Annotated in this window: 148 protein-coding genes and 1 tRNA gene (1 of these 149 cut by a window edge); 72 read left to right on the top strand and 77 right to left on the bottom strand. The window is 68.2% G+C overall.

Going from position 1 to position 163,209, the window contains the following annotated elements:
• Nucleotides 1-1,252 precede the first annotated feature (1,252 nt).
• Nucleotides 1,253-2,626, top strand: coding sequence for a M23 family metallopeptidase (locus WI697_RS15425; protein WP_231889514.1), 1,374 nt, complete (start codon nucleotides 1,253-1,255; stop codon nucleotides 2,624-2,626).
• A gap of 128 nt (nucleotides 2,627-2,754) precedes the next feature.
• On the opposite strand, the gene clpB is transcribed toward WI697_RS15425, so the two are convergent.
• On the bottom strand, nucleotides 2,755-5,352 hold the full coding sequence (clpB, locus tag WI697_RS15420) for an ATP-dependent chaperone ClpB (protein ID WP_345959055.1): 2,598 nt from the start codon (nucleotides 5,350-5,352) through the stop codon (nucleotides 2,755-2,757).
• 240 nt (nucleotides 5,353-5,592) lie between these two features.
• On the opposite strand from clpB, the gene WI697_RS15415 reads away from it, so the two are divergent.
• Nucleotides 5,593-6,363, top strand: coding sequence for an MOSC domain-containing protein (locus tag WI697_RS15415; protein ID WP_345959054.1), 771 nt, complete (start codon nucleotides 5,593-5,595; stop codon nucleotides 6,361-6,363).
• 101 nt (nucleotides 6,364-6,464) lie between these two features.
• Here the strand turns inward: WI697_RS15415 and WI697_RS15410 are convergent, their stop codons facing one another.
• From WI697_RS15410 to WI697_RS15375, 8 genes are all read right to left on the bottom strand, one after another.
• Nucleotides 6,465-7,688 (bottom strand): DUF4167 domain-containing protein, encoded by a 1,224-nt coding sequence (locus WI697_RS15410; RefSeq protein ID WP_345959053.1) that lies wholly within the window; start codon nucleotides 7,686-7,688, stop codon nucleotides 6,465-6,467.
• A 196-nt stretch (nucleotides 7,689-7,884) separates the two neighbouring features.
• On the bottom strand, nucleotides 7,885-8,781 hold the full coding sequence (gene prmC / locus WI697_RS15405; protein ID WP_345959052.1) for a peptide chain release factor N(5)-glutamine methyltransferase: 897 nt from the start codon (nucleotides 8,779-8,781) through the stop codon (nucleotides 7,885-7,887).
• Nucleotides 8,778-9,866, bottom strand: a complete 1,089-nt coding sequence (gene prfA, locus WI697_RS15400; RefSeq protein ID WP_014743899.1) for a peptide chain release factor 1 — start codon at nucleotides 9,864-9,866, stop codon at nucleotides 8,778-8,780. The genes prmC and prfA overlap by 4 nt, the downstream gene beginning before the upstream one ends.
• A gap of 10 nt (nucleotides 9,867-9,876) precedes the next feature.
• Entirely contained in the window at nucleotides 9,877-11,121 is a 1,245-nt protein-coding gene (gene hisS / locus WI697_RS15395) for a histidine--tRNA ligase (RefSeq protein ID WP_345959051.1), read from the bottom strand.
• A 65-nt stretch (nucleotides 11,122-11,186) separates the two neighbouring features.
• The gene (gene ispG, locus WI697_RS15390; protein ID WP_062768154.1) at nucleotides 11,187-12,326 is read right to left on the bottom strand and encodes a flavodoxin-dependent (E)-4-hydroxy-3-methylbut-2-enyl-diphosphate synthase; all 1,140 of its coding nucleotides are present in this window, start codon (nucleotides 12,324-12,326) and stop codon (nucleotides 11,187-11,189) included.
• 152 nt (nucleotides 12,327-12,478) lie between these two features.
• Nucleotides 12,479-13,666, bottom strand: coding sequence for a helix-turn-helix domain-containing protein (locus WI697_RS15385; RefSeq protein ID WP_345959050.1), 1,188 nt, complete (start codon nucleotides 13,664-13,666; stop codon nucleotides 12,479-12,481).
• Nucleotides 13,667-13,937: 271 nt separating this feature from the next.
• Nucleotides 13,938-16,208, bottom strand: a complete 2,271-nt coding sequence (ptsP, locus tag WI697_RS15380) for a phosphoenolpyruvate--protein phosphotransferase (RefSeq protein ID WP_345959049.1) — start codon at nucleotides 16,206-16,208, stop codon at nucleotides 13,938-13,940.
• 192 nt (nucleotides 16,209-16,400) lie between these two features.
• On the bottom strand, nucleotides 16,401-17,621 hold the full coding sequence (locus tag WI697_RS15375) for an aspartate kinase (protein WP_014743894.1): 1,221 nt from the start codon (nucleotides 17,619-17,621) through the stop codon (nucleotides 16,401-16,403).
• A gap of 221 nt (nucleotides 17,622-17,842) precedes the next feature.
• On the opposite strand from WI697_RS15375, the gene ubiG reads away from it, so the two are divergent.
• Nucleotides 17,843-18,595 carry a bifunctional 2-polyprenyl-6-hydroxyphenol methylase/3-demethylubiquinol 3-O-methyltransferase UbiG gene (ubiG, locus tag WI697_RS15370; RefSeq protein ID WP_345959048.1) on the top strand — a complete coding sequence of 251 codons (753 nt, stop codon included), beginning with the start codon at nucleotides 17,843-17,845 and terminating at the stop codon, nucleotides 18,593-18,595.
• 20 nt (nucleotides 18,596-18,615) lie between these two features.
• On the opposite strand, the gene WI697_RS15365 is transcribed toward ubiG, so the two are convergent.
• Genes WI697_RS15365 through WI697_RS15355 form a run of 3 tightly spaced genes read right to left on the bottom strand, consistent with a single transcriptional unit; the run spans nucleotide 18,616 to nucleotide 21,786 of the window.
• Nucleotides 18,616-19,704 (bottom strand): ABC transporter substrate-binding protein, encoded by a 1,089-nt coding sequence (locus tag WI697_RS15365; protein WP_345959047.1) that lies wholly within the window; start codon nucleotides 19,702-19,704, stop codon nucleotides 18,616-18,618.
• 8 nt (nucleotides 19,705-19,712) lie between these two features.
• On the bottom strand, nucleotides 19,713-21,101 hold the full coding sequence (locus WI697_RS15360) for a sensor histidine kinase (protein ID WP_345959046.1): 1,389 nt from the start codon (nucleotides 21,099-21,101) through the stop codon (nucleotides 19,713-19,715).
• Between the two features lie 10 nt (nucleotides 21,102-21,111).
• Complete coding sequence (locus WI697_RS15355; RefSeq protein WP_062768139.1) at nucleotides 21,112-21,786, bottom strand: response regulator transcription factor; 675 nt, start codon at nucleotides 21,784-21,786, stop codon at nucleotides 21,112-21,114.
• A gap of 306 nt (nucleotides 21,787-22,092) precedes the next feature.
• On the opposite strand from WI697_RS15355, the gene WI697_RS15350 reads away from it, so the two are divergent.
• The 3 genes from WI697_RS15350 to WI697_RS15340 are packed head-to-tail and all read left to right on the top strand — an operon-like array spanning nucleotide 22,093 to nucleotide 25,117.
• A complete protein-coding gene (locus WI697_RS15350; RefSeq protein WP_345959045.1) occupies nucleotides 22,093-23,094 on the top strand; it encodes a Bug family tripartite tricarboxylate transporter substrate binding protein in 1,002 nt (333 codons plus the stop codon).
• A 4-nt stretch (nucleotides 23,095-23,098) separates the two neighbouring features.
• Nucleotides 23,099-23,566, top strand: a complete 468-nt coding sequence (locus WI697_RS15345) for a tripartite tricarboxylate transporter TctB family protein (protein WP_062768133.1) — start codon at nucleotides 23,099-23,101, stop codon at nucleotides 23,564-23,566.
• 18 nt (nucleotides 23,567-23,584) lie between these two features.
• Entirely contained in the window at nucleotides 23,585-25,117 is a 1,533-nt protein-coding gene (locus tag WI697_RS15340; protein WP_345959044.1) for a tripartite tricarboxylate transporter permease, read from the top strand.
• Between the two features lie 19 nt (nucleotides 25,118-25,136).
• On the opposite strand, the gene WI697_RS15335 is transcribed toward WI697_RS15340, so the two are convergent.
• The 3 genes from WI697_RS15335 to WI697_RS15325 all read right to left on the bottom strand — a co-directional run bounded on the left by WI697_RS15335 (nucleotide 25,137) and on the right by WI697_RS15325 (nucleotide 27,898).
• On the bottom strand, nucleotides 25,137-25,637 hold the full coding sequence (locus WI697_RS15335) for a DUF1178 family protein (RefSeq protein ID WP_345959043.1): 501 nt from the start codon (nucleotides 25,635-25,637) through the stop codon (nucleotides 25,137-25,139).
• A gap of 56 nt (nucleotides 25,638-25,693) precedes the next feature.
• The gene (locus WI697_RS15330; RefSeq protein ID WP_345959057.1) at nucleotides 25,694-26,869 is read right to left on the bottom strand and encodes an MFS transporter; all 1,176 of its coding nucleotides are present in this window, start codon (nucleotides 26,867-26,869) and stop codon (nucleotides 25,694-25,696) included.
• A 144-nt stretch (nucleotides 26,870-27,013) separates the two neighbouring features.
• Nucleotides 27,014-27,898 (bottom strand): LysR family transcriptional regulator, encoded by an 885-nt coding sequence (locus WI697_RS15325; protein WP_298653468.1) that lies wholly within the window; start codon nucleotides 27,896-27,898, stop codon nucleotides 27,014-27,016.
• A gap of 101 nt (nucleotides 27,899-27,999) precedes the next feature.
• On the opposite strand from WI697_RS15325, the gene WI697_RS15320 reads away from it, so the two are divergent.
• Together WI697_RS15320 and WI697_RS15315 are read left to right on the top strand one after the other, a co-directional pair.
• The gene (locus tag WI697_RS15320; protein ID WP_062768117.1) at nucleotides 28,000-28,407 is read left to right on the top strand and encodes a CidA/LrgA family protein; all 408 of its coding nucleotides are present in this window, start codon (nucleotides 28,000-28,002) and stop codon (nucleotides 28,405-28,407) included.
• A complete protein-coding gene (locus WI697_RS15315) occupies nucleotides 28,394-29,095 on the top strand; it encodes an LrgB family protein (protein WP_062768114.1) in 702 nt (233 codons plus the stop codon). The genes WI697_RS15320 and WI697_RS15315 overlap by 14 nt, the downstream gene beginning before the upstream one ends.
• A 24-nt stretch (nucleotides 29,096-29,119) precedes the next feature.
• Here the strand turns inward: WI697_RS15315 and WI697_RS15310 are convergent, their stop codons facing one another.
• The 3 genes from WI697_RS15310 to WI697_RS15300 form a co-directional block, all read right to left on the bottom strand.
• Complete coding sequence (locus tag WI697_RS15310; RefSeq protein WP_345959042.1) at nucleotides 29,120-29,950, bottom strand: carbon-nitrogen hydrolase family protein; 831 nt, start codon at nucleotides 29,948-29,950, stop codon at nucleotides 29,120-29,122.
• Nucleotides 29,947-30,207 carry a glutaredoxin 3 gene (gene grxC / locus WI697_RS15305; RefSeq protein WP_345959041.1) on the bottom strand — a complete coding sequence of 87 codons (261 nt, stop codon included), beginning with the start codon at nucleotides 30,205-30,207 and terminating at the stop codon, nucleotides 29,947-29,949. Before grxC ends, WI697_RS15310 begins: the two co-directional genes overlap by 4 nt.
• 103 nt (nucleotides 30,208-30,310) lie before the next feature.
• Nucleotides 30,311-31,171, bottom strand: coding sequence for a ComF family protein (locus WI697_RS15300; protein WP_345959040.1), 861 nt, complete (start codon nucleotides 31,169-31,171; stop codon nucleotides 30,311-30,313).
• Nucleotides 31,172-31,290: 119 nt separating this feature from the next.
• Between WI697_RS15300 and WI697_RS15295 the strand changes: the two genes are divergently transcribed.
• Nucleotides 31,291-32,202, top strand: coding sequence for a methyltransferase domain-containing protein (locus tag WI697_RS15295; RefSeq protein ID WP_345959039.1), 912 nt, complete (start codon nucleotides 31,291-31,293; stop codon nucleotides 32,200-32,202).
• Nucleotides 32,203-32,206: 4 nt separating this feature from the next.
• Here the strand turns inward: WI697_RS15295 and mutT are convergent, their stop codons facing one another.
• The 3 genes from mutT to WI697_RS15280 all read right to left on the bottom strand — a co-directional run bounded on the left by mutT (nucleotide 32,207) and on the right by WI697_RS15280 (nucleotide 34,939).
• On the bottom strand, nucleotides 32,207-32,686 hold the full coding sequence (mutT, locus tag WI697_RS15290) for an 8-oxo-dGTP diphosphatase MutT (protein WP_296717353.1): 480 nt from the start codon (nucleotides 32,684-32,686) through the stop codon (nucleotides 32,207-32,209).
• Between the two features lie 5 nt (nucleotides 32,687-32,691).
• Nucleotides 32,692-33,930 carry a bifunctional glutamate N-acetyltransferase/amino-acid acetyltransferase ArgJ gene (argJ, locus tag WI697_RS15285; protein WP_062761424.1) on the bottom strand — a complete coding sequence of 413 codons (1,239 nt, stop codon included), beginning with the start codon at nucleotides 33,928-33,930 and terminating at the stop codon, nucleotides 32,692-32,694.
• Between the two features lie 82 nt (nucleotides 33,931-34,012).
• Nucleotides 34,013-34,939 carry a peptidylprolyl isomerase gene (locus WI697_RS15280; RefSeq protein ID WP_345959038.1) on the bottom strand — a complete coding sequence of 309 codons (927 nt, stop codon included), beginning with the start codon at nucleotides 34,937-34,939 and terminating at the stop codon, nucleotides 34,013-34,015.
• A gap of 367 nt (nucleotides 34,940-35,306) precedes the next feature.
• Here WI697_RS15280 and secA point away from each other — a divergent pair, with 367 nt between their 5' ends.
• Entirely contained in the window at nucleotides 35,307-37,985 is a 2,679-nt protein-coding gene (gene secA / locus WI697_RS15275) for a preprotein translocase subunit SecA (protein ID WP_345959037.1), read from the top strand.
• A gap of 248 nt (nucleotides 37,986-38,233) precedes the next feature.
• Here the strand turns inward: secA and WI697_RS15270 are convergent, their stop codons facing one another.
• The 3 genes from WI697_RS15270 to WI697_RS15260 all read right to left on the bottom strand — a co-directional run bounded on the left by WI697_RS15270 (nucleotide 38,234) and on the right by WI697_RS15260 (nucleotide 41,189).
• Entirely contained in the window at nucleotides 38,234-39,070 is an 837-nt protein-coding gene (locus tag WI697_RS15270) for a ChaN family lipoprotein (RefSeq protein WP_345959036.1), read from the bottom strand.
• Nucleotides 39,067-40,020 carry an acetyl-CoA carboxylase carboxyltransferase subunit alpha gene (locus WI697_RS15265; RefSeq protein ID WP_014743870.1) on the bottom strand — a complete coding sequence of 318 codons (954 nt, stop codon included), beginning with the start codon at nucleotides 40,018-40,020 and terminating at the stop codon, nucleotides 39,067-39,069. Before WI697_RS15265 ends, WI697_RS15270 begins: the two co-directional genes overlap by 4 nt.
• A gap of 185 nt (nucleotides 40,021-40,205) precedes the next feature.
• Nucleotides 40,206-41,189: an HpcH/HpaI aldolase/citrate lyase family protein gene (locus WI697_RS15260; RefSeq protein WP_014743869.1), complete on the bottom strand. Its 984-nt coding sequence runs from the start codon at nucleotides 41,187-41,189 to the stop codon at nucleotides 40,206-40,208.
• Between the two features lie 168 nt (nucleotides 41,190-41,357).
• Here WI697_RS15260 and WI697_RS15255 point away from each other — a divergent pair, with 168 nt between their 5' ends.
• The gene (locus tag WI697_RS15255) at nucleotides 41,358-42,131 is read left to right on the top strand and encodes an IclR family transcriptional regulator (RefSeq protein WP_345959035.1); all 774 of its coding nucleotides are present in this window, start codon (nucleotides 41,358-41,360) and stop codon (nucleotides 42,129-42,131) included.
• On the opposite strand, the gene WI697_RS15250 is transcribed toward WI697_RS15255, so the two are convergent.
• From WI697_RS15250 to WI697_RS15240, 3 genes are all read right to left on the bottom strand, one after another.
• Nucleotides 42,128-43,066: a tyrosine recombinase gene (locus tag WI697_RS15250; protein WP_345959034.1), complete on the bottom strand. Its 939-nt coding sequence runs from the start codon at nucleotides 43,064-43,066 to the stop codon at nucleotides 42,128-42,130. The two genes, WI697_RS15255 and WI697_RS15250, sit on opposite strands and share 4 nt — an antisense overlap.
• A gap of 10 nt (nucleotides 43,067-43,076) precedes the next feature.
• A complete protein-coding gene (locus tag WI697_RS15245) occupies nucleotides 43,077-44,597 on the bottom strand; it encodes a hypothetical protein (protein ID WP_345959033.1) in 1,521 nt (506 codons plus the stop codon).
• Nucleotides 44,598-45,039: 442 nt separating this feature from the next.
• On the bottom strand, nucleotides 45,040-45,174 hold the full coding sequence (locus WI697_RS15240; RefSeq protein ID WP_014743865.1) for a hypothetical protein: 135 nt from the start codon (nucleotides 45,172-45,174) through the stop codon (nucleotides 45,040-45,042).
• A 369-nt stretch (nucleotides 45,175-45,543) separates the two neighbouring features.
• Between WI697_RS15240 and WI697_RS15235 the strand changes: the two genes are divergently transcribed.
• From WI697_RS15235 to WI697_RS15215, 5 genes are all read left to right on the top strand, one after another.
• Nucleotides 45,544-46,098 carry a shikimate kinase gene (locus WI697_RS15235; protein WP_062761173.1) on the top strand — a complete coding sequence of 185 codons (555 nt, stop codon included), beginning with the start codon at nucleotides 45,544-45,546 and terminating at the stop codon, nucleotides 46,096-46,098.
• Between the two features lie 70 nt (nucleotides 46,099-46,168).
• Entirely contained in the window at nucleotides 46,169-47,398 is a 1,230-nt protein-coding gene (gene aroB / locus WI697_RS15230) for a 3-dehydroquinate synthase (protein ID WP_345959032.1), read from the top strand.
• Nucleotides 47,399-47,437: 39 nt separating this feature from the next.
• Nucleotides 47,438-48,751 carry an HlyC/CorC family transporter gene (locus tag WI697_RS15225; protein ID WP_062761134.1) on the top strand — a complete coding sequence of 438 codons (1,314 nt, stop codon included), beginning with the start codon at nucleotides 47,438-47,440 and terminating at the stop codon, nucleotides 48,749-48,751.
• Nucleotides 48,748-49,647 carry an AEC family transporter gene (locus WI697_RS15220; RefSeq protein WP_014743861.1) on the top strand — a complete coding sequence of 300 codons (900 nt, stop codon included), beginning with the start codon at nucleotides 48,748-48,750 and terminating at the stop codon, nucleotides 49,645-49,647. The genes WI697_RS15225 and WI697_RS15220 overlap by 4 nt, the downstream gene beginning before the upstream one ends.
• Before the next feature lie 160 nt (nucleotides 49,648-49,807).
• A complete protein-coding gene (locus tag WI697_RS15215; RefSeq protein WP_062761136.1) occupies nucleotides 49,808-50,443 on the top strand; it encodes a DUF2889 domain-containing protein in 636 nt (211 codons plus the stop codon).
• Here WI697_RS15215 and WI697_RS15210 read toward each other — a convergent pair.
• Nucleotides 50,406-50,792 (bottom strand): ribbon-helix-helix domain-containing protein, encoded by a 387-nt coding sequence (locus WI697_RS15210; RefSeq protein ID WP_062761138.1) that lies wholly within the window; start codon nucleotides 50,790-50,792, stop codon nucleotides 50,406-50,408. The genes WI697_RS15215 and WI697_RS15210 overlap by 38 nt on opposite strands.
• A 167-nt stretch (nucleotides 50,793-50,959) precedes the next feature.
• On the bottom strand, nucleotides 50,960-51,238 hold the full coding sequence (locus WI697_RS15205; RefSeq protein WP_062761140.1) for a BolA family protein: 279 nt from the start codon (nucleotides 51,236-51,238) through the stop codon (nucleotides 50,960-50,962).
• Between the two features lie 567 nt (nucleotides 51,239-51,805).
• Here WI697_RS15205 and WI697_RS15200 point away from each other — a divergent pair.
• From WI697_RS15200 to cobT, 4 genes are all read left to right on the top strand, one after another.
• Nucleotides 51,806-52,174, top strand: a complete 369-nt coding sequence (locus tag WI697_RS15200; RefSeq protein WP_014743857.1) for a helix-turn-helix domain-containing protein — start codon at nucleotides 51,806-51,808, stop codon at nucleotides 52,172-52,174.
• A gap of 185 nt (nucleotides 52,175-52,359) precedes the next feature.
• Nucleotides 52,360-52,971, top strand: coding sequence for a J domain-containing protein (locus tag WI697_RS15195; protein ID WP_014743856.1), 612 nt, complete (start codon nucleotides 52,360-52,362; stop codon nucleotides 52,969-52,971).
• A 165-nt stretch (nucleotides 52,972-53,136) separates the two neighbouring features.
• Nucleotides 53,137-54,126 carry a cobaltochelatase subunit CobS gene (cobS, locus tag WI697_RS15190; RefSeq protein ID WP_041605292.1) on the top strand — a complete coding sequence of 330 codons (990 nt, stop codon included), beginning with the start codon at nucleotides 53,137-53,139 and terminating at the stop codon, nucleotides 54,124-54,126.
• A 5-nt stretch (nucleotides 54,127-54,131) separates the two neighbouring features.
• Entirely contained in the window at nucleotides 54,132-56,012 is a 1,881-nt protein-coding gene (cobT, locus tag WI697_RS15185) for a cobaltochelatase subunit CobT (RefSeq protein ID WP_014743854.1), read from the top strand.
• 82 nt (nucleotides 56,013-56,094) lie between these two features.
• Here the strand turns inward: cobT and WI697_RS15180 are convergent, their stop codons facing one another.
• The 11 genes from WI697_RS15180 to WI697_RS15130 all read right to left on the bottom strand — a co-directional run bounded on the left by WI697_RS15180 (nucleotide 56,095) and on the right by WI697_RS15130 (nucleotide 66,647).
• On the bottom strand, nucleotides 56,095-57,354 hold the full coding sequence (locus WI697_RS15180) for a metal-dependent hydrolase family protein (RefSeq protein ID WP_345959031.1): 1,260 nt from the start codon (nucleotides 57,352-57,354) through the stop codon (nucleotides 56,095-56,097).
• Nucleotides 57,355-57,367: 13 nt separating this feature from the next.
• Nucleotides 57,368-58,072: an ABC transporter ATP-binding protein gene (locus tag WI697_RS15175; RefSeq protein WP_345959030.1), complete on the bottom strand. Its 705-nt coding sequence runs from the start codon at nucleotides 58,070-58,072 to the stop codon at nucleotides 57,368-57,370.
• Nucleotides 58,069-58,878, bottom strand: a complete 810-nt coding sequence (locus WI697_RS15170) for an ABC transporter ATP-binding protein (RefSeq protein ID WP_062761148.1) — start codon at nucleotides 58,876-58,878, stop codon at nucleotides 58,069-58,071. Before WI697_RS15170 ends, WI697_RS15175 begins: the two co-directional genes overlap by 4 nt.
• A 4-nt stretch (nucleotides 58,879-58,882) precedes the next feature.
• Nucleotides 58,883-59,788, bottom strand: a complete 906-nt coding sequence (locus tag WI697_RS15165) for a branched-chain amino acid ABC transporter permease (RefSeq protein ID WP_014743847.1) — start codon at nucleotides 59,786-59,788, stop codon at nucleotides 58,883-58,885.
• A gap of 12 nt (nucleotides 59,789-59,800) precedes the next feature.
• Nucleotides 59,801-60,673: a branched-chain amino acid ABC transporter permease gene (locus tag WI697_RS15160; RefSeq protein WP_014743846.1), complete on the bottom strand. Its 873-nt coding sequence runs from the start codon at nucleotides 60,671-60,673 to the stop codon at nucleotides 59,801-59,803.
• 87 nt (nucleotides 60,674-60,760) lie between these two features.
• On the bottom strand, nucleotides 60,761-61,999 hold the full coding sequence (locus WI697_RS15155) for an ABC transporter substrate-binding protein (RefSeq protein ID WP_345959029.1): 1,239 nt from the start codon (nucleotides 61,997-61,999) through the stop codon (nucleotides 60,761-60,763).
• A 95-nt stretch (nucleotides 62,000-62,094) separates the two neighbouring features.
• A complete protein-coding gene (locus tag WI697_RS15150; RefSeq protein WP_062761150.1) occupies nucleotides 62,095-62,742 on the bottom strand; it encodes a TetR/AcrR family transcriptional regulator in 648 nt (215 codons plus the stop codon).
• A gap of 158 nt (nucleotides 62,743-62,900) precedes the next feature.
• The gene (gene cynS, locus WI697_RS15145; protein WP_443323306.1) at nucleotides 62,901-63,368 is read right to left on the bottom strand and encodes a cyanase; all 468 of its coding nucleotides are present in this window, start codon (nucleotides 63,366-63,368) and stop codon (nucleotides 62,901-62,903) included.
• A gap of 95 nt (nucleotides 63,369-63,463) precedes the next feature.
• Nucleotides 63,464-64,369, bottom strand: a complete 906-nt coding sequence (locus WI697_RS15140) for an ABC transporter ATP-binding protein (RefSeq protein WP_345959027.1) — start codon at nucleotides 64,367-64,369, stop codon at nucleotides 63,464-63,466.
• Between the two features lie 20 nt (nucleotides 64,370-64,389).
• Nucleotides 64,390-65,217, bottom strand: coding sequence for a nitrate ABC transporter permease (gene ntrB, locus WI697_RS15135; protein WP_062761179.1), 828 nt, complete (start codon nucleotides 65,215-65,217; stop codon nucleotides 64,390-64,392).
• 26 nt (nucleotides 65,218-65,243) lie between these two features.
• The gene (locus tag WI697_RS15130) at nucleotides 65,244-66,647 is read right to left on the bottom strand and encodes a CmpA/NrtA family ABC transporter substrate-binding protein (protein ID WP_345959026.1); all 1,404 of its coding nucleotides are present in this window, start codon (nucleotides 66,645-66,647) and stop codon (nucleotides 65,244-65,246) included.
• Nucleotides 66,648-66,913: 266 nt separating this feature from the next.
• On the opposite strand from WI697_RS15130, the gene WI697_RS15125 reads away from it, so the two are divergent.
• The gene (locus WI697_RS15125) at nucleotides 66,914-68,857 is read left to right on the top strand and encodes a sigma 54-interacting transcriptional regulator (RefSeq protein ID WP_345959025.1); all 1,944 of its coding nucleotides are present in this window, start codon (nucleotides 66,914-66,916) and stop codon (nucleotides 68,855-68,857) included.
• Here the strand turns inward: WI697_RS15125 and WI697_RS15120 are convergent, their stop codons facing one another.
• The 5 genes from WI697_RS15120 to WI697_RS15100 form a co-directional block, all read right to left on the bottom strand.
• Nucleotides 68,858-69,406 carry a VUT family protein gene (locus WI697_RS15120; RefSeq protein ID WP_345959024.1) on the bottom strand — a complete coding sequence of 183 codons (549 nt, stop codon included), beginning with the start codon at nucleotides 69,404-69,406 and terminating at the stop codon, nucleotides 68,858-68,860. It abuts the gene before it with no gap.
• 198 nt (nucleotides 69,407-69,604) lie between these two features.
• Nucleotides 69,605-69,916 (bottom strand): 50S ribosomal protein L28, encoded by a 312-nt coding sequence (gene rpmB, locus WI697_RS15115; RefSeq protein WP_014743837.1) that lies wholly within the window; start codon nucleotides 69,914-69,916, stop codon nucleotides 69,605-69,607.
• A 279-nt stretch (nucleotides 69,917-70,195) separates the two neighbouring features.
• Entirely contained in the window at nucleotides 70,196-71,005 is an 810-nt protein-coding gene (locus tag WI697_RS15110; RefSeq protein WP_014743836.1) for an ArsR/SmtB family transcription factor, read from the bottom strand.
• Nucleotides 71,006-71,155: 150 nt separating this feature from the next.
• The gene (locus tag WI697_RS15105) at nucleotides 71,156-72,073 is read right to left on the bottom strand and encodes a DMT family transporter (RefSeq protein WP_062761160.1); all 918 of its coding nucleotides are present in this window, start codon (nucleotides 72,071-72,073) and stop codon (nucleotides 71,156-71,158) included.
• A gap of 5 nt (nucleotides 72,074-72,078) precedes the next feature.
• A complete protein-coding gene (locus WI697_RS15100) occupies nucleotides 72,079-72,423 on the bottom strand; it encodes an accessory factor UbiK family protein (protein ID WP_345959023.1) in 345 nt (114 codons plus the stop codon).
• A 367-nt stretch (nucleotides 72,424-72,790) separates the two neighbouring features.
• On the opposite strand from WI697_RS15100, the gene lgt reads away from it, so the two are divergent.
• The 9 genes from lgt to ychF all read left to right on the top strand — a co-directional run bounded on the left by lgt (nucleotide 72,791) and on the right by ychF (nucleotide 82,012).
• Nucleotides 72,791-73,609 (top strand): prolipoprotein diacylglyceryl transferase, encoded by an 819-nt coding sequence (gene lgt, locus WI697_RS15095; RefSeq protein WP_014743833.1) that lies wholly within the window; start codon nucleotides 72,791-72,793, stop codon nucleotides 73,607-73,609.
• Nucleotides 73,606-74,784 carry a class I SAM-dependent methyltransferase gene (locus WI697_RS15090; RefSeq protein WP_345959022.1) on the top strand — a complete coding sequence of 393 codons (1,179 nt, stop codon included), beginning with the start codon at nucleotides 73,606-73,608 and terminating at the stop codon, nucleotides 74,782-74,784. The genes lgt and WI697_RS15090 overlap by 4 nt, the downstream gene beginning before the upstream one ends.
• Nucleotides 74,785-74,807: 23 nt before the next feature.
• On the top strand, nucleotides 74,808-75,632 hold the full coding sequence (pgeF, locus tag WI697_RS15085; RefSeq protein WP_345959021.1) for a peptidoglycan editing factor PgeF: 825 nt from the start codon (nucleotides 74,808-74,810) through the stop codon (nucleotides 75,630-75,632).
• A 141-nt stretch (nucleotides 75,633-75,773) separates the two neighbouring features.
• Nucleotides 75,774-77,528 (top strand): adenine deaminase, encoded by a 1,755-nt coding sequence (gene ade, locus WI697_RS15080; RefSeq protein ID WP_062761183.1) that lies wholly within the window; start codon nucleotides 75,774-75,776, stop codon nucleotides 77,526-77,528.
• A gap of 222 nt (nucleotides 77,529-77,750) precedes the next feature.
• Nucleotides 77,751-78,245, top strand: coding sequence for a DUF2165 family protein (locus tag WI697_RS15075; protein ID WP_296717239.1), 495 nt, complete (start codon nucleotides 77,751-77,753; stop codon nucleotides 78,243-78,245).
• 314 nt (nucleotides 78,246-78,559) lie between these two features.
• The gene (locus WI697_RS15070) at nucleotides 78,560-79,492 is read left to right on the top strand and encodes a ribose-phosphate pyrophosphokinase (protein ID WP_345959020.1); all 933 of its coding nucleotides are present in this window, start codon (nucleotides 78,560-78,562) and stop codon (nucleotides 79,490-79,492) included.
• A gap of 144 nt (nucleotides 79,493-79,636) precedes the next feature.
• On the top strand, nucleotides 79,637-80,251 hold the full coding sequence (locus WI697_RS15065) for a 50S ribosomal protein L25/general stress protein Ctc (protein ID WP_345959019.1): 615 nt from the start codon (nucleotides 79,637-79,639) through the stop codon (nucleotides 80,249-80,251).
• Between the two features lie 5 nt (nucleotides 80,252-80,256).
• Complete coding sequence (pth, locus tag WI697_RS15060) at nucleotides 80,257-80,907, top strand: aminoacyl-tRNA hydrolase (RefSeq protein ID WP_062761164.1); 651 nt, start codon at nucleotides 80,257-80,259, stop codon at nucleotides 80,905-80,907.
• A 4-nt stretch (nucleotides 80,908-80,911) separates the two neighbouring features.
• Nucleotides 80,912-82,012, top strand: coding sequence for a redox-regulated ATPase YchF (gene ychF, locus WI697_RS15055; protein ID WP_345959018.1), 1,101 nt, complete (start codon nucleotides 80,912-80,914; stop codon nucleotides 82,010-82,012).
• Nucleotides 82,013-82,126: 114 nt separating this feature from the next.
• Here ychF and WI697_RS15050 read toward each other — a convergent pair whose 3' ends face one another.
• Nucleotides 82,127-83,845, bottom strand: coding sequence for a DUF1266 domain-containing protein (locus WI697_RS15050; protein WP_345959017.1), 1,719 nt, complete (start codon nucleotides 83,843-83,845; stop codon nucleotides 82,127-82,129).
• A gap of 297 nt (nucleotides 83,846-84,142) precedes the next feature.
• Here WI697_RS15050 and WI697_RS15045 point away from each other — a divergent pair, with 297 nt between their 5' ends.
• Complete coding sequence (locus WI697_RS15045; protein ID WP_345959016.1) at nucleotides 84,143-84,853, top strand: dienelactone hydrolase family protein; 711 nt, start codon at nucleotides 84,143-84,145, stop codon at nucleotides 84,851-84,853.
• A 76-nt stretch (nucleotides 84,854-84,929) separates the two neighbouring features.
• Here the strand turns inward: WI697_RS15045 and WI697_RS15040 are convergent, their stop codons facing one another.
• From WI697_RS15040 to WI697_RS15025, 4 genes are all read right to left on the bottom strand, one after another.
• On the bottom strand, nucleotides 84,930-85,793 hold the full coding sequence (locus WI697_RS15040; RefSeq protein WP_014743821.1) for a VOC family protein: 864 nt from the start codon (nucleotides 85,791-85,793) through the stop codon (nucleotides 84,930-84,932).
• A 180-nt stretch (nucleotides 85,794-85,973) separates the two neighbouring features.
• Nucleotides 85,974-86,816 carry a pyrroline-5-carboxylate reductase gene (gene proC, locus WI697_RS15035; protein ID WP_345959015.1) on the bottom strand — a complete coding sequence of 281 codons (843 nt, stop codon included), beginning with the start codon at nucleotides 86,814-86,816 and terminating at the stop codon, nucleotides 85,974-85,976.
• 6 nt (nucleotides 86,817-86,822) lie between these two features.
• Nucleotides 86,823-87,323 carry a type III secretion system chaperone family protein gene (locus WI697_RS15030; protein WP_345959014.1) on the bottom strand — a complete coding sequence of 167 codons (501 nt, stop codon included), beginning with the start codon at nucleotides 87,321-87,323 and terminating at the stop codon, nucleotides 86,823-86,825.
• A gap of 429 nt (nucleotides 87,324-87,752) precedes the next feature.
• Entirely contained in the window at nucleotides 87,753-88,367 is a 615-nt protein-coding gene (locus WI697_RS15025) for a pyridoxamine 5'-phosphate oxidase family protein (RefSeq protein WP_062761677.1), read from the bottom strand.
• Nucleotides 88,368-88,522: 155 nt separating this feature from the next.
• Here WI697_RS15025 and WI697_RS15020 point away from each other — a divergent pair, with 155 nt between their 5' ends.
• From WI697_RS15020 to WI697_RS14955, 14 genes are all read left to right on the top strand, one after another.
• Nucleotides 88,523-89,503: an NAD(P)-dependent oxidoreductase gene (locus WI697_RS15020; RefSeq protein ID WP_345959013.1), complete on the top strand. Its 981-nt coding sequence runs from the start codon at nucleotides 88,523-88,525 to the stop codon at nucleotides 89,501-89,503.
• A 238-nt stretch (nucleotides 89,504-89,741) separates the two neighbouring features.
• Nucleotides 89,742-90,881, top strand: coding sequence for a P1 family peptidase (locus WI697_RS15015; RefSeq protein ID WP_296717210.1), 1,140 nt, complete (start codon nucleotides 89,742-89,744; stop codon nucleotides 90,879-90,881).
• A 6-nt stretch (nucleotides 90,882-90,887) separates the two neighbouring features.
• On the top strand, nucleotides 90,888-92,378 hold the full coding sequence (locus WI697_RS15010; protein WP_345959012.1) for an ABC transporter substrate-binding protein: 1,491 nt from the start codon (nucleotides 90,888-90,890) through the stop codon (nucleotides 92,376-92,378).
• Between the two features lie 112 nt (nucleotides 92,379-92,490).
• Nucleotides 92,491-93,447, top strand: a complete 957-nt coding sequence (locus WI697_RS15005) for an ABC transporter permease (RefSeq protein WP_062761680.1) — start codon at nucleotides 92,491-92,493, stop codon at nucleotides 93,445-93,447.
• Between the two features lie 16 nt (nucleotides 93,448-93,463).
• Complete coding sequence (locus tag WI697_RS15000; protein WP_296717204.1) at nucleotides 93,464-94,342, top strand: ABC transporter permease; 879 nt, start codon at nucleotides 93,464-93,466, stop codon at nucleotides 94,340-94,342.
• 71 nt (nucleotides 94,343-94,413) lie between these two features.
• Nucleotides 94,414-95,451: an ABC transporter ATP-binding protein gene (locus WI697_RS14995; RefSeq protein WP_296717201.1), complete on the top strand. Its 1,038-nt coding sequence runs from the start codon at nucleotides 94,414-94,416 to the stop codon at nucleotides 95,449-95,451.
• The gene (locus tag WI697_RS14990; RefSeq protein WP_062761683.1) at nucleotides 95,448-96,476 is read left to right on the top strand and encodes an ABC transporter ATP-binding protein; all 1,029 of its coding nucleotides are present in this window, start codon (nucleotides 95,448-95,450) and stop codon (nucleotides 96,474-96,476) included. The genes WI697_RS14995 and WI697_RS14990 overlap by 4 nt, the downstream gene beginning before the upstream one ends.
• A 134-nt stretch (nucleotides 96,477-96,610) precedes the next feature.
• A tRNA-Arg gene (locus tag WI697_RS14985) sits at nucleotides 96,611-96,687 on the top strand.
• 365 nt (nucleotides 96,688-97,052) lie between these two features.
• Nucleotides 97,053-98,393: a glutamine synthetase family protein gene (locus tag WI697_RS14980; RefSeq protein ID WP_062761684.1), complete on the top strand. Its 1,341-nt coding sequence runs from the start codon at nucleotides 97,053-97,055 to the stop codon at nucleotides 98,391-98,393.
• 244 nt (nucleotides 98,394-98,637) lie between these two features.
• Entirely contained in the window at nucleotides 98,638-99,777 is a 1,140-nt protein-coding gene (locus WI697_RS14975; protein WP_345959011.1) for a polyamine ABC transporter substrate-binding protein, read from the top strand.
• Between the two features lie 154 nt (nucleotides 99,778-99,931).
• Nucleotides 99,932-101,089 (top strand): ABC transporter ATP-binding protein, encoded by a 1,158-nt coding sequence (locus tag WI697_RS14970; protein WP_062761777.1) that lies wholly within the window; start codon nucleotides 99,932-99,934, stop codon nucleotides 101,087-101,089.
• Between the two features lie 67 nt (nucleotides 101,090-101,156).
• The gene (locus tag WI697_RS14965; protein WP_082828227.1) at nucleotides 101,157-102,095 is read left to right on the top strand and encodes an ABC transporter permease subunit; all 939 of its coding nucleotides are present in this window, start codon (nucleotides 101,157-101,159) and stop codon (nucleotides 102,093-102,095) included.
• A gap of 15 nt (nucleotides 102,096-102,110) precedes the next feature.
• Complete coding sequence (locus tag WI697_RS14960; RefSeq protein WP_062761686.1) at nucleotides 102,111-102,932, top strand: ABC transporter permease subunit; 822 nt, start codon at nucleotides 102,111-102,113, stop codon at nucleotides 102,930-102,932.
• A 159-nt stretch (nucleotides 102,933-103,091) separates the two neighbouring features.
• Nucleotides 103,092-103,307, top strand: coding sequence for a hypothetical protein (locus tag WI697_RS14955; RefSeq protein ID WP_041604779.1), 216 nt, complete (start codon nucleotides 103,092-103,094; stop codon nucleotides 103,305-103,307).
• Nucleotides 103,308-103,427: 120 nt separating this feature from the next.
• Here WI697_RS14955 and WI697_RS14950 read toward each other — a convergent pair whose 3' ends face one another.
• Nucleotides 103,428-104,276 carry an enoyl-CoA hydratase-related protein gene (locus tag WI697_RS14950; RefSeq protein WP_345959010.1) on the bottom strand — a complete coding sequence of 283 codons (849 nt, stop codon included), beginning with the start codon at nucleotides 104,274-104,276 and terminating at the stop codon, nucleotides 103,428-103,430.
• Nucleotides 104,277-104,523: 247 nt separating this feature from the next.
• On the opposite strand from WI697_RS14950, the gene WI697_RS14945 reads away from it, so the two are divergent.
• From WI697_RS14945 to WI697_RS14920, 6 genes are all read left to right on the top strand, one after another.
• Nucleotides 104,524-105,561: a phosphotransferase family protein gene (locus tag WI697_RS14945; RefSeq protein WP_345959009.1), complete on the top strand. Its 1,038-nt coding sequence runs from the start codon at nucleotides 104,524-104,526 to the stop codon at nucleotides 105,559-105,561.
• An 81-nt stretch (nucleotides 105,562-105,642) separates the two neighbouring features.
• Nucleotides 105,643-106,737 (top strand): TRAP transporter substrate-binding protein, encoded by a 1,095-nt coding sequence (locus WI697_RS14940; RefSeq protein WP_345959008.1) that lies wholly within the window; start codon nucleotides 105,643-105,645, stop codon nucleotides 106,735-106,737.
• A gap of 102 nt (nucleotides 106,738-106,839) precedes the next feature.
• Nucleotides 106,840-108,147 (top strand): TRAP transporter large permease, encoded by a 1,308-nt coding sequence (locus tag WI697_RS14935; RefSeq protein ID WP_345959007.1) that lies wholly within the window; start codon nucleotides 106,840-106,842, stop codon nucleotides 108,145-108,147.
• Between the two features lie 5 nt (nucleotides 108,148-108,152).
• The gene (locus tag WI697_RS14930; RefSeq protein WP_345959006.1) at nucleotides 108,153-108,701 is read left to right on the top strand and encodes a TRAP transporter small permease; all 549 of its coding nucleotides are present in this window, start codon (nucleotides 108,153-108,155) and stop codon (nucleotides 108,699-108,701) included.
• 111 nt (nucleotides 108,702-108,812) lie between these two features.
• On the top strand, nucleotides 108,813-109,541 hold the full coding sequence (locus tag WI697_RS14925) for a FadR/GntR family transcriptional regulator (RefSeq protein WP_014743800.1): 729 nt from the start codon (nucleotides 108,813-108,815) through the stop codon (nucleotides 109,539-109,541).
• Nucleotides 109,542-109,690: 149 nt separating this feature from the next.
• Nucleotides 109,691-109,960: a hypothetical protein gene (locus WI697_RS14920; protein ID WP_014743799.1), complete on the top strand. Its 270-nt coding sequence runs from the start codon at nucleotides 109,691-109,693 to the stop codon at nucleotides 109,958-109,960.
• Here the strand turns inward: WI697_RS14920 and WI697_RS14915 are convergent.
• Entirely contained in the window at nucleotides 109,914-110,876 is a 963-nt protein-coding gene (locus WI697_RS14915) for a LysR family transcriptional regulator (protein WP_345959005.1), read from the bottom strand. The two genes, WI697_RS14920 and WI697_RS14915, sit on opposite strands and share 47 nt — an antisense overlap.
• A gap of 152 nt (nucleotides 110,877-111,028) precedes the next feature.
• Here WI697_RS14915 and WI697_RS14910 point away from each other — a divergent pair, with 152 nt between their 5' ends.
• The 4 genes from WI697_RS14910 to WI697_RS14895 are packed head-to-tail and all read left to right on the top strand — an operon-like array spanning nucleotide 111,029 to nucleotide 115,382.
• Nucleotides 111,029-111,520: a DoxX family protein gene (locus WI697_RS14910; RefSeq protein ID WP_345959004.1), complete on the top strand. Its 492-nt coding sequence runs from the start codon at nucleotides 111,029-111,031 to the stop codon at nucleotides 111,518-111,520.
• A gap of 14 nt (nucleotides 111,521-111,534) precedes the next feature.
• Nucleotides 111,535-112,143 (top strand): (2Fe-2S)-binding protein, encoded by a 609-nt coding sequence (locus WI697_RS14905; protein WP_385998839.1) that lies wholly within the window; start codon nucleotides 111,535-111,537, stop codon nucleotides 112,141-112,143.
• 4 nt (nucleotides 112,144-112,147) lie between these two features.
• Nucleotides 112,148-113,140 carry an FAD binding domain-containing protein gene (locus WI697_RS14900; protein ID WP_345959003.1) on the top strand — a complete coding sequence of 331 codons (993 nt, stop codon included), beginning with the start codon at nucleotides 112,148-112,150 and terminating at the stop codon, nucleotides 113,138-113,140.
• A gap of 4 nt (nucleotides 113,141-113,144) precedes the next feature.
• Entirely contained in the window at nucleotides 113,145-115,382 is a 2,238-nt protein-coding gene (locus WI697_RS14895; protein ID WP_345959001.1) for a xanthine dehydrogenase family protein molybdopterin-binding subunit, read from the top strand.
• Nucleotides 115,383-115,437: 55 nt separating this feature from the next.
• Here WI697_RS14895 and WI697_RS14890 read toward each other — a convergent pair whose 3' ends face one another.
• The 8 genes from WI697_RS14890 to WI697_RS14855 form a co-directional block, all read right to left on the bottom strand.
• Nucleotides 115,438-116,805 carry an aspartate aminotransferase family protein gene (locus tag WI697_RS14890; protein ID WP_062761694.1) on the bottom strand — a complete coding sequence of 456 codons (1,368 nt, stop codon included), beginning with the start codon at nucleotides 116,803-116,805 and terminating at the stop codon, nucleotides 115,438-115,440.
• Between the two features lie 55 nt (nucleotides 116,806-116,860).
• Complete coding sequence (locus tag WI697_RS14885; RefSeq protein ID WP_062761695.1) at nucleotides 116,861-117,889, bottom strand: histone deacetylase family protein; 1,029 nt, start codon at nucleotides 117,887-117,889, stop codon at nucleotides 116,861-116,863.
• Nucleotides 117,890-117,930: 41 nt separating this feature from the next.
• Nucleotides 117,931-118,902, bottom strand: coding sequence for a 2-hydroxyacid dehydrogenase (locus tag WI697_RS14880; RefSeq protein ID WP_345959000.1), 972 nt, complete (start codon nucleotides 118,900-118,902; stop codon nucleotides 117,931-117,933).
• Nucleotides 118,899-120,554 carry an ABC transporter ATP-binding protein gene (locus WI697_RS14875; protein WP_082828229.1) on the bottom strand — a complete coding sequence of 552 codons (1,656 nt, stop codon included), beginning with the start codon at nucleotides 120,552-120,554 and terminating at the stop codon, nucleotides 118,899-118,901. The genes WI697_RS14880 and WI697_RS14875 overlap by 4 nt, the downstream gene beginning before the upstream one ends.
• Nucleotides 120,555-120,565: 11 nt before the next feature.
• Nucleotides 120,566-121,405 carry an ABC transporter permease gene (locus WI697_RS14870; protein WP_014743791.1) on the bottom strand — a complete coding sequence of 280 codons (840 nt, stop codon included), beginning with the start codon at nucleotides 121,403-121,405 and terminating at the stop codon, nucleotides 120,566-120,568.
• Nucleotides 121,402-122,379 (bottom strand): ABC transporter permease, encoded by a 978-nt coding sequence (locus tag WI697_RS14865; protein ID WP_014743790.1) that lies wholly within the window; start codon nucleotides 122,377-122,379, stop codon nucleotides 121,402-121,404. Before WI697_RS14865 ends, WI697_RS14870 begins: the two co-directional genes overlap by 4 nt.
• A 121-nt stretch (nucleotides 122,380-122,500) precedes the next feature.
• Nucleotides 122,501-124,048, bottom strand: coding sequence for an ABC transporter substrate-binding protein (locus WI697_RS14860; RefSeq protein ID WP_062761696.1), 1,548 nt, complete (start codon nucleotides 124,046-124,048; stop codon nucleotides 122,501-122,503).
• A 146-nt stretch (nucleotides 124,049-124,194) separates the two neighbouring features.
• Nucleotides 124,195-124,986 carry a class II aldolase/adducin family protein gene (locus tag WI697_RS14855; RefSeq protein ID WP_062761697.1) on the bottom strand — a complete coding sequence of 264 codons (792 nt, stop codon included), beginning with the start codon at nucleotides 124,984-124,986 and terminating at the stop codon, nucleotides 124,195-124,197.
• A 228-nt stretch (nucleotides 124,987-125,214) separates the two neighbouring features.
• Between WI697_RS14855 and WI697_RS14850 the strand changes: the two genes are divergently transcribed.
• Complete coding sequence (locus WI697_RS14850; protein WP_082828230.1) at nucleotides 125,215-125,931, top strand: GntR family transcriptional regulator; 717 nt, start codon at nucleotides 125,215-125,217, stop codon at nucleotides 125,929-125,931.
• Between the two features lie 31 nt (nucleotides 125,932-125,962).
• On the opposite strand, the gene WI697_RS14845 is transcribed toward WI697_RS14850, so the two are convergent.
• The 5 genes from WI697_RS14845 to WI697_RS14825 all read right to left on the bottom strand — a co-directional run bounded on the left by WI697_RS14845 (nucleotide 125,963) and on the right by WI697_RS14825 (nucleotide 129,955).
• Nucleotides 125,963-126,409: a MarR family winged helix-turn-helix transcriptional regulator gene (locus WI697_RS14845; protein WP_062761698.1), complete on the bottom strand. Its 447-nt coding sequence runs from the start codon at nucleotides 126,407-126,409 to the stop codon at nucleotides 125,963-125,965.
• Nucleotides 126,410-126,661: 252 nt separating this feature from the next.
• Nucleotides 126,662-127,087, bottom strand: coding sequence for a DUF983 domain-containing protein (locus WI697_RS14840; RefSeq protein WP_062761699.1), 426 nt, complete (start codon nucleotides 127,085-127,087; stop codon nucleotides 126,662-126,664).
• 147 nt (nucleotides 127,088-127,234) lie between these two features.
• Nucleotides 127,235-127,690 carry a PAS domain-containing protein gene (locus WI697_RS14835; protein ID WP_345958998.1) on the bottom strand — a complete coding sequence of 152 codons (456 nt, stop codon included), beginning with the start codon at nucleotides 127,688-127,690 and terminating at the stop codon, nucleotides 127,235-127,237.
• 209 nt (nucleotides 127,691-127,899) lie between these two features.
• Nucleotides 127,900-129,423 (bottom strand): proline--tRNA ligase, encoded by a 1,524-nt coding sequence (gene proS / locus WI697_RS14830; RefSeq protein ID WP_345958997.1) that lies wholly within the window; start codon nucleotides 129,421-129,423, stop codon nucleotides 127,900-127,902.
• A 145-nt stretch (nucleotides 129,424-129,568) separates the two neighbouring features.
• The gene (locus tag WI697_RS14825) at nucleotides 129,569-129,955 is read right to left on the bottom strand and encodes a hypothetical protein (RefSeq protein ID WP_062761703.1); all 387 of its coding nucleotides are present in this window, start codon (nucleotides 129,953-129,955) and stop codon (nucleotides 129,569-129,571) included.
• Between the two features lie 133 nt (nucleotides 129,956-130,088).
• On the opposite strand from WI697_RS14825, the gene WI697_RS14820 reads away from it, so the two are divergent.
• The 3 genes from WI697_RS14820 (at nucleotide 130,089) to dmeF (ending at nucleotide 133,062) form a co-directional block, all read left to right on the top strand.
• Complete coding sequence (locus WI697_RS14820) at nucleotides 130,089-131,006, top strand: LysR substrate-binding domain-containing protein (RefSeq protein WP_345958996.1); 918 nt, start codon at nucleotides 130,089-130,091, stop codon at nucleotides 131,004-131,006.
• Nucleotides 131,007-131,121: 115 nt separating this feature from the next.
• The gene (locus WI697_RS14815) at nucleotides 131,122-131,994 is read left to right on the top strand and encodes a class I SAM-dependent methyltransferase (protein WP_345958995.1); all 873 of its coding nucleotides are present in this window, start codon (nucleotides 131,122-131,124) and stop codon (nucleotides 131,992-131,994) included.
• Between the two features lie 48 nt (nucleotides 131,995-132,042).
• Entirely contained in the window at nucleotides 132,043-133,062 is a 1,020-nt protein-coding gene (gene dmeF / locus WI697_RS14810) for a CDF family Co(II)/Ni(II) efflux transporter DmeF (RefSeq protein ID WP_345958994.1), read from the top strand.
• On the opposite strand, the gene WI697_RS14805 is transcribed toward dmeF, so the two are convergent.
• On the bottom strand, nucleotides 133,022-134,008 hold the full coding sequence (locus WI697_RS14805) for a helix-turn-helix transcriptional regulator (RefSeq protein WP_345958993.1): 987 nt from the start codon (nucleotides 134,006-134,008) through the stop codon (nucleotides 133,022-133,024). The genes dmeF and WI697_RS14805 overlap by 41 nt on opposite strands.
• A gap of 193 nt (nucleotides 134,009-134,201) precedes the next feature.
• Between WI697_RS14805 and WI697_RS14800 the strand changes: the two genes are divergently transcribed.
• From WI697_RS14800 to WI697_RS14780, 5 genes are all read left to right on the top strand, one after another.
• Complete coding sequence (locus tag WI697_RS14800; protein WP_345958992.1) at nucleotides 134,202-136,229, top strand: TonB-dependent receptor; 2,028 nt, start codon at nucleotides 134,202-134,204, stop codon at nucleotides 136,227-136,229.
• A gap of 4 nt (nucleotides 136,230-136,233) precedes the next feature.
• Nucleotides 136,234-137,478, top strand: coding sequence for an MFS transporter (locus WI697_RS14795; RefSeq protein ID WP_345958991.1), 1,245 nt, complete (start codon nucleotides 136,234-136,236; stop codon nucleotides 137,476-137,478).
• Entirely contained in the window at nucleotides 137,475-138,653 is a 1,179-nt protein-coding gene (locus tag WI697_RS14790; RefSeq protein WP_345958990.1) for an FAD-dependent monooxygenase, read from the top strand. The genes WI697_RS14795 and WI697_RS14790 overlap by 4 nt, the downstream gene beginning before the upstream one ends.
• A 140-nt stretch (nucleotides 138,654-138,793) precedes the next feature.
• The gene (locus WI697_RS14785) at nucleotides 138,794-140,296 is read left to right on the top strand and encodes a catalase (protein WP_345958989.1); all 1,503 of its coding nucleotides are present in this window, start codon (nucleotides 138,794-138,796) and stop codon (nucleotides 140,294-140,296) included.
• A 209-nt stretch (nucleotides 140,297-140,505) separates the two neighbouring features.
• Nucleotides 140,506-140,934, top strand: a complete 429-nt coding sequence (locus WI697_RS14780) for a YbaN family protein (RefSeq protein ID WP_082828231.1) — start codon at nucleotides 140,506-140,508, stop codon at nucleotides 140,932-140,934.
• On the opposite strand, the gene WI697_RS14775 is transcribed toward WI697_RS14780, so the two are convergent.
• The gene (locus tag WI697_RS14775; protein WP_345958988.1) at nucleotides 140,931-141,602 is read right to left on the bottom strand and encodes a TetR/AcrR family transcriptional regulator; all 672 of its coding nucleotides are present in this window, start codon (nucleotides 141,600-141,602) and stop codon (nucleotides 140,931-140,933) included. The genes WI697_RS14780 and WI697_RS14775 overlap by 4 nt on opposite strands.
• 160 nt (nucleotides 141,603-141,762) lie before the next feature.
• Between WI697_RS14775 and WI697_RS14770 the strand changes: the two genes are divergently transcribed.
• From WI697_RS14770 to WI697_RS14755, 4 genes are read left to right on the top strand one after another with little or no spacing between them, the layout of a single operon-like run.
• Complete coding sequence (locus tag WI697_RS14770; protein ID WP_345958987.1) at nucleotides 141,763-143,280, top strand: flavin-containing monooxygenase; 1,518 nt, start codon at nucleotides 141,763-141,765, stop codon at nucleotides 143,278-143,280.
• Complete coding sequence (locus tag WI697_RS14765; protein ID WP_345958986.1) at nucleotides 143,280-144,230, top strand: alpha/beta fold hydrolase; 951 nt, start codon at nucleotides 143,280-143,282, stop codon at nucleotides 144,228-144,230. Before WI697_RS14770 ends, WI697_RS14765 begins: the two co-directional genes overlap by 1 nt.
• 33 nt (nucleotides 144,231-144,263) lie before the next feature.
• The gene (locus WI697_RS14760; protein WP_345958985.1) at nucleotides 144,264-144,764 is read left to right on the top strand and encodes a MarR family winged helix-turn-helix transcriptional regulator; all 501 of its coding nucleotides are present in this window, start codon (nucleotides 144,264-144,266) and stop codon (nucleotides 144,762-144,764) included.
• Complete coding sequence (locus WI697_RS14755) at nucleotides 144,761-145,510, top strand: DNA alkylation repair protein (RefSeq protein WP_345958984.1); 750 nt, start codon at nucleotides 144,761-144,763, stop codon at nucleotides 145,508-145,510. Before WI697_RS14760 ends, WI697_RS14755 begins: the two co-directional genes overlap by 4 nt.
• Before the next feature lie 6 nt (nucleotides 145,511-145,516).
• On the opposite strand, the gene WI697_RS14750 is transcribed toward WI697_RS14755, so the two are convergent.
• The 3 genes from WI697_RS14750 to gcvA all read right to left on the bottom strand — a co-directional run bounded on the left by WI697_RS14750 (nucleotide 145,517) and on the right by gcvA (nucleotide 148,622).
• Nucleotides 145,517-146,632, bottom strand: coding sequence for a sulfate/molybdate ABC transporter ATP-binding protein (locus WI697_RS14750; protein WP_062761714.1), 1,116 nt, complete (start codon nucleotides 146,630-146,632; stop codon nucleotides 145,517-145,519).
• A 111-nt stretch (nucleotides 146,633-146,743) separates the two neighbouring features.
• Entirely contained in the window at nucleotides 146,744-147,661 is a 918-nt protein-coding gene (locus tag WI697_RS14745) for a hypothetical protein (protein ID WP_345958983.1), read from the bottom strand.
• Nucleotides 147,662-147,695: 34 nt separating this feature from the next.
• Nucleotides 147,696-148,622 carry a transcriptional regulator GcvA gene (gene gcvA, locus WI697_RS14740; protein WP_062761716.1) on the bottom strand — a complete coding sequence of 309 codons (927 nt, stop codon included), beginning with the start codon at nucleotides 148,620-148,622 and terminating at the stop codon, nucleotides 147,696-147,698.
• A gap of 243 nt (nucleotides 148,623-148,865) precedes the next feature.
• Between gcvA and WI697_RS14735 the strand changes: the two genes are divergently transcribed.
• Nucleotides 148,866-149,117: a DUF1127 domain-containing protein gene (locus WI697_RS14735; protein ID WP_014743764.1), complete on the top strand. Its 252-nt coding sequence runs from the start codon at nucleotides 148,866-148,868 to the stop codon at nucleotides 149,115-149,117.
• An 82-nt stretch (nucleotides 149,118-149,199) separates the two neighbouring features.
• On the opposite strand, the gene WI697_RS14730 is transcribed toward WI697_RS14735, so the two are convergent.
• Genes WI697_RS14730 through WI697_RS14720 form a run of 3 tightly spaced genes read right to left on the bottom strand, consistent with a single transcriptional unit; the run spans nucleotide 149,200 to nucleotide 152,086 of the window.
• Complete coding sequence (locus WI697_RS14730) at nucleotides 149,200-150,495, bottom strand: TRAP transporter large permease (RefSeq protein ID WP_014743763.1); 1,296 nt, start codon at nucleotides 150,493-150,495, stop codon at nucleotides 149,200-149,202.
• The gene (locus tag WI697_RS14725; RefSeq protein WP_345958982.1) at nucleotides 150,492-151,064 is read right to left on the bottom strand and encodes a TRAP transporter small permease; all 573 of its coding nucleotides are present in this window, start codon (nucleotides 151,062-151,064) and stop codon (nucleotides 150,492-150,494) included. Before WI697_RS14725 ends, WI697_RS14730 begins: the two co-directional genes overlap by 4 nt.
• A gap of 32 nt (nucleotides 151,065-151,096) precedes the next feature.
• Nucleotides 151,097-152,086, bottom strand: a complete 990-nt coding sequence (locus WI697_RS14720; protein ID WP_296717080.1) for a TRAP transporter substrate-binding protein — start codon at nucleotides 152,084-152,086, stop codon at nucleotides 151,097-151,099.
• Nucleotides 152,087-152,410: 324 nt separating this feature from the next.
• On the opposite strand from WI697_RS14720, the gene WI697_RS14715 reads away from it, so the two are divergent.
• A complete protein-coding gene (locus WI697_RS14715) occupies nucleotides 152,411-152,992 on the top strand; it encodes an LOG family protein (protein WP_014743760.1) in 582 nt (193 codons plus the stop codon).
• Between the two features lie 6 nt (nucleotides 152,993-152,998).
• Here the strand turns inward: WI697_RS14715 and WI697_RS14710 are convergent, their stop codons facing one another.
• Nucleotides 152,999-153,427 (bottom strand): MarR family winged helix-turn-helix transcriptional regulator, encoded by a 429-nt coding sequence (locus WI697_RS14710; protein WP_345958981.1) that lies wholly within the window; start codon nucleotides 153,425-153,427, stop codon nucleotides 152,999-153,001.
• A gap of 100 nt (nucleotides 153,428-153,527) precedes the next feature.
• Here WI697_RS14710 and WI697_RS14705 point away from each other — a divergent pair, with 100 nt between their 5' ends.
• Complete coding sequence (locus WI697_RS14705) at nucleotides 153,528-154,049, top strand: PaaI family thioesterase (RefSeq protein WP_062761721.1); 522 nt, start codon at nucleotides 153,528-153,530, stop codon at nucleotides 154,047-154,049.
• A 39-nt stretch (nucleotides 154,050-154,088) separates the two neighbouring features.
• Here the strand turns inward: WI697_RS14705 and WI697_RS14700 are convergent, their stop codons facing one another.
• A complete protein-coding gene (locus WI697_RS14700; RefSeq protein WP_345958980.1) occupies nucleotides 154,089-160,763 on the bottom strand; it encodes an autotransporter domain-containing protein in 6,675 nt (2,224 codons plus the stop codon).
• A gap of 232 nt (nucleotides 160,764-160,995) precedes the next feature.
• Here WI697_RS14700 and mtgA point away from each other — a divergent pair, with 232 nt between their 5' ends.
• Nucleotides 160,996-161,736, top strand: coding sequence for a monofunctional biosynthetic peptidoglycan transglycosylase (gene mtgA / locus WI697_RS14695; RefSeq protein WP_345958979.1), 741 nt, complete (start codon nucleotides 160,996-160,998; stop codon nucleotides 161,734-161,736).
• Nucleotides 161,737-161,751: 15 nt separating this feature from the next.
• Here mtgA and WI697_RS14690 read toward each other — a convergent pair whose 3' ends face one another.
• Nucleotides 161,752-162,639: a dienelactone hydrolase family protein gene (locus WI697_RS14690; protein ID WP_345958978.1), complete on the bottom strand. Its 888-nt coding sequence runs from the start codon at nucleotides 162,637-162,639 to the stop codon at nucleotides 161,752-161,754.
• 136 nt (nucleotides 162,640-162,775) lie between these two features.
• A protein-coding gene (locus WI697_RS14685; RefSeq protein ID WP_041605220.1) for a class II aldolase/adducin family protein crosses the window boundary here: on the bottom strand, nucleotides 162,776-163,209 show its 3' portion. The gene runs 343 nt beyond the window's last position; only the last 434 of its 777 coding nucleotides appear in the window; the start codon falls outside the window, past its right edge — the gene reads right to left on this strand; it ends in the stop codon at nucleotides 162,776-162,778.

The following is a 163,209-nucleotide window of genomic DNA, read 5'->3' as shown; positions in this document are numbered from 1 at the left end:
TCTAGGCACAAGGTCATATCGAGATGCCAAGGCGCTCATCGGTCAGTCGTTCTTAAAGTCCTAAGATCGACGACCGCCGCCCTCGCATCCCTTCCGATCCGTTTCACAATGTCAAAGATCCAGACGAAGCGTTCCCGCCCCGCGGCACCCTCGGGCGCCTGCCCTTCTTAAGGGCCTGCCTCGTTTAAGAGGCTGTATTCTCTGGCTTTTCAGCCCCGCCCGGCGCCGCGTCGTCCGCGGTGCCCGTCGGTGTGGGGCGGTTTATATGGGGATCCGGCCCCCCTGTCAACACACTTCGATGACGTTTTCGCGACGCCCCTGAGCCTGCCGGACATCCCCTTGAAATCATGAGAGATCATCCATCGCTCTTCCCGCCGGTTTCCCGGCCGCCCGGCAAAGCCTCTGCGATTTTTTTCCGGCACCGGCATTTTTTCGGGGCCGCCTGCGACACATCCGGCGGTCTTCCGCCCCGCGGGGCCCGATCATGCGCGTGACCATCCGGAGACCGGACCACCGGATACGGCACCCGTCGAAGCACGGTTCCGCGGAGACCCCGACGGTCCAATCCATGCTCGTGCACGAGCGCGAGGGCGCCCGCGCGCGTAACCCCTTCATATTCCGCACCGCATCGCGGCATGCAGCACCACATGAAGTGAGGTATCCAAGTGGTTAACGATACATGGCTTTTTTCCTATCTTGCCCTGCATCGCGGCTGCGACGTCCTGCCCCGGCCATCGCGCCCAACATCCCGTTGACACCCCGCCTGCGCTTGGGCACAGTGGCAAAAAATCGAAAACAAAGTCGTGAGCCTTTTGTTCGCTTTCCGCGCTGGCGCCGGTATCGGCAACAGCTTGGAACCGACCTCCGGGTCGTTTCGACAAGTCGGCAGGCATCCGATCGAATCGCTTCACGCCCGGTTCTCCTTCCGGAGACTCGGTCTGACGTCAATTGACTGACCGCATGCAAGATATGTCATCGTTTGATGGATGATCTGTAAGGTCAGTGAACGGATGCCGGGCCCCGGGACGTGGATGATACGGATGCCGGCTGGAAGCGGACACGGGATCACGAAGATCGGCCAGAAAGAGGCAAGTCCAAAGTGATCGGGCGACGCATCTCGACCGGAATGTCGGACAGGCGGTACCGGCAGGTCGGGAGCACGCGACAAGAGCGGGTTCAAACTCAAAGGGGCGACTTCATGCGGTTCACCACCGACGGGCTTGGTGTGCGACAAAACCTGTGGGGCAGGACGATGGCTGCGGCCGTCGCGGCAATCATGGGGGTGACGCTTCTCACCACACCCGGAACTTCCACAGCCGCCGAATATGTCGCCTTCGCCGACCCGCTGGTGAACAGCTTCGATCCCTTCGACATGACGCTCCGCAACCAGGCCCCGGTTGCAGCGCCCGATACCCTGACCCGCCGCCTGCTCGACGAACGCCTTGAACTGCGCACCCTGACGCCCTCGACCAATGCCGCCGAGATGGGCCCCATCATCCGCACGGCGACCGTCGAACGTGGCGACACGATCATCGACCTTCTGGTCCGCAACGGCGTCGCCCAGGAAGACGCCTATGCGCTGGTCGATTCGATGCGCAAGGTGTTCAACCCGCGCAGCCTGAAGGTCGGCCAGGAAGTCACCCTGACCTTCCCGCGCCAGCGGGCGGGTGGCGGCAGCGGCCCGGTGACCAGCTTCCAGATGGCGATCGACGCCGAGCGTCAGATCCGCATCGAACGCAGCGGCCTGCAGACCAGTTTCACCGCCGTCGAGGTGCGCAAGGAGCTGAACCGTCAGCTCGCGCTGGCCTCCGGCGAGATCCGCTCCAGCCTGTACGAAGCAGCTGCCGCGGCAGACCTGCCGGTCTCTATGGTGTCGGAGCTGATCAAGCCCTTCTCCTACGACGTCGACTTCCAGCGCGACATTCAGCCGGGCGATCGGTTCGAGGTGCTCTATGAGCGCATGGTCGACGAACAGGGCCGCGCGATCCGCAATGGCGACGTGCTGGCGGCGACCCTGGTGGTCGGCGGCCGGTCACTGACCCTCTACCGTTTCGATGACGACTGGTTCGATCCGAACGGCAAGAGCGTGCGCAAGGCCCTGCTGCAGACCCCGATCGAGGGCGCCCGTCTGACCTCGGGCTTCGGTGCCCGCCGCCATCCGCTGCTCGGCTACACCAAGATGCACAAGGGCGTGGATTTCGGCGCCCCCACCGGCACCCCGATCATGGCCGCCGGTGACGGCGTGGTCGAAAAGGCCGACTGGTTCAGCAGCTATGGCAAATATGTCCGCATCCGCCACAACGGCACCTACTCCACCGCCTATGCCCATATGAGCCGGATCAACGTCCGGGCGGGCCAGAAGGTGAAGCAGGGTCAGGTGATCGGCGCGGTCGGCACCACCGGCCGCTCCACCGGACCGCATCTGCATTACGAAGTGCTGGTGAACAACAAGCAGGTCAACCCGAAGAGCATCAAGCTGCCGGTCGGCCGCACCCTCGCCGCTGCCGAGCTGAAGAAGTTCCGCCAGACGGTCGCCCAGGTCGAGAAGCAGGTGGCGAGCCTGCGCGGCGCCTCGGCCACCCTGGCCAGCACCACCACGGCGACGCCGGGCCGCTCCACCGAGTGATTTCGCGACCAGCTGGAAGCGCCCGCCCGGACCGCGACCAGCTGGAAGCGCCCGCCCGGACCGCAACGAAAAACCCCCGCCCGATCGCTCGAGCGGGGGTTTCTTTACGTCTGGTCCCGGGATGCCGATCAGGCCGCCGCCGCTTCAGGCGTGCTGGTCTCGAAGACCAGCGCGCCGTCCCGGACATCCGCCCGAACCGTCGAGCCCTCGGGCAGCCGGCCTTCCAGCACCATGCGCGCAAGCGGGTTCTGCACCTCGCGCTGGATGGTCCGCTTCAGCGGCCGCGCACCATAGACCGGGTCATAGCCGGCATCGGCCAGCCAGTCGCGGGCTGCGGGGCTGAGATCGAAGCCGATCTGCCGTTCGGCCAGCCGCTTGACCAGATCGGTGATCTGGATGTCGACGATCCCGCCCATATGCTCGCGGCCGAGCCGGTGGAACAGGATGATCTCGTCCAGCCGGTTGAGGAATTCCGGACGGAAGGCCGCACGGACCACCGCCATCACCTGCGCCCGGACGTCTTCGGCCGGCGCACCCGGTTCCTGGCCCGCCAGAACCTCGGCGCCCAGATTGCTGGTCAGGATGATGACCGTGTTGGTGAAGTCGACCGTCCGTCCCTGACCATCGGTCAGCCGGCCGTCGTCCAGCACCTGCAGCAGAACGTTGAACACGTCCGGATGGGCTTTTTCCACCTCGTCGAACAGGATCACCTGATAGGGACGCCGGCGCACCGCCTCGGTCAGCACACCACCTTCGTCATAGCCGACATAGCCCGGAGGGGCGCCGATCAGCCGCGAGACGGCGTGCTTCTCCATGAACTCCGACATGTCGATGCGCAGCAGCGCCGCGTCGTCGTCGAACAGGAACTGCGCCAGCGCCTTCGACAGCTCGGTCTTGCCGACGCCGGTCGGGCCAAGGAACAGGAAGGAGCCGATCGGCCGGCGGGGATCCTGCAGCCCGGCACGGGCACGCCGGACGGCCTCGGAGACCGCCGCGACCGCCTCTGCCTGGCCGATGACGCGCTCGCCCAGCACCTGCTCCATGCGCAGCAGCTTGGCCCGCTCACCTTCCAGCATCTTGTCCACCGGCACGCCGGTCCAGCGCGAGACGATCGCCGCGATATGGCCATCGGTCACCGCCTCGTCGAGCAGGCGGCTCTTCACCTGCTCTTCGGCTGCCTTCAGCTTCCGCTCCAGTTCGGGGATCCGGCCATAGGCCAGCTCGCCGGCCTTGGCCAGGTCACCGCGCCGCTGGGCGTTGGCAAGCTCCAGCCGCAGCTGGTCCAGCTCCTCCTTCAGCTTCTGCACACCTTCCAGGCGGCCCTTCTCGGCCTTCCAGGATGCGGTCATGTCGGCGGTCTGCTTCTCCAGCCCGGCAATCTCGCCTTCCAGCTTGACCAGCCGGTCCTTCGACGCCTGATCGCTTTCGCGCTTCAGCGCCTCACGCTCGATCTTGAACTGGATGAGCCGGCGGTCGAGCTCGTCGATCGCCTCGGGCTTGCTCTCGATCTCGATGCGCAGCCGGCTCGCCGCCTCGTCGACCAGGTCGATCGCCTTGTCGGGCAGGAAACGGTCGGTGATGTAGCGGTTCGACAGCGTCGCCGCCGCCACCACCGCGGCATCGGTGATCCGCACGCCGTGATGAAGCTCGTAGCGCTCCTTCAGGCCGCGCAGGATCGAGATGGTCTCGGCCACCGTCGGCTCTTCGACCATCACCGGCTGGAAGCGCCGGGCGAGTGCGGCATCCTTCTCGATATGCTTGCGATACTCGTCGAGCGTGGTGGCGCCGATGCAGCGCAGTTCGCCGCGGGCCAGCTTGGGCTTCAGAAGGTTGGAGGCATCCATCGAGCCTTCGGCGGCACCAGCCCCGACGAGCGTGTGCAGTTCGTCGATGAACAGCACCACTTCGCCCGCCGCCGCGTCGATCTCCTGCAGCACGGCGCGCAGCCGCTCTTCGAACTCACCCCGATATTTGGCACCGGCGACCAGCGCCCCCAGATCCAGCGCCAGCACCTTCTTGCTGCGCAGGCTCTCGGGCACGTCGCCATTGATGATGCGCAGCGCAAGCCCCTCGACGATGGCGGTCTTGCCGACGCCGGGCTCGCCGATCAGCACCGGATTGTTCTTGGTGCGGCGGCTGAGCACCTGGATGGTGCGGCGGATCTCTTCGTCGCGGCCGATCACCGGGTCGAGCTTACCGTCCCGCGCCGCCTGGGTGAGGTCGCGGGCATATTTCTTGAGCGCGTCATAGCCCTGCTCCGCCTGCGCACTGTCGACCTTACGGCCCTTGCGCATATCGCGGATCGCGGCCTCCAGCGCCTGCGGCTTCACACCGGCCGATGCCAGCGCCTTCTGCGCCTCGGTCCGGTCGACCAGGGCGAGCGCGAGCAGAAGGGTCTCGGCCGCGACATACTCGTCTTCCAGCCGCTTGGCCAGGGCCTCGGCCTCGGTGAACACGCGGCCGGTATCCGGCGCCAGATAAAGCTGGCCGGCACCGCTGCCTTCGACCTTGGGCAGACGGGTGAGCGCGCGCTCGGTCGCCTCGCGCAGCTTCGCGGGGTCACCGCCCGCGGCCTGCACCAGACCCAGCCCCACGCCCTGCTCGTCATCGACCAGGACCTTCAGAAGATGTTCGGGCGTGAACTGCTGATGCCCCCGGCCCTGCGCCAGCTGCTGGGCGGCCTGGAGGAAACCCTTTGCCCGATCGGTATAGCTCTCGATATTCATGCCGTGGCGTCCCTCGACGATCGTCCGATGGAATGGCGCGCGTCCCTGGCTTGCGTGGCGACGGCACCGACCGACCTGCCCCGGCGATCCTCCGCTGCTGCGGCCGGCCACCGGGCGGACCGGTTGTCCCCGGCCCACATCCCATGTGGTGAACCGGCAACAGTCGTGCAAGATCGCCTCGCACCATCTTCATGCATCGCTATGATGCGGATCTGACCTGCCCTTCCAGGAGACCGAGGGATGGCCGACGGCGCCTTGATCGACATCAACCGCTTCCCCGTGAAGAGCCTGTCCGTGGACCGGCTGACGGAAGCCCGGCTGGAAACCGGCGCCGGCCTGCCCGCCGACCGCCGCTTCGCCTTTGCGAAGATCGGCACGCAGCCCAATCCGTTCCAGCCCGAATGGCGCCCCAAGGCGGCCTTCCACGTGATGGTGACCGAACCGCGCATGGCCGCCATCGCCTGTCGCTACGACACGGAAACCGACCGGCTGGTACTGACCCTGCCCGACGGAGAGGCCATCGCCGGCCAGGGCGACGACCCGGATTTCGGGGTCCGCGCCGGCCAGCTGGTCGCGCGCCATCTGGACCTGCCCCCGGCCAAGGCGCCGATGCTGGTCAAGGCAGGGACGGGTTCGTTCACCGACAAGGAACGCCAGATGCTCTCGATCACCAATCTGGCGAGCGGCCGGGCGCTGGCTCATGCCATGGGGCTTGCGCCCGAGGCGCTGGATCCGCTGCGGTTCCGCAATAATCTGGTTGCCGATTTCGGCGAGCCCTGGATCGAGCGCGACCTGATCGGCCGCACCATCGAGATCGGCGAGGTCGCCGTCGAGGCGGTGGCACCGGTCATTCGCTGTGCCGCCACCCATGTCCGCCCGGGTACCGCCATCCGGGATCTGGAGGTCCTGCCGGCCCTCTCCTCGACCCAGGGCCACAAGGAATTCGGCGTCTTCACCGTCGTGACCCGCCCCGGCACGATCCGCGCCGGCGATCCGATCACCATCCGCTGAACCGCCCCGACCGAGGCCTGCCCCCCGGATACACGAACGCCGCCGTCGGTCATCCCGACAGCGGCGTTCGTTCAGGCAGCAATGGCAGCCGGCCGGGCTCGTCAGCCGGCCTCGCCCTCACCCTCGCTCGCCTTGCGGCGGGTGCGGGTGGTGGTCGCACGCTTGCGGACCGGCTTTTCGGCCGGTGCAGCCCCCTCGGCGGCAGCCGCTTCCGCGGCCGCGGCCATCTCGGCCTTGGTCCGGCGGGTGCGGCGCGGCTTGGGCGCCTCGGCCTCTCCGGCCTCGGCTGCCGCAGCCTCGGCGGCCTTGGCGGTCCGGCGACGCGGAGCAGGTGCCGGCTCGGCCGGCTGTTCGGCCGCCGGTGCCGAAGCGACAGGTGCCGAAGCAACGGGCGCCGGCGTCGCAGGTGCCGGAGCGGCAGGTGCAGGGGCCGGAGCGGCGGGCGCCGGGGCAACCGGTGCCGCGGCAGCAGGCGCAGGCTTTTCAACCGGTGCAGGCTTTTCGGCCACCGGGGCCGGCTGCTCGGCAACCGGCTGCGGTGCCGGGGTCAGATCGCCGGCCGGGCGCCGTTCACGCGGCTGCTCGCCACCGAACAGATCGCTCTCGCCACCGCGCTCGGTGTCACGCTCATCGCGGCCCTCGCCACGATTGCCGCGACGGCCGCGACGACGGCGACCGCCCCGCTCGTCATCGCGATCACCCCGGTCGGTCCGGTCACCACGCTCGGGCCGGTCACCACGCTCGGGCCGGTCACCACGCTCGGAGCGATCACCACGTTCGGGCCGATCACCACGTTCAGACCGGTCACCGCGCTCAGGTCGGTCACCACGTTCGGGCCGATCGCCACGCTCGGCGCGGTCACCCCGATCACGGTCTCCGCGATCGAAACGGCTGCCACGCTCGAAACGCTCGCCACGATCGCCGCGCTCATAGCGGTCGCCACGGCTCGGGCGCTCCGCCGGCTCGGCGGCCTCGTCCTCGCCCTCGGCGTCGCCGGTCTCGGTCTCGTCCTCGTCGGAGTCCGTTTCGGTCCCCGGGCGCGAGAACCGGTCCTGAACGGGGCTCCGGTCGGTGCGGTTCTCGTCCTGGGTGCCGTTCATCAGGCGCAGATAATGCTCGGCATGCTGCAGGCAGCTTTCGGCCAGCACCCGGTCGCCCGAACTCGACGCATCACGGGCCGCAGCCAGATAACGATCGATGACCTGGGACAGGTTGCCCTTGATCTTGCCGGCAGGGCCGTTGCTCTCAAAGATCCGGTTGCGGTTGACCGGCTGCTGCGGCCGGGGGCGACCACCACCGCCGCCACCGCCCTGCTGCCGTCCCATGCGCGTCCGCTTGGAATTCGGGCCGTTCCTCATGTCAGTCCAAGCCGTCCTATCTGTTCTGTGTTACGGCCGAACGGGCCGTCGATGTGCCAGGTGGCAAATACTCGTGTAACCGCTCCGCAAGGGCGGCCGATCGGATCCGGGGCAACACGGTGTCCGCCGGTTGCGGACGACCTGCCCAAGGGATCCGTGTGGCTCAGGGCGCCACCGCTCCGGCATGCCGCGCGGTCACGCAGCGTCCGATACGGCCCAGATCATTCCTTACGGATGTCGTCAATCCCAGGTCGCCGAAGAGGCGCTCCACATCCCGCGCCTGTCCTCGTCCGACTTCCACACATGCGAGCCCTTCGGGGTGCAGCAGGCGTGCAATCACGGGTGCCAGCACCCGATATGCCTCGAGACCATCATCACCGCCATCAAGGGCAAGATGTGGCTCGTGCCGCGCAACCTCCGGATCCAGGGCCCGGATTTCACTGGTAGGTATATAAGGCGGGTTCGACACGATCAAGTCGAATACGTGGCCGGGTGCGGCCGAAAGCGCCGTCGCCCAGTCGCCGACCACCACCACCGCGCGGCCGGGCGCAATTCGCGCCAGATTGCTCCGGGCCACCCGCGCGGCAGCCTCGGAACGGTCGACCGCAACCGCCTGCGCTTCGGGCAGTTCGCTGAGCAGGGCCGCCGGCAGACAGCCCGAACCGGTGCCCAGATCCAGGATCCGCCAGGGCTGGCCGCGGCCTCGGCCATCGGCATCGACGAAATCCAGCACGGCCTCGATCAGGGTCTCGGTATCGGGCCGTGGGGTCAGGACATCGGCGGTGACGTCGAGATCGATGGTCCAGAAGCCGCGGGTGCCGAGGATCTGAGACAGCGGCTCACGCGCAAGCCGCCGGGCAAGCATGGCCTCCGCCGCGGCACGCGCATCGGGCGAAACCGGCTGGTCGCCGCGGGTCAGCAGGCCGGCCGCATCCAGCCCCGTCACCCGCTCCACGATCATCCGCGCTTCCAGCCCGGCATCCGCGCCGGCGACCTCGGCCAGCCGGGCCGTCAGCATCCGACGCAGGGCGTCTGCGTCCCCGCCCCCGGCCGGGCTCATGCGCCGGTCTCGTCCAAAGCCGCCAGCCGGGCGGCCTGATCCTCGGTCACCAGCGCCTCGATCAGCTCACCCAACGCCTCGCCCGCCACCACCTTGTCGAGCTTATAGAGGGTGAGGCCGATGCGGTGATCCGTGACCCGGTTCTGGGGGAAGTTGTAGGTCCGGATCCGCTCGGACCGGTCCCCGGACCCGACCAGGCCGCGCCGCTCTGCCGCGCGCGCCTCGGCCGCCGCATCGCGGGCCTGCTCGAACAGCCGCGCGCGCAGGATCTTGAGCGCCTTCGCCCGGTTCTTGTGCTGGGAGCGCTCGTCCTGCTGCACCACCACGATGCCGGTCGGCAGATGGGTGATGCGAACCGCGCTGTCGGTGGTGTTCACGTGCTGGCCGCCGGCACCGCTTGCCCGGAAGACGTCGATCTTCAGGTCCGCCGGATCGATGGCGATGTCGACCTCTTCCGCCTCGGGCAGGATGGCGACCGTCGCCGCCGAAGTGTGGATGCGGCCCTGGGCCTCGGTCTCGGGCACACGCTGCACCCGGTGGACGCCGCTCTCGAATTTCAGCCGGCCATAGACGCCCGCCCCCTCGATCTCGGCCACGACTTCGCGAAAGCCGCCGAGGTCGCTCTCCGTCGCCTGCAGCAGCGAGACCCGCCAGCCGGCCTCCTGGGCGTAGCGCTGATACATGCGGAAGAGATCGGCTGCGAACAGCGCCGCCTCTTCGCCACCGGTGCCGGCACGGATTTCAAGGATGGCGCTGCGGTCATCGGCCTCGTCGCGCGGCAGCAGCATCACCCGGACGGAGCGGTCCAGCGCCTGGCACTCGGCCTCGAGGCTCCGGCACTCTTCCTCGGCCAGCGCCCGCATCTCGGCATCGGCGGCCGGATCGCCGGCCATCACACGCGCTTCGGCCAGTTCACGCGCCACCTCCCGCTGCCGGCGCACGGCCTGGGCGAGTTCGTCGAGCCCGGCGAATTCGCGGGACAGGCGCACATAATCGCCCGACCCGGCAATCGCCGGGTCGGCGAGCCGTGCCGCCAGTTCTTCGTGGCGACGCAGGACCTGATCGAGCTTGGCCTGAAGCGACATGACCTGAGGGTCAGCCCCGCGCGGCCAGGCGGTCGACGAGATCGGCGAGCGCCACCTCGGTCTGGGCGCCGTCGTCCAGGCTCTTCAGCTGGGCGGCACCGCGGGCAAGCTCGTCATCACCGAAGATCACCGCCTGGGCAGCACCCACACGGTCGGCGCGCTTCATGCGCTTCTTCAGATTACCGCCATAGCCGAGATCGACCACGACACCGGCCTTACGCAGCCGGCGCGCCAGCACCATCGCCTCGGCCTCGGCAGCCGGACCCAGCGGCACCAGCGCCACCGGACGGATGGCGGCAGCCGGCGGCTCGGCCAGCAGCGACAGCCGCTCGACACCGGCCGCCCAGCCGACGCCCGGGGTCTCGGCGCCGCCCATCTGGCCGATCAGCCCGTCATAGCGGCCGCCGGCGAGCACGGTGCCCTGGGCGCCCAGCCGGTCGGTCACGAATTCGAAGGTGGTGTGGCAGTAATAGTCGAGCCCGCGCACCAGATAGACATTGCGGCGGTAGGGGATGCCCAGCCGGTCGAGCCCGGCCAGGACCGTCGCGAAGAAATCGGCGGCATGGGGCGTCAGGTAGTCGTCGAAACGCGGCGCGTTCGCCACCACCTCGCGGTCGCCCGCATCCTTGCTGTCCAGCACCCGCAGCGGATTGCGGTGCAGCCGCTCGCGGCTGTCATCGGAGAGGCGGTCGATATGGCCCTCCAGATAGGCGACCAGCGCCATGCGATAGGCGTTGCGGCTCTCCATGTCGCCGATCGTGTTGATCTCGAGCATGGTGTCGCCCAGCACGCCCAGCCGGTCGAGAATATCGGCGCCGAGGGCGATGACTTCGATATCGCCGCTGGGTTCGGGCACGCCCAGCAGCTCGACACCGATCTGGTGGAACTGCCGCATGCGGCCCTTCTGCGGGCGTTCGTAGCGGAACATCGGGCCGCGGTAGAAATATTTGAGCGGCACCTGCTGCAGCAGTCCGCCCGAGATGACCGCCCGGGCGACACCGGCCGTGCCCTCGGGGCGGAGCGTCAACCCCTCCCCGCCGCGATCGGCGAAGGTGTACATCTCCTTCGTCACCACGTCCGACGTGTCGCCCAGGGTGCGCTTGAACACCTCGGTGAATTCGAAGATCGGAGTCGCGATCTCGCCATAGCCGTAGGTGGCGCCGACATGGGCCACCGCATCGAAGACATTGCGATAGCGCGGCATCTCGTCGGGCAGGATGTCGTGGGTGCCGCGCACCGGCTGCAGCTTGGCCAAGGCTGGGGGTCTCCGTCAGGCAGGTTCTGGGATGTCCGGGAAGGAAAGGTGCAGGGTCGCCGGGGTCAGCCCTCGGCTGCGACCTTCCGCTTCAGCGTGGTCATGGCGGTGTCACCGGCGGCGATCGCCTCGGCGCGGGCCTCGACCAGTTCGACGATATGGTCGATCAACCGGTCGTCGCCGACCTTATGGTCGGGTGCGCCGTTGATATAGACCAGATGATGGCCGCCGCCGCCGGTGACGCCGATCTCGGTTTCGCGCGCCTCGCCCGGGCCGTTGACCACACAGCCGATCACCGACAGCGAGATCGGCACGGTGATGTGGCCCAGCCGGTCTTCCAGCTTTGCGACCGTGTCGATCACCTGGAAGCGCTGCCGGGCGCAGGAGGGGCAGGACACGATGGTCACCCCGCGCCGGCGCAGCCCCAGGCTCTTCAGGATGTCGTAGCCGACCTTCACCTCTTCGACCGGATCGGCCGAGAGCGAGACCCGGATGGTGTCGCCGATGCCCGACCAGAGCAGCATGCCGAGGCCGATCGAGGATTTGACCGTACCGGAGCGAAGACCACCCGCCTCGGTGATGCCCAGATGCAGCGGGTAGTCGCAGGCCTCCGCCAGGCCCTGATAGGCCGCGACCGCCAGGAAGACGTCGGAGGCCTTCACGCTGATCTTGGTTTCGAAGAAGTCGTTCTCTTCAAGAATGCGGATGTGGTTGAGCGCGCTTTCGACCATCGCCTCGGGGCAGGGCTCGCCATAGCGCTCCAGCAGTTCCCGCTCCAGGCTGCCGGCATTGACGCCGATGCGGATCGAACAGCCGTGATCCTTCGCCGCCTTCACCACCTCGCGCACGCGGGTGGCCGAGCCGATATTGCCGGGGTTGATGCGCAGGCACGCCGCCCCCGCCTCGGCCGCCTCGATGGCGCGGCGATAGTGGAAATGGATGTCGGCAACGATCGGCACCGGGCTGCCGGCCACGATCTGCTTCAGCGCCGCGGTCGAGTCTTCGTCGGGGCAGGACACTCGTACGATATCGGCACCGGCCTCCGCCGCGCGACGGATCTGATCGAGCGTGCCTTCCACATCCGGGGTCTGGGTGTTGGTCATGGTCTGCACCGAAATCGGTGCGTCGCCGCCGACCTCGACCGGACCGACCCGGATCTTGCGGCTCTGGCGCCGCTCGATATGGCGATAGGCTCTGACGGTCATGATGGCTTCCGTCGCTGATCATGGCCCGCGGACGGCAGATCGGCCGCGGATGCCGGACGTTGAAGGACTTATCAGCCGCGGCCATGCCCGGCAAGCCTCATGGAGCCGGGCCAGGGCGGCGGGGCCGGGGATACAGCCCCCGTCCCGGCCGCTCAGCCCGCCGCGGCCTGCAGCGCCTGCCGGTCGAGAACGATATTGCGCTTCACGACACCCGCCGCCCCGAGCGGCGGCAGGGTACGGCCGTCGACCTGGATCTCGATGCCGCCGGCATTGCCGGTGATCATGCTGGCGCCGGCCGCCTCGGGCGGAAGGTCGTAGGTCTCGCCGGCCCGCAGGATGCGGCTGAACACGGTGCCACCACCGGGCGCACGGATCTGCAGCCAGCTGTCGGCGGTGGCGACGATACGAATGCCACTGCCCGAGGCCGGCGCCGCGGGTGCCGGCGTCGACGCGGCAGGAGACTGGGCTGCCGGAGCCTGGGCCGCAGGAGCCGACGCAGACGGGGCCGATGCAGAAGGAGCCGGAGAAGGCGCCTGGGCAGAAGGAGCCTGGGCAGTCGCAGTCGGCGCAGGCGCCGGGGCCTGCGCTGCGGGGGCGGATGTCGTGGGTGCCGAGGTCGTGGGAGCCGGGGTCGTTGATGACGGGGCTGCCGGCGACGAGGTGACCGGTGCCGCCGCCGAGGATGCGGCATCGGCGGTCTCGGCTTCGTCGGTCTGGCGATCGGTCACCTCGGCAGCGGCGCGGTCGTCGGCCGTGGTGGCCGTCTGCCCGGCCGTCGTGCCGGCGCCGACCTGGGCGGCATCACGCCCCTCGCCACCCGACTGGAGCAGATAGGCCGGCACCTCGGCGACGGTGTCGGCGATCTGGTTCGGGGTCTCGCCGAAATAGCGCCAGCCGCCATAGGCGATCACGGCCAGCACGACGGCGACCACGATCACCGTGAAGCGCGGCATCTGGCCTTCTTCGGCCGGCGTCGGAAAATCGAGCGTGTTGGTCTGGGGCACATGCTGCCCCTCGGCCTTGTAGCGACGCAGCAGCTCGGGCACATCCAGGCCGAGGAAGGCGCCGTAAGAGCGCAGGAAGCCCATCACATAGGCAGGCGCCGGCAGCTCGGCATAGCGGCCTTCCTCCAGCGCCTCGAGATAGAGGCGACGGATGCGCAGCTGGTCGGCGACCTGGGCGATGTCGTGCCCCTGGCGCAGGCGCTCGCGTTTCAACAGCGCGCCGACACCGGCATAGTCGCCGGATCCGCCGGTGGGGCCGCCACCGGACCCTCCGGCCTCTCCGGCGTTCACGTCGTAGAGGTGCAGGCGGCTGCTGTTGGACGTTTGGCGCGCCATCGGCTGTCTCGATCGCTCCGGTCGCAGGGTCAGGATGCGGGCGGCACCCGCGTGAGTTTCAAGGTGGGGCAGGGGCAGGCAGCCGTCAATGCGGACATCATCGCCGCCGGCCCGGCCGGATGGCGGTGCGCAGCGGACGCACCCTGTCTTTTTTGCGGTGCCGAATTGCGCAGACCCTACTCCCCGTCGCGCCCGAGTGCAAGGGGAGGGCTGGGATGGCGGGCCCGCCGGCCCGAAGCGCAAGCCTGGGATAAACCAGTGAAAACCGGGCTCAGATCGCGATACCGTGATCGTGGGCAAAGGCCATCAGCCGATCGCGGACCGAGTGGTCGGGCAGATCGAGCAGCGTGGCCATATAGGACGCGAGATGGCCCCGATCGAGGCTGCGGACCATCGCCTTCACCGGCCCGATCGCGCCGGCCGGCATCGACATCCGGCGGAACCCCAGACCGATCAGCGCCATCGCCTCCAGCGGTCGGCTGGCCATTTCGCCGCACAGCGACAGCTCCACATCGGCCCGGGCGCAGGCATCGACCAGATTGCGCAGGAAGCCCAGCACCGCGGGCGACAGCAGGTCGTAGCGGTCGGCCAACTCCGGATTGCCGCGGTCGCAGGCGAAGAAGAACTGCAGCAGGTCGTTGGAGCCGACCGAGATGAAGTCCACCCGCTCAAGCAGCGGCTTCAGCTGCCAGGCCAGCGCCGGCACTTCCAGCATCGTCCCCACCCGCACCTGGGACGGCAGGCGCTGCTGCTGGCGGCGGGCCCGCGCCACTTCCATCTGCACCAGCCGGCGGGCGGCATCGAATTCCGCCACCTCGGCGACCATCGGGAACATGATGTTCAGCTGCCGGCCGGCGCTCGCCATCAGCAGCGCCCGCACCTGGCGGCGCAGCATCGCCGGCCGGTCGAGCGTCAGGCGCAGCGAACGCCAGCCCATCGCCGGGTTTTCTTCCGGGCGGTGGTTGAAATAGGGCAGCTGCTTGTCCGAGCCGACATCGAGGGTCCGGAAATAGACCGGCTTCTCCCCCGACTGGTCGAGCACGCGGGCATAAAGATCCGCCTGCGCCGCGACATCGGGGATCTGCGACCGCACCATGAAGAACAATTCGGTGCGGTAGAGACCGATCCCCTCGGCGCCGCTTTCGGCCAGCATGCCCATATCGGCAAGCAGGCCCGCATTCATCAGCAGGTTGACCCGCACATCGTCGCGGGTGATCGACGGCATGTGGCGCAGGGCGGCGAAGGCGGCCTTGCGTTCCGCCCGGGCGGCCAGCGTCAGCTGCACCGCATCGACCACATCCTCGCCCGGCCGGATGATCAGCTGGTTGTTGTCGGCATCGACGATCACCGGGTCGCCGGGGGTGATGCGGCTCAACGCCCCGTCCACCCGGCCCAGAACCGGAATGTCGAGCGCCCGGGCCACGATCGCCACATGCGCGGTGGCCGAGCCTTCCTCCAGCACGAGCCCGCGCAGGCGGGTGCGGTCGTAGTCGAGCAGCTCCGCCGGCCCCATGGCGCGGGCCACGACCACCATGTCGTCGGGCAGCTCGCGGGTCTGGGGCTCGGGCTCGCCGTTCAGCAGGCCGAGCAGCCGGCCGGCGATGTCTTCAAGGTCCAGCACCCGCTCGCGCAGATACGGGTCGCCCGAGGCGTTCAGCCGGACACGCATGTCGTCGAGCGTGCGCTTGACCGCGGCCTCGGCCGTCAGGCCGTTGCGGATGGCGTCGTTGATTTTCGAGATCCAGCCCCGGTCATGGGCGAACATCCGATAGGTCTCGAGCACCTCGCGATGCTCGCCGCCGATGGCGATGTCCGGCCGGGCCAGCATGCGGTCGACCGAGGCCCTGAGCCGCTCCAGCGCGTCGGCAAGCCGCTCGGCCTCGACCTCGGGGTCTTCGGCCACCAGCTGGCGGACCTCGATCGCCTGGCGATGCAGCACCGCAATGCCCATGGCGACGCCATCGGCCAGCCGCACGCCTTCGGCGCGCTGCGGCAGCGTGGCATTGCCCTCGGCTTCCAGAAATTCCGACGGGTTGACCAGATCGCCGGCGCCGATCAACTCGGCCAGGACCATGGCGACGGTCTGGAGGGCTTCGAGCTCCTCCTCGGCATAATTGCGCCGGGTGCGGTTCTGCACCACCAGCACGCCCACCACCCGGCCGGAGCGCAGGATCGGCACGCCCATCAGGGAGTGGTAGATCTCTTCGCCGGTCTCGGGCCGGTAGGCGAAATCGGGATGCGACTGCGCATCGGAGAGCGAGAGCGCGCTCGCCTGGGCAGCGATGTGGCCGACCAGGCCCTCACCCACCCGCAGCCGGGTCTTGTGGACGGCTTCGGGATTGAGACCTTCGGTCGCGAAGAGTTCGAGCACATCGCCGGCGCGGCGGACGTAGATCGAGCACACCTCGGCGACCATGTCGGCCGCAATGACCAGCACGACCTGGTTGAGACGGGACTGCGCAGTCCCGGGCGCGGCCATGACGTCGCGCAGCCGCCTGAGCAGGCGGCGCGGTCCCGGGATGGCCGACGCCGGCGCGCTCATGTTCCGTCCGCGCGGGTCAGGCGGTGACGTCCGAGGGTCGCGCGCCGCCGGGCCGGGGCCGGATGGCGCACGGAGATCCGTGATGCGCCATCGTCCCGGCCGGCATCATGCGCGCCCGCGGGCGAGGTGCCGCGGTGCCAGATATGGTCAAGCCTTGGGCGGCCGGTCGTCCCGGGCCGCACAGCCGGCCGATCAAGCGGCATCCAGACCGTACTCCGCATGCAGGGCGCGCACCGCCAGCTCGGTGTACTCCTCGGCCACCAGCACGCTGATTTTGATCTCGGAGGTCGAGATCACCATGATGTTGATGCCCTTGCGCGCCAGCGCGTCGAACATCTGCGAGGCGATGCCGGCATGGCTGCGCATGCCGACGCCGATGGCCGAAACCTTGGCCACATTGGGGTCGCTGTCGACGCGCTCGCAACCGATCTCGGCCCGGGCCTCGTCCAGCACCTTCAGCGCCCGCTCCATATCGGCCTTGCCGACCGTGAAGGTCAGGTCGGTCGCCCGGCCGTCTTCCGACACGTTCTGGACGATCATGTCGACATTGACACCGGCCTTGGCAAGCGGGCCGAAGACATGTGCCGCAATGCCCGGATGGTCGGGCACACGCACCAGGGTGATCTTGGCCTCATCGCGGCTGTACGCGATGCCGCTCACCAGCTTCTGTTCCATGATCTCGTCCTCGTCAACGACCAGGGTGCCGGGCGCGTCCGAGAAGGTGGAGCGAACCTGTACGCGTACACCATGCTTCATGGCCATCTCGACCGAGCGGGTCTGCAGGACCTTCGCTCCGAGGGAGGCCATCTCCAGCATTTCCTCGAACGTGATCTTATCAAGCTTCCGCGCCTTCGCAACGATGCGCGGATCAGTTGTGTAGACGCCGTCGACATCGGTGTAGATGTCGCAGCGGTCAGCCTTGAGGGCCGCAGCCAGCGCCACGGCCGAGGTGTCGGAGCCGCCACGGCCGAGCGTGGTGATACGGCCGGTGGGCGAAACGCCCTGGAAACCGGCGACCACCGGCACTTCACCGCGGCCCATGCGGGCGATCAGCTCGCCGCCCTCGATCGCCTCGATCCGGGCGCGGCCATGGGCATCGTCGGTACGGATCGGGATCTGCCAGCCCAGCCACGACCGGGCATGGACGCCGATCGCCTGAAGGGCGATCGACAGCAGGCCGACGGTCACCTGCTCGCCCGAGGCGACCACGGTGTCGTATTCGCGGGCATCGTGGACCAGATCGGCCTCACGGCACCAGGCAACCAGCTGGTTGGTCGTCCCGGCCATCGCCGAGACCACCACGGCCACCTCGTTGCCGGCATCCACCTCGGATTTGACGCGCCTGGCGACATTCTTGATCCGCTCGATGTCGCCGACCGAAGTGCCGCCGAACTTCATCACGATGCGCGCCATGTGGGTCCGCTCCGTCGTGTCGGCCGATCCCGCCGGGCAAGGCAAGGGACCAGGGCCGTTTTCTGGTGTGAGGGCCGTTTTTTTCGGGCCGTTTCCGCGAATGCCGCCGCCGTCAAGCCCTTGTCGCTTGCAGGGCGCATATTCATACTCTCCCCTGCCGGGCCGTGCAAGGATGCGCACCGGTGATCCAGCCGATGCCGAGCCCGAGGAAAATTCAGGTCATGACCCCTGCCCCCGCCACCGGAACCGTCGACGCCCGCGAGATCGACACCTTCACCCGGATGGCGGAGGAATGGTGGGATCCGTCCGGGCCCTTCGCGCCGCTCCACGCGCTCAACCCGGCCCGGATCGGCTATATCCGGGACACGGTGTGCAAGGCCCTGGGCCGGGCGGTCGACGGCATGCGCCCGCTCGACGGGCTTGCGATCATCGATATCGGCTGCGGCGGTGGCCTGGTCTCGGAACCGCTGGCACGGCTCGGCGCAAGGATGACCGGTCTCGATGCCGGGGCGCGCAACATCGCCGTCGCTTCCGCCCATGCCGCCGATGCCGGGCTCGACATCGCCTATCGTGCGGCCGCGGTCGAGGATCTGGTTGCCGCCGGCGAGACCGAGGCTTTCGACGTGGTGCTCACGCTCGAGATCGTCGAGCATGTCGCCGATCCGGACCTCTTCCTCACCAGCGCCGCCCGGCTGCTCAAGCCCGGCGGCGTGCTGATTGCCTCGACGCTCAACCGCACGCCCAAGAGCTTCCTGGGCGCGATCGTGGCGGCGGAATACGTGCTGCGCTGGGTGCCGCGCGGCACCCATGACTGGCGCAAATTCCTGCGCCCATCTGAACTCGCCCGCGGCCTGCGCAATGCCGGGCTGAGGCCGTTCGAGGCTGTGGGGCTGAACCGGGATCCGGCCGCCGGCTGGCAGGTCGGCGGTTCGCTCGGCATCAACTATTTCATCGCCGCCCGCAAGCCGGGCTGAGGACACGGTCGCAGCCGGGATCATGGCGCGGGCGGCACCCCCATCTCCACCATCGACCGGCTCCAGTCGCGAATGAAGCGGCGGCGCTGGGCCGCGTCCTGAACCGCAAGCAGGGCCGGGCCGATCCGGATCGGTCGGGCGATGCCGCCATCATCCAGCGCCCGCGGACCGGCGACGCCCGCGGGCATCGGGCCGGTTTCCGAGAAAAAGAAGGCCTCGTTCCGCACCACTTCCTGGCCGCGGGCCGACAGCAGGTAGTCGAGGAAGCGCCGGGCGAGATCCGGCCGTACCCCATGGGCGGGGATGAGCGCGCCGCGCGCCAGCACCAGCGCGTAATCCGCCGGCACCACCACCCGGAGCGCCGGGTCGGTTCGGGCTGCGGCATAGGCGTAGGAGCCGAGCATGTTGTAGCCGATCAGCAGCCGGCCCGCCGCCACCTCGGCCACCACTTCCGATGTGCAGCAGCGCACCACCGCCGAGGCGCGGCCCAGGCTTTCCAGCAGCCGGCCGAAAATCGTCGTGGTCTGGCGGGCGTCATTGAAGGCGAAGAGATAGCCGATGCCCGAGACCCGGATGTCGTAGGTACCGACGCGGCCGGCATAGCGGTCGATCCGCCGGCGCAGAAGATCGGCCAGTTCGACATGGGTGTGCGGCACCTCGGCCTCCGGCACCAGCCGGGCGTTGTAGACGAAGACCGCAGGCTCGATCGAGAAGCCGAAGACCTCGTTGCGCCAGTTGGCCCAGTCGGGCACCCGCTCGGTCTCGGGCGAGAGATGGGCCAGCGCGCAGCCGTCATTGGCGAGCTTCAGCAACTGGTCGACCGAGGGCGAGATCAGCAGATCGCCGAGCGGTTCGCCGGCCGTACAGGCAGCGATCGCCGCCGCCTGAAGGTCGTTGCTGACATATTCGATATAATCGACCGTCACACCGGGATTGCGGGCCTGAAAGTCCCGGATCAGTGGCCCCATCGCCGCCACATCCGTCGCCGCATGGATGACCAGCCGGTCGGTCTCGACCGTCGGGGCGGCGAAGACCACCGTCTCGCCTTCAAGGGCCGCCACCGGTGCGGCCGCCAGCAGGGCCCATGCCAGCGCGATGATCGCGGACATCCGGCGGATCATGCCTGCCCTCCCCTGGCCGCCAGCTGCGGCAGGGCCGCAACCACCACGAAACCACCCGCCTCAAGCCGGCGAAAACCAAGCTCTCCGCCATGGGCCGCCATCACCTCGGCGGCGATGGCGAAGCCGAGGCCGGTACCGCCATCGCCGGCGCGGGTGGTGGCGAAGCGCTGGAGCATATGCGGCCAGTCCTCCGCCGGGATGCCCGGGCCGTCATCCTCCACCTCGATCATCGCCCGGCCGTCGCGGGCCACCACCCGCACCTCCAGCCGCGAGACGACACCATGGGTCAGGGCGTTGTCGATGCAATTGGCGATCGCCTCGCGCAGGCTGACCGGATCGCCCAGCACCATCACCGGGCCCTGGGGCGCGTCGAAGGAGACGAGCGTGTCGTGATCGATGGTGATCGGGATCGCCGAGCGGAAGGCCCGCCGGGCGACATCGACCAGATCGACCGCCTTCAGCTGCACCACATCGGCCCGATGAATGACCATGGCATGGCTCAGCAGCTGATTGGTCAGCCGCGACAGCTCGCGCAGCCGGTCCTGCACCCGGGCGAGATGCCGGCGCCCGTCCTCTCCCGCGACCGCAGGCTCCAGCAGGTCCAGCTGGGCCGAGAGCGCCGTTAAGGGGGTGCGGATCTGATGGGCGGCATCGGCGATGAAGCGCTGCAACCCGCCCACCCGCTGATCCAGCCGTCCCATGAAATGGTTGATCGAGCCGACGAAGGGCGCAAGTTCGCGCGGCACCTCGGGCGAGAGTGGCGTCAGGTCATGGGGGTCACGCCGGCCCAGCGCCTCACCCATGCCCCGCACGGGGCGGAGCGCGTAGCGGATGGCAAGCATGGTGCCGGCCACCGCCACCGCCGCCATCACCACCACCAGTCCGACCACCCGAAGCGTGAGTTCACGGGCGAGGTCCCGGCGGGCCCGCTCGGTCTGTGCCACGACCACCCGCGCCGTACCACTTATGGCGGGGTCGGTCAGGCGACGCGCGGCCACCGCCATCCGCACCGCTTCCCCGCCATGGCGGCCGCCGGTGACCAGAGGCTGATCACCCATCACCCCGGCGGCCCCCGGCGGAACCGCCAGATCGTCATAGCCGGTCAGCGTGCGGCCGGCGGTGTCGATCACCCGATAGAAGATCCGGTCCTGGCCCGCCAGCCCCAGCAATTCGAAGGCCGAAACCGGCAGGGAGACAGTAAGCTCGCCCTCTTCCACCGCCAGGCTCTCGGTCATCTGCAGCACGGCGCCGACCAGCAGCCGGTCATAGGCATCGTCGGCCGCCGCCCGGGCATAATACCAGGCGGCCGTGACCAGAATGACCGCACCGGCCGCAACCAGAACACCGATGCGCAGCATCAGTCTGGATGCGAGAGAGGGGCGCATCTCCCCCGTCTCAGACCGGGTCATCGGTCACCAGCTGATAGCCGGCCCCTCGCACGGTTACGATGCGCACCTTCGCCCCCTCCAGCTTCTTGCGCAGCCGGCCGACATACAGCTCGATCGCGTTCGGGTTCGCCCCTTCGCCGAAGCCGAACAGCTGGTCGAGCAGTTCGTCCTTGCCGAAGACCCGCCCGGGCCGGGCGGCAAAGAGTTCGAGCAGGGTCATCTCCCGGCGCTTGAGCGGGATTTCGCGGGTGCCGAGCCGCACCTGACGGGCGGCCCGGTCGATGATCACATCACCGCAGGTGAGCAGATTGGTCGCCTCGCCCGCCGTGCGACGCATCAGCACCCGGGCCCGGGCCTCGAGTTCCCGAAAGTCGAAAGGCTTCACCAGATAGTCGTCGGCGCCGAGGTCGAGCCCGCCCACCCGGTCCTCCACCTCGGATCGCGCCGTCAGCAGCAACACCGGCGTGGTGTTCCCGGCCCGCCGCAGCCGCCGCAGAATCTCGAAGCCGTCGAGCCCGGGCAGCATCACATCCAGGATCACCAGCGCGTAGTCGGTGAAGTCCAGGATCTCGGCCGCCGCCGTGCCGTCCGTCTCCCAGTCGACACTGTGACCGATCGCCTCGAACCGCCGGCAGATCGCCTCGCCGACATCGTGAGTATCCTCCACCAGCAGGATGCGCATGGGCATTCCCTTCCCGCGAGAACTTCCGACCCGTTTCAGGATCTCCGGTGTCAGACAGGATCCTGACAGTTTCGCCCGCCATCATGCAGGACAATCCGCAGAGACGGATCCGTCAGAAGATGAAGGGGAGGATATCATGTTGCCCGACGCGGCAAAGACCTAGTTTTCCCAAAAATCATCAATCAAAGCATCTGCAGCCCCACAATTATCGGAGCTGCATTTGCCTCTGCATGTCTTGATCTCTTCACGATCGTGGAGAGTAACGGGCCCTCCTTGCCAGAAATCCGGACAATCGGAGACCAGAAGATGCCCCGCAACGCCCCGCGCCGCCAGATCGCCACCCTGCTGCCCCTTCTCGGGTTCGGCCTCGCCATCACCGCCACGACCCTGGCCCCGCCGGCCATGGCCGCACCGGACCGGCCGGAATGTCTGGCCGGCGCCAAGCCGGGTGGCGGGTTCGATCTCACCTGCCGGCTGATCGCCAATGCGATGCTTCAGGCGAAGCTGATCTCGCAGCCGATGATCGTGACCTATATGGAAGGCGGCGTCGGCGCCGTGGCCTACAACCATGTGATCGGCAAGCGCGCCACCGACGCCAATCTGGTCTCGGCCGCATCCTCGGGCTCGGCCCTGCTGCTGGCCCAGGGTAAGTTCGGCCGCTATGACGAGACTGCCGTGCGGTGGGTGGGCGCGCTCGGCGCCGATTACGGCGTGCTGGTGGTGGCCGCCGACTCGCCCTATCAGACCCTGGCCGAACTGATCGCCGCCTATGCCAAGGATCCGACGAAGTTCCCGGTCGCCGGTGGCGGCGCGGTGGGCTCGCAGGACTGGATGAAGGGCGTGATGCTGGCCAAGGCTGCCGGCCATCCGGCCCGGGACATGCGCTATGTGGCGCTGGAGGGCGGCGGCGCGGTGCTCACGGCGCTTGAAGGCGGCCATGTGGCCATCGGTGCCGGCGATGCGGCCGAGATGGCCCGCCATCATGCGGCGGGCAAGGTGCGCATCCTGGCGGTGATGGCACCGGAACGCCTGCCGGGGGAACTGGCCGGGGTACCGACGGCGCGCGAACAGGGCATCGACATCGAATGGCCGGTCTGGCGCGGCTACTATATCGGCCACGACGTGTCGGACGAGGACTATCGCTGGTGGGTGGACCAGTTCGCGGCCCTGTCGAAGACCCCCGAATTCGAAGCGGAACGCACCGCACGCGGGCTCTACCCCTTTACCCTGCTGGGCGCGGATTTCGAGAAGAAGGTTCAGGCCGACGTCACCCGCTTCAAGCAGATCGCCGCTGAAGCCGGGATGTGAGGCCATGAGCGGCTCAACCGGTTCCGGCCGCGGCCACCTGCCCACCGGCAGGGTCGCTGCGGCCTGCCTTTTTCTCCTCGCCATCGCCTATGGCCTGATCGGCGCGCGGATCGACTATGCCTTCGCCTCCGATCCGCTGGGGCCGCGCGTCTTCCCCGTCGCCCTCGCCATCGCGCTTGCCGTCCTTGCCCTGCTGTTCGCGCGCCGGCCCGAAGGTGCCGAGGAGCTGCCGAAAGGGGCCCTGCTCGGCCGCACGCTGGCCATTCCGACGCTGGCGGTTGCATCCGTCCTGCTGATGGAGCCGCTGGGCTTCCCGGTCGCGATCTTCGTCCTGACCGCCGGCGTCGCCCGCGTCTTCGGCGCCGGATGGGTCAGGGCGGCCTTCGGCGGCGTGCTGCATGCCGCCCTCTGGTGGGCGGTGTTCGTGGCCGCACTCGAGGTCTATCTGCCGACCGGCGCCATCTTCGGCTGAGAGGGGAGTTCATCACCCATGTCCTTCGATTATCTCTGGGACGGGTTCTCGGTCGCGCTCAGCCTCCAGAACCTGCTGATCGGCCTGATCGGCTGCTTTCTCGGCACCATGATCGGCGCCCTGCCGGCGATCGGCCCGATCAACGGCATCGCCCTGCTGCTGCCCATCGCCTACACCATGGGCCTGCCGCCCGAGAGCACCATGATCCTGCTCGCCGCCATCTATTGCGGGGCCGAGTATGGCGGACGGATCTCCTCGATCCTGCTCAACGTGCCGGGGGATGCCGGCGCGGTGATGACGGCGCTCGACGGCTATCCCATGGCCCGCCAGGGCCGGGCCGGCGAGGCGCTGATGTTGAGCGGCCTCGCCTCGTTCACCGGCGGCATCATCGGCGCGACCGGCCTTGCCCTGTTCGCACCGGTCCTGGCCGGTCTCGCCACCGGCTTCGGCCCGGCGGAGTATTTCGTGCTGATGGTCTTCGCCTTCGCGACCCTGGGCTCGATGATGGGCGCCCGGCCGGTGAAGACCCTGATCGGCTGCGTGCTCGGCCTGATGCTGGCGACCATCGGGCTGGATGCCACCTCGGGCGCCTATCGTTTCACCTTCGGCGAGCCGGAACTCGGCGACGGCATCGAATTCGTCGTCCTCGTGATCGGCCTGTTCTCGATCTCGGAAGCGCTGATCCTGCTGGAGAAACAGGCGGCCGGCGCGGAAATCATCCGCGGCCTGGGGCGGATGACCGCGCGGCTTTCCGACATCCGTCGCGGCATCGGCACGGCGCTGCGCTCCAGCGGCATCGGCTTCGTGGTCGGCGTGCTGCCGGGCACCGGCGCCTCGGTTTCCAGCGCCATCGCCTATATGACCGAAAAGCGGATCTCGGACCGCGACGGCAGTTTCGGCAAGGGTGATCCGCGCGGGCTGGTCGCCCCCGAAGCCGCCAACAACGCCACCTCCTGCGGCGCCTTCGTGCCCATGCTGACCCTGGGCGTGCCCGGATCCGGCACCACCGCAGTGATGCTGGGCGCGCTGATGCTCTACAACATCCAGCCCGGCCCGACGCTGATGACCGACCGGCCGGAAATCGTCGGCGGGCTCATCGCCTCGCTCTTCATCGGCAACATCCTGCTGCTGGCCCTGAACCTGCCGCTGGTCCGGATCTTCACCCGGGTGCTGACGGTGCCCAACTGGGTGCTGGTGCCGGGCATTCTGGTGCTGTCGATCGTGGGCGTCTACTCCACCCACGCCTCCGCCTTCTCGGTGCTGCTGATGCTGGGCATCGGCATGGCCGGCTGGCTGCTGCGCAAGACCGGCTTCGACATGGCGCCGATCATCCTGGGCTTCGTGCTCGGCCGGGTGATGGAGGTGAACCTGCGCAATGCGCTCGCCATCAGCGGCGGCGATATCGGCATCCTGTTCGAGAGCACCATCTCCATCGTGCTCTGGATCGCGGCCGCCCTGGTCGCGGTGATGCCGCTGGTGCTGGGCCGGCGGCTGAAGCGGGCGACGGCGCCGACCGTGGACACCTCGGGCGCAGACGGACGGCCGGCGTGATATTGGACGACAAAAGTCGTCAGCCGTCCTCGCGCGGCAGCCAGGGGATGGCGGCAAAGGGAACGCCATCCTCGCGCAGGCTTTCCGCCTCGGCATCGGTGGTCTGGCCGTAGATCGGGCGGGCCGGGGTCTCGCCCAGATGCATGCTGCGGGCCTCTTCGGCGAAGCGGTCGCCGACGAAATCGCAATTCGCCTCCACCTCGCGGCGGATCTCGCGCAGCCGCTTCATCACCTCGCCCTGAACGGCCATCAGCCGCTCGGCGGCCGGATCGGCCGGGGCGGGCGGCTGTGCCGGCGGCACCTCTGCCGCAGCCGTCGGCACCGGCGCAGGCGCGGCCTCGTCGCGGGCGTGCGAGCGCACATTGAGCCGGGGGGCCATCAATGCCTTCTCGACCTTCTGATCGCCGCAGACCGGGCAGGCGACTTCACCCGCCGCGGCCTGGGCCGTGAAGGTGTCGCTGTCCCTGAACCAGGCCTCGAAACGATGGCCCGCGCTGCATTTGAGGTCGAAGACGATCATGCCGCCGATCCGCTCTCCCGCTCTCCCGGCCCCGCAGATTGCAGGGCCGTTGCGATTTAGATGGCACGAGCGGGGTCTTCAGGCAAGAGCCGCATACGGTCCAGGCGGTGCGACACCGCCGCGAGCCCCATGCCGGCCGCAGCCAGCCCCACTCCGATCCAGGGGATCTGGGCATAGGGCAGGCCATGGGTGATGGCGACGCCGCCCGCCCAGGCGCCGATGGCATTGCCCAGATTGAAGGCGCCCTGGTTGAGGGTGGAGGCTAGGTTGGGGGCGCCGCGCGCCTCGTTCACCACCCGCATCTGCAGCGGCGAGACCAGCGCGAAGGCCACCGCCCCCCACAGGATGACGCAGATCACGGCCGGCACGACGGCATGGACGCCGATGGTGAACGTACCGAGCACGGCCATCACGGCGGCGAAGAGGCCGATCACCGCCGGCATCAGCCGCCAGTCGCCCAACCGGCCGCCGATCAGATTGCCGACCGTCAGCCCCACGCCCAGCAGCAGCAGGACGATGGTGACCCGGCCCGGCGCGATGCCGGTCACGTCCTGAAGCATAGGGACGATATAGGTGAAGACGCTGAACAGGCTGGCGGAGGCGAGCACGCTGATCGCCATCGCCAGCAGCACCTGCGCGCGGCCGAGGCTGCGCAACTCCCCCAGGAAACCGGCCGAGCCGATGCGCAGTCCCCGCGGCAGCCAGGCCCAGAGGCCGGCCGCCGCAAAGACCCCGATCGCGACCACCGCCCAGAAGGTCGCGCGCCAGCCCAGCGCCTGCCCCAGCGCCGTACCGAAAGGCACCCCCAGGACATTGGCGAGGGTGAGGCCCGAGAACATGATTGCGATCGCCTGCGCCCGCTTCTCGGGTGCCACCACCTGGGCCGCGACCACGGCACCGAGGCCGAAGAAGGCGCCGTGGCAGAAAGCCGTCACCACCCGCGCCGCCATCAGCAGCGCATAATCGGGCGCGATCGCGCAGAGCAGATTGCCCAGGATGAAGATGCCGATCAGCAGCAGCAGCGCCGTGCGCCGCTCCAGCCGCGCGGTCGAAATCGCCAGCACCGGCGCCCCGAAGGTCACGCCCAGGGCATAGCCGGTCACCAGCAGCCCGGCAGCCGGAATGTCGACCCCAAGATCACGGGCGACATCGGGCAGCAGGCCCATGATGACGAATTCGGTGGTGCCGATGCCGAAGGACGCGATCGCCAGCGCGATCAGGGGCAGCGGCAGGGACAGGCGGCGGGCCATAGGCTTTGGTCTTCCTGTGGGTCTGGGGCGGCTCGTCACCTGCACCCGGGCCGTTCACAGTGCGCCGCAGCATGTCCGGTTTAAAATGAATTGTTCGAATATGACCCATGCCTGCCCGGCATGTGGTCAGCCGTGCCCGTGCACCTCGCGGGTCAGCGCCAGCCAGGCCCGCGCCGCATGGGAGAGATAGCCGCCACGGCGCCAGATCAGGGCCATATGCCACTGCGCTTCCGGATCGTCGAGCGGCACCAGACGCACCGCCGCATGACGGCGCTGCTCGGCGATCATCCGCGGCAGAAAGGCGATGCCGAGGCCGGCCGCCGCCAGTTCGACGATGAAATCGATCTGGCCGCTGCGCGCGGCGATGTTGGGGCGGAAGCCATGGCGACGGCAGGCATCCAGAATGATCTTGTTCAGCGCAAAGCCGCTTTCGAACAGGATCAGCGGGTGCTCGGCCAGCATCGGCAGATCGATCTTCGGGGCATCGGCCAGCGGATGGTCGAGGGCGAGCAGCGCCGTCAGGGGCTCGGCGCGGATGGCCTGCCAGTCGAATTCTTCCGAGACCGGCAGCAGGGACGCCGCCATGTCGACCTCACCCGCCAGCAGCACCTCTTCCAGCCGCTTGCTGCCATGCTCCACAAGCCCGATGTCGATGCCCGGATAACGGCTGCGAAAGATTGCGAAGAGCGGCGCGAACAGCGTGGCGGAGCCGAGCGGCGGCAGCCCCAGACGGAGCGTGCCGCGCTTCAGCCCGCGCAGCTCGTCCAGTTCGGCGATCATGTCGTCGCGTTCGGCCAGCATCGACAGGGCGCGGCGATAGACGATCCGCCCGGCCTCGGTCAGCTCGCTGCGATGGCCGACCCGGTCGAGCAGCGGCGTGCCCAGATCGTCCTCCAGCTGCCTGACCGCCTTGCTGATGGTCGGCTGGGTGGTGTTCACGACCTTGGCCGCCTGGGAGAAACCTCCCTGGCGGACCACCTCGACGAATGCTCTGAGCGTGCGCAGTTCCATGGGCATTCCTTATACGCATCTTTAAGATGCAATCAATTCATTTTCGCCATGCCGCAATGCAGCATAGACTGTCCCTCGTAAACCCATGGAGGGTCCGTCCCATGCGCCGCCAGCGTCTCGCCGCCGCCATCCGTCATACGCTCCACCGCAACCGTCTGGTGCAGATCACGCTGCTGGCCGGTTTCTGGGCCGTGGGCGAGACCGCGGTGCGCCAACTGGCGCTGCCGGTGCCGGGCGGCATTCTGGGCATGGCCGCGGTGCTGGTCCTGCTCGCCACCCATCGCATCCGGCCCGACAGCCTGGGCCGGGGCGCAAAATGGCTGCTGGCCGAGATGCTGCTGTTCTTCGTGCCCGCGGTGATGGCCGTGCTCGACCATCACGAATTCCTGGGCACGCTGGGCCTGAAGCTGCTGGCCGTGATCATGACCGGCACGCTGATGGTGATGGTGTCGACGGCGCTGACCGTCGAACTCTTCTTTCGCCTGAGGACGCGCCATGACCCTGCCTGAGGATCCGGCGACCCTGCTCTTCTGGCCGGCCGCCACCATCGCCTTCTATATCGGCGCCCGCGCCCTGAACCGCATCCGGCCGCGCTGGTGGAGTTCGCCACTGCTGGTCACCCCCGCCCTGCTGATCCTGCTCGCCACCATCATGCAGGCGGGATATGGCGACTACAACCGCGGCAGCCACTGGCTGACGATCATGGTCGGCCCTGCCACCGTGGCCTTCGCCCTGCCGATCTGGGAACGGCGGGCGGTGATCCGCCGCTACTGGCCGATCCTGACGCTGGGCGTGGTTATCGGCAGCGGGATCGCCATGGCCAGCGCCTGGGGCATGGCCCATCTGCTGGGCCTGTCGGACCAGCTGGCGCGCAGCCTGATGCCGCGCTCGGTGACCATGCCCTTCGCCATGGCGGTGTCCGACGATATCGGCGGCCTGCCCGATCTGACGGCAGTCTTCGTGATCCTGACCGGCGTCTGCGGTGCCGCCATCGGCGAGATCATGCTGACCTGGCTGCCGCTCCGCTCCAGCCTTGCCCGAGGTGCGCTGTTCGGCATGGGCGCCCATGGCGCCGGCGTCGCCAAGGCCCACCAGATCGGCACCGAGGAAGGCTCGATCGCCGGCCTGGTGATGGTGCTGGCAGGATTGTTCAACGTGCTGATGGCACCGGTGCTGGCGGCGATGCTCGCCGCCTGACCACCCGCTGACGCCGGCCCCGGATCAGGGGCCGGTAAAGCTGCGCCGGTTGGCGAGCGAGGGCACCTTGCTGCGCGCCGCCGTCACCGCATCGGTATCCAGATCGGCCAGGATCACGCCTTCGCTCTCCCCATCGGCCTCTGCCACCACCTCGCCCCAGGGCGAGACGATCAGGCTGTGGCCATAGGTGCGGCGGCCGGGATAATGCTCGCCGGCCTGGGCAGGGGCCATCACCCAGCAGCCGGTCTCGATCGCCCGTGCCCGCATCAGCGCATGCCAATGGGCCCGGCCGGTCGGCACCGTGAAGGCGGCAGGAATGGCGAGCACGCTTGCCCCGGCATCGGCCAGCGCCTGATAGAGATGGGGAAAGCGCAGGTCGTAGCAGATGCTGAGCCCCATCCGGCCGGCGGGGGTGTCGATCACCCTGGCCTGATCGCCCGGACGGTAGCGGTCGCTTTCGCGATAGCTCTGGCCGTCGGCCAGATCGCCGACGTCGAAGAGGTGGATCTTGTCGTAACGGGCGACGATCACCCCGTTCTGGTCGAAGACCAGCGTCCGGTTGGCGAGCCGCTCGTCGCCTGCGGCCGGTGCGCCGACCGCGATCGATCCGCAATGCAGCCAGATCCCCGCCTCCCGCGCCATGCGCGCAAAGGCCGCCACCGCCGGATGCTCCGCTTCGGCCAGGGCGGCCGCGCGTTGCTCGGGGCCGGGGGCCAGCATTGCCGACATCTCGGGCAGCATCACCAGCCGCGCGCCCCGGCCTGCCGCATCGGCGACGAAACCCGCGATCCGGTCCAGCCCCGCCGCCATGTCTGGCGTTGCCGTGGTCTGGATGCAGGCGACGCGGGTGATCACGCCGCCCCCAGCATCGGATCCAGCTTGCCGGCACGCTCCAGCGCATAAAGATCGTCACAGCCGCCGACATGGGCACCGTCGATGAAGATCTGCGGCACGCTGGTCCGCCCGCCGGCCTTCTCGGTCATTTCCGCACGGAGCGACCGGTCGCTGTAGACGTCGATATCGGTGTAGCTCACGCCCTTCCGCTCCAGCAGCGCCTTGGCGCGTGCGCAATAGGGGCAGATCGGCGTCGAATAGATGATGACCTCGGCCACGATGAACCTCGGATCCCTTCGGCTGGTGGACGGGAAGCCCCGGGCGCAGCGGCACCCGCGACCATTGGAAACGTTCCAATGATATAGGGATGATCGCGCCGTCTCAAAGCCTCTCGGATGCCTCTCCCTCGGCCGGCAGCGTTGCAGGATCCACCATGTGTCGGATCCCGTCGCCAGGAGCCGGCACCCGGGCCGCCGCGATGACCACCACGGCGGCGGCCCCGGCACGGATCAGGGCACGGCTGCAGGCCTCGGCCGTGGCGCCGGTGGTCAGCACGTCATCGACCAGCAGCACCCGGGCCCCCGCCAGCCGCGACCGCAAGGCTGTCCCGGCCGGTACCCGCATGGCACCGGCGACGTTGCGGGCCCGTGCCTCGCGCCCCTTGTTGCCCTGGGATGCCGTGAACCGCGCCCGGCGCAGCAGCCTGGGCTCGTGGGCCAGCCCCAGCTCGCCGGCCAGCGCCCGTGCCAGCACGGCGGACTGATTGTCGCGACGCTTCAGCCGTCGGCGCCAGTGCAGCGGCACCGGCACCACCAGATCGACGGGCCCCAACCCCCGCGCCACCGGCGCCATCAGCCGGCCCAGCATCGGCGCCAGATGCCCGGCATCGCCATGCTTCAGCGCCAGCACCAGGCGTTTCGAGGTCCCCTCGTAGATCAGCGGCGCCCGGGCCATGGCAAAGGCCGGGGGCTTCGCCGCACAGCCGCCGCAGACAGCCGGGCCGCCCGGATCCGATGGCAGCGGCACGCCGCAGCGGTCACAGATCGGGCCGGTGACGAAGACCAGCCCGGACCAGCAGGCACCGCACAACCCCGGGCGATCCACCGGTGCACGGCACAACCCGCAGAGCGGCGGCAGGGCCGCATCCAGCAACACCCGCCCGACACCGGCCAGCAGACCGGCCATCCGGCGGACCAGGGCCGCAGCCGGCCGCATGCCGCCATCGACCGCATCCTCGACCACGACGTCACCTCCCCCTGACAATCTGTCGCCATGCGATCATGATGTCCGGGACATGCGCGCGCAAGTCTCATCCGGTACGGGCTGTTGCCGCAGGCGGCCGGCCGTGCCATATAGCGGCCATGACCGATCCCATCCGCCTGTTCGACCGTGCGCTCCTGCGCCGCCGGCGCGATCGCGCCGCCCGCGCCGGCGGCGATCACGGCTTTCTGCTTCGTGAAGTCGCCGAGCGTCTGGCCGAACGGCTGGACGATGTGCTGCGGGATTTCCCGCGGGCGCTGATGATCGGCTCCCGCGACGGTGCCAGCCGCGACATCTTCCAGGGCCGGCGGGGTATCGAGACCCTGATCGGGCTGGACCTCTCGCCGGCCATGGCCGCTGCCGATGCGGGGCCCGTGGTGGTGGCGGATGAAGAACTGCTGCCGATTGCCGACGGCTCGATGGATCTGGTGCTGGGCCTGTTCTCGCTGCACTGGACCAATGATCTGCCGGGCGCGCTGATCCAGATCGAGCGGGCGCTGAAGCCCGACGGGCTGTTTCTGGGCGCGATCGCCGGCGGTTCCAGCCTGAAGGAGCTGCGCGAGGCGCTGACCGCGGCCGAAATCGAGATCGACGGCGGGCTGTCGCCGCGGGTCTCGCCCTTTGCCGAATTGCGCGATGCGGCCGGGCTGATGCAGCGGGCGGGCTTTCAGCTGCCGGTGGTCGATGTCGACACCATCACGCTGACCTATGCCCACCCGCTGAAGCTTCTGGCCGAGCTGCGGATGATCGGCGCCACCAACGTGCTCCACGATCGCCGCCGCGCGCCGCTGAAGCGGGCGACCCTGATGCGGGCGATGGAGATCTATGTGGAGCGCTTCGCCCGCCCCGATGGGCGGGTGCCGGCGACACTGGATCTGATCCACCTCGCCGGCTGGAAGAAAGCGGCCGGCCAGCCGCAGCCGCGTCGCCGCGGCACCGCCGATACGGCAATGAGCGACATGCTGGCGCGGTTGAGGGCAGAGGTACCGGGCGGAGGAGGCGACGCAGGCTGAGGCGTCAGCCGCCGATCATGTCGCGGAGCATCGCGATCAGCGGCAGATCGGCCGGCGGCATCGGATAGTCGCGCAGCTTCGAGATCCGCACCCAGGCGAGTTCCTGGCCTTCGCGCGGGGTGGGCGTACCGCGCCATTGCCGGCAGACATAGACCGGCATCAACAGGTGGAAATCCGGATAGGCGTGGCTCGCGAACGTGGCCGGCGCCAGACACGAGGTGCTGGTGTCGATACCCAGTTCCTCGTGCAGCTCGCGCACCAGCGCCGCCTCGGGCCGCTCCCCCGGGGCCACCTTGCCGCCGGGAAACTCCCAAAGCCCGGCCATCGCCTTGCCCTCGGGACGTTTGGCGATCAGCACCCGGTTGTCGACGTCGAGAAGTGCGACCGCCACAACCAGGAGCAGCTTCGCCGGACCGGCGGGCAAGGCCGGTGCCGCGGCACAGCCATAGAGTTCCTCGTCACCGGCCGTGTCGGTCGCCGCCATGCCGCTCAGCTCCGGTAGTCGGCGTTGATGTCGATATAGCCGTGGGTCAGATCGCAGGTCCAGACCGTGGCCACGCCCTCGCCCACACCGACATCGACCGCGATGTCGATCTCCTGCCCCTTCATATAGCCGGCGACATAGGCCTTCTCGTCATAGTCGGGATGTACCGCGCCGTTCTCGGCGACCAGCACGCCGCCGATATGAATGCGCAGCCGGTCCTCGGCCACCCGTTCACCCGACCGGCCGAGCGCCGCCACGATGCGGCCCCAATTGGCGTCGGAACCGGCAATGGCGGTCTTGACCAGGGGCGAGTTGGCGACGGTCAGGCCGATGCGGCGGGCGGCGCCGTCATCCTCGGCGCCGGTGATCTTGAGGGTGACGAACTTGGTCGCCCCCTCGCCGTCGCGCACCACCTGGCGGGCCAGATCCGACAGCACGGCTTCCAGCGCCTCGGCGAAGGCCGCACCGTCGGCATCCTCTTCGGCCAGCAGGGGGTTGCCCGCAGCGCCGGTCGCGAACAGCATCACGCAGTCATTGGTCGAGGTGTCGCCATCGACCGTGATGGCGTTGAACGAGCGATCGACGCCGCGGGCAAGCAGGCGCTGCGCCAGCGTCGCGCCGATCGCGGCATCGGTGAAGACGAAGCCCAGCATGGTCGCCATGTTGGGGGCGATCATGCCCGAGCCCTTGGCGAAGCCCACCACGGTGACGCTGCGGCCGCCGATGGTGACGGTGGCGGAGGCTCCCTTCGGGAAGGTGTCGGTGGTCATGATCGACTTCGCGGCCGGCGCCCAGGCATCGGCCGCATCGCTGGCCCGGCCCGACAGATCGGCCATCATGTCGACGATCGGCTTCGGGTCGAGCGGCACGCCGATCACGCCGGTCGAGGCCACGAAGACCTCTTCGCGGGCACAACCCAGAACGGCTGCGGCACCATCGACCTCGGCTGCAACCGCACGGGCGCCGGTCGGGCCGGTGAAGGCATTGGCATTGCCGGCATTCACCACCAGCGCCCGGGCACGGCCGCCGGCCAGCGCCGTTTCGCACCAGCGCACCGGTGCTGCACGGGTGGCCGAGGTGGTGAAGCACCCGGCCACGACGGTGCCGGGGGCGAATTCCGCCCAGAGCAGGTCGTCGCGGCCCTTGTAGCGCAGACCGGTCATGCCGGTGGCGAGACGGACCCCCGCAACCTGGGGCAGATCGGGGAAGGCGGCAGGGGCCAGCGGCGACGTCTTGGCGCTCATGGGCAATCTCTCCGGACGGTATGACGGCGGAGGATGATGTCATCCCCCGCCGTGTGGATCGGCAGACTGAAGATGGCCCGCGTCAGCCCTGGGGCTTCGCGGCCGGGGTCTGGGCGGCGGGCGCCTCGGATGCGGGCGCTCCGGCGGCCGGGGCGGCAGCCGCGGGGGCCGCTTCCTCGACACGCTCGATCTTCGCATCCTTGCGCAGCGCCTCGAGCGTCTGATCGACGGTCTTGCGCTGCAGCTCCATCTCCAGCTCCTGCTTCTTCTCGTCGAAGGCGGGAACCGGCTGCTTGCGGCGCTCTTCCAGCTTGATCACGTGCCAGCCGAACTGGGTCTGGACCGGATCCGAAATCTCGCCGGGCTTCATCGCGAAGGCCGCATCGGCGAAGGGCTTCACCATCCGGTCGGCGGTGAAGAAGCCCAGATCGCCACCATTGGCGGCACCGGGATCCGTCGACTTCTCGGACGCGAGCTTGGCGAAATCCGCACCCTTGTCGAGCTCGGCCTTGATCGCCTTGGCTTCGTCTTCGGTCGCCACCAGGATATGGCGGGCGTGGACCTCGTCCTCGGGCTGGAAGTCCTTCTTGAAGGCCTCATACTCGGCCTTCAGCGCATCCTCGGTGACCGCGTCGTCGATCAGCTTGGTCAGATAGGATTCGGTCAGCACCCGGTCGGCGGCACGCTGGATGCGGGTCTTGACCTCGGCATCCTCTTCCAGACCCTGCTTGCGGGCGGCTTCGACCATCAGCCGGCTGCTGATCACATTGTCGAGCAGCGTATCGTAAAGCTGCGCGAAGGGCAGCGAACGGTAGGGCGGCGGCAGGGTTTCGTACGCCGCGACCACGTCCGAGCGATGGATCTCGGCCCCGTCGACGAGGGCAACCACCGGATCGTCGGCTGCGGGCTTCGCCTCTTCGGCGCGCAGCGCCGAAACATGGGTGACCGAGGCGAGAAGCAGGGCGGCGAGGGCGGCGGTGATCGGCCGGCGCGCGCTGCGGATGAGCATGCGGACAGTCTCCCTAAGGGTCGGTCGGGGCGCGGGGATCGGGCAGAGGTCGCCGGCCCGTCAGGACGCCTGCCGACGACTTCGCCGCCAGCAGATCAGGACGCTCATGATGCACAGGCCCACGCTGATCACAAGTGCCGAAAACCCATGACCTTGCAAGCGTGCAGCGCCATCGGCGGCGAAGCGCGGGCCGGGAACCCCGCGTGATTGACAGGGCACCCACGACCCCTTATTTGAGGAACGTCCGTGGAGGCGGGTTCCGCTCGCATCCATGGTCTGTCGCGCGCATGATGACGTCGCCGTCCGCACCCCGCATGCTCCGGTCCGGACGGTCTCGCGTGTTTCGTGGAGCAGGTCAGGGGATTACATGTTCGGCGCTCTTGCCCGGCGGGTTTTCGGAACCGCCAACGATCGGACGGTGAAGTCGCTCCAGCGGGCGGTGCAGGCCATCAACGCCAAGGAGCCCGAGGTTCAGGCCCTCGACGATGAGGCGCTGCGCGCACGCACCGACCAGTTCCGCGAGCGTCTCGCCAAGGGTGAGACGCTCGACTCCATTCTGGTGGACGCTTTTGCAACCGTGCGCGAGGCCGCGCGGCGGGTTCTGGGTCAGCGGCATTTCGACGTCCAGCTGATCGGCGGCATGGTTCTGCACCAGGGCAAGATCGCCGAGATGAAGACCGGCGAAGGCAAGACCCTGGTCTCGACGCTCGCCGCCTATCTGAACGCGATCGAGGGCAAGGGCGTCCACGTCGTGACGGTGAACGACTATCTGGCCCGGCGCGACTCGCACTGGATGGGTCAGGTCCATCGTTTCCTCGGCCTGACGGTCGGCGTGATCCTGCCCGGCATGGACGACCATTCCCGCCGCCTCGCCTATGCCGCGGACATCACCTACGGCACCAATAACGAGTTCGGCTTCGACTATCTGCGCGACAACATGAAGTACGGTCTGGAGCAGATGGTCCAGCGGCCGTTCAACTTCGCGGTCGTCGACGAGGTCGACAGCATCCTGATCGACGAAGCGCGCACGCCGCTGATCATCTCGGGCCCCACCGAGGACAATTCCGACCTGTACCGCCTGGTCGACACCTTCATCCCCGGCCTGGGCGAGGAAGATTTCGAGAAGGACGAGAAGCAGCGCACGGTGATCCTGACCGAAGCCGGCCAGGAGCGGATCGAGAACGGGCTGCGCGAGGCCGGGCTGATCCAGGGCGGGCTCTACGACGTCGAGAACGTCGCCATCGTCCATCACGTGAACCAGGCGCTGCGCGCCCACAAGCTGTTCACCCGGGACGTGGACTACATCGTCAAGGATGACAAGGTCATCATCATCGACGAGTTCACCGGCCGCATGATGGACGGACGCCGCTATTCCGAAGGGCTGCATCAGGCCCTCGAGGCGAAAGAGCGGGTGACGATCCAGAACGAGAACCAGACGCTCGCGTCGATCACCTTCCAGAACTATTTCCGCCTCTACCCGAAGCTGTCCGGCATGACCGGCACGGCGCTGACCGAAGCGGGCGAGTTCGGCGAGATCTACAAGCTCGAAGTCGTCGCCATCCCGACCAACCGGCCGGTGCAGCGCAAGGATGCCGACGACGAGGTCTACCGGACCGAGCGCGAGAAGATCCAGGCGATCGTCACCGAGGTGAAGCAGGCCTCGGCCAAGGGCCAGCCGGTGCTGATCGGCACGGTGTCGATCGAGAAGTCCGAGCTGATCTCGCGGCTGTTCACCGAGGCGGGCGTGCCCCACCAGGTGCTGAATGCCCGCTATCACGAGCAGGAAGCCCAGATCGTCGCCCAGGCCGGCCGGCCGGGTGCCGTGACCATCGCGACCAACATGGCCGGCCGCGGCACCGACATCCAGCTCGGCGGCAATCTCGAAATGCGGGTGGAGGTCGAACTGGCCGACGTCACCGACGAGGCCGAACGTACCCGCCGCACCGCCGAGATCGCAGCCCAGCTCGAAGAGGCCAAGGCGAAGGTGATGGCGGCCGGCGGCCTCTACGTCATCGGCTCGGAGCGCCATGAAAGCCGGCGCATCGACAACCAGCTCCGCGGCCGCTCGGGCCGTCAGGGCGATCCGGGTGCCTCGAAGTTCTTCGTCTCGCTCGAAGACGACCTGATGCGCATCTTCGGCTCGGAGCGCATCGACGGCATGCTGAAGCGCCTGGGTCTGGAAGAGGGTGAGGCGATCACCCATCCCTGGATCAACAAGGCGCTCGAAAAGGCCCAGCAGAAGGTCGAAGCCCGCAATTTCGACATCCGCAAGAACCTGCTGCGCTATGACGACGTGATGAACGACCAGCGCAAGGTCGTCTACGAGCAGCGTCGCGAGATGATGAATGCCGAGCGCGTCGACGATACCGTGCTGTCGATGCGCCACGAGGTCATCGGCGAGATTGTCTCGGAATACGCGCCCGAGAAGTCGTATCCCGAGCAGTGGAATGTAGACGAGCTGGCCGAACGCTGCCGCAAGGTGCTGGCGGTCGAGCTGCCGATCAAGGACTGGGCGGCCGAGGAAGGCATCGACCCCGACATTCTGCGCGAGCGGATCACCGAGGCGTCGGATGCGGTGATGGCGCAGAAGATCGAGGCCTATGGCGCCGAGACCATGCACCGGGTCGAGAAGAGCCTGCTGCTCCAGATCATCGACCACCATTGGAAGGAGCATCTGCTCCAGCTGGACTATCTCCGCCAGGGCATCGTGCTGCGCGCCTATGCGCAGAAGGATCCGCTGAACGAGTACAAGCGCGAGGCCTTCTCGCTGTTCGAGGCGATGCTCGATCGCATGCGCGAGACCGTGACCCAGGTGCTGTCGCATCTGGAGATCCGCATGGCCGGCACCCCCCAGCCGCAGGAAGCCGAGCGGCCGATGCAGCCGACCACCGAGAGCCTGCCGGGCCCGGCAGCCGTGACCGATGCCCCGGGCGAGGACGCGCCGCCGGAGGCCCTGCCCGCCGGCTGGGAGCGCACGCCCCGCAACAGCAACTGCCCCTGCGGCTCCGGCAAGAAGTTCAAGCACTGCCACGGCCGGCTGGTCTGAGACCAGCCCGCCTGCGACGCTCCGCCGGACGCCCGCGGCATCAGCGATGCCGCGGGCGTTTGCGTTGAAAGAGCCGCCCGTCCACCGGCGAGGCCGAGCAGCAGCGCCCAGGCCCTGCCATCGAGTATGGGGGGAGCGGAAGACACAGGGCGCGCGCACCTAGGCGATGGTTAGAACCACCGCAAGATGTCACCCGCAATCGCGGCCGCCGCCATCCGTGGGCGGACGGCACATCCGACGGAGCCGGATCAGGCGTCGAAGCGCCAGACCGCGTCCGCCGCGCCCGGCGCGAGGGCAAACGGGTCCTCTGCAGATCCGGTCATCAGAACCGCGGTGTCATGGATGCCGAGATCGGCCAGCTGATGGGGCGTGCCGTTACCGAAGGCCATGTGACCACGCCCGATGATGCCGAGCACCACCGCCGGCGGTTCCGCATCCGTCAGGGCCCGCGCGATGCCGCAGGCAAAGGCCCGGTCCCAGACCTGCTGGGCCATGACGAAGCGATCGAAGCGCCGGGCGGCTTCGGGATCCCCGGCCGGATCGGCCATGGCACGAGCGGTCATGGCGGCGAGCTGGCGCCGATAGGCGTCGGAGGCCGGTGCCGGACGGGAAATGCCTTCGGCCGCGGCGCGCTCTGCCGCGGCATCCCATCCCTCGCGCCCCACCTGCCGGACCAGATCACGCGGGCAGTTGAGCGCCAGCATCCTGACACCCGGCCGGCGGCAGAAGCGGATCAGCGGCAGATAGAGTTCCGGATCGAACCCCCAGACCGCTTTCCAGTCCACCGCCTCGAGAAAGGCCTCGAGGCTGGGGATCGCCCCGCGCGTCCAGGCATCGAGCACGGGCTGGACGCGGGTCGGAAACATCTCGAACCCGACCGCCATCCGGCCGGCACGATCACAGCCATGGCGATCGTGGAGCAGGCGGGCGACATAGGCCTGCCAGTGATGGATGGCGGGGTCGTCATGACGCTCCCCGGCAAGCACCACCCTCACCCGCCCGATCCGGTCGAGCAGGGTGGCTTCGCCCAGCGGCGCGCCGGTCGCGGGATCGACCCAGTCGCCGGGGACCAGACGCGTGCTCAATCGAGATCGCGGCCCATGGCGATGAACTTGTCGCGGCGCAGATTGCGCAGCTCGTCGCCGCTCTTCGTCTCCAGATCGGCAAGCGCCGCCTCGATCGCACGGCCGACGGTGGCCATGGCCGCGGCCGGGTCGCGATGGGCACCGCCCATCGGCTCGTCGATGATCTGGTCGATCAGCTTCAGGCGGAACAGGTCCTGTGCGGTGAGCTTCAGCGCCTCGGCGGCATCCTTGGCATTCTCGCCCGAGCGCCAGAGGATCGAGGCGCAACCCTCGGGGCTGATCACCGAATAGATCGAATGCTCCAGCATCATGACCTTGTTGGCAGCCGCAAGCGCGATCGCCCCGCCACTGCCGCCCTCGCCGATCACCACAGCAATCGCCGGCACCCGCAGATCCAGGCCGACCTCGATCGAGCGGGCAATCGCCTCTGCCTGGCCGCGCTCTTCGGCACCGACACCCGGATAGGCACCGGCGGTATCGACGAAGGTCACCACCGGCAGGCCGAAGCGGTCGGCCATGCGCATCAGGCGCTGGGCCTTGCGATAGCCCTCGGGGCGGGCCATGCCGAAATTGTGGCGCACGCGGCTTTCGACGTCATGGCCCTTTTCCTGGCCGATGACCATCACCGCCCGCTCGCCGATCCGGCCGAGGCCGCCGATCACCGCCTGGTCCTCGCCGAAAACCCGGTCACCCGCCAGCGGGGTGAAATCGGTCACCAGCGCCTTGAGGTAGTGGCTGAAATGCGGCCGCTCCGGATGGCGGGCAACCTGGGTCTTCTGCCAGGGCGAGAGCTTGGCATAGATCTGGCGCAGCAGCCGGTCGACCTTGGTCTCGAGCTTGCCGACCTCCTCGACGATATTGACCCCGGTCTCGCCCGACAGGTGGCGAAGTTCCTTGATCTTCCCCTCGAGTTCCGCGATCGGCTTCTCGAAATCCAGGAAATGGTTCATGGAGGGCTCTCGGCTGATGGCTGGGACGTCGCGGCCATACATGCCCCCTCGAAACCGGGGCGGCAAGGGTTGAGACGGCCGGAAATGACGGTTTTCCCGATGTCGGGCCGCACCTTAGCCCAAAAAAAACGGCGGTGCCAGATCCGGCACCGCCGCAGAAGCCCGGCCCCGGGGCCGGCAGAGGCTCAGCGCCCGGCGATCTGGTCGGCCTTGGCGACGATGCCCTGGGCCTGGCGGATCGAGGCGATGTCGATCAGCTTGCCGTCGAGGGTGACCGCTCCGCGGCCTTCCTTCTGGGCCTGCTCCATCGCTTCCAGGATACGGCGGGCCTTGGTGACGTCCTTCTCCGACGGCGACATCACCTCGTTGGCGATGTCGACCTGCGACGGATGGATCGCCCACTTGCCCTCGCAGCCGAGCGCCGCCGACCGCAGCGCCTGGGCACGATAACCGTCCGGGTCCGAGATGTCGCCGAAGGGGCCGTCGATCGGGCGCAGACCATTGGCGCGGGCCGCGACGACCATGCGCGACAGGGCGTAATGCCACTGATCGCCCCAGTGATAATCGCGCTTGCCCGAAGCGTCGGCCTCGGTCAGCACGCCGTATTCGGCGTTGGCGCCGCCGATATTGGTGGTGCGGGCACGGGTCGAGGCGGAGTAGTCGGCCACGCCGAAATGCAGCGACTCAAGGCGCGGGCTGGCCTTGGCGATCTCGTTGATGTTCGCCATGCCGAGCGCGGTCTCGATGATCAGCTCGAAACCGATGCGGTGCTTGATGCCCTTGGCCTGCTCGATCTGGGTAACCAGCATGTCCAGCGCATAGACGTCGCCGGCGGTGCCGATCTTCGGGATCATGATCAGGTCGAGGTTGTGGCCCGCCTGCTCCACCACGTCGACGACGTCACGATACATGTAATGCGTATCGAGGCCGTTGATGCGCACGCTCATCGTCTTGCCGTTGCCGCGCCAGTCGATGTCGTTCAGGGCCTGGATGACGTTCTTGCGGGCCTGCTCCTTGTCGTCCGGCGCCACAGCATCTTCCAGGTCGAGGAAGATCACGTCCGAGGGGCCCTTGGCCGCCTTCTCGAAGAATTTCGGGCTCGAACCCGGCACGGCGAGTTCGCTGCGGTTGAGGCGCGGGGTGGCCTCCTTGACGATCGTGAAGCTCATGGGTCTCGCTCTCCGGATGTTCGTGTCCGGGCGCCCGGCTTTTGAGAGGGGAGAAACGCCGCGCCCGTTGTCGCGGTGCACCATAACAAAGCCCCCGGCTGCTCGCAAGAAAATGGAAGACCTTTCCATCCTATGGAAAACGCCGCGGAAGCATGGTATGGCTAGCCCATGACCACGCCCCCTTCTTCCACCTCGGCCGCAGGCACCCCTTCGGCACCGGGCCCCGACGGCGCCGGTACCGCCGGCGGCGTGCAGGCCGTGCTCCGCGCGCTGGACCTGATGGCGGTGCTCACCGCGATGCCCGACGGCATCGGGCTGTCGGATGCCGCACGCCGTGCGGGTCTTGCCGCCTCCACCGCCCACCGGCTGCTGAACACGCTGGCCAATCGCGGCTGGGCGCGGTTCGACAGCGGCACCGGCCTCTGGCAGGTCGGTCCCGAAGCCTTCGTCACCGGCCAGGCCTTCGATCCCGCCCGCCATCTGGTCCAGACTGCCCGGCCGGTGATGCAGCGGCTGATGGAGCGGTCGGGCGAGACCGTGAACCTCGCGATCCGTTCGGATGACCGGATGCTCTATCTGGCCCAGGTCGAATGTGCCGAGATGATGCGCGCCTTCGCCCGGCCGGGCGCGCGGGTGCCGATGGTCTCGACCGGCGTCGGCAAGGCCCTGCTCGCGGCCGGTTCCCTCCCCGCCCCCGCCGGGACGGAGACGATCGCGTCGGAGCTGGACCGGATCCGCAGCCAGGGCTGGGCGCTCGACGACGAGGAACAATCGGTGGGCCTGCGCTGCGTGGCCGCGGCCATCCCGGCCGGCCGTGCCGGCGGAAGCCCCCGGGCCGCCATCTCGATCAGCGGGCCGACGGCGCGCATCTCGGACGACCGGCTGGCCCTGCTGGGGCGCATGGTCGGCGACGCGGCCGCAGAAATCGGGCGGGCGCTCTAGCCGGCCAGATCAGCGGTCGACAGCGGATGCGCCCGTTCGATCGCCCGGCGCAGATCGGCATCCAGCACATGGGTATAGATCTGGGTGGTGGTGATGTCGGCATGGCCGAGCAGCTGCTGCACCACCCGGAGGTCGGCCCCGCCCGACAGCAGATGGCTTGCGAAAGCATGGCGAAGCACATGGGGGGAGACCCGCGCCGGATCCAGCCCGGCGCCGAGCGCCAGAAGCTTCAGCAGCTGCCCCACCCGCTGACGGGTGAGATGGCCTTCTGCGGCACGTGACGGGAACAGAAAGCCCTGGGCCGTGCGGTCCGGCGGCAGGAAGCTGCCCCGCACCTCGAGATAGGCCCGTGCCGCCGCCCTGGCCGGCGCACCGAGCGGCACCAGCCGGTCGCGGCCGCCCTTGCCGCGCACCATCAGCACCTGCGGATCGCGGGCAAGCGCCGCGGCCGGCAGGGTCACCAGCTCCGTGACCCGCAGGCCCGAGGCGTAGAGCAGTTCCACGATCGCCGCCAGCCGGCGACCGTCGGGGCCGGGCATGGCATGGGCCGCCGCGATCAGCCGGTCGACCTCGTCTTCCGACAGCAGTTTGGGCAGCGGCCGGCGCCGGCGCGGCGCATCCAGCCGATCGGTCGGCTGATCGGGACGGCGGCCCTCGCTCGCCAGAAAACGGAAAAAGCGGCGCAGGGCCGACAGCCGCCGTGCCTGGGTCTCGGCCGTCAGCCCGCGCGCCTCCAGCACCGCCAGATAGCGGGCAAGCGCATCGGCCGCGGCGGTGACCAGCCCGCCATCCGCACTTAGGGCCCGGGCGGCATCGTCCAGATCCGTGGCATAGGCGACGAGGGTGTTGTCGGCAAGCCCACCCTCTGCCCCCAGCATTTCAAGGAAGGCCTCGATCGCGCGCCGGTCGGCAGGCAGCGGCTCGGGTGGCGGCATCTCCGATGTCTCAGACACCCGGCGCCAACCCCGAAACCACGCCGGCCGCGATCATCATCTCGACCGCAAGCCGGCGGGACTCGTCGTCGAAACCTGCAAGGCGGAAACCTTCCAGTGCCGTGGCAAGGCCGATCGCGCCGATCTCGGGCCGGGCTTCAAGCAGAACCAGCGACAGCGCCGCCGTCTCCCCCAGCCGGCCGGCATCGGCCGCCGCCCGGAGGGCGAACCAGACGGCCGGCACCGGTGCCACGGCATCCTCTACGGCTGGCGCCGCCGGATCGGGGGATGGCAGGGCCTCGGGCGAGAACAGGCCGATCGCGGCGGTCGCCACTTCCCGCGCCGGCCCGGCAAGCCCGGCGAGCCAGGTGCCGATATCCACCGTGCGCGCCTCGCGACCGAGCACCGCCGACGGCTCCTGAAAGGCGACGAGCGACAGCGCCGTCAGCTCCGGATCGGCCGCGATCGCCGTGCTCAGCGCGTCCGGGCGGTTTTCCGGAACCCCCAGCATCGCCGCAGCGGCATCGACCGCCCCGCCGGCGATCGCGATCCGCGCAGCCATGATACGGCTGTCCGGGTCGAGCCCGCGAATGGCCGCAGGGTCGAGCAGCGGCGCCACGGCCGCGGCCGCAGTGGCCGTCAGCAGCGGGTCGGCCTCTGCCGCCGCCTTGACCAGGGTGGCGACGCCATAGAGCCGCGCGCCCGGATTGCGTTCGGCAGCCGCCGTTGCGAACAGCCGTGCCCGGCGCCGCTCGGGCCGGGATTCGCCCGCCCGGCCATTGCCCGACAGGGCGGCACTGCGCTCGGCCGCCGCTGCCGCCAGCCAGGCACCGGCCAGACGTTCACCGGCGAGCAGGCCGCGCGTGGCGGCCGCTTCGGCCAGCACCAGGCGATGGAACGGCGTGATCGCGCCGCTCATCACCAGCCGCGACAGCCCGGCGTCATTCAGGCCGGCGGCAAACTCGGTCACGGCGTCGGCCGTCGCCTCTGGCTCGATGCCCCGCCGGGCAAGCACCGCCAGATCGGCCGCCGTCAGGACCGCCGGATCCAGACCGTCGATCGCAACCGGCCCGGGGGCGGCGGCCGCACGGGCAATCACACCTGCAACCGGCTGTCCGATCGACACCAGTTCGGCCGTGGCCGTGCCGTCGGCAGCCGCAAACAGACGGCAGGCCAGAACATCCGCTGCGGCGGGTGCCGCCTCCGTCCCCGTGGCCGTGCCCGAGGGCCCGGGAAGGGCCGCGGCACAGGCACGCTGTTCTTCGCCCGACAGGAACAGGGCATCGGAGGATGGCCGACGACCGGCCTCGTCGGCCACGTCGACCGCGGCCGCAGGGTCGCCCAGCATGAGCAGCGCCGTCGCCCGGCGATCGGCAAAGGCGCCGGCATCCTCTCCGGCCGGCGCCGGACCGTCGGTGGCGAGCAGATCGCGCAGCATCTCGCGCGCCGTCGGCCAGGGTGCGGTACCGCCAAGCGCCGCAAGGGCGGCATCGATCCGTGCCGCCGTACTGCCCTGCCAGAGATCTGCCGGCACATCCTCTGCATCCGATGCCGCCGCCTCGTCCTCCGTCACCTGAGGCGGGGGCGGAGGAGGCGGGGGCGGAGGAGGGGGCGGCGGCGGCGGAGGAGGGGGCGGCGGCGGAGGAGGAGGCGGCGGTGGAGGAGGCGGCGGCGGAGGAGGCGGCGGTGCCGGCCGCAGCTGATCGGGCGTCACCTGGATCCGCGGTGCCGTCGGTGGTGGCGGCGGCGGCGTCAGGCGCGGCGCCGGCTGGACAGGCGGACGGACCTGAACCCCCGGCGCCGGAACGACGGAGCGCGGCCGCAGCTCTTCCGCCTGCGGCTCGTCGGGCACAAGCCGGAGAGGCTGGGCCATGGCCGAGGCGGAGGCTGCCGCCAGCACCAGCGCCAGCACGACACCGAGCGGCCGCCCGGCCGATGCGCTCACCGGCGGGCGTCGTCGTGTCGGATCGCTCCGGTCAGCGGAGCAGTTTGTCATTGGGCACGACCTTCTCGACCGTGCGCACCGGCGCCGGCATGTCGAAGGTCATGAGGAAGGCCCCGCCGCCCAGAACGGCAACGAGGAGAATGATCAGGATAAAGCGGATCAGCACGCCTGCGCCTCGCATCGGGGGTTCGCAACTGCCGGAAACATCGGTGGTCCTCCGGCCTGCACGATTGCCGCGACTGCCGGACCTGTGCTTTATTTCTGGCCGGGTCGGGCGCCGTCGCCCGAAGCCTATCGGTTCGGTCGGATGGTTTCAACGGTTGCGCACCGCACCATTCGCCGCACGCCGGTCTGTCGCTCCCGTTCCAGGGGCTGCGGCACCGGGCCCGCATCCGGGGGACGGCCCCGCCACAGCAGAGTCCGGTTCACCGCTTTGACCGACGACGACCAGCCATCCGCCATCGACAGCCCGAGACCGGCAGACGATGCCGCCGGCGATGATGCGACAGGAACCGCCCCGGCCTTTGATCGCCGGATGATCGACCGCTCCATCGTCCTGGTCGGGTTGATGGGCGTGGGCAAGAGCAGTGTCGGCCGCAGGCTCGCCCAGCGTCTCGGCATCGATTTCGTCGACGCCGACACCGAGATCGAAAAGGCCGCCGGCCTGCCGGTGCCCGAGATTTTCCGCCTGTATGGCGAGGCCGAATTCCGGCGCGGAGAGCGCAGGGTGCTCGCCCGCCTTCTGGAAGAGCGCCCGCGGGTGATCGCAACCGGCGGCGGCGCCTTCATGGACCCTGAAACCCGTGCCGCCATCGCCCGCGACGGCATCTCGGTCTGGCTGAAGGCCGAACTGCCGGTGATTGCCCGCCGCGTGCTCAAGCGCCGCCACACCCGGCCGCTGATCGCCGAAGGCGATGCCATGGCGACACTGGAACGGCTGATCAGAGAACGCCACCCGGTCTATGCCGAGGCCGATCTGACGGTGGAGAGCACCGAGGCCCCGCATGAAGTGGCGGTGGATGCGATCATCTCGGCCCTTGCCGCCGAATGGCCCGCTCTTTCAGCAACCCGCCCGCGGCGGCCGGCATGACGCCCCGTCGCCCCGGTTCTCCTCGCCCGCCCTGCCCCGTTCCCGCGCCCGCTCCGGAGCCCGCCAGACGATGACCGCCCAGACCGCCACGCCCCTCCCCGACACCAGAAACCGGCTGTCCGATGACGGGGAACTGGTGACCCTGCCCGGCGTCGCGGCCCCCGCGCGGCGGGTCCGGGTGCCGCTGGATGATCGCGCCTACGACATTCTGGTCGGCGACGGCCTGCTGCCGGTGACCGGCCGGCTGATCCGCGAGACCATGGGCGTGCGCCGGGCAGCGGTGGTGACCGACGAGACCGTGGCCGGCCACCATCTGGCCGTGCTGTCCCGCGCCCTCGACGATGCCGGGATCGCCCATGGCACCATCATCCTGCCGCCGGGCGAGGGCACCAAGCGCTTCGGGTCGCTGGAGACCCTGCTCGACGGCCTGCTCGCCTCGGGCATCGAACGCGGCCAGCCGGTGATCGCCCTCGGCGGCGGTGTCGTCGGCGATCTTGCCGGTTTCGCGGCCGCGGTGCTGCGGCGGGGCACCCGCTTCGTTCAGGTGCCGACCACCCTGCTCGCCCAGGTCGACAGCTCGGTCGGCGGCAAGACCGGCATCAACACCAGCCATGGCAAGAACCTGGTCGGCGCCTTCCACCAGCCCGGGCTGGTGGTCGCCGATACCGGCCTTCTGTCCACCCTGCCGCGGCGGGAACTGCTGGCCGGCTATGCCGAAGTGGTCAAATACGGTGCCATCGACGACGCCCCGTTTTTCGACTGGCTGGAACGGCGCGGGGCCGAGGTGATTGCAGGCGCCGGATCGGCGCGCGACCAGGCCGTGGCGCGCTCCTGCGCCGCCAAGGCCCGGATCGTGGCCGCCGACGAGACCGAGACCGGCCAGCGCGCGCTCCTGAACCTGGGTCATACCTTCGGCCATGCCTTCGAAGCGATGGCCGGCTATGACGGCCGTCTGCTTCATGGCGAAGGGGTGGCCATCGGCATGGTCGCCGCCTTCCGCCTGTCGGTGCGCCGCGGCCTGTGCCCGATGGCCGATCTGGAGCGGCTGACCGCCCATCTGGCGGCGGTCGGCCTGCCGACCCGCCCGCAGGATGTGGCCGGCGTCGACTGGACCGTGGACGGGCTGATGGCCCCGATCGCCCAGGACAAGAAGGCCCGCGAAGGCCGGGTCCGCTACATCCTGGCCCGCGGCATCGGCGGCTCGTTCATTGCCGATGATGTCGCCCCCGCCGAAGTGGCCGCCCTGCTCGACGATATCCTGGCCGGTCGCCCCGAGGGCCCGGCCGTTCCCGCCGGCTGATACCGGCCCAATCCGATCGGGAGAGAGACCCGCCCGCCGATGCCTGCCGAACTCTGGCTGTCCCTGCTCGCCATCCTTGTCCTGATCGCCGCGTCTGCCTTCTTCTCCGGCAGCGAGACGGCCCTGACCGCCGCCTCCCGTACCCGCATGCACCAGCGTGCATCCGACGGCGATGTCCGGGCACAGAGGGTCGAAAAGCTGACCGCCAACCGGGAACGGCTGATCGGCTCCATCCTGCTCGGCAACAACGCCGTCAACATCCTCTCCTCCTCGATCGCGACCAGCGTGCTGATCGGGCTCTTCGGCGATGCCGGTGTCGCAATGGCGACCCTGGGCATGACCCTGCTGCTGCTGATCTTTGCCGAGATCCTGCCCAAGACGGTTGCGCTGCACCAGCCGGACCGGGTGGCCCTGGCTCTCTCGGGCCCGCTCGCCCTGGTCGTCCGGATCCTGGGGCCGTTTTCGAAGGTGATCGGCCTGATCGTGCGCGGCGTGGCACGGGTGATCGGCATCAAGCTCGAAGGCGACCGGCTGATGGTCTCGGCCGACGATCTGCGCGGCGCCATCCGCCTCTATGACGACCCGGAAGCCACGGCGGCCGAGACCCGCAACGAGAAGGAGATGCTGGCGAGCATCCTGGATCTCGGCGATCTGACGGTGGGCGAGATCATGATCCACCGCCGGCAGATGACCACGATCGACGCCGACCAGCCGCCCGCTGCGATCCTGGCCCAGGTCACCACCAGCCCGCACACCCGGCTGCCGATGTGGCAGGGCGATCCCGACAACGTCATCGGCGTGCTTCATGCCAAGGATATGCTGCGGGCATTGACCGAGGCGGGCGGCGATGTGGAGAAGATCGACGTGCCGGGGCTTGCCCGCACACCCTGGTTCATCCCCGACAGCACCACGCTGCACGACCAGCTCCATGCCTTCCGCCAGCGTCATGCCCATTTTGCCCTGGTGATCGACGAATACGGCACGATCCAGGGGCTGGTGACGCTGGAGGACATCCTTGAGGAAATCGTCGGCGAGATCGTCGACGAGCATGACATTGCCGTCGAAGGTCTGGAGCATCAGGCCGATGGCGGGGTTCTGGCCGACGGCACCGTCACGATCCGCGATCTCAACCGCGAAACCGGCTGGCGCCTGCCGGATGACGAGGCGACCACCATCGCCGGCCTGGTCATCCACGAGGCCAAGGCGATCCCCGAGGTCGGCCAGCGCTTCCGCATCGCCGGGATCGAGGCCGAAGTGCTCCGCCGTCACCGCAACCGGGTGACCAAGCTGCGCCTCTCGCCCATCGGAGATCGCGCCCAGGCGGGCGCCCTCCACGACGCCGGTCGGTCATGATCGGCGAGTTGATCACCATCATCGCCCCGATCCTGGTTTGTGCCGCCATCGGCTTTTCCTGGATCCGGGTGTTCCGGCAGCCCTATGACACCGGCATGATCACCAATCTGGTGACCAATATCGGTGTCCCCTGCCTGATCTTTTCCAACCTGACCAACGGCCAGGTCGCACCCGGTGCCTTCGGCGAATTCGCGCTCGCCGCCGCCTCGACCATGGTCATGATGGGGTTCATCGCCTGGCCGATCCTGCGGGCGGCCGGCCTGCCCTGGCGGACCTGGCTGACGCCGATCATCTACGGCAATGCCGGCAATATGGGCCTGCCGCTCTGCCTCTTCGCCTTCGGGCCCGAGGGGCTGGGCTATGCCATCGGCTATTTCGCAGTCTCGGCCGTCAGCCAGTTCACCATCGGCGCCTGGGTACTGTCGGGCGAACCGGCCGGGCGCTTCATCCTGCGCCAGCCCGCCCCCTGGTCGGTGGTTGCGGCACTGATCTTCGTGCTTGGCGGGATCCCGGTTCCGAAATTCCTGAGCAACACCACCCATCTCATCGGCGGTTTCACCATTCCGCTGATGCTGATCACGCTGGGCGTCAGCCTGGCCCGGATGAAGGCGGTGCGGCCGCTGGGCACGCTGGGACTGGCCCTGCTGCGCAGCCTGGGCGGCTTCGTGGTCGCCCTGTTCCTCGGCCTGGTGGTCTTCCGCTTCGAAGGCGTGGAACTGGGTGTCCTGCTGGTCGAGGCCTCGATGCCGGTGGCCGTGTTCAACTACCTCTTCGCCCAGCGCTACGACCGTTCCCCGGCCGAGGTGGCCTCGCTGGTGGTGACGTCCACCCTGCTGATTTTCCTGCTGCTGCCCGGGCTGCTGTGGGTGGCGCTGCATCTGGCCGGCATGAATTGACGGCTGACGACCAGGTCTGGTCGTCCATGCTGCACCGCAGATGACGACAGCGCGGTCGCCGCGTATAGTACCCTGATCGAAATTGGATCGAACGTTCGTCTCAGATGCGAGGCACGGCCCCGGCCATGCGCCGCGGCCGTACCGAGGAGAAGCCTGCCCCATGCCCCTGTCGCAGCCGGTGAACCGCCGCCACATCCACACCCGCCAGATCGACCTCCGCGGCTATGAGCGCGAAGACGGGCTGTGGGACATCGAGGCACATCTGACCGACGTGAAGACCTACCCGATCGAAAACCGATGGCGCGGCCAGATCGACCCGGGCACGCCGATCCACGACATGTGGATCCGGCTGACCATCGATATCGGCTTCGAGATCAAAACGATCGAGGCGGTGATGGACCACACCCCCTATTCGATCTGCGGCGACGTCGCCATCAATTTCCAGCGCCTGGTCGGGCTGAAGATTGCCCCGGGCTGGACCAAGGCCATCCGCCAGCGGGTCGGCGGCGTGCATGGCTGCACGCATCTGGTCGAGATGATGCGCCCGCTGGGGACCGTTGCCTTCCAGACGCTCTATCCGGCCCTGGAACGCCGCCGGCGCGAGGCCAATGATCGCGTCGCCGCCATGGCCGACACCGAAACGATGGCCCGCACCGGAACAAACGATACGGCGCCGGCCGCTCTGCCGCCGCGACCGGCACCGAAACCGCCTGCACACCTGAATACCTGTCACGCCCTGGCAGCGGACGGAGAGGTCGTCAGGCAGCATTATCCTGAGTGGTATACGGGCGGCTGACCGGTGCCATCGGCCGACCGTCGCCACCGCGCGCAGCCGCCAGACGCTCCAGACGCCGCTGCACCGCCGTCCGGTCCGCACGACCCGGCCGCATCGCCTTGCCGTGACCGGCTCGGGCATGGCCCTGCTCGGTCGACGCCGCCCGGTAGTAGTTCATGATGAACACCCGGATGGCGGCGGTCAGCGTCGATTCGCGCCGGGTCGAGTTGACCATGGTGGCCAGCTCGTGGATCCGGCAGCCCTCACGCTGGCAGATCTCGGTCAGCGCGTCCCACATATCCGCCTCGAGACGGATGCTGGTGCGGCGCCCTTCGACGACGACGTTGCGGTTGATAAGTGAACTGGACATCGTGCCTATCGCCCCCCTTAGGTCCCCGGCCCCTCCGGCCGGACATATCCCCGACGACACCTTTACGCGAAAATTGGTCGATCTTTTTATTTAAGGTTGTATTAACACAACCGCGGCGCGTTTCAAAGGGCAATCGCATGCCGGTCGCATCCGGCAGCGGTTGCCCGTCAGCTCTGCGCCACCTCAGCCGGCGTGCGGGTGATGAGCGCCAAGGCGTGAACCCGTTCCGCCAGCTCGTCGGACAGCACGTCATAGACCCGGCGCTGACGCGTCACGCGGGTCAGACCATCAAAGGCAGCGGCCACGATCTCGACGCGGAAATGTGTTTCGCCGCCGGGCTGATGGCCTGCATGGCCGGCATGCCGGTCGCTTTCGTCGGTGATCACCAGCCGCTCCGGCGCGAAGGCCGCCGTCAGCTTGGTCTCGATCCGATCTCTGATGGTCATGTCGGCACAGGCCTCCGCATTCTCAAGGTCATATCCCGATGATACTGCAATTCCCGTCACCGCGCGCGGTCCAGGCGATCCATCAAGACTGATGCGCGTACCAGGGCCGCGTCGCTTCACGCATAAGTATCATACCGGGACAACCTGTGTCATTTTGGCACAAGCGTTTCACGATCAAACAGGGACAGGAACACAGCCGCACAGCGAATGCCCCGCCGAAGCATAGGATGGGAAACCCTTTTCTCCCAGAGTGGACACCTCGGGGACCCGATCCACCGGCAAACGTTAAGCGCACATTAACCGCATCCCTGATGATCCTGGCGCGCGCGCCGGAAAACCGGCCCGGAACGCGCGTTTCCAGTCGCACATCATACCACTGGAACGCAAGCGGGTCTTGCGCGGCGGTTCTTGGCACACCGCTTGCTTGTAATCGGGCGGAGCAGGGGCGACCAGCCGGGAACACGGAACCGCACCCAGGCCGACACCATGGACGAACTGCGGACGAGGCGGAACGCTCCCCCCGTCAATCTTCTGACCAACACCCTGATCAAAGAGGGATCCCTCCCCATGAAGACCACCAAGAGCCGGGCCCAGGAAGTCGATCGTTACGTCGGTGCGCGGATCCGCGAGCGCCGCATCATGCTGGGCCTGACCCAGCAGCAGCTGGCTGACATGATCGGCGTGACCTACCAGCAGGCCCACAAGTACGAGCGCGGTATCAACCGCATCGCCGCCGGCCGTCTCTACGACATCGCGCAGGCCCTGGGCGTCACCATCTCCTACTTCTTCGAGGGCCTCGAGCAGGGCGGTCAGGTTGAGATGACCCCGCGTCAGCGCATGTGCCTGGAGCTGGCCCGCAACTTCTCGATGATCCAGAACGGCAAGCACCAGGAAGCGCTGAGCACTCTTGCCCGCAGCCTGGCCGACGCCTCCTGATTCCGCCCAAGGCCGACACGGGCGCCCCCGGCGCCCGGTGCGGATCCGGAACGCCCGCGTGACCGCCCGAATGGCCGGTCGCGCGGGCGTTCGGCGTCAACAAGGGGTGCTTGCGTATTTTTCAACCCGGCCGGCATGGTCCGACCACTTGCCGCACCGCACCCCGTGACGCATATTTTGCCGTCATGGCGATCGACCTCTTCAGCATCCGGCGCACCGCCGCCTACGCTCCCGACGGAACCCGGCTCTGCGACTGCGAGGGCTGCGGAGAGGAAGGTGCGTTCCGCGCGCCCAAATCGCGCGACCGGCTGCGGGACTACTATTTTTTCTGTCTGGAGCATGTCCGCGCCTACAACAAGGGCTGGGACTACTTCAAAGGGCTGAGTTCGGCCGAGATCGACCGTCACCTGCATGACGACATGACCTGGCACCGCCCCTCCTGGCCCTTCGCCAGCGCCGATCGCGACCAGGCCGACGAGGTTGCCCGTGCCGCGGCCCAGATGTTTCGTGAAGGCCGGACCAGTGACCCCTTCGGCATGTTCGGCGCCGCAGGCCGCGCGGCCGAGCGCGTGCGCGCCGCCGCCGAGGCCCGCTTCACCCCCGACGAGCGCCAGGCGTTCAAAACCCTGGGCATCGACCCGACCCGCGATCTGCCGCAGATCAAGGACCATTACAAGAAACTCGCCAAACGGCTGCACCCCGACGTCACCGGCGGCGACGCCGCGTCGGAGGAACGCATGAAATCGGTGAACCAGGCCTATTCCTTTTTGATGCACCGCGCGTCAGACTGGACCTGAACCGGTGCCGTTCCCCGACCGGATGGGGATGCGCGTGCCGAGATCAGGAGTTGCCCGCCGACGGCCCAGTCGGCCGCGGCCTTCACCCGCACCTCCCCGTGCGGGGGCCGGCCGCGATGTCCATCCGTTTCGTCCCCGCCTTCCCCAGTGGAGATCTTCTTCATCATGGCTTCCGAGACCCTGGCCGCCCCGACCCCGAACACGCCGGATATCAAGGTGTCTGTGCGACAGGTCTTCGGCATCGACAGCGACATGGAGGTGCCGGCATTCAGCGATCGCAGCGAGCATGTGCCCGATCTGGACCAGACCTACCGCTTTCAGCCGGATGTCACCCTCGCCATTCTCGCCGGTTTCGCCTTTAACCGCCGCGTGATGATCCAGGGCTATCACGGCACCGGCAAGTCGACCCATATCGAGCAGGTCGCGGCCCGGCTGAACTGGCCCTGCGTGCGCGTCAACCTGGACAGCCACATCAGCCGTATCGACCTGATCGGCAAGGACGCCATCGTGCTGCGCGACGGCAAGCAGGTGACCGAATACAAGGAAGGCATCCTGCCCTTCTGCCTGCAGCGCCCGACCGCGCTCGTCTTCGACGAATATGATGCCGGCCGTGCCGACGTGATGTTCGTGATCCAGCGCATTCTGGAGAACGAGGGCAAGCTGACCCTGGTCGAACAGAACAAGGTCATCCGCCCCCATCCCTATTTCCGGATCTTCGCCACCGCCAACACGGTGGGCCTCGGCGACACGACCGGCCTCTATCATGGCACCCAGCAGATCAACCAGGGCCAGATGGACCGCTGGAACGTGGTGGTCACGCTGAACTATCTGGCGCCGGACGAAGAGAGCGCGATCGTTCTGTCGAAGCTGCCGGAATTCGACAATGCCGACGGCCACAAGACCGTGCGGTCGATGGTCGCCCTGGCCGACCTCACCCGCAGCGCCTTCATCAACGGTGACATCTCGACCGTCATGTCGCCGCGCACGGTGCTGACCTGGGCCGAGAACTACCGGATCTTCAAGGATCTGCAGCTCGCCTTCCGCTTCACCTTCCTCAACAAGTGTGACGAGGTGGAGCGCCCGCTGATCGCCGAATACTATCAGCGCTGCTTCGGCACCGAGCTGCACGTCCCCGGCATCCGCCACATGGGTTGAGGGACATGCGCAAGCGCAACGATCCGCAATCCGTCGAGCAGTTCAAACGTGCCCTGACCAGCACCGTGAAGGCGATGGCGGGCACGCCTCAGCTCGAAGTCGCCTTCACCTTCGAACCGCCGCGGCTGCGCGGCGACCGGGTGAACCTGCGCGCGCCGATGCGCAACCTGCCGGAACAGCAGGTGGCCCGCATCCGCGGCGAAGCGGACCAGATCTCGCTGCGCGTGCGCCATCATGACGCCCGCATCCACATGGCCCGCCAGCCCCAGGGTGAGCTGTCCCGCCGGCTCTACGAGAGCTGCGAGCAGCTGCGCATCGAAGCCCTGGGCGGGCGGAACATGACCGGCGTGCGCGGCAATCTGGCCCGGCTGCAGGAAGACCAGCTTCGCGAGCAGCCGCAGCGTCTGGCGGTCGATGGTAGCCCGGAATCGCTTTGCGAAGCGGCCTTGCTGCTGCTGCGCGAGCGCCTGACCGGTGTGCCGACGCCCGAGATCGCCCGGGACCTGGTCGAGCACTGGCGCCCGATGATCGAGAGCAAGGCCGGCGAAGATCTCGCCCGCCTGCCCGAGATCATGGCCGACCAGAAGCGCTTTTCCGAAGGCGTGCGCGACCTGTTGTCCGACCTCGACATCGAGGCCGAGACCGAAGGCGAACTCGACGAGGATCGCGAACCCGACGAGGCCGATGATCAGGCCGAGGCGGAAGCCCAGGAACAGCCCGACGGCGAAGGCGGCGAGCAGTCGCAGGACGGCGACGACAGCGGCCAGTCGAGCGAGGGCGCGCCAGAGACCGGCGACGGCGAGGCCGATGCCGACATGGCGGCCAGCGACCCCGATTCCGAAAGCGGCGCCGGCGGCGAGGACAGCTCGTCCCGGGTACGCCCCTGGATGCCGCCCGGCTCCAACGAAAACGAACCCGCCACCGACGTCTACCACCCCTACACCACCGAATTCGACGAAGTGGTGGAGGCCAGCGAGCTTGCGACCGAAGACGAGCTGAACCGCCTGCGCGGCCTGCTCGACCAGCAGATGACCCATCTGCACGGCGTGATCACCAAGCTTGCCAACCGCCTGCAGCGCCGCCTGCTGGCCAAGCAGTCGCGCGGCTGGGAGTTCGACCTCGACGAAGGCCTGCTCGACAGTTCCAAGCTGGCCCGCGTCGTGGTCCAGCCGCTCTACAGCCAGACCTATAAGCGCGAGCGCGACACCGACTTCCGCGACACCGTGGTCACGCTGCTGATCGACAATTCCGGCTCCATGCGTGGCCGGCCGATCTCGGTGGCTGCAATGAGCGCCGACATCCTTGCCCGCACGCTGGAGCGCTGCGGCGTGAAGGTCGAAATCCTGGGCTTCACCACCCGGGACTGGAAGGGCGGCCAGTCGCGCAAGAAGTGGCTCGACGGCGGCAAGCCGCAGACGCCGGGCCGGCTCAACGATCTGCGCCATATCGTCTACAAATCGGCCGACTGGCCATGGCGGCGGGCGCGGAAGAATCTGGGCCTGATGCTGCGCGAAGGCCTGCTGAAGGAGAATATCGACGGCGAGGCGATCCTCTGGGCCCATAACCGCCTGCTGGCGCGGCCCGAGAACCGCCGGATCCTGATGGTGATCTCCGACGGCGCACCGGTGGACGACAGCACGCTGTCGGTCAACAGCTCGAACTATCTGGACCGCCATCTGCGCCAGGTGATCGAGTGGATCGAGAGCCGGTCGCCGGTCGATCTGGTTGCGATCGGTATCGGCCACGACGTCACCCGCTACTACAAGCGTGCCGTCACCATCGTCGATGCCGAACAGCTGGGCGGCACGGTGATGAACCAGCTGGCCGAACTCTTCGACGAAGACCAGGGCGGCCGCGGCGGCCGCCCCACCCGCCTCAGACACTGACCGACCGTCACCGGCACGAAGACGGAAGGGCGGGCCTCCACGGAGGCCCGCCCTTCTTCTTTTCATGCGCCGGACGTGCCGGTCACCGCGCCACCAGCACACTGCCTTCCTTCATCACCAGTCGGATGGTCTCGTCCGGCCGCGACCAGGGTGCGACGTCATGAAGGACGTCGCCGTCCACGACGATCAGGTCGGCGAGCAGGCCCGGTTCAACCCGGCCGATGCGGTCGCCCATGCGGAACAGATCGGCCGCGACGGTGGTGGCCGAGCGGATCACGTCGATCGGCGCCTGGACCTGGGCCCGCAGGGCGAATTCGGTCAGCTGGCGGCGATGCATGATGCCGAGCAGGTCGGTGCCGAAGGCGATCCTGACCCCGCCCGCATGGGCCAGGCGCAGCGCCTCGCGGCCGGCATCCAGCACGTCATAGACCTTGCGGTGCAGATCGGCCGGCATGCCTGCCGCCAACCCCTCTTCGGCCAGGGCCGAATAGGTCGCAAGCGTCGGCACCAGCCAACGGCCCTTTTCGACGAACAGCTGCACCGAGCTTTCGTCGAGCAGATTGCCGTGCTCGATCGAGGTGATACCCGCCTCCAGCGCCCGGTTGATCGCGCGGGCGGTATAGGCATGGCCCATGACCGGAATGTTGGCGGCCTCGGCCTCTTCCACTGCCGCGTAGAGTTCTTCCATCGCGAACTGGGTGCTGTCGATCCGGTCGGTCGGCGAGGCGACACCGCCTGAGACCATCAGCTTGAGATGGGTAGCGCCGGTGCGGATCAGATCACGGCAGGCCCGGCGCATCTCGGGTACGCCGTCGCAGACCCGGCCGAGCCCCGCACAGCAGAAACACTCGCCCAGTTCCTGCTGGCCGGGCCCGCGCATGTCGGCATGACCGCCGGTCTGCGAGAGCGCCTTGCCGCAATAGAGCAGCCGCGGACCGGGCAGCGCGCCTTCTGCGACCGCCTTGGCCAGCCCCCAATCGGCACCACCGGCATCGCGCACGGTGGTGAAGCCGCGCTCCAGCATGCCCTTCAGCACGTCGGCGGTGTGGACCGTGACGTAGAAGGGCGACATCCGGCCGAGTTCGGCGAAGTTGGGCGTGATCGCCGTGACATGGACATGGGCGTCGCACAGGCCCGGCATCAGCACCTTGCCGCCGAGATCGATCACCTCGGCATCGGCACCGGCCATGCGGTCGGCATCGGGGGCTATGGCGCGGATCACCCCGCCCTCGACCCAGACCGACTGGCCGTCGAGATAGCGGCCGGCGACGACATCCAGCACCCGGGCATTGCGGAAGACGGTGCCGGCCCCCCGGGGCGCGGCCTTGGAAGCGGAGGTCATGAATGGATCATCCTCAATGGGTGCCGAGATAGAGATCGGCCATGCGTTCATCGGCAAGCAGGCGTTCGGCGGTGTCTTGGATCACCACCCGCCCGGTATCCAGGATGTAGCCGCGATCACTGATCGCCAGCGCCTGACGGGCGCGCTGTTCGACCAGCAGGGCCGAGACCCCCAGCGCCGGCAGGCCGCGGATCAGCTCCAGCACCTCGTGGACCAGGGCAGGCGACAGCGCCGCCGTCGGCTCGTCCAGGATCATCAGCTTCGGTGCCGGCATCAGGGCCCGGGCGAAGGCCAGCTGCTGGCGCTCGCCGCCCGACAGCGCGCCGGCGCGGGTGCGGCGACGTTCGGCCAGGGCGGGGAAGCGGTCGAACATCGCCTCGATCCTCTGGCGGCGATCGGCCACCCCCTCGACCACCTGCAGGTTTTCGGTAACGGTCAGGGTCGGAAAGACGTTCTCGACCTGGGGCACATAGACCACGCCCATGCCGATACGCTTTTCGGCCGGCACGCCCGGCAGCGGGGTATCGCCCAGGCGCATCTCGCCGCGCACCCGGGTGAGCAGCCCCATCAGCGCCTTGACCAGGGTCGATTTGCCCGAGCCGTTGGTGCCGGCGATGGTCACGATCTCCAGCGCATCGACATGGAGCGAGATGCCCGAGACGATGTCGACCTCGCCATAGCCCGCGGCAAGATCCGAGACGGTCAGCAGCCGGGTCATACCGCGCCCCCCATATAGGCCTCGCGCACCCGGGCATCGGCCAGCACCGCCTGGGGCGTACCCTGGGCCAGCAGCCGGCCGCGATCGATCACGATCATCCGCTCGACCAGGGCCGAAAGCGAGGGCAGGTTGTGTTCGACGATCAGGAAGCCGATGCCGCCGCTGCCGTCGACCCCGGTCTCGCGGATCGCACGGATCCGGTCGGCGATCTCTTCGATCAGCACCGGGTTGACGCCGGCGAAGGGCTCGTCGAGCAGGATCATCTTCGGCCGGACCATCAGGGCGCGGCCCAGTTCCAGCAGCTTGCGCTGACCGCCCGACAGGCCGCCGGCCGGCTTGTCGGCCACGCGGGTGAGGTTCAGAAAGGAGAGAATGCCGTCGGCCCGCCCGGCAATCTCGGCCTCCTGCCGACGGATGCGGGCGCCGCGGAAGAACACGCCGGCCAGGGTCTCGCCCGTCTGCCCCGGGGCCGCCGCCGCCAGATTCTGGCGCACGCTCAGGCTGGCGAAGACCCGCGGCACCTGGAAGGTGCGGCCAAGCCCGGCGCGCACCCGTTCCACCGGCCCCATCCGGCTGAGATCGCGGCCGGCAAAGCTGACCCGGCCGGCATCGCCGGGCTGGAACCCGCTGACGACCGAGAACAACGTGCTCTTGCCGGCGCCGTTGGGGCCGATCAGCCCCGAAAGCCCCGAAACCGGCACCGAGAAGCCGATATCGGTCAGCACCTGCACGCCACCGAAGCTTTTGGAAACGCCCTCGACCGTCAGCTGACGATCGGCGGCGGCGATGGTGTCAGGATGGCTCATCGGGTCAGCCCCCCTTCTTCGTGCCGGCCGACGGCGCACCCAGGATGCCGTCCGGGCGGAAGCGCATCAGCAGCATCAACGCAACGCCGACCACCCCCAGCCTGAGGCTCGCCATCTCGACTTCGGAAACGCCCGGCAGGGCATCACGCAGGAAGCGCGAGCCTTCAAGGAAACCGATCAGCACCACAGTGCCGATGGCGGCCCCGCCCACCCGGCCCGCGCCGCCGAAGATCATCGCTACCCAGACATAAAAGGTAAGCAGGGGGACGAACTGTTCCGGGGTCACGAAGGTGACGTAATGGGCGTAGAAGGCGCCGGCGAGGCCGGTGAAGGCGCTGCCGACCATGAACACGGTGACCTTGAACCGGCCCGGATGCTTGCCCAGCGACCGCACCGCCTCTTCGTCGTCGCGGATCGCCTGGATCATCCGGCCGAAGGGGCTGTGGACCAGGCGCCAGTTGACCGCCAGCACCAGGATCACCGCCACGACCAGCAGGATCAGGGTCAGCAGATTGCCGTCGACGCCCTCCACGCCCAGTGCCTGGGCGGCCGATGGAATGCCGGGGATCCCCTGAACGCCGCCGGTCAGCGCGCGCTCGTTGGTGATCACCAGGCGCACGGTCTCGGAGAAGCCGAGCATGACGATGGCGAAATACTCGATCCTGAGCCTCAGCGACAAAAGCGCCACCGGCCACGCGGCAAGAGCCGCCAGCAGGGCCGCCGCAGCGAAGCCCAGCAGCAGGGGCCAGCCCGCCATCACCAGCAGGGCGCTGGTATAGGCGCCGATGGCGAAGAAGCCGACCAGGCCGAAATTGATCAGGCCGGTGAAGCCGTATTGCAGGTTCAGGCCGAAGGTCATCAGCATGTAGATCGCCGTGACCACCGCGACCGCGACCAGATAGCTTTCCATGGGCGGCCTCTCTCAGCGAACCAGCGCGTTGCGGGCGAACAGCCCCTGCGGCCGGATCATCAGCATCAGCAGCAGCACCGCGAACCCCATGCCGATCTTGTAGGTGAAGCCGACGAAGGGGGTGGACAGCTCCTGCACCAGGCCGATCAGCAGCCCGCCCAGAACGGCGCCGATCGGGTTGCCGATGGTGCCGAGGATGGTGGCGGCAAAGGCCGGCAGCAGCAGGTCCCAGCCCATTTCGGGGGTCACCACGGTCTTGGCGCCCAGCAGAACGCCGCCGAGCCCGGCCAGCCCGCCCGCCATCAGCCACATCACCGCCATCACCCGCCCGGCATTGATGCCCGAGGCCCGGGCGAGATCGGGATTGTCGGCGACCGCCCGCATCCTGCGGCCGATCGGGGTCAGGTGCAGCACGGCGAAAGTCACCGCCAGTGCGGCAGCTGCCGCCCCCATCACCTGCAGATCGGTCGGCTGCACCCGGATCGGCCCGAACAGGACCGCACGGGTCAGCGGCAGGTCGTAGACCCGCTGATCATGGCCGAAGATGAAAGAGAGCGCCGACCGCAGGAAGAAGGCGAGACCGATCGACGCGATCATCGAGGCCACCGCCGAGCGCCGGGCCAGGTTGCGGAACAGCAGGAAATGGAAGGCGAGCGCCACCGCGGCCGAGACGCCCACCCCGGCGATCGCCGCCCCCAGAAGCCCGCCCCCGGCCAGCGTGCCGGCAAGGCCGCCGAAGGCGCCGACCGTCATCAGGTCGCCGGTGGAGGCGTTGGGAAAGCGGGCGATGCCGAAAACCAGCGTGATCGCCAGCGCGCCGAGGGCATAGATCGAGCCCTCGACCAGGCCGTTGAAGGCCAGGTTGAGATAATAGGCGGTATCCATGGGGACCCCGGAACGGGAGGCCGGAACGAGGCGGCCGACCCGCCCGGCACGCCGAAGCGTCGCCCGGGCGGGCACGGCCGGTCCGGATCAGAACGAGACCACGCCCTTGCGGACGAAGGCGCCGCCATCGATCTCCGACAGGCTGAAATCGGGCGTCACGTCGCCATACTGGTCGAAGGAGAGGCGGCTGGAGGCGCCTTCATAGTTCACCTTGCGGCCGGCCTCGATCGCGGCCTTGCCCTCGGCGAAGGTATAGACCGGCGCGCCATCTGCGGCATCGATCGCCCGGATGCTGCCGTTCACCGCCGCAATGGTCGTGTCGGGGCAGGCCTGCTGCATGGCCAGGCCCCAGGCGATCACCATGTCATAGGTCATCGCCGCATAGACATTGGCCGGTGCCTCCGCCCCCATCGCCTTCTTATAGGCCGCCTCGAAATGGGCGTAAGACGGTGCGCTCTCATTGCTGATGCTGTCGACCGCGATCACATTGGCGAGCACATCGGGGCCCAGCGCGTCGATCAGCTGCTGATTGGCGGCCCAGCCGGGGATGATCCACTTCACATCCGGGCTCTGGCCGCTTTGATACCATTCGCGCAGGATGACGGTGGTGTCCTGAAGATAGGACCCCATGACGATCACGTCGGGGTTCGCCGCCAGAATCTGCTGCAGTTCGGACCGGTAGCTCGGCCGCTTGGGCTCGTAGACCACGCTGGAGACGACCTCGCCGCCGGCGGCCGTCCAGGCCTTGGTGAAGCCCTCGGTATTGCCGATGCCGGAGGCGTTGTTATAGGCCATAGTCGCCGGACGCTTGAAGCCGCGCTCGGTCGCGATCTTGGCGAAGGCCTGGCCGAAGCGGTCATTGGTCGCCTGGAAGCGCCAGACCAGATCGGCCTTGTCCTCGGTGGAGATCGCCGGCGCGCCCGACGTGTTCAGCAGCGGCAGCCCGGCCTGGGTGGTGATCGGCATGACCGCAAGCGTGATGCCCGAGGACCAGGTGCCCATCACCGCATCGACCTTGTTCACCTCGATCAGCTTCTTCACCGCCAGCACGGCGGCTTCGGGCGAGGTCTGGGTATCTTCGGCCGAAACTTCCAGCTTGCGGCCGCAGGCGCCACCCGCGGCGTTCACCTCGTCCGCCGCCAGGATGATCGCCTTCTGCATGCCGGGGCCATAGGGGCTGCCGGCGCCGGTGACCGGGTTCAGCGCCCCGATCCTGAAGGGCGCGGTCTCTGCCTGCGCCGCGCCGCCGAGCGCGAGGGACATCACCGCGATCGAAACGCCTGCCGTCACGGCCCGGCGCATGCGGGCCTCAATCCGTCCTGCCATCCCTGTCTTCTCCTTGCCATCCCGAGAACCCGCCGCCCCGCCGGGGAGCTGCCGCCGGCCCTTCTTGAGAGGCCGATCGGTTTTGCGGGTGGATTTCACACGCCGACACTCCCCGCCAGCGTGCCGCCTGAGCCCCGCCCCTCCACAAGGGTTGCGAGGATCGTCTTCCAGGCCCTGAGCAGATCCTGATAATAGTCCGGATCCGGTTTCAGCACCGTCTGGGCGCCCATGCCGCGCAGCAGGCAGAGCGTCAGATTGAGCACGGTGGTCGTGGCCCGGTCGGCCGTGCCGCGGGCCTCGAAAAACTCGGTCCACATGTCGTCGAGCGCGACATGGAAACGCTTCACCACCGGCAGCAGCGCATCGCGCAGATCGTCATCGGTCCGGGCAGCGGTGATGTGTTCCAGCGTGATGTAGAACAGCCGGCCCGAGAAGCGCCGCCACAGATCGTCCACGAAAGCGTCCAGGCCGATCGCGCCCGAACGCACCGAGGCGGCCATGCCACGCATCTCGATGATCTCGTCGTCGAGCAGCCGCTCGATCGCCGCAACCAGCAGGTCGCTGCGGGTGGGATAGTGGTGCAGCATCGCGCCGCGGGACACGCCGGCGCGTTCGCAGACCGCCTGGGTGGCCAACCGGGCATGGCCGGCCTCCATCAGCACGTCGAGCGTCGCATAGAGCAGCTTGTCGCGGGTTTCGGCGCTCCGCTCCTCCTGCGTGCGCCGCACCTTCGCACCGGTCATCTCCCTCTCCCCGGCCGGTCGCGTCATGTTTCAAGACTGCGACTCTATAAAAAAACAGTCAAGACTGTTTGTTTTTATCCACAAGGTTGACGGGTGCCGCGATCTCTCGCGACACCCGCCTGAAACCTCATGCGATCAAATGCCGTCGAGATCCCGGGTCACCAGGCCTTATAGGGCAGGAACTTGCCGTTCATGGTGATCTTCACCCGGTCGCCCTTCGGATCCTCGACCTTGTCGACATGCATGGTGAAGTCGATCGCGCTCATGATGCCGTCGCCGAACTTCTCCTGGATGATCTCCTTCAGCGTCTCGCCATAGACGCCGACGATCTCGTAGAGGCGATAGATCGCGGGGTCGGTGGGCACCGCCTGATCCCAGACCTTGGTCGGGAATGCGACCAGTGCCGGCACGACGGCGGCCGGCAGGTCGAGCAGGGCCACCAGCGCCTGCGCCTTCTCGGCCGGCATGCTGTTCATGCCCAGCGCCGCCGAGGTGGTCCAGACCGGGGACATGCCGATGCCCTCGGCGATCGCCTCCCAGGTCAGGCCATGCGCCGCCTTGGCGGCCAGGATCAGCGCCGTGGCATCGGCCTTCGACAGCGGCGCATCGGTGGAGGTCTTGGTCATGTTCATGAGGGGTCCTCGCTGCGGGTCGTGATGAACGGGTGCGACGAAACGGGGTGCGACGAAACGGGGTGCGACGAAACGGACCGGGAAGCCGCTCAACGGGTGGCACGCTGGAAGGGCACGACATCGACGCCCTGGGCACTGCCGTCGCGGCCGAAGCGCACGGTGCGCGGGGCACCGGTGCCAGCACCACCGGCCCCGGCGGCCAGCTCCCGCGAGCGCCGGGTCAGGAATTCGACCAGGTGGTTGCGGATGGCATAGAAGGCCGGGTCGTGCAGGATGGTGTCCCGGGCCCGCGGCCGCGGGATATCGATGACCACGCTTTCCGCGATCCGGGCCCGCGGGCCGTTGGTCATCAGCAGGATCCGGTCGGCAAGCAGGATCGCCTCGTCGACGTCATGGGTGATCATGAACACGCTCTGGTCGGTATCGGACCAGATGCGGATCAGCTCGTCCTGGATGGTGCCACGGGTGAGCGCATCCAGCGCCCCGAAGGGCTCGTCGAGCAGCAGCAGCCGGGGCTCGATCGCAAAGGCCCGGGCGATGCTGACCCGCTGCCGCATGCCGCCCGAGAGTTCGGCCGGCTTGCGGTGCTCCGCCCCGCCGGACAGCCCGACCTTGGCCAGATGGCTGAGCGCATGCGCGCGGATCTGCTGCCGCGACCAGTCGCGATGTCGGGCGCGGATGGCGAAGACCACGTTTTCGAGCGCCGTCGCCCAGGGCAGCAGGCTGTAATTCTGGAACACCACGCCGCGGTCGAGACCGGGGCCCGAGATTTCCCGGCCGTCCATGACCACCGCCCCCGAGGAGGCGCTGTCGAGCCCGGCCAGGATGTTGAGGATGGTGGATTTGCCGCAGCCGGAATGACCGATCACGCAGACGAATTCGCCACGATCCATGGTGAAGTCGACCTGCTCGAAAACCATGGTCTCGCCGCCGCCCCGGGCGGGGAAGCGTTTTGCCAGGCCCGAAACGTCGAGAAAGGGGCGTGCGCTCGTCATGGGATACCTCTCTCTCCGCCTCAATCGGCATAGGCCACGGCGCGGGCAAGCGCGCCGAGCAGCGCATCCAGCGCCATGCCGACCAGACCGATCATCAGGATGGAGAACACCACGCTGGTGAGATCGAGATTGTTCCACTCGTTCCAGACGTAGTAGCCGATGCCGGTGCCGCCCACGAGCATCTCTGCCGCCACGATGACCAGCCAGGCGATGCCGATCGAGATCCGCATCCCCGTCACGATGGTGGGTGCCGCGGCCGGCAGGATGACCCTGAGGGCGGTCGAGACCGGCCCGAGTTCGTGGGTACGGGCCACATTCACCCAGTCCCGCCGGACATTGGCGACACCGAAGGCGGTGTTGAGCAGCATCGGCCAGATCGAGCAGATGAAGATCACGAAGATCGCCGACATCTGGCTGTCCTTGATCACGAACAGCGCGAGCGGCATCCAGGCGAGCGGCGAGATCGGCCGCAGCACCTGGATGAACGGGTCGAGCGCCCGATAGGCCAGCGGCGACATGCCGATCAGGAAGCCGAGCGGCAGAGCGATGGCGGCCGCGGCCAGATAGCCCGCCGCCACCCGGTAGAGCGAATAGCCGATCTGGATGCCGATGCCCTTGTCGTTGGGCCCGGCATCGTAGAAGGGATCCGATATCTCTTCCCAGGCACGCGTCAGGATGTCGGAGGGGGCCGGCAGGCGGGCCTGGGTGTCGGCACCGCCCATCAGCCGGGCATATTCGTCCTGCGCCGCCGAGGCGGCGGGCGCCGTGCCGGAGAGTTCCCAGACCCCCAGCAGCAGGGCCAGCACTGCCACCGACAGGATCGCGGCACGGATGCGGAGCGACGGCATCATTCCGGGTCTCCCAGAGGGCAGGCTCAACTGCGCCGGATGGCGAAGGAGGCGAGATAGCCTTCGGGATCCGCCGGATCGAAGGTCTTGCCCATGATGGTGTGGGGCTCGTAAGTGGCCTCGGGCGGGGTCAGACCCAGCTCCTTCATCCGGGCACCGGTCTCGGCGGCGAGATAGACCTGTTCGGCGATGCCGCGATAGTCGATCTCGCCCGAAATGTAGCCCCAGCGCTTCATCTGGGTCAGGATCCACACCCCCATGGAATGCCAGGGGAAGGGATCGAAATCGATCCGGTCGGGCACGTCCTGCACCTGGCCCAGCCCGTCGGCGAAGCGGCCGGTCAGTACCTGTTCGATCACCGGCACGGGCTGGTTCAGATAATTGGCGGGCGCGATCGCGGCCGAGATCTCCTTGCGATTGGCCGGATCGGCGGCATAGGAGGTCGCCTCCAGCAGGGCCATGACCAGGGCGCCATAGGTGTTGGGCATCTCTTCGGCGAAGGCCTTGGAACAGGCGAAGGCGCAGCAGGGATGGCCTTCCCAGATGTCCTTGGTCAGCAGATGGATGAAGCCGACCTTTTCCCAGACGGCACGCTGGTTGAACGGATCCGGCGACAGGTAGCCGTCCAGATTTCCGGCGCGCAGATTGGCGACCATCTCCGGCGGCGGCACGACCCGGATCTGGATATCCTTGTCGGGGTCGAGCCCATGCTCGGCGACGTAATAGCGCAGCAGGAAATTGTGCATCGAGTATTCGAAGGGAACCCCGAAGCGGAAGCCCTTCCAGTCCCTGGGGTCGCGCTTGTCCTTGTGATCGACATGCAGCACGATCGCCTGGCCGTTGATGTTCTCCACCGCCGGCATCAGGAAGGGCTGGGCGGTGGAGCCCGCCCCCATGGTGATCGCCAGAGGCATCGGCGTCAGCATGTGCGAGGCGTCGTATTCCTTGTTGAGCGACTTGTCACGCGCCACCGCCCAGCCGGCGGTCTTGATCACCTGCACATCCAGGCCGCGCCGTTCATAGAAGCCCATGGGATGGGCCATGATGATCGGGGTGGCGCAGGTGATCGGGACGAAGCCGATGTTGAGCTTCGTCTTCTCGAGCGGGCCACCGCCGGTCATGCCGTCCTTGACCGCCGCCTTCACCCGGTCGAGCGGCAGAACCGAGGCCAGCGCCGCTGCAAAGGCCCCCGCCCCCACGGTCTTCAGAAACGACCGCCGGGCAATCTCGTTGCCGCCGAACATGGAGCGGACGACCGCATTCTCGACCACCCGATCGACCAGCGCCTCTTCACCCACGGGCAGCGCCGGGTCAGATTGAGCGGAGGTCGGCCGGGCAGAGGTCGTGGCGCAGGCGGCACAGCCGCACTGCCGGCCATGGCCGAGGTCGACATCCGGATCGAAGGCGTCGCCGAGGCTCTTGATCGTCATGTGTCACTCCCTGACGGATGAACGGTCTGAACAGCCGGGCGGCAGGCGGGGGATGCCGCGTCCCGGGCTTCTGTTCTGCAACCGCCGGGCCAGACGGACAAAATCCATCTAGTTATCTGATATAATTCGATAAATTTCCGGGATCCGACCGATGCGAGAGACCACGATATATCGTGATCCACGGGATATCGTGGTTGGTTTCACGAAGTTTCGTGCTAGGCTTCCACATACCCCCGCGCCCTTCCCGGTCCTGTCCGGAGGACGCCATGCCCGATACCGCAGCACCATCCGACCACGCCCGCCGGGCCGATGCCCTGGCGGCGGCGATCATCGCCGCCAGCCCGCGGCCGATGCTGGTTTTCGATCCCGTGGCCGACCTGATCCTGCACGCCAATCCGGCGGCAGGCCGGCTGTTCGGCCTGGCGCCGGAGGTGCTGGCCACGCGCCGGATGAGCGCGCTGCATCAGGGCCAGATGCCGGCGCTGGTGGTCTTCACCGAAGCGGTTCTGGACCAGGGCCAGGCGGTGACCCGCGGCCTGGCCCCCAGCCGTGCCGACGGCAGCGAAGTGGCGGTCGAGTACGAAGGCGCGCGGCTCGGCGGGCCAGGCGCCGGGCTGGTCCTGCTGACCATCACGGATCTTGAGGAACGCCACCGCCGCGAGGTCGATGCCGAGGCCGACGCCTATCTGAAGGGCGGTATCGCCGAATGGCGGCGGGTGGAACGCTTCTTCCGCGATGTCGAGCGGCAGAACCAGCTGATCCTGCGGGCCGCCGGCGAGGGGATCTACGGCATCAATGCCGAGGGCCACACCACCTTCGTCAACCCGGCCGCCGAACGTCTGCTGGGCTGGCGGGCGGAAGAACTGGTCGGCCGCGACATGCATGGCATGGTCCATCACACCCATGCCGATGGCAGCCACTATCCCGAGCATGAATGCCCGATCTACGCTGCCTTCCGTGAGGGCGAGGTCCGGCAGATCGACGACGAGGTGTTCTGGCGAAAGGATGGCCGACCGATCCGCGTGGAATATACCAGCACGCCGATCCGGGATCGCGGCGTGGTGGTCGGCGCCGTGATCGTGTTCCGCGACGTCACCAGCCGCCGGGAGGCGGAGGAACGGCTGCATGCCGCCCTGGCCGAGGTCGACGCACTACGCGAGCGGCTGGAGCGCGAGAATGCCTATCTGCTGGAAGAGATCCGCACCGAGGTCAACCACCACCACATCATCGGCCGCAGCGCCGCCATCCAGACGATCGCCCGCCAGATCGACCTGGTTGCACCAACCGATGCCAATGTGCTGATCACCGGCGAAAGCGGCACCGGCAAGGAGCTGATCGCGCGGGCGATCCACGAAGCCGGCCGCCGGTCGCACCGGCCGCTGATCCGGGTGAACTGCGCAGCCATCCCGCGGGAGCTGTTCGAAAGCGAGTTCTTCGGCCATGTCCGCGGCGCCTTCACCGGCGCGGTGCGCGACCGGGTCGGCCGGTTCGACCTGGCCGACGGCGGCACGCTGTTCCTGGACGAGGTGGGCGAGATCCCGCTGGAACTGCAGAGCAAGCTGCTGCGGGTGCTGCAGGAGGGCCATTTCGAGCGGGTCGGCGAAGAGCGGACCCGGGCGGTGGATGTGCGGATCGTGGCCGCCACCAATCGCGACCTGAAGGATCAGGTACGCCGCGGCCGGTTCCGCGAAGATCTCTATTTCCGCCTCAACGTCTTCCCGATCGAGAGCGTGCCTTTGCGCGAGCGGCTGGATGACGTGCCGCTGCTGGCCGCCCATTTCCTGGCCAAGACCTGCCGGCGGCTGAACATCCCCGATCTCAGGCTGACCCGCGGCGATGTCGAGCGGCTGACCGGCTATGACTGGCCGGGCAATGTCCGCGAGCTGGAGAATGTGATCGAACGGGCGGCGATCCTGGCCCGGGGCGGGCGGCTGCGCTTCGATCTGGAGCCATCCGCCGCCCTGCATGCCGGCCCGGCAGCGGCGCCCGCAGCGCCTGCCCTGGCCGGGGACGAGGACGAGCTGCTGACCGAAGCCGGCCGCCGCGACCGTGACCGACGGATGATCGAAGCCGCCCTCAGCCGGTGTGGCGGCCGGGTCTACGGCCCGAACGGGGCCGCCGCCCTGCTCGGCCTGCCGGCAACCACGCTCGCCTCGCGGATCCGCGCGCTGGGGCTGGAGCCGCGGCGCTACCGGGCGGGCCAGGCCTGATCAGCCATGCTCGTGCACGGGATCCGTCGGCAGCGGCAGCAGGATCTGCATCAGGGCGCGATAGGGCACCAGCATGGCCAGAGCCATCGCCATCTTCACCCCCCAATCGCCCACCGCCCAGCTGATCCAGGGCAGGCCGGTGCCGGCGAAGGCGATGGTGAAGAACAACACCGTGTCGAAAGCCGAGGCCAGCGAGGACGAAATCAGCGGCGCCTGCCACCAGGGCCGGCGGCGCAGCCGGTCGAACACCGTCACGTCCATCAGCTGCGCAACCAGGAAGGCCGCGCCCGAGGCGAGCGCGATCCGCGGATCGGCGAACCACAGCGACATGACGACCGCGATCGCGAAACCGGCATAGACCACCCTGCGGGCGGATGCGGTGCCGTAGCGGCGATTGGTCAGATCGGTGACCAGAAAGGCCGCCGGATAGGTGAAGGCGCCCCAGGTCAGCCAGTCGTTGATCGGATACTGGACCAGAATGTTGGAGGCGACGACCGCAAGGGTCATCGCCAGGATCGGCAGCCAGAGGCGGTGCAGCGCATGAGCCATGGGAGATGGTCTCTCTTTCCCAAAGGGACGGCAGGCGGTTCATCTGCCGTCCGGACGGCGATACAGGCCGTCGGGTGACGGGGCGGCACGTGACTGCGCCGTCCCGGATAGTCTGTTCGAACGCAGAAGGACCCGCAACCGTCTCCGGCGCGGGTCCTTCTGGAACTGGAGCGGCGGAACCCGCATGGGGCTCCGGCGTCACTCGGCGGCGGCGAACTCCGCAGCGCGAGCGGCACGCTTCTCGACGATCAGCTTCTTCAGCCGGCGGGCGTCGGGCGAGAGCTCGACCTCACGGGCACCGGCGAGGAAGGCATCGAGGCCACCACGACGCTCGATCGAACGCAGGGTCGACACGGCAACCTTCAGGCGGACCAGACGGCCCAGCACGTCAGAATAGATTCCGGTGTCCTGGACGTTCGGATTGAAGCGGCGACGGGACTTGTTGTGGGCATGGCTGACATTGTTGCCTGCCATGTAACGCTTACCGGTAAGCTCGCAACGACGGGCCATGTTTGGAAACCTTCAGCGGGCGGACGCTTGTTGAAACCTTCGGACGATGCGCCGCGCCGGCGTCGTCGATGGCGGCACCCGGGCCGGGCACCTTTCGGAGACCGTGTCTTTAGGCGAGCCGGCCCCGATCGTCAAGGAAAAATCAGCGATTTAGGGCCGGCGCGGAGAATCCCGCGACCGGGCCGGCGGCCTTCCGTGCAGACACACGAACCCCCGACGGTGCCGGATGATGGTCCGGCCCGCCGGGGGTTAGAGCCAAGTGCGGACGACGCTCAAGCGTCAGCGGATGGCGCCGGCCACCCAGGCGCTCTGCGGCTCGCCATGGGCGTCGTCGTCCTCGAGATCGAGGTCCGCTTCCGCCGGGCCTGCCTGTGTATCGGCATAGCTCGCATAGGCGTCGGTCAGCAGACGGCGCCAGAACGCGCGATAGCGCTCTCGCCCCGCCTGATCCAGCGTCACCAGGGCATCGGTGCGCAGATGGACCACGGTCCGCCCCTTGCCCGCCTTTTCGAAGACGAGGCGGGTCCGGGCGCTTTCGACGCCCTTCTGGCCGCAGGCACCGATCAGTTCGATCGCCGCCGGCGCCCGGGCATCGCCGATCACGGCCCAGATCATCTGGGGCCGGCCGGGACCGCGGTCGAGATAGAGCCAGCCGCCGGTTGCGGCTTCCAGGCGGACCCGCCCCTCGCCCTCACGCGGCCACCAGTTTTCCGCCTGTTCGACGAAAAGCTGATAGGCGCGCCGACGGGGCAGGTCGATCTCGACGGCCGCCTCGATCGCCATGGCCTCGACCGCACCGGGCAGATTGCCCTGTTCGGCTTCGGCCCCCACCGCGAACTGGGCAAGCCAGCCGGCGACGGTCGGCGTGAGGCGCTCGAGCGCCAGCCGGTTCCAGCGTTCGCGGCCGCGCCGTTCCACCGTGACCAGACCTGCCTCGACCAGAAGGTCGAGGTGCTTCATGACCGCGAAACGGGTCACGTCGAAGCAGGCGGCCAGATCGCCGGTGCGGCGGGGCTGCGCGTGAAGAAGTTCGATGATGCGCCTGCGGCTTGGGTCCGAGAGCGCTTTCCAGATGAGATCGTCGTCCATGTGCTCGATCGTGGGTCCGAGACCCGGCGGGAACAAGTGTCAATAAGGAGGCAGAGCTGCGGAGGTATCCGGGATCCGGACCGTCGCGCATGACAGGCGCAGGCTGGGTGGAAATCCCTCGGGCAGAAATCCGGTGACCGGATCCTTCCCTCAGGCGCCACCGTCCTGCGCGCGCCGTGTTCGGTCGAGGCTGGTCTGGGCCAATACGATGCCGGCCAGAACCAGAACTCCACCGCCGAGCGTCGCGGGTGGCAGGCTCTCGTGAAAGAGAAGCCATCCCCACAGGCTGGCGAACACCGCCTCCCCCATGAGAGAGATCGACACCGCCGTCGCCGGCAGGGCCTTCAGCGACCAGTTATAGGTGCTGTGACCAATTAGTTGGGGGATAAGCGCCATTCCCACAAGGGCCAGATATGTGGCTGTCCCGTGTCCCAGAAGAGGCAGGCCGGCTGCGAGCGTGACCGAAAGGAGGATCACGGCCGCCACACCATAGGCCAGCATCACATAAGGCACGAGATCGAGCCTGGCCCTGAGGGCACGTCCGCACAGCAGATAGGCCGCCATCGCCGCCCCGCCGACCAGCGCCAGGACGTTGCCGAGAAGCCCGTCGCCGGTCAGATCGGCAGACGGCGCAGAGACGATGACGGTTCCGATGACGGCAAGCCCCACCGCCAGCCAGCCCCGCCGGTCCAGACGGTCGATGCCGAGGACGAGACCACCAAGTGCGGTCCAGATCGGCACCGTGTTGACCAGCAACACCGAGTTGGCGATGGAGGTGTAGGAGAGCGAGCTGATCCAGGTCGCGAAATGCAGCGCCAGAAAGGCGCCCGACACCACCGCAAGCAGCAGATGGCGCCGGCCGAGCGTGCGGATCGCACTGCGATGACGCATGCCCATCAGCGGCAGGATCAGCAGGCTGGCGATGGCGAGACGGCCGGTGGCGATCACCAGGGCCGGCGCATCCGCCAGACGCGCGAAAATCGCCCCGGTCGACACCGCCAGCACCCCCACCCAGAGGGCGGCGGCGGCCATGCCGGAGCGGGCCGGCACCAGTCCGGTACCGGGCATCGCGGTCAAGAGGCCGACCGTTCGTCCGGGGCGTCAGCCTGGGGAGCGTCGGCCTGGGGGGCATCATCGGCCTTTGGAGCGTCGGCCCCAGGAGCATCGGCGACCGGAGCCGCCGCCGCTTCCAGCGCCGCAATCCGCGCCTCCAGTGCCGCGATCCGCTCGGCCTGGCCTTCGGCGAGTGCCCGCAACGCATCCGCCTCTTCGCGGGTCACGGCGCCCATCTCGGCCAGCATCCGCTCAACACGTGAGCGGACCAGCTGGTCCATTTCCTGGCGCAGACCGGCAAAGCCGCTCATGGCACCGCTGGCGACACGGGCCATGTCGTCGAAGAAGGGGTTATTGCTCTGCATCGGCGATCTCCCGGACGGCCGGTGGCCGAAGACAGGACCGGAAACCGGGCTTGCGCCCGGACGGCCCGGCCGGCGGACACGGACCTGGAGGACGTGTACATTGGCTTGCAGGACTGAGGATCCGCGCCTTCCGGCGATACCCGACAGAACGGGCGGCGCACGTGGTTCGGACCTTGCGGATCCATAACATGGTCACCGCTTCGTTAACAGTATCACATTCACATGCCCGGCCTGCAGTTATCGTCGGGTCTCGAAGATGTCACCACCCGTGTGACACACTCTCGGGCGGCACTGCTTGAGCGGCAGGGGCGCCCCCCTTAGACTGCCGCCAACACCCGATCCCGAACCTCCGCGAGGCCCGCTGCCGATGACCGGCCTGACCTTCCCCGACATCGATCCGGTTGCGATTGCCATCGGCCCGATCGCCATTCGCTGGTACGCCCTGGCCTATATCGCGGGTCTGCTGATCGGCTGGCGCTATGTTGTGGGCCTGACCCGGCGCCACGCCCTGGGCCTGGACGAACGGTCGATCGACGACCTGCTGGTCTGGGTCGCGTTCGGCGTCATCCTGGGCGGCCGGTTCGGGTACGTGCTGTTCTATCGCCCGGATTATTACGCCCAGCATCTGCTGGAGATCCCCATGGTGTGGAAGGGCGGAATGTCCTTCCATGGCGGGCTTCTGGGCGTGGCCGTCTCGCTGGCCCTCTTCGCCCGCACCAAGGGCGTCAATCCGCTGACCGTGGGCGATCTGGTGGCCGCGGCCGCGCCGATCGGCCTGTTCTTCGGCCGGATCGCCAACTTCATCAATGGCGAACTCTGGGGGCGCCCCACCGATGTGCCCTGGGGCATGATCTTCCCCATGGCCGGTCCGGAACCCCGCCATCCAAGCCAGATCTACGAAGCGCTGCTTGAAGGCCTGCTGCTGTTCGTCGTGCTGTGGTTCATTGCCCGCCGCCGGGAAACCTGGGCCCGCCCGGGCCTGCTGGCCGGCTATTTCCTGATGGGCTATGCCATCACCCGGTCGATCGCCGAGCTGTTCCGCATGCCCGATGCCTTCCTGGGCTTTCTGGCTGCGGGCCTCACCATGGGGCAGCTGCTGTCCCTGCCCATGTTCCTGATCGGCGTCTATCTGGTGCTCCGCGCCCGCGGCCGGACCGACGCCGCGACCGGACCGGGCCGCGAATGACCGACGCCACCCCCCTCCCCCCTGCGGATACCCCACTCGGCCGGATCATCGCCGGACGCATCGCCGTCGACGGCCCGATGACCCTCGGCACCTATATGGGCCTGGTGCTCGGCCATCCGCAGCACGGCTATTACACGACCCGCGAGCCCTTCGGGGCAGATGGCGACTTCGTCACGGCCCCCGAGATCAGCCAGATGTTCGGCGAACTGGTCGGGCTCTGGCTGGCGGTCGCCTGGGATGAAGCCGGCCAGCCGCCGGCGGTCACGCTCGCCGAACTCGGCCCCGGCCGCGGCACGCTGATGGCCGACGCGCTTCGGGCGATGAAGATGATGCCGGGGCTTCTGGATCGGGTGTCGCTGCATTTCGTGGAGCAGAGCCCGCGCCTGCGTGAGGCCCAGGCCCAGGCGGTCGCCGATGCCGGCCTCTCCCGGCCGCCGGTCTGGCACGATACGGTCGACGGCCTGCCCGATGACCGGCCGCTGCTGCTGATCGCCAATGAGTTCTTCGATGCCCTGCCGGTCCGCCAGCTGGTCCGGCGCCCCGACGGCCTGTGGTCGGAACGGATGATCGACCTCGATCCCGACCGCCCGGGACGGTTCCGCTATGGCCTGTCGCCGGATCCGAGCCCGGCCGCAGCCCTGCTGACCCCCCGCATCGCCCGGGCCTCGCTGGCCGAGATCCCGGCCGGCGCGATCGCCGAGGTCCAGCCGGCATCGATTTCGATCGCCGGCACCATCGGCACCCGGCTTGCCGCGCTCGGCGGTGCAGCGCTGATCGTCGATTACGGCCATGGCATCAGTGCCCCCGGCGACACCTTCCAGGCGGTGAAGGCGCATGCCCATGCCGACCCGCTGGAAGAACCGGGGCGCGCCGACCTGACCGTTCATGTCGATTTCGAGCGTCTGGCCGCGGCCGCGGCCGCAGGCGGCGCCCTGGCCCATGGCCCCGTCGATCAGGGCAGCTTTCTGGGCCGGCTCGGCATCGGTGCCCGTGCCGAACGCCTGGCCCGCGCTGCCCGCAACGGCGGCGAACGCGCCCAGATCGCCACCGCCCTGAAGCGCCTGACGGCCCCGGAAGAGATGGGGCGCCTGTTCAAGGTGCTGGCCCTGACACCACCCGGCCGGCCGGCACCGCCCGGCTTCGCACCGGTGCCCGGCTTCGACGCCGATCTTTAAGCCCCCCGCGAGGAGGCAACCTGATGCCCCAGTCCCTCATGCATGACCGGCCGCCCCATGACCACCACGATCTGCTCGACCTGCCCGGCATCGCCCACGGCTTTTTCGGCCGGCAGGGCGGCGTTTCGACCGGCCTTTATACCAGCCTGAACTGTGGCCCGGGCAGTGCCGACGACCCGGCCGCGGTCGCGGAGAACCGCCGCCGCGTGGCTGCAGCACTGACGCCCGCGCCCCGGCACCTGCTGACCAACCACCAGGTCCATGGCCGCCGGGTGATCACGGTCGACGAAGACGGGCTGGCGCTTTATCCCGAAGCCGGTCGCGGTGCCGAAGGCCGCCCCCATGCCGACGGCATGGTCACCCGGCTGCCGGGCATCGTCCTCGGCGCGCTGGCCGCCGATTGTGCGCCGGTGCTGTTCGCCGATGCCGAAGCCCGGGTGATCGGCGCCACCCATGCCGGCTGGAAGGGCGCGGTCGGCGGCGCCACCGACGCGACCATCGAGGCCATGGAGGCGCTGGGCGCCAGCCGCAGCCGCATCCGTGCCGTGATCGGCCCCTGCATCGCCGGCCCGAGCTACGAGGTGGGGCCGGAACTGCGCGACACCGCCATGGCCGCCGATCCGGCCGCGGCCGGGTTCTTCAGCCCGGGACGCGACGACCGGCTGCATTTCGATCTGCCCGGCTATCTGCTCACCCGGCTGAGGCGGAACCTGATCACGGCGGACGCCATCGGTACCGACACCTATGGCGCCACCGACACCCTGTTCTCCTATCGTCGCACCACACACCGGGGAGAGGCGGATTACGGCCGCCAGGTCTCGGCGATCGTCCTTCTCGACCAGGCGTAAGCGGGTGCCGGGGGCATAAGCGGGTGCCGGAGGTGGGCCACCGCTTGCCGGCCACGCCCCGCCACACCAGATTCCACCGAACCCCGCGCGGCTCTTTCATGCGGTCGCAGGGATATCCGCATGCATCCGGAGGCAAAGCCGATGGCCAGCGCCGCCCCCCGCGAGACCGGGGCTCCCCACGCGACCCGCGATCACACCAAGGCCGTGCTGAAGCGCCGCATCGACCAGGCGCTCGGCCGCGAGGCCGCCGATCTGGTGATCCGCGGCGGCCGGGTGCTGAACCTTGCGACCGGCGCGCTGGAGATGGCCGATGTCGCCGTCACCGGCGACATGATCGTCGGCGTCGGCCCCGGCTATCGCGGCCGGCGCGAGGTCGACGCCCGCAACCGGGTGATCGTGCCGGGCTTCATTGACACCCATGTCCATGTCGAAAGCACGCTCGTCACGCCGGCCGAATTCGACCGGCTGGCCCTGGCCCGCGGCACCACCACCGCCATCTCGGACCCTCACGAGATCTGCAATGTGCTGGGCACCGAGGGGTTGCGCTATTTCCTGGATGCCAGCCTGCACACGGCCCTGGACCTCAGGGTGCAGCTTTCCTCCTGCGTGCCGGCGACGGGGCTCGAGACCTCGGGCGCCCGACTGAGCGCCGATGATCTGGTCGCCTTCCGCGACCACCCCTCGGTGATCGGCCTTGCCGAGTTCATGAATGTGCCGGGCGTTCTGCATCTGGACGACGAGGTGCTGGACAAGCTGGCCGCCTTCGACGGCACCCATATCGACGGTCATGCCCCTCTGCTCTCGGGGCGCGACCTCGATGCCTATCTCGCCTGCGGCATCCGCAACTGCCACGAATGCACCAACCGTGCCGAGGCGCTGGAGAAGATCGGCAAGGGCATGCAGGTGCTGATCCGCGACGGCAGCGTTTCGAAGGACGTGGCCGCGCTGGCACCGCTGCTCGACTGGCGCAACTCCCCCTTCTTCGCCTTCTGCACCGACGACCGCAACCCGCTCGACATCGCCGAGGAGGGCCATCTCGATCATCTGATCCGGGCGGCGATCAAGGCAGGCGCGCCGGCGGGCGCCGTCTATCGCGCCGCCACCTGGTCGGCCGCCCAGGGCTTCGGGCTGAAGGATCGGGGGCTGGTCGCCCCGGGCCGGCGGGCCGACATCGTCGTGCTCGACGACCTGGACCATTGCGCGGTCGCAACCGTCATCCGCAACGGCCGGGTGGTGGAAGACGGGATCTTCGACCATGGCGCCATGCCGGCGCCGGTGGGCTTCGGCTCGGTCCGGCTGCCGCCGGTCACCCCCGACATCTTCCGGGTGGCGGCCCAGGGGCCGGGGGCGCCGGTGATCGGCATCCGCCCGGGCAGCCTGATCACCGATCACCTGACCATGGCGCTGCCCTATGCGGGCGGCGAGCGCCGGGCGGATCCGTCGCGCGACCTGCTCAAGGTCGCGGTGCTCGCCCGCCACGGTACCAACCGCAATGTCGGCCGCGGCTTCGTCACCGGCTTCGGTTTCCCCGACGGCGCCATCGCATCCTCCGTCGGCCATGACAGCCATAATATCTGTGTGGTGGGGGCGGGCGACGCCGACATGGCGGTGGCGGTCAACCGGCTGATCGCCATGGGCGGCGGCTTCGTGGTGGTGCGCGATGGCCGGGTTCTGGCCGATCTGGCCCTGCCGGTCGCCGGGCTGATGAGCGATGCCGGCGCCGACCATGTCCGCGACCGGCTGGTGGCGCTGCGTGCGGCCGCCCGCGCCATCGGCTGCCGCCTGGCCGAACCCTTCCTGCAGCTCGCCTTCCTGCCGCTGCCGGTGATCCCGCATCTCAAGATCACCGATATGGGGCTGGTCGACGTCGACCGCTTCCGCCTGCTCGCCGCCTGACCTGCTCGCCGCCCGACCTGCTCGCCGCCCGACCCACCCGGCCGGCGCCTCACAAGAAAGCCGCACGCGTGCCCTATCTGATCATCTTCACCTTGGTGCTGCTTCTGGGCATGATGGCCAGTTGCATAATGATGTGAGGCGGACCCCGTTCCGGGACAGGGACCTCCGGTCAGGAGTGTCCGGACCGGGGGTAAACCGCCCGGTCCCAGGGAGCGAGCGTTCATGCCTGCTGCGTCGCGTGTGGCCAAGATCGTGATGGTGCTTGGCCTCTCGGCCTTCGCCTTCCTCGTCACCTTCAACAATCTGACCGACTACGGATCGAATTTCGCCTTCGTGTCTCACGTTCTGGCGATGGACGACACCTTCCCCGGCAATGCGCTGATGTGGCGGGCGATCACCGATCCGATCTTCTGGCATATCGGCTATTGGGCGATCATCGCCGGCGAGGGCATCACCGCGGCCCTGTTCGCCGTGGCTGGCATCGCCATGCTGCGCCGGGTCAACGGCACGGCCGGAGAATTCGGCCGCGCCAAGCGGATGGTCCATTTCGGCGCCGCCATGGGCTTTCTGGTCTGGTTCGTGGGCTTCATGGTGATCGGCGGCGAGTGGTTCGCCATGTGGCAGTCGTCCACCTGGAACGGCCAGGCACCGGCTTTCCGGTTCTACATCACGATCCTGGCGGTGGTGATCTATGTCGGCCAGCCCGACCCGGACTGACCGTACCCGGCGGCGGTACCGTGTCATTCCGGCCATGCATGCAGCGGGCGGGCACGCGCCCCCCGCCGCCTGCATGTTTACAGCTTCGAGACGCCTTGCTATTTTGCGCCCGCGCAAAGGCAGGCCCGGAGGACGTCGAACAACGTCTTGCGGTCGCTTGCCTTTTCTCGCACAGTTCGCACGGACGGCCGGCGCGACCAAAGGTTGAACCGACCATCGGCATGCAAAGCCTACGGGAATGATCCCACGGGCGGGACGTGCGTCCTCACCTTCCTCATCCGGACAGTCGGACAGATCATCGCGGGGCAGTGTCGATGAAGGTTATCGCTTGCAACAGCAACCGGCCGCTGGCCGAAGCCATCGCGACGTTCCTGAACCTTCCCCTGACCAAGGCGAATATCCGCCGGTTCTCCGACATGGAAGTGTTCGTCGAGATCCTGGAGAACGTCCGTGGCGAGGACGTGTTCGTCATCCAGTCGACCAGCCACCCGGCGAACGACAATCTGATGGAGCTGCTGGTGACGCTGGACGCGCTGAAGCGCGCCTCCGCCCGCCGCATCACCGCCGTCATCCCCTATTTCGGCTATGCCCGCCAGGATCGTAAGCCCGGCCCGCGCACGCCGATCTCGGCCAAGCTGGTCGCCAATCTGATCACCACCGCCGGCGCCGACCGCGTGCTGACGCTGGACCTGCATGCCGGCCAGATCCAGGGCTTCTTCGACATCCCGGTCGACAATCTCTATGCAGCACCGGTGATCGTGCGCGACATTCAGGAGAAGTCGGCCGGCCGCAACCTGATGGTGATCTCTCCCGACGTGGGCGGCGTGGTGCGCGCCCGCGCGGTCGCCAAACGCATCGATGCCGATCTCGCCATCGTCGACAAGCGGCGCGAGCGCGCCGGCGTGTCCGAGGTGATGAACATCATCGGTGATGTCGAGGAACGGGACTGCATCCTGATCGACGACATCGTCGACAGCGCCGGCACGCTGTGCAACGCCGCCGCCGCCCTGATGGCGAACGGTGCCCGCTCGGTGAAGGCCTATGTCAGCCACGGCGTGCTCTCGGGCGGCGCCGTCGCCCGTGTCACCTCCTCGGCGCTGGAAGAGCTGATCGTGACCGATTCGATCGCCGCCACCGAGGCGATGCGCGTGTCCCGCAACATTCGCAGCCTGAGCATCGCGCCGCTGATCGGCGAGGCGATGCGCCGGATTGCCGACGAAAGTTCCGTGTCCAGCCTGTTCGACTGACGTCCCGGACACCTGACGGTATCGAGGGCGGGCACCCCTGGAGGCCCGCCCTGCCGTATTTCCGGACCAAGGCATCAGCGAACCGGCATAACCCCCCGGCGGGCCGTACAGACAGGCGCCGCCGGCCAGCAGGAGACCATCCTCATGACCACTCAGCCCGTGCTGAATGCGACGGCGCGTGACCGCGGCGGTAAGGGGGCCGCGCGTCAGGCCCGCCGTGACGGCCTCGTCCCCGGCGTGATCTACGGCGGCAAGCAGCCCGCCCAGATGGTGTCGTTCAACGCCCGCGAGTTCGGCCTGTTCTTCAACCGTACCCCGGACCTCGCCTCGACCGTGATCGAGGTGAAGCTGGACGGTGAGAGCATCCGCGTGCTGGCCCGCGACGTGCAGCTCCATCCGGTCACCGACGTGCCGCTGCATGTCGACCTGCTGCGCCTGACCGGCGACCACGAGATCCGCGTCGAAGTGGCCGTGCACTTCGTCAACGAGGCGATCTGCCCCGGCATCAAGAAGGGTGGCGTGCTGAACGTCGTCCGTCACGAGGTCGAGCTGATCTGCGCCCCCGACGCGATCCCGCAGTCGATCACCGTCGACCTGGCGAACGCCCAGATCGGTGACAGCATCCACATCAGCGCCGTCGAGCTGCCGAAGGGCACCCGCCCGGCGATCACCGATCGCGACTTCACCATCGCGACGATCGCGGCGCCGGCCGGCCTCTCCGAGGACGCCGGTGAGGCCGAAGGCGACGAAGAGGCCTGACGATCATGTGGCTGCTGGTCGGTCTGGGCAATCCCGGCCCCGAATACGCCGGCAATCGCCACAATATCGGCTTCATGGCGGTGGACGAAATTGTCCGCCGCCATGGCTTCTCCCCCTGGCGCCGCAAGTTCCAGGGCGAGATTTCCGAAGGCCGCATCGGCCCCGAGCGCGCGATCGCGCTCAAGCCCCTCACCTACATGAACGAGAGCGGCCGTTCGGTCGCCGAGGCCGCCCGCTTCCACAAGATCGAGCCGGGCCGCATCGTCGTGTTCCACGACGAGCTTGACCTCGCCCCCTCGAAAATGCGGGTGAAGACCGGCGGCGGCCATGCCGGCCATAACGGCCTGCGCGACATCACCCGCCATATGGGGGCCGATTTCGTGCGCGTGCGGCTGGGCATCGGCCATCCGGGCGACAAGGCCCGGGTCCATGGCTGGGTGCTGGGCGATTTCGCCAGGGCCGAACAGGATTGGCTCCGCGATCTGACCGATGCGGTGGCGGTGCATCTGCCGCTGCTGCTGGCCGGCCGCGAGAGCGATTATATGAGCAAGGTTGCGGGTGCCGTCCGGCCGCCGAAACCGCTGAAGCCGGCAAAGCCGGCGAAGCCGGATGCCGCGGGTGCCCCGCCCGCGGGTGCGACCGGCGGCGAGGAGTAATCCCATGGGCTTCAAATGCGGCATCGTCGGCATGCCGAATATCGGCAAGTCGACCCTGTTCAACGCGCTGACCAGCACCGCGGCGGCAGAAGCGGCGAACTATCCGTTCTGCACCATCGAGCCGAATTCCGGCCGGGTGATGGTGCCGGATCCGCGCCTCGACAAGCTTGCGGCCATCGCCGGCTCGAAGCAGATCATCCCGACCCAGCTCGACTTCGTCGACATTGCAGGCCTGGTGCGCGGCGCCAGCAAGGGCGAAGGCCTCGGCAACCAGTTCCTCGCCCATATCCGCGAGGTGGACGCCATCGCCCATGTGCTGCGCTGCTTCGTGGATGACGACATCACCCATGTCGAAGGCGGCGTCGATCCGCTGCGCGATGCCGAGACGATCGAGACCGAGCTGATGCTCGCCGATCTCGAAAGCCTGCAGAAGCGCATGGCCGGCATCGAAAAGCGCGCCAAGGGCGGCGACAAGGACGCCAAGGCCCAGGCGGAGCTGATCGGCCGGGTTCTCTCGGCGCTGGAAGAGGGCCGCCCGGCCCGCACGGTGAAGATCGAGGCCGAAGAGCGCCGCGCCTTCCAGCTGCTCCAGCTGCTGACCGCCAAGCCGGTGCTCTATGTCTGCAATGTCGACGAAGGTGCTGCGGCCGAGGGCAACGAGCTGTCGGCGAAGGTCTTCGCGAAGGCCGAGGCCGAAGGTGCTGCCGCGGTCGTGGTCTCCGCCAAGATCGAGAGCGAGGTCGCCATGCTCTCCGACGAGGCCGAGAAGCGCGACTTCCTGGAAGCGCTGGGCCTGGAAGAGACCGGCCTCGCCCGCGTGATCCGCGCCGGCTATGGCCTGCTCGACCTGCTGACCTTCTTCACCGTCGGCCCCAAGGAGGCCCGCGCCTGGACGGTCCGCCGCGGCGCCACCGCCCCCCAGGCCGCCGGTGCCATCCACACCGATTTCGAGCGCGGCTTCATCCGCGCCGAGACCATCGCTTTCGACGACTACATCGCCTGCGGCGGCGAGGCCGAAGCCCGGGCCGCCGGCAAGCTGCGCATGGAAGGCAAGGAATACGTGGTCCGCGACGGCGACGTCTTCCATTTCCTGTTCAACGTCTGAGGGTTCGATCGGCGTCTGAGGGCGGCGTGCCGCCCGAACGCAGGGTCCGGAACAGAGAACGCCCGGCATGGGGTCATGCCGGGCGTTCTGCATGTCGGGGACCGAAAGCGGCGATCACCAGTCCTTCTCGAGCGGCAGATCCCAGGGGAGCCGGTTCCACGGGCTGTCGGAATCGGCTTCAAGTTCAGCCGCAGCCTTTTCGAAAGCCGGCTGGTCGCCGTCCCTGCCGCCCGACCACAATGCACGCCCCTCCAGACAGGCCGCAGCCATATCGGTCCACGAGCCATAGGCGCTCTGGATCTCACGCGCGATCGGCAGCATCCGCATCCAGGCATCATCCGCGTCGATCCAGCCGGCCATGTGACCCCAGCGGATCAGCATCAATGCCCGGCCGAAATCCCAGGCCATGTGACGGTCATGGGTGACGGCGCCGGGACCGGCGGCCTCCAGAAGCCGCAGCCGCCCCAGCTCTTCGGCCGGAAAGTCGGGATCGGCCAGCTGGTGCAGGAAGATCCGGAGCTGGACATAGAGCTCCAGCGCCCCCGGAACCTCGATCACGTCGCGCGTGAAGGCCGCGCGCCAGGCATCGAAGGCGCTGAGCCCCTCGTCGCCGAATTCGGTCCCGACCATCTCGCGGGCCCGCGCCCAATGGGGTTCGAGTTCGTCCGCATCGACCTCGGGATCCCACAGCGGGCCCAGCATGGCGGTCTCCACCAGATCAACCACGGCAGGATCGGTCTCGGGAGCACGGCGCAGCACGCCGCCCATCACCTGCAGGCCCTGGGGGCCGTAGCGCAGGGCGATCAGGTCGGCGAGCGCCCGCTGCCGGGCGGCGGGATCATCCGCCAGCCCGCTGTCGGTGAGGGCGTGGAGGGCCCGGCCATAGCGCACCCGCTCGCCTTCAGACAGCTCTGCAACACGGGCGGTGAAGCCGAAATCCTCGCGATGCCCCCGGGTGATCAGGGACATGACCTGGCCGTCGACATCCTCGCCGCCCACAATACCCCAGCCCTCGCGCAGCAGCGCCACGGCCTTGCGCCGGCCAAGCGCCCCGAGCGGCCCCGACACCTCTCCCAGCCGGTCGACCGGGTGGCCGTTGGCGCGGGCAAAGATCGCGCCGGCGCCGATGATCCAGCCCTGGACCGGGGTCAGACGTCCCGGCGCTTTCGGAAGATCAGCGGAAAGGCCGGTCCCGGCGCCGGTGGTCTGCCGGGGTGCAGAGGCGGGGCCTGCAGGCCGCGTGAAGGCTGCGGGCCGCGTGAAAGGCAGCCGCCGTTCCAGCAGCTCGACCAGCCGTGCCCGGACGGCCTGCGCCGCCTCCATCTTCGCTGCAGGGAAATGCGCCAGGCGCCGGTTCAGATCCGGATGCTCCAGGCTGAGCGCCACCCCGTCGTCATCGGGCGTCAGCTCCAGCTGGGCGGGCAGGATCCGGTCGAAAGGCAAGCTTGCCCCGCCATGGATCACGGCCCGCTGCCGCAGATCGAAATGCGTGCCCGAGCGCGGCGCCGCCCAGAGGGCCAGGCAGAGCAGGACAAGGGCCAGGGCAAAGAAGCTCCAATCCGGCAGGGAAAGACCAAGGAGCGCCAGATCGTTGATCAGAAACAGCGAGACGATGCCGGCCACCAGGGACACCGCCGCCAGGATCACGATCACGGCGAGCATCCCGTCGCCATTGGCGCTGCCGAAGGTCAGCCTGACCGACCGCCGGTCGTAGTCCAGCCGGCCGTCATCCATCGCCCGCGCGAAGCCCAGCAGTTCGGCCGCGACCTCGGCGATGCTCCGTTCGTGGCGCCCGCCCGACTGCGCGGCCGCCGTCATCGTCTGACTACCCATAAGTCCCGTGCTCCGACCAAGAGATCCCCTCTCAAAGGGTCCGGTCTCCACGGGTGCCGTCCGATCCATAATCGTCGACCGCCGGCCGTGCAGATCTTCTGCAGCAAGCGGTGGTCTTCTTCCGAAGATCTCTTAAGCCATCATGACGGCAGAGGGGCAGCCGGTCATGCGACCAGACGGTGTCAATCCTGGTTGCGGCATACCCGTCTCTTCCGTTCCCCAACATCATGTCGTATCTGAGAGGAGGCTCCGGAGCGTCCCGGAGCCCCGCCGCAACATCGTCACGAGGTTTCGCACATGGGTGAGTTCATCCGTCTGGATGCCGCTACCGGCACGTCGATCTCGGCCTGGCATGCCACGCCCCGCCAGCCCGCACGGGCCGGCCTGGTGGTCCTGCAGGAGATCTTCGGGGTGAATGCCCATATCCGGGGCGTGGCCGATCGCCTTGCCCTGCCGGGCTATGAGGTGGTGGCACCGGCCCTGTTCGACCGGGTCGCGCCGGATACCGAACTCGGCTATGGCCCCGAAGACCTGAAGCGCGGCATCGAGCTGAAGGGCCAGGTGCCCGACGACGAGGCCCTGACCTATGTCGCCGCCGCGGTGGATCGGCTGCGTGCCCGCCACGGCGCCGCCTTCCCCGTGGGCGTGGTCGGCTTCTGCTGGGGCGGCAGCCTCGCCTATCTGGCCGCCGCAAAGCTGTCGATCGACGCCGCCGTCAGCTATTACGGCGGCCAGGTGCCGAAATATCTGGACGAGGGCATCAAGCCCGTGGCGCCGCTGCTGGTCCATCTGGGCGGGCGCGACGGTCATATTCCGGCGGGCCCCACCGCCGACAAGCTGCGCGTGATGGCGCCCGGTGCCGAGATCTACGTCCACCCGCAGGCCGGCCACGGCTTCAATTGCGAGGCCCGCCCGGACTATCGGCCGGAAGAGGCCCGCTATGCCATGGAGGTGACCCTGCGCTTCCTGGACCGTCGCCTGTCGGGGCCGCGCCGGCCGCCGATCTGAAGATCCCGCGCCTGAACCGACAAAGGGCGGCCTCGACGGGGCCGCCCTTTGTCACGTTCCGGCGCAAATCCGTCGGTCAGACGGAGGTAAATTCGATCAGCACGCCGCAGGCCTCTTCGGGGCCGACGATCAGATCGCCATTCTGCTCGCGATCGAAGGCCACCCCGTTCTCCTCGAGCACGGCCGCCGTACGGTCGCGATCGGCGACGCCGATCTGCAGCGCCACCAGGCCGTGATCATGGGCGCGGGGCTCGTCGTCGAGATCGGGATGCAGATTGGGCAGGTCGTAGGGCGTGGCGAACATCAGCACCCCCCGGCCGGTATGCACCGCGATCACGGTATCGGTGGGGGTGACCGCACCGCTGCCGAACAACCGGGAATAGGCCTCGGTGGCCGCGTTCACATCGTCGACCACGATGGTGGCCGACAGAATGCAGCGGGCGGTGTTGGGATGGGCCAGCCAGTCCGGGCGGCGCATCTTCTCGGGCGTCAGATGCTGGCAGAGGAAGGCCGGAATGCCCGGCGTGGCCCCGTCCGCCAGATGGACGTTGCGGAAGGCGAGTTCCACCGGGCCGCCATCCGGGCCGTTCTCGATCACCCGGCCCAGATTGCGCAGCGCATTTTCGGGCGCGACCAGCCCGGCCGCGCCCAGCAGGGCGTGCGAGGCCTCGGCATCCGGGGTGGAGAACACCACGCCAAGCCCGCCCTCGCCCTTTTCAAGAAAACGATCCAGGCCGTTGGTGAAGGCGGCGGGGTCGATCAACCCCAGCAGTTCCAGATAGTCGTCGTCGAACATGACGCAGTAATTCGCCGTGCCCCAGCCGACATGGCGTCCGCGGTCGGTGACGGCAAAGCCAAGCCGCCGAAACCGCTCCCGTGCCGCTTCCAGGTCGGCGACACCGATGATGGCATGATCGATGCCGTTGATCGCGTGGGTCATCTCTCCGGCGCTCCGCTTTTGTGGGGCTTTGCCGATTAGTGACCCGAACCGGGCTGCGGGGCAAGACCCATGCGTGGGCCGGTCCGTCATGCGGCCCTGATTTTCCCCCATCGGGCGCACGAAAAAGGGCGGCCGCAGCCGCCCCTCGTCTCTCAACCCAAGGTTCCCGAGCCCGGATCGTCAGCCTGCCAGCTCCCGGCCGCGGTCGCGTGCGGCAGTGACCGCGCGCGCCATCAGCGGCGGCAGCCCCGCCTGCCGGTCCATCAGCACCGACAGGGCCGCGGCGGTGGTGCCGGCCGGGCTGGTGACGGCTTCCCGCAATGCGGTCTCGGTCTCGGGCGAGGCATCGGCCAGCGCTGCGGCGCCGATCACGGTCGCCCGCGCCAGCCGGCGCGCGGTTTCGTGGGGCAGCCCCACCTCTTCGCCGGCCAGGGTCATCGCCTCGATCATGTGGAAGACATAGGCCGGTCCGCTACCCGAAACGGCGGTCACCGCATCGATCAGCCCTTCATCCTCGATCCAGACCACCTCGCCCACGGCCGAGAGCAGTGCCTCGGCCAGGGCGCGATCACCGCCCTCGGTCTCGGGGACCGCATAGCAGCCGGTGATGCCGCGACCAATTGCCGCAGGGGTGTTCGGCATCGCCCGGATCACCTTCCGCGGATGGCCGAGCAGGTCGCGCAGGGTCTGCACCGTCTTGCCGGCGGCGACCGAGACCACCAGGGTCTCAGCCCCGACCAGAGGGGCCGCGGGCGGCAGGGCCGCCTCGAAGCTCTGCGGCTTCACCGCCACCACCAGCACGTCGAAACCGCCATCGGGCATGGCCACTGCATCGGCATCGGCGGCGGCGCGCACGCCGCGGGCCTGCAGCCGGGCCCGGCCGTCGGCAGAGGGGTCGATCACGGTGATGCTGTGCGGATCGCGGCCACGGGCGATCCAGCCCTCGATCATCGCCCCGCCCATCCGGCCGGCGCCGATCACGAGAAGCTGACCGGCCGTCCCGGCTTCGGATGCGCTGGTCATCGGGAATCAGGCCTCGCCGACGGTTTCGAACATGGCGGCGGTGATGGCCTCGTCGGCCGTCTTGCCGCCCCAGATCACGAACTGGAAGGCGGGATAGGCGCGCTCGCATTCCGAGACCGCGATGTCCACCACCTCTTCCACATGCTCAGGGGTCAGCGGACCGCCGCGGACCAGCAGGGTGTGGCGGAGCAGCGGCACCGATTCCTCGGTCCAGAGATCGAAATGGCCCAGCCACAGGCGCTCGTTCAGCTGCGCCAGCAGCGGGTAGATGTTCGCGCGGCGGCCGGCCGGCACCTTCATGTCCAGTGCACAGGACAGATGCAGGGCGGCAGTTTCCGGGCGCCAGGCGAACCAGAGGCGGAAGTCGCAGAACTTGCCGGTAATCTCGACGGCCATCTCGTCTTCGGTCTGGCGGTCGAACGGCCATTCGTTGGCGATGACGATCTGTTCAACGAGATCGAGAGGATTGGCCACGACGTCTTCGGCTTCCGCGATGATGAAAGACATGCTCGATCGCCTCCTTGGGCGGGCGGCTGCGGGCCGCGGATCCCGGCGGCGGTCTCGAGGGACACCGCCGCTGGCGCGAAGGTGGGGGCGAGAACACAACGACCTGCCGGACCTCCGCAGGAGCACGAGTTCATCGTCACTCCAGCGGTGCGGCGGCCTGCCGTCGGGTTCGAGGCGGCTACCACATCTTGTGGCGCAGACGGCGCAAACCGACTACGTCGGCAGCGTGCACGAAGCCCCGGTCAGCCGCAAGGCCCGTTGTTTAGCCATAATGGCGGGGCGGATGCAACGTCTTTCCGCAATGCACCCGCCGTGACCGGAAAATCCCGTGGGCTCAATACCCTGGCCGATGACGGGGCATCGGCTGAGGGACGCGAAAAATCTGCCGGAAAAATCGATCCCGTCCCCTGCCCGTCTGCCCCGGCCGGATCAATAGAGGGTGCGCGGCAGGCGAGTGACGGCCTCGGCATCATAGCCGGCGGCGTCGAAATCCTGACGGGCCGCCTTCAGCATCTGCCCGGCGGTGGGCAGGGTCTCGGTGACCGGCCATGTTTCGGGGGTCCACAACCCGGACCTGATCAGCGCCCGCGCGCACTGGAAATAGACCGTGTCGATGGCCACCAGGATCACGGTGCGGGGCAGATGCCCGTCGACCGTAAAACTCTCGCACAGTGCCGGATCGGTCGAGATGCGGGCCCGGCCATTGATCCGCAGCGCCTCGCCCTTGCCGGGGATCAGGAACATCAGGGCGACACGGGGGTCGCGGACGATGTTGCGCAGGCTGTCGATCCGGTTGTTGCCGCGCCGGTCCGGGATGGCCAGCGTCCGGTCGTCCAGCACCCGCACGAAGCCGGCCGGGTCGCCGCGCGGCGAGCAGTCGAGCCCCTCGGCCGCGACGGTGGCGAGGGCGAAGAACGGGGCCGCCTCGACGAAGGCGCGATAGGGCGCGGTCAACCCTGAGACTTCCTTGATCAGCGACGCCTCCACCGGGGTGCCGTAAAGTGCATCGAGTTCGGCTTCGGTGGTCACGACATGCCCGGTCATCGCATCCTCGGTTTCTGTCAGGGACGGCCGCCATCCGGACCAGCGGATGAAGCCGTCGTTGAGCCCGGGGCCGAGCTTATACCATCATGCGGTGATCCGTCGCCCCGCGACATGTACCGCCCCTTGTCCTGCCCCCACCCTGCCGGAGCCCACAGATGACCAGCGCCACCGATCGCTTCGCCCCGCCCTCGCCCGCGGCCGAGGGCACGGCCGACCGTCCCCGCCTCGACGGCCGGCGGATCGCCATGCTGGGCCTGGGGCTGATGGGCCGGCCGATGGCGGTCAACCTTGCCCGTGCCGGGGCGGAGCTGACCGTCTGGAACCGCAGCCCGGCCGCAGCGGAAGAGGTCTCGGCGGCGACCGGTGCCCGCGCCGCCGCAAGCCCGGCCGAGGCGGCCGCCGGCGCCGACATCGCCATCATCTGCGTCACCGACACCACGGCGGTCGAAGCCGTGCTGTTCGGCGCCGACGGCATCACGGCGGCCCATCCCGCACCGCGGGTGGTGATCGACATGGGCACCACCGACCCGCTGGCGACGCCCGATATCGGCCGCCGCCTGACCGAGGGCTGCGGCGCCAGCCTGATCGATGCCCCGGTTTCCGGCGGCACCCGCGGCGCCGAGGCGGCGACGCTTTCGATCATGGCCGGCGGGGAAGACGCGGCCTTCGACGCGGCCCTGCCGGTGCTGCAGGTGCTGGGCAGCCGCATCACCCGGATCGGCGGACCCGGCGCAGGCCAGGTCGCCAAGGCGGCAAACCAGGTGGTGGTCGGCGTGGTGATCCAGGCCGTGGCCGAAGCCCTGGCGCTGGCCGAGGCGGCCGGCGTCGATCCGGCCCGGGTGCGCGAGGCGATGATCGGCGGCTTCGCCGACGGCACCATTCTGCGTCAGCACGGCGAACGCATGGTCGCGGGCAATCTGGTCCCGGGCGGCAAGTGCCGCATCCATCTGAAGGACATGGTGCAGGCCACCCGGCTGGGCGATGCCAATGGTCTGGCCATGCCGGCATCGACCCTGGTCCGCGATGCCTTCGCCCGGCTGGTCGAACAGGGCCGCGGCGAGCTCGATCACAGTGCGCTGCACCTGCTGCTCACCGATACGTTCCGCGCCTCTGACGATGATGTCGCGGCACGATAGGCCACCAGAAATCCTCAAGACAATATCAGAAACGAAACATCCACGAGAAGAAACAAGATCAAATCTTTCCAAAGAGTTGACCGGGAAAAAATGTATCGCTAGGCTTCCCGACTTGATGAAGGGGGGAAACAATCGGACGAAGCCTGCCGACAGGCGGCCTTCACATGTCGGGACTTGCCGTCGCCGTTGGTCCCGAAACCGTTCCGCCCTCTCGATTTTCAGGAGCGCTTCCCGAAACATGACCCAGTTCCGCCCCGGTCCGCTGAACGCGATCACCGACGTCCCCGGCATCAAGGTCGGACAGGCGCATGACGACCGGCTGTGGAGCGGCGTCACCGTGATCGTGCCGGACGAGCCGATGCTGGCGGCGGTGGATGTGCGCGGCGGCGGCCCCGGCACCCGCGAAACCGATGCCCTCAATTCGGCATCGATGGTGCAGAAGGTGCATGCGGTCGTCCTGTCGGGCGGGTCGGCCTACGGGCTGGATGCCGCCTCGGCGGTGATGTCGCGGCTGGCGGCCCAGGGCCGGGGTGTGCAGATCGGCGAGGCGATCATCCCGATCGTGCCGTCGGCCATCCTGTTCGATCTGGTCAATGGCGGCGACAAGAACTGGGGCGCCGAGCCGCCCTATCGGGCGCTGGCCGGCCAGGCGATGGACGCGCTTGGCACGACCGTCGCCGAGGGCAATGCCGGTGCCGGTTACGGCGCCAAGGCGGGCGCCTACAAGGGCGGCCTCGGTACCGCATCGATCGTGACGGCCGAAGGCCACACGGTGGGGGCGCTGGTCGCCTGCAATGCGTTCGGCACGCCCGTCATCCCGGGCACGCCCTGCTTCTGGGCCTGGCCCCACGAGATTGACGACGAGTTCGGCGGGCAGCCGCTGCATCAGCTGGCGAAGCCTTCCACCCACGACTTCACCTTCACCCCGGGGCGCCCAGGCGTGCCAGGAGAGGTGCTGGACACCACGGCTGCCGGGGAGAGGGCGGCCGGGGCGACGAAGATGCCGGCGGATCTGGACGGCGGCGACCCCGCCGCGGCAGCGGCCGGCGGCAACACCACGATCGGCATCGTCGCCATCGATGCGGATCTGACCCGCGGAGAGGCGGAGCGCATCGCGATCATGGCCCAGGACGGCTATGCCCGCGCGGTGCGCCCGATGCACACGCCGTTCGACGGTGATACGATCTTCGTCCTCGCCACCGGCAAGCGACCGCTTGCAAATCCGGTGGTGGACGTCGCGCGGCTCGGCATGCACGCGGCCGACTGCGTCGCCCGTGCCCTGACCCGCGGCGTCTATGCGGCCGAGACGCTGGGACGGTATCCCGGCTATCGGTCCGTTCACGGGCATCGGCTCAATCGGGCCGCGCAGGGAGGCTGAAAAAACATGGGCACCATCAAGCCGTGGCTCGCCGCGGCGCTTCTTGGCACGGCGGTCGCCTTCGGGCCGGCCGCGGCCTTCGCCGCGAAAGACACCTTCTCGATCGGTGCGGTGCTGGAACCGCCGCATCTCGACCCGACCGCGGGTGCCGCGGCGGCGATCGACGAGGTCGTCTTCATCAACGTCTTCGAGGGTCTGGTCCGTCTGGACGAGGGCGGGCACATCCAGCCGCTGCTGGCCGAAAGCTGGACCATCTCGGATGACGGCCTGACCTATACCTTCAAGCTGCGCCAGGGCGTCAAATTCCACGACGGCACGACCTTCGATTCGGCCGACGTGAAGTTCAGCTTCGAGCGGGCGATGGCGCCGAACAGCGTCAACGCGCAGAAGAGCCTGTTCGCGCCGATCACCGCGATCGAGGCGCCGGATGCCTCGACGGTCGTGCTCAAGCTGTCGAAGCCGGCCGGCCAGATGCTGTTCAACCTGACCTGGGGCGATGCCGCGATCGTGGCACCCGAGAGTGCCGGCGAAGCCGAGAAGACCCGGCCGGTCGGCACCGGCCCGTTCAAGTTCAAGCAGTGGGTCAAGGGCGACCGGGTCGAACTGGTCCGCAATGACGACTACTGGGGCGACAAGGTCGCGCTGAAGGAAGCCACCATCAAGTTCATCGCCGATCCGGCCGCCGCGCTGCAGGCGATCCTGGCGGGTGACCTCGATGCCTTCTCGAACTTCCCGGCGCCCGAGAACCTGCCCCAGCTGGAGGCCGACCCGCGCTTCAAGGTCGCGATCGGCACCACCGAAGGCGAGACCATCCTGGCGATGAACAACGGCGTGAAGCCGTTCAACGACATCCGGGTGCGTCGTGCGGTGTCTCATGCCATCGACCGCCAGGCGGTGATCGACGGCCAGTTCGGCTACGGCACGCCGATCGGCAGCCACTTCTCGCCCAGTGCGCCGGGCTATGTCGACCTGACCGACCGCTATCCCTACGATCCGGCGAAGGCCAAGGCGCTGCTTGCCGAAGCCGGCTATCCGGACGGCTTCAAGACCGCGCTGATGCTGCCGCCCCCGCCCTATGCCCGCCGCGGCGGTGAGATCATTGCGGCCATGCTTGCCGAGGTCGGCATCAAGGCCGAAATCGTGCCGCTGGAATGGGCGCAGTGGCTGGACCAGGTGTTCAAGAACAAGGCTTACGGGATGACCATCGTCTCCCATACCGAGCCGATGGACATCGGGATCTATGCCCGCGACAACTACTACTTCAACTACAAGAACCCCGCGTTCAACGAGCTGATGGCAAAGCTCGACACGACCACCGACCAGGATGAGCGCATCAAGCTCTATGGCGATGCGCAGCGGATGCTGGCAGAGGATGCGGTCAACGCCTTCCTGTTCGAGCTGCCGCAGTACGGCGTGTGGAACGCCAAGGTCGAAGGCCTGTGGACCAACCGTCCCTTCCAGGTCAACGACCTGACCAAGGTGCACTGGACCGAGTGACCGGTCCCCGCCCTGCGGCCGGACTGATCCGGCCGCAGGGCGACCCGCACCGCCTGCCCGACGGCACCATCACTTCCAGACCGACACTTCCACCCGAGGACGCGCCGGCTCCATGGCCCTGTTCCTGTTCCGACGGCTGATCACACTGATGCTGACCCTGCTGGTCGCTGCAACGGTCGTGTTCGTCGTGCTCGAAATCCTGCCGGGCGATCCGGCCTCGGTCATGCTCGGCCTGAATGCCGAGCCCGACACGGTGGCGGCGCTGCGCGCACAGCTCGGGCTGGACCAGCCGCTCACCGACCGCTTCTTCGGCTGGCTGGGCGGCATGATCGTGGGCGATTTCGGCCGCTCCTATACCTATAGCGTGCCGGTGACCGAGCTGCTGGCCGATCGCGTCGCGATCACCGTGCCGCTCGCCCTGTTCGCGATCACGCTCTCCACCCTGATCGCCATCCCGCTCGGCGTGTTTGCCGCCCGCAACCACAACAAGCTGGGCGATGTGGGCGTGATGGGCTTTTCGCAGATCGGCGTGGCCGTGCCGAACTTCTGGTTCGCCCTGCTGCTGATCATCCTGTTCGCGGTCAATCTGGGCTGGACGCCCGCCGGCGGGTTCCCCGGCTGGGATGCCGGTATCGGCCCGGCACTGGGCGCGCTGCTGCTGCCCGCCATCGCCCTCGCCCTGCCCCAGGCCGCCATCCTTGCGCGCATCACCCGGTCGTCGGTGCTGGAAGTGCTGCGCGAGGATTATGTGCGCACCGCCCGCGCCAAGGGGCTGGACCGGCGCGCGGCGCTCTGGCGCCATGCCGTGCCCAATGCGCTCATCCCCGTGGTCACCATTCTCGGCCTGCAGATTTCGTCGCTGCTCGCCGGCACGATCATCATCGAGAACGTCTTCGCCCTGCCGGGCGTTGGCCGGCTGATCTTCCAGGCGATCGCCCAGCGCGACCTGATCACGGTCAAGAGCCTGGTGGTGGTCATCGCCGCCGTGGTGGTGTTCGTGAACTTCCTGGTCGACCTGTCCTATGCCGCCCTCGACCCGCGTCTCCGGCGCGGCGGCGACATGCTCTGAGCCGGTGGAGGATCCCATGAGCCAGACCACCACCGTCACCATCCGCCGCCCCTCGGCCGCCGCCGAGATCTTCCGCCGGGCCCTCGCCAGCCGGAACTTCGTCGTGGGCGGCGTGATCACCCTGCTCTTCCTCGGTATCGCGGCGACCTCGCTGTTCTGGACGCCGCTCGATCCGACCAAGATGAATGTCCGCGCCCGTCTGCAGGCGCCGTCGGCGGCCAATCTCTTCGGCACCGACCAGTTCGGCCGCGACATCCTGTCGATGATCATGACCGGGGCGCAGAACTCGATCCTGGTCGGCGTGGTCGCGGTCGGCATCGGCCTGACCATCGGCACCGCGCTCGGCTGCCTCGCCGCCGCCCGGCGCGGCTGGATCGAAGAGCTGGTGATGCGCTTCAGCGACTTCGCCTTCGCCTTCCCGGCCCTGCTTTCGGCGGTGATGATCACCGCCCTGCTCGGCCCCGGCGCGGTGAATTCGATCCTGGCGATCGGCATCTTCAACGTGCCGGTCTTCGCCCGCATCACCCGTGGTGCCGCCCTCGCCGTCTGGTCGCGCGAATACGTCATGGCCGCGCGGCTCGCCGGCAAGGGACCGGTGCGGATCACGCTGCATCATGTGCTGCCCAACATCCTGTCGATCATCATCGTGCAGGCGACCATCCAGTTCGCCCTCGCGATCCTGGCGGAAGCTGGCCTCAGCTATCTGGGCCTCGGCACCCAGCCGCCCACCCCCAGCTGGGGCCGGATGCTGAACGAGGCGCAGACCTTCATCTACATGGCGCCGCAGCTGGCGATCATCCCGGGGCTCGCCATCGTCTTCACCGTGCTTGGCCTGAACCTGCTGGGCGACGGCCTGCGCGACGTGCTCGACCCCAAACTCCGGCGGGCCCGCTGATGTCAGGCTTCCGGTTCGCCACCCCCGCCCATCCCTCCAACCCTGCCCGTGCCTGAAGGACCGCCAGCCCCATGACCGCAACCGACGAGCCTCTGCTCTCGATCGCAGATCTCCGGGTGACGCTGCCCACGCCCGACGGCCCGGCGCCGATCCTGCGCGGCGTCAGTTTCGACGTCGCCGCCGGCCAGATGCTGGGCCTGGTGGGCGAAAGCGGCTCCGGCAAATCCATGACCGCGCTCGCCATCATGGGCCTGCTGCCCGACAAGGCGATGGTCGAAGGATCGATCCGGCTGGCCGGCGAAGAGCTGACCCGGCTGTCCGAGCCCGAACTCTGCAAGCGCCGCGGCCGCAACATGGCCATGATCTTCCAGGAGCCGATGACCGCGCTCAACCCGGTCAAGACCATCGGCCAGCAGGTCTCGGAGGGCATGCGCCTGCATCTGGGCATCGGCCGGGCCGAAGCCGACGGCCGCGCCCGGCGGCTGCTGGAACGGGTGGGGCTGAATGCGAAGCGCTTCCCGCTCGACCTCTATCCTCACCAGCTTTCGGGCGGGCAGCGCCAGCGCGTCATGATCGCGGCAGCGCTTGCCTGCGAGCCCAAGCTGCTGATCGCCGACGAGCCGACCACCGCGCTCGACGTCACCATCCAGGCCCAGATTCTGGATCTGGTGGTGGAGCTGGTCGAAGAGATGCGCATGGGGCTGGTGCTGATCACCCATGACCTGGGCGTCATCGCCGAGACGGTCGACAAGACCGCAGTGATGTATGCGGGATCGATCGTCGAGGCCGCGCCGACCGAGCCGCTCTTCGCGCAGATGGGCCATCCCTATACCCACGGCCTGTTCGCCGCCATTCCCCATGCCCACGGGCTGGAACATGCGGCCGATGGCGACGGTCCGGCCCATACCCGGCCGCGGCTGGCGACCATTCCCGGCACGGTGCCCGATCCGCGGCGCCTGCCGCCCGGCTGCGCCTTCGCCGGCCGCTGCCCGCGGTCGGATGCCGCCTGTGCCGGCGACATCCCCTGGGTGCCGCTTGCCCCCGATCACGGCGTCGCCTGCGTCCACCCGGTGGCCAAGGGTGAGCATATTCCGGAGTTCGCCGCATGATCGCTGCCGAGACTGCCTCCCGGCCCGCAGCCGATGCCGCCCGGACGCCCCTGCTGCGCATTCAGGGGCTGGTGCGCGAATACCGCCTGCCGCGCGAGCGGCTGACCCAGGCACCGCCGGTGCTGCGGGCGCTGGACGGTGTCGATCTCGAGATGGCGCCGGGCGAAAGCGTCGGCATCGTGGGTGAGTCGGGCTGCGGCAAGTCGACCCTGGCCCGCACCGTGGTGGCGTTGGAAGCCCCGAGCGCCGGCAAGGTCTGGTTCGACGGCGACGACCTGTTCGCGCTGAAAGGCCGCGACCTGCTGAAGCGGCGCCGCGACCTGCAGATGGTATTCCAGGATCCCTACGGCTCGCTGGATCCGCGCCACAAGGTGGAGCGGATCATCGCCGAGCCGATGGAGGGGCTGCATGTCGGCACCCGGGGCGAGCGCGCCGGCCGGGTTGCCGAGGCCCTGGCCCAGGTGGGTCTGCGCCCGACCGATGCCGACCGCTACCCGCACGAGTTCTCGGGCGGCCAGCGCCAGCGCATCGCCATCGCCCGGGCCCTGATCACCCGGCCGAAGCTGATCGTGGCCGACGAGGCGGTCTCGGCGCTCGACGTCTCGGTACAGTCGCAGGTGCTGAACCTGATGATGGACCTGCAGGCGGCCGTCGGCATGGGCTATCTGTTCATCAGCCACGATCTGGGCGTGGTCGGCCATGTCACCGACCGGGTCGCGGTGATGTATCTGGGCCGGATCGTCGAGACCGGTGCGACCGCCGAGATCTTCCGCGCGCCGGCCCACCCCTACACGCAGATGCTGCTGGGGGCGGTGCCGGTGCCCGATCCCGCCCGCAGCCGCAGGCGACGTGCCCGCCAGACGGCCGATCAGGGCCCCGCTCTGCAGCCCCAGGCGGCCGGCCAGTCGAAGCCGGCCTGCGCCTTCATGCCCCGCTGCGCCCGCGCCACGGCCCGCTGCGGCACGGAACGCCCGGAGCTGAAGCCCGTTGCCGGGGGGCGCCTGGCCGCCTGTCATCACGTCTGACGCCGGCATGGCGGGGGGTTCAAGAAATCGCCACATTTCGCTTGCATTCCCCGCCGCCCCGCCTTAAGTTCCGCCCGTCCCGACGAGGTGGCCCGGACGACGCTCCGAACACCACCGAAGATGAGGACGGATACGCACCGGTAGCTCAGTTGGATAGAGCATCAGACTACGAATCTGGGGGTCGGGAGTTCGAATCTTCCCCGGTGCGCCATTCAGGGGACCAGCCGAGCAGGCTGGTCCCCTGTTTCTTTTGGGGCACCGGCTTTGCGGGCCCCTTGCCAGCCCGATCGCGGCCGGCTTATCCTTGATGGGTAACGTGTCGGTCCGCCAGGCCCACCGTCCGGACGCCCGGTCCAGTTCTTCTTCAGGTTTTTCCGGCCGCCCGGCCCCCCTTACGCGCCCACCGCACCCGGCGGACAGGCCCCTCGCATCCACGTCCTCCCCGACGGCCGGCCCGATCCGGCTGCCCTTCGGCGGGAGCACGGCATGCGGCCGGATGACGGCGCCTTCGTGGGGAGGCGGGCGGCGCCGGGCGCATGGCACCGGATGCGGGGTTCTCTCAGCTTCGGGTGGTTCATGGACAGCCTTGCGGACTGGCTCAAAGCCAACGCGATCACCGAAATCGAATGCCTGGTGCCGGATCTGAGCGGGGTGGCCCGCGGCAAGATCCTGCCCGCCGACAAATTCGTCCGCAGCCTGACGAGCCACGGGCTCCGGCTGCCGGAACCGGTCTTCACCCAGACGGTCACCGGGGAATACCCCGACGAGGACATCACCGACGAGGCGATGCCCGATGTCTGGATGAAGCCCGACGAGAATTCCATCCGCAAGGTTCCCTGGTATGTCGACGCCACCGCCCAGGTGCTGTGCGACTGCTATTATCTCGACGGCCGCCCCTGCGACATCGCCCCACGCTACGTGCTGCGCCGGGTGCTTCAGCGCTTCGCCGACAAGGGCTGGGCCCCGGTGGTGGCGCCGGAGCTGGAATTCTTCCTGGTCAAGATCAACCACGATCCCGACTATCCGCTGGAGCCGCCGGTCGGCCGCAGCGGCCGGCCCGAGACCGGGCGCCAGGCCTTCGGCATCGATGCCGTCAACGAGTTCGATCCGCTGTTCGAAGAGATGTACGACTTCTGCGAAGCGCAGGAGATCGACATCGACACCCTGACCCACGAGGCGGGTGCCGCACAGATGGAGATCAACTTCAACCACGGCAATCCGCTGGATCTGGCCGACCAGACCTTCCTGTTCAAGCGCACGGTCCGCGAGGCGGCGATCCGGCACAAGGTCTATGCGACCTTCATGGCCAAGCCCATGCAGCGCGAGCCGGGCAGTGCCATGCACATCCATCAGTCGCTGACCGATGTCGAAACCGGCCGGAACCTGTTCGTCGGTGAAGGCGGGGCCAGTTCGGAACTGCTCTACGGCTTCATTGCCGGCCTGCAGAAATACCTGCCGGCCGTGATGCCGCTGATCGCGCCCAATGTGAACAGCTACCGTCGGCTGATCCGCCATTCCGATGCGCCGATCAATGTCGACTGGGGCTATGAGAACCGGACCTGCGGCCTGCGCGTGCCGCATTCCGAGCCCGATGCGCGGCGGATCGAAAACCGGGTGCCGGGCGCGGACGCCAATCCCTATCTCGCCATCGCCGCCAGCCTGGCCTGCGGCTATCTGGGCATGATGGAGGGGCTGACGCCCACCGAACCGCTGCGCGGATCGGCCTATGTCCGTGCCCATGGCCTGCCCCGCCACCTGCCCGATGCGCTGTCGCAGCTGGCCGATTGCGATCCGCTGGTCGAGCTTCTGGGCGAACGCTTCGTGAAGGTGCTGATCGCGGTCAAGGAGGCCGAATACGACGCCTATTCCAGCGTGATCTCCTCGTGGGAACGGGAGTGTCTGCTGCTCAACGTCTGATCGTTCGTCATTGCAAGACGAATTTTTTCGGAAAACGTGACGAGCGGCGTCCCTCTTCCCCCGGCCGCGGTTGACCGCGGCGGGCGCCTTGTCGAAAAATGCCGGTCGGAGCGTGGTGTCCCGCCGTGCTCCGGCTCGCCCCGAAGTGCAGGCGGCGGCGGTCGGTCACGACTGCCCGCGGTCTGCCGTTGCGGAACCGAGCGCGGACAGACGCCCGCGCATGATAAGGATGAGGCGCCGCCCGATGACCAACCGACGCACCCGTCGCCCGACCACCGGCTCTGCGGCCGTAACCGGCCTTGCCGCCGGTATCGCGCTTCTCGCCCTGGGCAGCGCCCAGGCCGCCGAGGAGAAGGTCCTGAACGTCTATAACTGGTCGGACTACGTGGCCGAGGATACGGTCCCGAATTTCGAGCAGCAGAGCGGCATCAAGGTCAATTACGACGTCTATGACACCCAGGACGTGCTGGAGTCGAAGCTGCTCGCCGGCCGTTCCGGTTACGACGTCGTCGGTCCGACGCTCGCGCCCTATGCGGCGCGCCAGCTGAAATCGGGCATCTATCAGAAGCTCGACAAGTCGAAGATTCCGAATTTCGGCAATCTCGACCCGAAGCTGATGGCGCGGGTGGCCAAATACGATCCGGGCAACGAGTATCTGGTGCCCTATATGTGGGGCACGACCGGCATCGGCTACAACGTCAAGATGGTCAAGGAACGGCTGGGCGAGAACGCCCCGCTCGACAGCTGGCGGCTGATCTTCGACCCGGAAGTGGTCTCGAAGCTGGCCGACTGCGGCGTCTCGGTGATGGACAGCCCGGACGAGACCTTCCCGGCCATGCTCAACTATCTTGGCCTCGATCCCGACGGACATAAGGTCGAGGATGTGGACAAGGTGGCCGAGGCCTACATGAAGATCCGGCCTCATATCCGCAAGTTCCACAACAGCCAGTACATCAACGACCTGGCCAATGGCGAGGTCTGCGTGGCCATGGGCTATTCGGGCGACATCCTTCAGGCGCGTGACCGCGCCCAGGAAGCCGATAACGGCAACGAGATCGTCTATGTGATCCCGACCGAGGGCGCCCAGCTCTGGTTCGACATGCTGGCGATCCCGGCCGATGCGCCGCACCCCGAGAACGCCCACACCTTCATCAACTACATCCTCGAGCCCAAGGTGACGGCGGCGATTTCGGACTATGTCGCCTATGCCAACGCCAATGCCAAGGCGACCCCGCTGGTCTCGGAAGACGTGCGCAACGACCCCGGCATCTATCCCTCGGAAGAGACGATGAACCGGCTGTGGGTGGTGACCCCGCACGACCTGAAATACGAGCGGGCCCGCACCCGCGCCTGGACCCGGATCCGCAGCGGCAGCGAAGGCTGAGCTTTCATGATCGATCGGGGCGGTCGTCTTGTCCGACAGGGTCGAGGCGGTCGCCCCGTTCGCGTTCCGGCAGTGACGGCCCGGTCCGGACATGGGGATGTCGGTCCGGGTCGGGCAGATCCCGCAGCCTGCGGAGGGAATGTTCCCGATGACCATGGAACAGCGCGAGCGGGCCACGCGCCCCGCCCGGCCGGCCCCGTCCCAGCCCTGGGCGGATGACGATGCCGTGCCCTATGTGCGGATCGTCGGCGTCACCAAACGCTTCGGCGATTTCGTCGCGGTCGACGACCTGTCGCTCGACATCTATCGCGGCGAGTTCTTCTCGCTGCTCGGCGGCTCCGGCTGCGGCAAGACCACGCTGCTGCGCATGCTGGCCGGCTTCGAAACCCCGACCGCGGGACAGATCCTGATCGACGGCGTCGACGTCGCCCAGGTGCCGCCCTATCAGCGGCCGGTGAACATGATGTTCCAGTCCTACGCCCTGTTCCCCCATATGACCGTGGAGCAGAACGTGGCGTTCGGGCTGAAGCAGGAAGGGCTGCCCAAGGCGGAGATCCGCGAGCGGGTGGCCGACGTCCTGACGCTGGTCCAGATGCAGGACTTCATGCGCCGCAAGCCCGACCAGCTGTCGGGCGGCCAGCGCCAGCGCGTGGCCCTGGCGCGCAGCCTGGTCAAGCGGCCGAAGCTGCTGCTGCTCGACGAGCCTCTGGGCGCGCTCGACAAGAAGCTCAGGGAACGCACCCAGCTGGAGCTGGTCAATATTCAGGAATCGGTCGGCGTCACCTTCGTCATGGTCACCCACGACCAGGAAGAAGCGATGACGATGTCGAGCCGGATCGGCGTGATGCGCTCGGGCCGGATCGACCAGATCGGCACCCCCAACGAGATCTACGAGTACCCGACCAGCCGTTTCGTCGCCGACTTCATCGGCTCGGTGACGATGTTCGAAGGCTACGTCGCCGAAGAACATTCCGACGGCGCGCTGATCGACAGCGAGGAGACCGGCGGCCGGATTCAGGTCGCACACGGGGTGTCTGCGACCGAGAACCAGACGCTCTGGGTGGCCATCCGCCCCGAGAAGGTCCGGCTCAGCCTGACGGCCCCCACCGACACGCCCAATGTGTATAAGGGCGTGGTGCAGGACATCGTCTATCTGGGCGATGTGTCGACCTATCACGTGCGCCTGGCGAGCGGGAAGATGGTGCTGGCCACCACCCACAACATGCTGCGCCTGGCCGAGCCCGAGATCTCGTGGGATGACGAGGTCTACATCTCGTGGCATCCCGGCAATGCCGTGGTGCTGATGGCCTGACGGCCGCCCCTGCCCGGGGCGCACCGCCCGTCTCCTTGCTTCTTCCCGAGCCGAAGGGACCGACCGGATGGCCGATCTCGAAACGCCCGCAGCAACGCCCGATGCCGGCCGTCGCCTGCGCCTGCCGATGCCCGGCAGGGGCATCGTGGTGGCGATGCCCTATGTCTGGCTGCTCGCCTTCTTTCTGCTGCCCTTCGTCATCATCCTGAAGATCAGCTTCGCCGAGGCGATCATCGGCCAGCCGCCCTACACGCCGCTGCTGGAATGGGTCGACGATCTGGCGCTGACCATCACGGTCAATCTCGGCAACTACGCCTATCTGCTCGACGATCCGCTCTATATCCACGCCTATCTGAACAGTGCGGAACTGGCGGCGGTCTCGACCATCGTCTCGCTGCTGCTCGGCTATCCGCTGGCCTATGCGATCGCCCGCAGCGACCAGAAGATCCGGCCGCTGCTGCTGCTGCTGATCGTGCTGCCGTTCTGGACCTCGTTCCTGATCCGGGTCTATGCCTGGATCGGGCTGCTGCAGAGCAACGGCCTCATCAACAATGCCCTGATGTGGGCGGGCGTGATCAGCGAGCCGCTGCCGCTGATCAACAACAACTTCGCGGTGGTGATCGGCATCGTCTACAGCTACCTGCCCTTCATGGTGCTGCCGCTTTATGCCACGCTCGAAAAGATGGATCTCAGCCTTCTGGAAGCGGCGGCGGATCTGGGATGCCGGCCGGTGAAGGCGTTTTTCGCCATCACCCTGCCGCTTTCCATGCCGGGCGTGATCGCCGGCGCCATGCTGGTCTTCATCCCGGCAATGGGCGAGTTCGTCATCCCCGACCTGCTGGGCGGGCCGGACACGGTGATGATCGGCCGGGTGCTGTGGAACGAATTCTTCCAGAACCGCGACTGGCCGGTGGCATCCGCGGTCGCCATCGCCATGCTGCTGCTGCTGGTGGTGCCGATCATGATCTTCCAGAACGTGCAGGCGCGCGGCGCCGGGCGCGGGTAAGGGGAGCGACAGATCATGGCCACCCGTTTTCCCTGGTTCCGCCTCACCTCGCTGCTGGTCGGCTTCCTGTTTCTCTATGTGCCGATCCTGCTGCTGATCGTCTATTCCTTCAACGAGTCGCGCCTGGTCACCGTCTGGGCCGGGTTCTCGCCCAAATGGTATGGCGAGCTGCTGCGGGACGATGCCATCCTGAACGCGGCCTGGGTCAGCTTCCGGATCGCCGCGATCTCGGCCACGCTGGCCCTGATCCTGGGGACGATGGCCGCCGTGGCGCTGGTGCGCTTCGGCCGGTTCCGGGGCCGGACCCTGTTCTCGGGCATGATCAGCGCGCCGCTGGTGATGCCCGAGGTCATCACCGGCCTGTCGCTGCTGCTGCTGTTCGTGACGCTTGAACAGATGATCGGCTGGCCGGCCGGCCGCGGGGTGATGACCATCATCATCGCCCATGTCACCTTCTCCACCGCCTATGTCGCGGTCATCGTCCAGTCGCGGCTGGCGAGCTTCGACATCAGCCTGGAAGAGGCGGCGCTGGATCTGGGCGCCCATCCGGCCAAGGTGTTCTTCGTGATCACCCTGCCGATCATCGCCCCGGCGCTGGTGGCGGGCTGGCTTTTGTCCTTCACCCTGTCGCTCGACGATCTGGTGATCGCAAGCTTCGTCTCGGGCCCTGCCTCCAGCACCCTGCCGATGGTCATCTTCTCAAGCGTGCGTCTGGGCGTCAGCCCCAAGATCAATGCTCTTGCCACCATTCTGGTGGTGCTGGTGACGATCGCGGTGGTCCTGGCGGCGCGGATGATGCGCAAGTCGGGCAGCCTTGCCCAATCGGCACAGAACTAGGCGGCACAGAACCAGGACGGGCGAAGACGACGATCGAGGGCTGTGGGGCGCGCAGGGCAGCCGCGCGCGGGGGGCCGGCGGAATCTTGCCGCCCCCCTCTGCACAAGTGGGCGTTTGTGCGCTATCTTCCTGTCATCGTCAACCACCAAAAGGTGTCTCGTGCGTCTTGCACATCTGTTTGCCCTGCCCGGCGGGTTCGAAGGCCGCGCGCTGATGGCGCAGCCGCTTCCCCGGTCCGAGTCGGTCGAGAGCCGTCTGCGGGGCAACGCCATGGGATCGCGCAACATGCGGCCGGTGAACCGGCTGCTCGGTCCCGCCACCCTGGGAGCCACTGCCTCGTCCTGGACGCGGCGCCGGCGCACCAGCGAGGTCTGACCGTCGCTTCAGCGACGCTCGGTAGGCAAAAGGGGGCTGCCCGGGAAGGGGCGGCCCCCTTTTCAGTTTCAGGCTTTCAGTTCAGGCCTTCAGTTCTTCAGTTTCAGTGGCGCCGCAGCCTTACGCCTTGAGATCGGGCCACCAGGCGGTCATGTAGGGCGCATCGGCCAGCCCGTCGCCGAAGCGCGGCGCCCGGCGCTCCTTGAAGCTGTCGACGCCCTCGCGCACATCGTCGCTCGCCATCCGGGCCGCGACCGCCCGGCTCTCCAGCGCGTGCGCGATCTCAGGATGATCCGCCCCCATCATCCGCCACAGCAGCTGGCGGTTCAGCGCCACCGAGACCGGGGCGCAGTTCTCCGCGATGTCCAGCGCCAGCGCCCGTGCCCGCGGCAACAGGTTTTCCGCGGCCAGAAGCTCATGGACCAGCCCGCGCGCCAGGGCTTCAGAGGCCGGGAAGGTTCGCCCGGTCAGCATCCAGTCCTGGGCGGTCTGCATGCCCACCAGCCGGGGCAGAAACCAGCTGGAACAGCTCTCGGCACAAATGCCCCGCCGGGTGAAGGGGAAAGCAAACTTCGCCGTTTCCGCCGCCAGCCGGATGTCCATGGCCAGGGTGAACGTGGCTCCGAAGCCCGCCGCGGCCCCGTTGATCGCCGCGATCACCGGCTTGCGCATCCGGAACAGCCGCAGCACGGTCACGCCGCCCACATCCGCAGGCACCCCCTCCCCCGTCGCCGGATCGCCGCCGGCCGGCAGGCGAAAGCCGTCCGAGATGTCGGTGCCGGCGCAGAAGGCCCGGCCGGTACCGGTCACGATCACCGCACGCACGGCATCGTCCCGATCGGCTGCATCCAGCGCGGCCTGCAGCTCCAGATGGGTCTCGTTCCGCGCCGCGTTCATCACCTCCGGACGCGCGAAGCTGATCGTCGCGACCGGGCCGTCCACCGCATAGGCGATGTCCTCGAAGACCATGGGCTTCCTCCTTCGGGCCGGATTCTGTGCGGCCTCGATTCGTCTGTTTGTCGGACAATCCGATTGACAGAAGGATATCCCTCCTCCTAGCTATAGTTCAACGAGGATGTCGCGCCGGTCAGGCGCAACGCCGCTTCCGACACCTTCCGTCCAGATGGTCCCTCGCTCAGGCCCCCCAAGGCCCGCGATGGAACCGCTCCCGCATGAGCGCCGGCATGTCCGGCCGACGTCCGGACCCGTTTCCCCCATGACCATGATCACCCCGCCTTCCGACATCGACGCACAGGCCCTGGCCACCTATCTGGCGGCACGGGTCGACGGCGCCGGCCCCGCCGTCAGCCTCACCCGCCTTGGCGGCGGCCAGTCCAACCCGACCTATTTCCTCGACACCGGCAGCCGGCGTCTGGTGCTGCGCAAGCGGCCGGCAGGCACGTTGCTGCCGTCGGCCCATGCGGTCGATCGGGAATACCGGGTGCAGGCGGCGCTGGCCGATACCGGTGTCGCGGTGCCGCGCATGGTCCATTTCTGCGACGATCCGGCGGTCATCGGCACCCAGTTCTATGTGATGGAGCGGGTGGACGGCCGCGTGCTGCACGACAACGCCCTGCCCGACATCCCGATCGGCGACCGCGCGGCCTATTTCGAGGCCCTCGCCCGCATGCTCGCGGCCATCCACGCGGTCGATGTCGCCGCGGTCGGGCTTGGCGATTACGGCCGCAGCGGCGGTTTCGCCGCCCGCCAGATCGCGCGCTGGACAAAGCAATGGCAGCTCTCGGCCACCGCCGCCGATCCGGCGATGGAGCGGCTGATCGACTGGCTGCCCCGCAACCTGCCCGAGGATGACCACACCACCCTGGTCCATGGCGATTTCCGCCTGGGCAATGTGATGTTCCACCCGACCGAGCCCCGCATCGTGGCGGTGCTCGACTGGGAGCTGTCGACCCTGGGCCACCCGCTCGCCGATCTCGCCCACAGCTGCATCTACACCTGGATGATGCGGCCGGACGAATATGGCCGGGGCCTCGCCGGGCTCGACCGCGCAGCGCTGGGCCTGCCCGAGATGGACGCCTTCTGCCGGGCCTATTTCCAAGCCTCGGGCCAGGCCGGCCCGCTCACCCGCTTCCATCTGGTGCTCGCCCTGTTCCGCAATGCGGTGATCTTCGAAGGCATCGCCGCCCGCGCCCGCCAGGGCAATGCGGCATCCGATGACGCCGCCGAAGTCGGCCGGCTGGCGCCGGCCCTGGCTGCCCGGGGTGTGGCCCTCATCGAAGAGGCCACCGCCTGACAGCCGCATCGCCGCCATCCGGCGACCCGACAGATGAAGATCCGGACGCCTGACGATCCGGACGCCAAGGGAGGACTGCCCATGAACCGCTTCGCCGTGACCGCCCTCGCCGGCTGTCTCTCCGTCGCCGCCACCGGTGCCCAGGCCGGCGCCGATCTGATCATGGCATCGTCGCTGCCCCAGGTGCATTTCTGGGTCGGCAAGCACATGGATCTCTTTGCCGACGCGATCGAAGAGCGCAGCCACGGCGATATCTCCTTCACCCGCTTCTATGCCGGCGAACTCACCTCGGTCGGCCGTGAACTCGACGCACTGCAGGGTGGTGCGATCGACGTGGCCGCCCCCCTGCTCGCCCCCTATCACGAGGGCGCCTTCCCGCTCTCCGACGTCACCCAGCTGCCGACGGTCGGCACCAGCTCCGTCACCCAGACCAAGGCCTTTCTGGCGCTGATGGACAGCAAGACCGAACTGGTCGACGGCAAGACCTTCTACGACTACGAAATCGCCGCCAAGGGCATCCATGCCTGGCCGGTCGGGACCACGGCGGCCTATGCGATCAGCTTCGCCAACAAGACGCCCAAATCGGCCGCCGACCTGAAGGGCATGCCGCTCCGCGCCGGCTCCGCCCTGCACACCATCTTCCTGAGCGAGCTTGGCGCCACGCCCGTCACCATGCCCTCTTCGGCATCCTATGAAGCGCTGTCGCGCGGCACGGTCGAAGGCACGATCCTGTCGATCGGCGACTGGCGGTCCTATTCGCTGCAGGATGTGCTGACCTATACCGTCACCGGCGTCGCCGTCGGCCATTGGGGCAGCTATCTCGCCATCTCGGACACCGGCTGGACCAGGCTTTCCGCCGACGAGCAGAAGCTCTGGGCCGAGACTGCACGCGAGATCGCGCTGCGCAATGCCGAGCTGATCGAGGCGCAGGACACCGAAGTGCGCGAGGCGGCCGCCGCCAAGGGCTCGACCTTCGCCGATCTCTCGACCATCGCCCCCGATCTCAAGGCCGCGATCGAAACCGCATCGACCGCCACCTGGCGGCGCTGGGTGGAGCAGACCGAGGCCGCCGGCCATCCGGGCCTCGCCACCGCCCGCCTCTGGGCGAAGCTGGTTCAGGACCAGGGCGGCAAGCTGCCTGAAGGTGTGGCGGCCTATCTCGAAAAGGGGGCCTGATCCGCTGGCCGGCCGGGCCCGTTAGCGGGTCCGGCCCTCCCCCTCCCCTCTCCCGCCGGCGACACCGGCGGGCCTGAAGGTCTCGTGCAAGGCCCGGATCCCATGTCCCACGACATCATCCTGCTGATCGTCGCCGGCTGGTTCGTCTTTTTCCTGCTGCTCGGCCAGCATGTCGCCACGGTCCTGCTGGGGACCGGCATCGTCGGCATCCTGCTCTGGACCGGCCCGCGGGTGCTGAACGGCGTGCTCGGCCAGGACGTGTTCTACACGGCGTCGAACTATTCGCTGTCGATCATCCCGCTCTACCTGCTGATGGCACAGCTGCTGCTCCGCGGCGGGCTGGTGCTCGACCTGTTCCGCGTCGGCCATCGCATGGCCGGCTACCGGCGCTTTCCGCTCGGCGTCGCCACGCTGGTGATCGGCGGGCTGCTGGGCGCGGTCTCGGGTTCGGGGGCCGCCTCCGCCGCCTCGCTCGCGACCCTCTCGGCCCCGGAACTGGAACGTGTCGGCTACAGCCGCCGTTTCGCGATCGGCCTTGCGGCGGTGGCGGGTTCGCTCTCGGCGGTCATTCCGCCCAGCCTGATCGTGATCATCTACGGCGCCATCACCTCGGTGCCGATCGGCGCTCTGTTCATCGGTCTGCTCGGCCCCGGGCTGCTGTGCATGCTGGTCTATATCGGCTGCCTCGCGCTGTTCGAGGAACTGCGCCCGGAAGGTGCCGCCCCCGGCGCCCGCCCCGATCAGCCGTCCGAGCTGGAGCGGGGCGCGCTCGGGGCCTCGCTGTTCATGATGGCCCTGATGCTGGTGGTGTTCGGCGGGATCTATACCGGCATCATCACCGTGGGTGAGGCCGGTGCCGTCGGCGCCTTCACCGCCCTGGTCGGCCTCACCCTCATGCGCAGGATCGGCTGGCGCGATCTGGCGGCGGCATTGGCCGACAGCGTCAAGATCTCGGCCATGCTGATGCTGATCGTGATCGGGGCCCAGATCTTTGCCCGCTTCCTCGCCTTCTCGCGCCTGCCCCGCGATCTGCTGGCGCTCGCCGAGCCGCTGGTCGGCTCGCCCGGCCTGCTGGTTGCGGTGCTGATGGCGGTGCTGTTCGTCGCCGGCATGATCCTGGAGAGCGCCGCGGTGATCCTGCTGATCGTGCCGATCGTGCTGCCGATGCTGGAGGCCGCCGGTATCGACCTGCTCTGGTTCGGCGTGCTGGCCAGCTTCATGATCGCCCTCGGCCTGCTGACGCCCCCGGTCGGCCTTTCGGCCTATGCCGCCGCGGCGGCCCAACGTCATCCGGTGGCCGAAGTCTTCCGCCCGGCCGGCAAATTCGCGCTCGCCTCGGCCGTGATCGTCATCGGCGCCACGATCCTCTTCCCCGGGATCGTCACCTGGCTGCCCGGCAACCTCAGGTGAGACCCATGACCAGACTTCACGGACTGCTCGGCCGCTTCGAATGGGGGCTGGCCTCGATCGGCGCCGGTCTCTGTCTGTTCGCGGTGATGATCCTGACCGTGCTCAGCGTTTTCGGCCGCTACGCGCTGCACACCGACCTCGTGCCCGGCGCCTACAACATCATCGAACGGATGCTGTTTCCGCTGATGGTGTTCTGGGCCCTGCCGCTTGCCCATCGTGACGGGATCTTTCCCCGGCTGGAGGTGATCGCGACCGCCCTGCCCCGGCGGGCCGGATCGGCGGTCGCCATCCTGATGCTGGTGGTGGAGCTTGCGATCTTCCTGTTCCTGTTCTGGTACCTCGCCCGGTATGCGGCCACCGGCCTCAGGACCGGGCGGACCATGCAGTTGGGATCGGATTTCTTTCCGGTCTGGCCGTTCATCATGATGGTGCCGCTGGCGCTCGGGTTGATGGCGATCGAGATGGTCTGGCAGATCGCCCTGCATGTCCGCCATTTCGCAACCGGCACGCCGCTGCCTGCGGCAGAGGCCGACCCCACCGCCGGCGGGCAATAGCCCCGCCGGACGGTTTATGGGTAAATTGCGGAACCGGAACGGCTTTCCCCCGCCCGGCGGTTCGGTTACACCGATGCGGCGCGTTTTCACCCCGGATGCTGGACGGTCGTCATGCTCGAGATCGCGAAACTGAAGATCCCGCCGGCCTATCAGGTCGTCTCGAAGGAGCTCCAGCGCCTCATCGTCGACGGCCGGCTGAAGCCGGGCGAGCAATTGCCCAGCGAAACCGAACTCGCCACCCGTTTCGGTGTCAACCGCTCCACCATCCGCGAGGGGATCCGGCAGCTGGAAAGCGAAGGGCTGCTCCGGCGGGAGGGCCGCAAGCGGCTGGTGATCGCCATCCCCGGGCAGGAGGACATCTCGCCCCGGATGGAACGCGCGCTGCTGATGCATGACGTGAAGTTCAAGGAACTCTGGGAGGTCGCCCGGGTTCTGGAACCGCTCGCCGCCTCGCTCGCCGCCGCCCGGATCACCGATGCACAGATCGACGCGCTGGAGGTGAACCTGGATGCCACCGCCCATCTGGTGGCGGCGGGGGAGCCGACCGACGGTGTCGATACCGAGTTCCATACCATGCTGGCCGAATTCTCGGGCAACCGCGCGCTGATGCTGTCGCGCGAGCCGATCGGCCAGCTGCTGTTCCGGCCCTATGTCGAACTCGGCAAACAGGTGAAGCAGGCCCCCCGCCGCAATCTCGAGGCCCACCGGGCGATCGTGGCCGCCCTGAAACTCAGGGATGCCGACGAGGCCTCGACCTGGATGGCCCGTCATATCGAGGATCTGCGCCGCGGCTGGCTGCTCTCGGGCCGCGCGATCGAGGATCGCATCGAAGAACGTTGAGAGGCGGAACATCGACAGACCGGCCGACATGTCGACGAGGGCTTGCCCTTTGACATGTCGCCCGCGAACATCACCTGAAAGGGGAACGGCACCGCCGGACGAACCGCGTCCCGGCATGGATGCCGTCACCACAGGGGATCGATCCGCGGATGGCCGTCTATCTGGTGACCTATGAACTCCGCGCCGAAGGGCAGAGCTACGACCGCCTGCACAAGGCGCTCGCCTCGGTGGCCCATGCCCATGCGCTGGAAGATGCCTGGCTGATCGACCTCGAGGCCTCGGCCGAAATGGTCCGCGGCTGGCTTGCCCAGTATATGGACGACGAACTCGACCGGCTGATGGTGGTCGAGGTGAAGGGGGATCTGGCCGCCCTCAATCTGGGACGCGGGGCAGAGGCCTGGCTGCAGAAGCGGGTGTGACCGCCGCCGCGGCATCGCCGCCATCGCGCATCACCCGGGCAAAGACCTCGGTCAGCCAGTCGACGAAGACCCGCACCCGCAGCGGCATGTGGCGGTTCTGCGGGTACAGCACCCAGACCGGCATCGGCGGCGGCGGCAGATCCGGCAGGACGATCCGCAACCGGCCCTCGGTCAGGTCGCGCTCGAACCGGTAGCGCGGCAGCTGGACCAGACCAAGACCCGCCAGCGCCGCAGCATTGTAGAGTTCGGCCCCGGTCAGGGTCAGCCCGGTGGGCAGGTCGACCGTCCGAAGCACGCCATCCACCATGAACTCCAGCGGATAGGCGGTGCCCGTCGCCGAGGCGAGGTAGCCGACCATGCGATGCCCCGCCAGATCCTCGAGCTTTCGCGGCTCGCCGAAGCGGGCCAGATAATCCGGGCTCGCGACGGTCACCACCTCCAGGCTGGCCACGCGCCGGCCGGTCAGTGAACTGTCGGCCAGATCCCAGGCGCGCAGCACGCAGTCGACCCCCTCCTGGATAAGATCCACCATCCGCTCCCCTTCGCCCAGGCGCAGGCTGATATCGGGATAGCGGGCCAGGAATTCCGGAAGCGCGGGCATGACGAAGAAGCGCGCGAGCGTGCCCTGGACATCGACCCTGAGCGGCCCCGCCGGCCGGGCATGGCGAAAGGCGCCTTCCACCTCGTCCAGATCCGCAAGCAGCCGGGTGCACTGCTCGAAATAGGCGACACCGTCCAATGTCGGCGCCACTTGTCGTGTGGTCCGCTCCAGAAGCCGCGTGCCCAGCCGCGCCTCCAGCTGCTGAATGGCATGGGTCACGGTCGGCCGCGGAATCTGCAGGTCGCGCGCCGCCTGCGCAAAGCTCCCCCGCTCCACGATCCGGGTGAACAGCCTCATCACGTCGATGCGGTCCATGTGGGGTTTCCTACAGCTCGCGCACGATATTGTTCGGACTGGCGGAATAGTTCTGTCGAAATCCCGGGTCCAGACGTCTCGCCTGAAACAATTAGGCTATAGGGAGCCGGGTCGCGCAAGGCCGGCATCTTCCCCTTTCCGGAGACGACGTCATGACCCACACGGATCATCAGGGCCGTCAGCCGGCGCCCCGCCTCATCCTGCCGGCTGTCGGGCCGGTCTATGCCACGGGCACACCGTTCGCCGGGGCGGCGCTCAGGATCGCCTTCGGCCTTACCATGGTCACCCATGGGCTGCCCAAACTGCTCGGCTCCTCGCACGGATCCATGGCCGACCCCATGGCCGGATCTACGGGGCTGATCCGCAACGTGCTGGGCCTGCCATTCGCCGAAGAGCTGGCCATGCTGGTCACTTTGCTCGAGACCTTTGGCGGCCTCGCCCTTGCCGCAGGCCTCGCCACACGGCTCATCGCCGTCATGTTCACGATCGAGATGATCGCAATCTCCATAGCGCTCGGCCCGACCTGGCCCTGGATCGATCGCGGCATCGAATACCCGGTGATGTTGGGCTTCACCGCCCTTCTCTTTGCCTTCACGGGCGGTGGCCGCCTTTCCCTCGACCGCCGTCTCGGCCTGGAAATCTGAAGGAGGCGACGATCATGACCATGTCCGACGGCGTCTCTCGCCGCACCGTTCTCAAGACCGGTGCGGCCGCCACCGCAGCCGGCAGCATCGGTGTTCACATCTCCGCCGCCCGGACCGCTACGCCACCGGCGATGGATGGAGCCAGCCCTGTGGTGCTCCGGATCAATGGCGAACGATACCAGCTCGATCTGGATCCGCGGACCAGCCTGCTCGATGCCCTGCGCGAACATCTGGACCTGACCGGCACCAAGAAGGGCTGCGATCACGGCCAGTGCGGCGCCTGCACCGTGCTGATCGACGGCCGGCGGGTGCTGGCCTGCCTGACCCTGGCGGTTCAGGCCGATGGCCGCCCCGTCACTACCATCGAAGGGCTCCGCGGCCCCGATGGCAGGTTGCATCCGATGCAGCAGGCCTTCATCGACCACGACGCGCTGCAATGCGGCTACTGCACCCCGGGGCAGATCCTGTCGGCGGTCGCCTGCCTGAGCGAAGGCCATGCCGGGTCGGTGGACGAGATCCGCGAATATATGAGCGGCAATCTCTGCCGCTGCGCCGCCTATGACGGCATCACCGCCGCGATCGCCGCGGTGGCCGGCCTGCCGGCCCCTGGACCGGAGGCGTGACCGGATGCAGCCCTTCAGCCATATCCGCGCCCGCTCCGTTCAGCAGGCGGTCGACGAACTCGCCCGCGGCCGGCCGGGAGATGTCCGCCTGCTCGCCGGCGGCACCAATCTGGTCGATCTCATGCGGCTGGGTGTCGAGACCCCCACCCGGCTGGTCGACATCACCGGCATTCCCGGACTGTCGACGATTTCGGTGTCGGAGACGGGTCTCACCCTCGGCGCGCTGGTCCGCATGTCGGATGCGGCCGACCATCCGGACATCCGGCGCGACTGGCCGGCGGTCTCGGAGGCTCTCTGGAAAGGCGCCTCGGCCCAGCTGCGCAACATGGCGACTCTCGGCGGCAATCTGATGCAGCGAACCCGCTGCCCATGGTTCCGGGACGTGGCGGCGGCCTGCGACAGGCGCATGCCCGGCAGCGGTTGTGCCGCGACCGGCGGGCCCGACCGGCATGCGGCCCTTCTGGGCGGCGGCACGCAGTGCGTGGCGGTCCATCCCGGCGATTTCGCCGTGGCGCTCACCGCATTCGATGCCCGGGTCGAGGTGATCGGCCCCGCCGGCAATCGCCATGTGCCGGTGGCGGAGCTGCTGAGGCTGCCCGGTGACAGCCCCGCACGGGAAACCTCGCTCGACCCGGCGGAGATGATCCTCGGCATCACCATCCCAGCGGCCCGGGCGGCACGGCACTCCGCCTATGTGAAGCTGCGGGATCGGGCCTCCTACGCGTTCGCACTCGCCTCGGCCGCCGCAGCGGTCGTCGTGGAAGGCGGGATCGTCACCGAGGCGCGCATCGCGCTCGGTGGGGTCGCGACCATCCCCTGGCGGGCGCCTGACGCAGAAGCGTCTCTCATCGGCCGGCCGCTCACCTCCGAAACGGCAGCGGCGGCCGGACGCATCGCACTGCAGAACGCCCGGCCGGGCCGCCAGAACCGCTTCCGGATCGACCTCGCCGCCGCAGCGGTCGCCGAGGCACTGATCACCGCAGGGACGAGGAGCTGACCCAATGTCCGTGTCAGAACCCCGCATCGGCGCCGACGCGCCCCGCATCGATGCCGTCGAGAAGGTCACCGGCCTGCAACGCTATGCGGCCGACCGGCGCCCCGACGGCCTGCTGCATGCCGTGACCGTGCCGGCGACCATCGCCCGCGGCCGGATCCTCGCCATCGATACCACCGCCGCCGCGGCAGTGCCGGGGGTGGTGCTGGTGCTGACCCACGACACCATGCCGGCCCTCGGCAGCGTGCAGTTCATCATGGCGGGCGGCCATGCCGCGCAGTCGATCCTGCCCATGACCTCGGCCGAGGTGCACCATCACGGCCAGACGATCGCCCTGGTGGTGGCACACAGGCTGGAAACGGCCCGGGGCGCCGCGCGGCTGGTAAGCGTGCGATATGAAGCAGAGCCGCCGGTCACCACCCTGGACGACCCCCGGGCTGAAACCCTGCTTCAGGAACAGGCCATCCCGCTGCCGATGATGCGCGACCGTCGCAATGGCGATGCCGAAGCCGCACTTGCCGGCTCGACCACGGTGATCGACGTCGCCTATGCCACGCCGGCACAGCACCAGAACCCGATCGAGCTTCTGGCGACCGTGGCGGTCTGGCAGGGCGACCGTCTCACGATCCACGAGCCCAGCCAGAACAGTGGCGCGGTTCGGGCCGGCCTCGCCCGGGTCTTCGGCATCGATCCTGCCGCCATCCGGGTGATCTCGCCATCGGTGGGCGGCGGCTTCGGCCAGAAGAATGCCCTGGGCGCCCACACCGTGCTCGCGGCCGTCGCGGCACGTGCCACGGGCCGGCCGGTGAAGCTGGTGATGCCGCGCGCCCAGGTCGCCCGCATTGCCGCCTTCCGCCCCGCCGCCCGCCATCGCATCCGGCTGGGTGCCGGAGCCGACGGCCGGATGACGGCCGCCATCCACGAGATCACCCAGCAGACATCGCGCCACGACCTGATGCCCGGGCTCGGCACCGAGGTCAGCCTCAGGCTGCATGCGATCCCGGCAGTTCAGGGCATCGAACGGCTGACGCGGCTGGACACCCAGACCCCCGGCTTCATGCGCGCGCCTTACGAGTTCGGGGCCGCTTTCGCCTTCGAGAGTGCGGTCGATGAACTCGCCTGGGAACTGGGTGCCGATCCGGTCGCCTTCCGCCTCGCCCATGATACCGACCGCGATCCCGTCAGCGGCAAACCGTTCTCGTCACGGCATCTGGCTGCCTGCCTGGAGCGTGGGGCCCGGGCCTTCGGCTGGTACGACCGCGACCCGCGACCCGGTCGGATGCGGGATGCCCATGGCCGCATGACCGGCATGGGCGTCGCCGTGGGCGCCTACAAGGCCGCCCGGGCGCCCGCCATCACCCGGCTGACCCTCCGCGCCGACGGATCGGTCGAGATCGCCGTCGGCGGCCACGAAATGGGCCAGGGGTTGCGCACGGTCGTCGCCCTGACCCTGTCCGACCGGCTGGGTATCGATCCCGCCGCCATCCGCGTGATCGCAGGCGACACGGCAAGTGTGCCACAGCACCTCACCGCCGGGTCCTGGGGGACGGCCACTGTGGTGCCGTCGGTCGCGGCGGCGGCGGAGAAGATGCGGAGCCTGATCGCGGAACGGGCGGACCAGGGCGGTCTCGCCGCCGGCCTCTCACGCCTCCTTGCCGGCAATGGCGGCCGGCCGCTGGAGGTGACGGTCGAAAGCCTGGCCCCCGGCCAGGGCCCGCCAGCCCTGGACCGGCTGCGCCAGGGTCTGCCGGCTGCGGCCGGGCCCGACTATCCCGAGGCGGTGGCGATGTCCTTCATCGCCCATTTCGTGGAGGTAGCCGTCGATCCACGCACCCGGATCCTGCGGGTGGTCCGCGCCCATTCCGTGATCGACTGCGGGCGGGTGATCTCGGCGAGAACCGCCCGAAGCCAGGCGCTGGGCGGCATGATCTGGGGGATCGGCGGTGCCCTGTTCGAGGCAAGCGAGGTCGATCCCCGCGATGGCAGCTTCCTGAATGCCGACCTCGCCGAATATGTGGTCGCAAGCCATGCCGATATCGGCCGGCTTTCGGCAGAGTTCATCGACCTGCCGGACCCGATGCCAGGCGGGCCGGGCCTGAATGGGGGGGGCATGAAGGAGTTGGGCATTAAGGGGCTGGGCGAGGTCGCCTCGGTGGGCATGCCGGCGGCCATCGCCAACGCGGTCTTCCACGCTACCGGCCGTCGCATCCGCGACCTGCCGATCAGGGTCGATGCCCTGATCTGAAACGGCCCCCGACAAAAAAGGATCCCGGCGACCTGCGTCGCCGGGAGCTGCGGGGTCAGAGCACCTCGGCCGCCACGTCGTTCAGCACCGCCTCGAAGCGGTCGGCGATCATGTCGACCTCGTCGGCCTTGATGATCAGCGGCGGGCAGAAGGCGATGGCGTCGAGCATGTTGCGCACGATCACGCCGCGCGCCTGCAGGGCGGCCGCAACCTTGCCGCCGAGCGCGCCGGGGGCCTCCAGCGCCGTCTTGGCTTCCTTGTTGGTGACGAGTTCGACCGCCGCGATCAGGCCGACACCGCGGACCTCGCCGACCAGCGGATGACCTTCGAGGGCATGGAAGCGGCCGCGCAGGCGCTCACCCATCTCGCGGGCATTCGCGACCAGATCGCGCTCTTCGATGATCTTCAGGTTCTCGAGCGCCACGGCCGAGGCGACCGGATGGCCGCCGGCCGTGAAGCCGTGGCCGAGCACGCCGATGCGGTGGCTCTCGTCGGCGATCGGCCCGTAGACCTTCTCGTTGATCATGAAGGCCGAGATCGGCAGGTAGGACGAGGACAGCTGCTTCGACATGGTCATGATGTCGGGGCGCATGTCGTAGGTCTGGCTGCCGAACATGTTGCCCGTCCGGCCGAAGCCGCAGATCACCTCGTCGGCGATCAGCAGGATGTCGTATTTCGCCAGAACCGCCTGGATCTTCTCCCAATAGGTCGCGGGCGGCACGACCACGCCGCCGGCACCCATCACCGGCTCGCCGATGAAGGCCATGATGGTCTCCGGCCCCTCGGCCAGGATCATCGCCTCCAGCTCTTCGGCGCGGCGGGTGGCGAAATCCTCTTCGCTCTCGCCCGGGTTCGCGTCCTTCCAGTGATGCGGCGAGCCGGTATGCAGCACGTTCGCGATCGGCAGATCGAAGGAGCGGTGATTGTTGGGCAGACCGGTCAGGCTGGCCGAGGCGATGGTGACGCCGTGATAGCCGCGCACCCGGCTGATGATCTTCTTGCGCTGCGGCTGGCCCATGGAATTCGAGCGGTACCAGAGCAGCTTCAGGATGGTGTCGTTCGCCTCGGAGCCCGAATTGGTGAAGAACACCTTGCTCATCGGCACGGGGGCGAGCGAGATCAGCTTTTCGGCCAGATCGATCACCGGGCCGTTGGACTTGTAGCTGAAGGTGTGGGCGAAGGGGAGCTTCGCCATCTGGCGCGCGGCGGCATCGGCCAGCCGCTTCTCGCTGAAGCCCAGCGCCACGCTCCACAGCCCCGCCATCGCTTCGATGTAGCGGTTGCCGTGGATGTCCTCGACGAAGACCCCGTCACCCTTCTCCAGGACCACCGAGCCGGTCTCTTCATGCCGGCGGGCATCGGTATAGGAATGGAGGTGGTAGGCGATGTCGCGGGCTTCCGGCGAGTTCGGACTGTAGGCCATGATCCGGCTCCTGGGGTGGGATCGGGGGGGAACTGTCGATGAAACGATACGCCGGTCAGCCCAGCGCCGCATCACAGGCGTTGAGGAAGACGACGGCATTGTTCGAAAGCGAGGGGCCCAGATACCCGCCTTCCTGCACCAGCACGGTGGGCAGGCCCATCCGGGTGATCTTGGTTGCCGTCGCGGCAAAGCCCTCGGCCGTGCAGCGGACCACCGAAAGCGGGTCGTCATGGGCCATGTCGAAGCCGAGGGAGACCACCAGCGCCTCGGCCCCGTAATCCCGGATCGCGTCCAGCGCCCGATCGACCGCCGCCCCGATCTCGGCATCGCCCGATCCCGGCGCCAGGGTCAGGTTCAGATTGGCACCCGCCCCCTCGCCGCGGCCGGTCTCGTCGGGATAACCGACGTAATAGGGCACGTAATCGGTGGGATCGACATGGATCGAGGTGAAGAACACGTCGCCGCGCTCATAAAAGATGTCCTGGGTGCCGTTGCCGGCATGGGTGTCGACATCGATGATCGCCACCTTGCCGAACCGGCGCCGGAGATGATGGGCGGCCGCGGCGGCATTGTTGAAGAAGCAGAAGCCGTTGCTGGCATCCCACGAGGCATGATGGCCGGGCGGACGCGACAGGCCATAAACCATGCGCTCACCCGCCATCACCCGCTCGGCGGCATCCAGCGCCGACTGGGCCGACCAGTAGATCGCCTCCCAGGTGCCCTCGGTCACGGGGCAGGCCGTGTCGGTGGAATAGTAGCCGAGCTGGCCGATCACGCCCTCGGGCCGGCGGGCATCGCGCCGGGTGGTGTGATAATTGGGCACGGCGGGGTTGGTGCTCCCGGTCGCCTCTACCCACCGCGCCCAGGCGGTGCGGAAGAAATCGACATAGCCCTGATCATGAACGGCATAGAGCGAGTCCAGGCCGTGATCCGCAGGCGTCACGATCTCGTGGCCGGCACCGGCCAGCGCGTCGCGGAGCAGGATCGCGCGCAGCGGCTGCTCGGGATGGGGGATGAAGGCACCACGGCGGAAATACTGCTCCGGCGCATGGGCGGTCTGGCGGGGGTCGAAGACGACTTTCATGAGGCACACGTCCCAAAAGAGAAGTGCAGGAGCCGGAGCGGTCAGTATCCGGCGCCGCGGTCGACCGAGGTCTCGACCGGCAGTCCCCGGTCGAGACGCTCCGCCGCCGCGGCGATGTGACGGGCAAGCGCACCGGCATCCGGTTCACTCGCTTCGTGCGGCGTGATCAGGATGCGCGGATCGCGCCAGAAGGGGTGGTCGGCCGGCAGCGGCTCGACCTGGAAGACATCGAGCGAGGCCGCCGACAGCTGCCCGGCATCCAGCGCCGCCAGCAGATCGGCCTCGATCAGCTGTTCGCCGCGACCAAGCTGGATCAGCACGGCGCCGGCCGGCAGCTTCGCGAAGAGGTCCGCCGCCAGCAGGCCGCGGGTGTCCTCGGTCAGCGGCAGCAGGTTGATCACCATATCCGCCTGGGGCAGCAGGCGATCGAGCGCATCGGGACCGGCAAGCACGGTCACGCCATCGGGTACCAGAGCGGGATCCGGCGCCCGCCGGGCCACCGCCCGCACGTCATAGCCGAGGCCCGAGAGCACGCCGGCCGCCACCCGGCCCATATGGCCGAAGCCCAGGATCAGGATCCGCACCTCGCGTGCCGACTGCTTGCGCAGCTTGCGCTGCCAGACGCCGTCCCGCTGCTGGGCCAGATAATCCCCCATGCCGCGGTGATGCCAGAGCACATGCCAGGCCGCGAACCCGGCCATCATCCGCGCCTGATCGTCATCCCGCACCCTCAGCACCGGCAGCCCCTGGGGCAGGCTGGGGCAAGCCAGAATGTTGTCGACCCCGGCTGCGATCGACGAGACGAAGGCAAGCTTCGGGAAGGGGAGGAAGGCATCGGCCGCCGGCTTCCAGGCCAGGGCGAAATCGACCGAGGCCGGGTCCTCTGCCGCGGTCACGGCGTCGACCAGTTCGATATGCGGGGCATGGGCCCGGAAATCGGCGCCGAAGATGGCGCCGAGATCCAGGGTGGCACTCAACCAGACGCAACGGCGCGCCCGCGGCATGGTGGTCATGCGCCGGCACCTGCGGCGAAGCGCTTGAGCGGCGTGCCGGGGCCACGGCCCGGAATGGCCGCCAGCAGGTCGCGGGTGTAGTCGCTCTTCGGCGCGCCGAACACCTCGGCCACCGGACCGAGTTCAACGATGCGGCCGCGTTGCATCACGGCGATGCGGTCGCAGATCTGCGCCGCGACGCGCAGGTCATGGGTCACGAACAGCATGGATAGCCTGAGACGGGTCTTGAGTTCGGCCAAGAGGTCGAGCACCTGGGCCTGGATGGAGACGTCGAGGGCCGAGACCGCCTCGTCGGCGATGATCAGCTCAGGATCGAGCGCGAGCGCCCGGGCGATGCCGATACGCTGGCGCTGGCCGCCCGAGAATTCATGCGGGAAACGGTCGGCGGCAGAGGCATCCAGCCCCACCACTTCCAGCAGCTCCCGCGCGCGTTTGCGCGCCTCGGCGGCAGGCACACCGGCCGCGATCGGGCCTTCGGCGATGATCTGTCCCACCCGGGTGCGGGGATTGAGCGAGCCGTAGGGGTCCTGGAACACCATCTGCACCCGCCGGCGTTCGCGACGGAGCGCCGCCCCGTTCAGGGTTGCGAGATCGACCCCGCCGATCTCGGCCGAGCCGGTCTCGGGGTCGATCAGCCGCACGATGCAGCGCCCGAGGGTCGACTTGCCCGATCCGCTTTCGCCGACGATGCCCAGCGTCTCGCCACGGGCAAGATCGAAGGAGATGTCGTCCACCGCCTTGACCACCCGTGCCTTGCGGGTAAGCCCGCCCTTGCCGTGATAGGTCTTGGTCAGCCCCCGCACCTTGAGCAGGACCTCGCCCTCGACCGGCTTGCGATCGGGCACGCCCATGCCCGGGATCGCATCGATCAGCCCGCGGGTATATTCATGTTCCGGCGCGCCCAGAACCTTTGCGGCCGTGCCGATCTCCACCACCTGGCCATAGCGCATCACGCAGACCCGGTCGGCGATCTCGGCCACCACGCCGAAGTCGTGGGTGATGAACATCACCCCCATGCCGTGGCGGCGCTGCAGGTCGCGGATCAGTTCCAGGATCTGGGCCTGGGTGGTGACGTCGAGCGCGGTGGTCGGCTCGTCGGCAATCAGCAGCCGGGGCTCCAGCGCCAGCGCCATGGCGATCATCACCCGCTGGCGCTGACCGCCCGACAGCTGAAAGGGATAGGCGTCGATCGCGCGTGCGGGATCCGGGATGCCGACCTCGGTCAGCAGCTCCAGGGCCCGGGCACGCCGCTCCCTGGGCTTCAGCCGGTTATGGCCCTCGAAAACCTCGGCGATCTGCTCGCCCACCCGCATCAGCGGGTTCAGCGCGGTCATCGGCTCCTGGAAGATCATCGCCACGCGGGCGGCACGCAGTTCGCGGAAACCGGCCTCGTCTAGGGCAAGCAGATCGCGGCCGTCGAACAGGATCTGTCCGCCCGCCGGCTTCACCCCCGGCGGCAGCAGCCCCATCACCGCATTGGCGGCCATCGACTTGCCGGAGCCGCTTTCACCCACCACGCACAGGATCTCGCCGGCTTTCAGGTCGTAGCTGACCCCGTCGACGGCGAAGGGCCGGTCGGCCCCCTTGGGCAGGGCCAGCTTCAGATCGCGGATCGAAAGGAGGACACCCTCGGTCATCTGGGCCTCGGTCATCTGGGCCTCCCTCACCCGTCCTGCCGCGCAAGGCGCGGGTTGAGCGCATCGTTCAGGCCTTCGCCGACCAGGTTGAGCGCCAGCACCGTCAGCAGAATGGCGACGCCGGGGAAGAAGCTCAGCCACCAGGCCTGGCGGATCACGGTCCGGGCGGCGCCGATCATGTAGCCCCAGCTCATCACATTGGGATCACCCAGCCCCAGAAAGGAGAGCGAGCTTTCGAGCAGGATCGCGGTCGCCACCATCAGCGAGGCCAGCACGATGATCGGCGACAGCGTGTTGGGCAGGATCTGCTTCAGGATGATCGTGGTGTTCGACTGGCCGGCGAGCATCGCCGCCTCGACATATTCGCGGGTGCGCAGCGACAGCACCTCGCCGCGCACCAGCCGTGCCACGGGCGGCCAGCTGACCACCGCAATCGCGATCACGATCGAGGTGATGCTGGGCTGGAAGATCGCGACCAGCACGATGGCGAGCGCGAAGCTCGGCACCGTCTGGAAGAACTCGGTGAAGCGCATCAGCGCGTCGTCGACGATGCCGCCGTAATAGCCGGCCACGGCCCCGAGCGGCACGCCGATGGCCAGCGCCACCACGGTGGAGACCAGGCCGATCAGCAGCGAGACCCGCGCCCCATGGGCCAGGCCGGCTGCGACATTGCGGCCCAGCGTGTCGGTTCCGAAGGGCAGGCCCGCCACGTCGAGTGGCGGCAGGAAGGGCCGCTGCACCATCTTCCAGGGCGAGACCGGGTAGATCAGCGGCGCGATGATCGCAAGCACAATCACCGCCAGCAGGATGATCATGCCGACGACCGCACCGCGGTTCTGCGCGAAGCGCACGAGGAACTTCTTCATGCCCCCACCTCGATCCTGGGATCGGCGACCCGGTAGATCAGGTCGGTCACCAGGTTGAACAGGATCACCATCGCCGCCGAGACGAAGAAGATGCCGAGCAGCAGGTTGTAGTCACGCTGCAGCAGGGCCTCGAACATCAGCCGGCCGATGCCCGGCCAGGCGAAAACGGTCTCGGTGAGGATGGCACCGCCGACCATCTGCCCGGCCTGGAGGCCGGCCAGGGTGACGATCGGCAGAATGGCGTTGCGCAGCACGTGGCGGCGCTGGATGACGGCGGGCTTCAGCCCCTTGGCACGTGCGGTTTTCACGAAATCCAGCCGCGAGACCTCCAGCATCGACGCACGGGTCATGCGGGTGTAGACCGCCATGAAGAACAGGCCCAGGGTGAAGGCCGGCAGGATCAGGTGTTCGGCGACATCGAGCACATGGCCGAAGCCGGTGGCATCGCCGCCGACCGTTTCCATGCCGAAGCCCGGCAGCCAGCCGAGTTCCACCGAAAAGAGCAGCACGGCCATCAGCGCCACCCAGTAAAGCGGTGTCGCATAAAAGATCAGGGCGGCCGTCGTGATGGCCGTGTCCGACCACTTGCCGCGGCGCATGGCCGCAACTGCTCCGGCCGCGACGCCCATGATCAGCGAGATCACGAAGGCGGTGCCGGTCAGCAGCAATGTCGCCGGCAGGCGGTCCATGATCAGATCCAGGACCGGCATCTGCTGACGATAGGAATAGCCGAAGTCGAGCGTGACCACGCCCGAGAGGTAGATCCACAGCTGCACATGCAGCGGCTGATCGAGGCCGAAGCGCTCGCGCAGCTGCTGGATGAAGATCTCGTCGGCGGCACCGGCCTCGCCGGCCATGACCGCCGCCGGATCACCCGGCGCCGCGTGGATCAGAAAGAAGTTCAGCACCAGAACCGCAAGCAGCACCAGGGCGGCCTTGACCAGCCGGCCGAACAGGAAGCGTGCAAGCGCCATCGACAGGTCTCCTCGACGGGGCGCCCGGAAGGGAATGGCAGGAACGCGACGGATGCGACGGCCGGCCCGGCGGGGCCGCTCCCGGACAGAGCGGTCCCGACCGGCCGTCACATCCCGCCGGTCACTCGATCCAGGCGTCCTTGAAGCCGTCGTTCACGCCGATGCCCGTGGTGATCAGGTTCTTCACGTTGCAGCGGGTGATGGTCGGGAAGCCGAGTTCCAGCAGCCAGGCCACCGGCACGTCTTCGACCAGCTTCTTCTGGACGACCTTGTAGACCGCCTCGCGCTTCTTGTCGGAGAAGGCGCTGGCCCCCTCGTGGAACAGCTTGTCGATCTCGGGCGAGACATAGCCCTCGACATTGTTCCAGGGCGAGCCCTTGGCGATGTTGGTCGAGACATAGGTCCGCGACACGCCGAGCGCCGGGTCGCCATACTGGTAGAGATAGGTGAAGGCGAGGTCGTAATCCCAGTCGGCGACCTTCTGGTTCCAGCCGGCGACGTCGGTCGCGACCAGTTCGACCTTGATGCCCACCTCTTCCAGATTCTGCTTCACCGCTTCCGCCCAGCGCTGCCAGGTCTCGCCATAGGGCAGCGGCAGCAGGCGGACGGGCGTGCCGTCATAGCCCATCTCCTTCAGCAGCGCCTTGGCCTTCTCGGGGTCGTGCGGATAGGGCGTGACGTCGTCGGAGTAGAAGCGGATCTTGGACGAGAACGGACCCGTGGCCACGTCACCCAGACCGTTCCAGAGCACGTCCTTGGCGAATTCGCGATCCATCGCGTACATGATCGCCTTGCGGAAGCGCACGTCCTTGGTGGGGCCTTCGCGATTGTTCAGCCACAGCCAGGACAGGGGCGAGAAGAACTCCCAGCCCTCGTCGGTGACGCAGACATTGTCCATCGCGGTCAGCCGCGGCACGTCGAAATTCTCGACCGAGCCGCCCGGCAGGATGTCGACCGTGCCGTTTTCGAAGGCGACGGCGCGCGAGGCCGCGTCGGGGATCACATGCCAGTAGATCTCGTCGAGATGGGGCTTGCCCTTCTCGTAATAGTTCTCGTTCTTGACCAGCAGGATATGCGAACCCTTGACCCATTCCTTGAACTTGAAGGGGCCGGTGCCGATCGGCGTGTTGTTCGCAGGGTTGGTCTTGTAGTCGGTGCCTTCATAGATGTGCTTCGGCACCATCGGCATGGTGCCGACCTCGAAGATGCCGAGGAAGGGGCCGAAGGGCTCCTTCAGCTTGAAGACGACGGTGTGGTCGTCCGGCGCCGAGATGTTGTCGACATAGGCGAGCGAGGCGCGCAGGCGCGCATGGGTCTCGCGCAGGAACTTGTCGACCGAGAAGACGACATCGGCCGAGGTGAACGGCTTGCCGTCATGCCAGGTGACACCCTGGCGAAGCTTGAAGGTGTAGATCGTGCCGTCGCCGGACACGGTCCAGCTCTCGGCGAGCTGCGGCATCGGCTTCAGCGATTTGTCGTAGCGCAGCAGGCCTTCATAGATGTTGCCGGCCACCATCTGCGTCGGGCCGTTCTGGATCATGCCCAGCATCAGTCCCGGCGGTTCGGGCTGGATCACCACATTGGCCCGTCCTCCCTCGACGGGTGCTGCGGTGGCCGCGAAGATCCACGACAGCGCTGCCACGCCGCCGAGCAGAATTCCCCTGATCATTCCTGTTCCCCCTGACGTCTCGGTTTTACGTCGGTCTTCGGACGTGGCTCATCCCGTTCTGGTGTCGTTGGTTTCGATCTGTCGTCGAACGGCCACGAAATCCGCGCCCGGCCTCCCTGCCGGGCACGAAATCCTGTTCTGGTCGGTCAGTTCTCGAAATCGGGCTGGGTCCGACGGAGGAGGCGCAGATAGGCCTCCCACTCCGGGTCGGGCCGGTTGTGGCCGTGCTTGTCGCTCCAGCCCGAATACTGGGCGGCGGTCTTGCGCGCCACCTCGTCGCTCGGGCGATGGACAGGCGCGCCCGAGGCCTGCAGGGCAAGCTGCGCCTTGCAGCTGCGCTCCAGATTGTACATCAGCTTGAACGCCTCCGCGACCGTGCTGCCGCAGGTCAGCAGGCCGTGATTGCGCAGGATCATCACCTTGCGGTCGCCCAGATCGTTCACCAGCCGCTCGCGCTCGTCCAGATCCAGCGCAATGCCTTCGTATTCATGGAAGGCGATGCGGTCGTGGAACTGCAGCGACCACTGGTTCAGCGGCAGCAACCCCTCTGCCTGGCACGACACGGCGACGCCGGCGACGGTGTGGGTGTGCAGCACGCACTGCACGTCGTGACGTGCGGCATGAACGGCGCTGTGGATGGTGAAGCCCGCGGCATTGATGCCGGCGCCATACGGGTCGTCGATGATCCGGCCGTTCAGATCCACCGTCACCAGGTTCGACGCCGTCACCTCGTCGAAGCGCAGGCCGTAGGGATTGATCAGGAACCGGCCGGTCCCGTCCTCGGCATCGGCCACGCGCGCCGAGATATGGGTGAAGATGCTGTCGTCCAGGCCGAAATGGGCGACCAGCCGATAGGCCGCGGCCAGATCGATCCGGACCTTGTCGACGGGATCGGTGGCGGCCTCGGTGGTGGGGTGGAGCTGGGATGCGGTCTGCATCAGGCGGACCTCGCGCGGAGATGACGGATGCGGTGCCCCGCAACGGCGGGCGCGGAAAGAGTCGTCGATAGGCTGGGGCGGTCGACGGGCGGGGCAGTCGACGAAGCCAGGCGGTCGACGGATGGGGGCTGCAAACGCGACGCGGGGGCGGCGGAATGTCGCGTTGCAAATTGTCGACAATCGACATTCGACCATGTTTCGGGCATAGTCGCAAGGGAGAGGTGACATATGACCGCAACCGGACCGACACGCCCCCCGCATAGTGCCGCAGGTACCCAGGCCACGCCGCAGCTTGCGGCGCTGGCGCAGGACGACCTGGTCAACCGCATCGCCCAGGTCCTGACCGAGGCGATCATGAAGGGGGGGTTTGCCCCCGGCGCCCGGTTGACCGAGGCGACCATCGCGCGCGATCTGGGGGTGAGCCGCGCCCCCGTGCGCGAGGCGGCCCGCCTGCTGGAAAACCGGGGGCTGGTGGTCGCGGTGCCGCGCCGCGGCTTCTTCGTCCGCAGCTTCGATGCGGCGGATCTGGACCAGATCTATGATCTGCGCATGTGCCTGGAACGCCATGCAGGCGGATTGCTGGCCGGCCGGTTGACGCCCGAGATGGACACCGCCCTGTCGGCGCAGGTGCAGCTGCTCCATCGTCTGGCCGAGGCAGGTGATGGCGACCGTCAGATCGAGGAGGATCTGAAGTTCCACCGCATGATCTGCGTCTTCGCCGGCAATCGCCGCCTGCTCAAGGTCTTCGACGAGCTGACCGCCGAGACCCGCTATGGCATTGCCATGATCGGCCGGCTTTACGACGACCCGCACGAAATCGCCCGCACCCACGAGCCCTTGCTCGACGCGCTCCGGTCAGGCGACGCGACGAGTTTCGCGGAGGCGAGCGACTATCATATCGGTACGGCCCGGCAGAGGGTCGTCGCGATGTTCGGTCCCGGCTGAGGGTTTCCCCCGGCTGAAGGGGAGGCTCGCCTCAGCGCCGTTTCTGCAGAGCCCGGCCGGCCGGCCGGTCACCGACCAGCTGCCAGAGGGCGCGGGTGACATGGTCGAGGTCGTCGCCGTTCAGCCGGCGCGACATGTCGGCGTGATATTGACGGTCGATATCGGTCAGCCGCTGGACCTGGGATCGGCCGCGGTCGGTGAGGGTGAGAGTGATCATCCGACGGTCGGTGTCGGAACGGTCCCGGCGCACCAGGCCGTGTTCGACCAGACCATTGACCAGCCGGCTGGGGCTGCCGGTCTCGCAGACCAGCAACTCGCCCAGATCGACCAGCGACAGGGGCTCACGCTGGGCCAAGACCGTCAGCACCTCCGCCTGGGAGGGCGTAAGGCCGAGCGGCCGCAGCCGGTCGGCGAGCTGACGGTAGGCTTCGCGCTGTGCCGCCAGGATCAGATAGCGAAGCTCTTCGACGGGCTGCATCCTGCCTCCCTCTGGTTCGAGGACGAATTCGAGGATGGGTACGTCATTCGGACGGGATGCCACGGCCGATCGTGATCTTGTCGGGAGATCCCCGATCGGAAACCGCATCCCCATGACCTAGACATAGGTCCTGCGTCACCGATTACCAAGCCGCCGAATGCGGAAGTGTCGGTCAGACCACGAAAAAACGCCCATGCCCCTCAAAAAGGACACGGGCGTTCCGGGAACCCGGACCTGCGCGGGCAGAGGGGGCTAGTGGATGCCCAGATGGACCATCGCCCCCAGCACCGCCCCCTTGATGCGGGGCAGGAACAGGAAGGTCAGGATCAGGCTGAGCGGAATCCAGAGCAGGACATGCACCCAGAGATCGGGCATCCAGTCCTTCTCCACCCACAGCATCAGCGGCACCACGATGTGGCCGACCAGGAAGATGGTGAAATAGGGCGGCGCGTCGTCGGCCCGGTAGCTGCCCAGCGCTTCGCCGCAGTGATCGCAGTGATCGCGCACCTTCAGATAGCCGTCGAAAGCCGGCGCCTCGCCGCAACGGGGGCAGCGGCGGGCGAAGCCGCGGCGAAGCGCGCGCCAGAAGCCCGGCGGCGCCGGCTCGGCGGCTGCCTCTTCGGTCATTGCATTGGTCCAGACCATTTCTTCCTGGCCCGACATGTTCTGGCCCGGCATGGGCTCTTCTCCTCGGGGCTGGGGCGCATCGCTGATGGGAACGGGATTGCGGAAGGGATCCCGGAAACTGGCGGGACGGATGCGCAATCCTCAATATGGGCGCACGCTTCGTCGCGTGACACGCGACACGACGTCGCGGCCTCCACATCACCCCATCCAGTAATGGGCGGCACCGAACAGGGCATCGACACGATCGCCGGTATCGCTCACCGGCAGCAGGATGCGTTCATAGGTCACGTAGTCCTTGTTGATGGCAAAACCAGAGCGGCGGGCGAAATTCGGCCGCCCGGTGCGGACCACGCCGTGATAATCCTCCTCGATCCGCGACCACTGATCGCCATGGACGTCGCGCAGCAGCCGTCCGCGATGATCGCCGCCATGGGCTTCTGAAATCCGCGTCCCGACCAGACGGAAGCGGTAGTCCCAGCTGCCATCCTCCGCCCGGACGACGTCATAGATGAACAGGTTCGGCAGCAGCCGGCGCAGATCGAGCGGATCGATCTGGCGCCGCAGCGGCATGCCGGCGTCGCCGCAGAGCCCACGCCAATAGGCGTAGGCCGAGCGAAGGATGTCGGTTTCGAACTGACGCGCGAAATCGTCCATATTGCGGATGCCTGCCTGGCGGTCGCACGGCCGGTCATGGCCTTCTGCAACGATAGCAGCCCCTGCCCTGCCCGTCCGGAGGATTTTTCCGGATCGCAAAGAAAAAGCCACCCCTCGCGGAATTTCCGAAGGGGTGACTCTGGTGCAGCGCAATATTGCTGCGACGATGCAGGATCATCGCAGGTCCGTGTCGATCAGCAGAACGCGGATCAGTAGGACTTGGCGAAGATGGCTTCCACGGTCGCAGGCGCACCGGTCAGCACGCAGGCCTTACCCGCCACATCGCCCTGGTCATAGGGCAGGCAGCGGATGGTGACGCCCAGATCGTCGAGCTTCGCCTCGCTTTCCCGCGTCCCACACCAGGGGGCGCGCACGAAGCCGAGCCCGCCGGTGAAGTCGCTGCCCTCCTTCGAGAAGAAGGCGCGGAAGGCCTCGTAGTCGGTGATGTCGGTGCGGATCCGGGTCTCGCGGAAGGCGGCCGCCTCGTCATAGAGCCGCTTATGGATCGCCGCCAGCCGGTCCGAAATGCCCGAGACCAGCTCGTCCTGCGGCAGGAACGCCTTCTTCTGGTCAAGCGCCGTACGCTCGGTGACCGCGACCGAGCCCGAGGCGACGTCGCGGGGGCCCACTTCCAGGATCACCGGCACACCGCGCTTGATCCACGACCAGCGCTTTTCGCCGGCATTCATGTCGCGGCGGTCGACCTCGACCCGCACCGGGAGGTCCAGATAGCGTTCGCCCGACAGCCGCTTCGCCAGCGCCTCGACCGCCGGCATCACCTGGGCTTCGCTCGCCTCGTCGCGGATGATCGGCAGGATCACGATCTGCGCCGGCGCCACGGCCGGGGGCAGCCGCAGGCCGTCATCGTCGGAATGGGTCATGATCAGCGCGCCGATCAGCCGGGTCGAGACGCCCCACGAGGTGGTGTAGGCGAATTCGAGCCCGCCATCCTTGGTCTGGAACTGGATATTGGCGGCCCTGGAGAAGTTCTGGCCCAGGAAATGCGAGGTGCCGGCCTGCAGCGCCTTGCCGTCCTGCATCATCGCCTCGATGCAATGGGTTTCCACCGCGCCGGGGAAGCGCTCGCTCTCGGGCTTCTCACCCGGGATCACCGGCACCGCCAGCCAGTCCTCGACCACCTCGCGATAGACTTCGAGCATGGTCGCGGTTTCGTCCATCGCCTCCTCGCGGGTGGCGTGGGCGGTATGCCCCTCCTGCCAGAGGAATTCGCTGGTGCGCAGGAAGACCCGGGGGCGCATCTCCCAGCGGACCACATTGGCCCACTGGTTGATCTTCAGCGGCAGGTCGCGATAGCTGCGGATCCAGCGGGCGAAGGCCTCACCGATGACGGTCTCGGAGGTCGGGCGGACGACCAGCGGCACTTCCAGCTGCCCGTCGGGGACCAGCTTGCCGTCCTTCTGGACCAGGCGGTGATGAGTGACGACCGCCATCTCCTTGGCGAAGCCCTCGACATGGGCCGCCTCTTTCTCGATCAGGTCGAGCGGGATGAAGATCGGGAAATAGCAGTTCTGGTGGCCGGTCTCGCGGATGCGCTGGTCGAAGCGCTTCTGGATCTGCTCCCAGACGCCATAGCCCCAGGGGCGGATGACCATGCAGCCGCGCACGCCCGAGGGCTCGGCCATCTCGGCTTCCTTGACCACTTCCTGGAACCAGGCCGGAAAATCCTCGGCACGGCTGATACGGATGGCGGTCTTCCGCTGGGCGCTGGACATCGGACGGAGGTCCCTGTGTGTTGGACGACGGCTGTTGAACGACGGGAAAAGCGCCATGAATGCGCATGGCCCCATACTCGCCGGCATCATCCACGTTTCAGGGCCGAGAACAAGAGCTTCCGCCCGGGCGGCGCGAGCTTCGGGCTCAGAGACTGCCGCGGGAGGCCAGGGCCACCCCGACCGCAAGCGGCAGCAGCGGCAACACCGCCGTGAACCCGTAACCGCGGATCATGCGCCGCTTCAGCCCCGAGCCGCCGCCACCGACGGCGATGGCCGCGATCGCGACCGGCAGCCAGCCGGCAAGACCAAGCGTCACCGCCGCCTCGGCGCCGTCCAGCACGGCCGTGACGGCAACGGCCGCCAGCACGACCACCGCGAGTGCCGCGATGGTGGCGGGCAGGCCGGATCGTGCCGCAGCCAGGCCCGCAGCGATGCGGTCGGCAGCCATACGGCCAGCAGCGATACGGCCAGCACGGGCCGTGGCGGGTTTTCGCGGATCGGAGACGATGCGGGGATCACGATCGGCGGACATGGGCGGGACACTCCATCTATTGGAATGAATCTAAGTTTCACTCTTATATACAGGAGCACGCCCCGGACTTGTAGAGGCGAATGCGGATCGACACGATAGGCAGTCCCGATCGTCACGGAGCCAGCCCACCCCCATGACCCTGACCGAACTCAGATATCTGGTGGCCATCGCCGATCACGGCCATTTCGGTCGGGCTGCCGCGGCCGCAGGCGTCGCCCAGCCCACCCTGAGCGCCCAGCTGCGCAAGCTTGAGGACTATCTGGGCGTGGAACTGGTCGAGCGCAGCCGCAAGGGCGTGCGGCTGACGGCGGCCGGCGAGCGCATCGTGACCCATGCCCGCCGGGCGCTGGCGGAACAGCAGGCGATCCTGCGGCTGACCCGGCATCGGGCGAAGCCGCTGGAGGGACCCTACCGGCTGGGGGCGATCCCCACCCTCGGCCCCTATCTGCTGCCGAGCCTGCTGCCGGCGCTGAAGCAGGCACACCCTGAACTCGACCTGGTGGTGATCGAGGATCTGACCGATAATCTGCTGGGGCTGCTCGACGACGGCCGGCTGGATGCCGCCCTGGTCGCCCTGCCGGTCGAACTGCGCGGCCGGCAGGCGGCGCCGCTGTTCGACGAAGGCTTCTTCGCCGTCGAGCCCGCAGACACCGACCGCCCCCTGCCCGACGAGGCGCCCGCAATCAGCGAAGCGGAGCTGGCCGCGGCCCGGCTGCTGGTCCTTTCCGACGGTCACTGCCTGCGCGACCAGGTATTGGCCGCCTGTGCCCGCCCCAGCCCCGGCGGCGACGACTTCCGCGCCGCCAGCCTTGAGACCCTGCGCGAGCTGGTGGCCGCCGGCTTCGGCACCACCCTGGTGCCCGCCCTCGCCGCCCATGCCTGGCAGCGGGGCGGGGAGCGGCGGATGATCTTCCGCCCGGTCGAGGGTGAGGCCGGCCATCGCCGGATCGGCCTTGTCTGGCGGCGCGGAACAGGTGATGCCGATGCAACCGCCCTGGCGCGCGTCTGTCGCGACGCCGTCCCCCCGGAGGTAAGGCCGATCGAGAGCTGATCACATGATCCGGATCCGGGATCAGCCACCCGATTCCGGGCAAAATCTGCGATTGATTATCATTTGCATATGATGCAAGCATGCCGGCTCGGGATCATCCCCTGCTGAGGCTCCCATGACACCCCTCCCTTCCACCGGCAGCGCCACCGGCAACCGCATCTCCGTCTCTCTCGACGGCGTGCCCGAGACCATGCTCTGGCTGCTCTGGCATCGCGTCGGGCTGGCGGAAACCGGGCGGGTGCCGCGGGAGGAACTGCTCGACGATCCGCGCGCGGCAGACCTGCTGGCCCGCATCGATTACGACTTCGTCGGACATTTCGGCCGCCCGCATCCTGCCCACACGATCCGGGCAAAGCTGGGGGACCGGTTGATCCGCGACTTCGCCGCCCTGCATGACCGCCCGATCCGGGTGCTGTCATTGGGCGAAGGATTGGAGACCCAGCTCTGGCGGGTCGATGACGGCCACATGGACTGGGTGACGCTGGATCTGCCCGAAGGCATCGCGCTACGCCGACGTCTGCTGCCTGCCCATCCACGCAACCGTATGATTGCCGCATCGGCCTTCACTCCCGAAGACTGGATCAGCGAGATCGGAACCGACCGGCCGTGCTTCGTCAGCGCGGCAGGGCTGCTGATGTATGCTCCCGATGCAATGACGGTGACACGGCTGCTGACGGCACTCGCCGCAGGCCTGCCCGGCGGACAGGTGTATTTCGACACCATCCCCGGCTGGTATTCCCGCAAGACACGCCGCGGCCTTAAGGTGACACCCGGCTATACCGCACCGCCGATGCCCTTCGCCCTCACGCTGGCCGGCCTGGCTGCCTTCGCGGCCGGGATTGCGGGCTTCCGGGTCGAGCGCAGCTGGACCTATGCTGACCCCTTCCCGCGGATGATGCCCATACTGGCCATGGCCTCGCGGATCGGTGTCGTCCGCCGGCATGTCGCGCCGCTCTTGATCCTGGGCAGCTTCGCACCGACCCTCTGAACACGTGCCACAGGCACCCCAGGCCTCCACCACCGGAAGACAGGTTTCATGCACAGCCGACCGATTGAAGACTGGCAACCGGCTCACAGCTTCGGTCAGACCGTGCGTCGCCCGGTCGAAGGACGGGTCCACGCGGTCATCGCGCTGACCGTCGTCACCATGGTCGCCGAGGTGGTGACCGGCTGGCTGACCGGATCGATGGCGCTGCTTGCCGACGGGCTGCATATGGGCACCCATGCCTTTGCCCTGGGGCTCGCAGCGCTCGCCTATGCGCTCACCCGCGCCCGGGCGCTCGATCGCCGCTACAGTTTCGGCAGCGGCAAGATCAGCGAGCTTGCCGGCTTCGCCAGCGCCCTGCTGCTCGGCGTGTCAGCACTGGTGATCGCGGGCGAAGCCGTGGCCAGACTGTTCGATCCGCGCCCGATCGCCTATGGCGACGCCATCCTGGTGGCGGTGATCGGCCTGGTCGTCAATCTGGTCTCGGCAGCGCTGCTCGGCCTCAACCATCATCACGGGCATGATCATGGGCATGGGCATGGGCATGGGCATGGGCATGGGCATGGGCATGACCACGATCATCACCACCATGACCACGCCCATGATGAGGATCACGGCCATGGCCTCGACACCAATGCCCAGGCAGCCCTGCTGCATGTTCTTGCCGATGCCCTGACCAGCCTTGCCGCCATCGCGGCGATCGGGATCGCCTGGGCAACCGGGTGGCTCTGGGCCGACCCGCTCGCCGCAATGCTCGCGGCTGCGGTCATCCTTAAATGGTCGGTGGATCTGGGACGGCAGTCGGCCGGTGTGCTGCTCGACCGTCAGGCACCCGAGGCGATGCGGCACGAGATCACACAGGCGCTCGAAGCCGATGGTGACACGCAGGTGGTCGATCTGCATCTCTGGTCGGTCGGTCATCAGGCCTGGACTCTGGTCGCCTCGGTGGTCACGCATGGCGATACCGGCCCCGACGATTACCGCGCGCGTCTGCCTGAGCGGGCCGACCTGCACCACCCGATCATCGAGGTCAACCGCTGCCGGGGGGACGGGCCGGGGCATCCGGGCTGACGATCTGCGGCACCAGCACGCCCCGACGCCAGTCGGCCGGCGCCGCGCCGAAGCGGCGCCGGAACAGGCGGGCGAAATGGCTGGGATTGGTGTAGCCCACGGCCACGGCGGCATCGATCACCCGGGCCCCGTCCTCGATCATGCGGGCCGCCGCGTCCAGCCGGGCAGCTTCCAGATGCCCGTGAACCGTGCGTCCGATCACCAGACGAAAGCCCGATTTCAGCTTCTTTTCGTTCAGCCCCACCGTCCGCGCCAACAGCGGAATGGTCCAGGCCTCGTCATGCCGCTCGACCAGCAGCCGGGCGGCGTGTTCGATCCGGCGGCGCTCCGCCGGCACAGGCAGGGTGGCCACGGGCGGCGCTCCGTCGATCTCGGCGATCAGCCAGGCCAGCGCCTCAAGCGCCTTGGCCTTGAGGAAGACCTGTCGGGCAGGCCCCGTCAGCCGGCAGGCCAGCACCGAACGCCCCACCGCCTCCAGCGCCCCTGAGGTCGGCCGCCCCAGAAGCAGCACGTCCCGGACACTGCAATCCGTGACAAATCCGCGGATCAGCACCGGCAGGGCCGCGAGCCCGAGCCCGGTCAACAATCCGGCCTCGTAGCGAAAATCCAGGCAGAACACGCGAGCGCCGGCCGGGATCACGTCCTCTCCGACCGTCGGCCGGTCGGCATGGTAGAGCACCGTGGTGCCGGGGCGGATCTCAAGCGGCGGTCCGCCATCGATCGACAGGCTGCCTGCACCATCGAAGAACATCGAAATCGAGAGCGTGGCCGGCCCCGCAATGCGCAGCCGCTGTTCCGCTTCGGCGGCGAAATCGAACCGGTTGACCGCCATGCCGTCGCCGAGCGGTTCATTGGCCTGTGCCGCGAACCAGGGGGGGATGGTGGCAACACCCTCGGCCTTGAGGGCTGCGTTCTCGTCGACCTCCCAGGTCGTCAACGACGTCATGCTCCGGCTCCGCATGGGATGGCTGGGACGCCTGTATGATTCCGCAAGTGAGAATGATTCGCAAGAAAGTCCCGACTCGATCAGGATGAGCCCCGATCCGGGCGGCGGCGAAGACAGGAACGGGCGATGACGGGCCACGTCCGGCCGGCTTCCGGCTCAAGCTCTTCGCACCCATCGCCAAGGATCTCCCGCCATGCCCCAGCGCTCGCTCCGGTGCCGGACTGCGATCCTCCTCGCCCCGCTGCTGATCGCCGCCCCCCTGCCCACTCTTGCCGCGGATGACGGGGAAGAGGGCGTCCAGCGCCTGGAGGCCCTGACCGTCAGCGCCACCAAACGCGACCAGTCGCTGGGCAGTGTGGATGCGGCCGTCTCGGTGCGCAGCGGAGAAGACCTCGCCCAGGCCGGCGTAACCCGGCTGGATCAGCTCGACCGGCTATTCCCCGGACTGGTGATCCGAGCACGCGGCAACCGCGCCTATACCGGGGTCACCATCCGCGGCGTCACCTCGCCGGACTACTACAACCCGTCGGTGCAGGTCTACGTCGACGGCGTTCCCCAGGATCCGGCGAGCTTCGCCCAGGAACTGGTGAATGTGGAGCGGGTGGAACTGCTTCGTGGTCCGCAGGGCACGCTCTGGGGCCGCAATGCCCATGGCGGTGTGATCAATGTCATCACCCGTGCGCCGACAGACCGGGTCGAAGGCCGTGCCGCAGTAACCCTCGGCGTTCCCGAACGCGGCGCCGAAGCGATGGTCTCGGGTCCGCTGGTGCCCGACCGGCTGGCCGCCGAACTGGCGGTGCGCTGGAACCAGGACCAGGGCCAGATCGACGATGTCGCGACGGGAACAACCGGCATCGACGAGGGCATCTCACGTTTCGCCCGGCTTAAGCTGCGTCATGCGCCGGCCGGCGGCCCGCTCTCCGTCACCTTCACCGCCACGCGTGAAGAGCTGGAGAGCCATGAAGAGCTGTACATCCGCGAGGCGAATGTCGAGGACCGGATCTATGACAGCGCCACCCAGGGGGACCGGGCCTGGCTCGACCGCGACGTCACCACGCTCGCACTCGCCGGCGATTACGACCTGTCGGACACGCTTCGCCTGTCGAGCGTCACCTCCTGGCAGAGCCGGGACATGACCCGTGTGATCACGGTGAACACGCCCGAGAGCCAGGACAGCTTCTCCCAGGAACTGCGTCTCGCCTTCCAGGCCGGCGAGCGGGTCGACGGCGTGCTCGGCGGCTTTGTGCAGGATATCGGCTTCACCCGCACGACCCCCGGCTATCCGGGCTATTACGGCCCCGACCGCAACGAGGTCGACACCCGCTCCTACGCGCTGTTCGGAGAGGCGACCTACGCACTGACCCCCGTGTTCGACCTCACCGGCGGGCTGCGCTGGTCGCGGGAGGAGGCGGAGATCCGCTATGATCGCCCGGGCTCGGGCCCCTATGATTTCCGCTTCCGGGCCCGAGACGATTTCTCGGACATCTCGCCCAAACTGTCGCTCGGCTGGCAGCTGGCGCCGGATCACCGGGTCTGGGCCACCATCGCCCGTGGCTTCAAGCCCGGCGGCTTCAATCACACCGTCTCGTCCACCGCCGATGCCTTGCCCTATGACAGCGAGACCTCGACCAATTACGAACTCGGCTGGCGTGGCACGGCGGCCGGCGGCCGGCTGGACATCGACGCCGCCCTCTATCTGATCACCGCCGAAGACAAGCAGATCTATACCGGTCCGCTGGGCGCCCAGGTGCTGCGCAATATGGGCGATGCGATCAGCCATGGCATCGAAATCGACACGGCCTTCCGCGCCACCCCCGACCTGACGCTCCGCGCCGGCGCCACTCTCGGCCGTTCGGAATTCGACGGCGGCCCCCATGACGGCAAGCGCCTGCCCTATGCACCCGATGCCACACTGAGGGCGGGGCTGCGCTGGATCGTGCCGCAGACGACGGTGCCGGGCGCCGTGGCGGTCGATCTCGGTGCCGACTGGGTGTCGCGCAGCTGGTTCGACGAGGCCAACACCCTCTCGCAAAGCGCCTATGCCCTGATCGATGCGGCGGTCGAGGTCGATCTCGACGCCGGCTATGCCATCCGGGTCTTCGCCCGCAATCTGACCGACGAGGTGTACCGCACCTCCAGCTTCGATTTCGGGGGTGGCGACATCCGCAGCACCATCGGTGACGGCCGCACCATCGGCATCACCGGCAGCTGGCGGTTCTGAGGTGATGGCCGCCGCAGCCGCTTCAGGCACCACGCCGCCCGGCCGTGTGCTCACCGTCATCGCCGGGATCTATATCACCCAGAGCATCGTCGGCGGGCTCACCTTTCAGGGCCTGCCGACCAGCCTGCGGGCCGGCGGGGCGGGCTATGAGGTGATCGGGCTGGTCTCGCTGCTGATGCTGCCCTGGGCGCTCAAATTCCTCTGGGCACCCGCGGTCGAACGCGTCCGCCGCCCGGCTGATGGTCGGCGGCACAGCCGGAAGATCGTGCTCGGCGGCCAGATCCTGGCCATCCTGACCATTGCCCTGCTGGCGGTCGGCCACACACCGCCCTCACCCGCCATACTGCTGGCGACCCTCGCGGTTGCGGCCCTGGTCACGGCCACCGTCGACATCGGCTGCGATGCCTATGCGGTAGAGCAATTGCCACCACGGCTGCGTGGGCTGGGCAACGTCATGCAGGTCGGCGGTGGCTATCTGGGCGCATTGATCGGCGGCGGCGCCTTTCTGGTGCTGCTCGACCATGCCGGCTGGCAGCTCGCGATCCTGGCCATGGTCATGACCATGACCCTGCTGACCCTGCCGATGGCGGCAACGCGCGAGGGGCGGCCGGCGATCGCTACCGCAGAGGTGGCCCGGCACCGTCCGTCGCTCCGCCGGGCGATCGCGCGGCGGGAGGTGCGCATCGGCCTGGTGATCGTTCTCGCCGTCCAGGCCGGTCTGCGCCTGGCCATGGGGCTGACGGGGCCGCTGCTGATCGATCGCGGGGTCTCGCTCGCCACCATAGGCCTGGTGACCGGTGCGGGCGGCATGGCACTCAGCCTCGCCGGCACCGTCGCCGCCGGCATCGCGCTGCGCCGCATCGATCCCGCCCGTCTCCTCGCACCGCTGGTGGGAAGCCAGGCCCTGCTGCTCGGCATCATCGCAGCGGTGATTGCCGCCGATCTGCCGGCACCGCCGGTGATGGCCGTATTGCTGGCCCTCTCCATGATCCAGGGCGCCAGTTTCGTCGCGCTCTACAGCGCCATGATGGGTTGGGCCGCCTCCGCCCAGGCCGGCGTCGATTTCACCCTGCTGCAATGTGCCGACGCGGCGATCGCGGCTGTTGCCGGCCTGTCGGGCGGGCTGATCGCAGCCGCCCTCGGCCTCGACACGACCTTCGCCCTTGCCGCCGGTGCAGCGGCAGCTGCCGCCTTGCTCACCCCCCGCCTGCTCAGCCATGGCGCCCGCCCGGAGACCCTGCCGGCATGACCTCGCGCTCCGACTTCCGCCCCCACGCCGTCATCGCCGGTGCCGGCATCGCCGGGCTCGCCGCCGCCTGGTGGCTCGACCGCATCGGCTGGCGCACGACGCTGGTCGAGCGTGCAGCAGATCTCCGCACGGATGGCTATATGCTGGGCCTCTCGGGTCCGGGGCTCGCCGCCGCAACCCGCATGGGTCTGCGCCCCGCTCTCGAGGCTCTTGGACGGGAGATCGACGAGAACCTCTATCTGGACGGACAGGGACGGGAGTTGCTGCGCCTCCGCTACCGCGATCTGCTGCAGGGGATCGACTGGATCACCCTGTCGCGCACCGCATTGGCAGACGTGCTGGCCGCTGCCCTGCCGACCTCGGCCGACATCCGCTTCAGCGACCGGATCACCGGGATCGACGATCGCGGTGAGGGGCCGGTCGAGGTCGGGCTTGCCTCAGGCGCGACACTGGCCGCGGATCTGGTGATCGGCGCCGAGGGGTTGCGCTCAGATCTCCGCCGCCGGCATTTCGCCCCCGACGACACGGCGCTCGAACCGCTCGGCTACGGTGTTGCGGCCTTCCGCCTGCCGGATACGCTGGGGCTGGGCCGCGATTTCCTGTCCTATGCCCAGCCGGGCCGACTGACGGAGTTCTACACCCTCGCCGACGGTTCCCTTGCCACGCTCTACGTCTGGCGCCGCACCGGGATCGATCTGCCGACAGGCGAGGCCGAGAGGATCCAGGCGCTGAAGACCGCCTATGCCGGCGCCCATCCGGCGGTCCTGGCGGCGATCGATGCCCGCGATCCGGCCGACGGGCTCTATTTCGATACCACGCTGATGACCGTCCTGCCGCGCTGGTCCAAAGGCCGGCTGCTGCTGCTTGGCGATGCCGCCCATTGCCTCACCCTGCTTTCGGGCCAGGGGGCGGGCATGGCGATCACCTCGGCAGCCCTGCTCGCGGAATGCCTGCTGCGCCACCCGCTGGAGGTGAACCGGGCCCTGGCGGAGCACGAGGCGCGGCTGCGCCCGGTCATCGAGCGGCTTCAGGCCCGCAGCCGCAAGCTTGCCCGGCTGTTCATCCCGGCCACGCCGATCGGCTTCCGTCTGCGCAATCTCGCCCTGCGCCATATGCCGGCCCGGCTGCTGGCCCGGCAGCTCACCCACGACCTCAAGGGAGAAGGGCCCTTCTGACGCCGGATATTCATCATAGTCATTGACTATGAATGATATATCTACAATCAATTTCCACTATTTATCCAGAGGTCGCAGGATCACAGGCGAGGGCAGATGGCGACAAGCCGATGCCGGATGCATGTGAGGAGGCAGACCCCATGAGCACGCCCAAGGACGACGCGGCCAAAAATACCCGGGCTGATCAGACCACCCGACCGACCCTGACCACCGCCGCCGGTGCGCCGGTTGCCAGCAACCAGTACAGCCGCACCGCCGGCCGCCGCGGCCCGGTCACGCTCGACGACGTCCACCTGATCGAGAAGCTGGCGCATTTCAACCGCGAGCGCATCCCCGAGCGCGTGGTTCATGCCAAGGGCTCCGGTGCCTTCGGCAGGCTGACCATCACCAACGACGTCACCCGCTACAGCAAGGCGAAGATCTTCGCAGAGGTGGGCAAAGAGACCCCGCTGCTGATCCGGTTCTCGACCGTGGCCGGCGAGCGCGGCGCCGCCGATGCCGAGCGCGATGTGCGCGGCTTCGCGGTCAAGTTCTATACCGACGAAGGCAACTGGGATCTGGTCGGCAATAACACGCCGATCTTCTTCATCCGCGACCCGCTGAAATTCCCCGATTTCATCCACACCCAGAAGCGCGATCCGCGGACCAATCTGCGCAATCCCACCGCCATGTGGGATTTCTGGTCGCGCAGCCCCGAAAGCCTGCACCAGGTGACGATCCTGTTCTCGGATCGCGGCCTGCCGGCCACCTATCGTCACCAGCACGGCTTCGGCAGCCACACCTTCGGTCTGGTCAATGCCGCCGGTGAGCGGGTGTGGGTGAAGTTCCACCTGAAATCCATGCAGGGTATCCGCAACATCACCGATGCGGTCGCGGCCGACATCATCGGCCGCGACCGCGAGAGCCATCAGGCGGATCTCTACGACGCGATCGAGCGCGGCGACTATCCGCGCTGGCGGATGATGATCCAGGTGATGACCGAGGCCGAGGCACGGCAGACGCCCTATGACCCCTTCGACCTGACCAAGGTCTGGCCGCATGCGGATTTCCCGCTGATCGAGGTCGGCGTCGTCGAGTTGAACCGGAACCCTGAGAACTATTTCGCCGAAATCGAGCAGTCGATCTTCAGCCCCGGCAATCTCGTGCCCGGCATCACCGCCTCGCCCGATCGCATGCTCCAGGCCCGGCTCTTCGCCTATGGCGATGCGCATCGGTATCGGGTGGGGGTGAATGCCGACCAGCTGCCGGTGAACCGGCCGGTCGTCCAGGCGCATCCCGCCCATCGCGACGGCGCCATGCGCTTCGACGACAATGGTGGCCGGCAGCCCAATTACGAGCCGAACGGCTTCGGCGGGCCGGTCGAGGATCCGGCTGCCGGCGAACCGCCCCTGCCGCTCGACGGCCCGGCCGACCGCTACAGCCATCGCGAGGGCAATGACGATTACACCCAGGCCGGCGATCTGTTCCGGCTGATGAGCGAGGCCGAACAAGACCGCCTGATGACCGCGATCGCCGGTGCCATGGCCCCGGTGTCTGAAGACATCCAGCGCCGCCAGATCGGCCATTTCGCCAAGGCCGATCCCGCCTATGGCGCCGGGGTCGCCGCACGGCTGGGTCTGAGCCTCAGGGACGCGGCCGAATAACCTTTGCCTGACCTGCCATCCCACCCCCCGATTGCGCCCCGGGGGGATGGCGGCGGCGGCGGTTTCCTCCGTGTGCCCGCCCGGATGTCCGCCGCCGCCCGCAGGGATCGCCTGCCTCCCGGTCCCTGCGGGAGATCGTCGCACGGCCGGTTGTTGCCGCGACCGGCCGTGCGGCCTACTCTCCACCCATGACGACGGAGCCGGACCCGATGTTGCGCGACACGGCCGACGAGCGCGGGCCAGAGGCGGCCGCGCCCGATGGGGAAGCCGCGCCGCCGCATCCCCGCGCCCGGCTGCTGCGCATCGCCGGCTGGATCTGCGTCGGGCTGGGGGCAATCGGCGCGGTCTTGCCGCTGATGCCGACCACCATCTTCCTGATCCTGGCCGTCGCCTGCTTCATGCGCGCCGATCCGGAACTCGCCCGCCGGCTGCTGGAACATCCCCGCTACGGCCCCTCGATCCGCGCCTGGCGCGAGCGGGGGATCGTGTCGCGCAAGGCGAAGATCGCGGCCGTGGTCGCGATGGCGGCCGGCCTGGCCCTTTCCTGGGCGCTCGGCGCACCGACCATGGTGCTGGCCGGGACCGCGGCCATCCTTATCCCCGTCGCCACCTGGCTGGTGCTGCGCCCGGAGGACTAAGCCTGCCCCTCCGGAACCGGCCCGGGACGCACGCCGCCTGCCGCCGCCAGCAGCCGGCGGCCCTCGGCCGTGAGATAGGGCTCGAAGATGCCCATCAGCTGCCAGGCGCCCCAGTCGAGATGCCGGCGGGTGATGTCGCCGACGCCGTGGCGCATGCGCAGATAGTCGATCCAGTAGGTCGCGACGATCCAGGCGTTGACCATCATCCGCTCCAGTTCGTCGTCATCGGCCACGATCAGCCCGTTTGCCGCCATCGACCGCAGCGCCCGGCGCAGATCCGCCTGGCCCTCATCGGCCAGCCTTTCCAGTTCGGCCTGCAGGCCCGGGGCCAGCCTGCGGACGACCATGGCATCCCGGTAGAAGAACCGCCATTCCCACATCAGGCCGAACCAGCCGCGGAAATACCGCGCGGCCCGGGTCTCGGCCTCGCCCTCCGCCAGATCGGCCGCCGCCACCTCGCGCAGCTCGGCCGCGAAAGCCGCGAACAGGGTCTCGAGGATCTGCTCCTTGCGCTTGAAGTGGTAATAGAGGTTGCCCTCGTTGATGCCCACCGCCGCCGCGATCTCGGCGGTGGTGATGTCCGCCGTCCCCCGCCGGTTGAACAGCTCCCGACAGGTCTCCAGGATCCGCTGTCGCGTTCCCGACCTGCGCCCTGCCGTCGTCGCCATCCGGATCCTCCTGCGGCACGTGTTGACTCGTCTAAGGTAAACACCTTAGGCTGACCTTCGTGCAAGCGTAACATGCAGATCGTCGCGGATCAGAGAGACCGGCAGGGCCCCGCCCGAAGCATCCGGCCCGTCCCGCGATGCCCAGGGAGGATACCCGTTCATGGACACCACCACGATCGGTTCCGGCAATGCCGGGGCCGAAGCCGTTGACCTGCGCGCCGTCGACGTCCTGGTGATCGGCGCCGGCCTGTCGGGCATCGCCGCCGGCTACCACCTCCAGACCCGCTGCCCCGGCATCGATTATGCCATCCTGGAAGCCCGCGATGCGATCGGCGGCACCTGGGATCTGTTCCGCTATCCCGGCATCCGCTCCGACAGCGACATGTACACCCTGGGCTTCGGCTTCCGCCCCTGGATCGGCGACAAGGTTTTCGCCGACGGCCCCTCGATCCGCGACTATGTGCGCGACACGGCCGCCGAATTCGGCATCGACCGGCGGATCCTGTTCGGCCACCGGGTCGTCTCCGCCGACTGGGACAGTGCGACAGCCCGCTGGCGGGTGCTTGTGGAAGCCGGGCCCGAGCGGCGCCCGCGCCGTTTCATCTGCCGGGTGCTCTATGCCTGCAGCGGCTATTACGACTATGCGGCGGGTCATATGCCCGACTGGCCGGGCATGGCGGATTTTCGCGGCCGCATCATCCATCCCCAGGACTGGCCGGCGGATCTGGACCATCGGGGCAAGCGGGTGGTGGTGATCGGCAGCGGCGCCACGGCCGTCACCCTGGTGCCGGCCCTGGCGGAAAGTGCGGCGCATGTCACCATGCTGCAGCGCTCCCCCACCTATATCGTCGCACGGCCATCCCGGGACGCTGCGGCAGGCTGGCTGCGCCGCCATCTTCCGGAACGTCTCGCCTTCCGGGCGGCCCGGTGGAAGAACGTGCTGCTGTCGATCTATTTCTACAACCTCGCCCGCAGGAAGCCGGCGCTGGTGAAGTCGAAGATCCTGGCCGGCGTGCGCCATCAGCTGGGCCCCGACCAGGATCGCCACTTCACGCCGGCTTACGACCCCTGGGATCAGCGGCTCTGTCTGGTACCGGACGGCGATCTGTTCCGGGCGATCCGGGCCGGCACCGCCTCGGTCGTCACCGATGGCATCGAGCGCTTCACCGAAACCGGCCTCCGCCTCACCTCGGGCGAAGAGCTGGCGGCCGATATCGTGGTCGCAGCCACCGGCCTCCGGATGAAGCTGCTCGCCCATATCACCCTCTCGGTCGACGGCCGGCCGGTGCGGGTGGGGGAAACGACCTCGTACAAGGGCATGATGTTGAGCGGCGTGCCCAATTTCGCGCTGGCCCTCGGCTACACCAACGCATCCTGGACGCTGAAATGCGAGCTGACCGCGCAGCATCTCTGCCGGCTGATCCGCCGCATGGATGCCAGGGGGGCCGACTGGTTCATGCCCCGCCCGCCCGCGCCCGGCCTCGCCACCCGGCCGGCGATCGACCTCGCCTCGGGCTATGTCCGCCGGGCAGCCGCGGACCTGCCTCGTCAGGGCGACCGCAAGCCCTGGCGGCTCAATCAGAACTATCTCCTCGATATGGCCGCACTGCGCTACGGTTCGGTGGTCGACGACAACCTTGCCTTCGGGCAGCGCAGAGATGCGGGAGGTGCAGGCTGATGCTTCTGCAAACGATCATCGCGCTGGCTGCGACCGGCGGCGGGCTCGCCCTGTTCACCGGCTGGACGGCCAGCCGGGTGGAGAAGGCGCTGCCGCCACGCGGCCGGTTCATGGATGTCCGGGGCAATCGCCTGCACTATCTGGACGACGGCACCGGCCCGGACGACGACCGGCCGGCGGTGGTGATGGTTCATGGGCTCGGCGGCCAGATGCATCACTTCACCCACAGCCTGCTCGGCCGGCTTCGGACCGATCACCGGGTGATCGTGGTCGACCGGCCGGGCTCCGGCCATTCCACCCGTCCCGACGACGCGCCCGCCAATGTGCTGGCCCAGGCCGGCGTGATCGCGGATTTCATCCGGGCGCTGAAGCTGCCGCGTCCGCCGCTGCTGGTCGGCCATTCGCTCGGCGGCGCGATCGCGCTGGGCGTGGCGCTGGATCATCCGGAGACGATTTCGGGTGTGGCGCTGATCGCCGCTCTCACCCACCCGCAGGAGACGCCCCCCGACATCTTCAAGGGGCTGGCGATCCGCTCGGATATCGCCCGTCGGCTGGTCGCCTGGACGATGGCGACGCCGATGTCCTTCCTCCGCGGCCGCAAGGTCCTGGACGAGGTGTTCGGCCCCGATCCGGTTCCCGCGGACTTTGCGATCGCCGGCGGCGGCCTTCTCGGCCTCAGGCCCAAAGCCTTCCGCTCGGCCTCGATCGACATGGTGGCGGCCAATGACGACCTGCCCGCCATGGCGGCCCGCTATCCCGGCATCGCTCTGCCCGTCCACATGATCTTCGCCCGCGGCGACCGGATCCTCGACTGGCGCGCCCATGGCCAGGCCCTGCAGGCAAAGCTGCCGGCGCTGCAGCTGACCCTGATCGACGGCGGACACATGCTGCCGGTGACCGCACCGGATGCGGTCGAGACCCTGATCCGCAACGCGACGCAGCGGGCTTGATCTTTCATATGGCACCATATTATATGGCGCCTTATGAGACGACTGGACACCAAATATCAGGCCCTGATCGACGAGAGCCGACGACGGGGCCTCACCGGGCTCGACGGGCTCCGGACCTGCATGGAGCTGCTGTCGACGGCGCGGGCCATCGATCGCGACTGCGCCATCCGGCTCGGCAGCCATGGCCTCTCGGAGGGCAGGTTCGTGCTGCTCTTCCTGCTCCGCGACCGGACGGACGGGCTGGCACCGCATGTCCTGGCCGATCGGGCCGGCGTGACCCGTGGCACGATCACCGGTCTGCTCGACGGGCTGGAGCGCGACGGTCTTGTCCGGCGCACGGCCGATCCCGAGGATCGCAGACGGGTCAGGGTGATGCTGACGACATCCGGCGAAGCGGTGACGGCCAAGGCCTTCCAGGAGCATGCCGGCTGGATCGCCGGACTGACGGCGGGGCTTTCGGCGGAAGAGCAGGCAGACCTTGTCAGGCTGCTCGGCAAGTTGAGAGCAGGTCTTGCCAGCGAGGACGGATCATGAAGCCGACGGCCCTCTCCCCCGACCGCCATGCCGCGCTGAATGCCGGAGAGGTTGCCGCCACGACCCTTGCCGAATGCCTTGCGGTCGATTTCGCGATCCTGATGCGGTCGGTCTTCCCCGATGCCGGTGGTCAGGTGCTGCAGGCGATGGATGCGGCGGCGGCACTCGGCATCTCGCGGCGCATGGCGCTGGCGGCGGAGCTGATCATCGGCCGCTATGGGCCCGAGGTGATCCGGCACCTGGCCGATCACCCATCGGATACCGTGCGCGGCTGGGCCTGTTTCGCCGTGGGCCGGACCGCCCCCGCAGATCACGACCTCTGGTGCGAGGCCATCCGCCCCTTCGCCGACGACGGCCATTTCGGCGTCAGGGAATGGGCCTGGCTGGCGATCCGTGACCGGATCGCCGCCGATATTCCGGGTGCCATCGCCGCGCTGATGCCCTGGACGGCAGAGACCTCGCCGCGCCTGCGCCGCTTCGCGAGCGAGGCGACCCGGCCGCGCGGGGTCTGGTGTGCCCATCTGAAACCGCTGAAGGCGGACCCGACCCCGGGCTTCGCCCTGCTAGAGCCGCTGAAGGCGGACCCTGAAACCTGTGTGCAGGACTCGGTCGGCAACTGGCTGAACGATGCCGCCAAGGACCGGCCCGAGACGGTGCTGGCGCTCACCGGCCGCTGGCAGACTGAAAGCCCCTGCCCTGCCACGGCCAGGATCTGCCGGCGGGGGCTGCGCTCGATCCGGGCGTGACGCGGGTCAGGCGGCGACCGGCTCGGTCAGACCGACATCCCAGCCGGTATCGTCGTCGAAAAACAACCGCCCCCGCTTGACCCGGAGCGCGACCGTCCGGCCATTGGCGAGGCCGAGAGCGTCGGCTTCCTCGCGCGGCAGTTCGGCCTCGACCAGATCCAGCCCGGGCACGTCGAGTTCGATGCGCACCGAGGCGCCGAAAGCCACCAGATGGCGCACGGTCGCCGGCAGCGCATCGGCGGCGCCCGCCGGCAGCACCGCCAGATCATGCGGCCGGACATAGAGCGTGCCCTGTTCTGCGCGGGTCGCCTCCAGCCCCGCCGGCAGCGGCAGCCCCGCCGTGCCGGCCCCGCTGACGCCCGCGACCTTCAGGCGCCCTGCATCAACCGTCACCGGCAGCTTGTTGACGTTGCCGAAGAACTGATAGACGAAGGCCGTCGCCGGCCGGTCATAGACCTCGGCCGGGGTGCCGATCTGTTCGATCCGGCCCTGGGACATCACCACCACCCGGTCGGCGACTTCCAGCGCCTCTTCCTGGTCGTGGGTCACGAAAACACCGGTCAGGCCCAGATCGTCGTGCAGACGGCGCAGCCAGCGGCGCAGCTCCTTGCGGACCTTGGCGTCGAGCGCGCCGAAGGGCTCGTCGAGCAGCAGCACCCGGGGTTCGATGGCGAGCGCACGCGCCAGCGCCACGCGCTGCCGCTGGCCGCCCGACAGCTGGTTGGGGAAACGGTCCGCCAGGCTTTCCAGCTGCACCATCCGCAGCAGCGACGAGACCCGCTCGGCAATCTCGGCCCGCCCCGGACGGCTGGCGCGCGGCCGCACCGTCAGGCCGAAGGCGACGTTGTCGAAGACGGTCATATGCCGGAACAGCGCGTAGTGCTGGAAAACGAAGCCCACCCGGCGCTCGCGCGCGCCCAGGCGGCCCGCATCCTCGCCGCCGAAGCGGATCGCGCCACGGTCGGCGGTCTCCAGCCCGGCAATGATGCGCAGAAGGGTGGTCTTGCCCGACCCCGACGGCCCGAGCAGTGCCACAAGTTCACCATCGCGGATGTTCAGGTCGACATCGACCAGCGCGTCATAGCCGCTGAACCGCTTGGAGAGGCCCTTGATCTCGATCATCGTGCGTGTCCTTTTCCACCACGAACCGAATTGTCCGTGGGGAAAGGGCGAGAGTCAAATTATTTTACAGTCGCACATACCGTATATCGACCATGCGATCTTTTATATACGCTATTTTTTGTGTGATTTATCCGTCGTGCAGGACAGCAGTGCCGCCTTCAGCCCCGGCAGGCGCTCCAGGGGCAGGGACAGCTCCGCCTGCGGATCGGTGGTCCCGTCGGGGATCAGGGTTCGGGCAAGACAGCGGCTGGCGGGATCGTCGTATTCCCCAAGCCCGTCGGCGGTGACCGTCACCACCTCTCCCGGCAGCGGCGGCGCATCGGCGGCACCGCCATGGGGGGCGAGCGTGGCGGCGTCGAGACGCAGCAGCACGGTGCCGGCACAGCAGGCGGCGCAGAAAGGCAGGTCTTCGGCAGCCTTGCCCAGGGCCGCGGGCACGCCGTCGGGCGCGTCATCCGGCGCCAGGCCCAGGATCAGCGAGACCAGATCGTAAGGGGTCGCCCACTGGGCCACGTCCAGCGCCCTGCCGTCGATGCGGGTTGCGGTGTGGATGCCCCCGTTGCAGCGGTCCCCCGCGGGTGCCAGAACCAGATCCTCCAGCACCGGCACGCCTTCCGCCGTGGCAAGCCGCCCCGACAGCAGCATCGAGAACACCCCCGTACCGCCACCATTCTCGACCAGATCATAGACCAGCCGATCGCCATCGAAACGGCCGACCAGGCGGCTGCCCACCCAGCCCCGCGACCAGCCGCCGGGATTGTTGCCCTCGGGCTCGGCCGGCGGGCGGACCATCACCATCATGTCCTGGCGCGGCTCCGGCGCGATCTCGCTCCCGGGGCAGCCGGCCAGCGGCAGGCGTTCCAGCGCCGTCTCTCCGGTATAGGCCTGCGAGACCAGGCTGTCGAAACAGGCAGGGTGAACCATGGCCGGGTCGAAAGGCGCAGATGCCGTCCCGGACGACGCAGAGGCGGGAACCGACCACGCCAGACCGGCGATCAGACCGGCGGCGAGTGTGCTGCGGATGCCCATGGCGTCGGATACTCCTGGATCGCGGGAGGACCACTCACTCCCGCCTGGATGGCTGACCGGTCAGCGCTTCCTGCCGCAGCCAGTCGGTGAAGGCCAGGACCCGCGGATCGTTCCAGCCGGTCTCGGTCGACACCAGATGATAGGCCTGTGCGGCCTGGATCTGAATCGAAAGTGGCCGCACCAGCCGCCCCGCGGCCAGGTGATCGGCGATGAGCGCGCTGCGCCCCATGATCACGCCCTGCCCGGCGACGGCCGCAGCCACCGCCACGCCGGTATCGTTGATCCGCATCTGCCGGTCCAGATCCTGAGGCGGATCAATCCCGGCAGTTGCGAAGAAGCTCCGCCAGGAGACGGCGACCTCGCCGCCCGTCACATCGGCATCGTGGATCAGCGGCAGATCGAGCAGGGCCGCGGGTTCCGTCACCGGCCCCAGCCGTTCCAGCAGCGCCGGGCTCATCACCGGCCCGAGCGTTTCCTCCATCAGCCGCTCGGAAACCAGCCCGCCGTCGATCGCCGTGACATAGCGGATGGCGAGGTCGACCGTGTCGCGATCGAAATCCACCAGCCGGGTCTCGGCGCGCAGGAACAGCTCGACATCCGGATAGGCCTCGCGGAACCGGCCGAGCCGGGGGGCAAGCCAGAGACCGGCGAAGGACGAGAGCACACTCACGGTCAGCCGCCCGCCCAGATCCCGGCCGCGCAGTTCGGCGGTGGACCTGGCGATGCGGTCGAAGCCGTCGGTCAGCCCCGGCAGATAGGCGCGCCCCGCCGCGGTCAGCAGCAGACCATTGGGCAGGCGGCGGAACAGGATGACGCCGAGCCAGGCCTCCAGCCCCTTGATCTGATGGCTGACGGCGGCCGGCGTGACGTGCAGCTCTTCCGCCGCACGGGCAAAACTGGAATGACGGGCGGCGGCTTCGAAGGCACGCAGACCGTTCAGGGGCGGCAATTTGCGCGGCATGACATGTCCGGACCGGGCATCCCGCCGGCACGGCGGAGCGGCCGGCGGGGGTGGAGGACGGGCGGGCCTTCGTCGTGCCCGTCGCCGCCCTTCGTGACCCACGAATAGTTTTCCTAAGGGAGTGTACGAGAAAGCCTCGTTTGCCCGCAATCGGCCAAGGGCGGAAGATGCAGTCACCGCCGGAGCCGTCCCTCATCCCCCTCCCCCCATCCGGCGGCTCCCTTCCAGCCGGAGATGACGAAGATGACCGTCGTGACCCTGCGGCACCGCGCCGACGCCTGCGCGGGAGCCGGACTGCCCCCCGTTCGCGCCCAGGCTGCCGTGAAGCCGGTTCACGGCGTGCTCGAGCGGATGATCGCAACCCTCGGCCTCTGGGCCGAGCGCCACCGGCAGCGCCGCTGCCTGGCGACGCTCGATGCGCATCTGCTGCGCGATCTGGACATCGACCCGATCGATGCATCGCGGGAGGCGAACAAGCCCTTCTGGCGCGCCTGACCCCCACATCCACCCCCGCAAAGAAATGGCCGCGGCTCCCGACCGGAGCAGCGGCCATTCCCGTTTCAGGCCCTGCACGCCATCAGCCGACCATGGCGTTGCCGAACAGGGTGTTGGGCAGCCAGAGCGAGATTTCCGGCACATAGGTGATGATGATCAGGAAGGTGATCAGGATCATCAGCCAGGGCCATGCGGCCTTCACCACGCTCAACACCGGCATGCCGGTGATACCCGATGTCACGAACAGGTTGAGCCCGACCGGTGGCGTGACCATGCCGATCTCCATGTTCACCACCATGATGATGCCGAAATGGATCGGGTCGATCCCGAGACCGGTGGCGATCGGGAACAGGATCGGCGCCAGGATCAGGATGATCGCCGACGGCTCCATGAAGTTGCCGGCGACCAGCAGGATGATGTTGACCACCAGCAGGAACTGCCAGGGCGCCAGCCCGGCTTCGGTGATGCCGCGGGCGATCGACTGCGGGATCTGCTCGGTGGTCAGCACATGGGCGAAGAGGAAGGCGTTGGCGATGATGAACAGCAGCATCACCGTGACCTTCGCCGCATCGACCAGCACATGCGGCACATCGGTGAACTTCAGGTCGCGATAGACGAACAGCGCCACCACCGCCGCATAGACCGCCGACACCGCAGCTGCTTCGGTGGGGGTGAAGATGCCGCCATAGATGCCGCCCATGATGATCACGATCAGCAGCAGGCCCCAGAGCGCGTTACGGCCGGTTCGGATCACCTCGGCCAGCGGCGCCCTGGGCTGGCGCGGAATCCTGTTCACGCGTGCCGAGATGTAGATCGCGGTGGCGAGCATCAGCCCGAGCAGGGCCCCCGGGATCACACCGGCCATGAACAGCCGGCCGACCGAACTTTCGGTCGCCGCCGCATAGACCACCATCACCAGCGAGGGCGGGATCAGGATGCCGAGCGTGCCGGCATTGCAGACCACACCGGCCGCGAAGGTCTGGGTATAGCCCGCACGGACCATGCCAGCGATCACGATCGAGCCCACCGCCACCACGGTCGCCGGCGACGAGCCCGAAACCGCGGCGAACAGCATGCAGGCCACCACCGAAGCGATCGCGAGGCCGCCATACATATGGCCGACGCAGGCATTGGCGAAGGCGATCATCCGCCGCGCCACACCGCCGGTCGTCATGAAGGCGCCGGCCAGCACGAAGAACGGGATGGCGAGCAGGGTGTAGAGTTCGGCGGTCTGGAAGAATTTGAGCGCCAGCGACGCCATGCTGTCATTGGCAAACAGCAGGATGGTGAGCAGGCTGGACAGGCCGAGCGAGATGGCGATCGGCATGCCGATGATCAGGAAGGCGAAAAGCGCCACGAACAGGAAGAGTGTGGTCACCGGCCCCGCCCTCCCCGTGCAGCCGCATCGTCGGTCAGGTCGTCCTTGCCCCGCTGGTCGAGCGCCATGGCCTCGGCCGCCTCGTCCGCCAGCTGGAAGCCCTCGGCACGCCCGGTCAGGATCGCCCAGCCCTGTTCGATCAGCCTGAGGCCCAGCAGGGCAAACCCCACCGGCAGAATGATCGACAGGATCCAGCGTTCGACGGGGATGTCCTCGGCCTCGATGCCGAGCATCATCATGCGGTCGGTATAGTTCCAGGATCCCCAGAACATCAGGCCGGCGTAAAGCAGCGCCAGGGCGACCGCCACAAGCCCCACCAGCTTGCGGGGGGCGGCCGGCATCATCTTCACCACCAGATCGATGCCGATATGGGCATGGACCCGCACGCAGTACGAGATGCCGATCATGATCAGCCAGGCGAAAAGATAGAAAGTCGCCTCAAGCGCCCAGACCAGGCCGCTGTTGAACACGTAGCGCAGCACCACCTGGACGAAGGTGAGCAGCGTCATGGCAGCCAGGAGGAAGGCGATCGCGCCTTCCTCCAGCCGTCCCCAGATGCGGGCGATCATTGCGGTGATCCCGTGAACCGGGTCGCGGCCGCTCAGCTGGCGCCGTTCGACGCCTGGGCCGCGTCGATCACGTCCTTGCCGATCTCACCCTCGAACTTGGTCCAGACCGGCGCCATGGCCTTGCGCCATGCCGACACCTGATCCTTGGTCAGGGTCAGGATCTCGGACGAGCCGCTTTCGGCGATCCGCTTCTTGTCGCGCTCGTTGATGTCGTTGGCCATCTTGTTCACGGCCGTCGTCACCTCGCCCATGATCTTCTCAAGCTCGGCACGGACATCGTCGGGCAGGCCGTTCCAGAATTCGGTGTTGGTCACCACCATATAGTCGAGCACACCGTGATTGCTCTCGGTGATGTACTTCTGCACCTCGAAGAACTTCTGGCTGTAGAGGTTCGAGTACGGGTTCTCGGCGCCGTCGATCGCGCCGGTCTGCAGCGCCTGATAGACCTCCGAGAAGGCCATCTTCTGCGGGTTGGCCCCCAGCGCCTCGAACTGCGCCAGCAGCACGTCTGAGGCCTGGATGCGGAACTTCAGGCCCTTGGCATCTTCAGGCATGCGCAGCGGCTTGTTGGCCGACAGCTGCTTCATGCCGTTATGCCAGTAGCCGAGGCCGATGAAGCCCTTCTTCTCCATCGAGCGCAGCAGGCTGTGGCCGATATCGCTCGCCTGGAAGCGGTCCACGGCGGCGATGTCGTCGAACAGGAAGGGCAGGTCGAAGACCTGGAGCTTCTTGGTATAGCGATCGAATTTCGACAAGGACGGCGCGATCAGCTGGACATCGCCCAGCGCCAGGGCCTCCATCTCCTTGCCGTCGCCGAAGAGCTGCGAATTGGGATAGACCTCGACCTTCACCTTGTCGCCCAGCCGCTCGGCGACGAGCTTCTGGAACATCAGGGCGCCCTGGCCCTTGGGCGTGGAGTCGGCCACGACATGGCTGAACTTGATGACGATCGGATCGGCGGCCATGGCACTGCCACCGGCCAGCAGGCCCGCCACGACGGCGAGCGACGCGAAAATGCGCATGGATCGGTTCCTCCCCTGGACCTGATCAACGGCTCCTCAGGCGCTGGCATGCGGTCCGGACCCTCGTCCCCCGGAGGCTCTGGCCGGGGATCGATCCCCAGGCATGGCCGTTGTTTTTCCCGGACCGTCACGACGCCTTGATGACGGGATGTTATCATCCCCACATGCCCGATGTAGCACGACCAGAGCGGTCGGCCGGAATGGAAAATCGGTCAACCTCTCGTCGAAACGCGATTTCGGGCGATTTGTTTCGCATATCGGGACAAGCCCGATGAATGGAAGACGGCCCGCGCCCCGCCGCAGGCCTGATACCGAGGAGAGAGAATGAACCGGCTCTGCGTCTTCTGCGGCTCCAACCCCGGCGACACCCCCGCCTTTACCGAGGCAGCGCGGCAACTGGGCCGCGAGCTGGCCCGGCGGCAGCTGGGCCTTGTCTATGGTGGCGGCCGGGTCGGCCTGATGGGCCAGGTGGCCGACGCCACCATGGCGGCAGGCGGCGAGGTGATCGGCGTGATCCCCAAATCGCTGGAGGACCGCGAAGTCGGCCATCGCAACATCACCGACCTCAGGGTGGTGGGGTCGATGCATGAACGCAAGGCGATGATGGCCGATCTCGCCGACGGCTTCATCGCCCTGCCCGGCGGCATCGGCACCTTCGAAGAACTGTTCGAGGTCTGGACCTGGGCCCAGCTCGGCAGCCATGCCAAGCCGGTGGGGCTGCTTGATGTCGACGGCTTCTACCAGCCGCTGCTCGGCTTCCTGCACCATGTCGCCCAGCGCGGCTTCATGAAGCCGCAGCATCTGGACATCCTGCTGGTCGACACCGACCCGGCCCGGCTGATCGAACGCTTCGCGGCCTATCGCCCGAAGGTCGAGCACAAATGGATCGAGATCGAAGAGCGCTGAGCCGCCTCAATCGATCCGGGTGATCACCTCGTCCAGATCGCCCATCAGCCGGCCGCGCAGCTCCGGCCCCAGCAGCGTCGCAAGCTCGTCCTGGGCGGCCCGCCACAGCGGTGCCGCCCGGCGCAGCACCGCCCTACCCTGTTCCGTGATGACCAGCAGGCGACGACGGCGATCCTCCGGGTCTGCCCGGGTTTCGATCAGCCCGGCCTGTTCCATCGGCCTCAGATTGCGGGTGAGCGTGGTCCGGTCCGTCACCAGACGCTCGGCCAGCTGGCCGAGCGACGCCGGCCCATCGGCCCTGAGCAGGGCCAGAACCGGAAACTGGGTGATGCGGAGCCCCGCCGGCTCCAGCCGCCGGTCGTAAAGCCGCGTGACCTGCCGCGCCGCCTGCCGCAGCCGCAGACAGGTGCAGGGAAGATCCGTCCTGCCCGTCATCATCTCTCCCCTTGCCGTCTATGCTGCACCGCATTAGGCTGCAGCATAAGAGTGTATATACACGTATTTATGAGCACAAGCCGGACCGGGAGTTCCGTCCATGACCAGCGAGATCAACGCCGCGGCAACCGAAGCGACCGGGGGGCGGGGTATCGGCGTCGCCAGCCTCGAAGAAATCGCCGATATTTCGGGGCTCGAAATGCTGCAGCGCCTCGCCGCCGGTGACCTGCCCCGCCCGCCGATCGGCGCCACGCTCAACTTCGATCCCGAAACGGTGGAGCACGGCCGGGTGATCTTTGCCGGCACCCCGCTCTTCGACCATTACAACCCGATCGGCACCGTCCATGGCGGCTGGATCGCAGCGATGCTCGACAGCGCGCTCGGCTGCGCCGTGCACAGCACCCTCGCCGCCGGATCGGCCTATACCACGGTCGAGATCAAGGTGAACTATCTGCGCCCGGTGACCACGGCGACCGGCCGGATGCGGGCCGAGGGCAAGGTCATCCATGTCGGCCGCAGCTTTGCGACCGCCGAGGCGACGCTCACCGACGAGGCCGGCAAGCTGTATGCACACGGCACGACCACCTGTGCCATCTTCCCCCTGTCACGCCGGGCGGGGTGATTCCCGCCCGGACATGATCAGCAGGATCTGCACCGCGGATCACCAGGAGAAGCGCAGCCCGGCGGTCAGCCGATGGTCGCCGCCGGTTTCGTCGATCGCACCGGCATAGCCGACGCCCAGCGTCACGCCAGGTGCGACATCGGCCTCGACCGCGGCACCGATCCGGCCCGTGGTCCGGCCCTGCGAGACGCCGGCCACCTGGAAGGGGTTCGCCGGATCCCCGGCAAAATGCGCGGTCAGCGTCTGATCCCGATCGAGCAGTTCCTGGCCGATACCCAGGGTGAAGCTCGGCCGGATCACGGTCTCACCCTTCGCCGCATCGCCATAGGCCGTGGAGAAACGCACCCCGGCAAAGGCCTCCAGCCCTTCGACCGTGCCGCCCTGGACGACCAGCGCCGCGGCGCCGGCACCGGTTTCGGTGACGTCGTCGCTCTTCTGCCGGTCATAGATCAGGCGCAGCATCGGGGTGACGGTCCAGCTTGGGGCCCCCGCCGCCGCCTCGGGCGTGCCGGGCTTCGCCCCCGGCACCACAAGATCGGTCGAAACGCCGATGGCGGCAGTCACCTGATCGGTATCGAAGCTGCCCCGGGCCGTGCGGCCGGTACCGGTGATCGAACGGTCGGCATCCGAAGACGACCGGGTATAGGCGACCACCGCATCCAGCGTCACCGGCCCGGCCGGCACCGCACCATAGGCGCCGACATGCCAGCCGGTGGTATCGATGCCGGCGTCCCGGCTGCGGGCGGTGGTCCGGCCGTCGGTCACACCGGCTGCGATGCCGAGGCGCGCCGTCTCCCCCACCGCAAAGTCGATGCCCACCGCCGTGCCGGCGCTCCGCCAGCGCAGATCGCCCGCGTCATCCTCGCCGCTGGTCCGGCCGGTATTGCCGAAACCGGTGATCCAGGCGCCGCGATGACCGGCATGGCCGGCATTTGCCGCGCCATCGACGAAAGCGCGGCCTGCCCCACGCAGATAGCGCCAGTGGCCGGCATATTCGGATCCGGCCAGATCGCCGAGGGCCGCAGCCGCATCGGCATCGCCCAGGGCCGCCAGCTCGCTCAACAGCTGGTCGCGATCCCCGGTCGCCGTCAGCCCCTGGGTCTCCAGCACGGTTGCGACATTGCGGGCATTGCGGGTGGTGGCGAGCGCCCGGAAACCGTTCTCGGTATCGACCAGCCTGAGCGAGATCACGTCGCCATCGGCCAACAGACGGCCGACCAGACCGGCCCGATCGGTTTCGACCGTATCGAAGGTACCGGTGATGCCGTCCGTCGCCGTGATCAGTTCGGCGCTGGCATATCGGGGCGTGCTGCCGTCGAACGAGGTCAGCGACAGCGTACCGCCCTCGATCGTGGCAGCCCCACCCACCACCAGCCGGTCGGTGACGGTGCCACCGGCACCGTCGGCGGCATATTCCATGGCGAGCGTGCCGGTTGCGGTCTGGGTGAAATCGCCGGTGACGGTGATGGTGCCGATCGAATTGCCCGGCGCCACCCGGCCCTCACTGACCAGATCGCCCTCGATCGTGCCATTGCCGGAAAGCGTCCCCCCGGTCCCGACCGTCATCTCATCGCCGGTGAAGCGGCCGTCGAGGCGGACACCCCCCTCGTTCACATCGAAGGCGGCAGCGAGCAGATTGCCCGAGAAGCGCCAGGTGCCGGCCCCCTCCTTCTCGATCAGGCCGAAACCGCTGAGGTCATGCGCGAAGCTGCCGCCGCCTTCGAAGGTGGCGACGCTGTCTTCCCGGTCGCGGGCGGCGTTAAGGTCGTTGGTCTCTCCCGCCAGAACGTCGCCATCGATAACGGCGCCGTCGCGCACGGTCAGCCAGCGCTCGTCGGCATCTTCCGAGAAGGTCAGGGCCCAACCTTCTTCATTGGCGCCAAGCCGTCCGCCGATATCGGCGATATTGACCATACCCGCGTCATAGATCACACCGCCCCGGATCTCACCACGGTTGACCAGTGTCGGGGTATCGATCGGCAGGGCGTCCGGGTCGATCGAACTGGTGAAGACGATGCCGAGGGCCGCGGAGATCAGACCGCCTGCCTGATTCTCGACGGAAGCCTCACCACCGACCTGGATCGCCAGGCGCTCTGCCTCGATCACGCCGGCATTGACCACATCGACCAGACCGTCGGCATCGGAAGAAATGGCGACACCACCGGTGATCCGGCCGCCGGCCGCATTGGTCAGCGTGCCGTCGCCGATAAGGAACATGGCGGGCGCATGCCGCTCGTCATCCCCGCCCGAGATGGCGCCCGCATTCTCGATGTCGAAACCGCCTTCGACATCGATGGCACTGATCCCACCGGTGATCTCGCCGCCCGCCCGGTTGACGATCGACACATCATCGGCCGTGGCGTAGACGCCATAATCCTCGCCGGTCAGGAAGCCGGCATTGTCGATGTCGAGCGTATCGACCTCGGCATCAATGGCCGTGACGCCGGCGATGCGCGCGCCCGACAGGTTGGCCACCTCGAGCGACGCCCAAGCGGACTCGTCCGAGAGGCCGGCATCAATGCCGTCGGCATCATTGCCCGCGATCAATCCGGCATTGGTCACGACCGCCCCATCGACATCGAGCAGATCGATCACGGCGGAGGCGGGCTTTCCGTCTTCACCGCGCGCACCGGTCCGGATCATCACGCCGCCGGCACGATTGTCGACCACGGCACCATTGCCGTTGAGCCAGAGACCGCCATCGATCAGCCCGGCCTGATTGACGATCATGGCGTCTTCGCCCGAGAGGTCGACGGCGCGGATGCCGCCGGCAATCCGGCCGCCGATATTCTCGAGGACGAAGTCGTCGCCCATGCTGGTCACGGCCACGCCGGCCAGAATCTGCCCCTCATTGCGGACGGCGGCGCCATCACCATCGGCATCGCCCTGATCCACCACCCCGGCTTCCGCGCCCAGAACCAGGCCGCCGGCCGCGTTCACCAGACTGCCGCCCTCCAGCAGAACGGCGGCATAGATCTCGTCCGGGTCGGCCAGAGGGTCATCCTCATCGTAGCGGCCGAGCGAAACGATGCTGCCCGCATTGTAGATCGCTCCGCTGCCGAAGTTGACGGCCACGTCTTCCGTCGCCCGAATCGCGCCGTCATTGATCAGTTGGGCCGAAGCTTCCGGATCAAGAAGCTCGATGCCGCCGCCACCCGAGATGACGCCACCCTCGGCATTGTGGATTACACCACCGAGAAGCGAGACACCGGCTTCGCCACCTGAAATCGTGCCGGTGTTGTCGAGAAGCAGATCTCCCTCGGCCAGGATACCGACGACACTGCCACTGATCGTGCCACTGTTCCCGATCTCGGCGGTCCCATCGACCAGAGCCACGATGCCGATGCTGCTGTCCAGATCGCCGATATCGTCGAGACCGTCGGTCGGCTCATCCACACCCGTAATCCGGCCGCTATTGGAGATCACGACCGATCCGGCCTCGATCAACAGCCCCGTGTTGCCGCTGATCAGCCCCGCATTGTCGACGACGACCTCCACCCCGGTGAGCCTGTTCGGCGCGTTGCCGGCGATGACGCCGGTTTCGCCGTTCTGCAGGCTGAGCACGCCGTCGTCGGCGGCCGCCATAAGGCCGGAGATATAGCCGGCATTGTCGATCGTCGCATTATGTGCAGCGGCGAGGCCGATCCCCTGGAAGCTGCCGGCGATCACCCCATCGACGTCGTTGGTGACGGTCACCTCTTCGCCGGCGGCCCCGAGACCGGTCAACACGCCGGTGATGACACCGGCATTGCCGATATCGATCGTCCCGCCGAGGACGGACATGCCGCCGTCCTCGTCACCACCGCCGCCGCCGCGGATCAGCGCACCGGCGCCGTTGGAAACCGACACCGTATTCGCCTCCAGCCGGATCCCGGTGCCGCCGTCGCTGACGATCACCCCGCCATTGCCCAGCAGCACCTCGCCGGCAGTGACCTGCATGGCGGGTCCGTCGGCCGCAACGATGGTGTTGGTATTGGCGATCTCCAGCCCGCCGACGATATCGGCCGCCAGCGCCACGCCGTCCCCGCGCGCCTGGATCAGGCCGTCATTGGCAATGGCGGTCGTCAGTTCCCCGGCATCGTCGGCGACGTCACCGATCATAATCGCGCCGGCACCGCTTTCGATCACGCCGGTATTGGCGATCAACCCGCCGCTGCCGGCCAGGATGGCGACGCCTTCCGCATCGTCGCCGCCGAAGGTCGGATCGGTGGACGAGATGCGCCCGGCATTGGTGAGCGATGCCGTGCCCGCCAGCAGAAGGGCCGGTCCGGCCGCCTCGATGACGCCGCCCGCAGCATTGCCGACCACCGCATCGCCTTCAACCGCGATCGCAATGCCCTGCTCGGACCGGATGAGGCCGGCATTGGTGATCAGCGCTTCGCCCACGACCTCGATCGCAGAGCCTTCGGAGACGATCTCGCCACCGGCCCGGTTGTCGACGGTTGCGCTGCCCACCGCCTTGACGGCAACGAAGCCGCCTGAAATCCGGCCGGTATTTTCGAGCGTGAGCCCACCCTCGGTGCCGATGCCGACCACGCCGCCGGTGATCGCCCCGCTGTTGGCGACACTGGTGCCGGCCGTCGTGACGCTCGCGATGCCGGCGCCGCTACCCCCTTCGATGGTTCCCGTATTGACGACCCGCCCCGTGTCGCCCCCAAGAACCAGGGCAGAGACCCCACCCTGAATGGCACCGGCATTGTCGACCGTGATCGCCTTGCCGAGCAGCCCGTTCTGTTCATAGGCAGCCACAACACCTGTCGCGGCGTTATCCAGCCGGGTGGACATGCCACCGTCGACGACCACGCCGTTGACGAAGCCGGCATTCTCGATCACCGCTTCATCCGCGGCGGTGAGGGAGACTCCCATCCCGTCGCCGGCGATGATGGCGCCCGCCCGGTTGGTCACCACGGTCCTGTCTCCGAGGGCGGCAACGCCCGCGATCATCTCCACATCCTCATCGGCACTGCCGCCGATGATGGCCCCGGCATTATCGATGGCGATCGTGCCGGCCTGAAGCAGAATACCTTCGGCACCAGCCGAGAGGATGGTCCCGCCCTGACGGTTGGAGATCGTCACGCGCCCTGCCACATCGACAGTCACCCCTCGACCGCGGCCTTCGGAGCGAATCAGGCCGGCATTCTCGATGACTGTTTCACGGTCGGCCGGATCCTCATCCCCCAGACCATCCGACACGGCGATGCCGGACCACCGGCGGTTCAGGATCACGCCGCCCGCAAGATTGTCGATATGGCTGCCACTGCCCACGGCCACTGCACCGTCCGGGACATCGGCGGGCACGACACCGTGGACGGTAACGATCTGCCCGGCATTGACCACATCGGCGGCGCCGGTGGCGAAAACCGCCGTCCCCCAGGTCAGAATCTCGCCCGCGGCGGCGTTGGTCAGAGTGGCATCGCCATCGATCAGGAAACCGGTCCCGCCGGCGACCAGGCCCTCGTTGACGACATGGGTGACATCGGCGGTAGCGCTGACGGCAGGGGCCAGAATGCCATCGATCGTGCCCCGATTCTCAATGCGGATCACGTCACCGGAAAGCACGGCCGCGCCGTTGAAGCCGGTGATCCGGCCGCCTGCCTCATTGATCAGGGTGGTCTCCGCCGGCCGCTCCGCGCCCTCGCGCATCCCCGCGATCAGGCCGATCTCGCTGCCCCGTCCGGGGGCGCTGGCCTCGATCGTGCCGGCGTTTTCGACCCGCACGATGCCGCGACCGGTGACGAGATTGTCGGTTTCGGCCGTGATCGAGCCGCCGGCGAGATTGCGCAGCAGGGCCTGCGTCTCGCCATCGATCATCACGCCGTTCAGCACCCCGCCATTGACGACCTCTGCCGTGTCGGCGGCCTCGACCGTCACCCCTGCCTCGCGGCCCAGCACCGTGCCGCCGGCCTCGTTCCGCACGGTTGCGGTGTCGGCCTGAATGGCAATGCCGCCCGCCACGGGCTGCGCGCTGTTGGCACCGCCGGCAATCGTGCCCGCATTCGTCACCTCGACCGCCCCGCCGGTGATGCCGAGGCCGATGGCGTCGCCGATGATCACCCCGTTTGCGCCATTGGCGAGAACCACATTGCCGGCACCGATCAGGGCACCATCGGTCCCGCTGCTCTGGATCGTGCCGTCATTGCCGATCACCGCGCCCACGGCCTGAACGGCGAGCGCCGGCCCCGCCGCGAAGATCGCGCCCGACGCCCGGTTGTCGAGGGCAAAGAGGCCGCTCCCCTCGGCCACCAGGCCGGCACCTGCCTGGCCGGTAATCACGCCGGCATTCTCGACCCCAAGGCCCGCGGTACCGTCCGGATCGGCCATCTGCACGCCGGCAGCACCGGTGATCCGGCCATCGCTGCCGTTGACCAGGGTGCTGCCGACCAGCCCCACGGCCAGCCCCTCCGCGGTGATCTCGCCGCCATTCTCAAGCGTCCAGCCCGCCGTCTCGGACGCGACTGCCGGTGCATCGCCGGTCACCGTCCGGCTGGCCCCCGCGGTGATCTCCACCGTCGTCGGCAGATCCGACAGCTCTTCAAGCCTGAGGGGGGTATCACCCGAGCCGACCGGAATGGTCTCGGCCAGAACCTCGTCGCGGCTGCCCGCCCCCCAGACCATTACGGTCATGGCGGCACCGGCCATCAGACGCCGCCTCAGATGGCTGAGACGGCGGGACAGGTCGACCTCGTGGCAGAGAGAGCGGGGGTGGCCAGCCATGATGCGCGCATCCTTCGGGCAAAGCGATCCGATGCCGGAGCCGGGCGCTCCGACCGAGCCTCCAACATGTCGGAGCCGCACCGGTGCCGGAAGGTCCACAGATCGACAGGTCAACCCGGGTTTACATCGCCTTAACCCTGAGCCGCGCCCCGAAGCTGACACAGGTTTTCCCGTGGCGACATCAGCCCCGCTCAGGCATGCTGGCGGCCATGCACCGAGGATTGGCCTGCGCATGACCACCGACCAACCCCCGAAGCCGCGCCCGGGCCGATCCGCCCGGCCAGCGCCCAGCCTGCTGCGTCGGGTTTTGCGGGCGGTGCGGGCCGTGGTGCTGACAATACTGGCGGTCTGGGCGGCCATGCTGGTCGCCTATCGCTGGATCGATCCGCCGGCGACGCCGCTGATGCTGATCCGCCTGGTCGAAGAGGGGCGGCTGGATTATCGGCCGCGCGACCTGGATCAGATCGCCCGCGCCCTGCCGAATTCGGCGATCGCCGCCGAAGACAATAATTTCTGCAGCCATTTCGCCGTCGACTGGAACGCGGTCGGCGAGGCGATCGAGGAATGGCGCGACGGCCGGCCGCTGCGCGGCGCCAGCACCATCACCATGCAGACCGCCCGCAACCTGTTCCTCTGGCCGGGCGGCGGCTTCCTGCGCAAGGCGCTGGAGGTGCCGCTCGCCTTCGCGATCGAGATCCTGTGGCCGAAATGGCGGATCATCGAGCTTTACGTGAACGTCGCCGAAATGGGGCCGGGCATCTATGGTGCCGAAGCCGCCGCCCGGGCCCATTTCGGCAAGCCCGCCGCGGCGCTGACCGCACGGGAAGCGGCACTGCTCGCCGCGGTTCTGCCCAATCCGCGCCGCTGGAGCGCCTCGGAGCCCACGCGCTACATCCAGCGCCGGGCGGGGGTCATCACCCGCCGTGTGGGGCAGCTGGGGCCGGCGACAGCCTGTGCGGCACCGCCGGCCTGAGCGGCTCCGGGGGGCTCAGCCGAGGCCGTGATCGCGGAACCAGGCGAGGCAGCGCGCCCAGCCGTCCCTGGCGGCTTCGGGCCGATAGCTCGGCCGATAATCGGCATGGAAGGCATGGGGCGTGTCGGGATAGACGATGATCTCCGACGCCTGCGCCGCCGGCGTGCCGGCCGCGGCGAGTGCAGCACGCATCTGCTCCACCGTCGCAACCGGAATGCCGCTGTCGGCCCCGCCATAGAGGCCCAGCACCGGCCCCGCCAGATCGGCGGCCACTTCGATGGGCTGGCGCGGCGTGATCTCGTTCGACGGCCCGACCAGCCGCCCATACCAGGCGACGCCTGCCTTCACCTTCGGATTATGGGCGGTATAAAGCCAGGTCGTGCGCCCGCCCCAGCAGAAGCCGGTGATGCCCAGCCGCTCCGGATCGCCGCCGCGTTCGGCTGCGGCATGAGCGGCGATGGCATCCAGATCGGCCATCACCTGGGCATCCGGCGTTTTCGAGACCACGGTCGAGATGATGGTCTGCACGTCGGGCAGCGTGGTGACGTTTCCCTGACGCGCGAAGGGATCGAAGGCGATTGCCAGAAAGCCCTCATGCGCGAAACGCCGGCAGACATCGGCGATGTGCTCGTGCAGGCCGAAGATTTCGGGCGCGACCAGGATGGTGGCGAGCCTTTCGCCCCCTGCCGGCCGGGCGAAATAGCAGGGCACGTCGAAGCCCGAGACCGGCAGGGTGAAGGCGCCCGCCTCCAGCCCCGCGGCATCGGTCGTGATCCGCGTCTCCGCCCGCACGGGCCTGGCGGCCAGCGCAAAACCCACCGCCAGCGAGCCGAGGGTAAAGCCGCGGCGGGTGACGTCCACAGGCGGCACGAGGCTCGCCAGGTCAGATGAATGATTGGTCATTTTTCTGGATCTCCGGCAAGGGGCGCGGTGGACGTCACCACCGCTTCCTTTGCCAGATGGCCTGATATCCCCTCGTCGACCAGCGTCTTACGCGAAACGCTGCATCCACGGGAATGCACCAATCCGCATTGACGACCTAGTCGAGCAGGTCCGGCTGTTCCTTGACGATCCGGGCATAGAGCGGCTGGAACTGAAACCAGCCGGCCTGGGCGGTGCCGGTGACCGAATAGGCCTGGGCGGCCGACGCATCGGAGATGACCTTGGGCGTGCCTGCCGCCTCTGCCATCAGCTGGACCTGGCAGCAGCGCTCCATCGCCACATACCACCAGACCGCCTCGTCCACCGAGGCGCCGACCGTCAGCAGGCCGTGGTTCTGCAGGATCGCGGCCTTGTTGTTGCCCAAGGCCCGCGCGATCCGGTCGCCCTCGTCCAGTTCGACCACCACGCCGCCGAAATCGTCATAGACGGCATGGTCGTTCCAGAAGGCACAGGAATCCTGGGTGATCGGCTGAAGCGGCCGCCCCAGCGTCGACCAGGCGCGGCCATAGACCCCGTGGCTGTGGGCCGCGG

The sequence above is a fragment of the Tistrella mobilis genome (genome assembly GCF_039634785.1).
Taxonomy (GTDB): Bacteria; Pseudomonadota; Alphaproteobacteria; order Tistrellales; family Tistrellaceae; genus Tistrella; species Tistrella mobilis.
Note: the sequence above shows the minus strand (reverse complement) of the source record. Positions and strands in the feature narration are given on the sequence as shown.

What these genes read in the sequence shown, in the direction of transcription:
- WI697_RS15250 (WP_345959034.1), bottom strand. Translation starts at nt 43,066, where the DNA reads ATGCCGCCACCCGAGCCGCTGCCTGCCGACCGGCGCGCGATCGAGGCC.
- WI697_RS14935 (WP_345959007.1), top strand. Translation starts at nt 106,840, where the DNA reads ATGTCCCACGACATCATCCTGCTGATCGTCGCCGGCTGGTTCGTCTTT.
- argJ (WP_062761424.1), bottom strand. Translation starts at nt 33,930, where the DNA reads ATGAGCGCCAAGACGTCGCCGCTGGCCCCTGCCGCCTTCCCCGATCTG.
- WI697_RS14690 (WP_345958978.1), bottom strand. Translation starts at nt 162,639, where the DNA reads ATGACCAATCATTCATCTGACCTGGCGAGCCTCGTGCCGCCTGTGGAC.
- WI697_RS15350 (WP_345959045.1), top strand. Translation starts at nt 22,093, where the DNA reads ATGCCCCGCAACGCCCCGCGCCGCCAGATCGCCACCCTGCTGCCCCTT.
- WI697_RS15015 (WP_296717210.1), top strand. Translation starts at nt 89,742, where the DNA reads ATGACCCAGTTCCGCCCCGGTCCGCTGAACGCGATCACCGACGTCCCC.
- WI697_RS15025 (WP_062761677.1), bottom strand. Translation starts at nt 88,367, where the DNA reads ATGACCGGGCATGTCGTGACCACCGAAGCCGAACTCGATGCACTTTAC.
- WI697_RS15195 (WP_014743856.1), top strand. Translation starts at nt 52,360, where the DNA reads ATGGCGATCGACCTCTTCAGCATCCGGCGCACCGCCGCCTACGCTCCC.
- WI697_RS15065 (WP_345959019.1), top strand. Translation starts at nt 79,637, where the DNA reads ATGACCACTCAGCCCGTGCTGAATGCGACGGCGCGTGACCGCGGCGGT.
- WI697_RS14735 (WP_014743764.1), top strand. Translation starts at nt 148,866, where the DNA reads ATGACCGTCGTGACCCTGCGGCACCGCGCCGACGCCTGCGCGGGAGCC.
- WI697_RS15000 (WP_296717204.1), top strand. Translation starts at nt 93,464, where the DNA reads ATGAGCCAGACCACCACCGTCACCATCCGCCGCCCCTCGGCCGCCGCC.
- ubiG (WP_345959048.1), top strand. Translation starts at nt 17,843, where the DNA reads ATGACCCCTGCCCCCGCCACCGGAACCGTCGACGCCCGCGAGATCGAC.
- WI697_RS14705 (WP_062761721.1), top strand. Translation starts at nt 153,528, where the DNA reads ATGACCAGCGAGATCAACGCCGCGGCAACCGAAGCGACCGGGGGGCGG.
- WI697_RS14940 (WP_345959008.1), top strand. Translation starts at nt 105,643, where the DNA reads ATGAACCGCTTCGCCGTGACCGCCCTCGCCGGCTGTCTCTCCGTCGCC.
- WI697_RS15375 (WP_014743894.1), bottom strand. Translation starts at nt 17,621, where the DNA reads ATGGCGCGCATCGTGATGAAGTTCGGCGGCACTTCGGTCGGCGACATC.
- WI697_RS14950 (WP_345959010.1), bottom strand. Translation starts at nt 104,276, where the DNA reads ATGGTCTTCGAGGACATCGCCTATGCGGTGGACGGCCCGGTCGCGACG.
- WI697_RS14870 (WP_014743791.1), bottom strand. Translation starts at nt 121,405, where the DNA reads ATGAAGAAGTTCCTCGTGCGCTTCGCGCAGAACCGCGGTGCGGTCGTC.
- WI697_RS14900 (WP_345959003.1), top strand. Translation starts at nt 112,148, where the DNA reads ATGCAGCCCTTCAGCCATATCCGCGCCCGCTCCGTTCAGCAGGCGGTC.
- WI697_RS14890 (WP_062761694.1), bottom strand. Translation starts at nt 116,805, where the DNA reads ATGGCCTACAGTCCGAACTCGCCGGAAGCCCGCGACATCGCCTACCAC.
- WI697_RS15280 (WP_345959038.1), bottom strand. Translation starts at nt 34,939, where the DNA reads ATGCTCATCCGCAGCGCGCGCCGGCCGATCACCGCCGCCCTCGCCGCC.
- WI697_RS15200 (WP_014743857.1), top strand. Translation starts at nt 51,806, where the DNA reads ATGAAGACCACCAAGAGCCGGGCCCAGGAAGTCGATCGTTACGTCGGT.
- WI697_RS14930 (WP_345959006.1), top strand. Translation starts at nt 108,153, where the DNA reads ATGACCAGACTTCACGGACTGCTCGGCCGCTTCGAATGGGGGCTGGCC.
- WI697_RS15075 (WP_296717239.1), top strand. Translation starts at nt 77,751, where the DNA reads ATGCCTGCTGCGTCGCGTGTGGCCAAGATCGTGATGGTGCTTGGCCTC.
- cobS (WP_041605292.1), top strand. Translation starts at nt 53,137, where the DNA reads ATGGCTTCCGAGACCCTGGCCGCCCCGACCCCGAACACGCCGGATATC.
- WI697_RS15165 (WP_014743847.1), bottom strand. Translation starts at nt 59,788, where the DNA reads ATGGAAAGCTATCTGGTCGCGGTCGCGGTGGTCACGGCGATCTACATG.
- WI697_RS14945 (WP_345959009.1), top strand. Translation starts at nt 104,524, where the DNA reads ATGACCATGATCACCCCGCCTTCCGACATCGACGCACAGGCCCTGGCC.
- WI697_RS14975 (WP_345959011.1), top strand. Translation starts at nt 98,638, where the DNA reads ATGACCAACCGACGCACCCGTCGCCCGACCACCGGCTCTGCGGCCGTA.
- prmC (WP_345959052.1), bottom strand. Translation starts at nt 8,781, where the DNA reads ATGAGCCCGGCCGGGGGCGGGGACGCAGACGCCCTGCGTCGGATGCTG.
- WI697_RS15120 (WP_345959024.1), bottom strand. Translation starts at nt 69,406, where the DNA reads ATGGCTCATGCGCTGCACCGCCTCTGGCTGCCGATCCTGGCGATGACC.
- WI697_RS14910 (WP_345959004.1), top strand. Translation starts at nt 111,029, where the DNA reads ATGACCCACACGGATCATCAGGGCCGTCAGCCGGCGCCCCGCCTCATC.
- WI697_RS14895 (WP_345959001.1), top strand. Translation starts at nt 113,145, where the DNA reads ATGTCCGTGTCAGAACCCCGCATCGGCGCCGACGCGCCCCGCATCGAT.
- WI697_RS15340 (WP_345959044.1), top strand. Translation starts at nt 23,585, where the DNA reads ATGTCCTTCGATTATCTCTGGGACGGGTTCTCGGTCGCGCTCAGCCTC.
- WI697_RS14790 (WP_345958990.1), top strand. Translation starts at nt 137,475, where the DNA reads ATGACCTCGCGCTCCGACTTCCGCCCCCACGCCGTCATCGCCGGTGCC.
- WI697_RS14815 (WP_345958995.1), top strand. Translation starts at nt 131,122, where the DNA reads ATGACACCCCTCCCTTCCACCGGCAGCGCCACCGGCAACCGCATCTCC.
- prfA (WP_014743899.1), bottom strand. Translation starts at nt 9,866, where the DNA reads ATGTCGCTTCAGGCCAAGCTCGATCAGGTCCTGCGTCGCCACGAAGAA.
- rpmB (WP_014743837.1), bottom strand. Translation starts at nt 69,916, where the DNA reads ATGGCCCGTCGTTGCGAGCTTACCGGTAAGCGTTACATGGCAGGCAAC.
- WI697_RS15170 (WP_062761148.1), bottom strand. Translation starts at nt 58,878, where the DNA reads ATGAGCCATCCTGACACCATCGCCGCCGCCGATCGTCAGCTGACGGTC.
- proS (WP_345958997.1), bottom strand. Translation starts at nt 129,423, where the DNA reads ATGTCCAGCGCCCAGCGGAAGACCGCCATCCGTATCAGCCGTGCCGAG.
- WI697_RS14725 (WP_345958982.1), bottom strand. Translation starts at nt 151,064, where the DNA reads ATGATCGCCCGCATCTGGGGACGGCTGGAGGAAGGCGCGATCGCCTTC.
- WI697_RS14860 (WP_062761696.1), bottom strand. Translation starts at nt 124,048, where the DNA reads ATGATCAGGGGAATTCTGCTCGGCGGCGTGGCAGCGCTGTCGTGGATC.
- WI697_RS14785 (WP_345958989.1), top strand. Translation starts at nt 138,794, where the DNA reads ATGAGCACGCCCAAGGACGACGCGGCCAAAAATACCCGGGCTGATCAG.
- WI697_RS15335 (WP_345959043.1), bottom strand. Translation starts at nt 25,637, where the DNA reads ATGATCGTCTTCGACCTCAAATGCAGCGCGGGCCATCGTTTCGAGGCC.
- WI697_RS14845 (WP_062761698.1), bottom strand. Translation starts at nt 126,409, where the DNA reads ATGCAGCCCGTCGAAGAGCTTCGCTATCTGATCCTGGCGGCACAGCGC.
- WI697_RS14875 (WP_082828229.1), bottom strand. Translation starts at nt 120,554, where the DNA reads ATGACCGAGGCCCAGATGACCGAGGGTGTCCTCCTTTCGATCCGCGAT.
- WI697_RS15005 (WP_062761680.1), top strand. Translation starts at nt 92,491, where the DNA reads ATGGCCCTGTTCCTGTTCCGACGGCTGATCACACTGATGCTGACCCTG.
- WI697_RS15360 (WP_345959046.1), bottom strand. Translation starts at nt 21,101, where the DNA reads ATGCGCCCCTCTCTCGCATCCAGACTGATGCTGCGCATCGGTGTTCTG.
- WI697_RS15320 (WP_062768117.1), top strand. Translation starts at nt 28,000, where the DNA reads ATGCGCCGCCAGCGTCTCGCCGCCGCCATCCGTCATACGCTCCACCGC.
- clpB (WP_345959055.1), bottom strand. Translation starts at nt 5,352, where the DNA reads ATGAATATCGAGAGCTATACCGATCGGGCAAAGGGTTTCCTCCAGGCC.
- WI697_RS14980 (WP_062761684.1), top strand. Translation starts at nt 97,053, where the DNA reads ATGGACAGCCTTGCGGACTGGCTCAAAGCCAACGCGATCACCGAAATC.
- WI697_RS14840 (WP_062761699.1), bottom strand. Translation starts at nt 127,087, where the DNA reads ATGCCGGGCCAGAACATGTCGGGCCAGGAAGAAATGGTCTGGACCAAT.
- WI697_RS14825 (WP_062761703.1), bottom strand. Translation starts at nt 129,955, where the DNA reads ATGTCCGCCGATCGTGATCCCCGCATCGTCTCCGATCCGCGAAAACCC.
- WI697_RS15355 (WP_062768139.1), bottom strand. Translation starts at nt 21,786, where the DNA reads ATGCGCATCCTGCTGGTGGAGGATACTCACGATGTCGGCGAGGCGATC.
- WI697_RS15255 (WP_345959035.1), top strand. Translation starts at nt 41,358, where the DNA reads ATGACCACGCCCCCTTCTTCCACCTCGGCCGCAGGCACCCCTTCGGCA.
- pth (WP_062761164.1), top strand. Translation starts at nt 80,257, where the DNA reads ATGTGGCTGCTGGTCGGTCTGGGCAATCCCGGCCCCGAATACGCCGGC.
- cynS (WP_443323306.1), bottom strand. Translation starts at nt 63,368, where the DNA reads ATGACCAAGACCTCCACCGATGCGCCGCTGTCGAAGGCCGATGCCACG.
- WI697_RS14755 (WP_345958984.1), top strand. Translation starts at nt 144,761, where the DNA reads ATGAAGCCGACGGCCCTCTCCCCCGACCGCCATGCCGCGCTGAATGCC.
- WI697_RS14720 (WP_296717080.1), bottom strand. Translation starts at nt 152,086, where the DNA reads ATGCGCATTTTCGCGTCGCTCGCCGTCGTGGCGGGCCTGCTGGCCGGT.
- WI697_RS15020 (WP_345959013.1), top strand. Translation starts at nt 88,523, where the DNA reads ATGACCAGCGCCACCGATCGCTTCGCCCCGCCCTCGCCCGCGGCCGAG.
- WI697_RS15215 (WP_062761136.1), top strand. Translation starts at nt 49,808, where the DNA reads ATGCCCCTGTCGCAGCCGGTGAACCGCCGCCACATCCACACCCGCCAG.
- WI697_RS14800 (WP_345958992.1), top strand. Translation starts at nt 134,202, where the DNA reads ATGCCCCAGCGCTCGCTCCGGTGCCGGACTGCGATCCTCCTCGCCCCG.
- dmeF (WP_345958994.1), top strand. Translation starts at nt 132,043, where the DNA reads ATGCACAGCCGACCGATTGAAGACTGGCAACCGGCTCACAGCTTCGGT.
- lgt (WP_014743833.1), top strand. Translation starts at nt 72,791, where the DNA reads ATGACCGGCCTGACCTTCCCCGACATCGATCCGGTTGCGATTGCCATC.
- WI697_RS15425 (WP_231889514.1), top strand. Translation starts at nt 1,253, where the DNA reads ATGGCTGCGGCCGTCGCGGCAATCATGGGGGTGACGCTTCTCACCACA.
- pgeF (WP_345959021.1), top strand. Translation starts at nt 74,808, where the DNA reads ATGCCCCAGTCCCTCATGCATGACCGGCCGCCCCATGACCACCACGAT.
- WI697_RS14835 (WP_345958998.1), bottom strand. Translation starts at nt 127,690, where the DNA reads ATGGACGATTTCGCGCGTCAGTTCGAAACCGACATCCTTCGCTCGGCC.
- WI697_RS15365 (WP_345959047.1), bottom strand. Translation starts at nt 19,704, where the DNA reads ATGTCCGCGATCATCGCGCTGGCATGGGCCCTGCTGGCGGCCGCACCG.
- WI697_RS14915 (WP_345959005.1), bottom strand. Translation starts at nt 110,876, where the DNA reads ATGGACCGCATCGACGTGATGAGGCTGTTCACCCGGATCGTGGAGCGG.
- mutT (WP_296717353.1), bottom strand. Translation starts at nt 32,686, where the DNA reads ATGGCGGCGACCGACACGGCCGGTGACGAGGAACTCTATGGCTGTGCC.
- WI697_RS15105 (WP_062761160.1), bottom strand. Translation starts at nt 72,073, where the DNA reads ATGCCCGGTACCGGACTGGTGCCGGCCCGCTCCGGCATGGCCGCCGCC.
- WI697_RS15030 (WP_345959014.1), bottom strand. Translation starts at nt 87,323, where the DNA reads ATGTCTTTCATCATCGCGGAAGCCGAAGACGTCGTGGCCAATCCTCTC.
- proC (WP_345959015.1), bottom strand. Translation starts at nt 86,816, where the DNA reads ATGACCAGCGCATCCGAAGCCGGGACGGCCGGTCAGCTTCTCGTGATC.
- WI697_RS14765 (WP_345958986.1), top strand. Translation starts at nt 143,280, where the DNA reads ATGCTTCTGCAAACGATCATCGCGCTGGCTGCGACCGGCGGCGGGCTC.
- WI697_RS14995 (WP_296717201.1), top strand. Translation starts at nt 94,414, where the DNA reads ATGACCGCAACCGACGAGCCTCTGCTCTCGATCGCAGATCTCCGGGTG.
- ispG (WP_062768154.1), bottom strand. Translation starts at nt 12,326, where the DNA reads ATGACCGTCAGAGCCTATCGCCATATCGAGCGGCGCCAGAGCCGCAAG.
- WI697_RS14805 (WP_345958993.1), bottom strand. Translation starts at nt 134,008, where the DNA reads ATGACGTCGTTGACGACCTGGGAGGTCGACGAGAACGCAGCCCTCAAG.
- WI697_RS15125 (WP_345959025.1), top strand. Translation starts at nt 66,914, where the DNA reads ATGCCCGATACCGCAGCACCATCCGACCACGCCCGCCGGGCCGATGCC.
- WI697_RS15315 (WP_062768114.1), top strand. Translation starts at nt 28,394, where the DNA reads ATGACCCTGCCTGAGGATCCGGCGACCCTGCTCTTCTGGCCGGCCGCC.
- WI697_RS15010 (WP_345959012.1), top strand. Translation starts at nt 90,888, where the DNA reads ATGGGCACCATCAAGCCGTGGCTCGCCGCGGCGCTTCTTGGCACGGCG.
- WI697_RS14710 (WP_345958981.1), bottom strand. Translation starts at nt 153,427, where the DNA reads ATGACGGGCAGGACGGATCTTCCCTGCACCTGTCTGCGGCTGCGGCAG.
- WI697_RS14990 (WP_062761683.1), top strand. Translation starts at nt 95,448, where the DNA reads ATGATCGCTGCCGAGACTGCCTCCCGGCCCGCAGCCGATGCCGCCCGG.
- WI697_RS14745 (WP_345958983.1), bottom strand. Translation starts at nt 147,661, where the DNA reads ATGGGCATCCGCAGCACACTCGCCGCCGGTCTGATCGCCGGTCTGGCG.
- WI697_RS15295 (WP_345959039.1), top strand. Translation starts at nt 31,291, where the DNA reads ATGACCGATCCCATCCGCCTGTTCGACCGTGCGCTCCTGCGCCGCCGG.
- cobT (WP_014743854.1), top strand. Translation starts at nt 54,132, where the DNA reads ATGCGCAAGCGCAACGATCCGCAATCCGTCGAGCAGTTCAAACGTGCC.
- WI697_RS14775 (WP_345958988.1), bottom strand. Translation starts at nt 141,602, where the DNA reads ATGGCGACGACGGCAGGGCGCAGGTCGGGAACGCGACAGCGGATCCTG.
- WI697_RS15210 (WP_062761138.1), bottom strand. Translation starts at nt 50,792, where the DNA reads ATGTCCAGTTCACTTATCAACCGCAACGTCGTCGTCGAAGGGCGCCGC.
- WI697_RS14920 (WP_014743799.1), top strand. Translation starts at nt 109,691, where the DNA reads ATGGCCGTCTATCTGGTGACCTATGAACTCCGCGCCGAAGGGCAGAGC.
- WI697_RS14770 (WP_345958987.1), top strand. Translation starts at nt 141,763, where the DNA reads ATGGACACCACCACGATCGGTTCCGGCAATGCCGGGGCCGAAGCCGTT.
- WI697_RS15220 (WP_014743861.1), top strand. Translation starts at nt 48,748, where the DNA reads ATGATCGGCGAGTTGATCACCATCATCGCCCCGATCCTGGTTTGTGCC.
- WI697_RS15415 (WP_345959054.1), top strand. Translation starts at nt 5,593, where the DNA reads ATGGCCGACGGCGCCTTGATCGACATCAACCGCTTCCCCGTGAAGAGC.
- mtgA (WP_345958979.1), top strand. Translation starts at nt 160,996, where the DNA reads ATGACCACCGACCAACCCCCGAAGCCGCGCCCGGGCCGATCCGCCCGG.
- WI697_RS14970 (WP_062761777.1), top strand. Translation starts at nt 99,932, where the DNA reads ATGGAACAGCGCGAGCGGGCCACGCGCCCCGCCCGGCCGGCCCCGTCC.
- WI697_RS15265 (WP_014743870.1), bottom strand. Translation starts at nt 40,020, where the DNA reads ATGAACCATTTCCTGGATTTCGAGAAGCCGATCGCGGAACTCGAGGGG.
- gcvA (WP_062761716.1), bottom strand. Translation starts at nt 148,622, where the DNA reads ATGCCGCGCAAATTGCCGCCCCTGAACGGTCTGCGTGCCTTCGAAGCC.
- WI697_RS15385 (WP_345959050.1), bottom strand. Translation starts at nt 13,666, where the DNA reads ATGGCGCGCCAAACGTCCAACAGCAGCCGCCTGCACCTCTACGACGTG.
- WI697_RS15155 (WP_345959029.1), bottom strand. Translation starts at nt 61,999, where the DNA reads ATGGCAGGACGGATTGAGGCCCGCATGCGCCGGGCCGTGACGGCAGGC.
- WI697_RS15070 (WP_345959020.1), top strand. Translation starts at nt 78,560, where the DNA reads ATGAAGGTTATCGCTTGCAACAGCAACCGGCCGCTGGCCGAAGCCATC.
- WI697_RS15150 (WP_062761150.1), bottom strand. Translation starts at nt 62,742, where the DNA reads ATGACCGGTGCGAAGGTGCGGCGCACGCAGGAGGAGCGGAGCGCCGAA.
- WI697_RS15260 (WP_014743869.1), bottom strand. Translation starts at nt 41,189, where the DNA reads ATGAGCTTCACGATCGTCAAGGAGGCCACCCCGCGCCTCAACCGCAGC.
- WI697_RS15325 (WP_298653468.1), bottom strand. Translation starts at nt 27,898, where the DNA reads ATGGAACTGCGCACGCTCAGAGCATTCGTCGAGGTGGTCCGCCAGGGA.
- WI697_RS14965 (WP_082828227.1), top strand. Translation starts at nt 101,157, where the DNA reads ATGGCCGATCTCGAAACGCCCGCAGCAACGCCCGATGCCGGCCGTCGC.
- WI697_RS15225 (WP_062761134.1), top strand. Translation starts at nt 47,438, where the DNA reads ATGCCTGCCGAACTCTGGCTGTCCCTGCTCGCCATCCTTGTCCTGATC.
- WI697_RS14780 (WP_082828231.1), top strand. Translation starts at nt 140,506, where the DNA reads ATGTTGCGCGACACGGCCGACGAGCGCGGGCCAGAGGCGGCCGCGCCC.
- WI697_RS15175 (WP_345959030.1), bottom strand. Translation starts at nt 58,072, where the DNA reads ATGACCCGGCTGCTGACCGTCTCGGATCTTGCCGCGGGCTATGGCGAG.
- secA (WP_345959037.1), top strand. Translation starts at nt 35,307, where the DNA reads ATGTTCGGCGCTCTTGCCCGGCGGGTTTTCGGAACCGCCAACGATCGG.
- WI697_RS15160 (WP_014743846.1), bottom strand. Translation starts at nt 60,673, where the DNA reads ATGGATACCGCCTATTATCTCAACCTGGCCTTCAACGGCCTGGTCGAG.
- WI697_RS15130 (WP_345959026.1), bottom strand. Translation starts at nt 66,647, where the DNA reads ATGACGATCAAGAGCCTCGGCGACGCCTTCGATCCGGATGTCGACCTC.
- WI697_RS15050 (WP_345959017.1), bottom strand. Translation starts at nt 83,845, where the DNA reads ATGGGTAGTCAGACGATGACGGCGGCCGCGCAGTCGGGCGGGCGCCAC.
- WI697_RS14760 (WP_345958985.1), top strand. Translation starts at nt 144,264, where the DNA reads ATGAGACGACTGGACACCAAATATCAGGCCCTGATCGACGAGAGCCGA.
- WI697_RS14885 (WP_062761695.1), bottom strand. Translation starts at nt 117,889, where the DNA reads ATGAAAGTCGTCTTCGACCCCCGCCAGACCGCCCATGCGCCGGAGCAG.
- WI697_RS15090 (WP_345959022.1), top strand. Translation starts at nt 73,606, where the DNA reads ATGACCGACGCCACCCCCCTCCCCCCTGCGGATACCCCACTCGGCCGG.
- WI697_RS15045 (WP_345959016.1), top strand. Translation starts at nt 84,143, where the DNA reads ATGGGTGAGTTCATCCGTCTGGATGCCGCTACCGGCACGTCGATCTCG.
- WI697_RS15100 (WP_345959023.1), bottom strand. Translation starts at nt 72,423, where the DNA reads ATGCAGAGCAATAACCCCTTCTTCGACGACATGGCCCGTGTCGCCAGC.
- WI697_RS14850 (WP_082828230.1), top strand. Translation starts at nt 125,215, where the DNA reads ATGACCGCAACCGGACCGACACGCCCCCCGCATAGTGCCGCAGGTACC.
- WI697_RS15040 (WP_014743821.1), bottom strand. Translation starts at nt 85,793, where the DNA reads ATGACCCACGCGATCAACGGCATCGATCATGCCATCATCGGTGTCGCC.
- ptsP (WP_345959049.1), bottom strand. Translation starts at nt 16,208, where the DNA reads ATGAGCGCGCCGGCGTCGGCCATCCCGGGACCGCGCCGCCTGCTCAGG.
- WI697_RS14820 (WP_345958996.1), top strand. Translation starts at nt 130,089, where the DNA reads ATGACCCTGACCGAACTCAGATATCTGGTGGCCATCGCCGATCACGGC.
- WI697_RS15205 (WP_062761140.1), bottom strand. Translation starts at nt 51,238, where the DNA reads ATGACCATCAGAGATCGGATCGAGACCAAGCTGACGGCGGCCTTCGCG.
- WI697_RS15140 (WP_345959027.1), bottom strand. Translation starts at nt 64,369, where the DNA reads ATGACGAGCGCACGCCCCTTTCTCGACGTTTCGGGCCTGGCAAAACGC.
- ntrB (WP_062761179.1), bottom strand. Translation starts at nt 65,217, where the DNA reads ATGCCGTCGCTCCGCATCCGTGCCGCGATCCTGTCGGTGGCAGTGCTG.
- WI697_RS14855 (WP_062761697.1), bottom strand. Translation starts at nt 124,986, where the DNA reads ATGCAGACCGCATCCCAGCTCCACCCCACCACCGAGGCCGCCACCGAT.
- ychF (WP_345959018.1), top strand. Translation starts at nt 80,912, where the DNA reads ATGGGCTTCAAATGCGGCATCGTCGGCATGCCGAATATCGGCAAGTCG.
- WI697_RS14925 (WP_014743800.1), top strand. Translation starts at nt 108,813, where the DNA reads ATGCTCGAGATCGCGAAACTGAAGATCCCGCCGGCCTATCAGGTCGTC.
- WI697_RS15235 (WP_062761173.1), top strand. Translation starts at nt 45,544, where the DNA reads ATGATCGACCGCTCCATCGTCCTGGTCGGGTTGATGGGCGTGGGCAAG.
- aroB (WP_345959032.1), top strand. Translation starts at nt 46,169, where the DNA reads ATGACCGCCCAGACCGCCACGCCCCTCCCCGACACCAGAAACCGGCTG.
- WI697_RS15110 (WP_014743836.1), bottom strand. Translation starts at nt 71,005, where the DNA reads ATGGACGACGATCTCATCTGGAAAGCGCTCTCGGACCCAAGCCGCAGG.
- WI697_RS14865 (WP_014743790.1), bottom strand. Translation starts at nt 122,379, where the DNA reads ATGGCGCTTGCACGCTTCCTGTTCGGCCGGCTGGTCAAGGCCGCCCTG.
- WI697_RS14750 (WP_062761714.1), bottom strand. Translation starts at nt 146,632, where the DNA reads ATGATCGAGATCAAGGGCCTCTCCAAGCGGTTCAGCGGCTATGACGCG.
- WI697_RS15410 (WP_345959053.1), bottom strand. Translation starts at nt 7,688, where the DNA reads ATGGGACGGCAGCAGGGCGGTGGCGGCGGTGGTGGTCGCCCCCGGCCG.
- WI697_RS14880 (WP_345959000.1), bottom strand. Translation starts at nt 118,902, where the DNA reads ATGACCACCATGCCGCGGGCGCGCCGTTGCGTCTGGTTGAGTGCCACC.
- WI697_RS14960 (WP_062761686.1), top strand. Translation starts at nt 102,111, where the DNA reads ATGGCCACCCGTTTTCCCTGGTTCCGCCTCACCTCGCTGCTGGTCGGC.
- WI697_RS15345 (WP_062768133.1), top strand. Translation starts at nt 23,099, where the DNA reads ATGAGCGGCTCAACCGGTTCCGGCCGCGGCCACCTGCCCACCGGCAGG.
- WI697_RS14905 (WP_385998839.1), top strand. Translation starts at nt 111,535, where the DNA reads ATGACCATGTCCGACGGCGTCTCTCGCCGCACCGTTCTCAAGACCGGT.
- WI697_RS14715 (WP_014743760.1), top strand. Translation starts at nt 152,411, where the DNA reads ATGAACCGGCTCTGCGTCTTCTGCGGCTCCAACCCCGGCGACACCCCC.
- ade (WP_062761183.1), top strand. Translation starts at nt 75,774, where the DNA reads ATGGCCAGCGCCGCCCCCCGCGAGACCGGGGCTCCCCACGCGACCCGC.
- WI697_RS15180 (WP_345959031.1), bottom strand. Translation starts at nt 57,354, where the DNA reads ATGACCTCCGCTTCCAAGGCCGCGCCCCGGGGGGCCGGCACCGTCTTC.
- WI697_RS14700 (WP_345958980.1), bottom strand. Translation starts at nt 160,763, where the DNA reads ATGGCTGGCCACCCCCGCTCTCTCTGCCACGAGGTCGACCTGTCCCGC.
- WI697_RS14795 (WP_345958991.1), top strand. Translation starts at nt 136,234, where the DNA reads ATGGCCGCCGCAGCCGCTTCAGGCACCACGCCGCCCGGCCGTGTGCTC.